This window comes from Halioglobus sp. D3-4 (assembly GCF_055809315.1).
In genome coordinates, this window is the sequence record NZ_CM147907.1 from 3,918,989 (window position 1) to 4,147,297 (window position 228,309).

Below are 228,309 nucleotides of genomic sequence, written 5' to 3' on the forward strand. Positions count from 1 at the left end.
GCGAACCACCGGTGGAAGAACCGCAGGAAGCGCCACCTGAGGAAGAAGCCGAGGAGCCGCCGACACAGTCTGCGATATGGCCCGAGTTGTTCCCGGAGCAGACGGCCCCGGGCGACACCGCACCAGATGAGACTGCTCCGGGTGAGACCGCAGCGGAGGTTGAGTCTGCAGCACCGCGAGAGCCCGTGCAGCAGGTGTCTCCGGTTCCTGCCACAGAGCAAGTGGACTCTGGTCTGGACCCCCTTTCGGGTACTCTGTTAGAGCCGGTCTCAGTGCTACCGACAGCAGCACCGTCTACCTCCATCGCACCGGCGATCGAGGAAGAGCCTTTGGGAATCGATCCTCCAATCGCCCCCGATGAAGAACCGCTTGGCATCTCCCCGGATGAGGAGCCGCTGGGAATTAATCCTGAGTGGTCGCTGCCTGCGGCAACCGATACCCGGCAGGTAGCACCGCAAGGCAGTTCGCAGCAGGAAGATACGGACGGGATAGAGAATCTGTTTTAGGGCATCCCTGCCCGACGCAGTGATGCCCGTGTACTTCTTCCGTGCTGTGCAGAAACGCCAGTGCTACCTACTGACTGATGGCATCGTAGCAGCTGCAGGGATCCACTGAATTCAGGTCACACCAAACCGCGCAGGATTCCACCGGGATCCAATAGACGAAATCCATATACCGCGTTGTGCCATCCTGTTGCTTGATGGTCGATTTACCGTGGCAGGCGTTGCAGTTGGAACGCTCGTAAGACTCCATGGAGTTGTTGCCGAGGAAAGGCCGCGTCTGCCCCTCCGGGGACGAGACGTTTACCTGCGGGCGCTGCTGTACCCTGCTGCTGCTACTGGCGAAGTCAGGCGCTGCATTGGCACAGCCAACCGGGGCGCTGTCGAACTCATACCACTGCGTTGAAACCAGTTGATAGTTGCTCCATACAGAGGACTCACCCAGCAGCTCTGCATAGGTGTTATTCCACTGGTAGGCGCTGGGGTAATTGGCTTCGATCGGCACCTGGCGGCAGAGCTGGGATTTGCCAGCGACTGCCGCAGGCGGTTGATCAAGACACCAGCCAACCTGTTTTCCATTCGGGTCGGTAACACACAGGTTCTGCGGGTCGTTGCTATCGGGGGTGACGTTGCACTTGGCACAGCTGCCGTCCGCGCACTCCGGTGAGGCGAAGTGGTAGTTGCGGGTGAGTGTGCTGGCCTCAGGACAATTTTCATTGGCAGACGAGCTACCCTGTGATCCCGCCGAGGGCAGCCCGCCGCATTCCGGTGAGTTGTCCTTGTGTTCAAATGTAGACCAGGTGTAGTTGGGCTGCTTCAGTGTCTTGTGCGCGATATGCATCCCCACCATAGCCATCGATTTCAGCTCACACGAAGCTGTACCCGTGCTGCTGCGATAGGAGGGCGTGTAAACGAGCAGGTCTTCCCGGTGGTAGTTTGTATCGGGTAAACCCTGTTCCATCCAGGCCAGTTTCACCTCGTATGTTCCTGATCGCGGATTGGCGGGGTCGCCGCCGGTGTAGGATTCGTCACCGCACAGGTTCGCTACGTCTTCATTCAGTGTGTAGAGGTTTTCCCAGTCATAGTAGCGGTTGTCGACCACATGTTTGTAAAATGCGGGATTGACGAGAATTTCGTAGCGAACAAAATCGCCCTGTGAAGTGAGCACCGGACTGTTGGACAGGCCGCCCGTCTGTGCCTCGAGAAAGCTGTCATCGGCCTTGTTCGCATTGTCCAATACGCGGTATTGCGTGTGATTCTCTACCTCCTGGCACTCCGGCGGATAGTAGCGCGTACCTGAGTTGCTGCAGTCGCCATCCGGGCAAACACAGTCGGTATCGTCGAGATTACACCGTATCAACTCGAAAGAAGAAGACCACGCGCTATACTGGGTCGGGTTGTCGCCATACAGGGAAACCCTCGCACCTACTTCTGGCGCGTTAAGGGCCAAAAAGGTTTTCCATGAGTACTCGTCGACATCGGATTGATTGGCGGCGGCAATATCACCCGGCAAGTCGTAGGCCAGGGCCGGATCGGGTGCCGGAGCATCAGGATCATTGCTGTCGCTGCAGGCGATAAGCAGTGTTGTCAGGCAAGAGGCGATCATGAAAAGCTTGATGGTGTGAGTCATTGGCTACTCCCTTCATTATTATGGCTGTGTGCAGCAACGGAGCTGTTGTTAGGTTGAAGTTTACCGCGCAGTTAAGTTTACCATCGTACGGTGAAAACTCTCTCCAAATTAATGATAAATCGCTGCAGAGGTAGCGCGGACGAATTGCCACTGGTCTGCTAGGGAAGTTCCGACGCGTGGTCTAACACCATAGGTTGAAAATCAGCTGAGAATTATTTCTGAGACGCCAGTGAAATCGCGTGAAAAGTCTACTTACGAATCCAACTGCAAGTAACGCATGCAGGCATCCAACAACTCCTGGCCAATCTGTTGGCTGTCCAACGCCTCGGCTGGAAACGCATTGGTCATGACGTGTTCTGTAATCACGCTGACATACAGTGCCACGAAAAACTGCGCGGCGACTTCCCGGTTGGGATGGCCAATTTCATCGGCTTTGCTGGCGAACAGTTCCCGTGTTTTATGCAGAAGTTCCTTGCGGACCAGCGCCTCCCGGCTGGCAAAGACGGGATCGGACAGCGCGCGCTGGTAACAGGCTTTTTGAAACCCGGCCATCTGTTCTGTCAGCTGCAATGACAAGTTGATTACATCGGTCAGTACTTCTTTCAGGGAGCGCTCCTGCCAGTGCTGCTCCTGATAGGCCTCTGCAATGGTTGTTCTGCTGCGCTCCGTTGCCGCCTCGTGCAGCGCATGCAGCAAAGCTTCTTTGTCTTTGAAGCGCGTATAGACCGTACTCGTTGCCACGCCAGCCCGTTCGGCAATTTTGGCCAGGGTAGTTGCCTCAAACCCCACTTCTGCGGCAATTTCATACCCCGCATTCAGAATGCGCTCCAGCTTCTCTTTACTGCGCTGCTGCTTCGGGGGTGGCGGACCACCGCCGCGTGTCGATTTTTTTGCTCTGAGCCCGGATGTTCCGTCCATCAGTCCCTGACCTATATTCGAAATCAGTTGACAAGCTGTAATCTTAATCTAATATAACCTGAACCTGAAATCATGTTTATGTTAAAAATTCTAAACAAGAGGACACGATATGGGTCGTTGGTCACGAGAAGAAATAGACGAAGCCTTTACGCAGTATCAAGCCATGGGGCTGAAGGCCGCTCGCTCCGGTGATTGGACATACTGGGGCAATATGTTCACCGAGAACTGCACCTACATTGAGCGGAACCTGGGAGCCTGGGCCGGCCGCGATGCGATCGTGCGCAATATGAGCGCCGTGATGCACTTAAGTGGCAACGAGGAACTTGGCTATGAGAGCCGCGATAACGGTGTGGTATCCGACCCCTGGGTAATGTGTAACCAGTATCCCGTGGAAGCCTATGTGATTGACGTAGAGCGCGGCTGGGTTTGGGCGCTGATCTGGAATCGTATGGATGACCCGGGTGACGGCTCTATTCACCAATCCAACTGTTTCAACCTCTTCAAATACGCCGGCAATGGCCAGTTCTCTTACGAGGAGGATCTCTATAACCCGCAAGAGTTTCTGGACATGATGGAAAAGTGGTTGCCGGTATGGAATGCACACAAGGAGACGTCTGAACAGCGACAAAAAGCGTTACAGGAAAAAGCAGAGGCCGCTCGTGCATTTGCAGAAAAACAGCCGAATCCGGAGGGGTTATAACATGGGGATGTTTTCAAGAGAAGAAGTTGAAAATGCGTTCTGGGGTTTTCACGATGCGCTGAATTTCGCCGCTATGACAACAGACTGGAACCAGTTCGGCAAGGCCCTGCGCCCAGACGCCACAATGTATGACGCGGTGCTGGGTCGTCTTGGAAAACGTGAGGGGATTGTCCGTGAAATAAGCAAAGTGATGCATCAGACCGGTGACACGCCCTGGGTGCGGCTGAATCGCTACCCGGTCGAAGATTACTATATCGATGAAGAGCGGGATTGGGTTTGGTCATTGTGGTGGGCACGTTTCACAGACCCCGGCGATGGCAGCAATCATCAGGCACGTATGTTCATCTTGCTGAAGTACCACGGGAACGGCATGTTTCACTATGTAGAAACCGTCTACAACCCTATTGACCTCGAAAAAGGTATGGCCGCATGGAAAGAGGCCAAAGCTGCGTGGGATGCAACCAGTGCGGAAACTCTGGCGGTACTGGCAGCTCGCGAGGCTGAGGCGAAAGAAATGGCCCCGCTTAAACTCAATGAAACAGGCGAGGGCTAGCCGATGCTTCTGAAAGGCCTGTCAGTCATTATTTCCGGGGTCGGCCCCGGTCTGGGGCAAGAGCTTGTAAGAGGCTGTTTACGCGAGGGCGCGCGAGTGGCTCTGGCCTGTCGCAATGAGGAGTATCTGGCGACATTGAGTGCAGAGCTAGGTGTAGATACCGCCAGGCTGATCACTGTGCCTACAGATATCACCGATCAGGCTCAGTGTGACAACCTGGTGAACAAAACTGTCGAAGCATTCGGTGGCGTGGACGCGCTATTGAACAGCGCCTATAACCCCGGGCCTTACGTTGCGTTCGAGGACGTTGATCTCAATGAATGGCAGGGTCCACTGGATGTCAATCTGCTGGGCACCATGCGAATGACGCAGAGTGCGCTACCTGCGCTTAAAGCGTCAGGTAATGCATCGATAGTGAATGTGAACTCCATGATCTTTCGCAAGCCGCTGGAAAACCAGGGAGCCTACGTCGCATCCAAGGGCGCGTTGTTGGGTGCAACCAAATCCCTTGCACTTGAACTCGGAAAATATGGCATCAGGGCAAACTCGGTCGTTATGGGCTGGATGTGGGGTGACGCTGTAGAACGTAGCCTGCAAGTCGCCGCAGACGCCAGTGGTACCACTTTGGATGCAATCAAAGGTGAGGTTGCCAAGAATATTCCGCTGGGCGAAATCCCCGATGATGGGGACTGCGCTAACGCAGTGATCTTCCTTGCATCACCGATGGCCAAAGTGATTACCGGCGCGAGCCTGGATGTGAACGGCGGAGAATTCATGCCCTGAGTACCACGCACACACTACATATAACAACGAGTCTTCGGACCAGGTAGGTAGAAAATGAACTGCAATAAAAATAATAGAAAAGATTTCGCCCTCTGTCTTGCAGTTGGCGCCGTTCTCACAGCTCAGCCGTTTGCACTCGCGGCAACTGATACTGAAGCCGACCCATCCACAAGCCGGAAGGCTGGTTCCGGGATGATGCTTGAAGAAGTCGTTGTTACTGTATCCAAGCGCAAGGAACTGGTACAGGATGTACCTGCATCGGTCTCTCCGTTGTCATCTGGGCTGATTCAGGAATTGAACATACTCAGTGTCCGCGATATCGCGAATGTCATTCCCAATATCGTGGCGAAGACGCCGGAAAAACTGAGTATCCGGGGTATTGCTGCGGCCGGCTACCAGGGTAGTAACGCGCCGCAGCCTGTTGCCCAGCATGTCAACGGATTGTTCATTGCGGAGACAGGTATCGAGTCGCCTTACTACGACCTGTCCTCAATCGAGGTACTGCGTGGTCCCTCGGGAACTGTGTTCGGACGCAATGCCACTGCCGGTGCGATTGATGTACGCTGGCAGAGGCCGGAAGATACTTACTCTGGCTCGATCGACTATCAGGTGAGAGAAACAGAACACGATAACACCGGGCAATTGGTCAGGGGGTATGTCAACGCTCCGCTGATGGGTGAAAAGCTCGCGATGCGTGCTGCCTTCGCCTACGATGATATCGAGGCCACCTATGACAATCTGGCAGCCTCCGGTGACGACGACCCCAATGCGAGGAAACGACAGTGGTATCGCGTTTACCTCACGTCTGCGCCAACCGAGGATGTGTCCTTGGGGCTGCGCTATATCTACCAGGAAGACAATCACGATCAGCAGGTCAACTCCCAGCCGCTGGAAATTCGCCGCGGTACCTTACTGGAAGAGCTTGGTGTCACAGGCCTGCCAGTCAACGACGTCACCAAGGTTAACTCGGGGATCATCGGAAACAATGTCAACAACCCGTTTGGCAACAATGGTGGCTCCAGCTTGCACAGGGTTGATGGCGATGTCACCTGGAACCTCGATAGCGTGCCGGTGCTTGGTGATATAGAACTGTTTCTGATCGCGGGTAGAACAGATAGCGACATCGATATTCTTATTGATGCCGATGGTACCGAGGTCGCGATTCTGGATACGATCAACGAGTTCAAACGCAAGCAAACGACGGGTGAGTTTCGTATTAGTTCGCGCGGTGATGGCGCCTTGAACTGGATTGCCGGAGTGTTCTATTCCGATTTCAATATGGATGTAGACGTATCGCTGCAGGGCATCGCAGTTGACAGTGGTCTGGGTATCAACATCGTGGGTGATTCGCCGCAGTCTACCGACAATGAATCCCGCGCGGTATTTTTAAGTATGGAATACGACCTCTCTCAGGTGCTGGACTCAGCGCCAGATGTCGTTCTCTTTGGTGGTATCCGTGAAAATAAGGACAAAACCAAGCTTTCAGGTGATCAGCAGCTATTTGCCCCCACAGGGTTTCCTCTGGGGTCGCCAGGCATAGAGATACCGTTGAACCTCGATCTTTCCAAGGGTGAATTCTCCGGTAGCGAAAACTTCTCCAAAACGACCGGGGAGTTCGGTGCACGCTGGAGCATCACCGGGAGTGTCATGGCCTACGCAAAGTACGCCAATGGTTACAAGGCAGGAAAATTACAGCAAATTGCAGACGGCTCTACCGGCAAGGTTGAACCGGAGCAACTGGACGCGTATGAAATTGGCCTTAAGTCCCGCTGGCTGGATAACAGCCTGCAACTGAACGCCGCGGCGTTCTACTACGACTATAAGGATCTACAGGTAACGCAGCTGATTGATGCCCTGCCACTGGTAGAAAATGCTGCAGATGCAACCATCGAAGGTCTGGAGATCGATCTACAGTACATTCCCATTGAGAACATGACATTGATGGCTTCACTGGGCTACATGGATACAGAGTTCGACAGCTTCTGTTCGCAGGATCCTTACCAGCCGGTAACGGTTGTGGATTCCGGGTGTACTGCCGGGAAGCCTCAGGATCTCTCGGGCAATGAACTGTCTGATGCGCCGAAGTGGAGCGGTAGTCTGGTCGCGCAGTACAACCTGCCGATGGATGATCTCGGACAGGTGTTGTTCACAGCGCAGACCAGTTACCGGGATGACTTCTATCGCCGCCCTCAGAATCTGGAAATTGATAAGGTGGAGTCCTATTTCATTACGGACTTGAGAGCCCTGTGGAGCAGTCGAGAGGGACGGTACGAAGTAGAATTGTTTGTGGAAAATGTAGGTGACAAAGACGATGTCTTTCTGTCCAGCGTGACCTTGAGCAGCCCTGGCATGATGAGTTTACTGGACTATGTGCCCGGCCGCCGTTACGGTGCTGCTGTTAGAATGAACTTTTTCTAGAAAGGGTCCTGTGCGGCGGTGACGCCGCTTTTTTCCATTACTCAAGAGCGTAAATTCAGTATGAAGTTTGTGATTCCGATGGCTTTCAGCCAGATAGAGGAAATTTTGCCACTGGCGCAGGCCGCAGATGAATGCGGCTGGGATACGATAGCGTTCTCCGACCATATTGTGCATCCCGAGACAATTAAGACCGCCTACCCCTACACTGAAACTGGCGAGCGACGCTGGGAGGCTTTTTCCGACTGGCCAGACCCCTGGGTTGCTATTGGCGCCTGTGCTGCTGTGACCAAACGCTTGCGGTTCACCAACAACGTATTCGTATTGCCGATTCGCAACCCGTTTCAGGTTGCAAAGGCGGTCAGCACGGCCGCCGCGCTATCCGACAACCGGGTCACTCTGACCATCGGGGTGGGCTGGAGCAAGGATGAGTATCAGCTGATGGAGCAGGATTTTCATACACGCGGTAAACGCTGCGACGAGATTCTGGAAATTCTGCCGCTGTTGTGGTCCGGCGAGATGGTGGAATACCACGGCAAGTACTATAACTTTGATCGGCTTGAGATGAACCCAGCGCCATCCGCACCCATACCTGTCTGGGTGGGAGGAATATCGGACGCGGCCCATCGGCGCGCCGCGCGTCTTGGTGATGGATGGCTCAGCGACTTGCAATCCACCGACGAGATTCTGGAGACTGTGGCGACCATTCAAAACTACCGCAGTGAGTACGGCAGAAGCCACCTGCCCTTTGATGTGATGGCGTCCGCGAACGATGCCTGGGAGCTGCAGGGTTATCAACGATTGCACGAGGGTGGTGTGAGCCACCTGCTCACTATGCCCTGGGTGTTCTACCACGGTGAGAACCCGTCGCTGGAGAAAAAGATTGATGGTATCCGGCAGTTCGCTGACGACATCATCTCGCACTTTCGATAGGAGTTTCCGTTGGCCTATAGCTTTGATGACAAGGTGGCGATAGTCACCGGAGGCGCGCGGGGTATCGGTGAGGCCACTGTGCGGCTGCTGGTGGAGCGCGGCGCTAAAGTCGTGATTGCCGATGTGTTGGAGTCAGAGGGCACGAAGCTGGCGGCGGAACTGGGTGAGCGTGCCATTTTTCAAAAGCTGGATGTCAGCGTGCAGTCAGAATGGGAGGCGACACTGCGCGCCGCCTGTGAGTTCGGTGTGCTCTCTGTGTTGGTAAACAATGCGGCGATTCTGGTTCAGGCCACGGTCCTCGATATGACCGAGGAGCAGTTTGTGTCGAGTTTCAGGGTCAATCAACTGGGTGTTTTCCTCGGTATGCGCGCTGTGTTTCCAGCGCTCAAAGCTGCTGGTGGCGGTGCTATCGTCAATGTTTCCTCCATCGATGGCCTACAGTCGATGAATAGCCTGACAGCCTATTCTGCTACCAAATGGGCGGTGCGGGGTATGACAAAGGCCGCTGCTATCGAAATGGGCAAGTACGGGATACGGGTGAACAGTGTTCATCCCGGTGGTATCTACACACCCATGCATGCTTCGGAGCTGATATCGGTCGAGGAAGCGAGCACCTTCTATGAAGACTCGGCGTTACCACGTGTAGGTATGCCTGATGAAATCGCGCGTATGATCGCTTTCGTGGCGAGCGACGAATCGAGTTTCAGTACCGGTGCCGAGTTTATTGCCGACGGTGGTACCAGTGCGGGAAAACTGAATCGCATAGCGCCACAACTATAGGCATTTCATTTGCAGCATTCATCGTGCGTCTGTCGGGAACTAAAGGAGTAAGCGTGTGAGCATCCAACATTTTTCTCATCTGGGCATTTGTGTCTCCAGCCTGGAACGATCTATTGCGTTCTATACTCAGGTGCTCGGCTTTGTGGAAGTCTCTCGCACCGCGGTGGGTGCCGAAATTGGCCAACTCATTGAGGTCGATGCTCAGGATGTTCAGCTCCGTTCACACTTCCTTGAGCGGGATAACATGCGCCTGGAGCTGATGCAATTTGATGTCCCGCCGCCCTCGGGTTCCGGCGAGAGGGGCGAGTTCAACAGGCTGGGTTTGACGCATCTGGCCGTGCGTGTATCAGATACCGGTGAGGCGCTCGCGAAGGTCGCGGATTACCATGGTGTAGTATTGGAGCACACCCGCGTCGGACAGGCCGACATCGGCGTTGAGCTCATTTATATTACTGACCCCGATGGCGTGAGGATTGAGCTTATCCAGCTGCCGGGTGATCCCTCTGTCGCACCGGGTGAACCTGTCCAGGATTCGGCGGGCAGTCAGTCGTGAGGGCAGAGAGCACGGGGCGTCAGCTTAATCGACTTCAACAGTGGCCAGTACTGCAGCAATCTCCTCGAGAATAACCGGGTCATCAATCGTTGCCGGCATTGGGTAGGGTTCACCATCGGCTATTTTGCGCATCGTACCGCGTAGCACTTTTCCCGAGCGTGTTTTGGGCAGGCGCTTTACCACGCGCAACACCTTGAAGCTTGCCAGAGGTCCGATGTCCTGGCGGATCATTGCAACTACATCTTTCTCCAACTGCTGCTCGGTGATATCCGTGCCCGCTTTGAGCACCGCAAGCCCCACCGGTACCTGCCCTTTAATCTCGCACTTCACCCCCAGCACCGCACACTCGGCGATAGCCCGATGATTGGAGATGACCTCCTCCATACCGCCAGTCGATAAACGATGACCGGCGACGTTCATCACGTCATCGAGGCGGCTCATTACAAAAACATAGCCGTCATCATCAATGTAGCCGGCATCGGCCGTTGCGTAATAGCCGGGAAACTCTGACAGATAGGAGTCGATAAAGCGTTGATCGTCCTGCCACAGCGTCTGCAGACAACCGGGCGGCAGCGGCAGCTTGATCGCCAGCGCCCCGGTTTTACCTGGCGGCAATGCATGGCCTGTTTCATCCAGTACCTGGATATCAAAGCCCGGCACCGGCACCGTGGCACTGCCGTATTTCACCGGCAGCAAACCAAGGCCGAGCGGATTAGCCGCCTGTGGCCAGCCCGTTTCCGTCTGCCACCAGTGATCAATGACCGGTACCTGAAGCTGATCCTGCGCCCATTGAATGGTATCGGAGTCGGCGCGCTCGCCCGCCAGAAACAGCGCTCGCAGACAATCCGTATCGTACTTCTTCAGTAACTCTCCATCGGGGTCTTCCTTTTTAATCACCCGAAAAGCCGTGGGCGCGGTAAAGAATGTCTTTACCTCGTGTTGTTCGATGACCCGCCAGAACACACCGGCGTCGGGCGTTCCCACAGGTTTGCCCTCAAACATGACGGTGGTGTTGCCATTCAGCAGCGGTGCGTAAACGATATACGAGTGCCCCACCACCCAGCCGACATCCGATGCCGCCCAGTACACTTCGCCCGGCCTGGCGCCGTAGATGTTCGCCATCGACCATTTCAGCGCGACCATATGGCCGCCGTTGTCGCGTACCACGCCTTTGGGCACACCGGTCGTGCCGGATGTATACAGGATATACAGGGGATCGGTTGCGGCGACCGGTACGCAATCTGCGGGCTCGGCGCTGCTGAGCGCCTCCTGCCAATCGATATCTCGCCCGGCCACCAGTTCAGCACGGCTGTTCTCCCGCTGAAAAACCACGCAGTGCTCCGGTTTGCTGGTAGCGAGCGCAATAGCGTTATCGAGTAGGGGTTTGTACTCCACCACCCTGTTGGGCTCTATGCCGTGCGAGGCGCACAGTATGACTCTGGGTGCCGCGTCATTGATACGCTTGGCCAACTCCTCAGCGGCAAAGCCGCCAAAAACGACCGAGTGAACAGCGCCGATCCGGGCGCAGGCCAGCATTGCGATGGCCGTCTCGGGGATCATCGGCATGTAGATCACGACCCTGTCGCCCTTTGTGACATTCAGCCCTGCCAGCACCCCGGCAAAGCGGGCGACTGCAGATTGCAGCTCGCTGAAGGTGTAAGTGCGTATGGTATCGGTCACCGGGCTGTCGTAGATCAACGCCGCCTGCTCGCCGCGCCCTTCGTCTACATGGCGGTCAACACAGTTATAGCAGGTATTGGTTTCTGCCCCGACAAACCAGCGATAGAAAGGCGGTGTGGATTGATCGAGTACCTGTTGCCAAGGTTTGTCCCAGACCAGCGATGTCGCCGCCTCCGCCCAAAAATCCTCGGGATCGTTTTGCCACTGTTGCCAGGTATTGTGGTAGTTCGACATGTGCAGCCCTTGCTGGTTCAACCCGCGCTGGTCAAAAAGCAGATGGAAGCGGCAGTCGATGCCAGCCAGATCATCTGTAAGACCCACCCGGTCACTGAAACCGGTTAAGTGTGTTTTGGAAAGCCCTTGCCCCCCAACCGCAATCTAACAATTTTGGGCATCGGTGTCACAGTGATGACACATTAGGTGTTATCGTCATTGCGACGGCACCAGCGTGTGAGCCAATTGGTAACAGCTTCGGATGACAGCCAGGCCTATGGATATGCGGTGTTGGTCCCGGACTGATCTGGCTTGGGTAGTTCTGCGTATATTCCCGGTATTTCAAGGCGTAAATCAATGCTGTACACCATCATTAATGGGCTGCTGTTCAACGTCACCTGGTTGGTGATCGTAACGACTGAGTCGCCGGTAATCGCACCTGCTGCGGCGACCTTGCACCTGCTGGTGCATTTCGCGCTGATGGGCAGGGGTTTTCAAGAGGTGAAAGTCATCGCCCAGGTCGCCCTGATCGGCGCGATCATCGATCAGATACTGTTCTATGTCGGCGTATTCAACGTGGCGGGGCGTCAAGCGCTGCCACCGCTGTGGCTGTTCTGCCTGTGGCCGGTGCTGGGCACGACATTGATGCATGCCTTTTCCAGCTTGCAGGGCCGGTATGTATTCGCGGCGCTGCTGGGCGGCGTCGGCGGAACAGCATCGTTTATCGCCGGAACGCGACTCTCAAGCGTCGCCTTTGAGTCGGTGGTTTTTGGCCCCATTACTATTTTCGTCGTCTGGGCTGTACTATTCCCTCTGTTGTTACAACTTCCGAGACTGAATAGCAGATGATTACCGCGAGCACTCCCCGCCTATCGCACATCGGCAGGATCCTGCTGCCACTCATGGTCGCTCTACTTCTCAGCGGCTGCCTGGGCTATCCAACGTCGGTTACGCCGGTACAGGACTTTGACGCGGATCGCTATCTCGGCCAGTGGTATGAGATCGCCCGGCTGGATCACTCCTTTGAGAGGGGCATGGTAAAGGTTACAGCAGAGTATTCCCTGCGCGACGATGGAGGTTTGCGTGTGCTGAACCGGGGTTTTCTGGCAGAAGAGGACCGCTGGAAAGAGGCCGAGGGCAAAGCCTATTTTGTTGAAGCCAGTAACCTGGGCTATCTAAAAGTCAGTTTCTTTGGCCCGTTCTACGGCTCGTACGTTGTCTTTGAACTGGATGAAGAGAACTACCAATATGCGTTCGTATCCGGGCCGGAAACAGACTGTCTATGGTTCCTGTCTCGAACGCCAGATGTTGATCCGGCGTTGCTGGAGCACTTTATCGCCCGGGCCACCGAGCTCGGTTTTGATACCAGTGAGTTGATCTTTCCGCAGCAGTGAATATCCGTGCGCCCGATGGCCATGTCCGGCACTGTATAGGCGCGCCTTTCCCGGCAAACAGTTGCGCCCTGTGCCGATTTACATCACCGCACCGGACGCTTTCATCTGCCCGATAGCGTCGTCATCGAAGCCCAGCTCGAGCAGGATAGCATCGGTATTTTCGCCCAGTGCGACACTGGGGAAGCCGCAGCCCGAGGGTGTCTTACTGAAGTTCACCGGATTGCGCGGTTCCACAATGGGGCCGGCTCGGGGGTGTTCGCTCTCAACAAACAGTTTGTTGGCCTGCATTTGTGGATTCGCCGGCAATTCGTGTAGTGCATTGGCGCGGGCGCAGGGCACATCGGCGGCATCGAGCTTTGCCAGCGTCTCTTCCGTATCGAGCTCCACCCCGCGCTCAAAGATCTGGCGGCTGATGTCGTTGACCATATCCTCGTGTTGCAGCCGTTCAATGACGGTGGTCAGGCGCGGGTCACCGGAGTCGACGCCAAAAGCGGCGCACCAGCCGTGAAAGTCGCTATCGGATACAGGCGCCGCCTGACCGTAGCCATTCTTGAACTTGATCAGCCTGGAATCTTTCGATATCTGCATACCCGGATCGGCGTCCTCCGACTTGAATGTCGCAGTCCCTGCCGCGTCCAGCCACATAAAGTTGGTGACTACGTCCACCATCGACAGCTTCACCTGCTGCCCCCCTGCACCGCGCTCGCGGGCGAGCAGCGCTGCGGTAATCGCCTGGCTTGCCATCATCGCCGTCAGTTTGTCGGCAAACAGGTGTTTGTACTGCGCAGGCTCGCCGGTCTGCGCATCGCGCTGGCTCATCGCGACGCCGGCGAAAGCCTGTACAACATTGTCATAGGCCGCTTTCTGCGCCATTGGGCCCTCGTGTCCGAAGCCGCTGACCGAGACATAGATCAGCGCCGGGTTAATCGCTGCGAGCGTGTTGTAGTCTACTTGCAGCCTTTCGGCCACGCCCGGGCGGAAGTTGTGAATGATGACATCCACGTCCCGAATCATACGGTGCAGTATGTCTACACCAGCGTCTGACTTGAGGTCGATCGCGATGCTGCGCTTGCCGCGATTCACACCCTGGAAAATGGCGCTCACACCATTGCAGGTGGCACCCACATAGCGCGTCAGGTCCCCTATGCCCGGTGTTTCGACCTTGATAACCTCAGCGCCCTGATCGGCCAGTACGCCAGCCGCCAGCGGTGCCGCGACCATACTGCCGATATCCAGTACCTTGATGCCCTGTAGCGGGCCCTGTGGTATAGCCCCGGCTTTTGATGAACTCATGTTTGTTGAGCCTCATCTGACTTGCGCGGCAGCCTGACCGTGGCCTTGCCTGGCGTGGTCACGCCCACCTGATCATTCTCCAGAAAAATGTCCAGGTCTATCAATGCGCGGCTGTCGTCCATGCGTTTGCCTGTCACTCTGGCATGAGCCCGCACCACTGCGCCTGAACTGTTCATTCCGCGCATCTGGAAGCTGAGCTTCTCCACCCAGCCGCTGCGTCCGGCCCAGTCTGTGAGCAAACGGCCCAGCATGCCCGTGGTCCAGCCGGTGTTGTAGAAGATGCCGGGCATGCCGCTGTCCTGCGCGAAGGCCGTGTCGTGGTGAACCAGGTTCCAATCCTGAGAACCGCTCACCTGCAGTACCATTTGTGTAGCGTCCAGTTCGACACTGAAGCCTGGCAACTCCTCGCCAATAGCCACGTCATCCCAGTAGCGCTCCGCACTGTAATCGATGCTGCTCATGCTTCACCTCCGCTGTGCGCGGCTTCACGCTCTGCATCCCTGGCAACCTGCTCCGGGGCGCGATGTACCAGCATCGTGTTGCGCCATTTCGCGACTACGGCATCGTGTTGGTTCATGAACGAGGTCTCTACCACGATCCAGATCGCATGGGGGTCGAGTTTTATGGGCTTCTTGAAGATATCGGCGATGCGCAGTTCCAGGCGCAATTTGTCACCCACGCGAATCGGCTCGAGGAACTCCCAGCTCACTTCCATGTTGATGCCGCGATCACCCGGGGTGGGAACGCCAAACGTAAACAACGGTGTGTCGGAGTCCGCGTTGTCTTTTTCCATCGGGGGCCAGGGGCCGCCCGAGGCGAAATACGTTGGCAACATGGAGGGCGGCGAAATCACCTCGCCCCACGGGCCTGTGCTGGCCAAATCGGGGTCCAAGAATGCCGGATTCAGATCACCGACCATATGGCAGTGGCGCCGAATAGGGTCATACTCCACGGGGTAGCGACCCACGGATTCACTGATCAGCTTGCCGATCCACTCTGTTCTGACGGCCTCGAGATCGTAGTCGAGGGGATGAATTTGGCTCATAGCAATGTATTGTCCATATTTATTCTGAGTTTATGCGCGCGGCCTGAGATGGTCTGAGCAGCCGGATACAACCGAGAGTCAGTGCATGTATTCTGCACTTTATCGCCAAGGCTATTAGCACAATGCGTGGCTGTAAAGTTAAAAAATATTCAGAGACTCGATAGATCCCGCTACAGCACTGTTGGCTTCTTGCTATATAGCCCTTTCAGGCCAAATTCAGTACACCACACAGAGGTGTGCCACACCTTCGGCGTTGAAGGTGTGGGTTGGCAAGCAGTATTCGCGCGTATTTGGGGTCGGAGCACATCCTGGATTACTATTCCATGAAACTCACAAATGGATATGCACAGTAGCTCTGGCCGTCGAGCGTCTCACCGAAGCAATCGTGAGGATGCTCGAGCCGCGTATTCCATACATAGCGGGAAGGGCAGCACATGACAGATGCGGACAGCTTGTTGGAAGCAGCGACAGAGCTTGCACGACAGTGCTACGAGAGAGGGGATGAGATCGAGGAGGCACGTAGGCTGCCACCTGACATCTCCCTTAAAATGGCGAGGGCGGGGTTTTATCGCATGGGCATCCCGAAGTCTGTGGGTGGGCTAGAATCGCCGCCGGCTTTGAGTTCCCGGGTATTTGAAGTTCTGGCGACAGGGGATGCATCCGCTGCGTGGGTTGCGTTTATCGGTACAACCGCAGGTACAGCATTGTCGTCGGTTTCCGAGTCGACAGCGCGGAAGGTATTTAGAGATCGGGACATTTTGATTACAGGTGCGTATGCGCCCAGCGGCCGCGCAGAACGTACCACAGGTGGGTTTCATGTCTCCGGCAAATGGCAGTGGGGGTCGGGGAGCCAGAATGCTGCTTGGGTGCTGGGAGGGTGTACTTTTTTCGACAAGGGTGAGCTTATGCTGGATAAGAACGGCCAGCCTCTTACCCATATGGTGCTGATGCGGCAATCGGACGTTCAATTTCTGGATACCTGGCACGTCAGCGGTCTGTGTGGCACCGGCAGTCTCGATTATCTGGTCGAGAATCTTTTTATTCCGGAAGATCAGGTTGTCGGTTACCTGAATAAAAAAGCAGAGGCTTTGACTCCACTGTATGCCTTCCCGAGTTTTACCTTTCTTGCCCTTGGCATAGCTGCAGTGTGTTTGGGTATAGCACGCGCTGCGATCGATGAATTGGTTGCACTGGCTGTATCCAAAAAACGGGTGGGTGCTCGAAAAACTGTTGCTGAGCATCAGGTGTCGCAGATCACCCTGGCCCAGGCAGAGGCGGATCTGCGCAGTGCCAGAGTGTACTATTACGACACGCTGCGGCACATGTGGGAGTCGGTGGTGAACGGGTCGCCGCTGCGAGTTGAGCAGCGGCGAGATCTCAGGCTGGCGACAACCAATGCAGTAGTGCGCTCCATTGGAGTGGTTGATGAGATGTACAAGCTCGGCGGCGGTAGCGCCGTATACCGCAGCTCGAGACTACAGAGATACTTCCGCGATATACATGTAGCGAAGACACACATAATGGTTTCGCAGCCTACACTGGAAACGATTGGTGCCCATTTGTTTGGCCTGGAGCCCAATGTATCGGCGCTTTGAGTAGTGTTCGGAATACGCCGTTCTGACATAGACCAGAGGGCAAAAAGAATAACGTATCTTATTGACGGGTACAGTGGTGAGGGTGGTCAGTTCGAGCTCTCTCCTGATCCAGTCTCATACCTATTTGAAGAGTGGCCGTGCGTTGCAGAAGACGTGTTTCTACCCGTACCCCATCCTTTTTGGCAACATAAAGTGGCTGACCGGGTCATTGTGCTGTGCTGTTGCTAGCCATAGTATCCGGGGGCGAACTAGCGAGGCTTCACTATGACAGACGTACTTGACTACCCCGCCTTCGATGCGGACAACCACTACTATGAGTCGCAGGATGCCTTTACCCGGCACCTACCCAACGATATGCGTTCACGCTGTGTACAGTGGGTGACGATCGACGGTCGGCAGCACCATCTGGTGGGCGGCAAGCTGGCGCGAGCGGTAAAAAACCCTACCTGGAACCCGATTTCATTTCCCGGCTCTATCGCCCCTTTCCTGCACGGCAAGGAACTAACCGAAGAAGATATCGCACGGATGAAGGCGCACGAGCCGCTGCCGGATTACTACATAAGCGGCGAAGCGCGTCTGGCAAAGCTGGCCGAACAGGGGCTGGAAGCCGCTTGGGTCTTCCCGACCCTGGGGGTGCTTTACGAGGAGTTGCTGAAACATGATACCGAGGCGGTGAAGGTACAGTTCACCGCATTCAATCGCTGGCTGGATGAGGACTGGGGCTGTAACTTGCAGGACAAGATCTTTGCCGCGCCGTATATCTCACTCTGTGACGTGGACTGGGCATGCCGGGAACTGGAGTGGGCGCTGGAGCGCGGCGCGCGGGTGGTGTGTATGCGCCCCTCTGCGATTACACTCGCCGACGGCAGCACACGCTCACCGTCCGACCCAATGTTCGATCCGTTCTGGGCCCGGCTGAATGAGTCGGGAATTACCCTGGTTGTGCACGCATCGGATTCTGGCTATACCACCCACGGTTATGTAAAGGACGGCTTTTCGGCGGATTTTAACGGCGGTGTGTTCTCACCCAATATCAAGCATTTCAATATTGAGCGGGCTGCATACGATTTTCTGATAACACTGTGTTATGAAAAGCTGTTTGAACGTTTTCCCAATCTGCGCATCGCCTCGGTGGAAAATGGTGCCGAGTTTCTGCCCGACCTGTTCCGCAAGCTGCGCCAGTCGCGTGACCGCATGCGCAGCTATTACAAGGAAGATCCCGCCGAGCTGTTTCGCAAGCATGTATGGATAAATCCGTTCTGGGAAGACGATGTGAATGAGGTTGCACACCATATGGGGGTCGACCGCGTCATCTTCGGCTCAGACTGGCCTCACATCGAGGGTATGCCGACCCCGCTGGATTATGTCGCCGAACTGGAAAAGTTCAATGCGCAGGAGAAGCAGTTGATCCTTCGCGATAACACGCGATTCCTGAATACGCCGCAGCCGCTTTAGTCGAACTGCGTTCTGGTCACGGTGACCTGCCTGTTCGCGAGGCGTGATTGAGATAGGCGTCCACCTGCTTTTTGGCCGCCGTCACGATCCGTGTTGCGAATGGCAGGGACAGGTGGTGTGTGTCGTAAGTAAACGGGACGTTATTATCATCAAACACCTGGCAGGTGCCACTGTGGCAGAACACCTCCCGTTTGCTGACAAAGAGATAACCAAGCTGCTCCACTAGCGGCCGCAGTTGCGAATCCGATCCTGCCGGGTTACTAGCCCGATCTATCACCGCAGCAGGGCTGTATCCGTATTGATTGATCAGTTCATACATCTCTGTGCTTAGCTCCAGATAATCTCCGAGCACAATAACTTTCTCTATCCCGCTCTGATGAAGGAACAACAGATACTGTTCGAGCTGCTCGACGGTATACCAGCCCAACAGTATGTTGATAACGATGTAGTCAAATTGCTGCAGGTAGGCGGCGTCGAAGCGTGTCAGATTCAGGGCCTTACAGGCTGCTCGATTCGGGTGGCTGGGAATAGTAATTGCTTCGATATTATTGTGCGGCGGGCACCCCGCCAATGAAGACATAGCGAAATTGTGTTGCGGGTAGGCGGCGGCAAACGCATTTAGCGCATCGATAGCATGGCTGTCACCTAAAATTAGCGCGTTCACTTTGCCCGGCACCGGGTTGTCACAGCTGTCCCAGCCTTTTTGCCTGCAATGCTTGCGACGAATGTCGAAGCGTTGTTTCTTTCCGGCTTCAGTGGTCTCAGTATTAATATCACCCGATGCCGCCCAACTGCGCCAGGTCCAACCGTTAAAACCCCATAGGGATGCACCAAGGCAGAAAAGCAGCAGGGCGATGGAGGCACAGGTGACCAGAAACCGAGCATTGTTCTCACTGCTCTTGCGAAAGGGCGTCTCGATGAAAAAGTACATGAAAACAGCGAGCGCCAGCGAGCACAGCGTCAATGCAATGGATTCAGAACTACGGATCTGGCCATCGCTTAAAGAGTGCTTGTAGAAAACCATAACTGGCCAGTGCGCCAGATACAGTGAATAACTAATCAAGCCGATGCCGACGCACAGGCGGTTGCTCAGCAGTTTCCCCAAATATCTAGCTTGGCCAGCGTAGATACAAAGCGCTGCTCCAATACAGGGAACGAGCGCGTTCACACCCGGAAAAGCAGTGTTTTCGTTGTAGGTGACAACCGAATAAGCTATCAGGGCGAGGCCGATTGTCAGCAGGAGATCAGGCAACAGATGGCGTTGAGGTGCAGTACGTATCGTCCACACCAACAGTGCGCCGATGGCAAATTCATACACCCTTAGCGGCATCAGAAAGAAGCTTGCATCGGGATTGCCGCCCATCAATCTTTGACAGAAGTAGAGGCTTAACAGCCCTGCAACGGCGGTGAGAACCGGTGGCCCCCACCTGCTCAGTGAAAACACCCCGATAAGTATCGGCCACAGATAATAGAACTGCTCCTCCACACCCAGTGACCACGTGTGCAGCAGCGGTTTCAGCGAGGCGTCTGCTGCAAAGTAACCGCTGTCGGTATAGAAGAAAATATTGGGTACTGTCAGGACGGCCGAAACCAGTGAAGCCCCAAAGTTCTGCAACTGCAGTGGCGATAACAATCCTATGGAGAATGCCGCAGTGGCAGCGAGCGTAAAGAGCATGGCAGGCAGTAGCCGCCTCGCCCGGCGCAAATAGAACCTGCGAAAGTTCACGTTATTATTAGTGTCGACCTCGCCCACCAGCAGGCGGGTAATCAGGAAGCCGCTTATCACGAAGAAGATATCAACGCCGACAAAGCCGCCACTGAATAACGGGAAGCCCGCATGAAACAGCACCACGGACATCACAGCGATAGCCCTGAGCCCGTCTATGTCGGGGCGATAGTTTGTCGCGGCGGAAGAAGGTGTAGGCATAAACTACTTTTCATTTGTTTTCCCCGGAGATCAGTTGGGATCAGGCGGGTTCCTTGAACTCAGAATACGATTAATCCAGACCAATGCACAGGTGTCGCTGTGATTGACCACCTCATGACTGGTTTACCGGGGCATGTCCCCCTGAAGATTTTATCTATTTCGTATTGTCATATATGAAGCCCGAATTATGCAGATATATTTTTAGAGCGAATCTTGAAATTTGTCATGGCATCCCCAGATTTTCGATTAGCACCCGGGTAGCTCACAGCAGTGCCCATGGTGTGTCCGGTAAATTTATATTGCTTCTTATGGAGGATGTAACATGAATTCACTTGACCTTTCCCCGCTGTTTCGCAACAGCATCGGATTTGACAGGCTTACCTCGCTGATCGATAACGCACGCAGTGTCGATGCCAATGTCTCGGGCTATCCGCCCTACAACATCGAGGCAATCGAGGACAACAAGTACGCGATTACTCTGGCGGTGGCCGGATTTGAGCGTGATGAACTCGATCTTATGGTAGAGAAAGGTGTTCTCTATGTTCGCGGCATCAAAGCCCAGAAGAAGGAGGAACGCCACTTCGTCCATCAGGGTATTGCCAACCGTGCCTTTGAACGTAAGTTCAATCTCGCCGATCATGTCGAGGTAACCGGCGCAGATCTCATCAATGGCCTGCTCACTATCAATTTGGTGAGAGAGGTTCCGGAGGAAATGAAGCCCCGGAGCATACCTATCAACGACAGTGGCTCGTTACTCGAACAACCGGGTTCGGAGAATACCGAAGACGCAGGTAAAGAGGCAGCCTGATTCATAGTGTGATGAAGGGGCAGGCCCGGGTTGTGCGATCCATTTGTTCAGAAGCGCGCTAACCCGTGGCCTGCCCCTGTCGTAGAAGAGGTTGCTGTCATGCGCGTTCTAGCGGGCAAAGCCATCGCACCGGGGCTGGCGAATGGGCGCGCCGTCGTCCTCTCGGACTCTATACCAACAGCGGTGAGTCCGCGACCGGTGGACGCGGATGCCGAAATCCTGCGGCTCAAGCGGGCGTTTCAAAGTGCCAAAGCGGATCTTGAGGCACTGCAGGCACATGTGCATCAGGAATTCGGCGCCAGTGAAGCAGAGATATTTGCCGCACACCAATTGATCCTGGAAGATCCGGCATTGCTGGATGATATTGTGCAAAGGCTTAGTAGCGATGATCTGCGCGCCGAGGATGCCATATCGGTTTCGGTGCAGGACTATGCCGCACGGATGAGTCAGGCAGATGACCCTTACCTGCGTGAGCGCGAACTGGATATCAGGGACATCGGCAATCGTCTGGTGCGCCATGCTGCGGGGAATCCATCCTCCCGATTTTCCGCGCTCGAAGATAACTCGATTATTGTTGGGGAGGAACTGCTGCCCTCCGATCTGGTGGAACTGGACAGTGAAAAACTGGCGGGGGTAGTGACCCAGCGCTGCGGCGAAACAAGCCATGTCGCGATTCTGGCGCGTGCGCTGGGAATCCCTGCGCTGACCGGTATCCCAAATATTGCCGAGTCATTGTCCTCAAGCCAGCATCTGCTTCTGGATGGCTATATTGGCGAACTAGTGCTTGAGCCGACCCAGGCTCAGCTCGACAAATTTAGACAGAAACAGCGCCGCTTTAACGCCTATCGCGCTGCCCAGAAGGCCGACGAGCACCTCCCCTGCCAGACGAAAGACGGTGTAGAGATTTTGCTAATGGCCAACCTTGCAAGGCCCAATGAGGCTGAGCTGAGTGTCTCGTCCAACATGTCGGCCATCGGTTTATTGCGCACAGAGTTTCTGTTTCTGGATCATTCCGACCCGCCAACGGTCGATGAACAGGTCGATCAGTATGCGAAGGTGGCCAGTAGAACGCCGGGTCGGGATATCTGTATCAGAACGCTGGACCTTGGTGGCGACAAGTTCCCACTGTTTCTCAGGCATTCTCCGGAAGCCAACCCGACACTGGGCATACGTGGTTTACGGTTCTCTCTGGGCGCGGGCCTGCAATTGTTTAGAACGCAGGTCGAGGCGCTTTTGAGGGTCTCCGCTGACCACCGGATAAAAATTCTGTTGCCGATGGTTCTGGGGGTAGACGATTTTCTCGCGGCGAAAGACCTTATACTGCAGATTGCATGCGAACTGAACCTGCCCGTCCCGCCGACTGGTGTACTGGTTGAGACGCCTGCGGCGGTGCTACTTATCGACGATATCCTCAAATACGCAGATTTTGTCAATCTCGGCACTAATGACCTGACTCAATTTGTTCTCGCATCGGATCGAAACGCGCTGGACACGGAGGACGACTACTCCGTGTTACACCCGGCGGTGTTGCGTGCGATAAATGCAGTGTGCAGTGCCGCACGCGCCAACAACAAGCCGGTGACAGTGTGCGGTGAAGCAGCGGGCAACCCGGAAATTGCAGCACTTCTGGTGGGGCTGGGTATTCGGCGCCTGAGTATGAGCCCGAGTTTGAGTGTGCCGGTCAAATACGTCTTGCGCAGCCATCGCCTTGATACCCTCGAGGCATTGGCGGCTCAAGCCATCGAGGCGCATTCGATAAACCGCGTGAAAGAGATTATCTGTGCGGCGGGGATCGGCGGATCGCTCCCTGAATTCTGATGTCAGGTGTCAATCCATGCGTACCATTCTACTCGGGCGCCACTTATACTAGAATCGTCCGCTTCAACTCAGGCGGTTTCCACTATGTATGATGTTAGACCAATCGCGGGCGCTCTCGGTGCCGAAGTCTATGGAATTGACCTTTCCGAAGACATGACGGCGGAGCGCTCAGCGGAGATTCGCAAACTGCTCAATGAATACGAAGTCATTTTCTTTCGCGACCAGGATATCAGTCCACAGCATCAGAAAGCGCTGGCGCAGTCCTTCGGGCCGCTGCAGACCCATCCCGCCTACGATACCGTCGAGAACTTTCCTGAGATCACGATACTTGAGAGTACGCCGGAGAAACCGACCCGCATTGAGGCCTGGCACAGCGATATGACCTTCCGCGAGCACCCGCCAATGGGTACGGTGCTGAAGTCTGATATCGTTCCGCCCAAGGGGGGGGACACCCTCTGGTCGAGCATGACTGCAGCCTATGAAGGCCTCTCTGCACCCCTGCAGGCGTTCTTGGGCCAGTTGACAGCAGTCCATGATTTTTCATATGGGTTCAAGGAGAGCCTGGCAGCTCCCGGTGGCAAGGAACGCTTGGCGGAGGCCGTTGCCGCCAATCCGCCCGTCAGGCACCCGGTTATTCGCGTACACCCCGAGACCGGCAAAAAAGTGATTTTTGTGAACTCCCTGTTTACCACACACATTGAAGGCCTGCGAGCGGCAGAAAGCGATGCATTGCTGGCCTATCTGTTCAACCATATCACCGTGCCGGAGTACACCTGTCGTTTTCAATGGCAGGTGAATTCTATAGCGATTTGGGACAACCGCAGTACGCAACACAAACCCGTCAACGACTATTTTCCCGCCCACCGGCGCTTGCACAGGATAACCATTGATGGCGATCGGCCTTACTGATCGCTGTTGAGATATACCTCGCCCGCCTTGATGCGCCGCATATAGTCATTGATATCGCGCTTCACCTCGGGTGCGAAGAAATACAACCCCAGGATATTCGGAACGGCAATCAGGAACACCATCGCGTCTGAGAAATCCAGTACCGCGGATAGCTGAATCATACAACCGAGCGCGATAAACCCGCAGAAGACAGCTTTGAATACCAGCTGTTGCACTGCCCCTTCGCCCACCAGATACGTCCACCCCTTCAGGCCGTAGTACGACCAGGCAATACTGGTCGAAAAGGCGAACAGTAGTGCGGCGATTGCCAGCGGATAGGGGGCCCAACTGATGTGGTGCGCAAAAGCCGCAGAGGTGAGTGCGATACCCTCCAGCCCGGAGTCCATCAGGCCGTTGGGGTACACCGTGGTAACAATAACCAGTGAACTCAGCGTGCAGATCACCACCGTGTCGATAAAGGGTTCCAGCAGCGATACCAGGCCCTCGGACGCGGGCTCTTTGGTCTGCACTGCCGAGTGTGCAATGGAAGCCGAACCGATGCCCGCTTCGTTGGAGAACAACGCCCGTTGAAACCCGACAATAATGGCACCGACCATGCCGCCCGTGGCGCTTTCCAGTGTAAATGCATTTTCCAGAATCAGCCGGATAGCGCCCGGTACCTGGTCTGCGCTAAGGGTGATAATGGTGAGTGCTGACAGCACGTAGAGTATCGCCATAAACGGGACCAGCCGCGCAGCGACTCTGGCGATGGATTTGATACCGCCGATGATGACGAGTCCGACTGCGATTGCTATCAGTAATCCAAACAGCCAACCCTTGTCGGCAAAATAGCTGTGCTCGCCACCGGAAATTACCACAAACTGCACATACGCCTGGTTGGACTGGAACATATTGCCAATCCCCAGACACCCGATAACCAGTGACAGCGCGTAAAAGCTGCCCAGCAGTTTGCCCCAGCGTGCGGCACCGCGATCTGCCAGATACCGCTCCAGATAATACATCGGGCCGCCCGAGACAGAGCCATCCGCATTGTGACGTCGGTACTTTACACCCAGTGTGCATTCCACCAATTTTGTGGACATCGAGAGGAAGCCGGCAAGGACCAGCCAGAACGCGGCCCCCGGGCCACCGATAACGATCGCGACTGCAACGCCGCCGATATTCCCTATCCCCACCGTGCCGGATATCGCTGTGGCCAGCGCCTGAAAGTGAGAAATCTCGCCCCTGGCTTTGGGATTGCGGAACTCGCCGCGCACGTGGCGAAGCGCCAGCCCAAAACCGCGGATATTGATAAAGCCCATATAAAACGTGAAGAACAGCGCGGCGGTTGCCAGCCATAGGACTATAAGGGGAAAGGGCTGCCCCAACAGATTGATTTCATAAAAGACCACGCTGGAGAGGACATCGGTCAGTGGTCGTACGAGTTCTTCGACCTGCTGATCAAACGTGTCGGCGCGGGAGCTGACAGAGAGAAGCAATATCGCGATTGCGGGGACTAGTCTCCTGCCTGCCTGCAATTTGGTACCCCACTCATATTCGATGCCCCATGCTCGCACAGTCGTGCCCTCTCGCCAAGGCGATGAGGTAATCTGCTGAGGATTCATCGAAGCGTCATCCACATAGCTGGCGAGTGGTCTATACTTCAGTGGCTGTTCGCTGAACGATACCTAAACCCTCAATTCAAATAATAGAGGTAGGCAAGCCTGATGAAACCGGATCTTGAAATAGCGCCCCCACGCGGCACCGGCCGCACGATGCCACGTAGGGAATTCCTGCGGGCCCTGTCAGTGCTGGTCGCCGCTGGTGCCACCGGGCAGACGTTTCTGGCGGCCGATTACGCGCGCGCCGATGATCAGGCGGCACAAGTTTTTCCCGACGGTATCAAATCGGGTGATCCGACGCCGGGAGGCGCGGTTATCTGGACTCGCGTAGCGACTGACAACGGCGAACGTGTCGCCGTGCTGTGGTCAGTTGCAGAAGATGCGCTGATGCAGAATGTTGTGCGCGGCGGGTTCAGGCTGGTCGATGCATCCACCGGGCACAACCTGCATGTCAGGGTCAGGGGGCTGCGTCCGGACCGCTGGTACCATTACCGCTTTGAAGTTAAGGGTGTTGGCAGTGTTGTCGGCCGACTGCGCACCGCGCCGCGTACTTTTTCGTCACCGGATCATCTGCGCTATGCCTTTGCCAGTTGCCAGCAGCGGACGCAGAGTCACTACGTCGCTCATCGGGCGATCGCCAACGAAAATGTCGATTTTCTGTTGCACCTCGGCGATTATATCTACGCCAGTGATTCGGGCACTCAGACGGTGGAGGATTATCGCGGCGTGTACCAGCGCTTTCATTCAAACCCCGAGTTACAGGCACTGCAGGCACAGGTGCCTTTAGTGGCGGTATGGGATGACGGCGAGTTCTACAATGGCGTCGATCGCACCGGTGATCCGCAGCGTCTGGCGAACGCACGTCAGGCATGGTTTGAGGCCATGCCAGTGATGCGCAACCTGACAGACCGCACCTACAGAAGCCTGCGCTGGGGCAACCTCGCAGAGTTTATGCTGCTGGATACGCGCCAGTATCGCGATCCTGAAGTACCGGCCAATACCACCTTTGCAGGTCTGCTGGACGCGCAGGACACCACGATACCGCCGGGCGAAGAGATGTTTGAACCCGGTCGAACCACGCTGGGCGGCTGGCAGCTCGCGTGGCTGGCCCGTCGGCTCGCACGGTCCCGTGCGCAGTGGAAGATTCTCGGCAGCAGCTACGACATGGCGCCGTGGAAGCTGGTGGATTTTGATACCCCGGAGCTGCGCGCCGCGGACCCGGACCTGCAGAAGAATGGCGGCATCTACGTCTCCAATGAAGCCTGGGATGACTATCAGGACGAGCGCCGCAAGTTGATGCGATTTATAGAAAGCAAAAAAATCGCCAATGTGCTGGTGTCCGCCGGACACACCCACTTTTACAAGGCCAGCAATATCCAGCCGGATTTCGACGACATCAATTCGCCGATCACGGCGATGGAATTCGTCACCGGATCAATGACGGCTGACCCGCTGCCGACAGAAATTGCCCCAATCGAGCTGCTGCAACTGGCTGAAAACATCATGTTGCAGGCGAATGACCCTTACTTGCGTCATGTCGACCTCCTGCACCAGGGATATGTCGTTGTCGATGTCACGCCCGAGGAAACCATCGTCGAGTTCCGCGTTATCGACACACTGGACCCAACCGCCGAGGCGCGAACAAGAGGCCATTTCAGAGTGATAAACGGTGTGCCCGGTATAGAGACGCTGGCCTGACCGAATCCCACATCAAGGGGTCAGAGTCCTTGATCTAAGCTCCTTAATCTTGGCGGGATATCCAGTTTTTAATCGAGCACATCAAGGGGTCAGACTCCTTGATCTTGACGGGATATCCGGTTTCTTACCGAGTGATTAGATTCCTGGCGCTTTTACATAGTTTCGATGGCATCTAAAAACCATATGATCTCTTAGCGCGAAGCGAAAATACGCAGCTCTGCGGGGTATGCCTCATTTAACGAGATTGCTCACCCGATTCTGTGATCTGCCTGAACATTGCATCAGTTAAACTGCGTTTTTGTTTGTGCCGGTAATATGATAAAACGGTAATAGATTAAAAGGTCCAAAAGCGTTCAGGGAATTTGACCCCCTAAACGCGGTAATGGATCTGAACCCCCATCTTGTATGGATTGTCCGGACACGGAGGTTCCCATCAAAGGAACATTCTTACTTCTGTTTGTCTCTCTCGTTACTGCTTGTTCGCACCCGCTGGAAATTGTCGGTGAGGGGGACATCATGTCCGCCAGCGGAAACAGGACTTGTTTGCTGGAGGAGTTCGCAGCGGGAGCAGAGAACTGCAGTGAAAATAAGACGACAGGGGCATATCGGGAAACCTTTTACGCGACACCACGCGCAGGCTGGCAGTTTGATCACTGGGTCAACTGCCTGAAAGCCACTGCTAACGCGTGTAGCTTTGATATCGACGCTGAAACCGTGCAGGAAAACTGGCTGGAAACCATGCCGGCGCTGCGAGCTGTGTTTCTTCCCACTGAGCCCGCTGAGAGTGCGCCCGCCCCATTCCAGATTATTTACAACAACTCACAGGGGGCCAGCAGTATTCTCGGGTCATCGGCGGCTACGGTTCTCGTGGCCGGTGATAGTCTGACAGCTATATGGTCCGGTGTCGGTGCCGGTACGATGGCCGCATCCATTCGCGATGCGACCTGGATGAATGTTTGGGTGGCTTCCTCCGGTGGCTCCTCGATTCCCAACTGGTTATTCGAAGGTTGGTTATGGGGAGTGCCGGGCGGTGAAGTCGACTCCTTGCAGCAATTGGTAGATTTTCTGCAGCCCACCATTACGGTGATCGCACTGGGCAGCAACGATGCTCGCATAATTGCTGCAGGCATGACCACACCGAACGGGTATACTGCCGCTGTTCATCGCGCAGATCTGATCACTGCCGTGGAAGTGGCGCAGTCTTCGTCGCAGTGTGTTCTGATCACTAATGTTGCTGATAACTGGGATGCTCCAAACTTTGAGGCTGCTGTCGCGGCCGTGAACGCGAATATCGAATCGGTAATTGAGGAGAAGGATCGACCCGGAGCGCAACGGGTGATCCTTCTGGACTGGGTTGGACGGGAGCAGGGCCATCCTGAATACTACGCGGAGGACGGCCTCCATCACAGTGAAGCGGGTAAGGAGGCTTACAGAGCCGCCATCACGGATGCTGTGCGCTGGGTGCAGCTGTCCGGTGCCTGTGGAGCAGTGAATGACTGAAAGAATAGAGCACAGAGGAGAAACCACAATGCGACGAAACACCTGGCTAGTATCAGGCATCTTTACCACGCTGTTGCTTTTTGTGTCACAGGCTGTCCTGGCAGGACCGATTATCCTGCATGCTGGTGACCGGGTGCTGTACACAATAGAGTTTTCCGCTCTGGATATGACAGATGCCTACTGGTTTGATTTCAACCTGCAGGCAAGCCCGCTTCCCGGGGATTCGGCCTCATCCTATACGGAGTCCTGGGAATATACTGATGGTAGTTTCGGTGTTGGGCCGGTGGGCCCGCTTACCAATACCTCCTTTGAATATCGAGCAACGCTCGGCAGCGCAGGTCATGCGCTGGTTTCCACGGCGTTGTTGAATTACCAGCTGCTCGACGTGAAAGATTCGTTAACAGATAGCTTGCGCTATTCTTTGGAAATTTCGGTAAGGTCCAGAAGTGATGTATTTCTGGGTAACCCATCTATTAGTGCAACTGTTTTCGGGATTCCAGCGCCGGGGACCCCGGTGCTCTTGGCCATCGGCCTGCTGGCGTTGCTAGCATTGCAATGGCGGGCAGAAAGTAATCCCCGCGCTGTTTGCAGAACTCACTGAGCGGGGAAAGAGACAGGCTCCAGCAAATAGTCTGGCGGCGATAGTCCAGGATCACCTGACTAGCTCAGGTGCCCCGACCTCCCGCCCCTCAAGGGAAGCTCCCGCTGCCAGCGAAAACTTATTCGTTCTCCATCCTCCGCGGGATCAAGGGGTCAGAGTACTTGATCGACTAGACCTAACTTTGGTCCTTCCGCCAGATTTCTGGTCTCCACCCCAACCCGCAGAAGAGAGAGTGCGATAGGCTATGGCGTGCGCTTTCAAGGAGTCTGACCCCTTGATCTCCTTGATCTTTGATATACGTTTGATATGCGGCGTCTGTTGCGCGGTTTGCAAAGTTAGTTCAAACTGGTTTGGCAGTTCTTCCTCAAATCAAAGTTTAGGTTTGGCGATGTAACTCGTGGCCGTGCAGGTTTCTAAAAACAACATGGAGGCACTGGCAATATGAAGATCAAACAACATTTCCTCACCCCGTTTCTCGCAATGACGTTATTTTCAGGGCATGCCTTTGCAACCTTGATTGGCGATCAAGTTACATGCTCGTATAACCTGGATGCTGGCTTTTGGGGGGTATTCGCTGGCCCTTGTTCAATATCAGATGACGCGTTTTCACCGGGCCCTGCGCTCGTTGAAGATTCCATTCTGACGGATCCGGAGTTCTACTTGGGAGTAGACCTTCCCCTTGGTTCAGGCACAACATTTATCGTTGGTGGCGAGTTGGATATAGATGCGGATTCGATCACATTTAAGCCGCTCCCCCCGCTGACAACCTTTACAAACGAAGGGAAGCTTGTCATTGATGTCGGTTCTCTGAACTGGGTTGGTTTTCCTGAGAGTAGAATTTACGACGCCATTGGCTCGTCATCTAATTTCGAGGGTTCCCTGACGGTGACTCATGATGATGATTCCGTTCGGATCTCTATCGAGGCCAGTGAAAAACCACAGGCCGATACGCGCATAACCGTGAGACTTATTCCTTCACGGCCAGTGCCTATTGCCAGTACAGCAACCTTGTTTGCACTGGGCTTTTGTGGGCTTGCGCTGTTTTGGGGCAGAGCTCCGCACCGCGAGTAGTGGGCGGCCAACGTGAAAATCCAGTCGTAAGAGACTCGTCATATGACGAGTCTTTGACGAACAGCGGTTAGCGTTTACCCGGCTCCGAAACTCTCAATGGCTTTACCTGTGTCAGGCAAAGCATCGCAAATATCACCATGCCAGAGAAGATGGTGAACGGTAGTTCGTAACTTCCGGTGTGGTCATAGAGCACGCCAGTCAACCAGATGCCCACACCTCCGCCCGAGGCGTCCAATATGGTGATGGTTCCCAAGATTTTACCGGCATCGCGGATACCAAAGGTATTCATAACCGTTAACTGCAGTACGCTGTACACTCCGCCCCAGCCCAATCCGAAGGCAAGCATGGCCAGCCACACCAGTGAGATATTCATACCGTTTAGCACCACAGAGCCCATAAGCATAATTGCCAGGTTGAGGTAGAAAACCTTTGTCTTATCCAGCAAATCACTGAGAAAACCAAAAACAAATTTCCCGGCCAGCGCCGACAGGAAAAACACACTAATGGCATTGGTCGAAATCTGGGCATCAAAACCCGCATCGCGCATGTAGTTGTACACGTGAGCCTGAACGCCCAGTACAGTATAGAAAGTTGACATGGCAATGAACGCCAGTGCCCAGAATGTGCGTGAGCGCAGTGCTACACGAAACGTTACGCCCTCCCCAGTGTCTTTCCCGCTAACGGGGGAGCTTTGCAGTTCGCTCTGCGCGCGCTCACACTCATTCTGCTTTGGCCTGTCACGCAGCCAGAAATAGCTAACAAACAGGAGAATCGCAGGAAAAATAGTCGCCACCAGAAAAGCGACTCGCCAGTCCCAGTCGATAATCATGGCCGTGCCATACTGGGGGAAAAGCGCCCCGCCCAGGCTGGAGCCGCACAGCGCTATGCCTATGGCTGTGCCGCGATACCTTACAAACCATTGGGATACCAGAATGATGACTGCATTGAGTCCGCAAAACACCAGAACCAGTGCAAAAGCTGCGTGGAGGGCGTACATCTCTACCAAGCTGGAAAGGTTGCTGTAGCCAGAATAGCACAGCGCCAGCACAGACCAGCCCACCAGCATGCAGCGGCGCACACCGTATCTGTCCAGGCAGACCCCTGCCAAAGGTGCCAGCAAGCCGGTTAGCACCAGAGTAATGAGGTCGCGAAGTTTTATGTCGCCCATCGACCAGCCGAACGCATCTCTCAACGCTATGTCGTAGACAGAAAGTCCCGATATAGTCATGCCGTTGCTAACCATCAGGGCAACGCAGGCGAAGGCCGCCGTGAACCATGCACGTCTATTGGTGGTGGTCAATGCTGTTTTCTGTTGGAGTGTCATGCCTATATTGTCAGGCATGCGGAACATTAAAGGAATGCTGTCGATTCGACCAATTCAGGCATGAAAAATCAAAAGGTCAGGAGTTCTTGATCGAGCAGTTTACGGAAGCGTCGTTCATCAACCGGAAGGCCCCGAGCGATCACATTTCCAGATCATGACAACGAAAAGTTCCGACATTTATTTACTTCTACAAATAACTGCTGCGTAAAATTGGCAGGTTCACTTCATTCGGCCTGCGCCGCCATCTTGGTGTAGAAATCTGCGAATATGAGATCACGGTCGAAATCGATAGGTTCAATGACTGGCAACCCCGAGCCGGGTATCCAGCGACGGTCGTCATCCAGCGTCATGGGCGCAACTACTCTTTCGTCAAACACAGTAGGGTCCAGAAGATAACCGACAGTCACCATATCCCATAACACTTTGGAACGACCAACTTTGTTATCGAGTCCCGCGTAAAGTTCAAACAGGAAATCGCCAATCTCACCCTTGCCTTCAATGTACTCTTGCATCTCAGGCAGCGAGACTCGCAATTTTTCGCCGACGAAGTAGCCTGGAATATAGACCACGGGCGCGCCGCTCTCAAAGACAACACGCGCTGCATCTATATCCTGTACAAGGTTGAACGAATTGTTGGGATGAGGCCAAAACGAAGGATACGCCGCTGTCCAGACGATCACGATATCTTCCGCGATTGACGGGTCGATCAAGAGCGCACTCGCTACGTTTGTGATCGCACCATTGGCGATGACAACGAGACGTGAGTCGCGTTCCTCCTGTGCTAGTGCCACCAGGTTATTCGCAGCATCGCTCATCACCGGAGTAACGGCATCGTTCAGGAAGCGGTCAGAGCCGCGATGGATACCCTGGTCGGGAGTGAACCCGGTGAGTTCTGATATTTGCATGGCCATCGCATAGGCCTGCTCCATTGACGGTGCTGGTTCGACGTCGGGAACAACACTGAGATCGAGGCCCACGCTCATGAGACTCTTCTCCAGCATCCGAATGCCGAGCTCAGTCAATGCACCACGCCGGACTATCTCCTCTGAGAGCGCGTAAGGCGCAGCATAAATAGCCCGAATGTTAAGGCGCTCTGGCGAGAGGATCGCCTGCACCAGTGCGAACTCGTCGTCAATTTCGTTGGTTAGGTCTGTGTCGATAACGACTTCGAGCTGGCCCTCCCGTGGAATGAGTGAGGCTGGATCAATATCGACAGGCCCGGCAGGCGTATCGCCTTCAGGTTGAACCGTAGCGGAGTTTGAATCAGAACAAGCAACTATCGGAAGCGCGAGTACGAGTGTGATGATAAGATTTAGCAGGGAGTTTTTCATGGCGGAAAGGTAGCACTTGTTATCTGGCCTGTGCAAGCACACGCAGGTGCGCAAACGATGCATTCCGTTCAGGGAATCAAGGGGTCAGGAATCAAGGGGTCAGAGTACTTGATCAACTAGACCTCACTTTGGTTCTTCCCCCAGATTTCTGGTCTCCATCCCAATCCGCAGAAGGGAATCAAGGGGTCAGAGTACTTGATCAACAAGACCTAACTTAGGTCCTTCCCCCAAATTTCTGGTCTCCATTCCAATCCGCAGAAGAGGGAGCGCGATTGGCTATTGCGTGTAACTTCGCTATGAAATCTTCTGATCGGAATGCCCAACCGTTGTCAGTTGCATCGCTCAGTGAATGCAACATTCTGGCGCTAAATCCGCATTCGCCTGAGCATCCAAAGCGAGCACTTTCAAGGAGTCTGACCCCTTGATCTTGACCCCTTGAACTACCTTTGATATGCGGTGCCTGTTGCGCGGTTTGCAAAGTTAGTTCAGACTGGTTTGGCAGTTCTCCCTCAAATCAAAGTTTAGGTTTGGCGATGTAACTCGTGGCTATGCAGGTTTATAAAAACAATATGGAGGCACTGGCAATATGAAGATCAGGCGACATTTCCTCACCCCATTTCTCGCAATGACGTTATTTTCAGGGCATGCCTTTGCAACCTTGATCGGCGATCAAGTTACCTGCTCGTATAACCTGGATGCTGGCTTTTGGGGGGTATACGGTGGCCCTTGTTCCATATCAGAGGATGCGTTTTCACCGGGTCCTGCGCTCGTTGGAGATTCCATTTTGACGGATCCGGAGTTCTACTTGGGATTAGACCTTCCCCTTGGTTCAGGCACAGCATTTATCGTTGGTGGTGAGTTGGATATAGATGCGGATTCAATGACATTTAAACCGCTTCCCCCGCTGACAACCTTTGGAGACGAGGGGAAGCTTGTCATTGATATCGGTTCTCTGAACTGGGTTGGTTTTCCCGAGAGTAGAATTTACGACGCTATAGCCTCGTCAATTAATTTCGAGGGCTCCCTGACGGTGACTCATGATGATGATTCCGTTCGGATCTCTATCGAGGCCAGTGAAAAACCGCAGGCCGATACGCGCATAACCGTGAAACTTATTCCTTCTCGGTCAGTGCCTATTGCCAGTACAGTAAGCTTGTTTGCACTGGGCTTTTGTGGACTTGCTCTGTTTCGGGGCAGAGCTCCGCACCGCGAGTAGAGATCAAGGGGTCAGGAGATCAAGGGGTCAGAGTCCTTGATCAAGTAATTCTAGCCCCTGGATTTTCTCTCAGACTTCCGGTCTCCACCCCATCCAGCAGACGCGGGAGAGCGATTGGCCATGGCGTGCAGCTTCGCTATGAAATCCTCTGATCCAAATGCCCAACCTTTATTCGTTGCCTCTCGCAGTGAGTTCAAAATTTTGGGGCTTAGTCTGCATTCGAACAGTGCGGTATACTTTCGCTGCCTCTCCGAGGGTTCACGCCCGAGGCCTAAATACAATTGGTGCGCGGTTATTAATGAATTGGATTTGCCCAGTGCATTTGAGGCATAGCTGGACCACGGATACTGGTGAGGTGCAGCTACTATCCCGGCGCGAACAGGGTTCATTTCGATGTATCTGGAAACAGCAAAGAAATAGCTATCTGTATCCACCAGCGTAGACCTGTATCGTCCTTCCCATAGAGTGCCTGATCGGTTGTACTGGTCATTTACATATCTAACGTAGCACCTTCCAAGCGACTGCATCATTTTGCCACAGGACTCGGCAGACTCCGGTGATGCCAGCATGTGGACGTGATTTGTCATTAATACATAGGCATGGATGGCAACGTGGTACCGTTTCGATGACTCTGCAAGGAGCTCCAGATAACGAAGCCGGTCGATATCCTCAAAGAAGCACGTTGTGCGGTTGTTGCCGCGTTGGATGATGTGATGGGCACAGCCGTGCGCATAGAGGCGTGGTAATCTGGACATGAAGTAGCAAGGTCTTGATATACTTGATTGGCAAGAACAACAAAATCAAAGAGCTTTGGGAACATCGAAAGTGGGCGATTTCAAGGAGTCTGACCCCTTGATCTCTTTGTTGATCTCTTAATCTCCGGTCAGACTAACAGCAATGCAAAAACTACAACCCCGGCAGCGGCGGTCAGCAATGTGGACCGTCGTAGCCGGGTGCTGGAAATACCCAGCCATAGGCCGCTGAGAATAATAAAGATAAACCCAATGGCGAAGGCCTGCTGAAACGTTTTGAATTCGGAGGGACCATGCCCCTTGTGCAGTTCTATCATCCGGCTCTGCAGGCTGGGTCGAGCCTGAATAACTTCAACGCCGCTCTCGTTCAATTGCACTATATAGTGGTCCGAGGAGGTGGGGCGGGTATAGAGTTTGTCGCCGCTAACTTTGACATACTCAAAGCTGTAGGACTCCACCCCCGCATCAGCCAACAACGCGGACACATCAGCGTGGAGCGAGGCAGAGCTGCTGTCGATAGAGGCTTCAGAGCTAGTGTAAATGGCTTCCTGCTCAACCTGACCTTTGATCCCTGCTAAGTAAAGGCCACCTGAAATGGCTACAAACAGCACCGCAGGGGCAAAAAATGCCGCCAGATACATATGAATCGTTGTAAGTACTCTGCGATCCATTATTGAACTCCTAATCAAGCTTTGCAGGTTTGCAATATACCTGACAAATTCTCAAGGCAGGAGGGAAATTACGCACTGACACAAGTCAACGTATTTCCGAATGAGGGATCAAAGGATCTGGGTGAATTGCAATTACTGTAGCATTCTCGGATGACCCTATCTTTTCATCGTTCGATACCCTGACACCTCTTTTGCCGTAAACTCCAATCAAGGCTACACTTTCAGATTGAGCGAAGATAAGGCCATACAGGTGCGGCACATGAAAACGATAAAAACGGCACTGGTCTGCGCCGCTCCATTGCTTTTGCAAGCCTGCAGTCACCCGATCGAGATAGAGGGTGAAGGTGACGTTTATTCCAACTATGGCCGCAGTTGTACTCTGGAAGATACCCTGACGGCCCCCGTGCCTGACAACTGCGCCAAAAATTACGTCACTGATGGTTATTTCGATACGTACACCGCAATCCCGCGCGCTGGTTGGCAGTTTGATGGTTGGCGCAATTACTGTGCTGATGCCGTGGACAATACCTGTACTTTCAATGTCACCGCAGAGCAGGTGCGCAGTGCATGGTTCAAGACGGTGCCGCCGCTGGTAGCTGTATTCACTCCGCAAGGCAGTGTGAACTGCTCGTCGGTGGTTCCGGGCAGTAACTTCAGTGATGAAATGGTGTGTGCGCACAATGCGCGGCGCGGGACTTTCCCCACGCCCACGCCCAACCCGGCTTTGGAGGACCTACAATGGGATGAGGCGCTCGCCGATATTGCGACAGGGTATGCTGCCCAGTGTACGTGGGCACACAACAGTAATCGCAGTGACAGCTATCCGGGCTATGTCGGTGAAAACCTGGCGCTGTTCTCCAGTGGCTGGTCGGTCGACAGCCTCGTCGAATCAGCACTGTCCGGCTGGGTTGAGAGTGAAATGCCCGATTACGACTATGCCACCAATACCTGTACGGGCGTCTGCGGCCACTACACCCAGGTTGTCTGGCGCGCGACGACCCATGTGGGGTGCGCCGTGAAGCAATGCGGCTCTTTCACCAATCTCGATTCATCGTGGGATAACGCCTACCTGGTGGTCTGCAATTATTCACCGGGCGGGAATTACGTCGGGCAGTGGCCTTACTAGGCTGCAGCCGTTCGCGGAGGCCTATTCGAGCTTTGCCGCGTTCGCATCAGCGATACAGACGTCTAACCTGAGAGATGTGAAATAGTGCGCCGCCGCGAGGCCGATGCCATCGGCTCCACCCGTTATGACACCTATGTTGCCTGTAGCGAGGGCTGAGTGCTGTTGCCTCGGTAATTTCTCCGTTTAAGTCTCACACTCATTGCCTGCCGAACAATAAAGTCGCCAACGCAGTAGAACATCAAATTGGCAAGCTATTGATAAACTTTGATTATTCCGGATTAGGGAGACTGATAAACATGGGACGTTCATTGATTAAGTGGCTAGCCGGAGCGGCTATCGCCATCAGCCAGAGTGTATCAGCAGCACCCATCACCGATACCGTTATTGTCGGTACGCGGGAGTGGGCGCAGGTTGATTTGTTCACCAATGTCAGCTGGGCCACATTAAACAGCCAGTGTCCGGGGGGCGTTTGTTCGCTAGCGAGTGCGGTCAATGGCTACGACTTAAACGGGTGGACCTGGGCATCCCTGCAGGATGTGCAGGCGTTGTTTAATAGTTTTACAGGGCAGTCGACAGTGGCGCCCGGTTATTACTATGAGGCTGATTCAACCTGGGCTCCCTTGTTTTTGTCCTCTTTCAACGCCGTCCAGATTTTTGACCGGGCGAGACTCGTCACAGGATATACCTCCACATACGGAGGTGACAATTGGGCCTGGTCTCCAAAGCTTTGGGACCGCGACCCCTGGGAAGACTCCGTGGAGACCACTAGTTCCTACGGAGGGCAAGCTTGGCACGGTGCTGGCGCTTGGTTCGTAAGACCTGCAGCACAAGTACCTGCGCCAGCCACCTTGGGCCTGTTGGGCATGGGTTTGGCTGCCCTCGGTATATTCAGCCGAAAGCGCGCAACCAAGGTTTAACTCTTTCAATACTGCTGTCGTCCAACGCCTCCAGCGGGTGAGATTGCCATCAAGCGCAGCGGCTCTTTCCGGGGCCGCGGCCCGCAGGCAATGGGCATGGTGCTGGGTATCGTTTACCGGGGGATCTCGACCCATCTGATCCACAAGGGCGGACTACAACTCAAAGGCGGTGCGACTGGTGCGGTCACGCCTGCGCGGCGTATTGTCAATTTGTATAAAACACGTATGCAGATTGAAGGAAATTTCAGGGACACCAAGAGCCTTTTGGTCTGGGGACTGCCCGGGAAAGCCGTACAACGTTGCTCAGAGCGAGCAATCTGCTGCTGATAGCCGCCTTGGCTACATTGGAATTATGGGCAAGCGGCGTGTTTGCACTGCTACAAAATAGGTCAGGGTCAGAGTCCTTGATCCCAAACGTAGTCCAGATCTTGATGTTCTAACGTGCGGTGTTCGCTTGTTATTGTCAGTACTTCGAAAATGAACCTGTTCAACACGTTTATCAGGCAGGCTACCGTCACGCCAGAACGTTATTCGAAAGAGAGCTCAGCTCGGGCGCAGTATGAGTCGGCGGGGAAATTGTTGGGAGAATACGGCAGCGGGGTTAGTCCATTGTCTGTAGAAATAGCCCGAGTTTTGAGGTGCGGAAGTGTCAAACGTGCCGCGGGAAGGCCGGAGTGCCGAGGGTGTACAATCGCCACATGGCATACTTTCGCGGTAGCGTGAAAGAAAATCTGGCAGCTACCGAACGTAGGGCCATCAAGTGCCGAACAATTTGAAACTTTATAACCGCAGGTAAAGAAAATGGACCCCGCTGAAAAATTGCTCGCCATCGAGGAAATTAAACAACTCAAGTATCGCTATTTCAGGTACCTCGACATGAAACAGTGGGACGCCCTGCAAGCGGTTTTCACTGCAGATGCCACCACTAGCTATGACAACGGCAGGAACGCTTTCGATAGCCCAGAAGAAACTGTCAATTTCTTTCGCGAGAATATGACTAAGACACTGTACCACCAGCATCAGGGCCATCATCCGGAGATCACTATCATTGATGCCGAACACGCTTCCGGCATCTGGCATTTTGAAGATACAGTACTTGCTTCTGAGCATCAGGTGGTCATTCGCGGCACTGGTATCTACTGGGACGAATATCGCCGTGAGGATGGGCACTGGAAGTTTTCACGTACTGGGTATGAGCGACTATGGCTCTCACAGGAACCTTATCACCAAGCGGATTGGCGTGAAGTAAGAGGTTTTTTTGATGATGAGGAGCGTCAGCTCAGCGCCAAGAGAATAAAAACTGAAGCAGAAGCAGCTTTTTTTAACAATCTGGTCATACCCCGTTAATGGGGTAGTGCCCGACTTTTTGAAGGTATGTAAATGGTGCCCGGAGACAGAATCGAACTGCCGACACGGGGATTTTCAATCCCCTGCTCTACCGACTGAGCTATCCGGGCGTAACGCAGGTTTTACACTTCTCGCATTGCGCGAAAGGCGCGTATTAAACCTGTCTGCGCAGCGGTAGTCAAGCCACCACTGGCTTCAAGGGCCCGACTTACTCCGAAGGTGGGACGTAACCCTCAGCTTTGTCGTAGTCATCGCCGGAAAAGTACTTATCCATTTCGCCCTGCAGGTACTTTCTGGCTTCGGGGTCCACCAGGCTCAGGTGTTTCTCGTTGATCAGCATAGTCTGATGTTCCTGCCAGTCCTGCCACGCCTGTTTTGACACGTTCTCGAAGATTTCCTGACCTTTGGGGCCGGGATAGGGGGGCGCATCCAAGCCTTCCATTTCTTTCTTGTACTTCTTGCAATTCACCATGCGGGTCATCGTTAATACTCCGTTTTGGGCGCTATGTGCGAGCCTGAGGCTGCCAGTTTTTCCAGCAGCGAGGCCACCGGGGCCGCCAGTCCGATTTGTGGGGGTTGGCGCAGGTTATACCAGAGCTGACCTGAGGCTTCCATCACTGCTTGTGAACAACTGCCGAGTTCCACCAACACTGGCGTGATATCCAGGTGGTAGTGGCTGAATGTGTGGCGAAAATCTGCCTGCACTTCAACCGTGGAAGGCTCAGTGCCCCACAGGTCAAGGCATCGCGTGCTGCTGACGGCAGGGTCATCAATCTCCGGGAAGCACCACAGGCCCCCCCAGATGCCGCTGGACGGGCGTTTTTCCAGCCAGATATCACCCCCGTTGCTGCGCACTATCAGGAAACAGGTGGTTTTTACCGGCAGTACCTTGCGCGGCTTTTTCCCGGGGTAAGCTTTCTGCTCCCCCCGCGCCTTCGCTTCGCAATCCGCAGCGAGTGGGCAGTGCTCGCAGTCGGGTGCTGAGCGGGTGCACAGCGTCGCACCCAGATCCATCATTGCCTGCGTGTAATCGGCGCAGCGCTCGGTGGGTGTGTATTGTTCGGCAATATCCCACAGCCTCTGGTGCACCGCGGATTGCCCGGGCCAGCCCTCCACTGCATGGAATCGCGCCAGCACGCGTTTGACATTGCCATCGAGAATGCTGGCGCGCTGCCCAAACGCGATACTCAGTATCGCGCCTGCGGTAGAGCGCCCTACTCCCGGTAAATCGCACAGGCCTTCAATCGTGTCGGGGAACTGCCCGTCGGCCTCACTGACAACCTGCTTTGCCGCCTTGTGCAGGTTTCGCGCACGGGCGTAATAACCCAGCCCCGTCCACAGGTGTAGCACCTCGTCTTCAGGCGCCTTCGCCAGCGCCTGGACATCCGGGAAAGCCGCCATAAACCGCTCAAAATACGGAATCACAGTTTTTACCTGGGTCTGCTGCAGCATGATCTCCGACACCCACACGCGATAGGCACTCGTATCGCGCTGCCAGGGTAGGTCCTTGCGGCCGTGCTGGTCGAACCATGAGAGGACGCGTTTGGCGAAGGATGTATTACTTGGCATAAGACAAATTTGGGGGTGGCACGGGTGGAACAGGGTAATCGGTCGTTTGATCCAGTTCTACTAAATTCAATTCTCGCAGATGCTTCATTAGGTCAACGAAAGAAGTACAAGGGGGCGTGCTGAAGGAGAGTTTGGTCTGTATAGATCAGCGGGACCGTGCAGCGACAGGACGTCGCTGCCCGAGCCTGCACATGGATGTGCGCTTTTTGGCGTGTCCTGTTGATCTATACAGACCAAACTCTCCGCCACGGACCCAAATTTCAGTTCGGTTGTGGACGAAGCTTAACCTCAGTGAATTAAAAAGCAGATTCCCCTATAATGTCGCCCTTTTCGGAGGGCAGGCCCCCCGAAGTCACACCGCTGGAGAACCCCATGGCTGAGCGTAAGGCCACCATTACACGCGACACACTGGAGACGCAGATCACCGTATCGGTGAACCTCGACGGCACCGGCAAGGCTGAATTTGAGACGGGTGTGCCCTTTCTCGATCACATGATGGACCAGATCGCCCGCCACGGCCTGATTGATCTGAACATCAACGCCAAGGGTGATTTGCATATCGATGACCACCACACGGTGGAGGATATCGGCATCACGCTCGGTCAGGCTGTGGCCAAGGCAGTGGGCGACAAGAAAGGCATCCTGCGCTACGGTCACGCGTATGTGCCGTTGGACGAGGCACTCTCACGGGTGGTGATCGACTTTTCCGGGCGCCCGGGGCTGGAATTCAATGTGCCGTTCACGCGCGCGTCAGTCGGCGGTTTTGACGTCGATTTGTTCATGGAGTTCTTCCAGGGCTTCGTCAATCACGCGCTGGTCACCCTGCATATCGACAATCTGCGCGGCGACAACAGCCACCACCAGATCGAGACGGTGTTCAAGGCCTTTGGCCGTGCTGTGCGCATGGCGCTGACGGCCGATCCGCGTATGGCCGGCGTCACACCTTCCACCAAGGGCGTTTTGTAACAGGAACGCTGGTTATGAGTGCCTGTCCTTGAGTGCCTGTTTATGAGCGTTAATTATGAGCGTTAGTGTCGCCGTTATCGATTATGGCATGGGCAATCTGCATTCGGTGGCCAGCGCGCTGCAGCATGTGGGTGCCGGTGAGGTAGTGGTTACCCACGATGCTGAGCTGATCCGCCAGGCCGATCGCGTGGTGTTTCCCGGTGTCGGCGCCATCCGCGACTGTATGTCCGAGATCCGCCGGCTGAAGTGCGATGAGCTGCTGGCGCAGGCGTTAACCGAGCAACACGTGCCAGTGCTGGCAATTTGTGTCGGCCTGCAGGCATTGATGGATCGCTCTGAAGAGAATGACGGTGTCGATTGTCTGGGTATGATTCCCGGCGATGTGCGCTTCTTCGGCAACCCGCTTACGGATGACGACGGTCAGCGCCTGAAAGTACCGCATATGGGCTGGAACGAAGTGCGTCAGCAGCGCGATCACCCGCTGTGGGCCGGCATCCCCGACATGACCCGCTTCTACTTTGTACACAGCTATTACGTGCACGCCAAGGATCGCAGCCTGCTCGCCGGTAGTGTGGAATACGGTGTCAGTGCCGATGCCGCGCTCGCTCGCGACAACCTGTTCGCCGTGCAGTTTCACCCGGAGAAAAGTGCCGGCGCCGGGCTCACCCTGTTGAAAAATTTTCTGAACTGGAACGGACAATGTTAATTATCCCCGCAATCGATCTGAAAGACGGACAGTGCGTGCGCCTGCGTCAGGGCCTGATGGAAGACAGCACGGTGTTCTCCGATGATCCGGTGGCGATGGCCACGCGCTGGGTTCATGCCGGCTGCAGGCGGCTGCACCTGGTTGATCTCAACGGTGCCTTTGCGGGCGAGCCGGTTAATGGTGAGGTGGTAAAGGCGATCGCCGCCGCCTACCCGGATCTGCCGATACAGATCGGCGGTGGTATTCGCAATCTGGAGACGATTGAACACTACGTCAAAGCTGGTGTGAGCTATGTGATTATCGGCACCAAGGCGGTGAAAGAGCCGGAATTTGTCGCCGAGGCCTGCGCCGCGTTTCCGGGCAAGGTGATCGTCGGGCTAGACGCCAAAGATGGCCTGGTTGCCACTGACGGCTGGGCCGAAGTGTCCACGGTACAGGCCACCGATCTCGCCCGCCGCTTCGAATCTGATGGCGTATCCGCGATTGTTTACACAGACATTGCGCGCGACGGCATGATGCAGGGCGTGAACGTGCAGGCGACGGTGGCGATGGCACAGGCCTCCAGCATTCCGGTGATCGCCTCCGGCGGTATCACCAATATCGAAGATATCCGTAGCCTGCTGGCAGTTTCCGATACCGGCATCTGCGGTGCAATTACCGGCCGCGCGATTTATGAGGGCACGCTGGACGTCGCGGAGGCGCAGCGCCTCTGCGACGCAGCGGCGTAACACGATGGGGCTGGCCAAACGCATAATCCCCTGCCTGGACGTCGATAACGGCCGGGTGGTGAAAGGCGTTAACTTTGTCGATATCCGCGACGCCGGTGACCCGGTAGAAATTGCAATGCGCTACAACGAACAGGGTGCCGACGAGGTCTGCTTCCTGGATATCACGGCCAGCTCGGATGGTCGTGAAACTACAGTACACACGGTGGAGCAGATCGCCGAGCATGTGTTTATTCCGCTGACCGTCGGCGGCGGTATTCGCTCGGTGGATGATATTCGCGTCATGCTCAACGCCGGTGCCGACAAGGTCAGCATCAATACAGCCGCTATTCACAACCCGGAACTGGTGCGTGAATCCGCGCTGCGTTTTGGTTCCCAGTGCATTGTGGTGGCGATCGATGCCAAGCGTGTTGACGATGTAGACGGGCAGCCGCGCTGGGAGATATTCACCCACGGCGGCCGCAAGCCCACGGGTATTGATGCAGTGGCGTGGGCAGTGCGTATGGCGAAACTGGGTGCGGGTGAAATCCTGCTGACCAGTATGGATCGCGACGGCACGCGCAACGGGTTCGAGTTGGGCGTCACGCGGGCGATTAGCGATGCGGTGGAAATCCCGGTGATTGCCTCAGGTGGTGTTGGCACACTGGATCATTTGGTCGACGGCGTTACTCTCGGCGGCGCGGATGCGGTGCTGGCTGCCAGCATCTTTCATTTCGGCGAATTCACAGTACCACAGGCCAAAGCCTACATGGCCGAGCGCGGTATTGAAGTGCGGCGCTAGGCCTTACTCAGGATTCGCCGCCCGCTTCCTGCGCTGTTCTCCTGTCGCGCATTCCCAGAATATTCAGACCCTTCAGCAGTGCCAATGCTTCGTACAACTGGTTGTCGTCTGCCAGCAGCGGGCTGATCTGTTTCTTCGCTCTTTTACTCGTGCCATTGACGTTGTCCAGATGGCCGGAGAGGTCTGCCTCGGTAATACGGCGCGGGCTGTTATACGCTGTCACAGTGGCGCGCTCCACCTCGATGTCGGGCACGATGCCCTCGGCCTGTATGGAACGGCCATTGGGCGTGAAGTACAGCGCAGTGGTGAGCTTGATTGCGCGCGAGTCAGACAGCGGCAGCACGGTTTGCACTGAACCTTTGCCGAAACTCTGGGTGCCCATAATCACGGCCCGGCTATGATCCTGCAGTGCGCCGGCGACGATCTCCGAGGCGCTGGCCGAACCCTGGTTGATCAGCACTACGATGGGTGCGCCGTCTGTTGCATCCACTGCATCGGCGTCGTAGTACAGATCGGAATTGGCGACTCGCCCTTCGGTGTACACCACATTGCCGCCGTTCATAAACAGGCCGGCGACATCTACGCTGGCGCGCAGAATCCCGCCCGGGTTATTGCGCAGGTCCAGCACCAGACCCTTCAGCTTTTCCTCTGACATCAGCTTGTCCAGTGCCTTGCGTACATCTTCGCCGGTACTGGACTGGAACTGGGCTACCCGGATGTAGCCGTAGCCGGGCTCCAGCCAGCTGTGGCGCACGCTGGCGACTTTGATGGTATTGCGCACCAGGGTCACTTCAAAGGGCTGGCTCTCACCGGGTCTGCCGATGGAAAGTTCAATTTTGCTGCCCTTGGGCCCGCGCATGATCTCTATGGCCTCATTGAGTGTCAGGCCCTTTACCGGCACATTGCCCAGTTTGAGAATCACATCGCCGCTGCGCAGGCCGGCCTCCGATGCCGGGGAACCGTCAATGGGCGAGATGATAGTGACGTAGCCGTCCTCCATCCCCACTTCGAGCCCCAGCCCGGTAAACTCGCCGGAAGTGGTGTCCTGCAGGCTTTGGAAGGCGTCCTCGGTGAGGTAGGTGGAGTGCGGGTCCAGACCCATGAGCATGCCCTGTATTGCATATTCCAGCAGCGTGCTGTCGTCGATCTCCTCGACATAACCCTGGCGAATCTGGTTGAACACTTCGGCGAAGGTTCGCAATTCATCCAGCGGTAGCTGGCCCTGTTCCTCTACGGCTGAGAGGGGCGCGGATATGGCCAGTGCCAGGGCAGCGGCAATGCCCGCCAGGGCGTTTCGGAGCGAGGTATCAAGGTGCATGGTATTGTCTGTAGACCGGTAACCTGAGGAGCCACAGTTTACCTCATTCTTCCACCTCAGCGCCAAGCCGGTTGAGCCTCAATAATGCACTCAGTTTGTGCACCATTTGGCGGGATCGGTGGGTTTGCCGTTGTGGCGAATCTCGAAGTAGAGGGCGGCGTGGTCTTCGCCGCCGGTATTGCCCACCGTACTGATGGGTGTGCCGACGGTCACCCATTCTCCCACCTCGCGCAGCAGGCTTTCGTTGTGGGCGTACAGGCTCATATAGCCGTCGCCATGGTCGATGATCAGCAGCAGGCCGGAGCCGCGCAACCAGTCAGCGTAGACCACGCGGCCATGGTGTATGGCGCGCACAGTAGTGCCCTCATCCGCGGGTATGGTGAGACCCTGCCAGCGCATTTTGCCGGCGTTGCGGGAGCGCCCGAACTGGTTGCTGGGCTTGCCGGCGACCGGCCACGGCATCTGGCTTTTGGCGCTGGTGAATGTCGCATAGTTTTCTGGCGTTTCCAGATCGACAACAGCCTCTTCGATGGCCTGTAGCAAATCCTCAAGTTGTTTGCGATCCTCCTCCTTCTGCTTCAGCTGGGCGCTGTTACTGCTGATGCTGGCGCTCAGTTCCTCCATCGTGAGCTTGCGACTGGCCTGGGCGGCGGTGATGTCCGCCTGCTGCTGCTTCAGGGTCTCGCCACGCGCTGCCAGTTCCGCCTGTGTGTTGTCGATCTGCAGTTGCACTTCGGCCAGTTCGCGCAGCGTTCCGCGATACTGTTCCAGCAGGGTGTTACGGGCGCGAAAGAAATACCGGTAGTAACCCAGCAGGCGGGCGACGGTATGCGGGTCCTCCTGATTGAGAATGACCTTGATTTCACCCTGGCGCCCCATCTGCCAGGCGGTCTTCAATTCCTGGGCGATGCGCGCCTGTTGCTTGTCGCGCGCCGTTTTCAGCTCGGCGCGCTGGGCTTCGAGTGCCACCAGCTCCTGCTCGCCGGTTTCCAGTGCCTGCTGGTTCTCTGCGATCTGGCGCTGCAGCGTTCCCAGCTCTATCTCGGTTTGCCGCAGTTGCTGTTGTAACTCATCGTGTTGGCTGCTGGCAGCGGAAATCTCCTGCGTAATGCTCTGGATGTCCTCTTCCAGCTTCTGCAGTTGTTGGCGCGCTTTTTCCTCATCGGATTGCGCGATGCCCGGCAGCGGGAGGGCGGCGAGTAACAGCACCGGCAGCCAGTACCGACAGCGTGTTTCAGGCATTACTCATGGCCGGGGGATGTCGGTACGCGAAGGTCAAGCTTGCGGTGTAAACAGAATGTGGCCGGTCATTTCTGCCGGCTGTGGCAGATCCATCAGGCCCAGCAGTGTCGGTGCAATATCGGCCAGGATACCGCCGGTCGGCTGCAGGCTAAGTTTTTTCGCGCCGATATAGACCAGTGGCACCAGCTCGGTGGTGTGCTGGGTGTGTTTCTGGCCGGAGGTATAGTCGAGCATCTGCTCGCAGTTGCCGTGATCGGCAGTCACCAGCGCCTGCCCTCCCACCTGCAACAGCGCTTCCTCCACGCGGCCGAGGCATTCATCCAGTGCTTCCACGGCTTTCACTGCGGCATCGAAAACACCGGTGTGCCCAACCATGTCGCCATTGGCATAGTTGCACACGATGAGGTCGAATTTGCCAGATTTTATCGCCTCGACTAACTGATCGGTGACTTCCGGTGCACTCATCTCTGGCTGCATATCGTAGGTTGCGACATCGGGTGAGGCGATCAGTTGTCGCTTCTCGCCGTCAAACAGCGCTTCGCGGCCGCCGCTGAAAAAGAAGGTCACATGGGCGTATTTCTCGGTCTCGGCAATACGCAGCTGAGTCATATCGCGCCGCGCCAGATAATCGCCCAGTACGTTGTCCAGCTTCTCCGGTCCGTAAGCAACGCTGGCATCGAGGTCTGCCTCGTACTCTGTGAGCGTGACGAAATCGGCGAGTTGCGGCACCACCTTGCGTTCGAAGTGGTCGAAGTCGCGGTCGACAAATGCGTGGGTCAATTGGCGCGCGCGGTCTGAGCGGAAATTCATGAACAATACGGTGTCGTTGTCGGCTACAACGGCGGCGCTCTCCTGCTCGCCGGCGATGATGGTGGGCAGGACAAACTCGTCGTTCTCATCGCGCGCGTAGGCCTCGCGCAGGGCCTCGGTTGCGGAGCTGGAGCGGTAGTCACTGGCGCCCTCGACGAGCATGTCGTAGGCGGATTCGATGCGATCCCAGCGGTTGTCCCTGTCCATTGCGTAGTAGCGCCCGCAGATGCTGGCGGTGCGGCCGCAGCCAAGTTCAGCGAATAGCGCGTCGGCTTTTTCCAGCGAGGGGCCCGCGCTGCGCGGGGGGGTATCGCGGCCGTCGAGAAAAGCGTGCAGGTATATGCGCTCGGCGCCGCGCTCAGCCGCCAGGCGAATGGCGGCAAAAATCTGTTCCTCGTGGCTGTGCACGCCGCCGGGCGAGAGCAACCCGAAAATATGCACTGCGCCGCCGGCTGCAAGGGCTTTGTCGATGCCGCTGGTGAGCACCGGATTTTGCCCGAAACTGCCATCGCTGATCGCTTTGTCGATGCGCGTGATGTTCTGGTATATCACGCGGCCGGCCCCCAGACTCATATGCCCGACCTCGGAATTGCCCATCTGACCGCCAGGCAGGCCGACGTCTTCACCCGAGGCGGATATCAGCGCATGCGGACACTGCGCCCACAGCCGATCCCACACCGGCGTCGCCGCATTGGCGATGGCGTTGTCTTTGCTTTCCTCGCGGTAGCCCCAGCCATCCAATACAATCAGGACGGTGGGCTTCTTGTCGTTCTCACTCATGTCAGTTCCGGTCAAACAGGGAGGTTGTGGACGCTTGAAGCGCGCCATTTTAACCTGTCTGGCGAGGCAGTGCATTGCCTGTGTGGCCTCGGGCGATGCTATTGTGGCCTTTTGTGCGGCAGCTTCAATACGCGCCCCGGTGGACTGGTTGCGCTGTGGCAGACGCTGTATACTTGCGCCCCATTAGAGATACCCGCAATCGTCTCCCGGCAGCAGCAGTTGCCTTCCATCGTCGTCAATAGGTAGCAACAAGCAAAACCATGGCATTATTTTTTGAATTTCTGGCGCAGCAGTGGTTGCTGGTGGCTGCCCTTGTGGCGGTCATCGCGATGTTGATCATGCACGAAGGCCGCAAGTCCGGTCCGTCGCTGACGCCGCAGCAGGCGATAAACACGGTGAACGCTGAAGACGGGGTTTTTTTGGATCTGCGCGATGCTGCAGAGTACAAGAAGGGCCACATTGTCGGCTCTCTCAACATTCCAGCGACTAAGCTGGCCGCGCGTCTGGCCGAACTGGAAAAGTACAAAGACAAGCCGATCATACTGGTCTGCAAGATGGGCCAGCAATCGGGTGCGGCAGGCAAGCAGCTCAAGGCTGAAAATTACACCAGGGTCTACAAAATGTCGGGCGGCATGATGGAGTGGACCAATCTGCAACTGCCCACAGTTGCCTGAGGCGGGTTGTACGATGAGCCAGGCGGTTACACTCTATACCACGCAGTTTTGTCCCTATTGCGTGCGCGCGCGCAACCTGCTGGATGCCAAAGGTGTCGCATACGAGGATATCGCGGTGGATCACGACCCTCAGTTGCGTCGCGAAATGGCGGAGCGCGCCGGTCGCAATACGGTGCCACAAATATGGATAGGCGAGCAGCACATCGGTGGTTGTGATGAGATGATGCTGCTGGAGCGCCAGGGCCGCCTGGATGAATTACTGGGACAGGCAGGCGCCCTGTCCTGAATCGATCAATAGCTAAATTAATAAACACACGGAGGAAGGCTTCATGGCCGAAGAGCAAGCAGCAGGTATCCAGCAACAGTTTTCGGTACAGCGTATCTATATCAAGGATGTGTCTTTTGAATCACCGTCCACACCGGAAGTATTCAAGAAACAGTGGCAGCCAAAAGTGAGTGTCGACCTCAACACCAAAAGCAATCCTATCGACGAGGAGGGCAACTTTGAGGTGGTCCTGGCGATTACCATTACCGCCAAGATCGATGAAAATACCGCGTTCCTGATTGAGGTGCACCAGGCGGGCATCTTCTTTGTTAAGGGTTTTCAGGATGAAGATCTGCGCCGGGTTCTCGGCACAGCGGCACCCAATGTACTGTTCCCGTACGCGCGGGAAACGATCGACTCCCTGTGCGTCAAGGGTGCATTCCCGGCTATCATGCTGGCCCCGGTCAACTTTGAGGCCGTGTACCAGCAGGCGTTGGCCCAGTCGCAGAACGCACCGGCCGACGGTTCACCAGCCACTCACTGATCGTAAGCACTTACTTATTGTAGGTTCGGAAACCCCAGCTGCCGCAGGCCCTCGTATACAACCAGGGCGGCGGCATTGCTCAGGTTGAGGCTGCGGCTGTCAGGCTTCATTGGGATGCGAATGGCCCCGGTGACTCCGAGATGCGTGAGCACGCTCTGTGGTAGACCGCGAGTCTCCGGGCCGAACAGTATCGCATCACCGGCCCGATAACTAACCTCGTGGTATGCGCCAGCACCCTTTGTGGTCGCGCCAAAAATTCTGTTCTCGCCGTGTTCGCGGTAAAAATGTCCCAGGTCTGGATAGAGCTGCACATCAGCGAATTCGCGGTAGTCCAGTCCCGCGCGCCGCATCTTTTTGTCGTCCAGGTCAAAACCCAGTGGTTCTATCAGGTGCAGTGAGCAGCCGGTGTTGGCGCACAGGCGGATAATATTGCCGGTGTTGGGTGGGATCTCCGGCTCGAACAGGACAATTTTAAACATGCCCTACGGTATCACAGGTCGCTAGAGTTGCAGATCCTTGATCTTGCGGGTGAGCGTATTGCGCCCCCATCCCAGCAGCTCGGCGGCATCGCGCTTGCGCCCCTGGGTGTGCTGCAGTGCCACCTGAATCATCACTTTTTCAAAAGTGGGGACCGCTTCCTGCAGGATTTGCTGTTTGCCCTGCACCAGCTCATTGCGTGCCCAGTGGAACAACAGGTCCGGCCATTCCATTTCTTCATTCTTCTGCGGCTTGGGTGAGCCCGTGCCCAATTCCGGTGGCAGATCACTGAGGTGTACCTCCCGACCGGAGGCCATCACGGTGATCCATCGACAGCAGTTTTCCAGCTGTCGCACATTTCCCGGCCAGCTCAGCCCGACCAGGAACTCTTCAGCTTCCGGCAGCAGAATCTTGGTTTCGCCGCCGAGTTCCCTGGCTGCCTGCTGAAAGAAATATTTCATCAGCCGCGGAATGTCCTCGCGCCGCTCGGCGAGTGTGGGGATATGTATCCGGATAACATTCAAGCGATGGAACAGGTCTTCGCGAAAATCACCCTGTTGTACCAGACTCTCCAGATTCTGGTGGGTAGCTGCGATGATGCGCACATCGACGGATACCGGAATGTGGCCGCCCACGCGATAGAACTCACCGTCGGCCAGTACACGCAACAACCGGGTCTGGGTATCGGCGGGCATATCGCCTATTTCGTCGAGAAACAGTGTGCCGCCATCGGCCTGTTCAAAGCGGCCCTCGCGCTTGCTGTTGGCACCAGTGAACGCACCTTTTTCATGCCCGAACAGTTCCGACTCCATCAGGTCCTTGGGAATGGCGGCCATATTGAGTGCGATGAAGGGGGCTTCGCTGCGCGGGCTGTGACGGTGCAGTGCGTGCGCGACCAGCTCCTTGCCGGTGCCGGATTCGCCATTAATCAGCACAGTGATATTGCTGTGGGCCAGCCGACCGATGGCGCGGAAGACCTCCTGCATAGCGGGCGCTTCGCCGATGATTTCCGTGTGCGGTAGTTCCTCAGCCGCAGGTGTATTGCCTTTTTGCTCTTTGGCATGCGCCAGCGCCCGCTCGGTGACAGCGATCACCTCATCGAGGTCAAACGGCTTGGGTAGGTATTCAAAAGCGCCCTTCTGGTAGGCGGACACGGCGCTGTCCAGGTCGGAGTGGGCGGTTGTGATAATAACGGGCAGATCGGGATACTGTTGCTTGATGCGTGTGAGCAATTCCAAACCATTGGTGCCGGGCATACGAATATCACTGATGATGACATCTGGTTGGCTGCTGGCGAGCTTGCGCAGCAGTTCATCGCCATCGGCAAAACTCTCATTTTCGATGTTTGCCTGCGAGAGTGCCCGTTCCAGAACCCAACGAATTGAAGTGTCGTCATCGGCGACCCAGACTTTTGAAGCGTTACGCATGCGTTTGTTCCATAGGTAAATAGATGGTGAAGCGGGTCTCGCCAGGCGTGCTCTCGCACTCCATGGCCCCCCCGTGAAGATGAATGCTCGATTGCGCTATCGACAGACCCAGACCGGTACCCTCAGCGCGACCGGTGACCATCGGTGCGAACACCGAGTGCTGCAGTTCTTCCGGAATACCGGGCCCGTTGTCGATAATATCCACTCTGCAGACCAGGCGGTGGAGCGTTGTGCCCACCGTAAACTGGCGCTGCGAGCGGGTGCGCATAATAATTCTGCAGTCTGCGAGGTTGGGGGCAGCCTGCAGGGCATTGCGGGTGATGTTGAGAACGGCCTGAATCAGCTGCGCGCGGTCGCAGGGAAATTCCGGTAGGCTGGGGTCGTAGTCGCGGATAACGGTGACACGGTTTTCCGATTCTGCGCTGATCAGGTTACGGACGTGTTCCAGAACCTCGTGGATATTCAGCGGTTTCAGTTCCAACTGGCGGTTGGGCCCCAGCAACCTATCCACCAGATCGCGCAGCCTGTCTGCCTCTCGGATGATTATGCTGGTGTACTCAGCGAGGTCTTCGTTGGGCAACTCCCTGGCCAACAGCTGTGCTGCCCCGCGCACACCACCCAGCGGATTCTTGATCTCGTGGGCCAGCCCTCGGATTATTGCCCTGCTGGTTTCCTGTGCATGCTGCAAATTGCCATCCCTGCTGATTCGCAGCAGCCTGTCTACCGCCAGAAGCTCGACCAACAGCCCGGGTTCCCCCTTGCTGCTGGTGAACGGCGTAATGATGACATCGAGGTGAATCTCCTGCCCAGAAGGCAGCATCAGGGCAATACTGCGACTGGCGTGAGGGCTGTCGCTTTCAAGCACCTGTGTCAATATCCCGAGCCATTCCTCGGAGTGCATTAACAGTTTTTCAGCGTGTTCGCCGAGGCAGCGCGCCTCTGAGGTGTCCAGTAGTGCCTGGCCAGCCGCGTTCAGCGAACACACCCTTAAATCGCTGTCCAGCACCAGCACTCCGGTACTGATACTGTCGAGTATGTTCGGTTCCAGATTCATCCTTGCCTCATATGTGGGCAACTGTGCCGCACCGTCTCTGCCCAAATTTAAATCGGCACCCCTAATGCATAAGCAAAAATGAAGCCAGAAAGGGATGAAGTAGAAAAAAGATTCAAAACACGTATCTACGAGGCCTTTCGGCGTAGTTTGCACTCACTTAAAGCAGTACACAGCGCCGAAAGCGCCCACAGGTGAGTCAAATGGCCTTAGGCACCTTCAGGTGCGGCGCGACGCGCACCAACATGGTGCAGCAAGGGCGAGGTTTTGTCCAGACGGTCGGTTAACGGTTTTTGAAGTTGGTCGAAGGCCGGTGCACATAGACGCGCACAGGCTCTGAGACAGCCAGGGTTTCACCCGCATTGTTGACTACGGCAACGGTGAGGTCGTGTTGTCCGCGAAAGACGTTGATCAGGTCCCACATGTTATCCCGTTGTGGGTCGCCCCAGGCTTCGCCGTCAACGAGCAGCTGCAGGCCGGCATATTTTTTCAGCGCGGGGGTGACCCGTGCGCTGACAGAAAAATTGCCCGGACCCATCGGAAAGGAGGTTTCGTTCTCTGGAGAGGTAATTACCACTTTGTAGGGCGCGGGGGCCTCCTGTTCGGTGTTTGTGGCAGAGGTATCAGGCAGCGGCCTGATCTGCGGTGGCTCCACCGTATTCGTGCGCTGGATTTCGATCTGCTCCGACGGCTGGGAGCTGGCGTTGGGCGCATCGGTAAATACCACGTTGCCCTCGGCATCGGTGGTGCGATAGATGGAATCAGCCGCGCTGTGCAGGGACGTTAACAGTACGGCAAGCAGAAGAAGTCTGGACATGATGATAATCTCATGTGGTCGCGATTGCGCATACACTACCAGAATTATTTTCGATAAAAGAGAGTCAATGATCGTAAATGCGGGCGTTGGTCGCAAAAAAAAGCCCGCATATGCGGGCTTTTTCTCGAACCGGGAACAGACTTACACAGAGTAGTACATTGCAAACTCTACAGGGTGTGTTGTCATATCCAGTCGCTGGATTTCCTCGGATTTCAGTTCGATGAACGCATCGATCATATCATCTGAGAACACGCCGCCCCGTGTGAGGAACTCACGGTCTGCATCCAGGGCTTCCAGTGCCATGCTCAGGCTGGAAGCGACAGTGGGTATCGCTTTGCCTTCTTCCGGCGGCAGGTCGTACAGATCCTTGTCGGCAGGGTCGCCCGGGTGGATCTTGTTCTGGATGCCGTCAAGGCCGGCCATCAGCATGGCTGCAAACGCCAGGTAGGGGTTGGCCGAGGGGTCGGGGAAGCGAATCTCAACCCGCTTGCCCTTGGGGTTGGCTTCGTAGGGAATACGAATCGAGGCAGAGCGGTTACAGGCCGAGTAGGCCAGCATTACTGGCGCTTCGAACCCCGGAACCAGACGCTTGTAGGAGTTGGTCGAGGAGTTGGTGAAGGCGTTCAGCGCGCGGGCGTGCTTGATGATACCGCCAATGTAGTACAGCGCCTCGTCGGACAGGCCCGAGTAGCCGTCACCGGCGAACAGGTTCTCGCCACCTTTTGAGATCGATTGGTGCACGTGCATGCCGGAGCCATTGTCGCCGACAACGGGCTTGGGCATAAAGGTGGCCGTTTTACCGTAGGCGTGGGCGACATTGTGTACGCAGTACTTCAGGATCTGCACCTCATCGGCTTTCTTCACCAGCGTGCTGAAACGCACACCGATCTCACACTGGCCAGCTGTTGCAACTTCGTGGTGGTGTACTTCGATATCCAGGCCCATCTGTTCCATCGCAGTACACATCGCGGCGCGAATGTCATGAAGCGAGTCGACTGGAGGCACGGGAAAATAACCGCCTTTAACACCAGGACGGTGCCCGGTATTGCCTTCGTCGAACGCGTGGTCGGATGCCCAGACTGCTTCGTCGGAGTGAATTTTGACACTGCAGCCGCTCATATCGATATGCCACTTGATGTCATCAAACACGAAAAATTCGGGCTCGGGGCCGAAAAACGCGGTGTCACCGATACCAGTGGACTTCAGGTACTCTTCAGCACGCTGCGCGATGGAGCGCGGATCGCGGTCGTAACCCTGCATCGTGGAAGGCTCGGCAACGTCGCAGCGCAGAATCACTGTAGCGTCGTCAGTGAAAGGGTCCAGCACAGATGAGTCATCGTCCGGAACCAGTACCATGTCGGAATTGTTGATACCTTTCCAGCCAGCGATGGATGAGCCGTCGAACATTTTTCCGCCATCAAAGAAGCCTTCTGTCACTTCCTTGGAAGGGATTGTGACGTGTTGCTCTTTGCCGTGGGTGTCTGTGAAGCGCAGGTCCACCCACCGGGCTTCGTTATCTTTGATGAGCTTCAGGGTGTTCTTTGACATGTTGTGGTCTCCGTAGGGCAGTTATCGGGCCAGCTGCGCCGGTCCGCGTTGTTTATCCTGGTGTCCGCCGCGGCAAACGACTCAGGCGTGGTCAGGAGCTTCAGTAGAAGCAAATGTTGTGCCAAAAAGGTGCTTCGGGTAACTCATTGAAATTAGAGGATATTAAACGACCAAAACCGGCTGGCCTCCCATTTATGCACCACAATAAAGCACTAGCGTAACATTTCGGTGCACGATCTGTTTTGGCAGGATGCTGTGATTAGTCTGCACAATTGCGGGAGTGAAGTCCGTATAATACCCGCCCCGATCAGACGCAATGGTTATGGCCTCAATGCAATTCGTTGTCAAGTATTTCTCCGAAATCGTTATGAAGAGTAAGCCGGTGCGGCGGCAATTTGTCCGTCAACTGGAGGAAAACCTGCGTGCCGTGTTGCGTGATATCGATCCGGCAATCGTGCTGCGCAGGAGCTGGGACAAATTGCGTGTGGAAACCTCACTGAGCGATGAGCGGGCGCTGGCGCAACTGGTGCACCGAATGTGCAACACGCCGGGGGTGACGCTGGTACTCGCGGTGCAGGAGCACCCGCTGGGGGAGCTTGACGATATAGTAGAGCAGGTGCTGCCGGTTTACACATCGCGCCTGGCAGGTCGCAGCTTCGCCGTGCGTTGTCGGCGCAGTGGGCAGCACAGTTTCAGCTCTCTCGACGTGGAGCGGCAGGTGGGCGGCGCACTGCTGGCCCGAACCGAGGCCGCCGGCGTCAACCTGAAATACCCCGACGTGACTGTGGAGCTCGAGATCAGCGGCGAGTCGTTGTTCGTGGTGGTCGAACGTCATCGCGGCCTGGGTGGCTATCCCGCGGGCAGTCTCGATCCGGTGCTGTCGCTGATGTCGGGCGGGTTCGACTCGCCCGTGGCCAGCTACCTGACCATGAAGCGCGGTATGCGTACCCACTACGTGTTTTTCCAGCTCGGCGGTCAGGATCAGGAGTTGGCCGTCAAGGAGGTGGCCCTGCATCTGTGGCAGCAGTACGGCGGCAAACAGCGTGTACTCTTTATAACAGTGCCGTTTGAAGAAGTGGTGGCAGAGCTGCTGAAGAAGGTTCAGGACAGTTATATGGGGGTGGTGCTCAAGCGCATGATGCTGCGCGTTGCTGATCGCGTGGCGGAAGATCTGCAGATCGACGCGCTGGTCACCGGCGAATGCGTGGCGCAAGTCAGTTCCCAGACACTGCGCAACCTCTCGGTTATTGATCGCGTTACCGAGCGCCTGGTTCTGCGACCGCTGGTCACCACCGACAAGGAAGAGATCATGCAGATCGCGCAACAGATCGGGACCGCCGTGTATGCGGAGAATATGCCGGAGTACTGCGGTGTTATCTCGGTGGGGCCGACCACGCGCGCCAAGCTGGACCGGGTCGAGGCACAGGAGCAGTTCTTCGACATGGCGATACTGGACAGGGCATTCGACGGCAGGCGGCAGACGCGAATAGACCAGTTGGAAGAGGAGGACCTGCAGCGCGTCGACGTCGAGGTGCTATCCGTGCCTCTGGCCCACGGCACCATCATCGATATCCGTCATCCAGATGAGGAAGAGGCGGCGCCGCTGAAGTTGCATGTCCCGGTGGTGAAAATACCCTTCTACGAACTGCACAGTCGGGCGAACGAACTCGATTCAGGTAACACATATATGCTGTACTGTGGCAGGGGTGTGATGAGCCGTTTGCACGCCAGCCACCTGATGTCTGACGGGAAATCGCTGGATGTGAAGGTCTACGCGCCCTGAGTGCTGCAAAAGGGTGCACGGCTGAATCGTACACATTTCACACAAGTCTCTAGCAGCCCAAGCCGATACGATAGGGTATAATCCGCGCCTTTTTTACGGTGCGCTTGCGCCACGAGGTAATCCCCTTGATCGATAAACTTCGCAATATTGCCATTATTGCTCACGTAGACCATGGTAAAACCACGCTTGTCGATTGCCTGTTGCAGCAATCCGGCACCCTTGATCGACGCTCCGATGGCGCGGAACGTATCATGGATTCCAATGATCAGGAGCGCGAGCGCGGCATCACGATTCTAGCCAAGAATACGGCTATTGAATGGAACGACTACCGCATCAACATTGTGGATACCCCCGGGCACGCCGATTTCGGCGGTGAGGTAGAGCGCGTACTATCCATGGTGGATTCTGTGCTGCTGCTGGTGGATGCAGTAGATGGCCCCATGCCGCAGACCCGCTTTGTAACGTCCAAGGCGTTTGAGCAGGGTCTCAACCCTATTGTGGTAGTTAACAAGGTTGATCGCCCGGGCGCCAGGCCCGACTGGGTCGTCGATCAAGTCTTCGATCTGTTTGACCGGCTCGGTGCGAACGATGAGCAGCTGGACTTCCCGATCATCTATGCCTCGGCCATTCAGGGCATTGCCGGCCTCGACCACGAGGACATGGCCGAAGATATGCAGCCGCTATTCGAAACGGTGATCGAGAAAGTACCCGCCCCCGCCGTTAACTCTGACGGCCCCCTGCAAATGCAGGTCAGCGCGCTGGACTACAGCAGCTATGTGGGTGTTATCGGCGTTGGCCGGATCACGCGCGGTCGGCTGTCGCCCAATACCCCGGTAGTGGTAGTGGACAGTGAAGGCGCTACACGCAAGGGCAAGGTGCTGCAGGTGATGGGCTACCTCGGTCTTGAGCGCGTCGATGTTGAAGCCGCTGAGGCCGGCGACATTGTCTGTATCACGGGCATTGAAGGTTTGAATATTTCCGACACCCTGTGTGATCCGGCCTGCCCGGAAGCAATGCCGCCGCTGTCGGTGGACGAGCCCACCGTCAGCATGACGTTTCAGGTCAACGATTCACCGTTTGCCGGCAAGGAAGGCAAATACGTCACTTCCAGAAATATCAAGGATCGCCTCGAGCGGGAATTAATACACAACGTGGCCCTGCGTGTGGAGCCAGGTGATTCGCCTGACAAGTTCAAGGTTTCCGGTCGCGGCGAACTGCATCTTTCAGTGTTGATCGAAACGATGCGCCGCGAAGGATTCGAGCTCGGCGTATCGCGCCCGGAAGTGATTCGCAAGGAAGTGGATGGTGTGATGCATGAACCTTACGAGCAGCTCGTCATCGATTGCGAGGAGGCGCATCAGGGCTCGGTGATGGAAGAGTTGGGATTGCGTCGTGCGGAGCTTGAAAATATGGTGCCCGACGGCAAAGGGCGGGTGCGGCTGGAGTTCATTATCCCGGCTCGCGGCCTGATCGGTTTCCGCTCACTGTTTATGACGCTGACATCGGGCGGCGGTATTCTCACTCACGTATTCGATCACTACGGTCCGGTCAAGAATGCGGAAATCGTGCACCGCGCCAATGGCGTGCTGGTATCCATGGTTAAGGGGAAGGCACTGGGCTACTCGCTGTTTAACCTGCAGGAGCGCGGCCGTATTTTCGTCGATCCCAATGTTGAGGTGTACGAGGGACAGATCATAGGCTTGCACAGTCGCGGCAACGATTTGGCGGTTAACCCCATCAAGGGTAAGCAGCTCACCAACGTGCGCGCTTCCGGCACCGACGAGGCCCTGACGCTGACACCACCTGTGCGCCATACGCTCGAGCAGGCGCTGGAGTTTATCGAGGACGATGAACTGGTAGAAGTTACGCCACAGAGCATCCGCCTGCGCAAAAAGCTGTTGTTGGAACACGAGCGGCGCAAAGCCGCGCGCGGCTGATACCCGAGCGCAGGCTTGTGAAGGCATTGTTGCAACGCGTCAGCCGTGCCAGCGTAGAGGTCGACGCCCGCTGTGTGGGAGAGATCGAGCAGGGCTTGCTGGTTTTGCTCGGTCTGGACAAGGGCGACGATACGCTCGCTGCCGATCGCATGATAGACAAGCTGCTGTCCTACCGCGTATTCACCGACAGCACGGGACGTATGAACAGCAGTGTCGCTGACATCTGCGGTGGTGTTCTGTTGGTCTCGCAGTTCACACTGTCGGCGGATACTCGCAAGGGGCTCAGGCCGAGTTTCTCCTCAGCGATGCCCCCCGCAGAAGCACAACAACTCTATGACTATTTACTCGCGCAGCTGCAACAGCGGCACCCCTGTGTGGCGGCGGGTAAGTTTGGCGCAGACATGCAAGTCAGTCTGGTCAACGACGGCCCCGTCACCTTTTTGCTCGAAAATTAAGCAACCTGAAAGTCACCGTCCTGGTTGCTTGTTGATCGATTGATAGCGCATTTGCCTGTGCACTATATTGTCTTCGAGATACTCACTGCCTTCGGCAACAAACCCCAGCGAGCAGTAAAACGGCTGTAAATGGGCCTGGGCGCTGATGCAGATATCGTGCTCAGGCCACCGGGTAAGGTTGTGGTCAATGCCGCGCCGTACCAACGCCTCGCCCAGTTTCTGTCCTCTCATACCCGGGCACACCACGATCCGCCCGAGTGAACTCTCGGAGTAGCTCAGGCCCGGAGGCAGGCACCTTTGATACGCGAGTAGCTCAGAGCCGCGTGTACAGAGCATATGCACTGCATCCTGGTCCCTGTCGTCGAGATCCAGATAAGCACAGTGCTGTTCTACGACGAAGACCTGTTGGCGCAAACGCATTACCGCATACAGCCATGTTGTGCTCAGTTCAGAAAATGACCGGGTGTCCCACTGCATAATTTTTGTACTCTTTCAGCTTGCGGAGGATTTTAACAAAAGTAGAGAGTACCGTTCTCGCACGCTGGTTTAGTTGTTACTATAGGTTGTCTATCCAGCTGGTATCAGTTGGCCGTCCACAGGTGTGTGGATTGGAAGTGGCCGCAAACGGGGTGCATGGATGACACCCCGATTCAAACAGAGCAGGACTATCACTGATGTTGGTAAGTATTGACGCGCAGGATATTTCAGCGCTGAGCCAGCAGTTCGAAAAACTGGTTGGCGCACTGCTGGAAGTAGTAAAAATGCCGGCTATGCCACTGGATGTGGACGTGACGCCGGCCGGAAACTTTCGCGGCTTCGATGGCGGTCAGTTCTATGTCGTGGAGCAGGGCTCCCTCACTGCCCGATATCAGGATAAAACCATCTATACCCTAGAAGCAGGGGATATTCTGCTGCCGGACATAGCTGGTGGGCAAGATCCTCATATCGCAGTGTATTACGGCAGCGATTCCGGCGCGCAACTACGCTGCTATCCAGGGCTGGAGTTTATGCAGCGGGTATTCAACGAGCCGGCGGCTATCCGTTTGTGGACGCGCCTGCTGATTACCTACGCTGGGCTGATGTTGCGAATTACCGCGGCCAATCTGCAGGAGGAGAAGCCTGCCACACCGGGTTTTGAGGTCTATGAACCCGGAGAGATTATTATCAACCAGGGTGATCGCGCCGACTATGTGTATAACATGAGCTCGGGCGTGGCAGAGGTGCTGGTAGATGACGTCAACGTCGGGCGCATCGGTGATGGCGAAATATTTGGTGCAATGGCAGCACTCACGCACTCCGACCGCAGCGCGACAGTGCGGGCCAGAACGACGTGCTCTGTAGTAAAAGTTCCGAAGGAGCAGTTCACAGAGCTGATCAAGAGCAACCCTGCCACCATACACAGCCTGTTGATAGATATGGCGAACTCCATCGTCAATCTCAACGAACAATTGGTCGGCTCACAGGAAAACATGCCCGGCCAAAAACACCTGGAGTAAATACCGGGTGTTTGTTTTTTTGCGCTGGTTCGCGATTAAACATTTCGGTCAAAGCACTTCCGTTTACTCCTGAAAATAGTGAGAATGGCCTCCCCGCACAATCCACAGAGTCGTACTTCAAGTAACCAGAGAAAAAATGACTGAGATTCCGGACATAGATAGCGACGGCACTGAGCAGGTGTCACTGAAGTTGTATGCCGAGAAGGCCTATCTGGATTATTCCATGTACGTCATCCTCGACCGGGCCCTGCCCCATGTCGGCGACGGTCTGAAACCGGTGCAGCGGCGCATCATCTACGCGATGAGTGAGCTGGGGCTGAAGTCCACAGCGAAATTCAAGAAGTCTGCGCGCACCGTCGGTGACGTTATCGGTAAATTTCACCCGCACGGTGACAGCGCCGCGTATGAAGCAATGGTGTTGATGGCGCAGGATTTCAGCTACCGCTATCCGCTGGTCGATGGGCAGGGTAACTGGGGTTCACCGGATGATCCCAAATCCTTTGCTGCGATGCGCTATACCGAATCTCGACTCACTAACTATGCCGATGTGCTGCTCGGTGAGCTCGGTCAGGGTACCGTCGATTGGACACCGAACTTTGACAGTACCCTTGATGAGCCGTCGGTGTTGCCCGCACAGGTGCCCAATGTCCTGCTCAATGGCACCACGGGTATTGCCGTGGGTATGGCGACCGACATTCCGCCGCACAATTTGCGCGAGGTGGTTGCCGCGACAGTAATGATGTTGGAATCGCCGAAATCCACGGTGGAGGATTTGTGTGAGCATGTGCTGGCACCGGATTTCCCGACCAACGCAGAGATCATCACGCCACGCGAAGAAATTATCGCGCTCTACAAGAGCGGCCGGGGAGGCTTGCGCATGCGTGCGGTATGGGAGCGCGAAGGCGGCGATATTGTGATCAATGCGCTGCCATACCAGGTGTCGGGTTCCAGAGTGCTGGAGCAGATTGCGCAACAGATGCAGAGTAAGAAACTGCCGATGGTGTCGGATTTGCGCGATGAGTCCGACCACGAGAACCCGACACGCCTGGTTATCGTGCCGCGCTCCAACCGCGTCGATCTGGACGCGTTGATGAGCCACCTGTTCGCCAGCACGGATCTGGAGCGCAGCTACCGCGTCAACCTCAACATGATCGGGATCGACGGTCGCCCCGCCGTGAAGGGTCTGGACCGACTGCTCAAGGAGTGGCTGAAGTTCCGCACCGAAACCGTCCGTCGCCGCCTCGAATACCGCCTCGATCGTGTACTGAAGCGCCTGCATATTCTGGACGGTTACCTGATAGCGTATCTGAATATCGACGAAGTCATCCATATCATCCGCACAGAAGACAAACCCAAACCGGCGCTGATGGCACGCTTTGGCATCTCGGATATACAGGCAGAAGCCATCCTCGACCTGAAACTGCGCAATCTGGCGAAGCTGGAGGAGATGAGTATTCGCGGTGAGCAGGACGAGCTGCAGCAGGAACGCGATCAGTTGCAGAAAGTCTTGGGCAGCGAAGCACGGCTTAAAACCCTGATCAAAAAAGAACTGCTGGCCGTGGCTGAGCAGTATGGCGATGACCGCCGCTCGCCGCTGGTGGCGCGCAGTGAAGCCAAGGCCTTCAGCGAGCTCGAGTTGGTCAGTGCCGACCCGATCACCGTGGTGATGTCTGAGAAGGGCTGGATACGGGCGGCAAAAGGCCATGATATCGATCCCACCAGCCTCAGCTACAAGGCCGGTGACAGCTATAAAATGAGCGCTTTTGGACGCAGCAATCAGCCTGCGGTAATACTGGATTCAACCGGGCGGGCCTACACCGTGCCCTCGCACAACCTGCCCTCGGCGCGCGGTCAGGGTGAACCGGTGACGGGGCGTATCAACCCGCCGTCCGGAGCGACCTTCAATGGCATGATGATGGGCGCGGACGATTCGCTCTATTTGATGGCCAGCGATGCTGGCTATGGTTTTGTTGCCAAACTCGTTGACCTGCAGACCAAAAACCGAGCGGGTAAAGCGGTGATCAGTCTGCCCAAGGGCGGGCAGGTGTTGCAGCCGGCGCCAATCACCAGCGTGGAGGACACGCTGGTTGCGGCGGTATCCAGCGAGGGTCGCCTGCTGGTCTTTCCGCTGGCGGACCTGCCACAGATGACGCGCGGCAAAGGCAACAAGATCATCAATATTCCCTCTGCCAGAGTGCAGGCGCGGGAAGAGTTTGTGGTCGACATACAGGTATTCACTGCCGAGGATACGCTGGTGGTCCACTCCGGTAAGCGCCACCAGAACTTCCGTTTGAAAGATCTGGAGCACTACCGGGGCGAGCGCGGACGACGTGGTAACAAATTGCCGCGCGGTTTTCAGAAGGTAGATCGTATGGAGGTGCAGTCTTCATAAGACTGCTGCCAAACCTGCAAGTTTAGCGCCGGGCGGTATCTGTCAGGCGCTTCAGTATCAGGCGCAGTTGCCGTTCCAGCAGGTCCTGGTAGGGGCCGGCAAACTCCTCGATCTCGGCGTAATCCATGACTTCGGTAGGGTGGTGTGTCAAACGGCCGGCCACGTCGATATCTTCGCAGGCTGCCGGCGATAGCAGAATATTGGGCGGCTTGCTGGCGCACACAGCCTGCAGTTCATCCAGAGTGTGTTGCGTATACAGTCCCGGATAGATGTCTGTGCCACTGCCCACCCCCAGCTCGCTCTGCGAAATGGCCATCGAAATGGAGAGTGAGAGCGACATCTGTTTTTCCAACTCCCTGCTCACTGCGCGCACCAGCCACGCACAGGAGGCTGCGCGGAAAGCGGCGCTGCCTGCGTTGTTGTGTCCACTGAAATAAATCGCCAGACCGAATTGGCGGGCAACCTGTAAATCCCCTGCGTAAAAACCGGCAGCGGCGTACACCACCTGGTGCAGGCGCGCGATATAGCGGTGCAGTGCGCGTTCATCCAGCGTATCCACATAGTTCACGAGGCTGGACAGGTGCAAGTAGACGACCGCAGTTGTGCGGTAGTTTTCATCCTGTGGGCCGGGCTCACTGCGAGTGCGCAACAGATCCATAGGCAGTGCTTCGATCTGCCGGTCGAGCAACATCACTTCATTGGCCGGTTTGGGGCCCGACTCCTCCTCTTCAAGAGCAATCTTGCGGGCCATGCGGGCAAGATTATTCCCCAGTCGCTGACCGAAATGGCGGCTGCCCGCATATGCAGCGAGACTCAGCAGTACCGCTAGCCCCAGCATACTCAATAGAAAGCGCGATTGTGCTGCCTGCGCATTATTCCCATCAATCGTGATGACAATCTGCCCGGCAATATCCGATTCGATGCGCACTGGCGCGCTGTATTGATAGAGATTTTTGCCGTGGGCTTCGCCGGCCTGTCCCAGTGCCTTGCCCTCGACATCAATAATAGTGATGGCCTGCGCTGAGGAGGTTTCGAGCAGGCGCTGCAGTGTCGCCGAAACGCTGAGCAGATCACCCCGCTCAAACGCCGTGCTGATACGCGTGGCAACCAGTCTGGCCAGTGACGTGCCGTATTCTTCCTGCAGCAACATTTGCGTGTGGCGTGTGGAAATTGCGCCCAGCGCAACGAGAGCGAGGCTCACCATTAGGCACAATCCCGCCGTGATGATCGCCAGTTGTTGGCCGAGACTGGATTGAGTGAAGCGATTATTCACGCGCGATGGATGACTTACCGGGTTGCGAAGGCTGATAGTATAAACCAGTCTCGATGAAGAATGCCCCTTTTGTGGGCGTTCCCCGTTGAATATCTATCGGCGGTGACCCGCAACCGTACTTTTCAGGTCTTGTAGCGAACGGGTAGAATGGCGGCCCAAACTATTTGTGGAACCCGCAGAGTGAACCAAATTTTGCTAATCACCATCTCCGGCGAAGATCAGCCGGGGGTGACCGCTGGCTTGACGGCGATCCTCACGGAATATGCTGTCAATATCCTCGATATCGGACAGGCTGTGATACATGCAACGCTGTCGCTGGGTTTGTTGGTTGAGTTGCCAGAGGGTGTGGACAGTGAAGAGGTGGCGACAGCGGTGCGCAATTTCGCGTTGCGGCGTGACCTGCGCGTTGTTACCAGCTTGGTGTCACAGGACAGCTACAGCCAGTGGGTTGAGGCGCAGGGTCAGGCGCGTTACATCATCACCCTGCTGTCACGCAAGATAACCTCGGACCAACTTGCCAGGGTGACGCGGGTGATTTCTCAGCACGGGCTCAACATCGATGGTATAAACCGGCTCTCCGGACGTATTCCGCTGGGCAAGCTGCCCGCGCTCAGCAAGGCGTGCCTGGAGTTTTCGGCGCGCGGCTCGCTGCGTGACTCCGCTGCGTTCAGGCGCGATCTGCTCGAGGTGGCGGGTGCTATGGAAATGGATCTGGCGTTCCAGCAGGACAATATGTATCGCCGCAACCGGCGACTCGTTGTATTTGATATGGATTCCACACTGATTGAGGCGGAGGTCATCGACGAATTGGCGAAGTTGGCGGGCGTGGGTGACCAGGTCAGCGCGATCACCGAGCGCGCGATGCGCGGCGAGATAGATTTCAGCGAGAGTTTTCGCACTCGCGTTGCCCTGCTGGAGGGCCTCGAAGAAAGTGCGCTGGAGGATGTCGCCAGAAAACTGAAGATTACTGAAGGCGCGGAGCACCTGATTTCCACGCTGAGTACACTGGGCTACAAGACGGCAATTCTCTCAGGCGGTTTTACCTATTTCGCGCGCTATCTGCAGGAGCGTCTGGGTATTGATTATGTGTTTGCTAATGAGCTGGATACAGCGCAGGGACGGGTCACCGGCAAGATTCGCGGCACGATCGTCGACGGTGGGCGCAAGGCCGAGCTGTTGCAACAGCTGGCCGAGGAGCAGGGTATTGATCTGCAACAGGTGATTGCCGTGGGTGACGGCGCGAACGATCTGCCAATGCTGAGCATTGCTGGTTTGGGTATTGCCTTCAGGGCGAAGCCGCTGGTGCAGAAATCCGCGGAGCAGTCCATATCAACGCTGGGACTGGATGCAATCCTGTATCTGTTGGGCTTCTCGGACAGATACCAGCGAGGGGTCGAGCCCGCTCGCTGAGGCCTTGTTCGGCGTTGTCTTAGATATTACTCCAGAGCGAGTCAAACTCTCCGCCAGCCTGTCCCTGCCCGGTATCCGCCAATACGTCACCGAGCTCTTTTGTCTGGCAGAACTCGAACTGTGAGAAGCTACCGGTAGAGGCTATGTGACGCAGCAACTGGATTGAGCAGGCTTCCGAGCTGGTGCCCAGCGTGATTTTCTGGCGCTCCTTGAAGCCGGTGCGCGGTGTAATCAGTGTTTGCGGCTGCCCCACAATTTTGATTTCAGGCAGCAGTAGCACCCGCATCGGCGGTGCCTTGTCCTCGCCTTTCTTGTGTATGCTCGCACCGTAGGCAACGGCACGGGGGCTAAGCAACTCGAGTCCGATCAGGGTTCGGGCATTGCCGAGGCGGCTGACCCAGCGGATAACCGCAATCACCCACTCGGTATGTTCCTCTTCTTTGAGACCGACGATATCGCCGGCCTTGATGTCTCCCGGCAATTCCGCTGTCCACTCCAGGCAGTAACCACCTGGGCTGGAGTCTGCCAATTTTGCCTTGAAGATAGGATAGCGCTCGGCCACCGGCAGATCGGAGGCATTTTCCTGAAACAGCCTGGCTTTGGTGGTGGAATCCAGGTCGACCAACAGATTTGGCACCAACTTCAGCTCGCCCGTGTAGTCCCCCGGGTTCGCCATCTGCCACACATCGGCTTGTCGCAATGGATCGAGGAAGGGGTTGTCTGCTGAGCCTTCTGCAACGCCCGAAGCGTCTGAGGTGTTACAGACCAGTTCCTCGAACAGGCGCTCGCCGGCGACGTGGAAATGGGTGCTATTGAGGCCGATACAAATCCGCAGCGCATTGTCGGACCGCGAGCGCTTGAAGTTTCTGAGGCTCATGCTGCCCAGAGAGGTTATCAGGTGCTCGAGCAAAGTAACCGGCACATTGGTGTTTTTGTCGAAGTTGATATCCTTGCCGCCGGCTTCTTCCTTGAGCTCGGTCAGGTGCTCCACCAGCGCGGTGGTGTCAATAAAGCGGCAGTTCGGTCCTGGTTCTTCCTTATACAGCGCCGTATACATGGCAGCCTGATCGCTGTCGAGGTCGACCACGAACAGGTCATTACCCGTGCGCTGCACATCGAAATGGATGCGTTCACTCCACTGCTGGAAGCCGCGGTAAAGCGCTGAGAGATCGGTATGGCGCAGTTGGTTGGCTTTGCAGCAGCCCAGCATTAGTGCCTGCAAATAGGTGGTTTTGATGGTGTTGCCACCGGAAAGTGGCTCTGGTACTGGTAGATCGACCAGACGCTGGCTGTCAGCCAGCGCGTAGAGTTGATGCAGGGTTTGCCAGCCGCGAGCGCCCATCGATTGATGCATCTGGAAGTTCTGTAAAACCTTGCGGCCACTGAACAGCAGTGCCCGTTGCAGTGCCTCGCACGTCAGGCGCGCCGGGTTCATTTTGCGGATGGATTCGCGCTGCTGTATCGCCTCAATTGCCACGATGCTATAGGCAGTTGTGGCCAGAGTGAGCAACTTGTCGCTCATCTCCGCCATGCGTCGCGGTTCTTCGGGCATAATCAGCGGTTGATTGAGGAAGCGCTTGGACAGATTGAGCACCGCGACCTGCAGACTGGGCAGCAGCGTGGCCAGAATGCCGAAGCGCAGTTCCGGGGGCAGCGGTATACGGTTGAGGTCAGCCAGTGCTTGACAGAGCTGCTCGACCAGCGAATTGGTGTTGGTTACCGGCAGGTTTTGCACCCAGTCTGTGGCGGCGTCCACCGAGGGCTCAAACAGCGGATTGCCGCTAAAGTCCTGGCGCGGGAGCAGCAATTTTACTGTTGTATGGTCTTCCATAGCTGTTAGCTCAAAAACATCTCCACGTGTGGCGCCTAGAATACCTAAGTGGCGCGATTCCCGCTACTGGCGCGTCAGCATCTGCCATTAGCGCACGACGTGCTGTATTATGGGCACCGTTTTTTCCGCAAACCGATGAGAGCATCATGGCGAACTATTCGACTAGTGAATTCCGCTCCGGCATGAAGGTCATGCTGGATGGCGATCCCTGCAGCATTCTGGAAAACGAGTTTGTAAAGCCCGGCAAGGGCCAGGCGTTTAACCGGGTCAAACTGCGTAACCTGAAAACCGGGCGGCAGTGGGAGCGCACCTTTAAATCCGGTGAAACTCTGGAGGGCGCGGATGTGATGGATCGCGTCATGGAGTACCTGTATAACGACGGTGAGTTCTGGTATTTCATGGAGCCAGATACCTATGAGCAATACCAGGCGGATGCCGCCGCTGTTGGTGACGCCCACTTATGGCTCAAGGAAAATGAGCGCTGTGACGTCACCCTCTACAACGACACACCGCTGTCTGTTGCACCACCCAATTTCGTGGAACTGGAAATCGTGGAAACTGATCCCGGACTCAAGGGTGATACGGCTACCGGCGGAACCAAGCCAGCCAAATTGGCCACCGGTGCCGTGGTGAAAGTGCCGCTGTTTATCAGCACCGGGGAAATTATCCGTGTCGATACGCGCACCGGGGAATACCAGAACCGCGCCAGCAAGTCCTGAGTGTAGCGGCGGGGAGATCGCGCGTGCACTGGCAGCCAGCCGCTGATCTCGCGATTCTCCGCCAGCGCGCTGAACTACTGTCCCGCCTGCGCCGGTTTTTCAGTGACCGGGGTATCCTTGAAGTTGAAACACCGCTGCTATGCAGCAATGGTATAACCGACCCGGCTATCGAACCGTTCACCGTGTCAGCCGGTGACGCGATAAGCCGACCGAGATTTCTGCAGACATCGCCCGAGTATGCGATGAAACGCCTGCTCGCGGCGCACGGTGAGCCGATTTTTCAGATCGCCAGGGCGTTCCGCGACGGCGAAGCCGGTGGCCGCCACAACCCGGAATTCAGCTTGCTGGAGTGGTATCGCCCCGGTTTTGATCACCATGCGTTAATGCAGGAAGTCACAGAGTTGCTGCGTGAATGCCTGGGGCCGCGAACCGTTCAGAAGCACAGCTATCGCGAGCTGTTTCTAACGCGTCTACAGGTGGACCCGTTTACTGCCTCCTGCGCCGAGCTCGAGCGTATTGCGCGCGGGCATATGGACCCTGGTGACATGGTTGGCGATAGGGATATGTGGCTGGACTTATTGATGAGCCATCTGCTGGAGCCCACTCTGGGCGACGATGCTTTTAGTTTTGTCTACGATTATCCGGCCTCACAGGCCGCGCTCGCCCGGATTGTCAGCAACGATGGCGTCAGTGTGGGGCAGCGCTTCGAGGTGTATGTAGAGGGTGTCGAGCTGGCCAATGGCTATTTCGAATTAACCGATGCAGCGCAGCAGCAGCAACGCTTCGAGGGGGACAATGCCCTGCGGCGTGAACGCGGTCAGCCGGAACGTCCCATTGACGGGTATTTACTGGCGGCGATGCACCATGGCCTCCCTGTCTGCAGTGGTGTCGCGTTAGGGATAGATCGACTGTTGATGCTGATGACCGGCGCATCGTGCATTCAGGATGTGCTGGCGTTTGACTGGCAGCGCAGCTGAACCCATCTCCCTGACAGGTTCAGCTACGAGTCGCTAACGAAATGTCATTGGCTCAGGAAAACTCCCTGACCAAACCGCCGATCGATTCTTTCGCATCACCGAACAGCATACGGGTGTTGTCCTTGTAGAACAGCGGGTTCTCGATCCCGGCGAAACCGGATGCCATTGAGCGCTTGAGGACAAACACGGTGCGCGCCTGATCGACGTTGATCACCGGCATGCCGTAGATCGGCGACGATTCGCTCTCTCGCGCGGCGGGGTTTACCACGTCGTTGGCGCCGATGACGATAGCCACATCCACACCTTCCATGCGCGGGTTGATCTCGTCCATTTCCAGCAGCTGGTCGTAGGGCACGTCGGCCTCGGCGAGCAATACGTTCATGTGGCCCGGCATACGACCGGCCACCGGGTGGATACCGAAGTTCACTTCCGCGCCGTTGGCTTCAAGCAGTACAGACAGCTCTTTTACCACGTGCTGTGCCTGTGCGACGGCCATACCGTAACCGGGAATAATGGCGACATTGGTGGCGGCTTCAAGCACGTAGTAGGCATCCTCCACAGTGATGGGCTTGATTTCGCCCTCCACGGTAGTCGTCTCGGTTTTACCGCTACCGAAGCCGGAAAACAGTACGTTGGACAGCGAGCGGTTCATCGCCTTACACATGATTTGTGTCAGGATGATACCGGAGGCGCCAACCAGCGCGCCGGCGACAATCAGGATGTTGTTGTTGACCGCGAAACCCGCAGCACAGGCTGCCAGGCCGGAGTAGGAGTTCAGCAGGGAGATCACCACCGGCATGTCGGCGCCGCCGATGGGTATCACCGCCATCACACCAAAGATCAGTGACAGCGCGATAACCAGGTAGAGCCATAAATGGTTGGCCGGCTCGATACAGAACATCACTGAGCCCGCCAGGATGCCGAGCACAATAAAGCTGTTGACGACCTGCTGGCCGCTGAACAGCACCGCGCCACTGCCGATCTTTTCGGAGAGCTTGCCGTAGGCGATCAGTGAGCCGGTGAACGTTACACCGCCGATAAGGATCGAGAGAATAATGGTGACCAGTGTGAACGTGGGCGCACCGGGATTCAGCGCCGCCCAGCCAACCAGCAGGCTGGCCATACCGCCGGAGCCGTTGAACAGCGCCACCATTTCTGGCATCGCCGTCATCTGCACCATACGCGCTGCTGCACCACCGATGATCGCGCCCACCAGAATACCGATGACGATCCACTGGTATTCGACAATACCCTGGTCGAGCAGCGCCGATACCACCGCCAGCAACATGCCCAGCGAGGAGATCATATTGCCGCGACGAGCCGTTGCGGGGGAACCGAGTTGCTTCAGGCCGAATATGAACAGCGCACCGGAAACAACGTAGGCAAATTGAATAAGGGTATCCATAGTGATCAGCCCTCCTTCTTCTTGAACATGGCGAGCATGCGATCGGTGACAAGATAGCCGCCCACCACATTGACGGTGGCCAGTGCGACGGCGCCTGCACCCAACCAGTTGGAGAGGTCCTGATTGCCGGTGCCTGCGAGGCTGATGGCGCCCACCAGCGTGATGCCGGAAATCGCGTTGGCACCTGACATCAGCGGCGTGTGCAGAGTGGCCGGTACTTTATTGATCAGTTCGAAGCCCAGAAAGATGGACAACACCAGTATAAACGTGAGGAAAACTTCCGCAGCAACCATGTTATGCACCCCCTTCCAGAATATTTTTGATCGTCTCGTTAGTGACTTCGCCGCCGTGGGTAATGATGCAACCCGGCAGAATATCGTGCTCGAAGTCGATTACGAACGCTTTGTCTTCTTCGTTCCAGCTGTCTTCCACCAGATTGAACAGGTTGGCGGAATACATCTGGCTGGCGTCGCGTGCTACCTCGCCGGCGAGGTTGCCTTTACCGATTACGGTGACACCGGCGATTTCCACAACTTCATTGGGTACTGAGCCCTCAACATTGCCGCCGGTTTCAGCTGCCATATCGACAATCACAGAGCCGTGGGCCATGCCCTCGATCATGTCTCGCGTGACCAGCACCGGCGGCTTGCGGCCGAAGACCTGGGCTGTGGTGATGACGACATCGGACTTGGCAATGACTTCTTTTTGCGCCTGGCGCTGCTTTTCAACCTGCTCTGGCGTCAGTTCCTTGGCATAGCCACCGGCGGTCTCTCCGGTTTCACCCAGATCAATCTCGAGGAATTTGGCTCCCACGGAACGCACCTGCTCGGCAACCACCGGACGGGTGTCGAAGGCTGTGACCTTGGCTCCGAGGCGTTTGGCTGTGGCGATGGCCTGCAGCCCGGCGACACCGGCGCCGATCACAAACACGTTGGCGGGCTTCAGGGTGCCAGCCGGTGTCATCATCATCGGGAAAATGCGTGGCAGATGGGAGGCGGCCTGTATCACCATCACGTATCCGGCGAGGTTGGCCTGGGAGCTCAGGGCATCCATTTTCTGGCTGCGCGTGGTGCGCGGTATCATTTCCATGCTGATGGCGGTGATACCGGCATCCTTGAAGGCATTGACCAGCGCAGTCTCGTTGAACGGGTCCAGGTAGCTGATATGAATGGCGCCGCGCTTCATCTGGCCTATTTCCTCGAGCTGCGGCTTGCGCACGCGCAGGAGGATGTCGGCGCTGCTGAATAACTCGGCGCGATCGGCCGAAATACTCGCCCCGATTTCGGTATATTCGGCATCCGTGAATCCGGAGCCAGCGCCCATGCCAGCTTCTATCACCAGATCGGCACCCATGGATACCAGCCGCTTGGCGTGAGCGGGCGTAATAGGTATCCGGTTTTCTCCCGGATGGGTCTCTTTCGGAATGGCGATGCGCATGCGGTGTCTACCCCCGTACTTTTTGTTTTTCAGCACGGCGCCGTCTGGGGCCATGCTCGTGCAAATACGATCCGGCTCGGTGCCAGTATCAAAAACAGCCGCGACTCTAGCACAGCCAGTAACCAGCGGAAACACTGGTGGGCGTTGAGCTGTGCAAGGTGTGGCCTGGTACCGCTTCAAATGCCGTTAATTGTCAATCTGGGCAGCGGGGGGCCAATTTAAGTGATTTCAACGGTGACACAAGGGTCACAAAGCCCAAAAAAATTGACCGTAAATGACATATTGGGCTGTGTAGCGCCAGATTATGTGCTATCGGACCAGGGCTGGTAGGCCCACCAGGCGGGCAGTAGCTCGCGGTACTGGTGCTGCCGATAGCGGGGATCGATCAGTAACGCGCGGCCGGAATCTTCAAGGCGCCGGACAACGCGTCCCAGCGCCTGATCGACCTTCTGCATACCCGGATACAGGAATGCGTACTCAAAGCCGGCCGCATAGCGCTGCTGGTACCACGCCCGCAACTGCCGGGTATCCCTATTGACCTGCGGCATGCCGATGCCGACGATCACCACGCTGGACAGCAGCTTGCCAGGCAGGTCGATACCCTCGCCGAAGACGCCGCCCAGAATACAGAACGCCACCACATCCTCGCGTTGAGCGAACAGTTGCAGCAGTTGATCCCGCTCCTGCTCGTCCTGGCGGCGCGTCTGCACCCAGATTTCCCGCCTGTTGAGCCCACCGTCAGTAGATTGCAGCTCCGCCAGGGCATCCTGCAGATACTGATATGACGGAAAATACACAATGCAATTCCCCGGCGTCACCTCTGCCCAGCGGTGCAACAGCCGGGTCAGCTTTCCCAGACTCACATTCCGCTGGTGATAGCGCGTATCGATATCGGTCGCCAGTGATACCTGCAGTTGCTCAGGCGCAAAGGGGGAGGTGGCGTGTGAGCAGACTGCCTGCTCCCCAAGCCCCAGCGAAGCGCGCGACCAGGGCAGGGGCGACAGGGTTGCTGAAAAGGCCACGACGGCGTGGGCGCGCTCGTGCCGCTCAGACAGCAGGCGTGAAGGATCGAGGCAGTTGAGCGCGATGCGCAGCCCCTGCCTGCCCTCTCCCCGGTGCAGTTCAAAGCGATAGTCATCGCCCCAGAGCTCGGCCACCCGCAGGAATTGCAGGGTATCGAAGTAGAAATCCAAAAGCTCGCGGTGCCGGTGCAGGAAGGCCGGGTCCTGCGCCAGAATTTCGCCGACGCAGCTGGTAAACAAAAGCAGCGCCTGCAGTAGTGCCTGCGGGAGGCTGTCGGCGCTGTGAAACTCCGGCTCCTGCCATGGCAGTTTCTGCAGCGCGAGGAACTGCGTGTTGACCCGTGCCAGGCTTTTCGCCAAAGCGCCACTGACCGTGCTTTTGGCCTGCAGCACGGCGGCCTTGGCCAGGGATGCACTGTACATATTGCGCGCCCTGCCGGGCAGGTTGTGGGCTTCGTCCAGCAGTACCGACCAGCGCTTGCTGTCACCGTCCTGCTGGCCGCCCAGTGTGGCTGTCAAGCTGTAAACATAGTGCAGGTCGGCGATGACGATATCGACCCAGCGCAACAGGTCCAGCCCCAGCTCATAGGGGCAGACTTCAAAACGTCGCGCGATGGCCTCGATATCCTCGCGCCGCAGCACGCGCTGGCTGACCGCCTCGTACAGCGCCTCGGGGAGCTTATCGTAGTAGTCGCGTGCGAACGGGCAGTCATCGCCGTGGCATGCCTTGCCCGGGGAGAAGCAGATCTTGTCCTTGGCGGTGAGGCTGAGGGCGGTGCCGCGATAGCCGGATTCGGCAAAATCCGCCAGCGCTGTTTCAGCAGCACGCCGCCCCACGGATTTGGACGTGAGGAAAACGATTTTGTCATGCTGGTTGGTCGCCAGCGCCTTCAACGCGGGAAACAGGAAGGCGGCGGTTTTTCCGATACCGGTGGGTGCCTCCAGCAACAATTGCCCGCCCTGATGTATGCACTTATATGCCAGCTCGGCGATCTCACGCTGGCCACTGCGAAAGCCGCCGTAGGGAAAGGCCAGCGCCACGATACTGGCATCGCGTTCGCGCTGTGCTTGCGCCAGCGTGCGCAACCAGCGAGCAAAGGTTGCCAGCGTGGCGACCAGAAACTCGGCCAGCGCGGCGCGCGAGTAATGCTCAGTGCGACTGAACTCCTCCTCGCTATCGATGTTGAACCAGGTAACACGCACATCCAGTGCGGGCATCTCGCCCTGCGCGGCGATAATGGCGGCATATATTGTGCCCTGCGCCAGATGTAATTGTGCCACCGGCTCGGGTATCGCATCGGGCGCGGTGCGGCAGGTTTTTATCTCCTCCACCAGCCCCTTGTCAGGATCATAGCCGTCGGCGCGCCCGCGCAGTGTGAGTTCCAAGCCGGGCTCACTGTGGCGGTATTCCACTGCGTACTCGCTGCAGTAGCAGGCCGGGCGGCGGGAGTAAACGCGCTGGTGCCCCGCCACACCTTGTGCCCCGGTAGGCGCAGCCTTGAAGCGGTGGTCAATATCGCCGCTGCGGTGACAAAAGTGCGCCAGATCGGCCACGGCTATCGACAGTTGCGTAACCTGTTCAGTCATTGTGCCGCACTACGCATGCCACTGTACCCAGGCTACTTCGGCGGGAATATTGTGCGCCTGAAAGTAGCGCAGCCAGCGTTTCTGGCTGTCCTGCAGCGCATCGCCTGGCCCCTTCACCTCGATCAGGCAGTAATCCCCTGCCCCGGCGCCCAGCGCGATTAGATCGGGAAAGCCGCGGCGATTCTCCGCCGGGTCGAACAATATACGCTCCCAGATCGCCAGCAGATGCTCAGCCGGGATGACGTGGGCGCAATCGGCCACCAGTTCGAGCGGAATGTAGCGCCAGTGTGTCCAGCGGCACTCGTAGTGTTGGTAGCGCTCATAGGCGGCCACCAGCGTTGTCGACAGGTCTTCCTCGCGCAACTGTTGCATGCGTGCCGCCAGTGACTGCTCACGTTTTATCCGAAACGCGCGGTCGTACATATCGGCGGGTGCGCTCTGGAAAGGGTTGTGGAATACACCCGGCACTGGCTCGAATATATTCTCCCAGAACGCCAGCCCAAACAGGGTATTCATCAGCGCGTTCTCGACGTAGTGAACCGACTGCCACTGCTGCAGCAGATGTGCCGCCGTCAGCTCCTCGACCGACCCGCTGCCGCGGGCTATGGTCAGTGTGCTATTGGCAAACGTATCGCGTCGCCTTGACTGGCGGGCACCGGTGAGCTTGCGGTTCACACGCGGCAGTATGCGCTCGGCGGCTTCTTTCTCTGCCTCACACCACGGCTGCTGCAAGATTTCCTCGCATAGATCGCGTGCGCCGGCCCAGTCCCCGGTCGTCTCGAGTATGCGGGCGCGCCGCTCGCGCGCCGGATGGCGTTGGCTTCGGCAGTATAACTGCAGCGCCAGCTCGCACTCATCGATGCGCTCCAGATCTCTGGCCACGTTGTTGCAGAGCCGGTGCCAGCGTTTCTCGCTGGAGCCATATTGTACTTGCATGCTCGCAAGCGCAGCGGCAAGCTCGGGTAGCTGCTCGTACTCACCCGCGTCCACCAGTGTGTAGTGTGCGTCACTGAGATTGGCGCACACCACATATTCATCCAGTGCTTCGCGGCTACAAAACAGGCGGTGGGCTTTATCGAGCGGATAGGGATAGTAGCGCGTGAGGCCGAGATCCTGCAGCACAAAGTCGGTCAGGCTCTGCCACCGGTTGCCGAAAAAGAGCAGCTGTAGATGTTCGGTGAGCTCCGCGCCGCACGGGGAGACGATGCGCTGGTCGTCGAGTGTGGCGAGCGCCGCCAGGGTGTCTTCTGCGTCCAGCTGCAAGGCCTCGATGGCATCCAGCAGTGCCGGTTTGCCTCGCGGTAGTGCCTGTCCTTCGGGACAGAATACCTGCAGCAATTCGCTGCGGGTAAACAGCTTTCCCAGCTCCTGCACCGAGAGCTCGGTGGCCGCTTCCACCATGTCATTGGCCAGCAGTGTATCGAGTATCGGGGGTATCGGGCCGAGCTCATCGTACGCCAGTTTGCTTTCGCGAAACCAGGGACCGGTGCGGGAAATCAGGCGAACATAAAGGCACTGGGCGTTGAAATCGAGGCGGCGGAAGGTCTGCAGGAAAGCGCTCTCGGCCTCACTGAGGATATCGCCATACTGCGCCTCCACGGTGTCGCACAGGCGCAAATAATTGTCCCGGTAATAGAAGGGTACGAGCGCTGCATTGTTCGATTCTGCCATGGCAGGCTGTATGCTACGTGAACAGCCGGGGCTTGTCAGACTCTGTCGGCGCAAATTTGATGCATGCTGCCCGGCTTGTGCCCTGCCCTGTAATTAGGGCATTCTGGTGAACGCGCGCGACATCATTGTCAGGTTTCCCCGGACACATCTGTTAACCGCGGCGGTAAATAGGAGAACAGTAAAGCGTGAGCCCCGCAGCGCCACCGATCACACTCTATCAAGCCCTGATCCCGATCCTGTTTCTGGTGACGCTGCTGGCGTGTTCCGTATATTTGTTTGGTGCAGACTCCTCCTATGGTGCCAACCAGATTGTGTTGGTGCTGACGGCTTGTGTCGCGGCATTGGTGGGCCGGCGCGCCGGTGTCTCCTGGGCGGAAGCGCAGAACGGTATCATCGACGGCATTACGCTCGGTCTGGCACCTATCCTGATTTTGCTGGCCGTGGGCATGTTGATCGGCAGCTGGATACTGAGCGGTACGGTGCCTGCGATGATTTACTACGGTGTTGAGGTGCTGAACCCAAGGATCTTCTACGCTGCCAGCGCCGCCATATGTGCGATAGTCGCGCTGAGCATAGGCAGCTCCTGGACGGTTGCCGGTACATTGGGCATTGGCCTGATGGGCATCGCCGCCAGCTTCGACTTGTCACCCGCCATCACCGCGGGGGCCATTGTCTCCGGCGCGTACTTTGGTGACAAACTGTCGCCGATGTCAGACACCACCAATCTGGCCTCTGCTGCTACGGGGGTGGATCTGTTCGCCCATATCCGGCATATGCTGTGGACGACCCTGCCCAGTTTCGCCGTGGCGCTTATCATCTTTGCCTTCCTCGGCAGCGCCGATGCGCCAGCACCGCGCGAGATAGAAGAACTGCAGTTGGCACTGGCCAATGAATTCAATATCGGCCTGCACCTGCTGTTGCCGCTGGTGATTATGCTGACGCTGGTTTACAAACGCTTGCCCGCCTTCCCCTCCATTGTGATCAGTGCGCTGATCGGTGTGGTGTTTGCACTATTGTTCCAGCCCCAGGCGGTGATGAAACTGGCCGATGCGCAAGCGGGCACCGGCACTGTATTCGCCATGGTCAAAGGTGTCTGGATCAGCCTGTTCGACGGTTACTCCTCGCACAGCGACAATACGTTTCTGAATGAGCTGCTCAGCAAGGGTGGTATGAGCAGTATGCTGAATACGGTATGGCTGATTATCTGCGCACTCGGTCTGGGCGGCGTGCTGGAACGCACCGGGATTCTGGGATACTTGCTGCGCCTCGCCCTTCGCGGCGTAAAGTCCGCCGGCTCGCTGATCGCTGCCACCGTGGTGACCTGCCTGGGAACCAATATCCTCGCAGCCGACCAGTTTATATCCGTTGCACTGCCTGGGCGCATGTATATCGATGAGTACGAGCGCTTCGGGCTGTCGCGACTTAACTTGTCGCGCACGCTGGAAGACGCCGGCACACTGACCTCTGCGCTGATTCCCTGGAATACCTGCGGTGCCTATATGTCGGCAACGCTGGGCGTGGCTACTTTCAGTTACGCGCCCTTCGCCTTTTTCAACCTGCTGTGCCCACTGGTGGCGATACTCTATGGCTTCACCCATTTCGCGCTCAAACCACTGGAGGAGCAGGCCGCTGTAGCGCCTGCACAAGCATGATGAATCAGCCAGATCTGCAATGGGATCATCCCAATCCGCACGTTGTATACACCGAGGTACGCCCCGAAGATATCGACGGATTGAACCACACCAACAACGCGGTATATGTAAACTGGTGCCAGCGCGGCGCCTGGAGCCACTCAGTAGCACTGGGTTTGGACTTGCTGCGCTACCAGGCCCTCGATCGCGCGATGGCCATAACCCACAGCGAGTACCACTACTTACAGGCCTCCCGCGAGGGCGATGAAGTGGCCGTAGGCACCTGGATCGTAGAGTGGGACCGCAAGCTGACCATGAAGCGCCATTTTCAGGTTATCCGCCTGAGCGACGGCGTCACGCTGCTGCGCGCCGCGATGCGCTTCGCCTGCATCGAACTGAGCAGCGGCCGAGCGCGAAGACTGCCACCGGAATTTATCGATGGTTACGGCCCGGCGGTGTTGACGGAATCGCCGCCTTTATGAGCCTGATCAATACCGCACAGCGCAAAGCAGGCTAAAATTACACTGTAGATACTGAACTCAAGAACAAGGGGAGCATTGCATGGCTACCGAGCCAGAAGCAAAAGCCAAAGCGAAACCAAAGGCTAAAGCAAAACCGAAAGCGAAAGCCAAGCCCAAAGCCAAAGCCAAGCCTAAAGCGAAAGCCAAAGCTAAGGCGGCACCTAAAGCTAAGGCGAAGCCAAAGGCCAAAGCCAAGCCAAAGGCACAAGCCACAGCTTCGGCCGATACAGAAAATCGCGCACCGGCGACTAAGCGGGCGATAGAGCAACCCCTCATGCGCGCACTGCGAGCAGAGCACCGTCACATGGGCACCGTGATGCAGCTCTTTGCAGATCAGCTGTCCGCAATCGAAAACGGTGAGCTCGTCGACACCCACGTGGTATACGAGATCATGCACTACATGGTGACCTGGCCCGATCGGTTTCACCATCCACGTGAAGACCTCATCTACGCACGCGTCGCAGAGGTCAATCCTAAATCAGCCGATGATGTCGATACTCTCCAGCGCGACCACGACAACACCGCCAAGCTCGGCCGCGAAGTACTGCGTGAAATCGAACGCTGGCGCCTTGGCGAGGCAACCGGCACTGCAGTAGTCAACAGCGGCCGCGCCTACATCGATCACATCTATGAGCATATGAATGTTGAAGAGAAAGTGGTCTTCCCGCACATCGAAGAGACACTGACACCACAGGACTGGCTCGACCTGACAGAGGATGATCAACTCACCGCTGTCGGCAACCCCGTGTTCGGCCCACAGGTACAACGAGAATTCCGCAACATGACACGCAAGCTGCGCCGCAGCTTACGCCGCTCAGTAGAGCGCGGCACAATGATCGAGTTGATGGGCGTAGAAGCCTTCATGGAGTCAATAGAGGTCGTATCCATCGCAGTAGAATCCGCACGTGACACCACCGGCGATTCACTGCGCACAGCAGTAAAGGATTCCATCAAATACTTCCGCGAAGCCCCCCTGTCAGCCCCACTGCGCTGCTTCGCCAACAACACCCGCATCACTTTACGATTGCTGAACGAAGTGGCGGGAATCTCGCGTGAAACGTTGGATGATCTTTCGCGTGTTAATCAGGAGCGGAAGGATCGAATTCGGTTGATGGATAGGAATACTGCGCGGCGGTAATCGCGTTGTACTTCTCGTTTGTGAATGTTGTTGAACAACTCATTAGGGGACAATGAGTTGTCTACTTTTCATAGGTAGGTTGGACAGTTAACAGACAAAACAATAGACCGCTCCAAAGAACACCCCGGCGCAGTTTGGAGATCGACAAAATGTAGGAAACCCTCTCAAATCAACCTCCTGTCAATTTTAGTGGCGCGTGTAACACCACATACGGAGTCCAAAACCATATTACGAGGCCGGTGTTCCTTTTTAGCCAGTAACGGACTACAGCTCTAAACAATTCCCGCTAAATAATATTAGTAGAAGCCCATAGTGAATACTATCGCTTCGCTACTCCCTGAACCCCACATCGAACCTCACTCCCGCCGAATCAGCCCATCCACCGCCATCCCATCATCCATCTTCTCTCTGCACCAAAGCGGCACCAAGGTCCTCTCGTCAATATCTAACTGCTCACGTTCATTGTCTGTAGTCAGCGTAAAAACGTTTCCGCTGAAACGTCTGTCGGGGCCACTCGGAATCAGCTTGCCATCCGGTGCGGTGAACACAGGTTTATTGGATTCAAATGTCAGGCGGTAGCCGCCTTCGTGTACCAGGCGGTGGTGATGGCGGCACAGTAGCAATAGGTTGTCGAGACGGGTTTCTCCGCCGTCGGCCCAGTGCTGAATGTGGTACCCGATAAAGCGGGGCAGGCTCTGTGCTTCTACGTGGTGTCGGGCGGTACAGCCGGGGAAGCGACAGCCGCCGTCACGGCGCTCCAGTGCGCGGCGGATAGCCGGGGGGATACTGCGGGTTCGGCGGCCGATATCCAAAGCGGTGCCGTCTGAGTTTTCCAGCCAGCGCACGACGCCGCAATCGCAGGCCAGCCGGCGAGACGTTTCTGCGGAAACGTGTCCGCCGGATGCCAATTCGGATTCTGCACCGTCGCCGTCGGCCTGCAGTGTGGCTATGTCTGTATGAACATGCATCGTGCAGCGATCGCCGCCTTTGACTGCGAGTGTGTCATCACTGCTGCCGTAAGCGATGTAACTTTCGGCAATGCGCTCCAGTGCATCGGCTCGTTTCGCGGCTACAGGCGTTTCCGCGGAAACGTTTTGTGTGGAGTTACGCTGTTCTTCATGCAGGTTCGCCATTGCCGCATCAAGAGCCTGTGCGATACGGGCACCCTGTTCGGGGCTCAATCGTCCCTTGATGACATAGCTGCCATCGTCGTCGATGTACCAGTTGACTTCGCGCAGTGCGTGAAACTGGTTATCGCGCTGCAGCGCTTCGCTGCGTTTCACCTTGCGGTAGTTGCGTACCAGGCGCTCGACATGGGATGCGGTGCCGTGGTCTGCGATCATCAGCAGGTAATCTTCGTTCTGTGCAGTAGCGACGCGGGTCATTGCGCGTACCTTGGAATAGCTGATGCGGCCGTGGCACAGCGCAGCGCTGATCTGCGGCAGGTTTTCTAATGTGTGGGCAACGCGGACCTTCTCCCGGGCCGCGCCCAGGTTGATGCCGCATTTCCAGTTGAGCCAATGGGCGCAGGATTTGAGGCCCCCGCCGCCCCAGCCCTGACGCTGGTCGTACTCGCGGATCAGTGTGAGGAACCGGTAGGTGGCGGCATTGATATGCGCGGCGAGTTCGGTGATTTCGTCTTCCAGAGCGGCGAGGTCAGGGGTGGGAGGGGGTGCAACTGCGATGGGATATTGGTTCATCGTGGAAGCCTCCAAGCTGTTGTAAATACACTGTATAAACATACAGACATAATAGATTTATATCAATATAAACAGTATGTTATGTGAAGGTTTGGTTACATTTGATGAACCCTGAATCCCGTGCGCATGAACGGATGAACTCATGAATGCAAGTGACGAACATACTTACAGATCACAGGTGCGCGTACATATCTATGCACATGAAAGTAAGTAGGTTAGCGCAGATGTTAAGCGACTAGATGCTAGATGCTAGATGCACACAGACACAGAAATGCCCGGATGCCCGGATGCACAGAAAGCCAAGAAGTCAGGAAGTCAGGAAGTCAGGAAGTCAGGAAGTCAGGAAGTCAGAAATTGGGGAAGTCGGGAGGTGAGGTGACCAAGCAAATAGGCAAACAAAAAAACAGGCGGCACCTAAAGAACGGCCCCAATCCAAGCCTTCTCTTCGCAGCCTGAAAATAGCCAACCCATCACGCTGTCCGGCTTCCGTATTGGCATACAGCCCCCGGTAAGCGTCCGTTCAGTTATACCGCCGCAACACTGGCCTCGGGCTCCCGAAACTGCAGGCTGGCCAGCCTTGCATAGAGCGGACAGTCGCGCAGTAGTTGTGTGTGAGTGCCGATGGCGACCAGCTGTCCTGAGTCCATTACTGCGATTTTGTCTGCGTGCAGGATGGTGGAGAGGCGGTGCGCGATAATCACGGTGGTGCGGTTGCGCATCAGTTCTTGTAATGCCAGCTGCACCTGGTGTTCGCTCTCTGTATCCAGTGCGCTGGTCGCTTCATCAAGCAGGAGTATTTTCGGGTCGTTCAGGATCGCTCTGGCCAGTGCGATGCGCTGGCGTTGTCCGCCGGACAGGCGCACACCCATTTCTCCCAGGTGGCTGGCATACCCTTCGGGCAGTGCCGCGATGAAGTCGTGTGCGTGGGCGGCGCGGGCGGCGGCGATCACCTCTTCTTCGGTGGCATCGAGTTTGCCGTAGGCGATGTTATAGCGCACGTCACCGGTGAACAGCGCCGGCTGCTGCGGTACCAGTGCGATATGTTCGCGCATCTGTTGCAGGTCCATATCGCGAATATCGGTGTCGTCCAGCAGCAGTTTGCCCTGCTGTGGATCGTAGAAGCGCAGCAACAATTCGAACACGGTGGATTTTCCCGCGCCCGATGGCCCTACCAGTGCGAGGCTTTTGCCGGCTTCAATGTGCAGCGAGAAGTCTTTCAGCGCAGGCTGTTCGGGGCGCGTTGGATAATAGAACGATACATTCTCCATATGCAGCTCTGGCCGCGGGCTGGACGGTTTTGCGGCGGCATTTTCAGGGTTGGTAATGAGGCTGTGGGTGTTGATCAACTCCACCAGACGCTCGGCGGCGCCGGCGGCGCGCTGCAGATCACCCCACACTTCCGAAATAGTGGCGACACCGCTGCCCACCATAATGGCGTAAAACACGAAGGCGCCGAGTTCACCGCCGGTCATACGCCCACTGATGACGTCCTGGCCGCCCTCCCATAGCATTCCGGACATGCCGACGAACAGCAGCATGATCGCGCCGCAGATCAGCATCGAGCGCTGCCAGATACGGCGGCGGGCGATCTCGAAAGCGCGCTCCACTTCGCGGTCGAATGCGTCGGCTTCAAACTGCTCGCGCGTATAACTCTGTACCACACGAATGTTTTGGATCACCTCTCCGGCATAGCTACCCACGTTGGCGATACTGTCCTGACTCTGGTTGGAGAGTTTGCGCACGCGGCGCCCGAAGATGAGTATTGGCAGCAGTACCAGCGGTACGCCGAACGCGATGATTAAACTCAGCTTCAGGTTGGTGATAAACATCAGTACCAGCGCGCCGACAGTTGTCAGGCTGCTGCGCAGCGCCATGCTGAAAGAGGAGCCGATAATGGTCTGCAGCAGGGTGGTGTCGGTGGTGAGGCGCGACATGATCTCGCCGCTGCGGTTGAGCTCGAAGAACCCCGGATGCAGCCGCACGATATTGTCGAAGACTTGTTTGCGGATGTCAGCGCTGACTCTCTCACCCAGCCACGACACCAGATAGAAACGGATAAACGTACCAAATGCCATTGCGGCGGCGATCATCACCAGCAGGGCGATGGCACTTTTTAAATCTGCACTGGAGCCGCCGCCAAAACCCTGATCGATCAACACCTGCAGGCCCCGTCCCATGGAGAGCGTGGCGGCGGCGGTGAACAGCAAAGCGACGCTGGCACCCACAAGGCGAATTTTGTAATTCTTCAGCAGGCGCAGTACCGGTAGCAACGCGGGCAGACCCTTCTTTGCGCGGGAGGACATCAGGCGTGCCAAGCCCGGTGTGCGTAATCGAGGTTGCCAGAGCAGGAAGTGTGCTGTGGCTCAACAGGTTTGACTGCGGTGCAATTCATCTTGGGGTTCCGTGGCGGGATAGCTGCATCGTGCTAGTGTAATGGCTGGTGAGTGTGAATGATATTCAGCAGAATATTTTGTCGGAGATGAACCATGCAAGAGAAGTTCAGAGATAAGGTCGTTATTGTTACCGGGGGTAGTCGCGGTCTTGGGCGCGCCATGTCACTGGGCTTCGCTCGCGAGGGTGCGAAGGTGGTGGTGGCGAGTCGCAAGTTGGCGAGCTGCCAGGCTGTAGTGGCACAGATCGAAGCGGAAGGTGGTGCTGCCTTGGCGCATGCAGCGCATATGGGAGACGTTGCGCAACTGGACGCACTGATCGAAGAAAGCTACAGACACTTTGGCCGCGTGGATATACTGGTCAATAATGCTGGTACCAATGTCGCAGTGGGCCCTTTGTCTGATATCGGGACCGGCGCCTTCGATAAGATGGTCGACGTCAACCTGAAAGGCCCCTGGTACTTGGCATCGCGCCTGGCGCCGCGGATGGGTGAGCAGGGTGGAGGCTGCGTGATCAATGTGATTTCCGTTGCAGCGCTGTCCACGCCTGCCTACTCTGGTGTGTATGCCGCCACCAAGGCTGCACTGAAAGCATTAACTGAAGTAATGGCACAAGAGTGGGCAGAATGGAATATTCGTGTCAACGCACTCGCTCCTGGTAGCTACCATTCGGACCTTACCGATGGAGCGATTGCCGCCCTGCCCCACTATGGCGAAGGAATGGTGGCAGCTGCACTGATTCCCCGTATTGCAGACACCGAGGAGATACTTAACCCCATTTTTTATCTGGCATCCGAGTCGTTTACTACCGGAATCACGCTGGTGGCTGACGGTGGCCTAATGGCCAAGCGTTAGTTCAGGCTCGTTCTCGTACAATGCGGCTAGATCCGATTGTGGGCGAGACGAGCCCTTGCATGGATTTACGCTGTGTTCTAGAAAAAGCCGGCCATTGCATAAGCCGTTTTCTTGAACATCAGCTCTTCCGCAGCAGGAAGCTCAAGATTGGCCTGATTCGCCGTAGTCACAATTCGCGTCTGGTATTCTTTTCGGTTGGTAACCTCAGAGACCCTTTGATTGCTTGAGCCTGCATCAGAGACTTTGGCACTCATTTGGGTGTCTTTGCGAACATAAACGCCTTTCGCTGTTTTTTCAGTAATTTTGACATCACAGACCAACATAAAGGTGACATCTTTTACCAGCGAACCGGAGATAAGCTCTGCAGCACCACCGACCAGTCCGCCAACTGCGGCACCTGAATAGCTTTGTCCAATGACTGCGCCCGCTGCAGCACCGGCACCCACTGCACCAACATAGCCGGTCTTAAGCGCGGCCTCTGCTGCAGTAGGAGAGGCCTCTTCGAGATTGAGTACATACACCAGCATTTGAAACTGCGCTGCTGCAGGGTCATCGACCACAACATAGCCCGAGCCATTATCGGCAAAGCTCTGCACAACAAAATCCCTGAACTGCTTGCGGTCGAATTCCATCACGCCACTTTTAACGTCCAGATAAACAGTTCGCTTGTCCTTGGCGACCGGGTCTACAAAAATTGCCGTGCTGGTCCTGGTATTGACCTTGAGATCTTTCTTGCCCAGTGCAACCTGCGTGGCTGCGCAGCCCCCCAACAAACTAAGGGCCAGGGTTAAGGCAATTGTTACCATAGTACGTTTTTGTGCTTGTATCATTTTTTGCTCCCTAAATGAGTCGTTTTCATTGTTACTACGAGATTCAGCTTCCTTGCACGTCGCAAGCAGTGTTAAACAGCGCACCACGCGTCAAAGCCAGATGTCCGTTACCAGTACCTTCCATAATAACGGTGGTGGTATAAACAATTTCGGTAGGTGTTGTAATTGTAGCGGTAGCGCCGGATATAATCGCAGGTATATCCCTGTTGCCAATAATCAGGTGCGGTTGATACAGGCTTTATGTCATTCTTCATCGCATCTTCAATGTATGCATCAATCTTTGCTGGATCACCTGCGTCAAATGGCTGCGACATAACCTCGGCATTGAGTTGCGCCTGCATTTTGGCCATTTCTTCCGCTTCATCAGCCATTACTGGAAAGGCTGCCGTTAAAGCAGCCAAAATAAGTAGCAATTTTGAACATCCATTATTCATAGTGATAATCTCCATGCGGGAAGCTTTTTTGTGATGCTAGTGGTTACGGTGATAACTGTCAATTTTACACGGTAGATTCCCGGTGTTCGGGGCAGATGCGTTGCAAACAGTTACTGTTTTCTGCGGCGCTGTAGCAGGCGGCCAAAGTAAACTCCGATTTCAAACAGCAGCCACATCGGTATGGCCAGCAGAGATTGGGAAATCACATCCGGTGGTGTCAGCAGCATGCCGAACACGAAGCAGCCGAGAATAATGTAAGGCCGTTTGCGGGCCAGTGCCTCCGGCGTGGTAATGCCGGACCAGATCAGCAGCAACGCCGCAATTGGAATTTCAAACGCCAGTCCGAACGCAAAGAACAGCTTCAGCACAAAATCGAGGTAGCTATTGATGTCCGTCATGATGGTGATGTCATCCGGTGCCACACTGGTAAAAAAACCAAAGATCAGCGGGAACACCACGAAGTATGCGAACGCGGCACCGGCATAGAATAGCATCACGCTGGAGGCCAGCAGAGGCACGGCCAGACGCTTTTCATGACGGTACATGCCGGGCGCGATAAAACTCCAGGCCTGATAGAGCACATAGGGCATCGCCAGAAAGACAGCGGCCCAGAGCGTCAGCTTGAACGGCGTAAAAAACGGTGATGCGACCTCGGTGGCAATCATGCTGGCGCCAGCCGGCAACAGCGCGCGCAGCGGCTCAGAGACAAAGGCGTAAATCTCGTTGGAAAAAGGGAACAGGCAGATAAAAACTATCAACACTGCTAACAGCGCGCGCAGCAGTTTGTCGCGCAGCTCTGTCAGGTGGACAATCAGCGGTTGTGGCTGATCCGTGGAGTCTGGTTCGTTCATTCAGCCGGTTTTTCCGCGGGGTTCTGTGGGGGAGATGAGTCAGTAGTGTCTTTTAACGGTGTGTTTAAAGTGGCCTTCGATTCCCGCAGCTCCTGCCCGATACTGTTGGCTTCACTTTTCAACTGATCGCCGGTCTGGCGCAGATCGCGCAACACGGCATCATTGTGCAGTTCCTGCTGCACTTCCTGCTTGATCTCGTTGAAGCCGCGCCTGATGCGATTCAACCAGCCACTGGCGGTGCGAATCGCTTCCGGCAGACGCTCAGGGCCGATCACCAACAGCGCTACCACGCCGATCAGGATCAGTTCGGCAAAACCTATATCGAACATTCGGGGCTTACTTTTCTTTTGCTGTGCTAGCTGCCGTATTGTCCGCCGCTTTGTTCGCGGTCACGTCCTGCTCGGTAGCATCGTCCGGCTGTGCGGCCTCGCCATCGTCAGTCATGCTTTTGCGAAAGCCTTTTACCGCGCTGCCCAGATCACTGCCCAGCGTGCGAAGCCGCTTGGTGCCAAACAGCATGACCACGATCGCCAGTATGATTAACAACTGCCATACACTGATTCCGCCGATTCCCATTTTACTCTCCCATTTTGCGTGTGCCGTTTACAACGGCTCATCAATTGCTGCGCGCAGCCTTTTCGTCCAGCCCCGATATACCGGAGCGATCACTCAGGCACTGCATAACATCTTCCACATCCATTTCCAGGTGCGACAGCATCACCATAGTGTGAAACCATAAATCGGCCACTTCGCCGATCACGGCGCTGCGGTCTTTCCCGGCTGCGGCATCCTTGGCTGCGAGGATGACCTCGGTGGCCTCTTCGCCGACTTTCTCCAGAATCTTGTTCAGGCCCTTGTGGTGCAGGCTGGCCACGTAGGATTCTTCCGGGGCGGCCTGTCTGCGCTGGGCCAGTGTCGCAGCCAGTTGTTGCAGTACATCGCTCATGATTTCTTTCCGTACATGTCAGCGGGTTCTTTAAGTGGCTCGTCCGTGACGCGCCAGCTGCCGTCTTCCAGCATGCGGTAAAAACAGGCTCGTCTACCCGTATGACAAGCGATACCGCCGACTTGTTCCACTTTCATCAGCACTGTGTCCGCATCGCAGTCGATACGCAACTCCTTCAGTGCCTGAACGTGACCTGATTCCTCGCCTTTGCGCCACAGCGCCTGCCGTGAGCGCGACCAATAGATGGCGCGACCCTCCTCGATGGTCAAGCGCAGGGCATCGCGGTTCATCCAGGCCAGCATCAGAACTTCGCGACTCTGCCAGTCCTGCGCGATAGCGGGGATGAGCCCCTGCTCGTTCCACTTGATGTCGTTTAACAGTGTATCGGGTTCAGCCATGACTATCTTCCAGACGGAGGCACATTATGGCACAGGCGGCCGCCTCGCACATATGCTCAGCTGTTTCTGGGCCATAGCAGGTAGATGCCAGCTGCACCCAGCAACCAGCTTATTGCGGGCGCGTCTGCCAACTGCTGCCAGATGGCGGGCGAGGCGCAGGCCGCGGCTGCGATAAAGGCGATGCCGCCCACTGCGAGGCGGCGCCTGCGCGCCAGCGAGCGCTGGTGACTTGCCTGTTGGTCTTGCGTATTCGGTTGCGGCGCCGGGCGACGGTCCGTCTCCCGCATATGTTGCAGGTTGTCCAGCACCGCATCGGGCAGCTGTGGCAGTTGCTCCAACCACGAGGGCGCCTGGCGCTGCAGGCGCTTGAAAATGGACTGTGGCGAATAGCGCTGCTGTACCCATTCCTCCAGAAACGGCTGTGCTGTTTCCCACAGGTTCAGGTCCGGGTATAGCTGACGGCCGAGCCCCTCAATGTTGAGCAGCGTTTTCTGCAGCAATACCAGCGAGGGTTGTACTTCCATGTCGAAGCGGCTGGCGGTCTGGAACAGGTACACCAGCAACTGGCCGAAGGATATCTCGCTGATGGGGCGCTCGAATATGGGTTCGCAGACGGCGCGCATGGCCGATTCAAACTCTTGCACCCGGGTATCGGGGGGCACCCATCCGCACTCGACATGCAGTTGTGCCACCTCGCGGTAGTCGCGGCGGAAAATACCCAGCAGGTTGCGGCCGAGGTAGTACTGGTCGGCATCTGACAGGCTGCCGACAATGGCGCAGTCCACTCCGATGTAGGTAGGGTCTGCCGGGTCGGTGGCATCGACAAAAATATTGCCGGGGTGCATATCAGCGTGGAAAAAACTGTGGTTGAACACCTGTGTGAAAAAGATCTCCACGCCGCGCTCACCCAGCAGTTTCAAATCGGTGCCTTTGGCGCGCAGGGTGTCCATGTCGGTGACGGGAATACCCGAAATACGCTCCATCGTCAGCACATTGCGACAGCTGTAGTCCCAGTAGACCTCGGGCACGTAGAGCAGTTTGTTGTTCTCGAAGTTGCGGCGTAACTGCGAGGTGTTAGCGGCCTCGCGGCCCATATCGAGCTCGTCGAGTATCACCAGTTCATAGTCGGCAACCACCTCCATCGGTCGCAGTCGACGGCCGTAGGGATGGTATTTTGCGGCCAGCTTGGCCAGCGTGTACATCAGGGCGATGTCCTCGCGGATCACCGCCTCGATATCCGGGCGCACTACCTTGACCACCGCCTGCTCACCGCTGTGCAGGGTAGCGCAGTGCACCTGTGCCACTGAGGCTGAGGCCATCGGGGTGCTCTCGAAACTGGCGAACAGTTCGCACACCGGTTTGCCCAGCGCGGCTTCTACTATGGCAACGGACTGCGCGTCGGGGAATGGCGCTACGTTGTCCTGCAGGCGGGCCAGTTCATCGGCTATGTCGTCCGGCAGCAGATCGCGCCGCGTGGATAGCATCTGCCCGAACTTGATAAACACCGGCCCCAGCTCTTCCAGCGCGCGGCGCAGGCGCTCGCCCCTGTCCATATCTGGAATCTGGTGCAGGCGCCACGGCGCCAGCCGCATTGCGAAGCGCGGCAGCGCCGGTAATCGTTGCTGGTCGATAAACTCATCCAGCCGGTAACGGCCGATGGTTCGCAGTATCTTGCCGAGGCGCAGCGCGCGGGACATCGCTCAGTCCCTCAGCTTCTGCAGGCGCTGGCGCAGGCGCTGGGTGCGTGATTCAAGTCGGTCCACGCGCATGCTGAGATCCTGTACATCGCGGTAGAAATCCTCCACCTCGAGGCGTGGCGGACTCAGGCGTGCCTCCTCGTGGATGAACTCATCGAGTTGTCGGGTCAGGCTGCTGGAGGCCTGCTTACCCCAGGCGAAGGTGCTGCGCAGGACCTCGGCCAGCTGGTGGCCGACAACGTCTCCCAGCGAGTTCACCAGAGGCGCTTCCCAGTCCATATCCAGCCCTGCCAATATGCGCTGCAGCTCTATCAGCGGGGCGCTGTCACCCTCCAGTTCCAGCCCGCCGTTGATCAGGGTGGCGGTCGGGTCTTTGGCGGTGGCCAGTTCAGTGAAATCTGCGGCCTTGCCGCGAATACTTGTGGTAACAGGCCCGTGATGGAAGCCTGTGAGGCGCATGCCCTGTGCCCCCGGATGCAGATAAAAACTCAGTTCCGGCGCGGTGCAGTGCAGCGCAAAGACACAGTCTTCAAGCTGTGCCAGCTCCGCCTTGCTGTGCGGCGACAGTGCCAGCGCGCGGTTGATCGCCGTCTCCAGCGCGGCCAGTGCCGCGGTGTGCAGCGTGGGATCTATGGAGCCGCTCATGTCAGGCTTTGACGCCCCGGTGCAGGGCCACGATGCCGCCGGTCATATTGTGGTACTCCACCTCGCAGAAACCGGCATCTTCCATCATCTCTTTCAATGTAGCCTGGTCGGGGTGCTTGCGGATGGATTCGGCCAGGTACTGGTAGCTGTCGCTGTCATTGGCGACAAGGCGACCCATCAGCGGCAGTACGCGAAAGGAATAGGTATCGTAGGCCTTGCTGAGTAGTTCATTCTGCGGTTTGGAAAATTCCAGTACCAGCAGGCGCCCACCCGGTTTGAGCACGCGTAGAATGGAGCGCAGCGCCAGATTGATGTCGGTTACATTGCGCAGGCCAAAGGCGATGGTGACGCAGTCGAAACTGTCGTCCGGAAAGGGTAGGTACTGGGCATCGGCCTGTACGAACTCAATGTTGGCGAGGCGACCTTGATCCAGCAGCTTGTCGCGGCCCACCTGCAACATGGAGTCGTTGATATCGGCCAGCACCACGCGGCCCTGTGGGCCCACCAGTTCGGCGAAGCGGGCGGCGAGATCGCCAGTGCCGCCGGCAATATCCAGCACCGCATTATTCTTGCGCACACCGCTTAGCTCGATCGTGAAACGCTTCCAGATGCGGTGAATGCCGCCGGACATCAGGTCGTTCATCAGGTCGTAGCGCGCAGCGACTGAATGGAATACGTTGCCAACAAGACCGGCCTTGGCGTCTTTGTCGACTTCCTTGAAGCCGAAATGCGTGGTTTCTTTATCGCTCATGGTGTCGCTGCTCGGGTGCCCGGGAATGGCGCAGTATACCGCGATGAGAGATTGGGGTCAGAGTAAAAACTCATGAGATTCGAGTCACATGAGAATAGTGGCAGTCGTGCCCTAGAGTTTCAGTACCTGAACATCCGGGTCGCGATTGGCGCCAGCCTCGGCCATACGGTCGAGGTAGCCCTGCCATTTAGTATCGTGTTCCCGACATAGTTCATACAGATAGCGCCAGGAGTACAGCCCGGTGTCGTGGCCATCGTCGAACACCAGCTGCAGCGCATAGTTCCCGACCGGCTTGATCGCCGTGATTGCGACGTTCTTTTTCCCCGTTTGCAGGACTTCCTGGCCCGGCCCGTGGCCGAGTACCTCCGCCGAGGGGGAATGGACGCGCAGGTACTCACAGCTGAGGGAGTAGCTCTCGCCACCGGCGTACTCCAGTTCCAGCAGCCGCGAGCGGCTGTGTAGTTGGATTGACGCCGGTCTGGGCGCCTCTGGCACGGATTCCGTCAAAGGATGAAGCGGGACAGGTCATCGTCCTCGCTGAGTTCCTGCAACTGTTTGTCGACGAAGGCGGCGTCTACCAACAGCGCCGCATCCTGCAGGCCGGCGTCGGCCGCACCAAAGGATGTTTCCTCCAGCAGTCGCTCCATTACCGTGTGCAGCCTGCGCGCACCGATATTCTCCGTGCGCTCGTTCACCTGCCACGCGGTCTCGGCGATGCGCCGCAAGCCATCCTCGCTGAACTTCAGGTCGAGGCCTTCCGTCTCCAGCAGGGCTTGATACTGCTCTGTGAGCGAGGCGCTGGGCTCGGTCAGGATGCGCTCGAAATCATCGGGTGACAGTGCGGAAAGCTCGACGCGAATTGGCAGGCGCCCCTGCAGTTCGGGGATGAGGTCCGAGGGCTTGGCCAGATGGAAAGCACCCGATGCGATGAACAGGATGTGGTCTGTCTTGATCATGCCGTGTTTGGTACTGACGGTGGAGCCCTCGATAAGCGGCAGCAGGTCGCGCTGTACACCCTCGCGGGATACGTCGGCACCGGCGCCTTCGGAGCGCTTGGCGACCTTGTCCAATTCATCGATAAAGACGATGCCATTCTGCTCCGCTTCGGCGACGGCTTTCTGCTTGAGCTCGTCCTCGTTGACCAGTTTGGCCGCCTCTTCATCGCACAGCGCTTCAAACGCGGCCTTTATCGGCATCTTGCTCTTTTTGCTCTGCTGGCGAGACATATTGGAGAACATGCTCTGCAACTGGTTGGTCATTTCTTCCATGCCGGGTGGTGCCATGATCTCCATGCCGGGAAGGTTGGAAGTGACCTCTACCTCAATCTCCTTGTCATCGAGCTCTCCCTCGCGCAGTTTCTTGCGCAGCAGTTGCCGCGTGCCGGAGGCTGATTCATCAGTGTCGCTGTCGCGGGCTGCTGGCAGCAGGATATCCAGTATGCGCTCCTCGGCGGCCTCCTCGGCGCGAAAGCGCACGCGGGTCATTTCCTGCTCGCGATACATCTTGATCGATACATCGACGAGGTCACGCACGATGGACTCAACATCGCGACCGACATAGCCGACTTCGGTGAATTTGGTGGCCTCCACCTTGACAAAGGGCGCATTGGCCAGTTTGGCCAGACGGCGCGCTATCTCAGTTTTACCGACGCCGGTCGGGCCTATCATCAGAATGTTTTTGGGGGTGATCTCGGCGCGCAGCTCCTCGGGTAATTGCATGCGCCGCCAGCGATTGCGCAGCGCGATCGCAACCGCACGCTTGGCCGCGTCCTGGCCGATGATGAATTTGTCCAGCTCGTGGACGATTTCCCTTGGGGTCATATTGGACATGCGGTGGCCTAAAAATCCAGTTGTTCGATGGTGCGGTTATGGTTGGTGTAGATACAGATGTCTGCGGCTATGCCCAGGCCTTTCTCTACGATGTCTCGCGCTTCCAGTTCCGTGTTGTCCAGAAGGGCGCGGGCCGCGGATTGGGCAAAGGGACCGCCGGAGCCTATCGCGATCAGGTTGTCCTCGGGCTCGATCACATCGCCGTTGCCGGTGATAATCAGTGAGGTCTCTTTGTCCGCCACGGCCAACAGGGCCTCCAGGCGGCGCAGGGCACGCTCGGTGCGCCAGGCCTTTGCCAGTTCCACAGCGGCACGGACCAGATGGCCCTGGTGTTTCTCAAGTTGTGCCTCAAACAGTTCAAACAAGGTAAATGCATCGGCGGTGCCGCCGGCGAACCCCGCCAACACCTGATCTCGATACAGGCGCCGCACTTTGCGGGCGTTGCCTTTCATCACGGTGTTGCCCATGGAGACCTGGCCGTCGCCGCCGATCACTACGCTGTTGCCGCGGCGAACGGAAAGTATGGTTGTACCTCGATATTGTTCCACTTCTTAATATCTCCTGGGGACGATCGGATGGGCTGACAGCGGGCGATCAGACAAATATGGGGGGGTGTGCTGGAAATTCAAGGTCTGGTGTTGAAATCAAAGCGGGGATATCACCCGGCGCTGCGTTTGAGGAGTACCGAATCAATGTTCTGGTTGGCGAGCAGGCTGCGGACTCTGCTGATTTCGTCGCGGGACCCAAAGGGCCCCAGCGATACGCGGAACCAGCGTCCGCTGTCCACGGTACTCTCGGTGATCTGTGGTTCGAGTCCGAGCAGCAGCAATTCAGCGCGCCGCCGCTCTGCGTCCTCGCGCTGGCGGAACGATCCTGCCTGCAGGTAGTACGGCTGTGCAGCCACCGTCTCACTGGGCGGTTTGCGGACATCGGCAGCCGGCTCTACGGCCTCTACCTCTTCTTCGATCTCTATGGTTTGTTCTGGCAGCAACGTGTAAAAATCAAAGCGCGGTTTGGGGACTTCCTCCACTTGCGGTTGCGCTGCTTCTGCCTGCTGCCCCGGTTCAGTCGGCTCTGGCAAGCTGCCCAGATAGACCAGAAAGCTCAGGAATACCCCGGTGATCACACCCGTCATATACAGGCGGAAACCCTTGCCGCGCGGCTCTGGTTCTCCCGTCTGCCGGTGTGCCTGCGCTCGCCGGGCGGCGGGCTTTTTCTTTCCCGCATTGGTATTCTGTCTGCGCTTGGCGTAATCCTGCGGCACGGTTTACATCACCTCCGGGGCGGATACGCCCAACAGGTCCAGGCCATTGGCGATAACCTGGCGCACCGCCTGGCTGAGGGCAACACGGGCATCGCGCACAGCCTCTTCTTCAACCAGCATTTTATGCGCGTTGTACCAGGTATGGAATCCGCCCGCCAGCTCCCGCAGATAGGTCGCGAGGGTGTGCGGCTCGCTGTTCAGGGCGGCGCTTGCAACCACCTCCGGGTAGCGGTCTAGCAGCCGCAGCAGGCTCTTCTCGTGATCTTCGCTCAGTTGGTCCAGCTGTTGCAAGGCATCCTGTGCCTGCCATGTCCAGCCCTGCTCCGCGAGCTTGCGCATCACACTGCAGCTGCGTGCGTGTGCGTACTGGATATAGTACACCGGGTTGTCGTTGCTCTGTGACAGGGCCAGGTCGATATCAAATGTAAGTTGCGAATTGGCCGCGCGCGCCACCAGGAAATAACGGGTTGCATCGCGGCCGACCTCGTCGATCAAATCGCGCAGTGTGAGGTAGCTGCCTGCGCGCTTGGACAGCTTCACCTCTTCGCCCTCGCGCATCACCGTTACCATCTGGTGCAGCACGTAATCTGGCCAGCCCTCGGGAATGCCCTGCTCCAGCGCCTGTAACCCGGCGCGGACGCGGGTCACCGTGCTGTGGTGATCCGCGCCCTGCTCATTGATAACACGCTCAAAGCCGCGCTGCCATTTGTTGAGATGGTATGCCACATCCGGCAGGAAATAGGTGTAGCCGCCCTCACGTTTGCGCATCACGCGGTCTTTGTCGTCGCCGAAATCGGTGGTGCGCAGCCACAGCGCACCGTCTTTTTCGTAGCAGTGGCCGTTTGCTACCAGCCGTTCTACGGTGCGCTCCACGGCGCCCTCCTGATAGAGGGAGGACTCCAGAAAATACACATCGAAGTGCACTGCGAAGGCTTTTAGGTCGAGGTCTTGTTCGCGGCGCAAATAGGCTACGGCAAACTGGCGGATATCATCGAGGTCATCGGCATTTCCCGAGCCGGTGACATGGCGGTCCTCGGCGTCTACGGTGTCGCTGCGCAAATAGGCCTCTGCCAGTTCGACAATATAGTCGCCGCGATACCAGTCCTGCGGCCACTCGGGATCGTCGGGAGTAACATTCTTGCAGCGTGCCTGTACCGACAGCGCCAGGTTGTCAATTTGCGCGCCGGCATCGTTGTAGTAGAACTCGCTGGAGACGTCCCAGCCGGTGGCAGCCAGCAGGCGGCACAGACTGTCGCCCACCGCCGCCCCTCTGCCGTGGCCGACATGCAGCGGCCCGGTGGGGTTGGCGGAGACAAATTCCACCTGCACCTTGCGCCCGGCACCTTCGTCACTGGTGCCGAAGGCCGCACCCTGCTCGAAAATGCGGCGGATCACCGCCTGGTTACTGTCGGCAGAGAGAAAGAAATTGATAAATCCCGGTCCGGCAATCTCCGAGCGCGATACCAGCGGGTTGTCAGGCAGTGCAGCACAGATCAGCTCAGCCAGTTCTCGAGGCTTGCGCTTTGCCGTTTTGGCCAGTGCCAGTGCGATATTGCACGCCAGATCGCCGTGACGCTTGTCGCGAGTGCGGTCGATCTGTATCTGTGGACTGGTATCAGCGGGCAGGACGCCGTCGGCAATGAGCGAATCCAGCGCCTGTTGTAGCAGTACTGTGAGTTGTTCCTTCATGTTTTGGGGGTGTACCTGGACAGCGTCAATGGGTTTCCGGTCAATTGGATATGTTGGCGGGCGCGTGTCGGTTGGCGTGCAATAGCGAGCGGGCCCTGATCGCGCAGTTTACCATCATTCGCTATTGGCGCGCGACGTGAGCGTGCAAGTGGCCGTTAGAAAACGTCCTGTGGATCAATATCAATGGACCAGTTCAGCCCCTGCCGTGCCGGCAGCGCCTCTGCATTCGCTACCAGCGTACCGGCCGCCACCTGTGCTGAGCGACGGTCGGGTGCGGTCAGTAGGAGTTGGCAGCGGTACTTGCCTGCGCGGCGTTGCATCGGGGATGGCAGCGGCCCTATCAGCTGGGTGTCGGCGGGCAGGTGTGGCGTGCAGTGCTGGCGCAGCGTGTGCAGGAACTGCTCGCCGTACTCCGCATCGCGGCAGTCCGTGCGGATCAGTACCAGCTGCCCAGCGGGTGGCAGGCCGGCGTCGCGCCGCCGCTCCAGCATCGCGCGCGCCTGCACGGCATACGATGAGTGCAACATGGCCAGCAGCGCCGGGTGGTCGGGGTAGTGGGTTTGCAGCAATACCTTGCCTGCCAGCTCAGCCCTTCCGGCACGCCCGGCGACTTGGGTCAGCAGCTGTGCCATGCGCTCCTCGCCGCGAAAATCGGCACTGAACAGCAGTGCATCGGCATCGATGACCGCCACCAGACTGACGGCGGGAAAGTGGTGGCCCTTGGTGAGCATCTGCGTACCGAGCAAAATACCGGGTTCGCCGCGGTTGATTTCGTCGGCCAGCGCCTGCATCGCACCCTTGCCCTGCATGGAGTCGCTGTCCACGCGGTACACTGGCCACTGTTTAAAGCGCGTATGCAGGAAGTCCTCGGCCTGCTCCGTGCCCAGGCCGGCGGCCAGCAGCCGTTCGCTGTGGCACTGGGGGCATTGCCGGGGCAGTGCACTGGCGGCGCCGCAGTGATGGCAGCGCAGACGCCGTCGCCTGCGGTGTACCGTCAGTCGCGCGTCGCAGGCGCGGCACTCGGCAACCCAGCCACAATCGTGGCACTGCAGCGTGGGGGCATAGCCCCGGCGGTTGAGAAACAGCAGCACCTGTTGACCCTGTTGCAATGTATTCTCCACCGCCGCGATCAGCGTGTCAGACAGTCCCGCCTGCAACACCTGCTTGCGCACATCTACCGCCTGGATGGCTGGCATACCGGCGCTGCTGGCGCGCTGTGTGAGCTGCTGATGCCGATAGCGACCGGCCTCCACATTGTGAATGCTTTCCAGCGATGGTGTGGCGCTGCCGAGCAGGATCGGGCAACCGTGGATATGGGCCCGCTTCACCGCGACATCCCGGGCGGAGTAGCGAAAGCCGTCCTGCTGCTTGTAAGAGCCGTCGTGTTCCTCATCCACGATGACCAAGCCCGGTTTGGCCAGTGGGGTGAATACGGCAGAGCGCGTGCCGATAACAATCTGGGCGGTGCCGCTGCGGGCGGCTTCCCAGGCCTGGTAGCGTTGGGCATCGGTGAGCCCCGAGTGCAGCACCGCAATGTCTGCGTCAAAACGCTGCTGGAAGCGGTCGAGCGTCTGCGGGGTCAGGCCGATTTCAGGGACCAGTACCAGTGCCTGATGGCCGCGCTGTAAGCAATCGTCGATCAACTGGAGGTAGATCTCGGTCTTGCCGCTGCCGGTCACGCCTTCCAGCAGGTGGCAGTTGAAACCTGGGCCGGCGGCCAAAACGCTGTGTAGTACATTGGCCTGCTCTTCATTTAATGTCAGACCGGGGTTTGCTCTTCCGGTATGTGAGCGCTTACTAATAAAGTGCGGCTCGATCAGCTGCTTGTCCTGAAGGCTGCGCAATACCGACGCGCTGATGCCGCTGTCCTTAAGCTCTGCGGTCGCCATGCAATCGTTCTGTCGCAGCAAGTCGATAGCCTGTGCCTGTCGCGGCGAGCCCGGCAAGGCCTCGTCGGGCAGGCCCTTGGCGCGGGTGGTCAATTGCCAGCCGGGTGTGCCGGTGGGCTGCTGTGGTTTGCCCTCGCGCAATCGCTTGGGGAACAGGGTGCTGTACACCTCGCCTACCGGGTGATGATAGTAATGGCTGGCCCACAGGCATAGCTGCTGCAACTGGGGGTCAACCAGTGGGGTCTCGTCCAGCAGAGTAAGAGCGGGTTTGAGTGTACTGTCGGGCACGCTACTCTCGGTGCAGACCTCGAGTAGATAGCCGGTGAGTTCCCGTTTTCCGAACGGCACGCGAAACCGCACGCCGGGACGCAGGCCGGCGATCTGTTCCCCGCTCATGCCTTCGGGAGGAAGATAATCAAAAGGTCGTCGCAGGGGTGAGGGGATTGCCAGGCGAAGTATGGACATTAAGCGCCTTAGTTAACCGCGAGTACACGCGAAATGGGTTGCAATCGGACATTGTAGCAAAAGCTCGCGCGCTATTGCTTATCGCTCAGTGTCTGGTAAGATGCCCGCCTATTTTTTGAGCGGCTCATGCTGCGTGGCCCATGCCCGTAGCGGTTCAACTCTCCAAGCGAGGTGCGGTGCCTGGTAGTGATCAGGTGGCGGCACCAATGACCAGGAGTTCCATGTAATGAAAGCAGATATACATCCCAAATACGAGGCTGTAACAGCCACCTGTAGTTGCGGCAACACGATACAGACGCGTTCCACTCGTTGTGAAGATTTTCACGTCGATGTGTGCTCGGCCTGCCACCCATTCTATACCGGCAAGCAAAAAGTGGTAGACAGCGGTGGCCGTGTCGATCGCTTCAACAAGCGTTTCGGCGGACGCAGCCTGAAACGCTAGGGAATCCATCGCAGTTCGCTGCGATGCCTGCAAAGCGCCACAGCCCTATCGGGCGGGCGCTTTTTTATTCTCGATAAGCCCAATTCCCCAAAGGTGCGCTTGTGAATCGATCCAGTTCCAGTTCTGCAGAAATTCAGGAGAGCACAGGAGGCAGCGCTATGCCCCAGGATCTGAAACGAGACGCCCTTGCCTATCACGCCGAGCCTGTGCCCGGGAAAATCAGTATCGAGCTGTCCAAGCCGGCTGATACCCAGAGAGATTTGGCCCTGGCCTATAGCCCGGGCGTGGCTGAGCCCTGCCGTGAGATTGCAGAGGATCCCGCGGACGCCTACCGTTATACCGGCAAAGGCAATCTCGTTGCCGTCATCAGCAACGGCACTGCTGTGCTCGGCCTGGGTAATCTCGGCAGCCTCGCCAGCAAACCGGTGATGGAAGGTAAGGCGCTGCTGTTCAAGCGCTTTGCCAATGTCAATGCCATCGATATCGAAGTCGATACAGAAGATTCACAGGACTTTATCACGACCGTGTCGCGTATCGCTGCGACTTTCGGCGGCATCAATCTGGAAGACATTAGGGCACCGGAATGTTTTGAAATAGAGTCGGCGCTGATCGAACTGTGCGACATTCCCGTGTTTCACGACGATCAACACGGTACGGCCATCGTCACGGCCGCCGGACTGATTAACGCCCTTGAAATTCAGGGCAAGAAGCTCGAAACGGCAGTGATTACCTGCCTGGGTGCCGGCTCTGCAGCAATAGCCTGCATGCGCCTGTTGTTGAGCCTGGGTGCGCGCCGCGAAAATATCTTCATGCTGGACCGACGCGGTGTCATCTACGAGGGGCGTGAAGGCGTCAATGCCTACAAGCAGGAATTTGCCAATGACACTGACAAGCGCACGCTGGCGGATGCGATCAACGGCGCCGATGTCTTTATAGGTCTATCCGGGGCTGATCTGCTGAGTCCGGCCATGCTGAAGTCGATGGCGCCGCGTCCGGTGGTATTTGCCTGTTCCAACCCGGATCCCGAGATCAAGCCGGAATTGGCCATGGCCACCAGAGACGACCTCATTATTGCCACCGGCCGCTCGGATTATCCCAATCAGGTGAACAATGTGCTCGGCTTTCCTTTCATTTTCCGCGGCGCACTCGATGTGCGTGCATCGCATATCAATGAAGAAATGAAAGTGGCTGCTGTGCACGCGTTAAGCGCGCTGGCTCGCGAGCCGGTCACTCCGGCGGTGCTGGCTGCATGCGGTCGCGACGCGCTGGCCTTCGGCCCGGAATACATCATCCCCAATCCGCTGGATGAACGCCTGCTGCAGAGGGTTGCCCCGGCGGTTGCCAGGGCCGCTGTCGACAGCGGCGTTGCCCGCTTGCCGTATCCCCAGAACTATATGGCGGCGCGCTAGAACAGATCGTTTACCTGGTCGTAGAGGCTGTCGCTGTCGCGGCGGTTGTCTCTGCGCCCGCTGCGCTGTGGTGCGGTCTCACGCTTAAAGTATTCGAATATCGCATTGCTCTGTCCGGCGCTTGCTGGCTCGCCGGTTTGCGGATCAATTTTCATAGTGACGATGCCTGGCGGTACCGGGCGTTCCTGCTCCGGGCTGTCCTTTAACGCCTCGCGCATATAGCTGATCCAGATCGGCAGCGCCGCAGTCCCGCCGAATTCCCTGCGGCCCAGTGGTGTGTAGTTGTCAAAGCCTACCCAGGCTGTGGTTACCACGTCCCTGTTGTAGCCTGAGAACCAGACGTCCATTGGCCCGTTGGTGGTGCCGGTTTTGCCGCCGATATCGCTGCGCTCAAGCACCAGTGCGCGCCGTCCGGTGCCGCGAGTAATGACGTCCTTGAGAATGCTGTCGATAATGAAATTTACCCCCGCGTCCATTACGCGCGGCGCTGGAGGGAGGTTTTTCTTCACCGCAGTGTCTGCCGCCAGAATCTCCTCCATACTCATTTCTTCGTCTGCCGTGGGCTCCTCTGGCGGTGGCAGCCCATCGCAGTCACGGCATACCGTCGGTGGTATGGCCTCGAAAATGGTGACACCATTGATATCTTCGATGCGCTCAATCAGGTAGGGCTCTACGCGGTAACCGCCGTTGGCCAGTACTGCATAGCCTTTGGCCATTTCCAGCGGTGTAATGCTTTGCGTGCCCAGCGCCAACGACAACTCTGGCACATATCCCGAGGTATCAAACCCGAGGTGATCGGCATAGGTGATCAGCCGCTTCACGCCCAGTCTTTGCAGCAGGCGGATGGAAACCAGATTGCGGGATTTGGTCAGCGCCCAGCGCAGGCGTGTCGGGCCATAGAATTTGCCCTCGTCATTTTCAGGCCGCCACAGGTCGTCCTGCGAGCCGCCCTCCAGTACGATGGGTGCGTCGTTGATGATGGTCGCTGCGGTAAACCCTGCCTCCAGTGCCGCACTGTAAAGGAAGGGCTTGAAGTTGGAGCCCGGCTGGCGCTGCGCCTGCGTGGCGCGGTTGAATTTGCTCTGTTCGAAGCCGATGCCGCCAACAATACTGATGATGGCGCCGTTGTCCGGGTTCAGCGAAACCAGTGCCGCCTGCGCTGCCGGCAATTGCGCCAACTGCCATTCGCCCTCCTCGTCCAGTGAAACCCGGATCAGATCGCCCACTGCCAGTATCTTGTCCACCGGTTGCTGTGATGCGCCGGTGGAGTTTTCACTGAGGTAGGGTCGCGCCTGGCGAATGCCGTTTTCCCAGGGTAGATCAGGGGTGCTGCCATCACCGAGTAGCAGCGTCGCCTTGTCGTCGGCGATTGAGGTCACAATAGCGGGCTGAAGTTCACCGATCTGCGGGGCTTTTCTGAGCGCTTCCCGCCAGTCGGCGATGGTTTCTTCATTGGAGCCCTTGGGTGGCAGTTGTCGCTCGGCGCCGCGATAGCCGTGGCGCTTGTCGTAAGCAATCAGGCCCTCTACCACCGAGCGGGTGGCAACGCGCTGCAATTCGCTGTCGATAGTGGTGTAGACGTGGTAACCGTTGGTATAGGCATCAAGGCCGTAGCGCTCGACCATTTCCTGGCGCGCCATTTCAGCGGCGTAGTGAGCCGCAAACCCAAGTTGTGCTCCATATAGCCGGGCGGTGACCGGTTGAGCCAAGGCCTCGAGGTAATCGCTCTGGCTGACATAGCCCAGTGAATACATACGCCCCAGAATCCAGTTGCGGCGCTCCAGCCCCGCCTGTGGCCCACTGACCGGGTTGATGCGCGACGGCGCCTTTGGAATGCCTGCCAGCATGGCGTGCTGGGCCAGCGTCAACTCGCCGATAGTCTTGCCGTAATAGACCTGGGATGCAGCCTCGAAGCCATAGGAGCGGTGGCCGAGGAAAATGCGGTTGAAGTACAGCTCGAAAATTTCTTCCTTGCTCAGCGAGCGCTCGATTTCGATCGCCAGTAGTATTTCATTGAATTTCCGCATGAAGGTGCGGTCGAGGCTGAGGAAATAGTTACGCGCCACCTGCATGGTCAGCGTACTGCCGCCGGAGCCTTTTTCGCCGGTGAGAACCAGTTCTGAGGTGGCTCGCATCAGCCCCATCACATCGATGCCGCGGTGTGCGAAGTAATTGTCGTCCTCCGCCGCCAACAGCGCGTTGATGAACTGCTGCGGGATGGCATCGAACGGTAACGGGCTGCGTTTCTGCTCGCCAAACTGGCCGATCAGGTCGCCGTCGCGGGTGTAGACCAGCATAGGAGTCTGTAGCCGAACATCGCGCAATGTCTCTACATCGGGCAGGTTCGGGCTGAGGTACAGATAGACTCCGGCGATCAGCCACAGTGCACCCAGAAAACCGAGCACGAACAGTCTTAGAACGAAGCGTAGGAAGCTCATTTATTCCTTTAAAAAACAGCTGCTTGGTGAAAGTAGCAACGGCGGTTATTGAAGTCGATTGGTAATTATAAGCTTTTTTTGTGTTTTGATAAGTTTTGGGCTGTGGTATATCTAACATTAATGTATTGTTGCATAAAAACATCCTAAGTTAGTGATACTGATAGGGAAAAAAGTTGCTGGGACTATTTGGAAAGAGAAAGGCGACGCTGGTTCTGGGGCTGGATATTAGTTCAACGACAGTGAAATTACTGGAGTTGTCGCATACTGGGGGCCGTTACCGCGTAGAGAGCTACGCGGTGAGTTCGTTGCCACAGGACGCGGTTATCGAAAAAAGCGTCAACGATGTGGAAGGGGTATCCAATGCCATCCGCACCGTTGTGGCGCAGTCTCGCACCAAGCTCAAAAATGTCGCCGCCGCTGTGGCCGGCTCGTCTGTGATCACGAAGTTGATCGACATGCCGCAGGGTCTCAGCGAGGATGACATGGAAATCCAGCTCACCCTGGAGGCGGATCAGTATATTCCCTACCCGCTGGAGGAGGTCGCGATCGACTTTGAGGTTCAGGGGCCTGCGCCGGATCGTGACAATCAGGTGGAGGTGCTGCTGGCCGCGTGTCGACGCGAGACTATCGAGTCACGGGTCGAGGCGATAGAGGGCTCAGAACTGGTGCCCAAGATAATGGATGTTGAGGCCTACGCGATGGAGCGGGCTTTCTCACTGGTGCGCAACCAGTTGGATCTGGACGAGGAGAGCACCGTTGCGATCGTCGACATCGGTGCAACCATGACAACCCTGAGCGTGCTCAGCGACGGCCAGACCATCTACACGCGCGAACAGTTGTTCGGCGGCAAGCAGCTTACCGATGAGATCATGCGTCGCTACGGCCTGCCACTGGAAGAAGCCGGGCTGGCCAAGAAACAGGGCGGCCTGCCGGACGATTATGAGCCCGAGGTGCTGGAACCCTTTAAAGAAGCGGTGGTTCAGCAAGTGGCGCGCTCCCTGCAGTTCTTTTTCTCCTCAAGCCAGTACAACGATGTTGACCATATTATTCTCGCGGGCGGTGTGTCTTCCATGGAGGGTCTGGAGGAACTGGTGCGCGAGAAATTGGGTACCCCCACCTCGGTGGCAAATCCGTTTGCGCAGATGTCGATATCCTCCAGTGTAAATGCAGTAGCGCTGGGCAGTGACGCCCCGGCTATGATGATCGCTTGCGGGCTGGCGTTACGGAGTTTTGACTGATGGCACAGATCAACCTACTACCGTGGCGCGAGGAGCGGCGACAGGAACTCAAAAAGGAGTTCCTGACAACGGTTGCCCTGGTCATTGCGCTCGCGGCGGGCGTCGTGCTAATGGCCGACCGCATCGTCAACAGCCAGATAGATAATCAGGTCGCGCGCAATCAGTACTTGACCGAGAATATCAAAGAGCTGGATAAGCAGGTTGCCGAAATTCGCGATCTGCAGAAGCGGCGCAACCAGTTGCTCGACCGCATGCGGGTTATTCAGGAGCTGCAGGGCAACCGCCCGATTATTGTGCGGGTGCTTGACCAGTTGGTCCGCACTGTACCGGATGGGGTGTTTTACACGCGTCTCACCACCCGTGGCAAGACTATCAGAATCAGCGGTATCGCTGAGTCGAATAACAGGGTGTCGAGCCTGATGCGGCGCCTGGAAGCGTCGGAGTGGCTGGCGAACCCCAACCTTGACAAGGTGCATGAAGCTCGTGAGTTTGGCGAGCAGGCCAATCGATTTGAGTTGAGTGTTACCGTGCAGGCTCCGGCGATCGACGAACAGTCGGAGGAGGGCTGAACCATGGCATTTGAAGATACCATGCGCTCATTGCGCGAATTCGATGTAAACGATCTTGATTTTGATAATGTTGGATCATGGCCGATAGCCGTCAAGAGTTTGATCTGGGCGGTGCTGGTGATCGTAGTCTTGATAGGGGGCTATTACTACCATATCGAGGACATGCAGCTGAAGTTGGCTCGGGCCCAGGAAAGCGAGGTCAAACTCAAGAAAGACTTTGAAGCCAAAGCCTTCCAGGCCGCCAATCTGGAGGCCTATCGCCAGCAGATGGTTGAGATGGAAGAGTCTTTTGGCGCGCTGGTCAGCCAGTTGCCCAGCGATACTGAAGTGCCGGGCTTGCTGGAAGATATCACCAATAAAGGCCTACTCAATGGGCTGGATATTGCCAGTATTGACTTGCAAAAAGAGCGGGCCAGAGAGTTCTATGTCGAACTTCCTATCGCCATAAATGCCTCTGGTTCCTATCATGATCTCGGTGCTTTTATCAGCGGCATGGCCGGCCTGCCCCGCATCGTTACACTTCACGATTTCGAAATAACGACTGACAAGAAAAACTCAAATAGTCTGGATATGAAGATTATCGCCAAGACTTATCGCTATAAAGACGGGGATGCCTAGTGATGAAGAGCACCCCGTTTACCCTGGTTTCGTTGTTCGCTTTGGGAGCTGTTCTGGCCGGTTGCTCTGGCTCAGATATGTCTGATCTGGATACCTTTATGGCGGAAAAGCGCACCCGCCCTGGCGGCATTATTGCCCCGATTCCCACCTTCAAAGCCTATGAGGCGTTTGCTTACAGCGCCACGACATTACGCAGCCCGTTTGACCGGCCCATTGAGGTTCGCGAAATAGCCCAGTTGCAGGCAATCGCGGCGATCAAGCCGGATGAAAATCGGGCCAAGGAGTTTTTGGAGCAGTACACCTTCGACTCGCTGCGCATGGTGGGCACACTGGAGCGTGACGGGACCAACTGGACATTGATAAAAGACCCGGACGGCGGTGTGCACAGAGTGAAAACGGGTAATTTCCTGGGTCGACACCACGGTAGAATCGTGGATATGTCAGATACCTATGTTTCGGTAGTAGAGATAGTGAGTGATGGTACGCCCGATGGTTGGGTCGAGCGGCCGCGCACAATCAAATTAAGCGGTTTATAAATCGCGATCATGGCTCGGAGCCGTGACTATAAAACAATATGTGGGGACAAAGGCCGTGTTGAAATCTAAAGTGAGCTTGGGAATGAGGTGGCGGAACGCAGTCGTTATGCTGGCGATGAGCTTTGTGACCGGAGCGGCGCTTGCTGCACCCACAGTGCAGGACATCGAGTTTAGTTCCAGGCCCGGCAGCAAGTTTGAAGTGCGTCTGGAGTTCAACGAGCCGCCGCCCGATTTCAAAACCTACGCCATCGAAAAACCCGCACGCATTGCCGTCGACTTTCCCAATACGACCAGCGGCCTCGAGCAGAAACGCTATTCCCTGCCCTACGGCAATGCCAACAAGGCCGTAGTACTGGAGTCTGGTGATCGCACTCGGCTGGTGGTTGAACTTATCAAGCTGGTGCCCTATGAAACTCGCGTTGAAGGCAATAATCTGTTCCTGGTAGTTGGTCAGGAGGGTACTGATTACGTCAAGCAGGGCAGCGAGCCACTCACTGTGCAATCTTCCGTTGTCGAAGTGACCGAGGTGGTCTCCGAAATCACAGATCTTGAGTTCCAGCGAACCGGGGGTGGTGAGGGCAAACTCACGCTGCATCTTACAGACCCCTCTGTCGATGTGAATGTGTTCAGCGAAGCTGGGGATGTCAAAGTAGAGTTTATCGATACCACAGTGGCCGAGCGCTTGATGCGCCGTTACGACGTAACTGATTTCGCCACGCCGGTGAATAGCGTCGATGTGAATACCACTGAACGCGGTGCGACTCTGCGGCTGAAAACGACCGGTGATTTCGATTACCTGGCCTATCAGACAGACAATGAATACGTCATCAGTGTGAAACCGCTGTCCGCGAAAGAAGTCGAGCGCCGCGCCAACGAGTTCAACTATGTGGGTGACAGGATATCGCTTAATTTCCAGGATATTGAAGTGCGCGCTGTGCTGCAGCTTATCGCCGATTTCACCGAGTTGAACCTGGTGGCCAGCGATACAGTATCAGGGCGGATCACCCTGCGGTTGCAGAATGTGCCATGGGATCAGGCGCTGGAACTGGTGCTGAAAACCAAGGGCCTGGATAAACGCCAGATTGGCAATGTGCTGATGGTGGCACCCGCGGCCGAAATTGCGGAGCGTGAGCGTCAGCAGATCGAGGCAAACAAACAGATCGCCGAACTGGCCCCGCTGGTCTCGGAGTTTGTGCGCATTCGTTACGCCAATGCAGAAGAGATAGTCGAGTTGTTTCAAGCTGGCTCCGAAGATGGCGGCAGCCTGACTTCACCGCGTGGATCGGTGGTTGTCGACACCCGCACTAACTCGCTGATCATCACCGATACAGCGACAAAACTGGCTGAAATACGGGAGTTGCTGGAACTGGTTGATATCCCTGTGCGCCAGGTGATGATTGAGGCGCGCATTGTGATCGCGCAATCTGATGCCGCGCAAAGCCTCGGTATCGAGTGGGGTGGAGCATATGTAAACAAAGGGGATGATCTGATCACTGTTTCGGGTGATACCGACAACGTGGTGAGCATCAATGAGGACATTATTAATGGCAATACGCCGACTGTCAGTTACCCCGGCGCCCTTCTGGTCGACCTGGGTGTTGCGTCCAACAGCGGCTTTGCGATTGGTTTTGCCAGTGGGGACCTATTCCTGTCAGCGGAATTGTCCGCGCTGGAATCGGAGGGTGAAGGTGAGGTCGTCTCGCAGCCGAAGGTGATCACCGGGGACAAGCAAGAGGCCTCAATCAAGTCCGGTACCGAAATTCCCTACCAGCAGTCCTCTGCCAGTGGCGAAACCACTGTCGCGTTCAAGGATGCCGTGCTGGCGCTGTTCGTCACACCGAACATTACGCCGGATGACCGCATCATGCTGGATCTCAAGGTAAACCAGGATTCCGTGGGTGAGCTGGTGCCCTCCGGCAGTGGCGGGTTCATCCCGTCAATTGATACCACGCAGCTCGAGACGCAGGTGCTGGTGGGCAATGGTGAGACGGTGGTACTGGGCGGTGTGTTCAAAACCGAGGATATTGAGTCGGTTAACAAGGTACCTTTCTTCGGCGACATCCCCTACATTGGCGCCTTCTTCAGGAGTCAGTCCAGCTCCCACACCAAGACAGAGACGTTGATCTTTATTACGCCGCGTATTCTGGCTGACCAGCTGCTTGATTAGAGAGCAGTAGAACTAATGCCTCCCTTGCATCGCGTCTTTCTGGTCGGCCCCATGGGGGCCGGCAAGACCACCATCGGCAAATATTTGGCGGAGCACCTGAAGCTGCGGTTTGCCGATACGGATACCGAAATTGAGGTGCGTACCGGCGCCGATATTCCGTGGATTTTTGACGTAGAGGGCGAGGCAGGCTTCCGCGCACGTGAACAGCAGGTGGTCGCGGAAATGACGGAGTGGGATGATGTGGTACTGGCGACGGGAGGCGGTGTCGTGCTGCGCCCGGAAAACCGCAGCGCGCTAGCCGGACGCGGTTTTGTCATCTACCTGTATGCCACGGTTGAAGAACAGGTCAGGCGTACCCGCCGCGACCGCCGCAGGCCCCTGCTGCAAAAAGGCGACCCGGAAACCATTTTGCGCGAGCTGATGGCCGAGCGCGACCCGCTCTACCGGGAAATTGCCGATCACATCATAGAGACCGATTCCTGCAGCCCGCGCATGGTGGCGCAGCGTCTGGTGGAAGAACTTGCCGCCCTCTAGGGCAGCGGGAAAGACAGCCCCTCCCTCAAAGCGTTAGAATACCCTTCTACAAATCAGTCTGAGGAGCTTCCGTGTCGTTGATCATGCACACCCTTCACGTCGAACTGGGGGAACGCACATATCCGGTTTATATCGGCCGCGACATGCTGTCGGACAACAAGCTGCTGGCCCAGCATATCGCGGGCTCACAGGTGGTTGTGGTCAGTAATGAAACGATCGCGCCGCTTTACGCCGAGCGGGTAAGGGCGGCGCTGGGCGAGAGGCAGCTTATTACCGAGATCGTGTTGTCCGACGGTGAGCAGTACAAATCACTGGACACACTGTCCGATATTTTCGACCGGGTGATGACGGACAAACACAGTCGCAATACCACCTTTATCGCCCTCGGCGGTGGTGTGGTGGGCGACATCACCGGGTTTGCTGCAGCGTGTTATCAGCGTGGCGTCAATTTTATTCAGTTGCCAACTACCCTGCTGGCGCAGGTCGATTCCTCGGTGGGCGGAAAAACCGCGGTCAACCACCCGCAGGGCAAGAACATGATAGGCGCGTTCTACCAGCCTCAGGCGGTACTGATTGACATCAATACCCTGCAGACTCTGCCGGCGCGGGAGTTCAGTGCCGGTCTTGCCGAGGTGGTGAAGTACGGGCTGATTAGTGATGAGCCGTTCTACCGCTGGCTGCAGGAGCATATGCCACGCCTGCTGGCCAGGGAAGAAGCCGCGCTGGCCGAGGCGATAGAGCGCAGCTGTGCGAATAAGGCGCAGGTTGTCGCGGCAGATGAGCGCGAGGGCGGTATGCGCGCGATTTTGAACCTCGGTCACACCTTCGGGCACGCGATTGAAACCGGCCAGGGCTACGGGCAATGGTTGCACGGAGAAGCCGTGGCTACCGGGATGTTGCTGGCGTTGGAGCTGTCCGCGCGGCGCGGCTGGATTCAGCCAGCGGAAGTCGATGATTTCCGCGAGCTGCTGCTGGGCATACACCTGCCCGTCACACCGCCTGCGGATATGGATGCAGATGCCTTTCTCGAGCTCATGGCGCACGACAAGAAGGTCATCGACGGCCAACTGCGCTTGATCCTGCTCAAGGCTATCGGCTCGGCCTGTATTGTTGACGATGTGAGCGACACTGAAATCCGGGAGTTGCTGGCCGCCGGGTGACGCCTGCCGGTATCGCAGTGCCTTTGCCGGAGAAAATCCCGGCGCTATTAGCCCAAAACCCCCCGCCGCTGGTGTATGCTTGCCCGTCTTTATTTTCTGGAGTGCCGGATCCTGCCAATGACTGAACTCAAAAATGACCGTTTTCTGCGCGCTCTGTTGCGTCAAAGTGTAGATCGTACGCCGGTATGGATGATGCGCCAGGCCGGCCGCTACCTGCCCGAGTACCGGGCCACGCGCGAGCAGGCGGGCTCCTTCCTGGACCTGTGCAAAAACGCAGAGTTGGCCTGTGAGGTGACGCTGCAGCCGTTACGCCGTTACCCGATGGATGCCGCGATATTGTTCTCCGATATCCTGACCGTGCCCGACGCCCTCGGCCTCGGCCTGTATTTTGAGGAAGGCGAGGGGCCCCGCTTTCGCAAGACAGTGCGCAGCGAAGCGGATCTGGCCGGGTTGAACGCGATAAAGGCCGACGATGATCTGGCCTATGTAATGCGCGCTGTCAGCACGATTCGCCGCGAGTTGAACGGAGCGGTGCCCCTGATCGGGTTTTCCGGCAGCCCCTGGACGCTGGCTACCTATATGGTTGAAGGTGGTTCCTCCAAGGACTTTGCCAACATCAAAACCATGGCGTACGACAAGCCGGCCCTGATGCACGACCTATTGACGCTGCTCGCTGATGCCGTGGCGGATTACCTCAGTGCTCAGGTAAAGGCCGGCGCGCAGGCTCTGCAGATCTTCGATACCTGGGGCGGCAGCCTCAGTGCCGCCGGCTATCAGGAGTTTTCCCTGCAGTATATGCAGCGGGTTATCTCACAGCTGCCCACCGAAGCTGACGGGCGCAAAGTGCCGGTGATAGTGTTCACCAAGGGCGGCGGCCAGTGGCTGGAGACGATTGCCGAGTGCGGCGCGCACGCAGTGGGACTCGACTGGACCACCGATATCGGCAGTGCCCGTGCCCGGGTGGGTGAACGCGTGGCCCTGCAGGGCAATATGGACCCAAGTATGTTGTTCGCATCGCCCGAGCGTATCCGTACTGAAGTGGGGTCGATACTGGCCAGTTTCGGGCACGGCAGCGGCCATATCTTCAATCTCGGACACGGCATTACGCCCGGGGTGAATCCCGATCATGTGACGGCCTTCGTCGACGCTGTGCAGGAGTTGTCGCCCCAGTACCACAGCGAAGGCTGAGGCACTGGTTAGCTGACCTGCTCTAGGAGGCTTCGCGCTCTTTGGCGCTGGCCTCATCGCAGCAGAAATCGTGGTCCATCTCCAGCGCCGGTTGTTGCGAGGACGGGCGGCCAACGATTTTTGCGGGCACCCCAGCGACAGTGGTATGTGGCGGCACTTCCTCTAGCACCACGCTGCCCGCGCCCACTTTGGCGCCCTCGCCAACACGGATATTTCCCAGAATCTTGGCGCCGGCGCTGATCAGCACACCATCGCCAATTTTCGGGTGCCTATCCGCCTCCTCCTTGCCGGTGCCACCGAGGGTGACAGACTGCAGGATGGAGACATTATTGCCCACCACGGCGGTTTCCCCGATCACCAACCCGGTGGCATGATCGAGCATGATGCCCCGCCCGAGGCGGGCCGCCGGGTGTATATCGACGCCGAACTCGGCTGACATACGGTTCTGGAAGAACAGTGCCAGCGGTTCGCGGCCATTGCTCCACAGCCAATGCGCTACGCGGTGTGTTTGCAGTGCATGAAAGCCTTTGAAATACAGGAAAGGGATGTACAGCTCATGGCAGGCGGAATCCCTGTCTTCGACGGCCTGTAAATCGGCGCGCACCGCGTCGCGAATGGCCGGATCACTGGTGAATGCCTCCAGGATCACTTCCCGCAGCAACAGCGAGGACGCAGTCGGGCTGTCCAGTTGGCTGGCGAGGTGAAAGCTGAGGGCCAGCTCCAGTTCGGCATGGTTCAGTATGGTGGCGTGCAGAAAGCTCGCGAGGATCGGCTCCTCACGGGCGTGCTGGGTGGCTTCCTGGCGAATTCTTTCCCACATGGGGTCAGTTGTGGTCGAGGACATAGGGGTATCTCCGTTTCAAGCGCGCACTTTAGCGCACTGGACTTTCTTCGTCACGGTATCAAGTTTACCGTGTAAACCCACAGTTCATGGCCGCTTTGGCGGTATTTTCGTTCAAACAGGCTCAAATCCGCTGTACCGGCAGTCAATTTCCTCATAGCGCCGGTTTGGCCGGACAACTGCATGGCGAGTTCGAACTCCTCGATGTAGAGCCGCCAATTGGAGCGCAGTTCCAGTGCACCGCCGAGTTGCAAGAGCAGTGGGAAGCTGGCGTGCCCATGAACCCGACGCTGCAGGTGCCGGGCTTTAGGCCAGGGGTTCGGGTAGAGGATATAGTGATAGTCTGCCCGCAACCCGTCCTGTACAAGCAATTGCCAGATATCTTCACAATCTGCGCGCAGCAACAGGTAGTTGCCGTCGATCGTGTAGGGGTGCCTGGCCAGGCGCTGCGCCGACTTGTCGATTCCTACCACCATGTGCTCTGGGTGGCGCTCAGCCAGCGCCGCCGTGCTGTGTCCGGTGCCGCAGAAGGAGTCCAGCACCAGCGGGCGCGGTTTTTCGAATAACCTTTCCCGCAGCGACTCATACGCCGTCAGATTGTGAGCGGCCACTTCGCGGCGGTACGGCGCGCGCAGGTGGCGCTTTACAATCTCTGGCAACCTGCGGTGTACCTGCGGCTGGTTGCTGCTGACCGGGGATGAATTGGCGTGCAACGGTTTAAAAACCTCCGATGATCAGGGCGACAAGCGCAATGCATTTGATGTTCGTCATAGCCGCTGCGATCATACAGGCCGATCATAGCTCCATCTACCGAGATTGAAAGGTACCGCATGCGCAACGACCTCCGACCCTACTGGCTGAAAAAATACTATCTGACATTTCGCCGCTGGTACGCCGACTATTTTCTACGCCCGGAATGTACCTACCTGGGGCCACACCACACCATTATGAAGCCTTGGTACGTGCACTTTTCAGGCGCCAATATACAAATAGGCCGGTGTTTTACCGCGATTGGCGAGCCCGGCAACCGGGTGGAGGTTGGCGTCTGGGGGAGAAGTGCCGGCGAGGGCCGTGTGGTTATCGGCGATTGCTGCCTGATGAGCCCTGGCTCCAGAATCAGCGCCAGCGACGAGGTAATTCTGGGCGATGGCGTGATGCTGGCCAACGGCGCCTATATCACCGACTCGGACTGGCATACGATTTATGATCGGATGTCGAGGAAGGAGACGCCGACGCCGGTACATATCGGCACCAATGTTTGGTTGGGGGATCACGCGACAGTGCTCAAGGGGGTCACCATCGGCGAGAACAGTGTGGTGGCGGCACGGGCGGTGGTGACCAAGGATGTGCCGGCGAATGTCGTGGTGGCGGGGAACCCGGCGAAAGTGGTGAAAGAGCTGGACCCGGAGCGGGGCTTCAAAACCCGGATGGATTACTTTGCTGATCCGGTTGGGTTGGAGAGGTTTTTTGATGCGGTGGATCGGGATGTGTTGAAGGGGAATTCGTTTTGGCGGTGGCTTTGGTCGGTGGTTTATCCGGGGTCTCGGGTTAGGTGATTTTGTTTGTGTTGTGTGGCGGCCCTTTGGGCCGCTGCGTGGCGCACATACATACTTGAAAACAGGGGTAGATTTATTTGTTCCTGCTGATTCCTGTGCAAAAAATAAAATAAATAAATCTGTCCCCATTTATCCTACAGGAGCTGCAGCGGCTCCTCTTGCAGGGCCGACATCTGCTCGCGTAGCTCCAGAATATGATCTGCCCAGTAGCGCTCGGTGTTGAACCAGGTAAAGCTGCGCGGGAACGCCGGGTCTTCCCAGCGTCTTGCCAGCCAGGCGGCGTAGTGGATCAGGCGCATCGTGCGCAGTGCTTCTATCCAGCGGATCTGGCGCGGGTCGAAATCGCTAAACTCCGTATAGCCCTCTACCAGCTCTGACAGTTGCAACTGCCTCTCGTGGCGCTCGCCGTTGAGGAACATCCACAGATCCTGTATCGCCGGAGCTGTGCAGCAGTCATCAAAATCCACGAAGTGTGCCGTCTCGTCGCGCCACAGGATATTGCCCACGTGGCAATCGCCGTGGATGCGGATCTCGTCTTGCGGCGTCACTTCGCTGTACAGTGAGGTCACCATCTTCTCCAGGTCGGCTGTCAGCGATTCGTACGCCGGCAGCAGCGCGGCGGGAATAAAGCCGTCCAGTAACAGTTCGCGGCTGTCGCTCAGCATGCGCTGGACCGTGATCGAGTGTCGTTCCTTAAATGTGTCGGCCCGGCCTATTGCGTGGATGCGTCCCAGAGTCCGGCCGAGCACCAGCATATTGTCGAGGTTGTCCAGTTCTGGCGGATAGCCGCCGCGCCGAGGAAACAGCGCAAACTGGAAGCCCTCGTAGGTGTGCAGTGTGTCGCCCTCGGCATTGACCAACGGGGCGACCACTGAAATCTCGGCGTCCTGCAATTCGAGGCTGAAGCGGTGTTCCTCCTGAATTTGCGCTTCGCTCCAGCGTTCGGGCCGGTAGAACTTTGCTATTAAGGGGGTGTCGTCCTCGATGCCGACCTGGTACACCCGGTTCTCGTAACTGTTCAGCGCCAGCAGACGAGCATCGCAGTGATACCCCGCGGACTCTACAGCATCGATGATTACATCGGGGTCGAGCCTGTCGTAGGGGTGGTTGCTCATGCTGTGTCTGATGCCTCCATTAGCAGCGCTGCACTTTTGATCTGTGCATAGATTGGATCACCAACCCGCAGCTTGAGTTCCACTGCAGATTTGCGCGTGATGCGCGCCAGTAGAAACTGCGAACCCAGCGACAGGCGCAGCAGCACGCGCGCACTGTCTGTATCCTCGATCTCGCTGACGGTCACCGGCAGAATATTGAGAATGCTGCTGTCCTGCGGGCGCGCTCGGCATACGCTGACATCGCGCGCGGGAATGCGCACGCGCCTTGTCTGCCCGGGGTTGTGCGGCAGGTGGTTGACCCACAGGGGCTGGCCGTCCACTGACAGTTGCGTCAGATGAAAGTCGGTGTCGTGTTGGACAACGCTGGCAGTAAGGATGGCCGCGGCCTGTTCCTCGTGCGATAACCGGGTATCGAGCCTGCCGCATAACTCCAGTAGTGAGCCTTGTTCCACCAGGCGACCCCGATCCAGCAATAGCAGGTGATCGGCCAGTTGGCTCACCTCTTCGATATCGTGGCTGACATACAGCATCGGCAGCTGCAGTTCATCCGACAGCCGTTGCAGGCAGCGTACGCACTGTTGCCGTGCTGCGTGGTCGAGATTGGCCAGAGGCTCATCCAGCAGCAGTAGCTGCGGCGATGATAGCAGCGCACGCGCGATCGCCACGCGCTGTTTCTGGCCGGCCGAAAGCGTATCGACAGCGCGCGCCAGCAGGTCATCCAGTTCCAGCCAGCCGACAAGCTGTTCGAGTTCGATCGTGCCGGGTGTCGCGCGGCGGGCGATGGCGTAGTCCAGGTTCTGTTGCACATCGAGATGTGGAAACAGACGTGCGTCCTGAAAGACGTAACCTATGCGCCTGTGCCATGGCGGCACGGCGACGCCCGGCGCCTGCCAGGTGTCGTCCCCCAATGCGACAACACTGTCGGGCTGCGGTGCGCGCAGCCCGGCGATGCAATCCAGCAGTGTGCTTTTGCCACTGCCGCTGGGGCCGTAGATTGCAGTGATGCCGCTGCTGGGCATCGCGCAATCGAGCTGTAGTGCGAAACCGTTGTCGCCCTCGCATATCAGTGAGATCCTGAGTTCGCTCATGCGCGTATCCGCCAGCTGTTCTGCTTGTCGTAGCGGTACAGTAGAAACAGTAGGGCGAAGGAAAATATCACCAACCCCGCAGCGAGGCGGTGAGCCTCACCAAATTGCAGCGACTCTACAGAGTCGTAGAGGGCGATGGACAGCACCCGGGTTTCGCCGGGGATGTTGCCGCCTATCATCAACACCACGCCAAATTCCCCCACGGTGTGGGCGAAGCCGAGACTGGCAGCAGTGATAAAGCTGCGCCGAGTCAGCGGCAGCACCACGGAGCGAAACTGGTCCATCGGCGATGCGCCCAGTGTTGCCGCCGCCTGCAGCAATCCCTGTGGAATGCGTTGGAAAGCCGCCTGCAAGGGCTGCACGACAAACGGCAGCGAGTACACCACCGAGCCAATCACCAGCGCGCTGAAACTGAACGCCAGCTGTGTGCCAGTGAGTTGCTGCCAGAGGCGGCCCAGCGCGGTGTCCGGTGTGAACATCAGTAGCAGGTAAAAACCCAGTACCGTGGGCGGCAGTATCAGCGGCATTGCCACAATGGCCTCCACCGTGGCGGAGATATTGCTGCGGCGGCGCGACAGCCACCACGCCAGCGGAGTGCCCAGGATCAGCAGCAGTACCGTGGTGAGGGAGGCCAGCGCGACAGTGAGGTAGATCGCTTCCAGTTCAGCATGGGTCAGGGACAAGGTTCGTAGCCGGCGTCTTTGATCAGGTCGCGCACGGTATCACTTCTGAGCCACTGCAGATACTCGTCTACGGCCGGGCTGTGTTTCAACACCACCGCGTACTGCGCTACGGGCTCATACCAGTCCAGTGGTACTGGTGTCGCATCGGCCGCTCTCAGGGCTTCGGGCAGCAACGCCATATCGACGGCACCGCTCTGCCAGAACTGCAGGGCCTGCGCGACGCTGTTGCCCTTCACCAGTTTGCGGCTTTGGCCAGCGCTGAATTCCGGCCTGGCCAGCACCTCCATGGCGGCGCGGCCGTAGGGTGCAGTCGCGGGGTTGGCAATGGCGAGGCTGAGGTCCGGCTGTGCCAGCGCCGAAAGTCCGTCCTTGCTGCCGGCGAGTACCAGTTTGCCGCGCGCATAGCAGAATGCATCAGTGCTGGCGAGGTTCTTCTCAGCGACGATTGTCTCGGGGCTTTCCTCGTCGGCGGCGAAAAACATATCGTACTGCGCACCGTGCAGGATCTGGGTGGCCAGCGCGCCGGTGGAGGCGGGGCTGAAGGTGACAAAAATATTGGTGTTGGCGAGGAAGGGCTCGGTGACTTTTTCCAGCGTCGGTTTGAAATTGGCAGCGACGGCGATACTGATCGATTCGCCCGCCCACAGTGGGTTGGCCAGCAGCAGGAACAACAGGGTGACAATACGCATAAAGCTATCCTTATGAAACGTTTTTTAAGTGCCCGGCGCCGGGGTCCGGGCGAGACACCACACCTCGATATGCACAGCACCGGCGGCTGCAAGTGCGCTCGCCAGTGCGGACGCGGTCGCCCCTGTGGTCAATACGTCGTCCACAATGGCGATACGCAGATTGTCACAGGGTTTGGAGACTGTAAAGGCGCCCCTGAGGTTGCCGGCGCGTTGTCGTGCGTTCATGCCTGACTGCGCAGCGGTTGCTCGCCGGCGTGAGACCAGACGGTGGGCAATGTTGCATATCCCGAGTTCGGGGCAGGTAGCTTGCAACTGCCGACACAGCGTGGCCAGCAGCGGTGTCATGTACTGTTCGCGGTGGAACTTCCAGCGATGGATCAGGTGGGCGAAATACTCCTCATACAACCAGGGTGCCACCACACGCTGGAACACGGGGGGTGCCCGCAGGCACTGCCCGCAGAGGCGCTCAGTGCCTGGCTCGCTGGCAGGGAACAGAGGGAGGGCGCAGCGCGCACAGCAACAGCGGTTAACCGGCATCTCCAGTTCGCAGTCGCGGCACAGCGGCAACTCGCGATGACTGCGCAGGCCGCACAGGGCGCAGTGGTGGGGGAACAGGGCGTCCAGTAACTGCCGACCAATCTTGTTAACCATACGGCGTCTGCCAGGTTGACAGCATGGTTGGCGGCGGTATCATGCGAGTCTTCAAATCAGTATTTACCTCCCTGGGCTCGATATGCAATCTTCCGTGGCAGCAACACCATCAACTTCGTCAGTAGCAACAGCCGCCGATGAGATCCGCCATGACTGGTCGCGGCAGGAAGTGGAGGCGCTGTTTGCGCTGCCCTTTAACGACCTGTTGTTCGAAGCCCACTCGGTGCATCGCAAACATTTTGACCCAAATCAGGTGCAGGTCAGCACATTGCTTTCCATCAAAACCGGCGCCTGTCCGGAAGATTGCGCGTATTGCCCGCAGAGCACCCGGTACGACACAGGACTGGAAGCGGAAGCTTTGATGGAGGTCGAAAAGGTGCTGGAGCAGGCGCGTGCGGCAGTGGCATCCGGTGCTACCCGTTTTTGCATGGGAGCCGCCTGGCGTTCACCCAAGCAGCGCGATATGCCGAAGGTGGTGGCAATGGTTAAGGGCGTGCGGGAGCTGGGTCTGGAAAGCTGTATGACGCTGGGCATGTTGACCCAGCAGCAGGCGCAGGAGTTGTCCGAGGCCGGGCTGGATTACTACAACCACAACCTCGACACCTCGCCCGAGTTTTACGGTGACGTCATTACCACCCGCACCTATCAGGACAGGCTGGAGACGCTGGATCATGTGCGCGACGCCGGAATGAAAGTGTGCAGCGGCGGCATCGTGGGCATGGGCGAGCAGCAAACGGATCGCGCCGGCCTGCTGCAGCAGTTGGCGAACTTGCCGCACCACCCGGAAAGTGTCCCCATCAATATGTTGGTGCGCGTGCAGGGCACTCCACTGGAAGAAGAGGCCGATCTCGATCCCTTCGAGTTTATTCGCACCATTGCGGTTGCCCGCATCATGATGCCGGCCTCGCATGTGCGCTTGTCTGCGGGTCGCGAGGAGATGAACGAGCAGATGCATGCGCTGGCGTATTTTGCCGGCGCCAACTCGATCTTCTACGGCGAAAAGCTGCTCACCACGCCCAACCCGCAGGCCAACTCCGATATGGCGCTGTTTGAGCGTTTGGGCATCGAGCCGGAACGGCGACACGTCGACAAAGCGCCCGCCACTCCCAGCCCGCATTTTTACGACGCTGCCGCCCAATAGGCCTCTGCCATGACAGGCTTTGCCGAGCGCTTCGGTGCGATGCTGGAGCAGCGCCGCAGCGAGGGCCTGTATCGCCAGCGAGTGACGCTGCAATCGGCGCAGGGCCCGGTGGTACGCATCGACGGGCGCGACTTCCTCAACTTCTGCAGCAACGACTACCTGGGCCTGGCCGCACACCCGCGCGTGGTCGAGCGATTCCGCCGGGCCGCCGCTGACTACGGTGTCGGCAGCGGTGCATCGCATCTGGTCTGCGGCCACAGTGCGCCGCATCACGAACTGGAGGAAGCGCTGGCTGAGTTTACTGGCCGCGAGCGCGCACTCCTGTACTCCAGCGGCTATGCCGCCAATACCGGCATACTCACCAGTGTGTTGCAGCGCGGGGATTATGTGTTCGAAGACCGGCTCAACCACGCCTCGCTGCTGGATGGCGGATTGCACAGCGGCGCGCGCTTCCAGCGCTTTCCCCACAATGATGTCGGTGCACTGCGAGCGAAACTGGCCGCTGCGGATGGCCCGCGGCTGGTGGTCGTGGATGGCGTCTTCAGCATGGATGGCGATACCGCACCGCTGGCGGAGCTGGCGAGCCTGTGCAGCGAAGAGGATGCCTGGCTGATGGTGGATGACGCCCACGGCTTTGGTGTGCTCGGCGCACGGGGCATGGGCAGCACGGAAGCGGCGCGGCTGGATTCCACCGCCGTACCGATTCTGATGGCGACACTGGGTAAGGCGCTGGGCACCGCAGGCGCCTTTGTTGCCGGTAGCGAAGCGCTGATCGAGGGGCTGATCCAGCAGTCGCGTAGCTATATCTATACCACGGCCCTGCCGCCGGCCGTGGCGGCGGCCAGTCTGGAGTCACTGGCGCTGCTGCGCGATGAATCCTGGCGCAGAGACTATCTGGCAGCGCTGATTCGCCGGTTCCGCATGGGCGCTGAGCAACTGTGCTTGCCGCTGATGCCGTCTTCCAGCGCGATACAGCCATTGCTGGTGGGTGATGCGTCAACAGCGGTCGCACTCAGCACGCGCCTGCGGGACAACGGTTTTCTGGTCGGCGCCATCCGGCCGCCGACCGTTCCCGCGGGGACATCCAGACTGCGTATCACCCTGAGTGCGGCCCACAGCGAATCGCAGGTGGATCAACTGCTGGATCAATTGGCGGTCTGCGCGGTGGAGGGCTGAGTGCCGCTGTACTACGAGTATTTGCCCGCAACCGGTGCGCCGCAGCAGGAACTGGTGCTGCTGCATGGCTGGGGTTGTAACCGCGAGGTGTGGCGGCCGCTGCTGGCGCTGCTGCGGCCCTGGGCCAATGTCACTGTGCTGGATATCCCGGGCGTAGCGCCGGGTTGCATTGCCAGCTTGGGGCCAGACTCTGCGGATGTACTGGCTGATGTCCTGGCCGATATTCTGGCCAGCTGTCCCGCGCAGGCGGTGTATGTGGGCTGGTCGTTGGGGGGGCTGCTGGCGGCGGAACTGGCGCACTGGCATCCGGAGCGGGTAACCGCGTTGGTCACGCTATGCAGCAATCCCAGTTTCGTCGCGGTCGGGGACTGGCCAGGCATGGATGCGGCGGTATTCACCGGGTTCGCCGACGCCGTGCAAGAGAACCCTGATGTGGCGCTGAAACGCTTTGATAGCTTGCAGGTGTCTGGCGCGCGGCAGCCACGCGTGCTGTTGCGTCAGTTGCAAGCGCTGGGACGCGGGCCCGCCACCGGCGAGTTGCTCACCGGGTTGGCGTGGCTGGAAACGCTGGATCTACGCAACACACTGCCGGCGCTGCAGCAACCCCAACTACATTTGCTGGCTGCCGAGGATGCGTTGGTGCCGCCGGGCGTGGCGCCGTGTATTGCCGCGCTGTCGGCTGAAGTGCCTTTGCCGGTGATTGTTCTCCCGGGCGCCTCTCACCTCGCACCGCTTGATGTCCCGGCGATGCTGGCGCAGGAGATACACGGGTTTCTCGACACCGCAGGGGCCCTGCTGCAGGGTGAGGACAGGGCGCCGGATTGGGAGAAATCGGCGGTCGCGGCGTCCTTCAGCCGGGCAGCCAGCAGCTATGATTCCGTGGCCCAGCTGCAGCGTAGCGTTGGTGAGCAATTACTTACTTATTTGGATGGGGCGCCAGCGGTGGACACCATTCTCGACCTCGGCTGTGGCACCGGGTATTTCTGCGCCCCGCTTAAAGCGCGCTATCCCGAGGCGCGCTACCTGGGGCTGGATCTTGCCTCCGGTATGGTGGAGTACGCCCGCCAGCGCTGCGCAGAGGGCCACGAATGGCTGGTTGCCGATGCGGAGTCCCTGCCGCTGGCCAGCGAATCCGTCGACCTGATCTTCAGCAGTCTCACCGTGCAGTGGTGTGCGCGCCCGCAGCATCTGCTGGCGGAGCTGTCCCGGGTCCTGAAACCGGGAGGTAAGTGTGTATTCACTTCGCTTGGGCCCGAGACGCTCTGCGAGCTGCGTGCAGCCTGGGCCGCCGTCGATGGGCATCAGCATGTGAATACGTTTTTGCCGGGAGCGAGCCTGCTGGCGGCGGCAGAACACTTGCCCGGCACCGAGCTGACGCTGGATGAGCAAGTATTTCGTATGGAGTACACCCGTGTGCGTGAACTGCTGGACGAGCTGAAAACGCTCGGAGCACACAATATGAATCGCAGTCGTCCGACGGGGCTTACCCCAAGGCGCGCCCTGCAGGGTATGTTGCAGGCGTACGAGTCGAGGCGTTCCGAAGGGGTGCTGCCCGCCACGTATGAAGTCATTTTCGGAGTATTGAAAAAGCTATGAGTAAAGCCTGGTTTGTGGCCGGAACAGATACCGGTGTTGGCAAAACAGCGGTGAGCTGTGGCCTGTTGGCCGCCGCTGCGGAGGCGGGGTTGCGCACCGCTGCAGTCAAGCCCGTGGCGGCAGGTTGCGATGACAATGGCCAGAATGAGGATGCCCTGTACCTGCAGGCGGCGATGACTGAGGCCCTGGACTACAGCCAGATCAACCCGGTGGCACTGAAGGCGGCAATAGCGCCGCATATCGCTGCCGGACTTGAGGGCAAGCGTATGCAGGCCAGCCGCCTGGCGGGCCTGTGTCGCGGCGTGATGCTCGGCGAGGCAGATTTCGTGCTGATAGAGGGTGCCGGCGGCTGGCGCGTGCCAATCAATCCGCGCGAGACACTGGCGGATCTGGCGGTGGAGTTGCAGCTGGGGGTGATTCTGGTGGTCGGCATGCGCCTGGGGTGCATCAATCACGCGCTGCTCACCGCAGAGGCGATCCGCCGCGACGGCCTGCCGCTGGCGGGCTGGGTGGCCAACCAGTGCGGGCCGCGGATGGATAACCACAGTGAGAATCTGGAAACGCTGCGACAGTTGTTGCCGGCGCCGTTATTGGGCGATGTCCCCTTTCTTCCCGATTGGCAGGCCGCAGATCTGTGCCCACATCTGGACATTGGCAGCCTGATAACCGGCCCCGGCGCGCGTTGACTGGCCGAACGTTATAACCCGAATCAGTGGTATCAGGTCTCAACCTGCGTAAAAAGATATTTGACATCCGGGTCAAATACCGGACAATGTGAGCGCTGAACACATGGCTCGGATCGATAACACTGATCGGTTTCTCCCCGGGCTTCGTATACCCAGATCTATCTGTACACAGAACCTTGCATAGGAGTTGACCATGCCAGACTACAAAGCGCCGGTGCGTGATATTCAATTTGTTATTAACGAAGTGCTGGAATCGGAGAAGCTCTACCAGACCCTGCCCGGCCTTGAAGAAGCCACTGAAGACCTGATGAATGCCATCGTTGAAGAAGGTGCGCGTTTCGCAGAGAGCGTGATCGCTCCGTTGAATCGCAGCGGCGACGAAGAGGGCTGCACATGGAGCGAGGAAGGAGTGGCAACACCGGCTGGCTTCAAAGAGGCTTACCGTCAATACGTGGACAACGGCTGGCCCGCTCTGAGTGCCGATGCGGTTTACGGCGGCCAGGGCATGCCCAGCCTGCTCGGCATTGTTGTGAATGAAATCGCCGGCACCGCGAACTGGTCATGGGTGATGTACCCCGGCCTCAGCCATGGCGCGGTCAACACTGTGGAAGCTCACGGCGACGAAGAGCAGAAGCAGAAATACCTCACCAAACTGATTTCCGGCGAATGGACAGGCACCATGTGCCTTACCGAGTCGCAGTGTGGTTCCGACCTCGGCCTGCTGCGCACCAAAGCCGAGCCCCAGGCTGACGGCTCCTACGCCATTACCGGCACTAAGATTTTCATCAGCGCCGGTGAGCACGATATGACAGACAATATCGTGCACATCGTACTGGCGCGACTGCCGGATGCCCCCGAAGGCACCAAGGGAATCTCGCTGTTCATCGTGCCCAAGTTCAATGTCAACGACGACGGCACGGTCGGCGAGCGCAACGCGGTGCACTGCGCCTCTATCGAAGAGAAGATGGGCATTCACGGCAACGCCACTTGTGTACTCAACTTTGATGGCGCTCGCGGCTTCCTGATCGGGCCGCCCAACCGTGGCCTGAATGCAATGTTCACATTCATGAATACCGCCCGTATCGGTACCGCCACACAGGGTCTGGCCCACGCGGAATTGTCCTTCCAGGGCGCACTGACATACGCCAAGGAGCGCCTTGCAATGCGCTCTCTCACCGGCCCGAAAAACCCCGATGGTCCGGCTGACCCGATCATTGTGCACCCCGATGTCCGCCGCATGCTGCTGACCCAGAAAGCCTTTGCAGAAGGGAGCCGCGCGTTCCTGTACTTCCTCGCACAACAGGGCGATATTGTTGCCCACGGCAGCGAAGAACAGGCCAAAGCGGCCGACGACTTGATGGCACTGCTGACGCCGATCGGCAAAGCCTTTGTCACCGAAGCCGGCTTTGAAGCTGCTAACCTGGGCCTGCAAGTCTACGGCGGCCACGGCTTTATCCGCGAGTGGGGCATGGAGCAGATCGTGCGCGACGCGCGTATCGCGATGCTTTACGAGGGCACCACCGGCATACAGGCGCTCGACCTGGTAGGCCGTAAAGTGCTCGGCAGCGGCGGCAAACTGCTGATGGGCTTCACTTCGATAGTCGATGAGTTCTGCAAGGCCAACGACGCCGCAGACTACGAGGAATTCATCAAGCCCCTGCAAGCCCACAACCAGGAGTGGCTGGAGCTGTCCATGAAACTGGGCGAAGCGGCCATGGAAAATCCGGATAACGCCGGCGCCGGCGCCGTCGATTACCTGATGTACAGCGGCTACGTCACACTGGCGTACTTCTGGGCGAGAATGGCCATTCTGGCGCAGCAGAAAATCGCCGAAGCCGATGGCGATGTGTCTTTCTACGAGGCAAAACTGATGACAGCACGTTTCTATTTCGAACGCCTGCTGCCACGCACCGAGTCTCTGAAAACCACCATGCTCTCCGGCGCTGACAACCTGATGACGATGCCTGAGGAATTGTTCCAGCTGTAAGCGCAGTCAGGACTACCCGGAAACGCCCCGGATGGGGTGACTTTCGGGTGCCGTAGGGGGAGAATGGCGGCTGTCGTTCTCCCTTTTTTATTTTTGCTGATTCAGTAATTGATATGACCGAAATACAAGCTGACAAAACGGATCGAAGCTACAACAACAGCCTCCATCCCGAGGACCAGAAAAAGGTTGATGAGTTCGTAAGCCGCGGCATCAACGCGGTAGAGCGCAAGCCATTCAGGCCCGGCCGCCTGCTGATTGTGCTGATCGTCGTGGTGACCTCACTCAGCATCCTCAGCCAGTTCATCGCGCGCTGGGCAGGCATCTACTAGCCGCAAGGCATTGGTTCCACGGTAGGCTTTTGGTATAGTTGCGCGCGGCAAACATCGGTGTGTGGCGCAGCCTGGTAGCGCACTTCCTTCGGGAGGAAGGGGTCGGAGGTTCAAATCCTCTCACACCGACCAAATTCCAAATCCCAGTTCACGGCGAATCCGCAGCCTTCCCCTTCAGAAGCGCACCAATCCCCATCAGTGATTTCGGTGAGCTGGTATGCCCCAGCAATACTTTCTTATAGGTCAACACCCGTTTCTCCAGCCCATGCCATGACAGCCAGGCCAGGGTGATAACGATCACACTGGATACAATGGTGTTGAAATACGGTGTCTGCCCCGGAAATGACTGCGCGACAATCTGCTGCACTGGCCAGGCATAAATATAGATGCCGTAGGATGCGTCACCGAAGACGGCATCCGTACTGAGCGGTTTGGTGGCATAGGCGAGATAAAAAATCAGATAGATCAACGCGGCAGGGAATACGTAGTCGAACCATTCCTGTCCAAAGGAGAAATAGGCCATCACTGCGGCAAAAATGGCGATTCGGTAATCGAGGTAGACCTTGTCGCGATTGAGGTAAAAAAAGACGCCAATAATGAAATACAGCGCGGGTCTCGACCATTTCAGATTTGTGCCTAACAACGGGATGCTCTCATACGACAACACCCCCGCCGCGAACACCAGCAGCACAAGAATATTGGCCCAGATTCTATTCGCCCTGAATCCGAGAAATGTCAGTGCGGCGAGGAGCAGGTAGCAGCGCACTTCGACGGTGAGCGTCCACAGTGACCCGTTGATCGCATCGCGAGGATTGGATTCGAAAACACCTGGTAGGGACCACTGCATTTTTAGAAAAGCCACTGCGTTACCCAGATAATCCCATGTTTTGGGGGCGTCGAAATAGTCTCGTAATGGGAGGCTGGTCAGGATCGGGCCGAGCAAAAATACTGATACGAATACGCAGACAATCAACGCGGGGAAAATGCGCAGTACCCGAGAGATGGTGTAGTCAATCACACCTCTTTTGATCAGGCTCGCTGCGACCAGAAAGCCACTGATCGCAAAAAAACCGTTTACCGCAATTTCTCCAACCCAAATCGAACCCTGAAATATTTCGTTTAAGGGGTCGCGAATTCCAGGAACCTTCTGCACCGCATAACTGTGTCCATAGAGAACCAGCCACGCCAAAACGATGCGGATAGTCGTGAAATTATTATCTCGACTACCATCGAATGCTATCAACGGGGTGAAGGCTTTACTCAAGCTGACTTACCAGTAGTGAAGGAATTACCGAGTGGGTTTCACAAAATACTATCACTATCCCTTATAGCAGCGATGTATATGCCTGCAATTTTTGGTCGTATTGCTGTCTGCCTCACACTAAAGGGCCGTGAAATGCCTTGTATCCAGCCGATCTTCCACACAGTGCTGCGTTAATGTGGAGTCAGCTTTGGGATTGCACGCCGGTTTTTGAAGCTGCCCCGGCAATCTCCCTGACGAGCTTGGGCACCATGTATCCGGGCAGCCTCTTGGTCATTTCAGCCACCAGCTCTGTCGCACGCCGCTCCGGCACATCAAAATGCGCAGCCCCCTGCACTTTATCCAGCAGGTGCAAATAGTAGGGCAGCGTACCCACTGCGAATAATCGCTGGCAGAGATCGAGTTGTGTTTGAAGGTTGTCATTGATATCAGCCAGCAGCACGGATTGATTCAGCAGGGTGATGTCGCGCTGGCGCACTGCGGTGAGGCTGGCCGCGACGGCATCGTCTATTTCTGCGGCGTGGTTGCAGTGGATGACCATTACCGTCTGCAGGTGGGGGTGGGTGATGGCGTCCAGCAGTGCATCTGTGACGCGCTCGGGTATCACTACAGGTAGCCGGGTGTGAATGCGCAGGCGTTTTACATGCGGTATCGCGCCAATCTGCATCACCAGCTGTTGCAGCTGCTCATCAGTCACCACCAGTGGGTCGCCGCCACTGAGGATGACTTCCTCGATGCTGTCGTCGTCGCTGATACGTTGCAGCGCCTCGCGCCACTGCGCTCGACTGTTCTGGTTCTCGTTGTAGGGAAAGTGCCGGCGGAAACAGTAGCGGCAGTTCACCGCGCAACCGCCGCTGACAATCAGCAAGACGCGGCCGTGGTATTTGTGAATGATGCCGCGATGGGGGATGGTCGCGCCGCTCTCGCCGACGGGGTCACGCACGAAGCCGGGCGCGTCCATCATCTCCTGCGGGCTGGACAGCACCTGCAGCAACAGGGGGTCGCGCGGGTCGCCGTAGCGCATTCGCTGCACAAAGCTGCACGGCACCTTCAGGGCGAAGTCCTCGCAGGCACCATTGGCCGGCCCCACATCGCTGGCGTTCAGGCCTACAGCGGCCAGCAGGGCATCGCGTGAGGTGATGACATCGCGCAGTTGCTGCTGCCAGTCTGCGGTGCTGTGGAGAAGTCGGGGTGTTACGGGCACGTGGAACCTCGGGTTGAGCGCGCGTTTGCGGGGTGTATTGTAGCAACGAATGCCCCGGTGGTCTGATTCCTGTGAGTGGACTGGCACACGGAACTGGCGCATAGTCCTTGAACAGCGCTTTGTTCTGCTGAGATACTCGGTGGTTGAAGTCGACAGCGTACAATTAATGCGGGCATTTCCAGTGAGGAAACGTGGATTCAGATACGCAAGTAATTAAGGACTGGCTGAAGCAGCATAAGGTTTCCGAGGTGGAGTGTCTGGTGCCGGATATCACCGGCAATGCACGCGGCAAGTTTGTGCCGGGCGCGCAGTTTCTGTCACGCGGGCAACCCAGATTGCCCGAGGGCATCCTGATCCAGTCGGTGACCGGCCAGTACTGCGACGAGCACTGGGATCTGGTAGAACCCACCGACGCGGACATGATCCTGCAGCCGGACGTCAATGCGATGCGCCTGGTGCCATGGGCGCGCGAGCCCACCGCACAGATTATTCACGATTGCTACACACAGGCTGGGGAATTGCACCCGCTGTCCACGCGCAATGTGCTGCGCAGGGTGCTGGATCTGTATAAGGAGGAGGGTCTGCAGCCGGTGGTTGCTCCGGAGGTCGAGTTCTTTCTGGTAGCCAGGAATGCCGATCCGGACAATGAGCTCTGTGCACCCAATGGCCGTTCAGGGCGGGCTGAGTCCTCCCGCCGTTCCTACAGTATTGATGCGGTGGCCGAGTTTGAGGATTTCGTCGAAGACATCTACGAATACGCTGAGGCGCAAAATCTGCAGGTCGGTTCACTGATACACGAGGACGGCGCCGCCCAGATGGAAATGAACTTCGAGCACGGCGATGCGATGAGCCTGGCGGACCAGGTCTTTGTGTTCAAACGCACAGTGCGCGAGACGGCCCACAAGTACGGTATGTACGCGACGTTTATGGCAAAACCCATGCAGAAGGAGTGCGGCAGCGCGCTGCATATTCACCAGAGCGTATTGCGCGCCGATACCGGCGAGAATATTTTCAGCGATAGCAAGGGTGGCTATACCGACACCTTTATGAATTATATCGCTGGTCTGCAGCACTATACGCCGCAACTCATCAGCCTGTACGCGCCCAATGTTAATTCCTATCGCCGCCTGGCCCCGGAAGTTGCTGCGCCAATCAACCTGGCTTGGGGCTTTGATAATCGCACCACGGGTTTTCGTGTACCCCAGAGTACGCCGGACGCCGTGCGGGTGGAAAATCGCTTTCCCGGTGCGGATGTGAACCCGTATCTGGCGTTTGCGGCCACGCTTGCCAGTGGTTACCTGGGGATGCAGCGCAAACTGCAGCCAACAGAGCCGCACCAAGGCACGGCTAATACTGCTACCGTGGAGGTTGTTCGCACACTGGAGGAAGGCCTGCGCCACCTGCGGGAATCACCCGAGGTAAGTGACATTTTCGGGGATCTGTTTCTGCGTGCCTACAGCGCAATCAAGCGTCAGGAGTTCGAGGAATTCAACCGGGTTATCAGTTCCTGGGAGCGAGAACACCTGTTGTTACAAGTCTGAGTACAATACGCCCATTTATCGATATCCGTCGACACGTTAGTGAGGCGGTTATCTATAGTAATGTGGATCACGACACGGCCGGACGGCGGCCTGAGGATGAAAACAGATGTTTAGTACCGATGAATTATGCAGCCTGCGTTGGGACCCGGTCAGCGAGAGGGTCGAGATTATCGACCAGACGCTGCTGCCCCATACGCTGCGCTGGTGCCATCTCGACTCGATGGCCGCATTCTGCCACGCGATCAGCACCATGCAGGTACGCGGTGCGCCACTGATCGGTGTTACCGCAGCGTTCGGCCTGGCCTATGCACTGTCGCAGGATGCCTCCGATGAGCACCTTGCAGAAGCTGCCGCGACCCTGCTGGCAACGCGTCCCACGGCAGTTAACCTGCGTTGGGCACTGGAGGAGGTCACCAGTGCTGTCAGCACGCTACCAGTGGCGGATCGTGCCCATGCTGCGCTGGAGAAGGCACACGAGGTACGGGCGGAGGACATCGCCAACTGCGAGCGCATCGGTAACAACGGGCTGCGTCTATTGCAGGAGCTGGAAGTGGGCGATAGCCTCAATATTATGACGCACTGCAACGCGGGCTGGCTCGCCGCCATTCAGTGGGGTACCGCGCTGGCGCCCGTCTACAAGGCGCATGCCAGCGGCTTGCCGGTGCATGTCTGGGTGTCGGAAACAAGGCCGCGCAACCAGGGTATGAACCTCACCGCGTGGGAACTGCAGCGGGCGGGTGTGCCCTGTACAGTTGTCGCCGACAACAGCTGCGGCCAGTTGATGCGTCAGGGTCGGGTCGATTGTGTCATTGTCGGCAGCGATCGCACCGCCGCCAATGGTGACGTGTGCAATAAGATAGGTACGTATCTGAAGGCATTGGCCGCGCAGGCCAACGATGTCCCGTTCTATGTGGCGCTGCCAGAATCAACCATCGACTGGGAATGTCCCGCAGGCGAACAAATCCCCATCGAAGAGCGCGATGCGGCAGAGGTACTGACAATCGCCGGGTTGGATGCCGGCGGTGAACTGCTGGAGGTGAATCTGGCGGCCGCGCACAGTCAGGCACTCAATCCTGCTTTTGATGTAACGCCCTCAGAACTGGTTGGGGCGCTGGTTACCGAGCATGGAAACTTCGAGGCCAGTGTGAAAGGTCTACAGCAATTGCGAGCGGTGGCGAAAGGCGCCTGAGACATTACTCCGGGTGGGGCAGAAGCCCCACTGCGTGTTCAATAATCGTCCAGCAGTAAATCGTAATCGCCCAATTCATCGCGCAAGCGCTTCTGCTCCAGACGTTGTTCCGCCAGCCGTCGCTTTTCTACCAGCCTCTGCTTTTCTGACGACATTGGCGCGAAGTCCTGGAGCACGTCATCAGAGATGTCTCCCAGTCCCGGTTCAAAGTCATCATCCAGCGGCTCAGGTGTTGCACTTTCCTGGTTGCGTTCTCCCATAAATCACCTCCCGATGATTCAGCAACAGACAACAGTGCGCCGCAGTATTTTTACTGGGCACTTGAAGCGAGTAAATCAAAAATACCGGGGGGGAACAATGAAATTGTATTGTCAGTTTTACGCATATTTTATAGGGAATAAGTCCGGCGACCCGCTGCCATCCGTGGCTCTCCCTGCGCGCCGAGCTACTTCCGTGTAGAGTCCGTCCCTGGTTTGGCGCAACTGATCGCGGGCCGCCGAAACATTTATAGAGCAATATCGGTGCCAGCTTCGCGGTATACTGTCTGCGGGGTTTGGGCACATGAAAGGCGCACAGTGATGTGTCCGTGCCTGTCCGTGATTGTTCGCGATGCCCTCGGACAGGTGCCTTGCGAAAACCTCACACTATCCATCAGGGGGCTTGTCAGGCCAGAGGGTGCTCGCTAGAGTGGCGCGCCTCATCGAGACAACCCCTTTTAAAATGAGGAAGAACTATGACGCTGTTGTACACGCCGCTGGATGCTCTACACAGAGAACTTGGAGCCAAGATGGTCCCGTTTGCCGGCTACGATATGCCGGTGCAGTACTCTGCGGGCATCATCAAGGAGCACCTGCACACGCGACAGGCGGCCGGACTATTCGATGTCTCCCATATGGGGCAGGTCCTTATCGACGGGTCGGGTGCCGTCGCCATGTTGGAGAGCCTGGTGCCGGTGGACGTCGCGGCGCTGGCGATCAATCAGCAGACATATGCGTTGTTCACAACAGACAGTGGCGGCGTGCTGGATGATCTCATTATCACGCGCTGGGGCGAGGAGCGGTTCTTCCTGGTCGTCAATGCCGGGTGTAAAGTAGACGATATAGCCCACCTGCGGGCACACCTGTCCGGGCAGGAACTTACAGTGCTGGAAGATCAGGCGCTGCTGGCCCTGCAGGGGCCGGCGGCGCGCGATGTCATGCGCGGTCTTTGCCCCGAGGCGGCCCTGCTGACGTTTATGCACGGCTGTGCGGCGGTCATCGACGGGGTAGAGGTATACATCACCTGTTCGGGATATACCGGTGAGGATGGCTTCGAGATATCGGTGCCTGCCACCGCCGCCGAACAACTGGCGCGGCGCTTACTGGCAATCGAATCCGTGGAGCCTATCGGTCTGGGTGCGCGTGACTCCCTGCGTCTCGAAGCCGGCCTGTGTCTCTACGGACATGAACTCGGCACGGAGATTGACCCTGTGCAGGCTGGCCTGCTTTGGTCTATCAGCAAAACGCGACGGCCCGATGGCGAGCGAGCAGGCGGCTTCCCGGGTGCGGAGGTCATCTTTGAACGCATTGAGAACAAGCCGGCACTGCGCCGTGTGGGTCTTACCGTCGACGGTAAACGCCCGGTGCGCGAGCATCAGGTGGTGATGGATGAGTCGGGGCGACAGGTGGGAGAAATCTGCTCTGCCTGTTACGGTGCCAGTATTGGCGGCCCTATCGCGATGGCCTATGTGGAGCGTGCGCTGGGCGAGCCGGGTACCAAACTGGTGGTGGCGGTGCGCGACAAACAGGTACCGGTAACGGTCACCAAAATGCCCTTCACTCCTCAGAACTACTTCCGGGGTTGAGTCTGGTCGCCAGCGCGGGTTTGAACAACGCGCGCAGGCGATGCAGTTGCTCTGCCATCACCTGGCGCCAGTGCTGAAGGGGCAGCCTGCGCAGTAAACGCGTTGCCAGCAGCCCTGCGCCCAGTAACAGCGCGAGCCCGATACCCAGCAGCAACCACTGCCGCGCGCTGATAGCGAGCGGGGTTGCTGTCGGCTCATCGGCCACTGCGGCGCCGCTTATCTCGATCCGCGTTTCGGGCAGGGACACCAGTTCCAGTGTGCCGCTTTGCGTATTCCACCAGTAGTAGTCGCGCGCGGGCAGCAAGTAGCTGCCCGGCTGTTCCACCACATAACTGGTGTGCTCAGTGCGACTGGCGAGATTCTGTCCGCGGTTGCTGCTGTTGTCCAGCGTCGGCGGGGAAGGGTATGCGGCGAGGCCGGGTTGCTGAGCGGCTTCGTAGCCCGGGAGCATCATGGCCAGTACATCCGAGGCCTCAAACCTGACCTTGTGCTCGAAAGCGTCGCCCACCGCGAGCCCTTTCAGCGAGTGATCAAAGCTCTGGCTGACGCTGAACTCAGGCGCGGCCACCCACTGCTTCGCCTCCGCCAGGCTCTGTGGAATTGTTACGGAGAATTGCTGGGGTGGGCTTGTGACCTCACCTGCGACATTGCCGTCTTCTCCGGCATTGATCTGAACGCTCAGCGTGACACCGTCTATGGTGAAATCACCGGCGCGCTGTGGAAAGACGTCCAGCGTCCAGCGCTGTATCACCCAGCTTTTTCCGTGTCGGGTTTCGCTGGCATTGCTGGCAAATTGCTCGGTCTGCAAAATCACCAGACCCGGTACTTCCGGAATATTGATCCGTGTGCCGCCGGTAAACCATGTGTCTGTCATGGTCTCCAGTATCAGTTCGACACGTTGGCCGGGGACGATGCCGCTGTCGGGGTTCAGCGAACTGTTGATCTGCAGGTGGCCTGCTGCCTGCAATTCCTGCAGTGTTGCGGCCCGGGCCGCGCTGCCAGCAAGTAAGCCGGCCCACAGTAGCAGGTTGAGCGCCGGGCGGTGTCTGACAGTGCTCATTGGTCACTCTGTGGCAGGGATTGCGTCGTGGCTTCCCTGCGTTGTAGTTGCATGGCGAATTTGATCGCAAGAAAGTTGGAGGGGTCCTGTTGTACGCCACGCAGCCACATTTCGCTGGTGGCGGGATCCTGCAAAATATCCTCGGCGGACAGCTGTGTGATCTGTGCTTCCTGCCATACCGTTTCGTCCGCGCCCTGGGCGGGTATCGCGTCATCGCTACCCAGTTCATTGTCCTGAGATCCGGCGTTACCTTCCTGCTGCTGGCTTTCACTGAGCCGGTTGATTTCCTCGATGATGTCTTGCACTTGCGCGCGGTTGGCGGCGGCTCCCGGGTAGTTTGGGTGACGGCTCAGCAGGCGGTCATAGCGATTGACCGCGCGCACATAATCCCGTGCCTGAGCGCGGGCATTGGCTTCATTGAACAGCGCGTCATCGCTATCGCTGCGGGAAAAATACTCCGCTGCCAGCATAAACTCCTCGCCGTAATAGTAGGCCATCCCCTTCCACATCGGGTCTGTAAATCGCGCGGCTGCGGTGTCGTAGTGCCCCAGCTGCATCAGCAGGCGACCCTGCTGATCGCCGGTCAACCACAGGTCGGTAAACCAGCGGCCAATGCCTGCCGGCGCACTGCTCGGTACTGACTCATCCTGTGCTATTGCTGGCAGTGGTGTGGTGCTCAATACGATCGGGAGCAGGATGCTGGCCCAGGTCAGCGTCCAGCCTTTACGGAACCACATCAGGAACAGAATCATCGCGGGGAAAATCAGCGGGTAGCCGCTGTCGAGCCAGGGCAGTGCGCTGTCTTCAACCACTACATAATGGCTGTCGACTCGACGATTGATCTTGCGCACATCGCTATCATCCACTGTCAATGACACATAATCACCGCTGACTGCACTTGCCAGTCCCTCCAGCGCCGCTTTCTCCAGCGGGGCTACACCCGGTGCCTGTGACTCGGTGCCCACACCCTCTATTACCAGTTGATGCGGGTGGGTCGCAAAGTAGTCTTCGAATGCCTGTTCGCTGTTGGCGCCGAGACCATCGGCAAACATCACCACGGTGGCCGGAGCCAGGCTCTCGCGCAGTATGTCGTCCAGCAGCGGCAGTGCGTACTCCGGGAATTTGCCGGAGCGCGGCATGGTGGCGGGCGTTATCGCCGCCAGATACTGATTGAGAATCTCCTGGTCTGCGGTGAGAGACAGTACGGTATGGGCCGTTCCGGAATAGGCCACTAACGCGGCCTGCTTGTCCGGGCGTAGCGCCAGCAGATCGGAGATTTTCTGTTTGGCTCGCTGCAGGCGACTGGGTTGCACATCGGTCTGCTGCATCGAAGTCGATGCATCCAGCAGTATCACCAGTGCCGCTTCGTCCTGGCTTAGCGGCGAGGGCTGTTGTCGCCAGCTGGGGCCCATCAGTACCAGCAATGCCAGCAACATGAACACGATGGAAAAATTGCGCGGGTTGAACCAGCGCCTGTCAAATCGTTGCAGCCGCAGGTGTTGCAGCAAGTGCGGTGCGATGATCCCGCCAAACATATCCCGGTCGGTGCGCTGCCGATTCTGTACCAGCACCATAGCCAGCCACGGGATTAGCAGCAGCCCCCATTCGGGACGCAGAAAATGGAAGTACTGCAGTGCCGGGAAATCAGGCATGACGGGCACCTGTACTGCGCAGCGCTCGCCAGGTGCGCCAGGTCCCGACGCCGTGGTAGAGCGTATAGAGAATCAGCGCTATGCCGAGGGGCAGCCAGTGCAGGCTCTGACGCGGGCGAAAACTGATGGTTTCATAGAGCTGTGGTTCCAGCTCCGCGATAGTGTGGTAGGCGCGTTGCAGCTGGGCTTGATCCAGTGCCTGAAACGATTGCCCCCCGGTGACTTCGGACACGCGCTCGATGGTATCCATATCCAGTGCTTCCTCCCCGGCCGAGGCGGGGTCACCAATAGCAATCGTATAGATCCGTATACCGTAGGATGCCGCCACTTTGGCTGCATCGATCGGCGGCACCGTGCTGCCGGTGTCATTGCCGTCGGTCAATATGATGAGTACACGATTGTCTGAATCGCTCTCCTTGAACAGTTTTATCGCCAGCCCTATGGCATCGCCGAACACCGTGCTTTGCCCCGCCATGCCGATTTCGGTCTCCGACAGCAATTGCTCCCACACCACGTGGTCATCGGTAAAGGGGGTTTGTAGATAGGCGGCGCTGCCAAATACGATAAGACCGAGGCGGTCAGAGGCCCGTTGATCTGCCAGCTCAGAGAGCACCTGCTTCACGGCCTGCAGCCGGTCCACCGAGTCGCCGTTGGGAAGGGTGAAATCCCGTGTCTCCATGGAGCCGGATAAATCCACTGCAACCATTAGGTCGCGGCCGGATTTCTGTTGCTCTATGGGTGCGCCCACCCATTGAGGCTTGGCCGCTGCCAGCACCAGGCAAAGCCACATAAAACCGACCAGAAAGCGCTGGATACGATCGCGCCGCAAAATCATCGCGCCGCTGCCGGGACGCTGCTCGCTCAACTCCACCAGTTTGTCGAAGAAGGGTACCCGGACGGAGTCGCGACTCTCCCGGTAGGCCGGCAGCAGCCACATCGCGAGCGGCAGCGGAAGCAGCAACAGCGCCCAGGGGTGAGCCATCTCATACATCGGCCGGTCCCTCATGGTTTTTGACCCAGCTCAGGCTGGCGGCGATCAACTCTTCCCGTGTTGCCTCAGCCACGGCACCGCCCTCGTAAACGCCGCGCGCTAGCAGCGTGCACTGGTCCGGTGAGAATGGCGCCGACGCACAACGCTGGTTGAGAAATGCGACCCACTCCTGACCGGACAGTCTAGCGACCTGCGCGCGGGAGAAGGCGGCCAGTGCGGTGAGCTTCAATAGTTTATTCAGTTCTACCAGCCAGTTGTCCTGTGCGGTATCACGCGCAAGTTGTGCCAGCCTGGCAGCTGCTTCGCGTCGATAGCGGTTCTGATGCCAGTGCCGCAACTTTTTCCAACCATAGCGCAGCAGCAGCACTGCCAGCAGCGCGCCCAGCCAGTACCATCCCGCAGTTTGTGGCAGCCAGCTGATGGCCTCGGGAGATACCACTTCCACAAAGTCTTTCAGCGCGTAGTTGCCGAATACCTCCGGTAGCGGTGGCGCACTCATGCCAGCACCCTCTGGCCGCCCAGCTTTTCCCGTAGCTGCTCGCTCACCGGCGTGACGGTATCGATCGGGATAACCGGTATATCGTGGCGCTTGAGCTCGCCCTGTACGTGGGCCACCGAGCTTTCAAAGCTGGCTTCGAACTTTTTCCCCAGGCCCTGGCGTTCGGGGTCGATTTCGAGCTGAAACTTACCGTCGCTCACCACCAGCTTTTCCGCCATCGAGATATCGCGTTCCAGCGGATCGTAGATCATGGAGCAGACGATGTCGTTATGCTGGCCGATGCGCTGAATAGTCTTGAGCGTGGTGTCATTCCAGCCGTAAAAGTCCGATATCAGCACCACCAGATAGTCATGGCCGATATAGCGTTCCAGCGTCAGCAGGGCCTGCGCCAGCGCATCCGGGTTGCTGCCGCGATCGCCGGTGACGGACAGCTCATTGTTCATCGTCGTCAGGTCACCCAGCCAACCCATGACTCGGCGCTCGCTGCGCGTGGGCCGCGCCTCCAGCGTCCTGCTGTCGTTGAATAAAATGGCGCCTATACGGTCCCCGACCGACATGACGCGCCATGCTGTGATTGCGGCGACCTCCGCCGCAATCACGGATTTCATCTTTGCCTGGCTGCCGAAGAACATCGGCAGGCGCTGATCCACCAGAATGACTACTGGCCGGTCGCGCTCCTCCGTGTAGACCCGAACATGTGGTTTTCCGGTACGGTTGGTCACCCGCCAATCCATGTTGCGAATATCATCGCCGGGGCGGTAGTGGCGCAGTTCGTCGAAATCCAGTCCGCGACCGCGCAGGCGCGAGCGTTTGCGGCCGCTCAGCAAAGAGCGCACCGGTTGTCGCGGCAGATAATTGAAACCACGTGCGGTGTAGCGCAGGCGCACCAGGGCGTGCAGATTGGTGTAGATGTCCTCGCCGGTGGGAGTGTGCACGTGCGCTCAGCCTACCGCGACCTGCCGGATGATCTCATCGATAATATCGTCGGGGGAGATGTGATCCGCCAAAGCGTCGTATGTCATGATCAGGCGGTGCCGCATTATTGGGTGCAACACAGAGCGCACATCGTCCGGGTTGACGCTGTCCCTGCCGTCGAGCCAGGCGCTCGCGCGACAGGCGCGGTGCAGGGATATACTGGCGCGCGGGCTGGAGCCGGTTTCGATCCAGTGTGCCAGCTTGTCACCGAATTTCTCCGGTAAGCGCGTCGCCATCACCAGGTCGACTATGTATTGTTCGACCGCCGGGGAAATCTGCATTTTCTGAATGACATCGCGGGCGGCGAAAATATCTGCCTGAGAAATTTTCAGCAGCGTTTCGGTCTGTTTAGCCTCTTCCGCCTGCAGCATCCGAATGATCGCCAGCTCGGCTTCCGCGTTGGGGTAATCTACCGATATCTTCATCAGGAAGCGATCCATCTGCGCCTCCGGGAGCGGATAGGTACCTTCCTGTTCGATCGGGTTCTGGGTGGCCAGTACCATGAACAATGGCGGCAACTCATAGGTCTTCCCGGCGACGGTTATCTGGCGTTCTTCCATCGCCTCCAGCAGGGCCGATTGCACCTTGGCCGGTGCGCGGTTGATCTCGTCCGCCAGTACCAGTTCATTGAAGATTGGCCCTGGTTGAAACTGAAGCTCAGATTTGCCGTGGTTGTCTTGATAGATTTCGTTGCCCGTCACATCCGACGGCAGCAGATCCGGGGTGAACTGTATGCGTCCCAGCCCCGCTTGCAGTACCTGGGAGAGCGTTTTGATCGAGCGTGTTTTCGCGGTGCCGGGCAGGCCCTCCAGTAGCACGTTTCCATTACACAATAAGGCGAGGGTCAATGTGCGCACAACTTCGTCCTGGCCAATAACCGATTCGGCCATTTGCTGCATCATGGATTTCACTGCATTGAGATGTTCGCTGGACACTGTAGCGCTCCTGTCGTTGCGTGTTTGCCGGTAGGTTGGGTCGATTTTATGGTGCCCAGTATAGCGGTACCGGGCAAAACTTGTTAAGCAGCCCAGGCTCGCCCGGCGCGGAAGCGCTGTGAAAGGTAATCCATCTGGTCGGCCAGGATTCTATCCTTGGCGAGGAAGTGCCACTCCCAGGGGTTCGGTTTGAAGGGCACGGCTAGCAGCGGCATATGGGCTTCTTCCGGTGTGCGATTGTCCTTCTCCCAGTTGCAGCGTTTACAGGCTGCCACCACATTTTCCCAACGATCCCTGCCACCGCGTGAGGTGGGGAGTACGTGGTCGCGGGTCAGTTCGCCGCGGGTATACTGCCGCCCGCAATACTGGCAGCGGTGATCATCGCGGCGGAACAGTGTGCGGTTGCACAGTGGCGGGCAGAAGCCCTGAACGATTCTGCCCTGTATGGCGACAATGGGTTGCAGGTCTATACGAGAACGCGCGCCACTGAGACGCTGGATGCCGCCGAATACAGGTGGCAAATTTTCACCGATGCCGTATATGACATCGCCCTTGGCATAGGCGGTGACCGCTTCGTGCAGCGTGATCCAGCCACGGGGGTGGCCGGCCATGTCCAGACGCAGGATAGTTTGCATAGTTTCCCACCCACATTGCTGTGGCTAAAACTACTGCAAACTGATGGCAACTACAATCGCGGGAATTACCGCCGGTAAACTAGATCCGGTACTCCGCTGCAAACTCTTCGGCGGGAAGCGGATTGTCGAATGCGTACCCCTGCAGGATATCGCAGTGCATTTCGGTGAGACGATCGGCAATCTCGAGCGAGTCCACGCCCTCAGCGACAACTTTCAGCGAAAAGCTGTGTGCCAGATCGATAATGGTTTTGACGATGGCGTAATCCTTGCTCGATAACAGCATGCGTTCGATAAAACTCCTGTCGACTTTCACCTCGTTGATTGGCAGGTCGCGAAAATGGGCCAGCGAGGAAGAGCCGGTGCCGAAGTTGTCGATAGAGATTGTCACCCCCAGATTGTGCAGCCCGCAAAGCTGGGAGCGCATAAGCTGCTGATCGCCAACGCCTAATTCCTCAGAGATTTCCAGATGGAGCCTCGATGCTTTGACATCAAATGCCGTCAGCGCATCTTTGATCAGGGACAACATGTCATGATCCAGCAGGGAGGGGCTGATATCCAGCGCGATGGATAATTGCTCTGGCCAGCGAGCGAGGCGACTGATGGCCGATTTTATTGCCCACCGCATGATGGGCTTCATCATGTCGTGTTTTGTTGCCAACTCGACAAATTTGTCGGACGACATGACGCCGTGTTCGCTGTGGTGCCAGTGAATCAGCGCTTCTGCGCCAATCAGGGTCCGCAGGCCAGCGTGGACCTTGGGTTGGTAGTGCAGCTGAAACTCGTTCGTGTCCAGCGCTAACTGCATTTCCTGCAGGCGCCCACATTCCTTTTTCAGGTTGTCCGGGTGGTCTCCCGAGAATATCTGGAACAGGTTTTCCGATTGCTTGGCCTGGTTCAGCGCAATACCGGCCTCCTGCATCGCCTTGGCGAGGTCCGAGTTCTGGTCATTGAACTCGGTGAATCCCGCAGTCACGGACATAGGCAATGCCTGGCCAAGGTGGTAGTGCGGTTCTTTGAACGCGCTGTCGAGTTGCGCCGCCGCTTTCTCCAACTCATCAGTGCTGTCAATATCGCGAAGTATGACGCAAGCGCGATTATCGTTGAGAAAACTCCATTGATCGTTATTTCTCAACCAGTCATTCAGGCGGTGCCCGAAGACATCGTGCATTATCTGGTTGGTCGTTCTGTTGCCTTTGTCTTCACCGCTTTGATTGACAAGCTCTACCAGCCCGAGAAACCTGTTGGTGGTGCCGGGCATCAGACAAAAAACTCCTCGCTGGAAACACCGTAGGTGCCAGGCTGCAGCTCGCGGGCAATCCAGCGCTCGCCTTCTGCCGCGATGGACTGGTTGGCGAGGTCCACGATTTTGGGCAATGTGCGGCGGGCCTTGGCGCCGTTCATGACGATCATCAACTCAGGCTTTAAGCGCCGGGTGATGTTCTGTGAGGAGACGATTGCAACCTCGCCTGTGTTCAGTTCAACCATGGAGCCCGTGGGAAACAGGCCTATGGCTTGTACGAACTGTTCTACCAGCGCTTCCTGAAACTGATAGCCGCTGCAGTCCAGCAGTTCCAGTGCGGCCTCATGCGATGTGCGCGCTTTCGCGTAGGGGCGTGGTGTGATCATTGCATCATAGGTATCTGCCAGCCCGGCGATGCGTGCCAGTAGCGGTATGGACGGCCCCTCTGTGGCATTGGGGTAACCTGAGCCATCGAGTCGCTCGTGGTGATTTTCGATGACCCCGGTGATTTCGATATCAATGTTCTCGGCGTTGGCAACCAGTTCTGCGCTCATGGTCGGGTGTGCGCGGATGATGCGCCGCTGGGTATCGGTCAGGTTTTCCGCCTGGTCGAGCAACTCTGAGGGCAGCTGTGTCATGCCGACGTCACACAATGCACAGGCGACAGCCAGTTTCTCCAGTTCGGATCTCGACAAGCCGATTTGCTTGCCCAGTATGACAGCCCAGACCGCCATGGATATACCGTGATACGGGCGGTATTCGCCGCAGTCCTGCATGCGCACGACCGTGGCTACGGCATTCTGATCGCGAGCAATACCGTCTATCAATGGTATGAGGGCGGCCCTCAATGTGTTGACATCCGTTTCGAGGCCACCGCGCAGTGATTCGAAAACGGTGTCGAGGGCCTCGGTGGCACTTTCAAAGGCGGTTTTAGAGCGATTGAACTCCGCCTTCATCGCCAGACGGATATGCGGTTTCTGCTCGACAGGGGCTGGAGCGAGAGTCAGTGGTTGTCGCGCGCCGGTATATTCGGCATCGACATACACATGGTCAACGTAGTTCGAAACGTACTTGATCTCCTCGGCGTCTCGCACCACAAAACCCTGCAGGGTAAATGGGGTCTCAAGCCATGGCCGATCCAACTCGGCAACGAACATGCCGGGTTCCAGATTCATGGCGGGGAGTTTCACCAGTCGCACAATCCACCTCACTCTTTCGTCTTTGATTCTGCAGACTAGTAAGTACGCGAAAGAGTGTCGATTTCAGGTTGTAAGAAAGGAGAACTGGGTCACTGACTCATTCGAGTTTTGTGACCTCTGTCATATGTACTGCTAAAGGTTGGTACTAGCAGCCGGTGGCATCCTCGGCCAGATTGCAGGTGCCGCTTTGGCCTTCGGTGAGGGTGATCTCGTACGTTTGGTCAATCGGCAGCGGAATAACCAGCCCGTTGTATTCGACGGCTTCATCGGCAGCGGTGTTACAGGAAAATGCAATCGTATAGCTCCCTGCGGGAATATACCCAAAGGAATAATTCCAGTTGCCAGTCAGCGTATCCTGCGCCATAGAGGCGACCGCGAATGGCGCAACCGCATTCGAGGGCGGTGTGGTCGTGCTCTGTGAGGTAAATACATCCGACAGGTTTTCCTCCAGCAGGCTCAACCCTTCGTAGAGATATACTCTGTTACCGGTCTCCGGATCGGTTTTTTCGTTGCAGGGGGAGACGGTGTCGAACAGGGTGGTATCCACTGAGCCGGATAGCTTGGCGGCAGTCTGGTTATCCTCTATACGCACACCGGTGGTGGTCAGCAAATACGTCTCGCTACTGGACTGATATTGCAGGGCCTGTGCCAGGCCGAATTCCACGGTAAAGGGCTGCTCGCCAGATGACAGTACCATACCGGGCAGGCTGCTTAGGCTGCTGCCACTCGCAATGGCCTTCAGGCTGTCGTCGTCCTCCTGAACAAAGGATTTGTTCACATCACCGGTAATAATGGCGATAGAAACCGAGCTGTAGGTCCCGGGGATGAGTTCGAGGTCCTCAATGACCACCAACTGACTGACACCCTGGTACTGCAGGAGGTCGACCTGGAAGGTGTTGGCATCTACCAGATCCAGATCCGGTATGGTGAAGGTCTCGATAACCACATCTTCCACCCCACTGCGGCTCAGGGTGATGCTGTCGACCTCAATCACGACCTGTTTTAAGTCCTCTGGTAGGGAGTCGGAAAGCCCCAGCGTCAGCAGTGCCGGGTTAGTGTCGTCATCGTCATCGTTATTGCAGTCAAAGCCACAGCTGCAGCCGCCCAGGGGTAGCATGAACACCAGAAGCGCCAGGGCGGGTAACAATGTTCGTACGGCAGTTTTCATGGCGGCGATAACCTGTTGTGAAATGGGTGGACGGTTTCAGAGCGGCGAGACGCATTATGAGCGAAATGGCGTCCAAGTTGTAGGCCTGATGTTTTTCGCTGCGGCTTGTTTGCACTGCACTGCACTGCACTGCTAGCGCCCGGCGACTGCTGAGCTGGCCGGTAGCTCCCTGGTGCAGAACAACACTGCCGCGCATTCACTCGGAACTGGTGGTTTGGCCACCCTGCCTCTCCCGATAGGCCTCTGCAAATTTGATGCTGTCGGCGTTGTCGATCAGTGTGCCGTTATCGAGTTCGCCGGTTCTGGCACTGATCTCCAACATGGCCCCGCCGAGGTCTTTTGCGGGAATGACGAGGTCGCCCGGTCGCAGCAGCGCTTCCAGCAGGTAGTGCAGCGCGTTGGACTGCTCACTGGTGGGCCTGACAAACGCAGAGCGATAGGAAAAAGTGCGCAGTCCAGTACCCTCGGCCAACTCCGCCGCCTCCTGCTCCGCACGGCCCTTCTCTCTGGCCCAATGCTGATCACCGTTCACATCGGTGCCCATGCCGGTTACGGTGTGGAATGACATCGGTGCTTCGGTGCGGGCTTCTAGCCAGGCGTTGATAAACGCTATCGGGAAATCGACGTGTATCCAGGTGTAGGTTTCATCGTCCATTCCCAATGAGGTAGTGCCCAGGCCCCACAGTACGGTGTTGACCTGGGGCAGAATCTCCGCGAGGTTGGAATAGTCGGTAAAGTCCTCGTGCAGCAGCATCTCGGCTTTCCCGGATGCTACGCCGGCGTCAATGCGCGGGGACGTTCTGCGCGTGACAACGTATACATGCTCGACATCCGGGTCTTCGAGCGCAGCCTTGAGCAGGCCGTCGCCCACCGAGCCGGTGGCGCCGAATACCATGACCACCTGATTCGCGTCATTGCGTATTTCCGGGTTGGGCGAGGGCATTATCGTGCCCAGCGTGACTGCGCCCCAGATATCAAAAGCTACGATGACCAGTGCGATGCCTATGACAAGGAAGTAAGCAATTTTCTTAACTGCTTTCATGGGCTGCATCCTTTATTAGAGTGGGCAGGTCGCCACTATACAGGATAGGCGGTGAGTTGGTGCTGCTTGCGTCAGTCTGCCGGGCACGCGTACAGTGTCGGGTTCAATAAAAGCGACGGTAACAGGAGCGTAATCGAGATGATAGACCTGCATTTCTGGCCCACACCCAATGGCAAGAAGCTCACCATTCAACTGGAGGAGTGTGGCATCGACTACCAGCTGATTCTTTGTGAGATAGGCCGTGGTGCGCAGTTTGAAGACGACTTCCTTCGCATCAGCCCGAACAATCGCATGCCCGCTATAGTCGATCACCAGCCGGCCGACGGTGGCGAGCCGCTGTCAGTGTTTGAGTCGGGGGCCTGCATGATGTATCTGGCGGAAAAAACAGGCCAGTTTGGCGGCGCCGATCACCGTGAGAAGTGGGAGGTCTATCAGTGGCTTATGTGGCAGATGGCAAACCAGGGTCCGAAAACCGGGGAGCGCGGGCACTTTGCGAGGCTGAAGGACAGTCAGGGAGACCAGTCGTATGCGCTGCGCCGTTTCGATGATGAGTTGCACCGCTTGTACGGTGTGATGAATAACCGGCTCTACGATCGCCGCTATCTGGCGGGTGACAACTACACGATTGCCGACATGGCGTGCTACCCCTGGAGCTGCGGTTGGGAGGAGCAGGGGATCGATATCGATGAATTCAAATACCTGAAACGCTGGTTGAATGAACTGGGCAAACGGTCCGCGTTGCAAAGAGGTATGGCGGTCGGCAGCGAACTGACCCAGGATTACTCGAAGCTCTCGGACAACGAGATCAAGCATATTGTGTCACTGTTGTATAACCAGCGGGCTCGCCCGGCACCGGAACACGGTGGCTTGGAGGACTGAGACCATCAGTGGTACGCGACTGCGAGTCTGAATGAGGGAGCGCGCGGGCTAGTCTTTCGGGGCGCCGGCGGGTGTTTGGGTTTTGATTTCGTAGATACCGCCTTTGGGCTGTACAAAAAGCCCCTCTGCGCTGGCTGTCAAGACGCCTTCTGCGTACATCTCACCCCGCATGATCGTTTTGCGACGCTCCACCTTTATCAGCGTTCCCTCCAACGTCAATTCTGTATTCAGCGGCGTGCGCCGGTGGTAGTCGACATGCAGGTAACCTGTCATCCCTGGCTGTCCTCCCAGTATCTGAGCCATGCCCAGGAATTGATCGAAGATAGCTGCAACGTAGCCGCCGTGGACGCTACCGGGTGGTCCCTCGTAATTCCAGCCACATCGGCATGCCCCCCGGGCGATTTCCCCGTCAAGCCAGCTCTTCACTGGTGGCGCCAATGGGTTGCTCAAGCCCGCCATCGCGTTGAGTTCATGGCTGACCTGGCCAAACGACCCGTGCTCGCCACTGGCCGCCCAGTCAAAGCGACCATAGATACGCGGTGAGCCTCGAAATTCCTCGGCGGTCTCCTCCAATTGACTGGCGATGGCGTGCATTGTTTCAATATTGGGCGAACTGGTTACCAATGCCTCGGACAGTTGCTTGATTGCATCCGAGACCCGGCGTTTGGCCACCCATTCGTCGTTGAACGGGGGGGTGATCGCTTCGCTGGCGAAGGGGTTGTTGTCATCTGTCATGGTGTCTTGCCCGTATGCTGTGAGCGTTAGAGCGGCCTCAGTGTCGACTGAATCCGGGGCTAAGAGCCTGTCCTGCTTTCCTCGCCGGTGTCACTTGATATGACGCAACAGGAAGGACGCCAGGCTCTCGCCGGAAGGATCTGTCAGCTCGTATGCCGGTTCATCAATATAGGCCACGCTTGCCAGTCCCACCTCGTCGGCGCGCTCTTTTACAGCGAGTGCGTGCAGGCCGTGATGTAGGAACAGGTTCAGCAGATCGTCAAACCCGGTCTGGAAATTGTGTACAAAGATGGGTGCGTCACCAGCGTCCATCAAACCCAGCATGTCGACGTTGGCGCGATACGCTTCGTTTTCCGCGGTGAATATATCCTCTACTGTCTCGACGCCGAGGAAGGTCAGCAGGTAGTTGGTTGCGCCGACGGCTTTGGCCACCGTGGGGATGTCGGTGCCACCGAGAATGCCCTCCAGGCTCTCGGTGATAGGCAGCAGGACCTGCTCCCACACGATCAGGTCATAGGTGGACTGGGTGGCGAGTGCGCCCACCGCTTTCACCCTTGTGGACTCGCGCAGGATCGCATCTTCGTTGTCGGGGTCGGCCATATCATCGTGTGTGCCCAGCCACAGGCTGGCGCCGGCGCCGGCTGAGCCGCCGTACAGGGCCACATTATCAGGGTCGAGGTTTAGGCTGGAGAAGTAGTAGCGCATAAATTGTAGGGCGCGGGCAGTATCCTGAAGAGAGGTGAGAACGCCACCTTGTTCCACAATCGAAGAAACGCCTTCCGCCGAGGACGGTACTTTCAGCAGCGTATAATTGATGGTGGCGTAGGCGACACAGGACTGCAGTACTTCCCTGATAAAGTCGCCGTTGGAGTGAGCTGAGCTTTTGTCGCCGCCGGTAAAACCGCCACCGTGGATGTAGATGACAAGTGGTGTGGGCGCATCACATTTGGGCATATAAATATCGAATACGTTGCGCTCTCCCTCGCCGTACCGCACGTCCTCTGCGAAGTCGGCCTCTATGCCGGGCAATTCGATGGGTGCTTCCGTCAGGCTGAGCTCGAGTGCCGGCCGGACTTCGATTGCGCTGTCGCTGTCATTATTGTTGTTATTGCCACTGCAGGCCGCGAGCAAACACAGTGCCAGCGGGAAGCTAAATAATTGTAGGGTTCTGATCATCTGGCCCGCTTCCTGTAATTAAACTGTAATAAATAGAAGCGTGAATATACCTTATTATGCTGTGCGATGGCGGCATCGGCGCTGGTGGTTTACAGTAAATGCCGCATAGAAGTGTCATAGGGTTCCATAATTTATACCTTGTCAGTTCACAATGGAGAACAATAAATGAAGATAACCGGCGGTTGTTACTGTAAAAAAATTCGCTACGAAGCAGAGGGTGAGCCAGTAATGCGCGGACTTTGCCACTGCCGCGAGTGCCAGTACATTTCCGGTGGCGGCGCCAATGTTGCGCTGGCGATGCCGCTTAGCGGCTTTCGTTACACCGAAGGTGAGCCCAAATCATTTTCGCGCAGCGATCTGGAAACCCCGGTGAGGCGAGAGTTTTGTGCCGACTGTGGCACTTCGCTAGCGAGTCATCCCCCGGGATTCACCGACCTGCTGATTCTCAAGGTAGGTACTATGGATGACCCTGCCGAGTACGGGGTGCCGGATACGGCATTTTACTGTATCGAAAAGCAGGCCTTTCATTACCTGCCTGAAGGGATGCCAAGGTTTGATCGCTTCCCCGAATAGGAGCTACGTCACAAAATTGTCACTAAAATAGTAAATTGGGGGCCAGTTCTCTCGGGCTGGTTGCCAGCGCTATACATCGAATTGTCTTTTCTATAACATTGTGAGGTTACATTCCTACTACACTAGCGTGATAGTTAGATTACCGAATAATTACATTAATATCAGAATAAGCAGGAGAAGTTGGTGGACTTTGCGAATCCGTATGCTGTTATAGACATCCCTTTATTGGAATTACTCAGGAACATGGGCATCGGTCTGGTACTGGCTGTCATCTGGGCATTTGTGATCTCGCGCTCAACCAGACTTGTTGTCGATCACAACCAATACCTGCCGATGTTTCTTCTGCTGATACCGGCCATGATCATTATCATTACGATCATCAAGTCTTCCATCGCTCTGTCGCTGGGTCTGGTTGGTGCCTTATCCATCGTGCGCTTTCGTACACCGATCAAAGAGCCGGAAGAGTTACTGTACATCTTTGTCGCTATTGCCGTTGGTCTGGGTCTGGGTGCCAACCAGGTCATGGTGACTGTCGTTGGTTTTATCGTCATCGTGGCTGTACTTATTCCCTTTGCGCTTACCAAAAAGCAGATTTTGACCAGCAACAGCAATCTTGTGGATGTGATCCTGCATCTGCCCGAGGACAAGTCTCTGGATCTGGCTGATGTTGAAAACTTGCTGAAGCAACAGTCTTTCACTTACAAATTAAAGCGCTTGTACAGGAGCGGGCCCCGCATAGAGCTGTTGATTGATACCCTGCGTATTGAGCTGAGCAGCATCGATGAACTGCGGCGCGCTTTCGCCGGGTTAGGGGTGGAGTTTGAGATTTCTCTCACCTCTAATGCGCGCGTTATTACCTGAGCATTCGCTTTGTCTGCGAAAACTATTCGACTGGCGCTCCTTGTAGTTCCACTGTTGGTGGCATTGTTGCTGCTGTTAACGCCAGAACTGCTCAAAGAAGATCTACAGGATACGGAAATACCACAATGCACAGAGGATGACCCTCTGTGCATACTGTCGGGCGATTTACTGCGCGACATGTCGAATTTGAAGTGGGCCGTGCAGCGCGAGGAGTTCGACAAGCAAACCCTGCCAATCCTCGATATCTATCTAACTGATGGTGCACTGAAAAAGCTGTACAAGAAGCGTCGCGATACGTTGGACAAGCCCGGTCAGATTCTCGTGGGTGAGGATGATGACTGGGTGGATGCAACGGTTATCGCAGATGACGGCGAACCCTCGCACAAGCTTAAAGCCGAATTGCGTTTGAAAGGCGATTGGGTGGACCACATTGAGCACCCTACAAAAATCTCTTTCCGCATCAAGATACGGAAACAGGGCTATGTTTTCGGCATGAAGCGGTTCTCGATACAGCATCCGATGACACGCCAGTATCAGGCGGAGGCCCTGTTGATGGATGAAATGCGGCGCTGGGGAATACTCGCGCCGCGCTACCAGTTTGTCGATGTGCGTATCAATGATCACGCTATTGGCGTAATGGCACTGGAGGAGCACTTCTCCAAAGAGTTACTTGAGGCGCAGACAAGGCGCGAAGGCCCCATCGTCATTCTCGATGAAGACCTTATGTGGCGTCAGCGGGACCTGAATGTGCGCACCAATCCCGAGGGTGGTGCCGGTGTGCCCGGCAAGGATAACGCACACGTATATATGCACGATATGGCCATTTCACAGTTCGGTGCGCCGGCGTATGTGCCTGGATCAACTGCAACGAACAATTCCGTGCGCGCCATGTCCCTTTACCGGGATTATATGGACGGGAAGTTACCCGCGGATGAGGTATTCGATGTGCAGAAGGTCGCCAGGTGGTGGGTGTTGATGAACACCTGGTACGGCTGTCATGGACAGGCCGCACACAATCGACGGTTCTACTTCAATCCCACCACCAATCTCCTGGAACCCATCGCCTTCGATAATGGCCCGGTTCCCCATGAGCGTAACGCCGAGACAGAAAATTGCGACCGCATGACTGCACCCTATCTGCGAGGTGCTCCGGACTTTCAACGTTATGTACTGGATTTTGCAGAGGAGCTGTTGGAGGCTTATTCCAGTCCCGAGTGGCAGAAGCAGTATCAGGAATCGCAGATAGGACATCTCGAAGTGCTGGCGATGGAAGACATGCCAACGCGAATTATCTTCACACAGAACATACTGAACAACCTCTCCTATTTTCTCGACAACATGAAACTCAAGTCATTGCGTCGCGGAGTGTCTGACCGTAGTAACCCCTTCGTGACGAGATGGCCGGACGCCCCTCTCTACTCTCACGTGCGCGCCTTTCTGTTCCCCGAAGGTGATGGCATGTCTCTGCAGTTGAAGAATTTGTCGGCGGATGCGCTTGCCGATGTGCAGGTATTGTTGTCCGACGCTGCCGGCGAGCAGCGGGTCGTCAAAGACTTTGGCGTGTTACCAGCCTATGACAAGCAGGCCGATGAAAAGGTGTCGAAGCACCTGGTTGATATACCTCTGGAGCAGCCTTTCTCTGACGACATCAAGGTGACGGTTCAATATCAATACCGTGGGCAGACGTATACTGAAGCCGCGGTAACCCAGTTCAGAAATCATATTACCGGCTTCGCTCGTAATTTCCGTCAGGTGTTGTCTGGCAAGCAAGGCGTGAAGCTTGACGGGGCGGCTCGCAGTATTGTCTTCGGCCCGGGTGATCATTCCATTGATCGCAGCCTCGAACTCGACAAGGGCTGGTCTGTGACCCTGGAGGCCGGTGCGCGCCTCAAACTGGAAAACGGCGCTACACTGAAAGTGCGGGGCCCACTGTTCGTACTTGGTACGAAAGAGTCACTGGTTAAGGTTGAAGTAGAACCCTTGCCGGGGTTTCAGGGAGTGGGGGCCTGGGGTGGCATACAGGTATCACAGGCCGAGGAGCGGTCAAAAGTACAGCATGCGCTGTTGAGCGGAGTTGGCTCTACCACAGTGGCCAATCGGCAGGATTACTACGGTATCACTGGATGTATCTCGTTCTACGAAAGTGATGTCGATGTTGCCAATGCCACTTTTGACAACATGCATTGTGAAGATGCCTTGAATATCGTGCGAGCGGATTTCACCATCAGCGATTCCACAATACGGCGCACCGCCTTTGATGGTTTTGACAGTGATTTCTCGGTGGGCCTGATACGCGATTCCCTGTTTGAACTGACGGGCAATGATGCGGTGGATGTCTCCGGCACCTCACTCACGCTGGATAATGTCGATTTTCTGCAGATCGGTGATAAATCGATTTCAGTGGGTGAGGAATCAAATCTTAATGCGACAGATGTCCTTATTGATGGCTCGTCCAGCGGCGTTGCCAGCAAGGATCTTTCGGTGGCTGTTGTCAACGACAGCAGTTTCAACAATATTTCTGGCAGCGCCCTGATCACCTACATCAAGAAGAACGAGTACGGCAGTGCTTCCATTGAGTGCAACGGCTGTACCTTCAATAACTATGGTTTCCTCGCCACCAATGAAAGGGGCAGTCAGATTGTGATAGATGGGGTGGCTCAGCCGGTAACCAATTTTAATAAACAGCAACTCGTGGAGGCAGGTTTTGCCACAGAGTAATGGCTTGCAACGCAATGACTTTCGCTATGAGTTGAAAGTACCTTACCAACGTGCTCAGTTCACAGAGTTTGAGAGCTGGCTGCAACGCGCTGGCCTGCACCCGGTCAAACAGTATGCGGATAGATTGATACATTCTGTCTATCTCGATACAGCCGAGCTGGATGACTATCAGGACAATGTCTCGGGTATCAGCAAGCGGGGTAAACTGAGAATTCGCTGGTACAACGATGCCACTGACGACATGGTGCTTGAGCTCAAGAACAAGAGGGGAAAGCTTGCCAATAAGCTGATTATTACACTCGATAACCCGACCGGTGATCTGCCATTTGATCGCGCAACGGCCAATCGACTGTTGCGCAGCAATGAGAGAAGTATGTCCGTGGCAAGGCAGTGCAATCTGTTCCCCAGTCTGCATGTGCAGTATGAGCGCGCCTATTACGAGGTTGCGCCTGGCATCCGCATGACTATCGACAAAAACATCCGCTACCAGAGTATGTATCCCATTAAGTCATCGAGGACGACAGCCTCGCCGGTTGATGTGGTCATAGAATTCAAATACCCGACCAACAAGTCAAAGAAAGCCGCTGAACTACTCGCGGGTATGCCGGGGCGGATTTTCCGCCACTCGAAGTATGTTATCGGTGTGGATACCGTATGCGCGCTATAGCTCTGATCGCGCTGTTGTTCTCCTGTGTGGCATTGGGTGACACACAGATGACTGCAGCACAAAAGAAAGACGCGCTTGCCGAAAGGGCAAGAGAAGCCGCAAAAGAGCTGGACGAATACGCGGTTTACACGGTGCTTTTCGAGCCAATGCCCCAGCACAAGTTGAAAGCCAGCGAGATAGAGCCCTTCGTGCTACTCGACAAAGGGTGGAGCGCCATCACCGAGAATGGTGTCTGGAGTGTCGGCAATAGTTCATCATTGTATTTTAGGCTGGCAAAAGGTGAGCGGCCTCGTCGCCTGTTGATACAGGGCAGCTATTTCAATGGGCGGGAACCCACTCGGCTTTACGTCAATGGAGAGCTGCTCAGTGAAGCAGCGCTGGAAGATGTAACTCTGGACCTTCCGCCGGGCCTGGATGAATCCACTCCTATGCATATCGAATTGCAGCACTTGAATCCGGTGGCTCCCAGCGAACTTAAGCCGAACAGTCGGGACTCCCGCAAGTTGAAGTTCAAGCTCAAAAGCATCCGTGTGTGGTGATTGAGTCGCGATTACCCCGCTCCCCTCAGTAGCAGTTTATAATACGCAGCTACATCGGCTCACTCCCTGAGAATTCCGGAGGCTACAAGATGAGTGCCAGGATTTCAGTTTTTGCAGTGTTTATATGGGCGTGCTCTATTATCTGGAGTAGCGCTGCTGTAGCAGCCGATGACTGTCGGGAGATTCCGTACAAATCCTGTTTCAATCAGTTGGCCGTGAATCCGAAAGACGATTGGACCGATTACAGCTTTGTGGTTCTGGGGCATATTCGCTCTGCTCCCGGAGTCCATGAACCTAACAAAATGTTGCGCTCCAATGTCGAGCGGTTGTTCGGCGACGATCCCGCGTTTGTGATCGCGCTCGGCGACCTGTATTACAATCTGAAAGAACAAGGCTTGATCGGTTTAAAGACATGGGTAAGCGAAAATATTCCTGTGCCGTTCTTTAATGCGGTGGGCAACCACGACACTCAGGTCGGTGATGACCCGCTACCGGATGGCACCAGAACCCCGGTGAGTCACGATATCGACCGCTATGTAACGGAGTTCGGTGAGTCGAATTACGATTTTCGCCTGGGCAGTGAGTTGTTCATTTTTCTTGATACTGGTCGTGTGCCCATTGTGTCGGGCGAGCCGTGGGACAGAGTAAAGACACTGCTTACCAATGCCGCGACTGATGACTCGATAAAGAATATCTTTATTCTGACGCACAAGGTGTTCTGGAGTTATAACAACGACAATCCCGCGATGCAGGCGTTGTTTCGATACCGGCACCCGATCAAGCCGCCTCCCCACTATCGCTTCTTTCTGGGTGACTTGAAACCGCTGCTGGAGCCGCTGGCTGCTACCAAGCAGATATTTCTGATTTCAGGTGATATTGGTGGAGGGCGAAAGTATCTGCAGACCTATTTCCTCGAAGAGCCTGACATCACCTATATCGCTACCGGCATGGGCAATACACCCCGCGATTCCTTTATCAACGTGCAGGTCAAATCCGGTGAAGTGTCCCTGGAGAACGTCAATTTCAGCACCGGAGAAGTCAGTGCAATGGAAAACTTTGGTGCGCAGTACTGGGAGAGCTTCTATCGTGAAAACCCGAAATTTGCCGCCAAGGCAGATCAAATAGACAAGCAACCGAAGTGAGCGACATCAGGCTCGCCCGCGGCTAGGCAGTGCAGCTGCGCCGCGACTATCGACCCCGCTGGTAGGTGGTTTATTCTGCGTCGGGCCTGTGTTCGATAATGGTGATTGAGCCGCCTTTTTCAGCGGCGATGGCGATCAGGTTGCGTTGCGGGATGGCGACAACACTCTCCGGCCCCTTTCCGGTCGGTAGGATTTGCACAAATTCAGGTGCCCTCGGGTCACTGATATTGTAGATGACAACAAACGATCCGCGTTCAGAGACGGCAAAGGCATAATCCTTGTCGCCGAATTGGGCAGCAGTAATCCCCTCTACCTCGATACCCCTGACATCAGAGCGATCGTCAGGGTACAGGCCCAGTGCATTGGCGCGGCGCTCAATTTCACCTCCATCATCCCAGACCAATTCACCCGTTAAGCTCCAGATGGAGAATCCACGGCCACCTGTGAGTGGCAGTTCACCCTCGTCGGCACTGAGTATGAACTCTCCATCGGGGGTGAAGCTGATCGCATCGGGAAAGCGTGTCCCGGCGAGGGGTTCTGTAGTGGTAGCATCGGTTGGGTATGACTGGGAAAACTGCGCATCGTTGTCATTCACCAGATCGGCGGGGCGTGCAGCCACCACGCCCAGGTCCCAGGCGCCGGTGATTTCCCCCGCCAGATAGTCGACCAGCACAACGCCGTTGTTTTCCTGTAGCGATACCGCCGCAAGCTGTTTGTCGTGCGCGATGGCAACATACTCGGGCTGGGGGTCAGCAATGTTCAACATCTGTGCATCGCGTAGCAGGGACTCCCCAAAGGGTAATGTTGTCAGGCTGTAGTGGTTGGGTTTTTGCGGGTTGATGGTGACAATTTGTATTGAGCCCCTGTCGCTGATGTCGTTGGGGTGGCCGGGCGCATCGCTATCCAAAACCTTGTCATCGACGACAATCAGCGGCTCATTCTCGATCGCAATCACCCCCACGAGCTGATCTCCCGAGTCGGTAACGGCGATGCTGTCTGGGTGGTGGCCAATCCCCATCAGGGCAGTAACAGAGGCATTGGATGGGTCGCGTAAGTCGATCAGAGCCAGTACACCCGGCAGCCGCGGATCAACCGGCTTCTTTCCTGCTTTGGGTTTGTTTGCATAGACAACCGCCAGCGCCCAGCTTCCATCGGGGCTGACACCGACGCTAGTAGGCTCTCCAGGCATATCGAGAGAGCTGATAGTCTTTGCATGCGCTGGGTCCGTCAGGTCAACGACGTCAATGCTGCTGCGCTTGCTGTTGGTATGCACGAGGTAGTTGCCACCGGCCGCAGCCTGCATGATCTCGGCATTCCCATCCACCGAAAACTCGCTGATTGTCTCAAACCGATTGGTGCTTCCACTGGCTGCTGCGTGGCCAGCATACGAGCCATCATGCAGGTGTAATAGGGTGAGTGCCAGGGTTCCTGCGATTGCAATTAGCTGGGCGGGTCGACGCGACATAGTTATTCCCTGGTGTCTTAGAGCCGGTACATCGCCCGGAGGCGAAAGCGCAAAGTGTACTGTAAATGGCAGTATTTTCGTATTGATTGCCTGCCGGGCGCGCAGCGCGGTATTTCCCGGGGCGCTGATTGGCGTGCTGTGTGCATGTCATAAAAGATTCACGCGGCAGCAACCAATCTGAAATATGCATTGCTTAAGATTTCCGCATGAACAGTAAACAGACAAGGTTATCCGGGGAAGCGCGCGGTATTGCGACAGCACTCATTCTGGGCGTGGCCCTGTGCGGTACTGCAGCAATGATTGAGAGATCTTCATTGGGGCAGGACTTGCATAGAGTCGTTCAAAGCGATGTCAGCACCTCTCTGGGCGCCAAAAAAACCTGCATTATGCTCGCCTGGCACCAACAATCAGGTGCTGTAGATCGCGCCCAGTGTGCACATTACCGCGAGCAATGGGACGCGCGCCAGCAGATTGTAGCGAGCAACGACTAACCACCGCAGCCATCTCCCCGGCTGCTCCCGCGGCCACCCCTGGACCGAGCCCACGGCTATTAAGCCACTGACGTGGGTATTGCTTACGCCATGCAGTGACGCTACCCTTTAGTCAAGTACGCAATCTGCAGAATACGCGATCGCTCTCGCGATCAAACAGACACTGGCATGGCAATCAATTTGATGAAATACATAATATCTTCAGCTCTGGTTCTACTGCTCGCTCTGGGCACAACGTTAACAGCGGCATCTGAATCGGATATCAAGGCCGTTACACTCGACGGCCGCCCGGTCCTGCTGAAGGACGATCAAACCTGGGAGTTTATGGAGATCGAGCAGGGCGATCCTTCCGTCAGCGCAGTGCTGACGGTAACGCGTATCTGGGATATGCAGAAAGCCTGCAAATTGCAGTTCCGCCTGCAGAATAATCTCAATTACAGAATCAGCACCCTGGTGCCGCGATTGACGGTCATGAATAAAGAGGGTGTGGTTTACGACAGTAAATCGATCGCCTTTGCGTCCATCAAGCCGACCAATGACAAATACACCGACGTGCAGTTCGAGCGCATCGGTTGCCATGAGATTTCACATATCAAGGTGCACGGCGCGGCGCATTGCAGAATGGGTGATATCGACCAGTGGAACGAGGAAGAGGGCGAGTGCCTCAGCCACATTTATGTGGAGCCCAGCAACCTGATTAATATCTCCAAGTGAATGCGCTGGTTCGCTATTCACTTATGGCGCTATGCTGGCAGGGCGTCGTGCGCTTTCCAGGCTTCCAGTAGTGGCCGCGTGTCTCTGTCCCAGGGGTGGAAGCCCTCGCGATAGTACTCCTTATAGGCGGGCCCTATCCTGCGCAGGATACCGCCTTTGCCGAACAGGAAGCGCCAGCCTTCACGCCACAGGCGCAGACTCCACAACTGTTTGTCTCTTCTGAGCATGTGCACCAGCGCCATCAGGATATCCAGCATCAGGAAAACCGTGGCCTGACGCATGGCACTCCTGCGCATCTTCTCTGTCCCGCCAATCGCGCGATAAACGTCGAAAGCGACAGCTTTGTGCTCCATTTCTTCGGCTGCGTGCCACTGCCACAGCTCCTGCATGGCGCTGTCAGCCGGGCTGATCATCGGGTTGTCTTCGCAGAGCGCCGATTCAGCCAGTATCGCAGTGATATGCTCCATCGCAGCGGTGGTGGCCAGGCGCTGCAGCGGTGTCAGAAATCGATAACCGCGCTGAATATTGCGTTCAAGGCGAGCCTCCATGACTTGCAGGTCATAGCCGCGCTGGCGGCATAGCGCTTCGTTATAGCGCTGGTGCTCGCGCCGGTGAAATCCCTCCTGCCCGCAGAAGCCACGAATGTCTTCCGTCAGTTTCGGATCGTCAATGCGGTCGGCAAAATGGCGCACGCTGTCGATGAAAAATTTTTCGCCCAGCGGGAATGTGATCGACATGGCATTGAACCAGGCGGTTTTGAACGCGTGGTTGTCAAACCAGTCGCGCGCCAGGCAGCGGGCGATATCGAACTCCCTGTTGCGCGGGGTCAGCGCTACATCGGTGGGTGTGCGGGATGCCATTGACATGCTTGGTACTCCTGCGGGGTGGCCTATTCTTCAAGTGTAATGCGAAACCAGGCAGGTGCGGCAGTCAAATATGGCCAAATTCGGGTTGCTGTGAGCTACCACACGGTGCGGTCTGGTCCAGTTTGTTTCCGTTGCCTGACGACTACCCCATGCCGCCCCAAGCGCGCGGCATCTGCATATTCAGCCGCTCGAGGCCGCCGTTCACGCCCAGTATTTCACCCGTGACATAACTTGCTGCGGGTGTGCACAGGTACAGCGCGCCCATCGCGATATCCTCGACTTCGCCCAGACGAGCCATCGGGGTCAGGTCCACCATCACCTGCTCGACTTCCGGGGTGAGCACGGTATTGAGCGCATCGGTCTTGGTGGAGCCGACTGCAATGGCATTGACGCGCACCCTGGGGGCGAATTCCTGCGCCAGTTCCTGCGTCAGCAGCGACAGTGCGCCCTTGGCCGTGCCGTAGGCCGCGAAGCAGGGTGTCGGTTTGTGTCCGGCGATGGAAGAGATGTTGAGGATGGTCCCACCGCCGCTAGAGTCGACCATCAGCGGGGCACAGATACGGGACATCTCATAGGCTGTGCTGACGTTGAAGCGGAATGCGCCCTCGAACTCGCGAGCGGTAGTCTGTGACACCGGTTTTGGCGGAAATCCACCGGCGTTGTTCACCAGGATATCAATGCGTCCGAACGCCGCCATAGCGCGGTCGGCGAGATTTTGTAGCTGATCGAAATCCAGCACGTCTGTTGGTACCACCAAGGCGCGCCGCCCCAGCGCAGTAATCACCTCTGCTACGCGTTCAAGGTCGGCCTCGGTGCGAGCCCCAATCACTACATCTGCCCCAGCTTCGGCAAAGGTCTTGGCGATTGCCGCCCCGATCCCTTTGCCCGCACCGGTTACCACGGCGACTTTACCGTCCAGTTTGAAATTATCAAAAATTGACACGCGGTTTCTCCTTTGGATTGATTTGGTGTTGCGCAATCGCAGCAGTGCGGCTATTGCAGATTGCGGTTGATAAACGCCAGCAGTGGGCCGATGACATTATTCGTCTCGTCATCGTCTGCTGTCAGTATGTCCAGATGTGCATAGCCCTCGGATATATAGGTTTCGAAGCCACCACTGACATCCCCGAACGTGGGAAATGCCGCGCTGGGATTTGCCTCATCCAGTATTCGTGGCGTTAAGCCGTCGCAGCTGGGTGCCATGCAGGGGCCGATGGCGGCGGCAAAGCGCAGCCAGGATGCGGGCGCCGGTGTCAGCCCGTTACTGCCGCCGAAGCCGATGACAGGAATATCGATGTGCATTGCCTGCGTGCGGTTGTCTATATCGGTGCGCCCACGCCCCAGCGGTGGCGGGGCAGACAGGGCTGTTGTATCGAGCCCGAGTCCGTTGGTGACGCCAAGGCCGGAGGAAGGGTAGTACCAATCCAGGAAATTGGTTGCGCCGCGATAGAATCCCGGCACGATACTTTGCTCCAGATCGGTTGGCTCCACCTCCACGCCCCATTTGCCGAGCTCCGCGAGTGTTTGCGGCGCCGGACCGTTGTCTACCAGCGCTTGTGGTGGCTGGGCTTCTCCCTTGCTGAGCCAGGTGGCAACGCCGTCGACCACAGGTCCTTCAAAACCCACAGAGGTGGCGAGAAAGCTGGCGGCTGCGGCAGCGAGGCCGTCATCATCGATGAACTTTCCAAGCAGCGTGATCGATGAGGCCGGCGTGTTGCCGACCAGGGCCGTCAGGATGTTGAGTTGCGGTACTTTTGCGATTACGTTGTTGCCCGGTATCCCATTGAAGTCGTGCTGCAGCAGTGAGGCAACTGTCTCACCGTTGAGGGCGGCGTCGAGCGCATTGACTTCGGAAACCGCAAACAGTTGCGTTGACAGCAGCCCGGGTACTTCGGAAAACGCCCGTTCGGGCTCGACGCAGGACGAATTGTCGAACGCACCGCAATCGACCGCGGCGGTGGCGACTGTGCATGCGGTCTGGCCATCGATACAACGTGGCATTTGGTCGCGCACGGCACCGTAAAGACCTCCGTCAAAACGCGCTTCTATTAAATCCAGCGTCGCCTCATCAACGGGTTCCGATGACAGGCTGGCACCGCCACCTTCCAGCAGTATCAGGCCGCGCAGTTTTTCGTAGCCCGGCTCTGGGTCGCCGCCGCTGAAGTTGAAGTCAGTGGCGGCATAGCGCGCGGTATAGCCGGTGCCGGCGGAGTGTCCACCCAGAAAAACATTGCCGCTGCGAGCCGCGCTGCGCGCTGCTTCGACAATGGCATTGATATCCTGTGAGTGCACAAGCGCGGTCCACTGAGCCATAAAGGCAGTATCCGTGCTGCTGTTATGAAAAACTGCACGGCGGTTGGGGCCGTCTACCAAGGCCTGGCTGAGTTCGAGTCCTACGGCATCGCCGAAAAGAAAGTCCAGCCCAACAACCGGATCATTCAGTTCCTCTGCGATATCAAGCCCCACCGTGTCTTCGAGGTGATTGGAACGGCGATCAACCGCCCAAACTTCCAGTACCAGGCTGGTCTCAGCTGTGGCTCTTCGCAACAGGTTCTCCGCGAACGGATAATAGTTAGCAGCGCCGCCTTCAAACCCCGGAACCATTATCAGGATTCCGTCTGGCTGCAGGCCGTCCTTATCCGACAAAAAGTAGCGTGTGTAACGGGCCTGATTGAAGTTGATCTCGCCGGAGCCGAACTGGCGCAGCAGTTTGGGGTTGTCGACCACAACCCCCGTGGTCCCCGGCGTGAACGCGGGAGTGGCTTTACTGGGGATATTGATTGTCTGTTGGGAAAAGAGGCTCTCGGGAGTAACCGGCGGCATGACCGGGGGTTCGGTCGGTGTCACAACCGTTGAGACCGCCGGGGACGCATTGTTGTTATTGTCGGAACAGGCAAGCAACACACTGCTGGTGAGTAATACACTGAGTAGCCGGGTATACGTATTCATCGCGCACCGTTCAATTGTTATGTTTGAGGGTATATTTACACTACAGGATAGCCCAACGCCATCAGAGTTCGAGCTGGCACAATATTTTCAGGTGTTCGGTGCACTTATGCTAACCTCGCAGAGCTTGGTGGGTTAGACAGAGCCCCGTTCCCTGTAATCACTAAGGACGTAACAGTATGCGAACACGCCTGAAGTACCTCGCGCTAAGCTTGATAGGCATCTGCAATTACGCCAGCGCCGGCCCTGAACTCTATGTCTTCGACTGCGGCAGCGTGCAACTGGACAGCCTGGAAATGTTCAGTATCAAGCCGGAGGAATCGGATGTCCGGGAGCTTTTTGTGCCCTGCTATATGATCAGGCATGACCGCGGCATCCTCTTCTGGGATGGTGGTCTTCCGCGCTCAGTGGTGGGTAGTGAGCCTCCCGCAGAAGGGCCGGTCATGCAGTATGAACGCTGGATCATCGAGCAATTGGCCGATATGGATATAACGCCAGCGGACATTACCCATGCCGCCTATTCGCACCTGCACTTTGATCATTCGGGCGCAGCCAATGCATTGGTTGAAAACACCGTGCTGATGCAAACGGCCGAGTGGCAAAGTGCATTTGATGGTAATCAGGAGTTTGTCGACACTCGTTCGTATGAAGCGTTGAAGCAGGCCGAGGTAAAACTGATAGACGGCGACTACGATGTATTCGGTGACGGCAGTGTGCAGATTATCTCTACCCCCGGCCACACGCCCGGGCACCAGAGCCTGCTGGTGATGCTGGAAGAAACGGGGCCGATATTACTGTCAGGCGACTTGTACCACACGCGGGCCAACCGCACTTTACGTCGGGTGCCGACGTTCAATTACAACGCCGAACAGACACTGGAATCCATGGACAAAGTGGACCGTGTGCTGGCCGAAACCGGCGCGACACTTTGGATAGAACACGATAAGGCGCTGGCGGATACCCTGAAGAAGGCCCCCGCCTATTACGACTGATCACCGTCCGGGCCAGGCACAGGAGCAGGCAGCAGTGAACAAGGTAGCTTTAATCACCGGTGGCGCGAGGCGCATAGGGCGCGCGATCGCCTGCCACCTGCACGACATCGGGTATGACATTGCGCTGCACTATCGCAGCTCAGCAGATAGCGCTCAGGCGTTGGCGCGGGAGTTGTGTGATAAGCGGCCTGAATCCTGCCGCCTGTTTCAGGCCGATTTACAGGATGAGGTGCAGATCCGTGCACTGGCCCGTGAGGTGCTAGCCTGCTCACCCTCACTTGACCTACTGGTGAACAATGCCTCCAGTTACTTGCCAACGCCGGTGCAGACGTGCACGCCCGCGCAGTTTGACAGCCTGCTGGGCGCGAACCTGCGCGGTCCCTACTTCCTGATTCAGGGCCTGCTGCCGGGATTGCGTTCCGGTACCGCGAGCATCGTCAATATCCTCGATGTGCATATGGATCTTCCCCTGAAGGACTTCAACGTCTACGGCGCTAGCAAGGCTGGGCTGGCTTCACTGACACGCAGTCTCGCGGTAGATCTGGGGCCGGATATCCGCGTGAACGGGGTCGCGCCCGGCGCGATACTGTGGCCCGAAAGCGATGACAGTTACGGTGATGAAATGCGCGAGCGCACCCTGCAACAGACACCGTTGAAACGCCTGGGTGACCCGATGGATATCGCTCGGACAGTGGTGTTCCTGGGCTGTGATGCGCCGTTCATCACCGGCCAGGTGATCACCGTGGATGGCGGCAGGAGTCTGGTCAGCTAGCGCTTACCAGACCAACAGTGCGGCGCGCACAACCAGCGCGATCAGCACCAGTGAGGACAGGCTGAACAGCACAAAACGTATCTCGATCTTGTTCCACAGTGTCTGGTGCAGGGTGTGAGCGACACGCAGTCCCACGTACCACCAGGCCAGTGTCGCATTCAGGCCGTCGCCGGCACCCAGCAGCGCCAGTGTCAGCGCCACCGCGTAAAACATCACAGGTTGTTGCAGCAGGTGATTGTAGTTATCGGCCTTCCAGCGGACTCTCGGTGGAAGTTCCGCCATCTGTTGTCCATTCGGAAGGTTCTGGTCCAATTTCATGCCAGCATTGCTGATGGCTGGAATCCGGGTGATATACATCCATGCCCAGACGATGCAGGTCAATACCAGCAACGCGACAACCGGGGACAGGATTTCAGTAGAGGCGGGCATGGCGTTCTCCTTTGTTATTACTTGAGTAGTGCTTCGGGAGCTACGTGAAGCACTGGGCGCGTGTCGAAGTATTGGATACTTGCCGCATTATTGTCCAGTAAAGTCTGACGCTATGTTCCTGCCGGGCGCGTCAGCCCGCGGAAAAATTCCAGCGCACCCGAGCGCAGGTTGCGCAGGGAATAACCGCCTTCCTGTACCACCAGCGTGGGCAGGCCGGTTTCGCCGAGCATTCTGCCGATACGGTACATACCGCGCGGTGTTACATCAAAGGTGCCGGTAGGGTCGCCCTGCATAATGTCAAAACCCAGCGACAGCACCAGGTAATCTGGTCGGAACGCGCTGATCACACTGAGGGCTTTGCCGAGGGTGTCCGCATAGTTGTGATCATCAACGCCCGGATAGAGGGGGTAGTTCCGGTTGTAGCCCTTGCCCTCGCCCTCGCCGCGTTCCTCGGAATAGCCGGAGAAGTAGGGGTAGCACAACCGCGGGTGACCGTGAATGGAAATCACGTACACGTCGCTGCGCCGGTAGAAAATTTCCTGTGATCCATTGCCGTGGTGGTGGTCGATATCCAGCAGGGCTACCCGCCCGGATTGCGACAGGTAATGGGCCGCGATCGACGCATTGTTGAAATAGCAGAAACCGCCAAACACGCGCGATTCGGCGTGGTGACCCGGCGGCCTGCACAGGGCATAACACAGGCGGCTACCCTTGCTGAGTCGCTGTGCGGCGGTAAGTGCCACGTCTACCGCATTGCGCGCAGCGAGATAACAATTGCCGGTAACCGGCGTAAAATTGTCGATGCAGAAATAGCCGGCCTGGTTGTCCCAGGATTGCGGTATGCGGTCGGAGTGGCGCACGGGGAAGACATTCGGGTACAACAGTTGTCCCGGCCCCAGATTCTGTTCGCCCCGCTTGAGAAACTTGACCAGTTCGGGATGGTGCACAGCCTGAATATGCCGCTCGGCAAAATGGCGAGGCTTCAGCGATTTCATTGGAATACCGTCCAGCCCCTTGAGTATGGCATGAACCCGAGCGGGACGCTCCACGTAGCCTTTTTCCTTCAGGTGGTGGATCTGCTCCGCATCGCCGGTGGTGACAAACTCGAGCGGGGTCTGCGCGGCCTCTGCGGTATCGGAACGCTTTTTGAGATAGCGCGGCGCTCGCAACTGTACCGGGTCGTCCTTGACGGAATCCAGTACCAGCTTGAGCTTGGCGTCGTTCGCGTCCATATTGCCCTTGACCGCCAACATGCGTCGCAGGAAAGCACGCAACTGCTTTCTCGATAGCGGTGTGCCCGTTTCCAGATCGTCAAACACCAGATAAGTGAACGCACCGGCGTTCGCCTTGTGTGCGGTGCTTTCGTAGGCGGTGTTGGCGATAGGGCGGGCACCGAAGCGCTCATAGAATGCGAGGCGGCGGCGGTTGCCCGCCAGCTTGCCCTTGTCCTGTATCAGCGTCGGGTCGTCGGTGGGTACGTCCAGAAACAGGCCGTGGGCCTTGCGGTGCCAGAACCACTCACAGGTCGCCTCGTACAGTGCGCCGCCGTAGCCACGGGTATGCCGATTCGGGTGGCTGGCAATGTAGTCGAGGTAGCCGTAGCGCAGGCGTGGGAAGTAGAAACTGAGCGAAAAACCCAGAATACGTTCCTTGTGACCTTCAGCTACCAATAGCACCACTTCAAAATCTTTCTCTGGAGAAAACTTCATCAGCGCGGCTATTTTTGCTGCATACTCAGGGTAGTAGCTGAAAGCATCCTGATAGATTTTTAACACAGCGGAAACAGCCAGCCGATTCTGGTGGGTCGAGGCATCGTGGATCTGGCGAATTCGAAACATGATTGGGTGTCCGAAAAATATAGAGCCGATGGAAATCCAGTGCCGTGTTGGGCCCCGTGCCACAGGATTTGTCGCGGGAGTATAGTCCCGTAATGCCAAGGTCCAGCATGTAATTATTCCACAATTGATTTATTAACCGACTGCGAAAAGTAGTGGCAATATCGCGCGCCGAAAGGCGCAGAAAAATTGTCTGCCAGCAACGTGGTTTACCGCGCCCCAAAATCAAATTGTGTGGTATTTGCAGCAAGGAGTCATGCCATGACCAAACGCACCACTAAAGCAGCAAACGACAGCGCCAGACCCATTCGTACTCTGGGGCCAGTCTCCGATCTGGAACGCCATTTGCCTAGCGACTGGTGGAAAACACTGTTCAACTCCGTCTACCTGAAAACCGATGGTGACGTGGTGGAGAACAGTGAAAACACCCGCGCCGAGATTGATATGTTGATCGGTGCAGTGGATATCGACGAGAACAGCGAACTGCTGGACCTCTGCTGTGGCCAGGGCAGGCATGTTCTGGAACTGGCTCGCCGGGGTTTCAAGCATCTACACGGCTTTGACCGCTCACAGTATCTGGTGCGTCTGGCGCGCAAGCGCGCGCGCAACGAAGGCCTGCGCGTCAAATTTTCCGAGGGCGATGCGCGGCGTATCCACCTGCCCGAGAACAGCAAGGATTGCGTTATCGTGATGGGCAACTCCTTTGGGTATTTCGAGCGTGAAGAGGACGACCTGGAAGTGCTGCACAGCATCATGCGTGTGTTGCGTTCGCGCGGCAAACTGGTGCTGGACGTGGTGGATGCACACTGGATGGCGCAGAACTTCGAACCGCGCAGCTGGGAATGGATCGACCAGGAACACTTTGTAAACCGCGAGCGCACGCTGTCTGCCAATGGCAAGCGTATCGTGTCGCGCGAGGTGGTTAACCAGGCCAACGTGGGAGTCATCGCCGACCAGTTCTATGCTGAACGACTGTACAGTGAGCAGGAGTTGCGCACTATTCTGAGTGATCTTGGTTTCACCGATATTGTCTGCCACGGCTCCCTGCAGGCGGATTCCACGCGCGGGCACGATCTGGGCATGATGGCCAATCGCCTGTTTCTGAGCGCGACAGGGCCGGAAAAGAAAGTGCGTGCTGCAGTGCCTGTTCCGAAACGCACTGTCACGGTGGTGATGGGTGACCCGAGTCTTCCCGACACGGTCAAACTCAATGGCAAGTTCAATGAGGAAGACTTTCACACCATCAAGATGCTCAAGGAAGCACTGGCGAAGCTGGGCGATTTTGAGTTCAACTACATGGACAATCACAGCAAGCTGATACAGAAGCTGCTGGACAACCCGCCGGGGTTTGTTCTGAACCTGTGTGATGAGGGCTACAACAACGACGCCACACTGGAGCTTCACGTACCTGCTCTGCTGGAGATGCTGGGTGTGCCATATTCCGGTGCGGCGCCCGGCTGTCTTGCGCTGTGCTATGACAAAGCGAAGGTGCGCGCCATCTGCGCCGCTATGGATTTACCGGTGCCGCTGGAAACGTTCTACAACCCCAGTGATCAGGCGGCGACGCTGCCCTCGATCTTTCCCGCACTGCTCAAGCCCGCATGCGGTGACAGCTCGATCGGTATCACCAAGGATGCCGTGGTACATGATGCCGCCAAATTGCTGGACTATATGAGTTACCTGCGCGAAACGCTGCCCGGGGTACCCATTCTGATACAGGAATACCTCACAGGCGCGGAGTACAGTGTTGGCCTGGTCGGCAACCCCGGAAACCTGGAAGCGCTGCCGCTGCTGGAAGTGGACTACAGCGACCTGCCGGAAAATCTGCCCAAGATTCTGTCGTATGAATCGAAGTGGATGCCGGACTCGCCCTACTGGACAGAGATTCGCTATCGCGAAGCGCAGGTGGATGAAGAGACGCGGAACACGATGGTCAGCGCATCCCGGCAGTTATTCGAGCGACTGGAGTGCCGCGACTATGCGCGCTTCGATTTCCGCTGTGATGCTGAGGGCAGGCCAAAGCTGCTGGAGGTGAACCCGAATCCCGGTTGGTGCTGGGATGGCAAATTCAACCTGATGGCCGAGTACGCGAACATGGAGTACAGCCAGTTGATGCAGATGATCCTGAACGCCGCGCTGGAGCGCACCGGCCTGCAGGCCGTCGCGGGTGAAACGCTGATTCCGGCGCGGCATGCCTAGCAATGGAATGGCCGCCTACCGGGATCTGGAGGCGGTATTTGCGCAGTACTATCACCTGAAGCGGATTGATTCGGTGCTGCAATGGGATACGTCCGTTGTAATGCCGGTTGGGTCCACCGAGGCGAGAGCGCAGCAACTCGCGGCCTTGCAGCGCAGCATGCAGGCTGTGCTGGTGAATGACAAAGTGCCGCAGTTGCTGGAATCAGCGGCGGCAGCACAGGCGCAGTTATCACCCTGGCAGCAGGCCAACCTGCGCGAGATGCGTGCGCTGTACCAGCGATCGACGGCATTGCCGGATGATCTGCACGGTGCGCTCTCGCAAGCCTGCGTGCGCTGTGAGGCAGCCTGGCGCGAGGCGCGAGGGGGGCGGGACTTCAAGGCCTTCGCGCCGCATTTTTCCGAGGTACTGAAGCTGGTCCGCGAAAAGGCCATTTTTTTAGCCGATGCTATTGGTTGTGATCCGTATGAGGCGCTGATGCGCGAGTACGACAGCGAGCGCACGCTGGCGCAATGCCAGGCGCTGTTCGACACACTGCAGGTATCGCTGCCACCCTTATTGCAGCGTGCACAGCAGCGATGGGAACAGCAGCCGTCACCGGGAATCCCATCGCTGTCCTTAAGCCGGCAGAAAAAATTGTGCAGAATCGTGTTGTGCGATCTCGGTTTCGATTTTGACACCGGGCGGCTGGATCAAAGCCTGCACCCGTTCACCGAGGGTGGTTTCGACGATATCCGCATCACTACCGCCTACGACAGGCGCAATGTGTGCAAGGGCCTGTTGGGCGCCGTTCACGAGTACGGTCATGCGGCCTACGACGCCGGGCTGCCGGCGCAATGGCACAGCCAGCCGGTGGGCCGGGACAGAGGCATGAGTGTGCACGAGGGCATGGCCCTGTTTTACGAGATGGCACTGGCCCGCACCCCGGGCTTTATCAATTACCTTGAGCACACCTTCGCAAGCCAGGACTGGCCTTTCGACCGGATCGCATACAGACACTATTTGCTGCATGTGAAGCCGGGTTGCATCCGCATAGATGCCGATGAAGTGTCGTACCCGGCGCATATCCTGTTGCGTTACCGGATGGAGAGAGCGCTGCTGGACGGCACGCTGGCCGTTGCGGATATCCCCGAGTGCTGGAACCGGCACATGCAGGAATTGCTGGGGGTGCAACCGAAAACGCTGGCGCAGGGGTGCCTGCAGGATATTCACTGGTCGATGGGGTTTCTGGGGTATTTCCCTTCCTATGCCTTTGGTGCGGTATACGCGGCAAATCTGTATGTGAATTTGGCGGCAGAGAAAGTGGTTGTCTGTGCAAACCGGCCAGAGGCGTCAGAATTTGCCGAGCTCAGTGCATGGCTGCGCAGCAATATCGCGGGTCACGGTGCCTTCCATCGGGAAAAAACGCTGCAAGATAAGCTGGGACTGAACAATGTCCCACGCTATCTTGAGTATCTTGAAGCGCGCTACTGCTGAGTAGCGCGCATCGGCATGACAGGTAGGGTGTGAGTCTGCCTAGTTAAGATTGGCGTAGATGGTGAGCATCTCGCCATTGCGAGCTACCTCAACCACATCCAGGGTAAGCCCGAGGAAGGAGGGGAGCGGAAAGCCGCCCAGCCCGCCAGCCAGGGATGGAAGGAATGAGCCCACAACAAACGGCAGCAACGATTCAACACTGGTCAAGTCTGCGCCTATGGGGTTTTCCACTGACTTCACCGTGATATCGAAGGGGCTTGGCGTTGCGAGTTCGAAGACCAGCGAGCCTGCGCCTTCATCAACAGTGAGGTCGATCCCGACATCGGCGTCCATCATCATTTCGGCCGCCTCCAGTACGCCTGTTTGACCCTCGAAGGTGACATCAACCTCAACTGCCAGATGGAGTTGCGCAATTTTTAACAGCGCGAGTTCGCCAGCCGGACCGGGTGCACCGGTGATCAGGGGCGCCATGATAGGTTTGATTTTAATGCGTGCCGGGAAGCTTGGGTCAATATTGGCAAGCTCAGGTATGAAATTCGCCAAGAGACCAGCCGTCAGGGGTATCGGGACCCCGGTACCAAACAAATCCAGTTCGTTGATGGTTGCAATCAGCAGGCCGCACTCAACCATAGAGCGCAGCAGTTGGTTAAAGCCGGAACTGGAGATGCCGAGCCCGATTTCGTAGGACGAGCCACTGGGTGTAGTGCTGCCGAAGTTCGGGAACGGTTGGGAGACATGGTAGGAGGCTGTCAGGTCAGGCGCGCCAGCAGGCGGATTACATTCTCCGGGACCGGTGCCGTAGTTGGTAATAAAGCGCGCATTCGAGCCCATCGTAATGCCGCTGGTAGTTTCCTGTACCTTGAAGAACGGTGCGTCAAGCTGCGAGTTCAATGCCTGGCCAATGGAGCCGGAGACATCCACGCCGCCGAGCGCGCTTTCAACCGCAGCGGCAATCGGCGTGTTGTTGTTGCTATCGGTACTGTTGAGGAACCCTTCGAGGCCGTCTTCTACCATTGGTCGCACATTGCCAACGATAAGCGCAATGAGGTCACCGATAAGCGGTATATCGCAGATGCCGCTGGTAAATTCCTGGTTGAAGTTGGTAAATGAGGTAGACACCCCGCCGAGTTGGAACACGTCGACTCTGGTGGGCGTGGTGGCGTCTGGTTCCAGCGCATAGTTTCCTCCCAGATTGACAGTGCTGGCCCGCAGCCGCATGTCGCAGTTGGGCGCAATGCCCGACCCGTCAATGTGTACATTGAGTTCCAGGTTGTTCAAAAAGATATCGGAATGAACGCTGTTCTGCTGGGAGGTGAAATCCACCCCAAAGCTGGAAATACTGGGCGCCGGGTTGCTGATTTTTATTGTCGCTCGGCCCAGACAGCCCAGCCAACCGCCATCGATAACACAGGTATTGCTGACCACCGTGGTTCCGGTGGGCATCAGCGTCGCCGGATCGAGATCTACCAGGCTTGCGACCACAGGCGAAAGCGAATCGAGGCCAGAGGCGTTTATCTGTAGCGCGATGGCTTCGGGCGAGTATTCACCTTCAGGGATGGAGTCGCCGGCGATGACTACGGTGCGGAAACTGTCGACGAAGCCCGTTGAGGTTTCAACGATGTCTGCTTCAATCGCATTGAACACGCTCAGCGGGTCTAGCAGGATATTCGTGCTGTAGCTGCCGTCTGGCTGAATCGGTATCGGTGAGCCGTTTATCTCCAGTGTCATGTCTTCAACATTGAGTGGAAAATCATCGGGCGTGGTGCTGAAAACGTTCCCGCTGACCGTCACGGTGGGCGTTTCGATGAACTCTCCGTCGATCGGATCGTCAATTTCGACGCGCATACAACCGGTGATGAGTGCACTGGTGATAATTGCGGCGGATGTCAGAAATCTCGGTAACTTATTCTTTATATTCATTATTATGCTCCTGAGGCGGTGAAATACTAGTCAGAAATTTTGCTTATGATCGCACGATGCTGCAGTTTCCAAGAAATGTCAACTGTGAGTACATTGAACTGGGAGCGCGGTCGAAAAACACAAAATCAGTGAAAATTGCCCCGTATTTCATCGGCTGTAAGCCGGGATAGACTGCGTGCCGGGCCTATATCCAGCGCCGCACGACCCGACAATAGCGGGTATAGTCCTCCCCGTGTTGATTTGCCAGGTGCTGCTCTTCCACTCGAACCTGCACCTGCACTAACACCAGGTCAAGCATCAAAATAAGCAGTGTGATGGAGTTCGGCAGAAGCAGGAAATAGCCCATAACACTCAGTAAGATGCCCAGAAAAATTGGGTTCCGCGAATATTGGAACAAACCGCGTTGCACGAATGCGGTCGGGTTTTCGACATCGACCCCAATGCGCCAGGACTCCCCCATCTGCCCCTGTGCGACAAGCATAATCCCCAGAGCAACTGTCATCAGTGCCATACCCGCCATCTGCAGGCCGGCGAATTCAAGATAGTAGAACGGTGCGAGAAATTGGTAAGCGGAATCCCCTGACAGGTATAACGCCATCACCAGCAGACTCGCGACAGGCAGCAGGCGAAAATAGGTGTTGGTGACTTCTTCTACGCCGGAATTTTTCATCAGTGTGTAGGCGTTGAAACCTGTCTTTTTCCAGGTTCGCCAGGTGCGCCACAAAAATGCGACACCAAAAAACAACAGGAAGTAGACAGGTAAAAAGACTGTCAGTAGCGGCTCCATAATATTCTCCTCAGTAGGTTCTGGGGTGACTCTAGTCCTTCCCGTAAGTGGAAGGTCAATACCGCGGTTATTAATCCTGTGCGTTCAGGTTGTCTGTGCGAAAATACGGTATCGGGTAGATCGGAGAATTTTGGGGATGGGTAGATTAGACGGCAAACGTATGGTGATAACCGGCTCTTCGCGCAGTCTGGGTCGCGAGTTTGCGCTGGCTTGCGCGGCAGAGGGCGCCTCGCTGGTACTCAATGGTACGAATCAGGCTGCGCTGTCAGCCACTATTGCCGAAGTTGTTGCGCTGGGTGCACCGGTGCGCGCCGTGCTCGGTTCTGTTGCAGAGACTGAGGTATGCAATGAGCTTGTCGCCTGTTGCGTCGAGAATTTCGGCGGCATTGATGTGATGGTCAACAACGCGGGCATTGTCCGCGACCGGACATTGCTGAAAATGACCGATGAGGATTTTGACGAGGTTATTGCAGTGAATCTGCGCGGCCCCTTTCTCTGTACCCGCAGTGCGGCTGTGGCGATGAAGGAGCAGGGCGGCGGGCATATTATACAGATCACATCTGCGTCGGGGTTGGTCGGCAACTTTGGTCAGACGAATTACGCGGCGGCGAAGGCCGGGCTGATGGGCATGATGTACACCGTGTGCCAGGAACTGTCGCGCTACGGTATCCGCTGCAATGCAATGTGGCCGGTAGCCCGTACTGATATGACACAGCCGTTGATTGATCAATCGGGAAAGTCGGCACAGGAACTGGGCTTTGGAGAGCCGCATGATGTGGCGCGAGGGCTGGTGTGGTTAGCCAGTGACGCTGCCGTGCGCTTCAATGGGCAGTGCCTGACCTTTAACGGGCTGAAAACTGCGCTCTGGCATTCGCCCAGTGAGGACTATATCAAGCAGAAGGAACAGGCCTTTACCATCGAGGAGCTTGAGGAGTACTACGCTGAGCTGGCGCCTGTGCCTGTTTACAGCACGCGGGGGTGAGCCGAGTGGCGCGGAAGGTGCATGCTACCAGCCGGTAATTTCGTGGCCCGAGCGGCCAAGGCCGCAGTTACTTTCAGCGTCAGCATTTGCCACTATCTCGTTCGCAGCCGTTGAGTCCGCCACCGTCTCGAATTTATCCAGACCTTCCTTGAATTCAGGGATCGCGAGAGTAGTGCCGACAATGCCGGAGCGGGTGACATAGTTCCAAGCGAGCCACAGGTCTGTTCTGGACATGCCGCTCACCTGCTTCGAAGCAAGCCCACCGACTACAAAACCTTTACAGTACTCGGGAGGTTCTTCCTGTGCCGGGTCCTGCCAGGGCCAGTTCATCGCGCTGGCACTTACCGCAGTCATCATCAGTAGGAAAGTGAGAAAGATTCTGTTCATGCTTGGGCCTCGTGTCTGGGAATGTCTGGGGCAGCGACCTAGCGGTGCAGCAATTGTTTTTTAGCGCGCTGGATATGGGAGTCGTTGGCCTCACGAATGACCTGCGCATCGGTGTCAGTTACTACCTCACGCGCCGGGGTATCAAAGTCTCCGACTTCGTCCGGCATTTGCGAATCGGAATCCCCGACTTCGCGTGGCATCTGTGAGGCGGTGTCGCCGACTTCCCTGGGCGCGTTCGGGTCCATCCTGTCGAAAGCCTGCTCGCGGCGCAGGTACGCATCATAGACATCGTCTTCGTTGTTGTTGCTGTCGTTTACAATCACTGTTCGGTTTTCGGGGGCAGAAGGCTGCTCCTCGACAGCCGGTTGCGGTGCTGATACCTGCTGTGGCGCTGGAGATGGAGCATCGATGATATTGGTTTGCTGCAGGTCAACCGCTGCTGCATCCGGTCCGGGCGGCGAGTCGGTGAACTCCGGGTTGCCCTGTGCGTCCGTTGTTTCGTAGATCTCAGCCGATGTCGTACTGTGGAACGCCAGCGCTGAAAGGCATAAAGAGAGAGTCATCAGGTGTCGCATATTCATTTCCCAATGGGATTGATTAGAACAGATCATAGAGGATTTTACCGTTGCGCGACAGCGTGTGGCAGATGTTGGCCCAGCGGTGGCGCCCGTGGCGCTAATCCCCATCTTCTGCCTCCCGCAGTCGCGCCAGGCGACTTTCTTCCTCGGCCAGCGCGGCTTTAATTTCCAGCATGACACTATCGACGTCAGCTTCGTGTGTGTCCATCTCGAATTGTCCCGTTAGTTTGAGGTCCGGGTGCAGTGCGCCGTCCTCGTACAGTGCCCACATTTCCTCCGCGTAATGACTCTGTCGCAACTCGGGCGCAAACATGCCGTAATAATCCGACATGTTCTTGATATCCCGCTCCAGCATGCTGCGGGCATTATTGTTGGCGGCCGCATCGACCGCTTGTGGAAGGTCAATAATGACAGGCCCTTCTTCATCCACCAGCACATTGAACTCGGACAGGTCTCCGTGCACCAGGCCGGCACACAGCATGCACATCACGTAATGCATCATCAGCGCGTGGTCCTCGCGTGCCTGCTCGGCAGACATGGTGACTTCATTCAGCCGCGGGGCGACCTCGCCACTCTCGTCAGTAATCAGCTCCATCAGCAGGACACCGTCGAAGCACCCGTAGGGTTCGGGCACGCGCACCCCGGCTCTTGCCAGGCGATACAGCGCATCGACCTCGGCGTTTTGCCAGGTATCCTCCTGCTGTTTGCGGCCGAACTTGGAGCCTTTCTCTATGGCTCTCGCGCGCCGGCTGTTGCGTACTTTGCGGCCTTCTGTATACTGCGCGGCCTTCTTGAAGCTGCGCTTTAGGGCATCCTTGTAAATCTTGGCGCAGCGCACTTTGGAACCGCAGCGCACAATAAATACGTCGGCCTCCTTGCCGCTCATCAGCGGGCGGATAACCTCGTCCACCAGGCCATCGTCTACCAGGGGTTGTAGTCTTTTCGGAATTTTCACCGCGTGTTCATCTCAAAGTTAGTAGTAGCCTGGCTGATAGTTGTGTCCCTGAATGTAAGTTAAGCGGTAGTTGACCGGCTATTCTGACACGTCTGACCCCGTGGTTCAGCAATATTTATAGGCTGTTCGCCGCGCCCGGACTTGTGCGGTAAACCTCTATCGCTTACGGTTGTCGTTTTACAATCGATACCGCGCAAGTACGCCGCCCGGTGGAGTGAAGTGCCGCTGTTGGCAATGCTATGCTTGTGCTGCTGTTATTGAGGTCGGGAAGTAGTCTGTGCAAACAATAGAGATTGATGAGCCTTTGAATGTTTTTGGAGAAACCCTGTTGTCCTGCAGCGAGGACCCGCTCACCGGGTTTCTCCGAGATGGATGTTGCAATACCAACGACCAGGATGTCGGGTCGCACACGGTGTGCATCCAGGTGAGTGAGACGTTTCTTCAATACTCCCGTTTTGCCGGCAACGATCTGAGTACGCCGATGCCCGAATACGGGTTTCCGGGGTTGAAGCCCGGAGACCGCTGGTGTCTCTGCGCGTCGCGGTGGTTGCAGGCACATGAGCAGAACATGGCACCGAAGGTGTATCTTACACGCACGCACATTCGAGCACTTGAAACGGTACCTATCGAAATACTGCGTCAGTATGCGGCCGACCTGAACTAATGATTCACGCCCTCAGTCAGCATCCTGTGGCAGGCGTCGAATAGGAGATACTTATGCTGGCAGCTCCCCTTCCCACAGTGGAACTGAACCCCGGAGCAGCGCCTGTCGCGGTCGTGATCTGGTTGCACGGGCTGGGCGCCGACGGCCATGATTTCGAACCCATTGTTCCCGAACTTCGCCTGCCGGAGAGTCTGCCGGTACGCTTTGTGTTTCCGCATGCCCCCGAGATTGCTGTAACTGCCTTTGGTGGTCAGGTTGCGCGGGCGTGGTTTGATTTTAATCCCGCCGGGGGCGCCGATCTGCCGGGTATAAAAAAATCCGTATCCCGGATCCGCGATTTGATCCAGAACGAAATCGACAGCGGTATGCCCGCCCACCGCATCGTGTTGGCCGGTTTTTCCCAGGGTGGCGTTATGGCGCTGCAGACAGGGCTCTACTACCCAAAAAAACTGGCCGGGATTCTCGCGCTGTCGACCTTTCTGGCAGAGGGTGAAGAACTGGCTGCGCGCAAGTCTGCGGCCAATGAGGATATTCCGATCTTTATGTGCCATGGGCAGCAGGACGCGGTGTTGCCGATGTCGCTGGGTCAATCCTCGCTTCAGGTGCTTGAAGCGGCCGGGTACGCGGTAGAGTGGCACGATTATCCAATGGGCCATGAAGTGTGCCTGCAGGAAATACAGGACATCAGCAAGTGGTTGCAAGCGGTACTGCGCGCGCCGCAACCGTAGTTAATCCGGCACACTTTTCGCCCCCGATGCAGGGTGCGAACCACGAGGACTCGGCATGTTTACATTCAAAAATTTGGGGCTGGCAGTGGTGTTCCTGTGGTTCATGGGAGGTGGGATCGCCCATTTTACCCACACGGAATTCTTCGCCTCCATCATGCCGCCCTATATTGGATATCACACGGAAATTGTCTATATCAGCGGCGTGTTTGAGATACTCGGTGCCATCGGTATTCTCATTCCCTCACTGCGCCAATGGGCGGGCAACGGGCTGTTGTTGCTGGTGGTATGTGTGTCGCCGGCGAATCTTCACATGTGGTTGAACCCCGAGCTCTTCCCCGATGTATCCCCTGTGTTTCTCAGTGTTCGCCTGGTCGTTCAGGTGTTGCTGTTACTGTTGATCTGGTGGTGTACGCGCGCGCCCTCACGCAGCGCCCGTCTCAACGCCGCCCGGTAGAGCGCCGGGCCTGCGCTTTATTGCTACTGCGCATTAACCAGGCGCTGAAGTAACTCCGCAGCCGGTATCTCCCGGCACCCCGATGCATTCTGGCCGCTCCACAGCGGTGTGAAATCGTGGTTGTCTTGCGCTTCCGCTGCGGCGCGCAGCAGTGATACCGGGCCGGCGGCTGTTGGAAACGGGCTTGCAGTGTCTGCCATTGGGCCAACCTCCCGTATCAGGCGATTGACGATGCTGCGCGCAGGCCTGCCAGTGAAGACGTTGGTCAACGCGGTGTGCTGTGCCGCCTCGCTCTTGAGCGCGGCTCGATGCAGTGCGCTGGTTTTCGCCTCGGGGCACAGTAGAAAGGCAGTGCCAATCTGTACGCCGGCTGCTCCCAGCGTCATGGCGGCGGCGACGCCTTCGGCGCTGGCGATTCCCCCGGCGGCGATGACAGGTACCGACACGGCCGCACAGACGCGCGGTATGAACGCCATGGTGCCGGTTTGTGTGGTCATATCCAGCGTAAGAAACGAGCCGCGATGGCCGCCGGCCTCCAGCCCCTGTGCAATGATGATATCGGCGCCGCGATCGGCCAGCCAGCGGGCTTCCTCAACCGTTGTCGCAGAGGCCATGATGCGCGCGCCCCAGGATTTCAGGCGATCCAGCTGCGCTGGCTCCGGCAGTCCAAAGTGAAAACTCACCACGGCCGGTTTGAAACACTCCAGTACCGCTAGCGCCGCGTCTCCAAACGGCTCCCTCGATACGCCAGCGGCATCACCGGGCGGCTCGACATGCCACTCCTCAAAGTAGGGCGACAGGCGCTCGCACCAGCGGCGAGACTGCTGCGCAGTGACAGCCGGTACAGTGTGGCAGAAAAAATTCACATTGAACGGCTTGTCGGTCGCGGCGGTAAGGCGCGCTATCTCGGTCTCCAGTGCCTCGGTGCTCAGCATCGCACAGGGCAGTGAGCCAAGCCCGCCGGCATTAGATACGGCGGCGGCCAGTTCGGCACCCTGCACACCGGCCATCGGGGCCTGAATGATGGGCACATCGATATTCAGTAACTGCTGTATCGTCAGTCTGCGAGAATGTGCTGTTCCCATTAGTAATTCTCCATATTGATTTGTAGCAGCTGGCGGGGACGCCCGGACTCTATGCCGGACAAATAGTCGTTATATAGCGCCGTATGGCCGACCAGGCGCTGAAGGCTTCGGGGACATCGGCTGTGACCAGTCCGTGCCAGCCCTGCATCATTGCGGGCCAGCCTTCCATAGTCACTGCCACGCCGGCGCGCAGTGCATTGGTGGCGAGCGTGATGGCGCCTTCGCGCACGGTATCAAATTCGCCGATCTGTATATACATCGGGGGCAGGCCGTGCAGGTCTGCGTAGGCGCAGGAGACCCTTGGGTCATCCAGTGCCAATCTGCCGTTGAGGTAGTCGCGACCGCGGTTGCGCACCCATTCGGGTGTTAGAAACGGGTCTTTGCCGGGCGATACTGGGCCGGATACCGACAGGTCGAACCAGCCTGTCAGGGATACGAAACACGCGGGCAACGGCAGGCCTTCGTCGCGCAGCCGTAGCAGCAACCCCATGGCCAGGCTGCCGCCGCAGGATTCGCCCATTACAACGATTCTGGTGGGTTCAGTTCCAGTTTCCAGCAAGCCGCAGTAGGCGTGATAGCAGTCATCTGCGGCGGCCGGGTAGGGGTGCTCCGGGGCGAGGCGGTAGTCTGGCATCACGACACGGCAGCCAGTCTGGCGCGCGATAATTTCGGCGTAAAAATGGTACTGGTCGAGCCCGGTGGAAACGAAAGCTCCACCATGACAGTGAAAGGCTGTCACGATATTGGCCGGGTTATCCAGCGTGTAATCGCCACAGCGAACACCGCCGTAGTCGTTTATTATCACGGGAAAATCCCTGGAGACCGGGTGCCCGTGAAAGGGCGCAAACATCGCACGCACTGCGTTGAAATCAGCCCCGGGATCGGCAAAATCCTTCGGGATCAGCTCAACGATCGTCTGTAACTCCCTGCTCTGCACTTATCCACCCGCTGGTATTGTGTTGCGCCGCGGGGGATTTCGACCCACCCGGCTTCCGCAGTGCGGTAAGATTAGCGCACTCGACATGATCAAACTACTGGTTTACAGCATCTGCAGTCCGATGAGGGCATATGTTTCGACTCTTTTTCCCACCCGCTGGACTGTCGTCTGTTGATAGAAATCTGCTGCTGTTGCTCGGCGCCGCTTTTTTCGTGGGCAACTACGATATGTCCGTGTTCAGCCTTGCACTGCCCAATATTCAGGCCAGCTTTAACATAGCCGAGGCGGAACTGGGTGGTGTGATGGCTGCGGCCAGAATGGGTGCGTTGCCGGCGGTCGTGCTGGCATTGATGTCGGATCGCATTGGCCGCCGCCGATTGTTGATGGTGACGCTGTTGGGGCTGTCGATCACAACCGGCGCCACGGGATTTGCGCGCACAGCCGGGGAATTTGCCGCCATCCAGTTTTGTGCACGCGCTTTTGCGACGGCTGAAGAAATTATTGCAGTGATTTATGTGTTGGAGATGCTGCCGGCCCGACACCGTGGCTGGGGCGTCGGATTCCTGGCTGCAATGGGCGGACTCGGTTCAGGTTTCGCAGCCTTACTATACGCGATGGTAGATTATTTACCCGGCGGCTGGCGCGCACTTTACGTGGTTGCGGCGCTGCCCATACTGTATCTCGCCTGGTTGCGTCGAATGATCCCCGAATCCGGGATGTTCAATCGCCATGTCGCCAGTCACGACTCGTCGCCGATCTGGCAACCTTTCAGGGACATCTGGCAGCATCACAGGCGTGAGATGACGGCGGTCGCCCTGATCGCCTCAGCGTTCTGGTTTCAACTTGCGGCCACCCTCAATTTTATGTCCAAGTACCTGCAGGATGTCCGCCACTTCGAGCCGCAGGAGGTCAGCCTGATGTTTATCGTGGCGGGTTCGATCGCGATCCTTGGCAATACGGTGGCGGGGCGAATATCCGATTCCATTGGCCGCCGCCCCACATTGATCGCGATGTTGCTACTGCACTGTCTGGCAACAGTCATTTTTTACAATTCCGGGGGCGCGATACTCGCGCTCGCATGGATAGCTGCGCTGTTCGGCTATTTTGCTGTTGAGGTGATGGTCAATGCGATGAGCGGAGAGCTGTTCCCTACCGGCTGTCGCTCAACGGCTTCCACGCTGCGTTCGGTCTGCGCGATGTTTGCCGCTGTGGCGGGGTTGGCCGCAGAGGGGCTCTTGTATTCTGCATTGGGAAGTCACTCTGCAGCGATTTCCATCCTGTGCCTCAGCTCGTTGTGCGCGATTCCGGTCGTCGTGCTGCTGCTGCGGGAGACATCGGGCACAGAGCTCGGGTAGCGCGCTGCCTGCGGGCACACTGTGCAAAATCTCGACATTTTGGGAAAGAGATGTTCATTCGTCATCTCTAGCCGTTTACACTGATGCGTTCTCAGGGGCAACTAGGGTAGTTGTCAATTGACACCACCCATATCATAACGACTAATTGAAAGTGAATTATGAGAGCCGTCCATTCTGGCAAACCCGCTGGCAGTGAAGCTGTGTGTGACCCAATACGGCGCATCGCGATTTTCTCGGCGATGGCGTCAGAGGCAGAGCGCATGCAGCGAACGCTGGGTGTCGCCAATGGGCCCCGGACGGGCGAGGACTATTCTACGGGAACTTACCAGGGCGTAACCGTAATCAGCGCGGTGACTGAGGGCGGGCTTGCGGCGGCACAAAATGCGGCAGAGGCATTATTTTCCCGGTTCGGTGGCTCCATAGATCATGTTTTCGTTGTGGGGCGCGCCGCTGCCTATGATCTTCGCCACAAGGTCGGCGAGGTGATCATCCCCGAAGTAGTGGTGGACAGGCGCGATGGTATCGTGCGCTACCCGGTTAACCTGAGCGCCCGTTCGCCGCTGGGTGTGATTTACAGCTCGGAAAAACAGAGCTATAGCCACAAGTATATTGCCGAACTCAACAGCAGCAATGTGTCGGTGATTGACAGGCAATCCGGCGCTATCGCAGCGGTATGCCAGCGCTATGGCTGCCCGATCACCCTTGTTTGCGCCGTCAGTGATCATATAGACCTGCATACAGATCCCGACGATATCTTCCAGCCGGAGAAGGTGCAGGATTACCATGCCATGGTCCGTTTTGCCTGGCGGCGACCGCGCCGGGTCGCGCATCTGATCACCACAGTGCTGGGTGTCAGGAAGGCCGTCACAGCCGCCGCGCGAGAACTCAAAAAAAATATTGATAGCCTGATACAGCAAGGCAGCGCGTCGACCGAAAGCACAGCGGCCGGACCTATTGTGGACACGCAAGCCGAGCGACCGCTACTCGCCCGAGCCGCAGAGCGATAAACCCCGAACGTCCCGTTCAGAGCGCTAACGTATCGGCTGCATATCCATCAATACTCCAGAAAACGCTTGAGCTGCTGCTCGATGAGCTGATTCTGCCTCTCCAGCGCCTCGTTTTTCCGCAGCAAATCAATCACCATGGCAACGGCCACCCAGTCGATCTCGAGATCGGAATGCAGGCGTACCGCCTTTCGCAGCCAGTGTACGCTGGTGGTATCGAACACCCAGTCGACAATGTTCTGACCCGCCACGGGCTGTGCGATGCCATGCTCGACCACTTCCACAATCACTTGCTGTGTGAACTCTTCACACTGGCACAGTTCATGTACAGAAACGCTAAATACCAGTTCGGACATTATTCGTTCCCCCACTGAGCTCTCGGATCAAAATCGGCCTCTTCGGAAAGCGATTGCCACAATTCTCTCACCCTGCTGTTTGCTGAGGGTGGCATCACAACTTTCAGTAGAGCGAAAAGGTCGCCCCGCCCGGTTTTTGTGCTCAGGCCGTTGCCTTTGACTCGCAATCGTTGCCCAGCCTGGCTATTGGGTGCAATCGTGAGGTTAATTTTCCCCGTCAGCGTGGGCACGGTGACCTTGGTTCCCAGCGCGGCTTCCCATGGTGCCAGCGGCACGGTAACGACCAGATTGTGCCCCTCAACATCAAACAAGGGGTGTGGTACCAACCGTATATGAAGGTACAGGTCGCCATTGTCGGCATCGCCATGTCCCGCGCCGCCCTGACCTTTGAGGCGGATACGCTCTCCATCCTGCACACCAGGCGGGATCTTCACTTTGAGGCTCTTTTTCACCTCTTTCATCTGGCCGTTCTCAACCACAGGAATCAGGTATTCCACCAGTTTGGTTGTCTCCGCCACCGATTCTTCCAGAAAGATGGGCATTTCGATCTCTGCGTCCTGCCCTCTCAGGCCGGAACCGCCTGCGCGGAATCCATCGCCTCCGCCGTTGAACATCGAGTTGAAGAAATCGGAGAAATCACCCTCAAAATGCCGGCCGCCAGTACTGCGGAAACCGCTGCTGCCCTGCCAACCGGGTGGGGGCTCAAAACCACTCTCCGAGCGGGCCTTGCCGCCGTATTGGCGCAGTTCATCGTATTCGGCACGACGCTGCGTATCCTTCAGTACTTCGTAGGCCTCGGCGACCTCTTTGAACTTGTCTTCCGCGCCTTCGTCCGGGTTCATATCAGGGTGGTATTTCCGGGCGAGCTTGCGGTAAGCCGCTTTTATGGCTTTAGCTTCGGCATCCGGTGGTACACCGAGAATCTCGTAGTAGTCTTTAAATTCCATAGAGCGTCCAATCCTGAGAGTGCGGGGGCCGCAAAAATACAGGCTGCTCCCCACTCGAAATTTCGATCCTATTGTATCCATTATACGGGTATTTCCCATACCCGTGGGCTGCGCTGGTTAGCGCCGCTGCGCTGGCGACAGGGTATGCACCGCTAAACCAGACCGATGTAAATTGGCGCTTGTTTGATCTTTGATCGCTGGCCCACTTACTATCGGGCGGTGCGCAGTGGAGACTGGCCTGCGCCGTCCTCCAAAATAATGAGAGCATCCCGGTATGACGCAGAAGTGCCCCTTTCAGTTCGACCTGATGAACCCGATGACACATAACCAAGCGCTGCCATTTGAAGCGTTTGCGACACTGCGCCGGGAGTGCCCGGTGTCCTGGCAGAGCGGTGCGCCTGAGTTTGGCGGCGACTTTTGGGCCATTACGCGTCGGGAGGACCTGGATTTTGTGTCCAAGCACCCCGACAAGTTTTCGTCCAGCGCCAATCTGGCGCACCCGTCTCCCGGTGGCGACGACCCCGAGTCACTGGAAATCATGCGCCAGCTAATTATTAATATGGACCCGCCGGACCATATCAAGTATCGGCGTGTTGTCAGCAATGCCTTCACACCCAAAGCGGTGGACGCTCTAACGCCGCTGATGAAAGAGTTCGCCAAAAGTATTGTCGACAAGGTGGCTGCGCGCGGCGAGTGTGAATTCGTCTCGGAAGTCTCGGCGGAAATGCCCCTGTTTGTTATTTGTGCGCTGATGGAAATGCCAGCCGAGAAGCGTCAAACCTTTGCCAGTCTGGTGGATACCATGATAGGCATGGATGATCCGGAGCTGGATGTGTCTGCCGAAGATGGGCAGCTTGCCGCGGCTGAAATATTTGGCATTGCGATGGAACTTGCGGCCAGCCATAAGGAAAATCCACAAGGTGGAACAATAATCGACGCATTGTTGAACGGTGTTGTCGAAGGCGAGGCGTTGGATGAATTCCAGTTCTGCACGTTCTTTCTCATCCTTATCGCCGGCGCGGTTGAAACTACACGCACTGCCACCAGCCAGGGAATGCGCCTGTTGATCGAGCACCCCGAGCAACACCAGATGCTGATCGACAACCCTGCGCTGATACCCGATGCCGTAGAGGAAATACTGCGTTTCTATCCGCCGTTCATCCATATGCAGCGCACTGCCACGGAAGATATTACAGTCGGGGGAATGGATATCAAGAAAGGCGATATGGTCAAACTGTTTTATCCCTCAGTGAACCACGAAGCCGAGGTATTCGGTGCTGATGCGGAGGTGTTTGATATCACCCGCACGCAGCGTATGGCCGATCTGAAGAACCAGCATCGCACCTTTGGCGTCGGGCAACACTTTTGTATCGGATCTCATCTGGCCCGTAAAGAGCTGTGCGTTATGTTCGAGGAAATTATTCCACGGCTGCGCAATCCGAAGCTGGCAGGGGCTCCGCATAATCTGGTGTCCAATTTTATTCCGGGCATCAAGCAAATGAAAATCACCTTTGATCCCGAGCGGTAACAGCCGCCGGGTAGATACTGCCGTTCAACACGAGTGAGGTCCTGATTATGTTGCAAAAATTCATCTGGTGGACAGGGTTGTCCGATTTTCTGGTTGGTGCGGGTACCTGGGCTGGCGCGATTGGCGTCGCCATGGCCGCAGAGCCGGTAATGGGACAGTTCGTGCCACTTATTACACTGGGTACATTCCTGATGATGGCCGCTGCGCTGTTGATGTGGTCGTCGCACGATATGAAAAACCGGGCTCCGGTCTTTTTCTGGCAGGGCCTTGTCAGGTTGTCGGCCGTATCGGCAGTGATTTATGCCGTTCCGAATGCGCTGTCGGAAACCTGGGAATACTGGCTGCTGGCGATTGATGGACCGATTGGTATGGTTTATGTTTTTGGTGCCATGAGCGTGACCGGTAGTTCCTTTATTCAGTTACTGGGTTGCAAAACCAACGCCCAATAGCATTGAACTTGCAGCGGCTGGTTTTGATTCAAGTCCAGCCTCTTCTCTTGAAGTAAAGAAACAACGTGCACGAGGTCGTGATAAACACCAACCAGACAGCCGGGTAGCCCCAGTGCCAATGAAGCTCGGGCATCCATTCAAAATTCATTCCGTATATACCGGTAATGAATGTGAGGGGGATGAAGATCGAAGAGAATACGGTGAGTACTTTCATGACTTCGTTCAGCCTGCTGCTTATGCTTGAAAGGTAAATTTCAAGCAGGCTCGAAAGAATGTCACGGTGCGTCTCGATAGATTCAATGATGCGCAGTACATGGTCGTGTACATCCCTGAGATAGATCCGTGTACTCGGATCTATCAGTTCTGACTCGCTGCGTAAAAGGCCTGCTGTCAGGTCTCTTACCGGTGAAATGAAGCGGCGCATCCTGATGACTTCGAGCTTGATTTCGTGGATTTTCTCCAGTAACTGAGGTGTGGGCAGGGAAAATGTTTCGTCCTCTACGGTGACAAGCGTTTCTTCCAGTTGGTCCATAATGTCGAAGTTCAGGTCGATGATGGCATCCAGCACGGTGTACATCAGGTAATCCGAACCCATTCGTCTGATACGGCCTCTGCCATTCTCAAGGCGCTTTAATACAGGGTCAAGTAGTGGGTCGGCCTTCTCCTTGAAGGTAAACACAATGTCCTTGAAGATCACCAGACTGATTTGTTCCTTGATAATGGCAAACTCGCCCTGATCGGGTATCAGGCATTTCAAAACCACGAAGAGGTAGTCGTCGTGCTCCTCAAACTTGGGGCGTTGATGCGTATTCAGAATATCTTCCAGTACAAGCGGGTGAATGTTGAACTGTTGTCCTATTTCCTCGACTATGCTGGCATCTGCCAGACCTTCAATAATCACCCAGGTGAGCGATTGTTTGTCGCTGTACGGCAGTACCTCATCCATTGAAGTGATGACTCTTTTTTCAAAGTTCGAGTGGTTGTAGTCAACCAGTGTGACCCGACTTTCGCTCTGGTGGACATTACCGACGTGGATGAGTGAGCCAGGCTCCAGGCCTTTCTTTTCGGATGCATACTTTAAGGATGTCGTCATAATCTGAGCCCGGTAAGCAAGCAGTTAACTGAACCAACGGATTTTCTTGTAATTAAAGTTGCCCTTGATTGTGGGTTTGATGATCTCGAAATAGGGCGATAGATCGAAGTCTCTCGGAGTGAAGTGACTGAAATGCCGGGACTCCAGTAAATCCTCGTCACACTGGGCGGGGGCGTCACCCTCACTGACCTGTCGAAGCTGTGGAAGAATCGGGTACTTGATGGACTGGAATGCCTGCGCGATCAGCGTTGAACAAACCGCCTTGGTGGGGTCGCCACTGCCCAGCGCAATAAGATGTCTCCGGTACTTTGGCGGCACCGGAGGAATGGGTAAGAGATAGCGAATAAGATCAAGAATGTTTCTGGTGTCGTATTGGTGGCCGAGGCGCGCAATGCAGAATTCGATGACAGCTTTTCTGTCGTCTTCAGTAAGACTGACTGCCCTGCAAATGCGCACATTGTAGCCGTCATATTTAGATAGCGGTGAGCGAATCACACCCTCTACGAGGTCTGCTTCAACCAGAATTCCCTCGCCATGATCATCTACACCCACATACATACACACGTGAGACCAAGTGGATTGGGTCAGGTATTTGATAACAGTGCTGATCCGATTGTTTCCCTCTACCAGAATCAAATCACCGGGTTGCAACGACTCGTCCAGTTGTTCCTGCGTGAGCACCGAGAAGCGCTCATAGTTGCGATGAGGCTTGGTTAAAACTCGCGCCAGTAACGATCCAATCTTGCGTTGAATAGTGCTCATTCGATTTATGTTCGGGTGTCAGTAAAACAGGATAGACGTGGGGCAAGCATAGAGGGCCGCTACTAAAAAATCTACGGCTTAAACGTTCAGCATACGATGGTGAGCAGCGCGGAGCTATACGTGCATGGCATACGATTGATTTAGCGCAGTTATCGGTACATTTGCCATGTAATGTGTGATGGAAAAACTTGTTTATTGGGCTACACTGGTGCTCAGCCGTGTTGTATGCGGAGCGGGAACATAAAACTAATTGGTAGGGAGAGACTAGTAATGGCAACGACTAAAGCTAGAGCAAAATCTAAATCTAAAGCCAAGGCCACGCGTAAACGCCCGGCGAAAAAATCCGCGAGCAAAAGTAAAGCTGCGCTCAATCTCGGTAAGTACATGGATGAGATAAAAATCGGCAATTACTCGTGGGATGATGTCCTGAAAAGTACGGCCAAGAATATGGATGCCGTTACACAGGCGAATCGCGCAATTATCGACGGCTACTCCGATATTGCTAAGCGTCAATATGAAATGTTGAAGGGCTTGCTACAGGAGCTGCGTAAAGTCAGGGGAGACCGGGACGCAGTTGTTAAAGAGTTAAAACGAGTCATCGAACGCGCTAAAAAGGATGTACAGGCGCTGCAGAAGATGGCGAGTAGCACCAACAGTAAAGCGCAAAAGATTGTGAAGAAACGCGCTGATGCCAATCTGAAGGCCTGGAAGTTGCTGGTCTCAGAAGCGAAGAAGTCGGCGAGCGATAATATCTCGGCCATTGAAGAGACCGTCAAAGGCAAAAAATCTTCTGCGAAGAAAAAGACCGCTAGCAAGAAGAAAGCTGCGGCCAGGAAAAAGTCTCCAGCCAAGAAAAATGCAGCTGCCAAGAAAAAGGCTCCGGCCAGGAAAAAGGCTGCAGCCAAGAAGAAGGCGCCGGCCAAGAAAAGAGCTCCAGCCAAGAAGAAGGCGCCAGCCAAGAAGAAATCTCCGGCAAAGAGAAAAGCGCCAGCTAAAAAACGGGCTTGAAGACGTTAAGTCGCCGTTTTTGAGTGATATTAAGCCCGCCGTATTGGTGTAGCGGGGTTATAATATTGGACGTGACATTATTGGTGTACTGAGCCTGATTCCAGGCTCAGTACACACTGGATCGTTGGAAGTCCTTGGGTGCCCATTGCCTGTTCAGGATGAGGGATAACTACCGAGATTTGCTAAGCTTGCATCTGTAGCAAGGCCATTCTTCTGTCGCCAGATAATTCGATACGCACATTCAATGGCAGTCGGATTTGTCGCGGTTTGCACAACTTAGCAGGTAGGAAATGTGAAACTATTGGTCGACAGTTGGTGCTCTTGGGAGGTAGGAAGGAATTTGCCCCCACTTTGTACGCACTATTCATCCGGGAAGCTAAGCCAATCCCATATCAATGAGCCTGATTTGAGCAGTGTGCCCGCGATGCAAAGACGGCGTCTGGGTAGTCTGGCCCGGATAGTGTTTCACGTGCTTGATCGATGTGCCCTAAGTGGCGTGAGTGAGCCAGTAATATTTAGCTCCTATATGGGAGAGATCCAGCGAACGTTTGGAATACTCGAGAGTATTGCTCGCGAGGAGCCAGTCTCACCCGGGGCTTTCAGTCTATCAGTCCATAACGGTATAGCGGGACAGTGGTCATTGATTCGTGGCATTGAGGCGCCCATGCTAGCTTTGTCGCCCCCCGCAAATAGTCCAGTGCCCGCGTTGCTCGAGGCCGCAGGTATACTAAAGGAAGGGCACCATTCCTCCGTGAATGTGGTCTACTATGATGAATCGCTCCCCGAGTTTTTTTCCCCCTTTCTCCAGGGGCCCTCGACCCCGATGGCTATCGCTATGCGTCTGGTTCAGCAGTGCGAGGATATATCGCATTCTGGCTTCAGTTTTACCCTTGAACGGTGTGCTTCTGGAGCAAAACCCAGTTCTCCATCCTTGAGTAACCAGGCCCGCTTGTTTGAGCTGCTCAGTGGTAAATGCTCACAGGTAACCGTGGAGGAGCCTCAGTGTAATTGGCAGATTGAGGTTGTCGCTTGAATCGTCGAAAAGACTTTTACTACGGTCGGATAATTGCTGTAGGTATTGGTTTCATACTGTTCGGTCTGGGTGGCCTGTTGCTTGGTTACGTGCTGTTTCCAATAGTCTCTCTGTTCTCCGCGAACAGGCAGCGCGCTACGCGCCGGTGCAGGCGACTCATTCAATTGAGTTTCCGCTGTTTCGCTTTTTATATGTCGCGCGTTGGGATACTGACATGGCATGTGAAAGGAGGACCGGAGCTACGCAAAGCCGGCAGTATCGTTATAGCGAACCATCCAACATTGATAGATATCGTATTTCTTATTTCAATGATTCCCAACGCAACGTGTATTGTGAAGGCGAGCTTGTACAAGAATATTTTTACCAGAGGGCCTGTCTCCTGGGCGGGTTATATTCCAAACAGTGATGCCGATACGTTGATGGCAGACAGCGCGGCCCAGTTGGCGGATAATGCCACATTGGTGATATTCCCCGAGGGCAGCCGGTCTGTGCCCGATACACCCTTGAAGTTCAAGCGGGGCGCTGCGCATCTCTGGATACGCAGTCAATGCGATTTGTCGTTGGTGACAATCAGGGTTGAACCATTGACTTTAGCTAAACATCAAAAGTGGTATCAAGTACCATATGATCGCCCTCATTTTCAGTTTAATGTCAAAAGTGAAAGCTTTATCGAAGGCACGCAGGATAATACTATCCACAGTGGCCAATCGATGGATACACGGACAGTAACCCGACAATGGCAGGACTATTTTACTAGAGAGATTAGTGCATGAACGAACTTGAGCTACAAATAAAACAAATGATTATTGATTCCCTCGATCTGGAGGAGGTAACGACAGTAGATATCCACTCAGAGGAGCCACTATTCAACGAAGGTTTAGGGCTGGATTCCATCGATGCGCTTGAGTTGGGTATGGCACTACAGCAAAAATTTGGCGTACGTGTTGATGCGGAGAATGAACGTGTGAAAGAGCATTTCAGCTCGGTGCAGGCGCTCGCCAAATTTGTTGCCACCTATCAACGAGAGCAGGAAGCCGTAAGCCAGTGAATACAAGAGACGAGGTAGGGGAGACTTTGCGCCAGTTGTTGGTGGATATGTTCGAAGTTGATCCGAGTGCCATTAGTTACGATGCAAAGCTGTATGAAGATCTGGATATCGACAGTATTGACGCTGTTGATCTGATCGTTGAGTTCAGATCGCTTACCGGTAGGCAGATCGATCCCGATGTGTTCAAAGCAGTGCGTACCGTCGAAGATGTAGTAAACGCAGTTTCGGATATTATCGGCATCCCATGAGACGATTGCTGGTTGGACTGAGCTGGATTCTCGTTATAGCTTATCCACTCATTGTGTTCCTCGGTTTGCGCTCCTTTTCCCCACAAGCTTTAGGTGGCGCGCTGATAATTTTGGCGCTGGCTAGAATACTGCTGGCCAGGCAGCAGATTAAGAACACGATTCTACCCTCACTATTCGCTACTGCCATGTTGCTGCTGGCCGCTTATGCTTTGTTGGCTGACAGTGCCGATTCATTGCTCTATTACCCTGTAGCGGTCAATACAGTGTTGTTGGCGGTTTTTACTCGCTCACTTTTTTCTGGCCCTTCATTTGTCGAGCGATTGGCGAGGATATCTGAGCCATACCTGACTGCGCAGGCCGTCAGCTATACTCGGAGAGTTACCATTGTTTGGTGTCTATTTTTTTTGGGGAACGGTGGCGTGGCCTTTTATACCGCTCACTTTGGCTCGCGAGAGGTTTGGGCACTTTATAACGGCTTGATAGCGTACGTGTTGATGAGCTTGATTATGTCTGTTGAATATCTCATTCGGCGCAGGGTAAAGAGAGCGGCGTATGTTGGCGCTGGCTAGCCTTGAACTCAATAGCTATCCCCGATCTCACCCTGTGTCGATATCTTCTGATGGCGTTATTTCCTGGGGACAGTTTGTCAACGATGTAGCTGCGACTCAAACCTCGCTAGCTGGCGCGCAATGCTCCCGCTGGGGCCTGTTTGAGGAGGACAGTTATCGCATGGCAGTCGGGCTCTATGCACTATGGAGCATCGGAGCGACAGTTTATCTCCCGGGTGACAATCATCGGGCCGTAGTAGATGAGCTTCAGGCGGCTGAGACGCAGTTTTTGGGTCAGTTTCCGGGTGTCCCGAACTGCTATAAGGTTGTTACCGCCAGCAGCACAGTGCCCGATAGTGAATGTGAACTGCGTCTTTCTGGTGAGCTGGTGGTTTTTACATCTGGCTCCAGCGGCAAGCCCAAGCTTATCTCAAAGCGGATAGATCAGTTGGATGCAGAGCTGCAAGCGCTGGAAGCGCTGTGGGGAGAATTGCTTGGTGAATCGATTATTATGGGCACCGTCAGCCATCAGCACTTCTACGGATTCATTTTTACGGTACTGTGGCCCCTTTGCGCGGGGCGGATGTTTTGGCAACGCCCTTTCTTCGACCCGCTCGCCATGTGCTCCGAGGCCAGGGGGTTGCCCCGTATTGCATGGATAATGAGCCCCGCACATCTACACCGATTGAGCCAGAAGATACCTTGGAGTGAAGTGGGCACAACGCTCTCTGCAGTATTCTCGTCAGGGGGGCCTCTTAACTTTGAGGCAGCTCAAAGAGTCTATGAAGCCAGTGGAAAATACCCGGTAGAGGTGTTTGGAAGTTCCGAGACCGGCGCCATCGCCTGGCGTCAGCAAATAGCAGCTGGCCAGGTATGGAGAACCCTGCCGGGCGTAGTTGTGAAGCGAACCACAGAGGGGGCTTTGGCGGTACGCTCCGATTTTCTTGCGGATAGCGATTGGTATGTCACTGCTGATGGAGTGGGGGAGTTATCCCATAACACATTTGAACTCGGAAAACGCCTGGACCGGATTATCAAGATTGAGGGTAAGCGAGTGTCGTTACCCGAGGTCGAAGAGTTGCTGGTAGACCATGATTGGCTTGATGATGCCGTCGCCATTCCGCTCACCCGGCGCCGTATATCTGTTGCTGCAGTCCTGGTATTAAGCGAAACTGGAGCGAAAGCGTTTGCCGCCAGGGATAAACGGGCGTTTATTCAACAGTTGCGAGCTGACATCTCCTCTCGACTCACGTCAGTAAGTGTCCCTCGATATTGGCGTATTGTTTTTGAGCTCCCCAGGAACCCACAGGGCAAGCTGCGCTATAGGGATATAGAGAGATTGTTCGAGTCAAAAAACATACCTGAAGTAACCAGCCAACAGGTTTCGGCTAGTAAGTGTGAGCTGAATTTAAAGATCTCATTGGACAGCCCCTATTTCGAGGGACACTTTCCCAATGCGCCGGTTTTGCCCGGTGTGGTTCAAATTTTATGGGCAGAGCACTTTGGGCGACAGTTCTTTGGCATCGACGGTGTGTTCCACAGTATGAGAACCATCAAATTCAAGGAAATAGTCCGCCCGGGAACTGAGTTGCTGTTAACCCTGGAATATAGCGCCCCCAAAGGATGCCTGAGTTTCCATTACAGCTCCCATTCGGGAGAGCACAGTCAAGGGCGTCTTATGTATGGGGAGCCTGTATGAATCGGCCATGCGTCATTGTGCCGGTATTCAATCATCCATCTACGTTGGAGGCTTTGGTCGCAGGATTGGAACCATTCGCCATTCCAACGCTAATGATCAATGACGGCTCAGATGAGTATTGTACAGACCGCCTGCGTCAGCTGGATCGCGAGAACGCCTGGATTACACTGATTGAAAGGCAACAGAATGGGGGTAAGGGGGCCGCTGTGAAAACAGGGATTCGCGAAGCGGCTCGCATGGGATTTACGCACGCACTGCAAGTGGATGCTGATGGGCAGCACGATCTCAGTGACTTACCCAGATTGCTGGGAGTGTCGCAGAGTAATCCCGAGGCCGTCATCTGCGGAAACCCCATTTTTGAGAATATTCCGACGTTGCGCTTGTACGGTCGCTATCTCACGCACGTTTGGGTGTGGATCAATACATTGTCATTGGATATCAAGGATTCGATGTGTGGGTTTAGAGTTTATCCGGTCTCACAAACACTGGCTGAAATTGATAGAGCGAAAACCGGTGACAGAATGGAATTTGACCCGGAAATACTTGTGAGATTACATTGGCGCGGGTTACGGATTGTGGCTGTGCCAACCACTGTAGGTTATCCACAGGACGGTATATCCCACTTCCAGAGTGTCAGGGACAATATACGTATTAGTTGGGCACATACTCGCCTTTTCTTCGGAATGCTGAGGCGCTTGCCAGAACTGATTCGTCGTAGGAGGTATCCGCTTGGCAGGGAATGCTGAATGGGCTGAGATCCGGGAAGTTGGTTTTGTAGCCGGGATGAGATTCATTTTATGGATCTACAGTAACGTTGGTGCGTGGGCGATTAAAATTGCCTTGCAGCCGGTGGTGCTGTACTACTTCATAGTGAATGGCAACGCCAGGAAATCGTCCAGGCAATTCCTTGAGCGAGTCAGCTTGATCAATGGCTCCGCACAGCCGACTTGGCGTGATGTGTATAAGCATTTGTATGCCTTTGCGCAATCAACAGTTGATAAGCTCGGTGTTTGGGCGAACTCGGATATTCTCAGTAATGTTAACTTTGAGAATCGGGAATTACTCCTCGATCAACTGGAATCCCGAAGGGGCGCGGTACTGCTTGGCGCACATCTGGGTAACATGGAAATTTGTCGTAGTCTTTCCAGGGCCAACACTAAACTCAAATTGAACATACTGGTCCATACCCGGCATGCGGATATGTTTAACAGGTTGTTGAAAGAGCTGCATGTGGAATCTGAGCTTGAGTTAATAGAGGTTAGCCAGCTTACACCTGCCACAGCCATGAGGCTGGCGGACTGTGTAGCCAGAGGTGAGTTTGTGGCTGTATTGGCTGATCGGCTGCCGGTGTCGAGTAGAACCCGTTCATGCACGGTAAACTTTCTCGGAAAGGAAGCGAGTTTCCCTGAAGGGCCATTTATTCTGGCATCATTGCTGAAATGCCCTGTGTATACGATTTTTTGCACCCGCTCTGAACAGGGTTACAGAGTTAGGTGTGACAAGTTTTCAGATCAGGTCAAGCTGCCGCGCAGAAGCAGGGAAATTGCCCTGAAAAAATACGTGAGCCGTTACGCCGAAATCCTGGAAGAGAATGTTCGTCGCACGCCGTATCAGTGGTTTAATTTTTATTCGTTCTGGAGCTAAATCCGCCCGATTTTATGCGGTAGGCTCGATCCGTCCACAATTTCGGAGTTTGTATGAGTGAAAGCTATGCTAGCGCCAGTATAGAGATCGAAATCCCCTTCCATGATATCGATATTATGGGCATTGCTTGGCATGGGCACTATGCCAAATATCTGGAGATTGGGCGTGGAGTATTGTTGGATTCGATTAACTACAATGTTCTCGAGATGCAAAAGTCGGGATATGCATGGCCAGTGATTGAAATGAATATACGCTATGCCGGTGCGTTGACTATGCATCAGCGCGTGCGCGTACAAGCAGATTTGGTTGAGTACGAAAATCGCCTGAAAATTGATTACCGAATTTTTGATGTTGCGACCAATAAGCGCTTAACCAAAGCCTATACCATTCAGGTTGCATTGGAAATTTCGTCCAATGAGATGCTGTTTGCCAGCCCTCCGGTTCTACTCGAGAAACTTGGCCTTTGAAAGTGCTGCGCATAGTTGTACTTCTACTGCTGAGTTCTGTCGCTGCAGCGATGGACAACGCTATTGACGACAAGTTGTCCGGGATTTCCAGTAAGCTTGTCGTCAGTGACAACGTGTTGGGCGAGTTTCGTCAGGAGAAGTATTTGTCATTCGTGGCTACGCCTTTCGTTTCCACAGGCAACTTCTGCCTTGCTCCAGAGTCGGGACTCTTCTGGCACGTGATGCACCCGCTGGAGTCGACCATGATAGTTAAGGGCGAGACCGTTTTTCTCGATGGTGAGCGGATTGATGATCGAGGAATAGGAAGAGTCATATCAACTGTTATGCTGGGATTCATGGAAGGCAAGCTGTCGGGACTCACGAGTATTTTCGAGGTGTCAGTTGAGGAGGCGGATTCAGGCTGGTCTGTATCACTCAGGCCCAAGTCAAACCGGTTGAGGGCGGCGATTGAACTTGTTCGGATTCAGGGCGAGAACTACCTGTCATCCATCGAGATTGTGGATTCAGAACGAAACCGGACACTTATGCAGTTTATTAACGTACGCTCTGATCAAGAGGGGGCAATGCCTTGTGAAGAGCTACCTTGACAGGGCGCGGGCCGTACTCTGGGTTTTCCTTGTTACAGCGTTGTTATTGTTTTCAATTGCGGGCTGGCCCGAGCAAGATTGGTTGGGCAGTGATTTCCAGGCACTCCTGCCAGCAGGAAGCAGCGATCAATGGATTGAGAAAGCAAATTCACAGGCCGCTGCTGCTTTTGAAGGCCAGCTGGTGGTTCTGGTAGAAAGTGATGATGCCGACAGGTCGAGGCATTTTCTCGAGTCGGTGCGTGATGAATTGACATCTCTGGGAGTGATTGCCGCGGATTCCAGTGATGTGGAAGCACAAAAATGGCAGGCCTTGGCAAAAGAGCTGTATCCATTTCGTTGGAACCTGATGACTGCAACAGACCGTCTGGCTCTTGAGCAAGACGCCCATGGCTATCTGGAAGGCTTTCGAAGAAAGATGTATACGCCTTTGGGTGGTGCCTTAGCTGAAACGCTGCCCAGCGATCCTATGGGCACATATCGCAATTATCTGTCAGCTTTGATACCCAAGGGCATGTCATCAGCGGTAGATCGTCTGCCAGAAACCATACAGTTTGCTGTCTTTAGTGTTCCATCCGGTCAACGAGGCCTGGATGCCAAGACCAACCTGTACTCTGTGTATTCCGGACTCAAGGAGCGGGCTGGTCGGGAAGGAGTGGTCTTCCATGCTACCGGCGCACCCCTGTACTCCGCGTATGGCGCACTGAGTGCCACGCGGGAAATTTCTACTATCGGCGTCGTATCACTGCTGCTTCTGGTGGGCTTGCAGTTGGCGTTGTTGCGCTCAGTGTCCGCGATTGGTTTAACCCTGTTGAGCGTGGCTACCGGGGTGGCTGGCGGCATGGTGATTACCGTTCTGGTCCTGCGGGAGATTCATATTCTCACCTTGGTGTTTGGGACTACGATCATCGGTATTGCTGTAGATTACAGCTACCACTACCTCGCACATTCGTTGCTGCCGGGGTGGAGTCGGAAGGCGGCATTGTCGCAAGTCGCTTCCAGTTTGAGTTTGGGCCTGCTGAGTACTTGTGTGGCATTTTTAGCTCTGACTGTAATGCCATTTCCAGGAATACGGCAGATTGGTGTTTTCATGACATCGGGGTTGCTGTTTAGCTTTGCGACGGTTTGCCTACTCTATCCACTTTTGTATCGCGGGCCGCCGGTCGGCGCAAAGTTACCGAAATTCTTAAGTGGTCCAAGGGTGTCTGTACGCGCCCTGCGAATACCTGCGCTCGTAGCCTTACTGGCAGTGCCTGGCTGGTTGTTGCTGACTCCACTGGACGAGGTGCGGGGTTTCTATGGCAAGCCGTTGGATCTGGTTGCCGATGAGGCGCTGATCACAAATCGTATGTCGCTAGCCTCAGACACTCGATACCTTCTGGTAGAGGGGGACAGCGAGCAAGCGGTACTGGCAACGGAAGAGCAGTTGTTGGCGATGACCCAAACTACCGGCGGTGAAGCTGGTGTGGTCGAATTACGCGGTATATCCACAGTGGTTCCCTCCGTGGCAACGCAGCGGCAAAACTTCGCTTTGGTCCGGCAGCTATTGGAAAGCGGACAACTATCCGAGCACCTTGAAACCTTAGGGTTCCTCCCGGCATATCAGGACGAGGTGCTGAGCAGTATCCCGGTTAATTTTAACCCCCTTCAACTGACAGACCTGGATCCGGTATCCCTGCCAACTGGCATGGGTAGGTTTCTCGGTTGCCAACACTCAGTGTGCGCTAGCTGGATCGGTATAGCGAAGCATGGATCTTCCAATAGCTTGCCAAGCTTGTTGCGGGATTATCCGAGAGTCCGGTATGTTGATCCCGTGGGTAATATTAATTCGTTGCTCGCAGAATATCGGCAGGGTGTCGCGGTAGCGATGCTGGGAGGAGCACTTTCTGTCCTGGCAATATTGAGCCTGTTTTACGGCTGGAGGAGGGCTTTCCGGTTATTGCTGCTCCCGATGATTGCCTGCCTGCTGACCATTGCCGCTATTGGATACCTTCGTGGAACCTATACCATTATCCACCTGCTTGCACTGATGCTCATTTTTGGCGTCAGTATGGACTATTCCATATTCCGCGGCTTGTCCACGAAAGACACTCAGCATGCAGTAACTTTTGCGATTGCGCTTTCAGCACTTACCAGTACAGTAGCTTTTGGGATGTTGGCGTTCTCACAAACACCGCTGATCAGTGCTTTTGGCGAAACCATAGCGCTTGGGCTGCTTTTTGCGTATGGCTTGTCATGGTTAGATTATGAGCGGCGGTACTGAGGTAATAGTAGGGGAGGAGTTTGTCTGTACTACTTGAATGACATGGGACTGTTATGTGCACTTGGCTCTGGAAAAAGCCAGGTTTTCAACAGGCTACTCAGGCGTGATTGTCCAGTTCCGGAGCAACAAATGCTCTATAGGGAATGGTGTTGTTCTCAAGCAGGTGTGATTCCCGACGAGTTGGAGATGCTCCCTTCGGGGTTGTCACAGTATGATTGTAGAAACAACCAGATTGCGGCCGCTGCACTTGAACAAATTAGAGATCCCATTGAAGCAGCCCGGAATCGTCATGGGCCCGAGCGTATTGCTGTGGTTATGGGAACCAGTACCTCGGGGATTGCAAACACCGAGAAGGCGGTGCGATCCTGGGGAGTGTCGGGCCAGCACCCTGAGGGATACCATGCGTTGCAAGGTGTTTTCGCTGGATTGGGTGAGTTTGTCGCGCAGTACCTGAATATATCTGGCCCAGTATCGACTATCTCCACAGCGTGTTCTTCAAGTGGCAATGCCTTTCTGACCGCCAGGCGGTTGCTCGACCTTGACCAATGCGATGCGGTTGTCGTCGGTGGTGTCGATAGCATGTGCGAGTTGACGGTGCGTGGGTTTGGTTCGCTGGAGGCGCTGGCCACGCATTACTGCAAGCCGCTTACAACCGACAGGGATGGTATTACAATCGGTGAAGCCGGCGCGGTTTTTCTTATGAGCAGGGAAAGTGGGCCTGTACGATTTTACGGTGGCGCAGCGAGTTCTGATGCTCACCATATCTCTGCGCCGCATCCGGAGGGGAGGGGGGCGTTTTTGGCGATGAAAAATGCGCTTCTGGACGCCGGCGTGTCCGTTTCAGATATTGATTACCTCAACCTGCACGGTACGGGTACGGCGCAGAATGATTCAATGGAATGTAAAGCGGTGAATCGTTTGCTAGGGGATAAAGTTCCCTGCAGTACTACAAAGACATTTACTGGGCATACACTGGGCGCTGCTGCGGCGCTGGAACTGGGTATATGCTGGTTGCTCCTCACATCCGGCAGTGAGTGGCGGTTTCCCCCATCTCTCTTCCTGGATGAACTTGATCCGAACCTGGCCCCTGTTGAGATCACCGGAAAAAACGATTTCAAGTCACAAGCGCCACAGGTTTGTATGAGTAACTCATTTGCGTTCGGGGGCAGTAATGTCTCACTTGTGATAGGGGTGTGAGATGAAGGAGTATCCGCCTATTGAAGAGTTGGTACCGCATGCCGCACCTATGCTGCTACTGGACAGGGTGGTTGAGAGCGGGGATGACTACGTTATTACGGAGCTTACCGTCCGAGCGGATGGCATGTTTGACAGTGAGGGTAGTGTGCCCGCGTATTTGGGTATTGAGTATATGGGCCAGAGTATTGCTGCGTTCTCGGGCTTGCGCTCACACCGGGCTGGGCAACCGGTAAAACTGGGCTTCCTTCTAGGAACTCGCCGTTTTGATTCCAGCGTGCATCTGTTTCCGGCTGGTGATATTTTACGCGTTTTAGTCACGCAAATTGTGCATGGAGATTCTGGAATGGCAGCCTTTGAATGCAGGGTTGAGGGGAGTAAGACGTTACAAACCGCTGTTTTAACGGTTTACGAACCAACGGATGACAGCATCCTCACAGAAATGCTCGGGGTATGAATAATACAATTCTCGTTACCGGTTCGAGCAGGGGAATCGGAAAATCCATAGCGCTGGATCTGGCGGAGGCGGGATACGATCTTGTACTGCACTGTCGCTCTCGAATCGAAGAGGCTGAAGCTGTCCGTGATCGTGTGGTAAGCGCGGGAGTGCAGGCACGTATTCTCCAGTTTGACTTGGCGGACAGGAGCGATGCAGAAGAAAAGCTGCTGGCAGATATAGAGGCTCACGGCGCATACTACGGTGTAGTCTGTAACGCAGGTCTGGCCAGTGACAATGCCTTTCCGGCGATGACTGGTAAGGATTGGGACAGTGTAATCGACTCCAACCTGGGCGGCTTCTACAATGTTCTCAATCCAGTGATTATGCCAATGATTCGGCGGCGCAGTCCGGGCCGGATAGTGACCTTGGCTTCGGTGTCAGGTCTTATTGGCAACCGAGGGCAGGTTAACTACTCGGCGGCAAAAGCAGGCATCATCGGCGCGACCAAAGCGCTCGCACTGGAATTGGCAAAACGTAAGATTACGGTCAATTGTGTGGCCCCCGGCCTGATTGCGACAGAAATGTTGGATGATCTACCGCTGGAGTCCATTGTCGAAAATATTCCCATGCGACGTGTGGGACGCCCCGAGGAAGTAGCTGCAGCAGTGCGCTTTCTGGTAAGCGATGCCGCCAGCTATATAACAAGACAAGTAATATCAGTGAACGGCGGTTTGTGCTAAATGAAGCGAGTAGTTGTTACGGGAATGGGCTGTATATCGTCATTGGGTGGCGATTGGTCTGAGGTCAAGGCCCGGTTACAGGCTGGAAAAAACGCGATCGTCCAGATGCCGGAGTGGGCGAACTATCAGGGCCTTTTTACGAACCTGGCCGGGCCGGTCACCAGCTTTGAAAAGCCAGTCCATTATTCCAGACGGGAGACTCGAACCATGGGGCGGGTCGCGCTTATGGCGGTCTCTGCGACAGAGCAGGCGCTGATCGATGCAGGCTTGTTGGGCGACGCCCTCCTAGCCAGTGGCGATGCGGGTATTGCCTATGGTTCCTCTACGGGCAGTACCGATGCCATAGCCGATTTTAGCAGTATGTTGCTGGACGAGAACGGTTCCACGTCAGGGTTGAACGCGACCAGTTATATTCGGATGATGAGCCACACTGCAGCAGTAAATATAGGTGTTTTCTTCGGTATTAGGGGCAGGGTCTATACCACATCAAGCGCCTGCACCTCATCGAGCCAGGGGATAGGCTACGGCTTCGAGGCTATTCGCCATGGACTGCAGAACATCATGGTCTGTGGCGGGGGTGAAGAGCTGTGTCCCACAGAGGCCGCAGTATTCGACACCCTGTTTGCCACATCGACGCTTAATGATTCCCCCGAACTAACACCTCGACCGTTCGATCGTGATCGAGATGGCCTGGTAATCGGCGAGGGTGCGTGCACACTTGTTCTGGAAGAACTGGATCACGCCCTTGCCCGAGGAGCCAATATCTACGCAGAGATAATTGGTTACGCCACTAATTGTGATGGTGCACATATTACGCAACCCTGTGTCGATTCAATTTCCCGGGTTCTGGAGCAATCTCTCAAAAGCGCCGGGATTCACTCGCAGGATGTCGACTACATCAGTGCCCATGGTACCGCCACCGAGCGCGGGGATATCGCAGAGAGTCATGCAGTGCAAAATGTTTTGGGCAGTAAAACGGCTATTAGTGCCCTAAAAAGCTATACCGGGCACACCCTGGGCGCCTGTGGCTCCACGGAAGCCTGGGCAACTATCAATATGATGCGGGATGGTTGGTTTCATCCAACGTTGAACCTGCAGAATGTCGACCCGGAATGTGCAGAGTTGGACTATATCATTGGTGATGGCCGCGAACTGGATTGTGAGATTACGATGTCGAACAATTTTGCATTTGGTGGTATTAACACATCGCTGATCTTCCAGCGCATTTAAATCCTGAATCAAAAGATCCCGAATCTAAAACCCTCAGGCATTTTGTAAATTGGTTCTGCAGTAACTGGACAGCGCGTCAAGGCGCCTGACAGGATTCTGGACATAGGGGTTCTTCTCATCCCACGCATATCCTGCCAACACGGAGCAGATCATTTTTCTAATTTCTTTGGATTGCTGTTGATGAAAGATGATGTCCTGGAAGCGGCCATCGTACCAGGCTTCCACGAAAGCGCGAAAAGTATCCACTCCCTTTGACAAGGGTTCTTCGTATTCAAGACGCCAATCCACGCTTTCTCCGCTGAACTGCTTAATCAACAGGCCCGCCGCTAAACTGGCTGACCGCATTGCGATGGTCACACCCGATGAAAAAATGGGGTCAAGAAATTCCCCGGCATTTCCAAGCAGCGCATAGTTGCGTCCGCTCAGGCGTTTTACATTGGCAGAATATCCGCTAATGCGGGTGGCATCTGTATCCCAGGTGGCGTTCTTCAGGAGCGCTTTCAATGTCGGATCTTCATTTACCCAGTCAGCCAGGGCTTTCTTGCAGTGGGCATTTCGACTGGCAAAGTGCGCATCTTCTGCGACGACACCGATAGAAGCACTTCCATCTGAAAACGGAATCAGCCAGAACCAGATATCGCGATACTTGGGATGTATGGTAATCAGTATCTTGTTTCTATCGTAACCTGAGTCGCTGATATTGTCTTCGATGTGCGTGAACAAAGCGGAGCGGGCAGGAAAGCCGGAGGGATACTCCAGGTCCAGAAGTCGAGGCAGTACGCGGCCGAAACCGCTGGCATCGAGAACAAACCGGGCACAGAATGTTGTGGTAGTACCATCGGGCAGTACGCAGGTGAGTTCCGGGTTCTCCTTTGAAACATCCACTGCTGATATTTCGCACCGATATCGGATGTCGACGCCAAAATTTTCGGCCTGGTCGGCTAAAACTTTGTCAAAATATGCTCGTTTGACCTGAAAAGTTTCGCTGGGTCCCGTAGAAAATTGCTCACAGAAATCAAAGCCGCCGTAAGTTCCTTGATGCAGGAACAATGCACCGTCTTTGCGTTGGAATCCCGCAGATTCGACCGCGGGTAACATCCCTGCTTCTTCGATGTATTGCATGCACTGGGGCAACAAGCTCTCACCTATAGAAAATCTGGGAAAACTCTGTCGCTCCAGTACCAGAACATTGTAGCCTGCGCGCTGCAGTATCGATGAGGCTATCGAACCGGAGGGGCCAGCGCCGATAACCAGAACATCATAAACGTAATTACTCATGCATCCATGCCAGATCTATACCATTGAAATAGCTGTTGTTGATCGAAGGAGTAAACTGTGAGCCTGGCGTTCCCGGAGCGAAACAACGGGTTGCGCTCACTTAGACACTATTCTTCCAGCGTTACAATGTCGCCTATGAAGGTAACGCCGGCCATAATTGCGCCATTACCACATTCGAACTCGGTGCTGCTGGTAAAGTCACCCTTTTTATAATAGCTACGAATATTCACTACGGCATTGCCATTTTCTTTCGCAATGTTCTGCTGGAAGCCAATCATTGCAGACAAAAATACCCAATTGCATGCGTCTTTGTCGCTTTTAGCAAAGGCATTTGTTTTCTTGTTTACCATAACCTCGCCGTGATTGGTCACGATTTTACCTTTGACCTCAGGACCGAACTGATAAGAGTAGCCTTGATCGAGTTTTTCCTTTGCGGCTTGCGTATTCATCGCCTCTTCGATCGAGTAACGATTGCGATCATCACGCGCCAGTGTGAATGAGGAGGTGAACATACATAGAAGTGTTGCGGTAACTACAAGTAATCGGTTCATCGTCAGCTGATCCCTATGCTAATGGTCGTTAGTGTAACTAAATTGCACCATGATTTATTGGCGTAAGGCAAATAATTTTTAGGCCTCTACTTGTCCTTTATCGCTCCTTGCGCGAGTGAGCACATGATCTAGTCCAGAGCCGCTTTGATAATCGGGTTCTTGAGTAGTAGTCCAATTCGATACTCAAATGCTTCTATCGCAGTGTCCGAATTACGACTTTCCCTTCTGGCCCAGTCCAGCTTCTCGTGGCCCATGGTGTCTTCTTGTGCCAGCAACCCCCCGGACTCATCGTAAACCTGAAGTACGAGGTGATAGTGCAGGCCAAAGTTTATCAAAGCGTCTGTCTTCCATTGCCTAACGATAAGTACCAGGCTTCTTCTTGCGCCGGAGGCGCTAATAGCACTGGTATCAAGTTCGCTGAACCCTGATTGGAGTTGCAGGTCGATCACTTCAAAGCCACTTTCGGAAAATTCCGTCGAAAGCGCTGTTTGCATGTCCATGGCCAATGGGTTGCCGGTGCTGGTGGTCACATCGAAAGGATTGGCATATCGTCCGCGTTGGAGCCCTACAAAATTCGCATTCTTGTCACCTTCGAGCACGTATTCTCTTGCGTCAAGGACGGCCAAGCCAAGGCTGCCATGCCCGACAACAGCTAATTCGATGTCAGCTTCAGCATAGTGGTACTGGTTGCCGGATGCGCAGCCAGTCAGCAAAATTGTGAGTAGCAGCAAATGCTGTAGGGTAAATCCGGAATGTTTGAATCCCGCCATAATGACTCCAATATTGCCAGCGCGAAACCGATGCACGGCAACGGCTTGTGATTGTGAGTTGTGACGCCGGACTTGGTGGCTAAGTATTACGGGCCCTATAGAGCATACGCGATCTCAAGCAGATAGGCTCGATGAGTGTACCTTGAGTACAGTCAACAGCAAGCTATATACTTCGCCTGTTTGCTGTTCCCTTCCTCAGCCAGAGACTCCCGCCCTCCGATGAAAGACTATCAACAGTGGGCCGCTGCCATTCGAAGCGGCAGATCGTATGAGTAGGGATCCCCTCTCTACCGCAGTACCTTTCGCCATTGCCTGTACCGGCATCGCCACGTTTGCTGGAATGGATGTCGTCATGAAAGGGCTCGCTATTGAGATGGGCGCATACAACGCGTTGTTATGGCGTACATGTATTTCCCTATTGATTGCAAGTTCACTGTTTTTTTGGAGGCGAGCGCGCTGGCCACGTTCGGGCGTCATCCGGCTACATGTCTGGCGTGGGCTGGTGACATCACTGATGGCGTTTCTGTTTTTCTGGGGGCTCGCCTATGTGCCCCTTGCGGAAGCTATTGGTTTGTCGTTCATCGCGCCCCTGATCGCCCTGTATCTGGCGGCGGTGATGCTGAAAGAAAAGATAGGTAAAGCGGCGGTAGTGGCGTCGCTTATCGGTTTTATGGGTGCGCTGGTTATCGTCGGCGGGCGTTGGAGCGGTGAATACAGCGAGGATGTCGGTCGCGGTATTGTCGCTATTTTGCTGTCTGCCGTACTTTACGCCTACAATCTCATCCTTCAGCGCCAACAGGCGCTGCTCGCAAAACCCGTAGAGATAGCCTTTTTCCAGAACGCGACCATGCTCACTGTCTATCTCTGTATCGCGCCTTTTTTTGCAGTTGTACCATCGCTGCAGCACCTGCCCAATCTGGCCGGTGCGGCTGTGCTGGGTATGACCTCTCTGCTGCTGCTCTCATGGGCCTACGCGCGGGCCGAGGCGAGGATACTGATTCCCGTTGAATACACGGCGTTTGTCTGGGCCGCATTGTTTGGCTGGTTCGTCTTTGGTGAAGTGGTTACGGTGGCGACACTCTCCGGTACGGCACTCATCGTCATTGCCTGTCTGCTTGCAGCGCGACAAAAGTCCGGTCCTGTTGATCATGTTGAGACAACGGCGGTCTAGGCTGTGTCGCGGACCATGCAACCACCTCGCGGCGCCGTTCTGGCCCTGTTGCTGATCCTGCTCATCGCGGCGCCGGCGATAGGGCAGGACTGGACTTTGGTGCATTCGAGTGAAAACCTGCGCGTACTGCAACGAAACTACGCCGGTTCGGCGCTGGATGAGATCAAGGGTGTGGTGCGTGTAAGAGCTTCATTGAATGCAGTGATGGCTCTGCTCAAGGATGCGCCGTTCAACCAGCATTGGGTCTACCGCAGTGGCGGCGCACGTATTCTCAAGGAGAACGGTTATGCGCAGGCCTACGTGTACGGTGTGGTCGACGCGCCGTTGCCGATGAGTGACCGGGACACTGTGGTGAGATTCGATTACCAGCAAAATCCGGTTACCAAAGAGATCACCGTCACCATCACCAACGAGCCGGCATTCATCGCCCCGCAGCCGGGGCTCGTCCGTGTGCCGGATATGGGTGGCCACTGGCACCTTAAGCCGCTGAAAGACGGCTGGGTGGAAATCACCTACCAGATCTATGGTGATCCCGGTGGCTGGATTCCCGCCTGGTTGGCGAATCACGCCGCGGTGCTATCTGTGAAGTACAGCCTGACAAACCTTATTGGGGTGGTTGGTCGCTATGCGAACGCCAGTAGCGAATTTGTCGCAGAGCCGGAGTAACCGGGCGGTCAGGGGAGAGTGCTAGCGCACATAACCCATGATTGCGATGAAGTGGCAGGCGGAACCTACCAGCACGAAAAAATGCCAGATGCCGTGCGCGTGGGTCAGCCATTTCAATTTGTCGACAATGTAGAAAATGATCCCGATGGTGTAGACGAGCCCCCCCGCTACGAGCCAGATAAACCCTGCTTCCGGCAGGCCGGCTCTTAGACTGGGCAGGTCCAGTGAGCAGGCCCAGCCCATGCCGAGATAGATAATCAACTGGCACACCTTTACGGCCGTGCCCGACAGGAATATCTCGGAGAGTGTTCCGACAACCGCCAGTCCCCAGACAAGGCTGAGTATCAGGGTGCCGCTCGTACTGTCGACACTGACGAGCATTAGCGGCGTATAGGTGCCGGCAATCAACAGGTAGATCGAAATATGGTCCAGCAGTTTGAACACCCGTTTGAGGCCGGGCGCCTGGAAGCTGTGATACAAGGTCGACATCGCGTACAGCAGCACCAGGGTCAACCCGAACACGCTGAACCCCACAATCATGCGCGGGTCACCGGTTTCGATGCTGAGGGTCAGCAGGGCGCCAAAGGCCACCAGGGAAAATACCGCGCCCACGAGGTGACTGATGCTGTTGAGTTTTTCGCCGTAGTACATATGTGCTAGTTTGCTCTGGTGATTGAACGAGACAGCCACCCCATCCCGATATCGACCACGTGAGCAGCCATGTTAAACACTGAGACAGGCGACAGGAAGCGCTATCTGGGCACCAAACTGGCAAAACGCTGGCGGAGGTCAACGCGGGTATTCGCCGCCGCCGTTGGCGCATGTCTTATGTTTGGGTGTGTATCCCCCGGTACGAAGACGTCCGTGCCAGTGACAGAGCCGGTGATCGGCGAGGCTTCGAGCGGAGAAGGTGAAAATCGCACAGTGGCACTGCTGGGAGGCACCGGTATGGTGGGCGGTTATCTCATACAGGACGCTCTGGCGCGCGGCTTCGATGTGCGGGTGCTGGCGCGCACCCCGGCCAAGCTTGATGCGTTCGCCGACCAAATTACCATCGTGCAGGGTGACGCTCGTGATCCCGCTGCCATCGCAGCGCTGCTGCACGGCAGCGATGTGGTAATCAGTGCACTGGGCCCGGTCAAAGGCGATGGTGAAGCAGCACGCACCATCAACACAACGGCGACCCGCAATGTCCTTCAGGCCATGGAGGATATCGGGGTTTCCCGGTATCTGGTGGTATCAGGCGCGGCAGTCGTGATGCCCGGTGATCAGCGCGATCTGCTGGGTTGGTGGATACGTACGCTGGCTCGCATTGGTTTATCGGATGCACTACAGGACAAACAGGCGGAATACGCGCTGTTAGCAGCCAGTGATGCCGATTGGGTGCTGGTTCGCTGTCCGTTGATCGATCCGCAGGTATTTCACCAGCAGCCGATGGTGTCGACGCTGACACCTCCGGCGTTTCGTGTGCGCGCCGGTGAGGTGTCGCGGTTTATCTTCGAACAGGTCGATTCTGCACAGTATGTCCGCGAGGGGCCTTTCCTCGGCAGCCGATGAGGCGCGAGGGGGGCAGGGGCTTCCAAACTGGTTGGCCGCCGAATTATGGCTTAGACTGCCCAGTGATATGCTGAAGTTCTCCATTTAGTCATGCTCAAGGTTCTGCGCTGGATTGTTGTTCCCGCCCTGCTTCTCCTGCTGTTGGGGGTGATTTCGTTGAGCGCATTGTTTCTGTATGCGCTGGATGACAAGCCGGTGGTCCCGAGGTCTGCGCCAGCGGACTATACGACAGTGGCGCAGGGCAAGGCGTTTGTAGAGCGGATCAAGCTGGAGATGGAGTCAGCGGGTGATGAGGGTGCCACGCTGGTAGTGACTGAGCGGGAACTGGATCGCCTGGCACAGATAGCCTCACACACCTTCAAGTGGCTGAGTACCGATTTTGATATCGACGGTTCAGCCATCAATTCCGGCGTAAGCGTACAAGTGCCCAATAATCCTTTCGGGAAATATTTAAACCTGAGTGCGCAGGTTCTGCCCTCCAGTGACGGTATCGGCATCGAAGAGGTATCCATTGGTCATCTGCGCTTGTCAGGCCGGTGGTTATTGCCATTGGCAGCACAGTTGGCAGACCTGCTGATACGGCAGCAACAGGCCAGCTTGATCCTGGCGGGCGTGAACGACATCCAGATAGACGGTGATACGTTGCTGCTGACGGTTACTCCGCCACCCGGTGTCAAAGCCCATATCAAGGAGGCCGTGCGAACCCTGCAGGCCTACCGACTTCCGGCGGGCGAGGCGAAGCGCGTCACGCACTACTACGATGGGCTGGCCGCACAGGGCGCGCGCAGTGATTGGCACAGCCAATCGCTGAGCAACTACCTGACGCCGGTGGCGGCAGAAGCGCAAAAGCGTAGCGAGCGAGGCTCTGCAGTGGCTGAAAATCGTGCGGCGCTGTGGGCGCTGATTATCTACTTCAGCAATGGTGCGTTTGAGGCCCTCATTGGAGAACTCGTGTCCAGTGAGCGAAAGCTGGTGCGATCGCCCTACGAAATAACCCTGGCCGGACGCCGCGACCTTATGCTCCACTTCCTGAGTTCGGCGGCTATCGCACTGGCCAGCCAGCAGGGAATCAGTATCGCGGCCGGGGAGTTCAAGGAACTGCTGGATTCCGGCAACGGTGGCAGTGGTTTCAGTTTTGCCGATCTGGCGGCGGATAGAGCAGGCATACAGTTTGTCGCACTCGCTACTGCCGATGAAGTACAGGCCCGGCAATGGCAGGACCAATTACTGGCCAATGCGGGGGAGGTCGGTTTTTTTCCGGAGATCTCCGGGCTGGTTGAAGGTCTCAGCGATGAAGCGTTTCGACAGCAGTACGGTGATATGGATTCCCAGCAGTATCTGCGTCAGGTAGCGCTTATAGATCAGCGTATTGCGCGCGCCCCGATCTACAGCCGGACAAGCGAGGATACAAGCGCGGATGATAGTAGTGATGAATGATTGGACTGCCGATCATGGTGTCAAGCGCCGCCTTGTTCTGCGAGTGTAGGCTGCGGCCGGTGTTTGGGCAGCGCGGCGACCGCGGAGCCTGCGACGACTAAACAAGCGCCGAGTATGCTGAGCCAGTCCATGGGCTCAAAGGGTATTTCAGCGGCTGCCCAGCGGTTCAGGCCAAACGTGAACAACAGCGTCAGTAGGGGCGCCAGCGGCAGAATCGCGCTGACTCGGGAGGACTCCCAGTAGCTCATTGCCAGCCCAAAACTGCCGTAGGCGATAATGGTATTCACCCCGCAAAAGAACAGCAACGCTAACTCGCCGGGGTTCAGTGACATAATCTGCAGCGGCTCTGCCAGCGGCCAGAACACAACGGTGCCGGCGAGACAGATGAGGAGGAGAATGTCTTTGGTATGTTGCTCCGTCTGCAGTTGCTTCTGTGCCAGCCCATAGACGGCCCAGGCAACCGCAGCGACGATGATCAAGCCCACCCCAACAAGGTAGTCCTCGGTGGTGAGTACCACATCGGTGAGTCGCCGATGAAAGAACAGCAGCATGCCGGCAACCAGCCCCAGCACGCCCAGCCACTGCAGGAGTAAAAGCCGGTCCTTGAATAACAGCACACTGCCGAACAGCAACAGCAGCGGGGCAATCTGTATCAGTATCTGCACCGCTCCGGGGTTGATGTGATCCAGCCCCCAGACATAGAACAGGTAGTTGCACATCAGGGCGGCAATCGCTGTAAAACTCAGCATGCGTTGCCTGCCGCACACCAGCTGTTTCAGGGCCCCGCCGCTGCGATGCCCATACCACAGCAGTGCAATCAGCGCGGAGAGCGAGAAGCGATACCAGCTGATTGTGATCGGGTCCATAACCTGCAGCACCGCTTTTAACGCCAGCGGCAACAGGCCCCACATCAGCACCGTGAGCAGGGAAAAGCCCAGTCCCAGTTTCCAGTTTGTGATCACGGTGTCCGCCTTTGTTCGATAGTGCCGCTTGCGCAGTGTGTGCAGCTCAGCTCGCCTTTTGGCTCACTATCGCCAGCCAGGGCTGCTCTGCACGCGGTGCGCCTGGCGGCCTGTAATAGTGATCGATAATGTCAAAGCCCGCGTTTTGTAGATAGTTTTTCGAGATGTCGAACTCCATAAAATGGCCATAGCGCTGGCCGGACCATCCCTCCGCGCTGCCACGCGGGTTGGAGGTGAACAGAATGCCACCGGGGCGCAGGGTGTCGTGCAGCTCCTTGAGCACGCGGGGCAATTCTGCGCTTGGAACATGGAACAGGGATGCGTTGGCAAACACTCCGTCAAATGCTGCTGGCGGCAGTGTCAGCCTGAGGAAGGACTGGTGCAGCACCGGGCAGCCGCTGTTAGCGCGCGCCATCTCACTGAACGCACGGCTACCGTCGAGGCCGACCGGCCGATGCCCCAGCGAACTGAAGTAGCAAAGATCGCGGCCCGGGCCGCAGCCAAAATCGAGAATGTCGAGTGTCTTGTCCGGTGGGAGCTGGCTCAACAGTTTCTCGTAGTTCTGCGACACATCGTGATCTTTAGTGCCGTGCCAGAATGACTGGGCATTTTCCTCGTAGTGCCCGAGGGTAATCCGTTCGATATCGGCCAATGTCGGGTCGATTGCGTTATCTGCCATGAGGTACTGCCGCTTCTGTAGTGATCCCGCAGTGGGGTTTCAGCCTGTAAATTTTTCCGCCAAAGCGCGGGCGCTGCTGCTTGGTGGCGCCAGCGAGAAGTCGCCCATGTCTGCATAGGCTTTGGTGAATGCCGGGCGCTGCGACAGTCGGCCGACATAATCGGCGAACTGCGGCGGCTGGCACAGCCCGTATGCGGTCGCCCACAATACATTCTGTCCCATCACACAATCCACCGCGCTGAATGTGTCGCCGCAGATGTAATCCGTGCGCGCCAGCCGGGCTATCAATTGCGGCTCGACTTCCTGCGTGAACTTTCTGTTGTAGCGCTCGATGGTCTTTGCATCGCTGTCGGGGCCCAGCATATGGGTATGAATGCGAATTTGCCACAGCATCATGTCCATCCACGCTGTGCCGTAGTGCAGCATCTGCAGATAGTCGGCCCGCGCCTCTGAAAAAGTGTTGGCAGGGGGCGCCAGATTTTTCTCCGGAAACAGGTCTGCCAGCAGTGACACCATGGCACCGCTTTCGAGCATGATCTTCTTTTCACCACTGTCGAGCGTGATTTCCAGTGCGGGGACATTGTGGTTGGGGTTTTTTTGCAGGTATTCAGCACTGTACTGCGCACCCTCGTACAGGGGGACGACTTCCACATCGAAGTCGTCATCCAACAGCTCGTGAAGCAGCCATTTTACGCGGGCACTGCGGGTTGCTGGATAGTGATACAGTTTCAGTCGTCCGATAGTCATCGTTGATTTCTCCCCGGCGGCCGCCGTTAGTGATGCCCAAGCGGACTATAAAGCCCGTGCATCTGCAATGCTAGTGAATGTGCTGTGCCGGTTTTATATCGAACAATGTCACTTCACCGCGACTGCCCAGGCGCATCACCGGGCCCCATGTGCCGGTACCGGGAGAGACGTACAGTTGTGTCTGCCCGTGGCGAAACAGGCCGATACTCTGCTCGAAAACCCTGTTCACAACGAGGTTGAAGGGCACAATCTGCCCGTTGTGCGTGTGGCCGGAAATCATCAGGTCGACACCGGCAGCGGCAGCGGCGGGCAGGCCACGCGGACGGTGGTAGAGCAACAGCACAAAGCGCCCGGTATCGATATCGATGTTGGCCAGTTCGCGTTCCACCTGCGCCCGGCGTTCGCTGTCGTCGATGCCGATCAGTTGAACTGTGCCATGAACGATGGATTGTGAGCGCAACACCTGTACGCCTAGCGCTGCGAGACGCTGCAGAATGTCATCCAGATCTTCATAGCGCTCATGATTGCCTATACTGAAATAGATCGGTACCGGGCAGGAGCGCAATGCCGATAATTTGTGCTCGCTGATACCTGGCGCATCGATAAAATCACCGGTGATACACAAAAATTCGATGTCCAGTTTATTCACTTGCTGCATCACGCGTTCGAGAAATTCCGCGCTGCGTGAGCCGATGTGAACATCGGTGATCTGTGCAAAGCGCAGAGGCGCAGTCAGCTTGGGGCTCTCCAGCGCGACTGTCACCACCGAAGGCGAGTAGGCATTAATCACGCTGTAGGTCATCAAGGCCAGGGTCAATCCAAGAAGCGCATACGCTGCATTCTCCGCCGCCACCCAGCCCAGCGCTACCGGCACCTCTGCCACCAGCAGCATACACAGCAGCAACGGGCTGATACCAAGCCAGAGATCTGCGGCGCGCCGCAGCCAGAACACCACGCCGTAGTTGGCGTGGCGCAAGTACAGCCTCACTACTATCTGGCTGAAGAACAGTGGGATAAAGACGGCCAGTGTTGTCCCGGTATTCATCCCCAGCCAATCGCACAATCGCAATACCGGATAGGCAAACAGCGGGATTTGCAGCAACAATGCAATCAGCAGAAATTGTGTGCGTCTTCTCATCGTCGCAGCATAACCCCTGCATACCGGTTTACATAGCAAGCCATTATTTCCACGCCATTTTTCCTACACTCGCAGCGCATTGTGGTCTACCCTGATCGTTATCGAGTTCGCGGGAGAGTGGCGATGTTGACACATGAGATCGATACTGAAAATGGCATATTGATAGTTACGCCCAGCGGCGAGTTGAGCGCGCAGGATTTCAAATTGCTCACCGACACCATGGATGCGTACAACGCAACGCACGAACCACTGCGCGGCCTGATGATTCTCACAGAGCATTTCCCCGGCTGGGATAGCTTCGGAGCACTTTTTCAGCATCTCAAATTTGTACGCCGGCAGCGCGACCAGATGAAGAAAGTGGCCGCCGTATCGGACAGTGGCTTCCTCACCGTAATGCCCCACATCATCGACCACTTTATCAAGGCCGATGTCCGCCATTTTGACTACAAGGACAAGGCGCAGGCACTGACGTGGCTGACGTCCTGACGATTGTGCACGCCGATGCTGAAGCGACCGGCAGTGCCTGCACAGCCAATTTATCGATGGCGTAAACTTACTGGCTGCGTCGGTGCTCGACTATCCAGTCGACCATCATGTCGAGTGCGCTGCCAACCCAGGGAAAGGGTATGTGTATGCCATCAACCATCTTCCAGTGCGTCACGTCAGTGTCGTCCGCACAATCGGTGTACTCCAGTACTTCCGTCTCGGCACCCTCTACAGCACCGAGTACATCCAGATTTCCGGCGCTGACCGGGGTGCTGTTGCAACCGGCGTGAGCGGCAAAGCGTCGTGTGGTTTCCAGTGCACCGGGGTAGCTTGTATTGTCGAATACCCTGCCTTCATAGAAGATGGTCTCATCGTCAACCCCGTGCATGGTCAGTACGCTCACCGCATTGGTAGCGGGCGCGCAACTGGCGTCATCTTCGAAGGTGGAGCCTGCCAGGCTCACTACAGAGGTAATCAGATCGGAGGCTTCGCAAGCCATACGCAAGGCCAGAAAACCGCCATTGGAGTGACCCACCAGGCCGACGCGTTGTGGATCAATACTGTAGGTGGCAGCCGCTTCCTCAATAAGGCCCCGTATATAGGCGACATCGTCAATCATACGATCCTCTTCCGTGAACGCGCAGCAGGCCGGTGTAGCGTTCCAGAATCTCGAGCCATTGAGGTTTTCCGTACCATCCGGGTACACCAATACATACTGCTTGCTATCCACTCGTTGGTTGAGCCCGAGATAGCCGGATTGCAGTGCACCGGTTGCACCAAAGCCGTGCAACAGAATGAGCAGCGGGTAGCGCGTTGTGGGGGTGTAGTCTGAGGGAATCTGGGCCTGTGCGGGTCGCTCGCCGCCAATCAGCAAATTGGGGTTCGAGGCACAGCTATCCGTATCCGCACAGCCCGTGAGGGTGTCGGGTTCCGAGTTTGTCACCAGGTTGAAGCCGTCACCACCACCACCGCCGCAGGCGGCCAGTGAGAGCAGGCAGGCCAGACCGACGCTGGCAATGACTGATTTTCCAGCGTTGTTCGGGATGAGGTATGCAGCCATGGCTATTGAACTCCAGATTTTACAGGGTTAATCGGTTGGCGCCGGTTCAGGTCTCTTGCCGCTGAATATTTGAATCTGTTCCAGTCGGAAGCTGTCTGTGTATTCACCCACAGCGTCTCTTCGAGGCTAAGTGTCTCAGCGCTACAGACTCCGGGATACAGGAAGATTGCCAATAATAGTGGCAAAGGGAAGCGGCTCATCTACGATCTCCTGCACTGTTTTATTGTCTTTGCGCTAGACCATAGCAAACTCTGCCCCTGTAATGAACAGGCGGGTGCTGCACTGTAAACAATAAAAAGCCCGGGTTGATAGCTCAAACCCGGGCTGGTGTAGTTTGGTGAGGATTAGTTCTGTATGGCGATATCCATCAGCTTGCCGAGATTACCCAGCGCTTTCTGTCGCTCGATAGTGCCGTAACCAATATTCGCTGCACTCAGCGAGCCGCCCGGCTGGAAGGGGTAGTTGGGAATCGTCTCAAAGAATTTGTGAACGAAGCCCTGTGCGGGAACCATCAGCCACATATTGTCGGCGTACCAGCGTACATACATACCGGAGTTACGCGAAGCGCTTTCGAAAGGATCGGCTCTGAGGTTGGTGATCACCGGCCATGCAGGTGTCTCTCTGAAAGCTTCGTTGATTGCGCCTTTCTCTGTTGCAAAAGAGACCTTCCAGTCGTCTACGCGTATTGCGTTCAGCATGCCGCTGGCCGCAAAATACATGATCTCCCGGCGTGGGCCCTTGTCGACCTGACCTTCAAAGAAGGGTTTGAAGTTGTAGCCGTCGAGATGCACGCGGAACTTTTTGCCGTTGGCCTGGTAACCGTCTTCTGAGGCGAGTTTTTCCTTCACATCGGGTACGCCGGCAGCAGCCAGCAATGTCGGCATCCAGTCCTCCTGGCTCATGATGTCGTTAACGATAGTGCCGGGTTTGATTGTGCCGGGCCATCTGACCATCTGTGGTACCCGCATGCCACCTTCCCAGGTAGTGCCTTTCTCTCCGTGGTAGGGCGATGTGCCACCGTCGGGCCACGTGAACTTCTCCGCGCCATTGTCAGTAGAGAAGATGACGATGGTGTTGTCTTCTACTCCGAGCTTTTCGAGTTCTTCGAGGAAGCTGCCAACCATGTCATCGAGTTCAACCATGCCATCGGGATACAGGCCAATGCCGGTGATGCCCCGGTATTTTTCCTGCAGGTGAGTCCATACATGCATACGGGTGAAGTTCATCCAGACAAAAAACGGTTTGTCGGCGTCAACTGCGGCAGCCATAAATTTCTTGGCCGCGCCGCCGAACTCGGAATCGACAGTTTCCATGCGTTTTCTGGACAGTGGGCCGGTATCTTCAATCTTGCCGTCTGCATAGGAGTGCAGTACGCCTCGCGGGCCATACTTTTTGTGGAACTCCGGATCTTTCGGGTAGTAATACGTTTCCGGCTCTTCTTCCGCGTTCAGGTGGTAGAGGTTGCCAAAGAACTCATCGAAACCGTGATTGGTGGGCAGATGCTTGTCCTGATCACCCAGGTGGTTTTTACCAAACTGCCCCGATGTATAGCCCTGCTCTTTCAGTAAATCGGCGATCGTGGGGGCCCAGTCCGGTATGCCCTGATCACTGCCCGGCATGCCGATGGTTAGCAAACCGGTACGGAACGGTTGCTGACCGAGGATAAACGAAGCACGCCCCGCGGTGCAGGACTGCTGTGCATACATATCTGTAAATAGAGCGCCGTCATTGGCAATTGAATCGATGTTGGGCGTTTGATAACCCATGCCACCGCGGTTGTAGGCGCTGGCGTTCCAGACGCCGATATCATCGCCCCACAGAACAAGAATATTGGGCTTGCCGGCAGCCATGGCCGACGCACTTAGCGCCAGCAGTGATGCCGTCAATGACCAGATGGCCAGTTTTACGTTTACTCGCATGTTTTTCTCCGATTTCAAATCCATTCGATGTACATCCCGATCAAGTCTAGCAGAGTCATTAAAGATCACCAGAACTATGGCGCCCCATCTGGCGTAAAAGTAACCTCAGTGTGTTAACAGTGTGTTAATGACGTATGAATAGTGTATTAATAGGGCCGCTATAAGTGCTGTAATCGAGGCTTGAGAAGTATGGGGCCGGCCAGTGTTGTCAGCAATATCACCAGCACCAGTGCGGAATACATTTTCGCGTCAAACACGTGTTGACCAAAAGCAAAAGCGGCGAACACCAACCCGACTTCCCCGCGGGGGATCATGCCGAACCCGATGCCGAGTTTGTCATAACCCGGCCCGCGAGCGGCATAACCGGCAACGCCCTTTGAGAGAATGGCTACCGCAGTGAGGCTGGCGATCAGTATTATTGTTGAGGGATCCAGCAGCGTCTCCAACTGCACTTGCGCACCGATGCTCACAAAAAAAATGGTAATCATTATATCGCTTATAGGTTTGACCAACTCTTCCAGCCGATGTTTTTGCAGTGCATCGCCCACGTGAAAGTCCATATCGTCCAGCAACAGCCCGGCGACAAAGGCGCCGATTAGAGGGGCCAATCCGGCAAAATGCGCCAGCTGTGCAAAAGCCAGCGCAAGGCAGAGCGCGAAACCGGTCCATACGCTGGAGTGCTTGTTCAGCGAGATAATGTGCACGACACCGGGCATTAGCTTCTGTCCAATCAGCAGTGCACCGAGAAAAAACAGCAGAGCCTTGGCGATAATCCACAGCAGGTTGAGAAGCGATAACTCTCCGCTGACCACCACGCTGGCGAGTACGGCCAGCAGTAGAATACCCAGTACGTCGTCTATCACCGCCGCGCCCAGAATGACCTGTGCGGAGCGCGTATTAACCAGACCGGAATCCCCCAGCAGCTTGGCGGTAATTCCCACCGAGGTGGCGGCCAACATCGCGCCGACAAACCAACCCTGGATACCCGTGCCGAAACCCAGTACTGACCCCGCAGCCAAAGCGAGCGCTATGGGTAGCACCATACCTGTCGTCGCTACTGCCAGTGCGTTGCGACCGACCTTGAGCAGCGAGCGCATATCAGACTCCAGACCGACGATGAATAACAGCAACACCAGCGCCAATTCGGTCGAGTACACCATGAATTCACTGGAGCGGATCAAATTACTCAGGTTGAATTCGACGCCTATCAGCGCCAGGTTCCCCAGCAGGATACCGGCGTATATCTCCCCAAGTATCTCTGCCATGCCCAGGCGTTCAAAGATCGAGCCACACAAGTCAGCCAGTGTGATCATCAGTATCAACAGCAGACTGGTGCGTGTGAATGTCTCGCTCACACCGTTGGCCAGTGCGACAGTCGGTAGCAGTAGTGCTGCCCCTATCAGTAGGGCATGCCGTTTTGAACGCCTTGTTGTTATTCTCACGTTGCTGGGGACTCCCCTGACCTGAACATCACTCGCAGACCTTGCCGGTATTGCCCAATTCTGGTCTATTCTCAATGTGCTTGATAGTGATATGTGTCAATCTGCCACTGCAACGCACAGCCCCGGTATACCCATGCGGGTTATTAATTTGCCTAAGCGGCTCCGGCGCATTGCGAATGGATTGACCGGCAGCCTTTATTCCCTCACATTGGTGATCACCGTAATGTGGAGATAGCTATGATTACTATTCATCATCTGGGTGTATCCCAGTCCGACCGTATTGTATGGCTGATGGAAGAACTGCATTTGCCCTACGAATTGAAGTGGTACGATCGCGGGGATGATTTTCTGGCACCACCTGAACTGCGCGCGGTGCATCCGGCCGGTACTGCCCCCATCATTGAGGACGGAGACCTGGTGATGGCTGAGTCGACGGCTATCGTTGAGTATATTTCCCAGCGACACGGGGGTGGCAAGCTATCGGTGAAGCCCGAAGAGCCGGATTATCCGCATTACCTGTTCTGGATGCAGTTCAACAATAATCTGCAATCGGCTCTCTTCATAAAGCTGGCCTTCCAGTCTGCCGGCTCTGAACCCGCCGCCGACAATCCGATGATGGCAACCACCCAGCGCCGTGAAGATGGCATCTATCGGGCGCTAGAGACGCGGCTGGGTGAGTCCGAGTATCTCGGTGGCGCACAATTCAGCTGCGCCGACATCATGTCGATGTTTAACCTGACCTCCCTCGCCATGCTGGGTGCGCGGGCCATTGACGAGACAATGCCCAATACGGCTGCATATGTAGAGCGCGTGTCGGCCCGGCCGGCATATCAGAAGGCCATGTCCATAGCGGGCCCCGCCGCGACCCGACCGGCAGGTTGAGGTGCTGCAGGCGGCAAGCAGAGATTGACGCGGCGCGTGTGGCGACGTTATTATATGATAGTCATCACTAATGTATTGCTGGAAGGGAGACCCCGCAGATGAAATGTACACCTATATTGCTACTCATTCTGGCCCTCGGGCTGTCTGCGTGTGACGGGCCTTCACCGTCCAAGTCTCGCGAGGCAGAAGTCGCAAGTCGGCAGCTGGTGCCGGAAGACCCTGAAATTGCCGCTATTTATGGCCGCAGTTGTAGCAGCTGCCATACCGTTGCCGCTACCGGTGCACCGCTCACAGGCGATGCTGCGGCCTGGGGGCCCCGTATGGACAAAGGTATGGATGTGATGGTGGACAGCGTTATCAACGGCTTTGGCGGTATGCCGCCATTTGGTCTGTGTATGGATTGTGACGCCCAGCAATTTGAGGCACTCATTCAATTTATGGCAACTCCGGCGGTTGCACAGTGATTAAGCGTCGCAGTGTACTCGGTGCCATGGTGGCCGCTGCCGTGGGCAGCCAGGCCGTTTCCTTCAACGTGCTGGCAGCAGCCGAGAAAGCGAAGCCACGGGCAATTCCCTGGCGCAACTGGTCGGGGTCTCAGCAGTGTGTGCCCGCGGCGCGCAGTGCACCAGCGAATGTTGCCGAGTTACAGGAGCTCATCGCCTCGGCCAGAGGCCCGGTGCGCGCGGTTGGTGCGGGCCACTCGTTTTCACCGCTGGTGCCGACGGATGGCACCATATTGTCGCTCTCGCGCCTCAGTGGCCTGGTGAATCATGACCCGAAGACGTTGCAGGCCACCCTGTGGGCCGGCAGTCGGCTGGGCGATATCGGCCAGCCTCTTGAGTCCGCCGGCCAGGCACTGATTAATATGCCGGATATTGATGAGCAGACGCTGGCGGGTTGTCTGGCCACTGCAACGCACGGAACCGGTGCCGATATCGGTTGTATGTCGACGTTTATCGAGGGCCTGCAACTGGTAAATGCGCGTGGTGATCTGGTGGATTGCGACGCCACCGCCAACCCCGAACTGTTCCAGGCCGCGAAGGTGTCAATGGGGACGCTGGGCGTAATCACACAGGTGAAACTGCAGAATATGGCACCTTACCGCCTGCGCAGGGAAACGGTGTGGCGCGAGTTCGATGAAATACTGGACATCGCCAATGATATGGCAGATACGCACCGCAACTTTGAGTTCTTCTATATACCGTATTCCGGTATGGGGTTTACCGATACACACGATCTGACGGATGAACCGGTTGGGACAACAGAGAAAATCGACAGCAATGATTCCGTCGAGGATCTGAAAATGGCGCGCGACTGGCTGCAGGGTTCGCCCAAACTGCGTGAGCTGATTCTCGGCAGCGCAGTGAAAATGCTGAGCGATGAAGTCACGGTCGAGAGTTCGTGGAAGAACTATGCCAATGAACGCAATGTCCGCTTCAACGAGATGGAATATCATCTACCGCGCGAACACGGCCTGCAGGCGATGCGGGAAGTGCGCGAAGTACTGGAAGCTAACCATCCCGAGGTGTTTTTTCCGATTGAGGTGCGTTTCGTCAAAGGGGACGATATCTGGCTCAGCCCCTTCTACCAACGAGATACCTGCTCGATCGCTGTTCACCGCTACTTCGAGGACGACTACAAGCCGTACTTCAAATCCATCGAACCCATTTTCCGCAAGTACAACGGTCGTCCGCATTGGGGCAAGCTCAACACATTGACGCGAAATGACTTCCGCAAGCTCTATCCGCGCTGGGATGATTTTGTCGAGGTGCGCAAGACGATGGACCCCAAAGGTCGCTTCCTCAACCCCTATCTGGCCGGCCTGTTCTGAGGCGAGGAGCGAGTCTCCAGGGCCTGTCCCGCAGGCCCGCTGTGCGGTGGGTCGCGCGCGCCTGATTCTTCTGCACGAGCACATCGCGTATAGTGTGTACACAAGAAACACATAAACTGAATCTTCCGGAGGCAGTGTTATGTTGGCTGTTCTGTGTGCTTTTCTGGCCGGCGCGCTCGGTTGGACGTTTACAGAGTACGTGCTTCATCGCTTCGTTTTTCACGGCGCCAGTGCCCGTGGGCCCGGTGCGAAAGAGCATCGACGCCACCACGCACAGGTGGAGTACTTTGCTCCGGCCTGGCAGAAAGCGCTGGCGGCGCTCGGCGCAATTGCAATTCTAATCCCGCTCCTGGCCCTGTTTTTCGGCCTGGCAGCCGGGTCTGCGGCTACGCTGGGTTTTGTCGCGATGTATGTGTTCTACGAGGTGTTGCACCGGCGCGCCCATACACATCCGCCACGCAATCGCTACGGCCGGTGGCGGCGCAAACACCACTTTGCACACCATTTCGCCGATCCGCGGCGCGCGCAGGGGGTAACCTCGCCTTTTTGGGATTTTGTTTTCGGCACGCGCCTGCGTGTTGAAAAAGTGCGGGTGCCGCGCCGGCTGGCAATGCGCTGGTTGGTCGACGACCAAGGGGAGGTGTGTCAGGCTTATGCTGCAGACTACACCTTGGTCGGCTCACCCAGGCGAGATGAGGTCACATCAGTCCAAGCCTTCGCAGCGATATAACACCTGCACATTGCCTCCGATTGCGGCGCTGGAGCGGGCCGCGCAGTTCGATTTGTTATAAGATACGCCGGGCCGAAAAATTGCATGCCCGATTTCCTTCCTCGATTGAGAGAAACTGAATGTTGAAAAAGGCGATCAAGTTACTCGTCCCCGTTGGGATTGTCGTCGCGGCGGTATTGCTGGCCATGGTGATGGTTGGCTCGCGAGAGGAGCTACAGACCACCGATGCGGCCCAGCCATTGCCTCGTGTACAGGCAGTTGAAGTGGCGCTCACTGAAGTACCAATCTCCATTGTCGCTCACGGCACCGTTACTTCCCGCTACGAATTGGAGCTGGCAAGTGAGGTGACGGGAAGGGTCGTGTGGGTGGCGCCAGAATTTGAAACCGGTGAAATAGTCCCCGCTGGCACGGTGCTGCTGCGCATCGATCCGGCTAATTATCAGTTGGCGCTGGCACAGGCGAAGGCGGCGTTATCCACCGCCAATATGGCGCTTGCCGATGCCAAGGCATTGAAACGCAAGGCTTCGATTGCCGAGGGCGAACTGAATATTGAAGCGGCGCGACAGCGTGTGGTTAAGGCAGAGCAGGATCTTGCTTACACGGAGATCAAAGCGCCATTTAACGCCGTGATCGACAAGAAACTGGTGGAGTTCGGACAGTTTATCAGCACGGGTCAACCGGTGATGCGTTTGCTCAGTAGTGACACGGCCCGGGTCACGGTGCCAGTGACACCTGCCGAGGCCGGGTTTCTGGAATCCTCCGTCGGCGCGCCCGTCGCTCTCAGCGCACAGATCGGAGAGCACCAGGTTGAGTGGCAGGCCCAGCTAACGCGTATCGAAGCGCGCGTCGATACCCTGACTCGGGTTATCCCGGTGGTAGTTGAGGTGGACTCGCCCTACGACACCGCCGTGCATCCACGTAGCCTGCCGCTGGGCTTGTTTGTCACGGCGACGTTACCGGGCGAACCGGTAGCTTCCTCAGTGCGATTACCCAGTTCGGTATTACACACTGATGATTCCGTATTTGTGGTGTCGGAAAAAGCCTTGCGTCGCAAACGCGTGAATATCATCCACCGCGAGGGGGATACCGTGGTGATCAACGGTGGCCTCGAGCCCGGTGACAAAGTGGTTACTACCCGGCTGGACCTGATGTTTGAAGGCATGAAAGTCGAGCTGGCTGATGGTTGAGTCGCGCTATCAGAATGAGAAAGGCCCCATTGGCTGGATGGCTTCAAACCCCATCGCGGCAAATTTGCTGCTGCTGATTGTGCTGGTCGCCGGCCTGATCGCCATCCAGGGTATTCGCAAGGAAGTCTTTCCGAATTTCCCCACCGATACATTTACCGTCACCGTGCCCTATCCGGGTAGTTCGCCTGAGGAGATCGAGCAGGGCATCCTGCTGAAAATTGAGGAAGAACTGCGCGATATCGTCGGTCTTAAGGAAATTCGCAGCACCGCCATGGAAGGCGTGGGAGTGGTCACGGTGGAAATGGAGGCGGGCAGCGATATTGCCAAAGCTCTCAACGAGGCCAAAGTCCGCGTGGACAGTATTCCCTCTTTCCCGCTGGATGCGGAAGAACCGATTGTTGAAGAACTGCTCAGTCGTGGCTACGCCATGCGCGTGAGTGTTTACGGTGATCTTGATGAAGTGGGGCTGAAACAGCTCACTGAACAGGTGCGCGAGGAAATTCTCGATCTCGAGGGTATCAGTGAGATCCGTATTTTGGGTGAGCGCGACTACGAAATGTCCATCGAGGTCTCAACGGAGGCTTTGCGGCGCTATGGCCTGGATTTTGACCAGGTGGTGGCCGCTGTAAAGAACCGCTCGCGCGACCTGCCCGGCGGAAGTATGCGCACAGAGCATGGCTCCATTAAATTGCGTTCGGTGTCGCAAGCCTATACCGGAGAGGAATACGCCGCACTGAATCTGGTGACGCGAGAAGATGGCACCGCCATCACACTGGGTGAGGTGGCCCAGGTCGTCGACGGATTTGAGGATCAGCCTGTACTGAGCACACTCAATGGACGCCGCGCGATAACCCTTATCATCGATAGGGTTGGCAATCAGGATGTACTGCAGATAACCGATGAATTGCGCGGCTATGTCGCTGAGAAACAGGCGAGCCTTTCTGAGGGCGTGTATGTCGTCGGCTGGATTGACGAGAGCAAAATCCTGCGAGGTCGTATCGATCTGATGCTGCGCAACGCCGCTCAGGGTGCGCTGCTGGTGGTGATTGCGCTGGCCCTGTTTCTGGATTTGACCCTCGCTCTGTGGGTGATAGTGGGTGTGCCGTTTGCAATATTGGCAACGCTGGCAACCATCTACTTTCTCGGTATGCCGGTATCGATCAATGTGTTATCGGTTTTTGCATTCATACTGGTGCTGGGTATTCTGGTTGACGATGGGATAGTTACGGCCGAAAGTGCCTATGCGTATCTACAGGCGGAACGACAGGGCTTACCCAGCGTACTGCGAGGCGTGCGGCGCGTTGCGACGGCGACAATATTCGGCGCATTGACCACCATGATTGCGTTTGCGCCGACCATGTTCCTGACCGAGGGGTTTGCGCGCGTGGGTACTCATATGGGGCCCGTGGTCATACTGTGTATTTTCTTTTCCCTGATTGAAACCAAGCTGATTCTCCCGGCACACCTGCGCCATCTGCGTGTGGGTGAAGCAAATCCCGGTGGTGTACGCGGTGCGATAAGGACATTTCAGGGCCGTTTTGCCAAGGCGCTTTCCAACTTTGCTTCCGGCCCCTACCGACGTTTTCTCATGTATTGCCTGCAACATCGCTACACGACACTGGCAGTGTTCATTGCGCTGCTCATTGTCTCGCTGGCACTGATGCCCTCTGGTCTGGTCAGGTTTGTGTTTTTCCCTAATGTGCCCTCGGACCAGATTTATGTGGATTTGGAGATGCCGCAGGGCGCGCCGTGGGAAAAAACGCATGAATATGCACAGCGTATAGAGGTGGCTGTGCAGGCGATGAATGAGCGCTATCTGCAAGAGGTGGGCACCTCGGTCGATGTGGTCAGGGAACTGCTGGTGGTATCGGAAAGTGATACCGAGGCCCAGATAGACGTGGAGCTGGTGCCCAGTGAAGAGCGCACCATCAGTTCTGTGGTGCTGGCGCAGTGGCTGCGGGAGGAACTTGGCCCCCTTGAAGGTATCCGCTCGCTCAGTATCGATGCAGTCGCCGGCCCGCCCGGCGCTGCGCTGGAGCTGCAGTTACAGGGGCAGGATCTGGAGACGCTGCGGCTGGCGGCCCAGGATGTGAAGCGCTCGCTGGCACAGATGAATGGCGTGCAGGATATCAGTGACAGTTTTAACTCCGGCGGACGCGAGCTGGATATACATGTATCCGCCGAGGGTGAAGCGCTGGGACTGGGTGATGTCGAGCTGGCGCGGCAGGTGCGTCAGGCCTTCTTCGGTGCGGAAATTCAGCGGGTTCAACGCGGCCGCAACGAGGTGCGGGTCTATGTGCGCCTGCCGGCTGCCCAGCGCAGCCAGATCGAGAGCCTGAACGGTCTGTGGATACGCCTGCCCGACGGTCGCAAGGTGCCCTTTTCTGTCGTCGGAACGGCGCGCGAGACGACGGGGCTGAGTACCATCAATCGGATAGATCGAAAACGTGTAGTGACGGTAGAGGCCGATATCAACAAGATGATCCTCGAGCCCAGTGAAGTTATCGCTGCGCTGCAGACACAGGTACTCCCCGAGTTGCTACAAAAATACCCGGGTATTGACTTCGATTTTGGTGGCGAGGCGGAGGCGGAGGAGAAAACTTCATCCACGCTGCTGTACGGTTTTGTCATCGTTCTGCTGATGATCTTCGGCGCGCTGGCGATCCCACTGAAAAGCTATGTCCAGCCGCTGTTGATTATGTCGGTGATTCCCTTCGGTATCATTGGTGCCATCCTCGGGCACCTGCTGCTGGGCAAGGATGTCAGTATGCTGTCATTGATCGGCATCATCGGTTTGGTGGGCGTTGTGGTTAACGACAGCCTGGTGATGGTGGACTTTATCAATCACTATATCGACGAGGGTCACGACTGGCGTTCGGCGGTGGTAGAGGCGGGCCCACAGCGTTTCCGTGCGGTCATTCTGACCTCAGTGACGACATTTCTCGGCCTGCTGCCGATACAGATGGAGACGTCTATCCAGTCCGAGTTCGTGAAGCCAATGGCGATTTCAATTTCGTTCGGTGTGCTGTTCGCAACCGTTGTGACCTTGATCCTTGTCCCGGTAATCTACTTTATCGCTCATGATCTGGCCGAGCGTGCAAAAGCCTACTGGTCAGGTGTGACGGAGCCCAGCCACTAGCGCGGCAGTGCTCGTCACGCACGATGGAACAGCGCCATCGCCTCGCTGTGACCAGTATGTGGAAACATGTCGACCGACGCTGCCTTGATCAGGCGATACCCCCCCTCGCGCAGAATTCGGGTATCCCTGAGCAAGGTTGCCGGGTGGCATGAGATATACACCAGTCGTTTCACGTTTGCTTTTGCCAGCGCTTCGCAAACGGCTTTCGCGCCCGCTCGCGGCGGGTCCAGAATGGCGATATCTGCGCGAGGCAGTTGCACGTTGTCCGTCATAAGGTTGAGCGTGGCGGCGCGCACATTATTCAGTCCGTTGCGTTCAGCGTTGGCGCTAAGCCGTGCTGTCATGCTGGCGTCGCTTTCAAATGTCCGGACGGTTTTGGTTTTGCAGGCCAGTGGTAAGCTGAAGTTGCCTATCCCTGCGAACAGGTCGAGGGCGTCTTCATCCTCACCCGGCTGCAACCATGTCAGCGCCCTCGCCACCAGTGCGGCGTTGACCCCCCAATGGGTCTGGGTGAAGTCGCCTGGCTGATAAGCCAGCGTCAGTTCAGGCAATGGCGCTTGCTCATCGACGCTAACTCCCCCGATGCGAAGCTGCAGTTGTCCCGACGCTGATAGCTCCTGCCAAAGACCCGGCGGGTCCTCGCCGTCGTCACCGAAATGCGTATCGCCACGCGACTTTTTCGGAGTGGCCAGACGAGTGCGCAGCGCGATGATTTCGTCAGCCAGTAATGCATCGTGCAGCGCGGACAGGATTTGTTCGCCAGGATTTGCGGCGAAATAGAAACACAGGCCAAGCCGGTTGTCGCTGTCGGCATCTATCTCGATCTCCCGCAGCCCCTGAAGTTCCGGCGCGCGCCGCAGCCTTTCAGGCAAAGCCTGAATCATCGCATTCACCGCCGCATTGGCCACCTCGCAGCGCCCTACCGGCACGGTCTGCCGCGATCGGTGCTGCCGCAGCGCCAGCGCAAAGCCGTTTTGGGTGTCACGTATAACTTGCAGGCGCAGCCGGTGGCGGTAGCCATCTGGCTCGCTCAGTATGGGTGGGTCGAGTTCAAGTGGGAAATCTCCGAGCAGCAGCGTTTGCAGCATCGCTTGTTGGTGCTGCTGCTGGGCCAGCATCGACCAGTGTTGCAGGCTGCAACCGCCGCATTCATGGAAGATCGGGCACGTAGGTTGAACGCGGTCGACACTGGGTGGGGTATCGGTAACCCGCTCCAGCATCACTGCTTCATCGAAGCCCTTTTTTACAGCGGTGCACTGCGCCAGCACTTGCTCGCCGGCCAGTGCGCCGCTGACAAAGACAACTTTGCCGTCTCGCCGCGCTACGCCGCGACCCTCCTGACTCATGCGTTCGATAGTCAGCGTGGCCTTACCCCAAAGCCGGACGGGGGCCGTTTTGATGGATGCCTGGCGAGAGGGCCTGCGAGTTTTCGGTGACCTAGCCACGAAAGGGCGGCCTCAGGCCAGGCGGATGTGCAGGGCTTCGCCGGCAAACTCGATGTTATCGCCGTCGACAATCTTTCTGCGCTTGCGGGTCTCCACCTCGCCGTTGACACTGACCTGCCCGTCGGCAATCACTAGTTTGGCTTCGCCGCCGGTACTTACCATGCCCTCAAATTTCAATATCTTGAATAGTTCGACAGGCTGTTTGGTAATCTCTACTGTGCGCATGGTAATTTCCGGGGTAAACAGAGCGCAGTGTAGCTTGAAATGGTCCACTAAGCATCGGTTCATACCCGCACTTGATCTCATCGCCGCTCTAGTCTTAACTACAGGCTTACCCGTGACTGCAGAAAAGCAGTGGCGTGCGAATTCTTACATCATTTTCATCGGATTAAGGTGGGATTACACAATGAATAAACTGACCGGCCTCTTTCTGGGTTTGGCTTTGGTGATTTTTCTTCCAGCGCCGTCTATGGCGCAGATGGGCGACTTCAAGAATACGACGCCGCAAGAGCGGGCTGATAAGTTGACGAGTGCGATGCAGAGTGATCTCTCGCTGGACGAGGCGACCACCAAGGCGGTCGCTGAGATTAACCTCAAGTATGCGAAGGAGGCCCAAACGGTGATGGACTCCAGCGGCACGCAGTTCGGAAAAGCGATGACCTTCAAAAAAAACGAGGCGGCTAAAGATACCGAAATGAAGGCGGTGCTGAGCCCGGAACAATACGGCAAGTACGAAGAGAAGAAGTCGGCGATGCGAGAAACCATGAAGCAAAAATTTATGGAGAAAAGGCAGGCCGCCCAGTAGTACGCGTCAGTCTATTGCTGACATCACATTTGATTAATCGCCCGGCGCTGGAGTCGGGCTGCTTTGGAGTCACAGAATATGAAAACAGGAATGACCAGAACCCTCGCTGCGACATCACTGTCACTGCTATTGGCGACAGCGCCGGCGCTTGCCCAGAAAGCGGGGCAGTCTGTAAGGATCAGTACGGGCATCGTCGATAATGTGCAGCGCGTGACGCTGGATTCAGAGGCGGGTACCGGTGCATTGATCGGTGGGGCACTGGGCCTGCTGACGGCCGGCGGCAAGTCGACCAGCAAGAAGGCGCGTAACACCATTATCGGTGCCGGCGCCGGTGGGGCGCTGGCCAGTGCGACCCAGGGTAGTCGCAACGGCATGGCGTATACAATCCTCACCACTGACGGGAACTCGATACGTGTTGTGACCGACCAGACGGAAATCATCAAGGGGGATTGTGTGATTGTCGAGGAGAGCGGCAGCACTACCAATGTTCGCCGGGTTACTCCCACCGCATGTGACGCTGCTTCAGCGCGAGCGCGCGAAGAATTGCAGGGCAGCTTCCAGATGGAGGCGAAAGAATGCCACAATGCCAAGCAGCAGCTTGTCGAAGCGACCACGGCTGAACAGGTGGATCTGGCTCGTCGCAAAATGGAAATACTGTGCAGTGACTGATCTTTCGGCACAGTGATGCTCTAACTGCCCGCCACCAGTGTTGTCGGTGGCGGGCAGCTCTCAGCGCTTCGTCTAATGCTCCCGCATTCCCAGGCGCGCCATCGTGCGTACCAGGTTGCTGCGGTCCAGCTTCAATGATCGGGCGACGGCTGCCAGTTTGCCATTGTGCGCCCTGAGTTTTTCCTCAATCAGTTGGCGTTGAAAGGCGTCGAGGCTTTCGCGCATGCTGCGCACGGGAGCGTCGTCTTTGCCGGGCGGGGCCTCCGCGGTGATGGGCCCGGCAGCCACGGTGCCAGCCCCGTTTTGCAATCCGAGGTGGTGCTCATCAATACTGATTATACGGCTGTCCCGGCCCTGTTCGCGTATGGCTCGCAGCGAAGCCCGGCTCAACAGGTGCTCCAGTTCGCGCACATTGCCCGGCCAGTCGTAACGCTCTAATTGGTCACTGGCGCCGGCGGACAGTCGCAGCCGGGAGACACCGAGTTGGTGTTGGTTTTTTTCCAGGAAGTATCCGGCCAGCAGGATGCAGTCCTTGTCCCGCTCGCGCAGCGGTGGTACCGGCAGCGGATAGACGCTCAGGCGGTGATACAAATCCGCGCGGAAGCGACTCTCCTTCACCTCGCGCTGTAGCTCGCGATTGGTTGCCGCGATGATGCGCACATTGACGTTGATGGCCCTGTCGCTGCCGATGCGCTGGATCTCTCCACTCTGAAGCGCCCTAAGAAGCTTGGCCTGTATCGATAGTGAGAGCTCACCAACCTCGTCGAGAAACAGCGTCCCGCCATCGGCTAATTCGAAGCGGCCGCTGCGGTCATTGGTCGCCCCGGAAAATGAGCCGCGCACGTGGCCGAACAGTTCGCTTTCGACAATATTCTCCGGCAGTGCCGCGCAGTTAATCTGCACCAGTGGTTGGGCGGCGCGCTGCGAGGACAGGTGAATGTTGCGCGCTACCAGTTCTTTGCCGACCCCTGTTTCACCGGTGATCAGCACAGACAGATCGGTCGGCGCAACCGTGTGGATTTCGCTCAGCATGTCCTGCAGTGCTGCGCTGCGCCCGATAATTTCGTGCTTCAGGTCATGGGCAATGAGTCGCTGGGTGATCTCGTGTTGATGCTCGGCACGCAGCTCGAGTGCTTCAATGTGCTGGCTGGTTTTGATGGCCGCGGTGACCGCGGCGATATTGGCGCGGGTTTCCATGGGGTCGAGGTGGTCAAAGGCGCCGGGCGATAGCGCATCCAGCGTCAGTACCCCCCAGGGTTTGTCAGCGATATAAATTGTGCTGCCCATGCAGTCGTGGACGTGCAGTTGGTCGCGGCCGTCCTCTACCAGCCCATCATAAGGGTCCGGTAGATCGGAATCTGCCTCAAACCGGGTAACGGCACGATTTTGCAGGATCGCGTGTAGCCGTGGGTGTTCCTGGATATTAAAGCGCCTGGCGAGCGCTTCGCGCTTGAGACCGATCACGGCGAGCGGGCGCAACTCGTCGCCTTCGAGTTTGAGCAGCGCGATAGCGTCACAGGGGGTGCTGCGCTCAGCGTAGGAGCGGTGCAGTCTCTCTAACATGCGCTGATAGCGCTGCCCGGCGGTGAGGTCGCGATTCAGGTCTTCGACAATGTCGATGAAGGGCAGAATGTCCATTAGGTCAGAATAACCTTAAATGGGTGATAAGGACACATAATTGTGTTGGGTCATTATGACCTAAATAGTGCGAAAGTAGAGCAAATACAACGGATTAAGACTTGGCACGCTTTGTGTATTACATGTTGCAGGTACGCGAAGCAGGTGTACCCAATATTCTGTACCCAATCGAGAGGAAGCCCCAATGCTGGATAAAGCGACAGTCGATGTGATCAAAGCCACCGTACCCGCCGTGAAAGCGCATGCCGATGCAATCACCGAGTGCTTCTACCCGTTGATGTTTGAACAATACCCCGAGGTCGTTCCCTACTTTAACCAGACGAACCAGGGCAAGGGCACGCAGCCGAAGGCACTGGCTAATGCCGTTGTCGCCTACGGTGCGAATATCGACGAGTTGGGTAACCTGAGTGATGCCGTTGCACAGATTGTGCAGAAGCACTGTTCGCTGGGTGTACTGCCGGAGCACTACAGCATCGTTGGCACTTGCCTGCTGCAGGCGATTGCCAAGGTGCTGGGAGAGGCGGCCACCGATGAGATTATCGATGCCTGGGGCAAAGCCTATGGGCAGCTGGCGGAGATACTGATAGCCGCTGAGGAGTCGGTATACAGCGCTACCGAGCAGGCAGCGGGCGGTTGGCGCGGGGAACGGGCTTTTAAACTGGTGAAGCGCGTTGAGGAAAGCTCCGTTATCACCTCTTTCTACTTCGAACCCGTCGACGGCGGAGCAGTGCCCGAGTTTGAGCCGGGACAGGCGATTACGGTCGTGCTGACCATCAACGGCGAAAGCGTGCGGCGCAACTACAGCCTGTCGGATGCACCGGGCACAGGCTATCTGCGTATCAGTATCAAGCGCGAACCGCAGGGTCTGGTGTCCAATTTCCTGCACGACACGCTGGAGGTGGGGAGTGAGGTGAACCTGCTGCCGCCATCGGGCCAATTTGTACTGCGCAGAAATGACAAGCCCCTGGTCCTGCTAACCGGCGGAGTGGGTATCACTCCTGCGATCAGCATGGTCAATGTGGAAGCCACCAGTGGCCGCGAGGTGCACTTTATTCACGCAGCGCTCAATAGCAAGGTGCATGCCTTCAGGGCACATGTCGATCAGTTGGTGGCGGCCAACAGCAATCTATCGGCACTCTATGTCTACAGCGAACCGGAACCCGAATGCTCGCCACATGCCACTGGGTTTGTAACCGAGGATATGCTGGCGGAGCAACTGCCGGAAGACCGCGATGTGGAGTTGTACTTCCTCGGCCCCAAGCCCTTTATGTCTGCTATGCTCAAAATCGCCAGAAATTTAGGTGTGCCACCCGCGCAGATCCACTTTGAGTTTTTTGGCCCGACTGAAGAGCTGGAAGCCGGTTAAACTGGCGCAAATTATCGGTCAGCAGCCCCGTTGTCGGGGCTGAGTCCGGCAAAAAGTCTACAATTCCCCAGAAAACTACCCGGCTACCCGCGCAATTTGTCGTAAACTGCAGCAGCAACACGATAAAAAGGTATGTAACGGGGTGAAAGTTTTACTTCGGTCGGGGCTGGCTGCGGTGTTGTTGTCTGCGGCCTCCGCAGGCGCAGACACTAATGGCACGATGCTATCGGCGCACGGCACGGTATTGTCCAGTGAGACGTCTGCACAGGAAACGGATGCAGAAAAGCCGTCGATGAAAATATTCAAATATACGAATAGATCCGGCGTGCGCTCGTATTCTGATAGGGCCCCGATGGGTATCAGCTACGAGGTCGTGCAACTGTCCTGTTTTGCCTGCAACGTCAAATCCACTCTGGATTGGAACAATATCCCGCTCTACTTGAATGACTACCGCTCCACGATTACCGCCGCCGCCCGAAAGTACCGTGTCGATCCGGCACTGGTGCGAGCTGTAATACATGCCGAATCGGCCTTTAGACCGGGGGCGCGATCGAAGAAGGGTGCGTTGGGTTTGATGCAATTGATGCCGGCAACGGCGCGTGACATGGATGTTGTCGATGCACTGGAGCCGCAAGACAATATTTTTGGTGGTGTGCGCTATCTCGCCTGGCTACTGGAACAGCACGATGGAAACACGATGCTGGCAACAGCCGCCTACAACGCCGGGCCGGGCGCGGTGAAACGGCACAACGGTATTCCGCCGTACGAAGAAACCCGCACTTATGTCAAACGCGTCAAACTCCTCTATGACCGCTACAAGCTGGCGCTGAACAAGACGTTCTCCGGCCAGTGGATATCGCAAGCAGATTCCTCTTGATGCACTGACGCGACGGAACTTGCCACGCGGCGCCACAGGGCATCACCTAGCGCCGTTCCTTTTCCAGCCACTGTTCCAGTTCTTCCTCGCCTAGCGGATGATCCCCCGGGCGCGGCCGGAAGCTGTCGCGAATCTCCTTCATAGTGTTGGGGTTCAGCCAGAGATTGAAGAGAAACACGATAAACATCGCGATGATGGCACCCATACCTGCCAGCAGCATATCCTTCTGCGCATCCCAAACATCGCCCTGTGTGCCCAGAAATGCCAGCCCCAGATCCGGCGCGACCATTGCGGCGGCCTTCCACTCAATGATTTCGTAGATGGCTGAAATCGAAAATGTGATGTCGATGGGAAAAAAGTACGCCCAGAATCCCCGCAGTTGCGCGATGCGTACCAGCACTTCACGCACCGGGTAGGCCAGCAGCAGGCCAAAGCAAAAATGCACCAGTCGATCGTACATATTCCGTTCCGCGCCCACCCAACGCTGCAGCACCTCGCCAAAGGGGACCTCGGCGTAGGTTGAGTGCGAGCCTATGACATGCAGGCACATAAAGAGCGTGATAAGCCCGTAGGAAATATCCGATAACCGGAAGAAGCGTGCGGTGACCAGCAGCACCGGTACCCAGAAGAAGACCAGATAGTTCTCCAGCAGCCAGTCGTCCGGGTGAAGTGGCTTCCACGCGGCCCAGGCCCAGGTGAGCAGAAATATCCCCAGAAGTGTGAGCCTGAATCCGTAGCCTTGTTTGGATGTCATACGTCAGAGCAACCCCGGCGAATAGATGTGGCGGTGCAAAGCAGTATATCGGGAAGTGTTGTGCAGATGGAGTATCGCTAGATTGCGCGCCGGCACCGCTTTCTGGCTGAAACCGGTTTGGCACCCTTCGCCGTCAGGATATATGATGCGGGTGCCGGGCCGTCTTCGCGCGAAGCCGGGCGGCAAGC

General features: G+C 56.6%; 218 protein-coding genes and 2 tRNA genes (1 of these 220 running past the window's edge). 115 read left to right on the forward strand and 105 right to left on the reverse strand.

Translation table 11 applies throughout. The features are described 5' to 3' along the window. A protein-coding gene (locus AC0L6S_RS17220) for a DUF2242 domain-containing protein (protein WP_473425342.1) crosses the window boundary here: on the forward strand, positions 1-506 show its 3' end. 514 nt of this gene lie to the left of the window's left edge; only the last 506 of its 1,020 coding nucleotides appear in the window; its start codon lies off the left edge, out of view; the stop codon is at positions 504-506. Positions 507-573: 67 nt separating this feature from the next. Here the strand turns inward: AC0L6S_RS17220 and AC0L6S_RS17225 are convergent, their stop codons facing one another. Both AC0L6S_RS17225 and AC0L6S_RS17230 read right to left on the reverse strand, forming a co-directional pair. Continuing rightward, positions 574-2,130, reverse strand: a complete 1,557-nt coding sequence (locus AC0L6S_RS17225; protein WP_473425343.1) for a hypothetical protein — start codon at positions 2,128-2,130, stop codon at positions 574-576. Between the two features lie 252 nt (positions 2,131-2,382). After that, the gene (locus AC0L6S_RS17230) at positions 2,383-3,048 is read right to left on the reverse strand and encodes a TetR/AcrR family transcriptional regulator (protein ID WP_473425344.1); all 666 of its coding nucleotides are present in this window, start codon (positions 3,046-3,048) and stop codon (positions 2,383-2,385) included. Positions 3,049-3,157: 109 nt separating this feature from the next. Here AC0L6S_RS17230 and AC0L6S_RS17235 point away from each other — a divergent pair, with 109 nt between their 5' ends. The 7 genes from AC0L6S_RS17235 (at position 3,158) to AC0L6S_RS17265 (ending at position 9,765) form a co-directional block, all read left to right on the forward strand. Continuing rightward, a complete protein-coding gene (locus AC0L6S_RS17235; RefSeq protein ID WP_473425345.1) occupies positions 3,158-3,748 on the forward strand; it encodes a nuclear transport factor 2 family protein in 591 nt (196 codons plus the stop codon). Position 3,749: 1 nt separating this feature from the next. Beyond that, positions 3,750-4,301, forward strand: coding sequence for a hypothetical protein (locus AC0L6S_RS17240; RefSeq protein WP_473425346.1), 552 nt, complete (start codon positions 3,750-3,752; stop codon positions 4,299-4,301). A gap of 3 nt (positions 4,302-4,304) precedes the next feature. Next, positions 4,305-5,084: an SDR family oxidoreductase gene (locus AC0L6S_RS17245; RefSeq protein ID WP_473425347.1), complete on the forward strand. Its 780-nt coding sequence runs from the start codon at positions 4,305-4,307 to the stop codon at positions 5,082-5,084. Positions 5,085-5,276: 192 nt separating this feature from the next. Continuing rightward, on the forward strand, positions 5,277-7,502 hold the full coding sequence (locus AC0L6S_RS17250; RefSeq protein WP_473425348.1) for a TonB-dependent receptor: 2,226 nt from the start codon (positions 5,277-5,279) through the stop codon (positions 7,500-7,502). 60 nt (positions 7,503-7,562) lie between these two features. Further along, complete coding sequence (locus tag AC0L6S_RS17255; protein WP_473425349.1) at positions 7,563-8,432, forward strand: LLM class F420-dependent oxidoreductase; 870 nt, start codon at positions 7,563-7,565, stop codon at positions 8,430-8,432. Positions 8,433-8,441: 9 nt separating this feature from the next. After that, a complete protein-coding gene (locus AC0L6S_RS17260) occupies positions 8,442-9,212 on the forward strand; it encodes an SDR family oxidoreductase (protein ID WP_473425350.1) in 771 nt (256 codons plus the stop codon). 55 nt (positions 9,213-9,267) lie between these two features. Continuing rightward, positions 9,268-9,765: a VOC family protein gene (locus tag AC0L6S_RS17265; protein ID WP_473425351.1), complete on the forward strand. Its 498-nt coding sequence runs from the start codon at positions 9,268-9,270 to the stop codon at positions 9,763-9,765. 24 nt (positions 9,766-9,789) lie between these two features. Here the strand turns inward: AC0L6S_RS17265 and AC0L6S_RS17270 are convergent, their stop codons facing one another. Continuing rightward, positions 9,790-11,766 carry a propionyl-CoA synthetase gene (locus AC0L6S_RS17270; protein ID WP_473425352.1) on the reverse strand — a complete coding sequence of 659 codons (1,977 nt, stop codon included), beginning with the start codon at positions 11,764-11,766 and terminating at the stop codon, positions 9,790-9,792. Between the two features lie 249 nt (positions 11,767-12,015). On the opposite strand from AC0L6S_RS17270, the gene AC0L6S_RS17275 reads away from it, so the two are divergent. Continuing rightward, entirely contained in the window at positions 12,016-12,507 is a 492-nt protein-coding gene (locus AC0L6S_RS17275) for a DUF2878 domain-containing protein (RefSeq protein ID WP_473425353.1), read from the forward strand. A gap of 53 nt (positions 12,508-12,560) precedes the next feature. Beyond that, positions 12,561-13,052 (forward strand): lipocalin family protein, encoded by a 492-nt coding sequence (locus AC0L6S_RS17280; protein WP_473425354.1) that lies wholly within the window; start codon positions 12,561-12,563, stop codon positions 13,050-13,052. A 78-nt stretch (positions 13,053-13,130) separates the two neighbouring features. On the opposite strand, the gene AC0L6S_RS17285 is transcribed toward AC0L6S_RS17280, so the two are convergent. The 3 genes from AC0L6S_RS17285 to AC0L6S_RS17295 are packed head-to-tail and all read right to left on the reverse strand — an operon-like array spanning position 13,131 to position 15,390. After that, entirely contained in the window at positions 13,131-14,345 is a 1,215-nt protein-coding gene (locus tag AC0L6S_RS17285; protein ID WP_473425355.1) for a CaiB/BaiF CoA transferase family protein, read from the reverse strand. Beyond that, on the reverse strand, positions 14,342-14,806 hold the full coding sequence (locus tag AC0L6S_RS17290; protein WP_473425356.1) for a hotdog family protein: 465 nt from the start codon (positions 14,804-14,806) through the stop codon (positions 14,342-14,344). The genes AC0L6S_RS17285 and AC0L6S_RS17290 overlap by 4 nt, the downstream gene beginning before the upstream one ends. Then, positions 14,803-15,390, reverse strand: a complete 588-nt coding sequence (locus AC0L6S_RS17295) for an FAS1-like dehydratase domain-containing protein (protein WP_473425357.1) — start codon at positions 15,388-15,390, stop codon at positions 14,803-14,805. The genes AC0L6S_RS17290 and AC0L6S_RS17295 overlap by 4 nt, the downstream gene beginning before the upstream one ends. Before the next feature lie 434 nt (positions 15,391-15,824). Here AC0L6S_RS17295 and AC0L6S_RS17300 point away from each other — a divergent pair, with 434 nt between their 5' ends. Both AC0L6S_RS17300 and AC0L6S_RS17305 read left to right on the forward strand, forming a co-directional pair. Continuing rightward, on the forward strand, positions 15,825-16,985 hold the full coding sequence (locus tag AC0L6S_RS17300; protein ID WP_473425358.1) for an acyl-CoA dehydrogenase family protein: 1,161 nt from the start codon (positions 15,825-15,827) through the stop codon (positions 16,983-16,985). A gap of 264 nt (positions 16,986-17,249) precedes the next feature. Next, positions 17,250-18,440, forward strand: a complete 1,191-nt coding sequence (locus tag AC0L6S_RS17305; RefSeq protein ID WP_473425359.1) for an amidohydrolase family protein — start codon at positions 17,250-17,252, stop codon at positions 18,438-18,440. A gap of 16 nt (positions 18,441-18,456) precedes the next feature. On the opposite strand, the gene AC0L6S_RS17310 is transcribed toward AC0L6S_RS17305, so the two are convergent. Continuing rightward, a complete protein-coding gene (locus AC0L6S_RS17310; protein ID WP_473425360.1) occupies positions 18,457-20,367 on the reverse strand; it encodes an acyltransferase family protein in 1,911 nt (636 codons plus the stop codon). A 322-nt stretch (positions 20,368-20,689) separates the two neighbouring features. On the opposite strand from AC0L6S_RS17310, the gene AC0L6S_RS17315 reads away from it, so the two are divergent. The 3 genes from AC0L6S_RS17315 to tauD all read left to right on the forward strand — a co-directional run bounded on the left by AC0L6S_RS17315 (position 20,690) and on the right by tauD (position 23,902). Continuing rightward, entirely contained in the window at positions 20,690-21,175 is a 486-nt protein-coding gene (locus AC0L6S_RS17315; protein ID WP_473425361.1) for an Hsp20 family protein, read from the forward strand. A 99-nt stretch (positions 21,176-21,274) separates the two neighbouring features. Further along, on the forward strand, positions 21,275-22,993 hold the full coding sequence (gene ptsP / locus AC0L6S_RS17320) for a phosphoenolpyruvate--protein phosphotransferase (protein WP_473425362.1): 1,719 nt from the start codon (positions 21,275-21,277) through the stop codon (positions 22,991-22,993). 84 nt (positions 22,994-23,077) lie between these two features. Further along, positions 23,078-23,902 (forward strand): taurine dioxygenase, encoded by an 825-nt coding sequence (tauD, locus tag AC0L6S_RS17325; protein WP_473425363.1) that lies wholly within the window; start codon positions 23,078-23,080, stop codon positions 23,900-23,902. On the opposite strand, the gene AC0L6S_RS17330 is transcribed toward tauD, so the two are convergent. Next, positions 23,896-25,506 carry an alanine/glycine:cation symporter family protein gene (locus tag AC0L6S_RS17330; protein WP_473425364.1) on the reverse strand — a complete coding sequence of 537 codons (1,611 nt, stop codon included), beginning with the start codon at positions 25,504-25,506 and terminating at the stop codon, positions 23,896-23,898. The two genes, tauD and AC0L6S_RS17330, sit on opposite strands and share 7 nt — an antisense overlap. Before the next feature lie 102 nt (positions 25,507-25,608). On the opposite strand from AC0L6S_RS17330, the gene AC0L6S_RS17335 reads away from it, so the two are divergent. The 4 genes from AC0L6S_RS17335 (at position 25,609) to AC0L6S_RS17350 (ending at position 30,373) form a co-directional block, all read left to right on the forward strand. Then, the gene (locus AC0L6S_RS17335) at positions 25,609-27,201 is read left to right on the forward strand and encodes an alkaline phosphatase D family protein (protein ID WP_473425365.1); all 1,593 of its coding nucleotides are present in this window, start codon (positions 25,609-25,611) and stop codon (positions 27,199-27,201) included. Between the two features lie 516 nt (positions 27,202-27,717). Then, positions 27,718-28,701, forward strand: a complete 984-nt coding sequence (locus AC0L6S_RS17340; protein ID WP_473425366.1) for an SGNH/GDSL hydrolase family protein — start codon at positions 27,718-27,720, stop codon at positions 28,699-28,701. Continuing rightward, positions 28,694-29,302 carry a hypothetical protein gene (locus AC0L6S_RS17345; RefSeq protein WP_473425367.1) on the forward strand — a complete coding sequence of 203 codons (609 nt, stop codon included), beginning with the start codon at positions 28,694-28,696 and terminating at the stop codon, positions 29,300-29,302. The genes AC0L6S_RS17340 and AC0L6S_RS17345 overlap by 8 nt, the downstream gene beginning before the upstream one ends. A gap of 441 nt (positions 29,303-29,743) precedes the next feature. Next, positions 29,744-30,373: a hypothetical protein gene (locus AC0L6S_RS17350; protein ID WP_473425368.1), complete on the forward strand. Its 630-nt coding sequence runs from the start codon at positions 29,744-29,746 to the stop codon at positions 30,371-30,373. Between the two features lie 67 nt (positions 30,374-30,440). Here the strand turns inward: AC0L6S_RS17350 and AC0L6S_RS17355 are convergent, their stop codons facing one another. Together AC0L6S_RS17355 and AC0L6S_RS17360 are read right to left on the reverse strand one after the other, a co-directional pair. Continuing rightward, positions 30,441-31,697 (reverse strand): MFS transporter, encoded by a 1,257-nt coding sequence (locus AC0L6S_RS17355; protein WP_473425369.1) that lies wholly within the window; start codon positions 31,695-31,697, stop codon positions 30,441-30,443. A gap of 224 nt (positions 31,698-31,921) precedes the next feature. Continuing rightward, positions 31,922-33,028 (reverse strand): nucleoside hydrolase, encoded by a 1,107-nt coding sequence (locus AC0L6S_RS17360; RefSeq protein ID WP_473425370.1) that lies wholly within the window; start codon positions 33,026-33,028, stop codon positions 31,922-31,924. A 586-nt stretch (positions 33,029-33,614) separates the two neighbouring features. Here AC0L6S_RS17360 and AC0L6S_RS17365 point away from each other — a divergent pair. Continuing rightward, positions 33,615-34,244, forward strand: coding sequence for a hypothetical protein (locus AC0L6S_RS17365; RefSeq protein ID WP_473425371.1), 630 nt, complete (start codon positions 33,615-33,617; stop codon positions 34,242-34,244). A gap of 50 nt (positions 34,245-34,294) precedes the next feature. Here AC0L6S_RS17365 and AC0L6S_RS17370 read toward each other — a convergent pair whose 3' ends face one another. Both AC0L6S_RS17370 and AC0L6S_RS17375 read right to left on the reverse strand, forming a co-directional pair. Beyond that, positions 34,295-34,999: a transposase gene (locus AC0L6S_RS17370; protein WP_473425372.1), complete on the reverse strand. Its 705-nt coding sequence runs from the start codon at positions 34,997-34,999 to the stop codon at positions 34,295-34,297. 128 nt (positions 35,000-35,127) lie between these two features. Continuing rightward, on the reverse strand, positions 35,128-35,667 hold the full coding sequence (locus tag AC0L6S_RS17375) for a PepSY-associated TM helix domain-containing protein (RefSeq protein ID WP_473425373.1): 540 nt from the start codon (positions 35,665-35,667) through the stop codon (positions 35,128-35,130). 259 nt (positions 35,668-35,926) lie between these two features. On the opposite strand from AC0L6S_RS17375, the gene AC0L6S_RS17380 reads away from it, so the two are divergent. From AC0L6S_RS17380 to AC0L6S_RS17390, 3 genes are all read left to right on the forward strand, one after another. Next, entirely contained in the window at positions 35,927-36,793 is an 867-nt protein-coding gene (locus AC0L6S_RS17380) for a CAP domain-containing protein (RefSeq protein ID WP_473425374.1), read from the forward strand. A gap of 296 nt (positions 36,794-37,089) precedes the next feature. Further along, a complete protein-coding gene (locus tag AC0L6S_RS17385) occupies positions 37,090-37,710 on the forward strand; it encodes a PEP-CTERM sorting domain-containing protein (protein WP_473425375.1) in 621 nt (206 codons plus the stop codon). 801 nt (positions 37,711-38,511) lie between these two features. After that, positions 38,512-39,057 (forward strand): nuclear transport factor 2 family protein, encoded by a 546-nt coding sequence (locus AC0L6S_RS17390; protein ID WP_473425376.1) that lies wholly within the window; start codon positions 38,512-38,514, stop codon positions 39,055-39,057. Positions 39,058-39,091: 34 nt separating this feature from the next. Here AC0L6S_RS17390 and AC0L6S_RS17395 read toward each other — a convergent pair. The 3 genes from AC0L6S_RS17395 to mutY form a co-directional block, all read right to left on the reverse strand. After that, positions 39,092-39,167 (reverse strand) — tRNA-Phe (locus AC0L6S_RS17395). A 98-nt stretch (positions 39,168-39,265) separates the two neighbouring features. Then, entirely contained in the window at positions 39,266-39,538 is a 273-nt protein-coding gene (locus AC0L6S_RS17400) for an oxidative damage protection protein (protein WP_473425377.1), read from the reverse strand. A gap of 2 nt (positions 39,539-39,540) precedes the next feature. Then, complete coding sequence (mutY, locus tag AC0L6S_RS17405; RefSeq protein WP_473425378.1) at positions 39,541-40,626, reverse strand: A/G-specific adenine glycosylase; 1,086 nt, start codon at positions 40,624-40,626, stop codon at positions 39,541-39,543. A gap of 372 nt (positions 40,627-40,998) precedes the next feature. On the opposite strand from mutY, the gene hisB reads away from it, so the two are divergent. The 4 genes from hisB to hisF are packed head-to-tail and all read left to right on the forward strand — an operon-like array spanning position 40,999 to position 43,804. Continuing rightward, a complete protein-coding gene (gene hisB / locus AC0L6S_RS17410; protein WP_473425379.1) occupies positions 40,999-41,592 on the forward strand; it encodes an imidazoleglycerol-phosphate dehydratase HisB in 594 nt (197 codons plus the stop codon). Between the two features lie 55 nt (positions 41,593-41,647). After that, complete coding sequence (gene hisH / locus AC0L6S_RS17415) at positions 41,648-42,298, forward strand: imidazole glycerol phosphate synthase subunit HisH (protein WP_473425380.1); 651 nt, start codon at positions 41,648-41,650, stop codon at positions 42,296-42,298. After that, entirely contained in the window at positions 42,292-43,026 is a 735-nt protein-coding gene (hisA, locus tag AC0L6S_RS17420; protein WP_473425381.1) for a 1-(5-phosphoribosyl)-5-[(5-phosphoribosylamino)methylideneamino]imidazole-4-carboxamide isomerase, read from the forward strand. The genes hisH and hisA overlap by 7 nt, the downstream gene beginning before the upstream one ends. 4 nt (positions 43,027-43,030) lie before the next feature. Further along, positions 43,031-43,804: an imidazole glycerol phosphate synthase subunit HisF gene (gene hisF / locus AC0L6S_RS17425; protein ID WP_473425382.1), complete on the forward strand. Its 774-nt coding sequence runs from the start codon at positions 43,031-43,033 to the stop codon at positions 43,802-43,804. A gap of 7 nt (positions 43,805-43,811) precedes the next feature. Here hisF and AC0L6S_RS17430 read toward each other — a convergent pair whose 3' ends face one another. The 3 genes from AC0L6S_RS17430 to gpmI all read right to left on the reverse strand — a co-directional run bounded on the left by AC0L6S_RS17430 (position 43,812) and on the right by gpmI (position 47,954). Next, the gene (locus AC0L6S_RS17430) at positions 43,812-45,122 is read right to left on the reverse strand and encodes a S41 family peptidase (RefSeq protein WP_473425383.1); all 1,311 of its coding nucleotides are present in this window, start codon (positions 45,120-45,122) and stop codon (positions 43,812-43,814) included. 90 nt (positions 45,123-45,212) lie between these two features. Further along, positions 45,213-46,364, reverse strand: a complete 1,152-nt coding sequence (locus AC0L6S_RS17435) for a murein hydrolase activator EnvC family protein (RefSeq protein ID WP_473425384.1) — start codon at positions 46,362-46,364, stop codon at positions 45,213-45,215. Between the two features lie 33 nt (positions 46,365-46,397). Then, positions 46,398-47,954, reverse strand: coding sequence for a 2,3-bisphosphoglycerate-independent phosphoglycerate mutase (gpmI, locus tag AC0L6S_RS17440; RefSeq protein WP_473425385.1), 1,557 nt, complete (start codon positions 47,952-47,954; stop codon positions 46,398-46,400). Between the two features lie 260 nt (positions 47,955-48,214). On the opposite strand from gpmI, the gene AC0L6S_RS17445 reads away from it, so the two are divergent. From AC0L6S_RS17445 to secB, 3 genes are read left to right on the forward strand one after another with little or no spacing between them, the layout of a single operon-like run. After that, entirely contained in the window at positions 48,215-48,628 is a 414-nt protein-coding gene (locus AC0L6S_RS17445) for a rhodanese-like domain-containing protein (RefSeq protein ID WP_473425386.1), read from the forward strand. Positions 48,629-48,641: 13 nt separating this feature from the next. After that, positions 48,642-48,914: a glutaredoxin 3 gene (grxC, locus tag AC0L6S_RS17450; protein WP_473425387.1), complete on the forward strand. Its 273-nt coding sequence runs from the start codon at positions 48,642-48,644 to the stop codon at positions 48,912-48,914. Between the two features lie 43 nt (positions 48,915-48,957). Next, positions 48,958-49,437: a protein-export chaperone SecB gene (secB, locus tag AC0L6S_RS17455; protein ID WP_473425388.1), complete on the forward strand. Its 480-nt coding sequence runs from the start codon at positions 48,958-48,960 to the stop codon at positions 49,435-49,437. Positions 49,438-49,451: 14 nt separating this feature from the next. On the opposite strand, the gene AC0L6S_RS17460 is transcribed toward secB, so the two are convergent. The 5 genes from AC0L6S_RS17460 to glnA form a co-directional block, all read right to left on the reverse strand. Continuing rightward, complete coding sequence (locus AC0L6S_RS17460; protein WP_473425389.1) at positions 49,452-49,916, reverse strand: tRNA (cytidine(34)-2'-O)-methyltransferase; 465 nt, start codon at positions 49,914-49,916, stop codon at positions 49,452-49,454. Between the two features lie 21 nt (positions 49,917-49,937). Next, positions 49,938-51,341 carry a nitrogen regulation protein NR(I) gene (glnG, locus tag AC0L6S_RS17465; RefSeq protein ID WP_473425390.1) on the reverse strand — a complete coding sequence of 468 codons (1,404 nt, stop codon included), beginning with the start codon at positions 51,339-51,341 and terminating at the stop codon, positions 49,938-49,940. Continuing rightward, positions 51,334-52,395: a nitrogen regulation protein NR(II) gene (gene glnL, locus AC0L6S_RS17470; protein WP_473425391.1), complete on the reverse strand. Its 1,062-nt coding sequence runs from the start codon at positions 52,393-52,395 to the stop codon at positions 51,334-51,336. Before glnL ends, glnG begins: the two co-directional genes overlap by 8 nt. Positions 52,396-52,675: 280 nt before the next feature. Then, the gene (locus AC0L6S_RS17475) at positions 52,676-53,209 is read right to left on the reverse strand and encodes a DUF4124 domain-containing protein (RefSeq protein WP_473425392.1); all 534 of its coding nucleotides are present in this window, start codon (positions 53,207-53,209) and stop codon (positions 52,676-52,678) included. A gap of 141 nt (positions 53,210-53,350) precedes the next feature. Then, on the reverse strand, positions 53,351-54,757 hold the full coding sequence (glnA, locus tag AC0L6S_RS17480) for a glutamate--ammonia ligase (protein WP_473425393.1): 1,407 nt from the start codon (positions 54,755-54,757) through the stop codon (positions 53,351-53,353). A 331-nt stretch (positions 54,758-55,088) separates the two neighbouring features. On the opposite strand from glnA, the gene thiI reads away from it, so the two are divergent. The 3 genes from thiI (at position 55,089) to dtd (ending at position 58,932) form a co-directional block, all read left to right on the forward strand. Then, complete coding sequence (thiI, locus tag AC0L6S_RS17485) at positions 55,089-56,540, forward strand: tRNA uracil 4-sulfurtransferase ThiI (protein WP_473425394.1); 1,452 nt, start codon at positions 55,089-55,091, stop codon at positions 56,538-56,540. A gap of 125 nt (positions 56,541-56,665) precedes the next feature. Continuing rightward, entirely contained in the window at positions 56,666-58,477 is a 1,812-nt protein-coding gene (gene typA, locus AC0L6S_RS17490; protein ID WP_473425395.1) for a translational GTPase TypA, read from the forward strand. Positions 58,478-58,494: 17 nt separating this feature from the next. Then, a complete protein-coding gene (gene dtd / locus AC0L6S_RS17495) occupies positions 58,495-58,932 on the forward strand; it encodes a D-aminoacyl-tRNA deacylase (RefSeq protein WP_473425396.1) in 438 nt (145 codons plus the stop codon). Positions 58,933-58,944: 12 nt separating this feature from the next. Here dtd and AC0L6S_RS17500 read toward each other — a convergent pair whose 3' ends face one another. Continuing rightward, positions 58,945-59,409 (reverse strand): GNAT family N-acetyltransferase, encoded by a 465-nt coding sequence (locus AC0L6S_RS17500; protein WP_473425397.1) that lies wholly within the window; start codon positions 59,407-59,409, stop codon positions 58,945-58,947. A 197-nt stretch (positions 59,410-59,606) separates the two neighbouring features. Here AC0L6S_RS17500 and AC0L6S_RS17505 point away from each other — a divergent pair, with 197 nt between their 5' ends. Both AC0L6S_RS17505 and parC read left to right on the forward strand, forming a co-directional pair. Next, positions 59,607-60,428 (forward strand): cyclic nucleotide-binding domain-containing protein, encoded by an 822-nt coding sequence (locus tag AC0L6S_RS17505; RefSeq protein WP_473425398.1) that lies wholly within the window; start codon positions 59,607-59,609, stop codon positions 60,426-60,428. A 136-nt stretch (positions 60,429-60,564) separates the two neighbouring features. Then, positions 60,565-62,820, forward strand: coding sequence for a DNA topoisomerase IV subunit A (parC, locus tag AC0L6S_RS17510; RefSeq protein WP_473425399.1), 2,256 nt, complete (start codon positions 60,565-60,567; stop codon positions 62,818-62,820). 22 nt (positions 62,821-62,842) lie between these two features. Here parC and AC0L6S_RS17515 read toward each other — a convergent pair whose 3' ends face one another. Next, positions 62,843-64,093, reverse strand: a complete 1,251-nt coding sequence (locus tag AC0L6S_RS17515) for a hypothetical protein (protein WP_473425400.1) — start codon at positions 64,091-64,093, stop codon at positions 62,843-62,845. A 180-nt stretch (positions 64,094-64,273) separates the two neighbouring features. Between AC0L6S_RS17515 and serB the strand changes: the two genes are divergently transcribed. Further along, entirely contained in the window at positions 64,274-65,503 is a 1,230-nt protein-coding gene (serB, locus tag AC0L6S_RS17520; protein ID WP_473425401.1) for a phosphoserine phosphatase SerB, read from the forward strand. 19 nt (positions 65,504-65,522) lie between these two features. Here serB and AC0L6S_RS17525 read toward each other — a convergent pair whose 3' ends face one another. Beyond that, positions 65,523-67,334, reverse strand: coding sequence for a hypothetical protein (locus AC0L6S_RS17525; RefSeq protein ID WP_473425402.1), 1,812 nt, complete (start codon positions 67,332-67,334; stop codon positions 65,523-65,525). Between the two features lie 146 nt (positions 67,335-67,480). Here AC0L6S_RS17525 and efp point away from each other — a divergent pair, with 146 nt between their 5' ends. Then, entirely contained in the window at positions 67,481-68,053 is a 573-nt protein-coding gene (efp, locus tag AC0L6S_RS17530; protein ID WP_473425403.1) for an elongation factor P, read from the forward strand. A 23-nt stretch (positions 68,054-68,076) separates the two neighbouring features. Beyond that, positions 68,077-69,030: an EF-P lysine aminoacylase EpmA gene (gene epmA / locus AC0L6S_RS17535; protein WP_473425404.1), complete on the forward strand. Its 954-nt coding sequence runs from the start codon at positions 68,077-68,079 to the stop codon at positions 69,028-69,030. Between the two features lie 52 nt (positions 69,031-69,082). Here the strand turns inward: epmA and AC0L6S_RS17540 are convergent, their stop codons facing one another. The 5 genes from AC0L6S_RS17540 to AC0L6S_RS17560 form a co-directional block, all read right to left on the reverse strand. Next, positions 69,083-70,435: an NAD(P)(+) transhydrogenase (Re/Si-specific) subunit beta gene (locus AC0L6S_RS17540; RefSeq protein WP_473425405.1), complete on the reverse strand. Its 1,353-nt coding sequence runs from the start codon at positions 70,433-70,435 to the stop codon at positions 69,083-69,085. Between the two features lie 5 nt (positions 70,436-70,440). After that, on the reverse strand, positions 70,441-70,728 hold the full coding sequence (locus tag AC0L6S_RS17545) for an NAD(P) transhydrogenase subunit alpha part 2 (RefSeq protein ID WP_473425406.1): 288 nt from the start codon (positions 70,726-70,728) through the stop codon (positions 70,441-70,443). Between the two features lies 1 nt (position 70,729). After that, on the reverse strand, positions 70,730-71,872 hold the full coding sequence (locus AC0L6S_RS17550) for a Re/Si-specific NAD(P)(+) transhydrogenase subunit alpha (protein WP_473425407.1): 1,143 nt from the start codon (positions 71,870-71,872) through the stop codon (positions 70,730-70,732). A 302-nt stretch (positions 71,873-72,174) separates the two neighbouring features. Further along, a complete protein-coding gene (locus tag AC0L6S_RS17555; RefSeq protein WP_473425408.1) occupies positions 72,175-74,481 on the reverse strand; it encodes an ATP-dependent DNA helicase in 2,307 nt (768 codons plus the stop codon). Between the two features lie 9 nt (positions 74,482-74,490). Next, positions 74,491-76,152, reverse strand: coding sequence for a VRR-NUC domain-containing protein (locus AC0L6S_RS17560; RefSeq protein ID WP_473425409.1), 1,662 nt, complete (start codon positions 76,150-76,152; stop codon positions 74,491-74,493). Positions 76,153-76,337: 185 nt separating this feature from the next. Between AC0L6S_RS17560 and nhaC the strand changes: the two genes are divergently transcribed. The 3 genes from nhaC to AC0L6S_RS17575 all read left to right on the forward strand — a co-directional run bounded on the left by nhaC (position 76,338) and on the right by AC0L6S_RS17575 (position 79,442). Then, the gene (nhaC, locus tag AC0L6S_RS17565; RefSeq protein ID WP_473425410.1) at positions 76,338-77,804 is read left to right on the forward strand and encodes a Na+/H+ antiporter NhaC; all 1,467 of its coding nucleotides are present in this window, start codon (positions 76,338-76,340) and stop codon (positions 77,802-77,804) included. Next, the gene (locus AC0L6S_RS17570) at positions 77,804-78,265 is read left to right on the forward strand and encodes an acyl-CoA thioesterase (RefSeq protein WP_473425411.1); all 462 of its coding nucleotides are present in this window, start codon (positions 77,804-77,806) and stop codon (positions 78,263-78,265) included. The genes nhaC and AC0L6S_RS17570 overlap by 1 nt, the downstream gene beginning before the upstream one ends. 79 nt (positions 78,266-78,344) lie before the next feature. Further along, the gene (locus AC0L6S_RS17575; protein ID WP_473425412.1) at positions 78,345-79,442 is read left to right on the forward strand and encodes a hemerythrin domain-containing protein; all 1,098 of its coding nucleotides are present in this window, start codon (positions 78,345-78,347) and stop codon (positions 79,440-79,442) included. 356 nt (positions 79,443-79,798) lie between these two features. Here AC0L6S_RS17575 and AC0L6S_RS17580 read toward each other — a convergent pair whose 3' ends face one another. Next, positions 79,799-81,142, reverse strand: coding sequence for an HNH endonuclease (locus AC0L6S_RS17580; RefSeq protein ID WP_473425413.1), 1,344 nt, complete (start codon positions 81,140-81,142; stop codon positions 79,799-79,801). Between the two features lie 524 nt (positions 81,143-81,666). Further along, entirely contained in the window at positions 81,667-83,445 is a 1,779-nt protein-coding gene (locus AC0L6S_RS17585) for an ABC transporter transmembrane domain-containing protein (RefSeq protein WP_473425414.1), read from the reverse strand. 183 nt (positions 83,446-83,628) lie between these two features. Between AC0L6S_RS17585 and AC0L6S_RS17590 the strand changes: the two genes are divergently transcribed. Next, a complete protein-coding gene (locus AC0L6S_RS17590) occupies positions 83,629-84,387 on the forward strand; it encodes an SDR family NAD(P)-dependent oxidoreductase (RefSeq protein WP_473425415.1) in 759 nt (252 codons plus the stop codon). A 77-nt stretch (positions 84,388-84,464) separates the two neighbouring features. Here the strand turns inward: AC0L6S_RS17590 and AC0L6S_RS17595 are convergent, their stop codons facing one another. The 16 genes from AC0L6S_RS17595 to AC0L6S_RS17670 all read right to left on the reverse strand — a co-directional run bounded on the left by AC0L6S_RS17595 (position 84,465) and on the right by AC0L6S_RS17670 (position 98,075). Next, on the reverse strand, positions 84,465-85,304 hold the full coding sequence (locus tag AC0L6S_RS17595; RefSeq protein ID WP_473425416.1) for a complement resistance protein TraT: 840 nt from the start codon (positions 85,302-85,304) through the stop codon (positions 84,465-84,467). A 20-nt stretch (positions 85,305-85,324) separates the two neighbouring features. Next, the gene (locus AC0L6S_RS17600) at positions 85,325-85,651 is read right to left on the reverse strand and encodes a hypothetical protein (RefSeq protein ID WP_473425417.1); all 327 of its coding nucleotides are present in this window, start codon (positions 85,649-85,651) and stop codon (positions 85,325-85,327) included. A 110-nt stretch (positions 85,652-85,761) separates the two neighbouring features. After that, positions 85,762-86,502 carry a twin-arginine translocase subunit TatC gene (tatC, locus tag AC0L6S_RS17605; protein ID WP_473425418.1) on the reverse strand — a complete coding sequence of 247 codons (741 nt, stop codon included), beginning with the start codon at positions 86,500-86,502 and terminating at the stop codon, positions 85,762-85,764. Further along, the gene (gene tatB, locus AC0L6S_RS17610) at positions 86,499-86,831 is read right to left on the reverse strand and encodes a Sec-independent protein translocase protein TatB (RefSeq protein ID WP_473425419.1); all 333 of its coding nucleotides are present in this window, start codon (positions 86,829-86,831) and stop codon (positions 86,499-86,501) included. Before tatB ends, tatC begins: the two co-directional genes overlap by 4 nt. A 7-nt stretch (positions 86,832-86,838) precedes the next feature. Then, entirely contained in the window at positions 86,839-87,078 is a 240-nt protein-coding gene (gene tatA, locus AC0L6S_RS17615) for a twin-arginine translocase TatA/TatE family subunit (protein WP_473425420.1), read from the reverse strand. 40 nt (positions 87,079-87,118) lie between these two features. Then, the gene (locus AC0L6S_RS17620) at positions 87,119-87,448 is read right to left on the reverse strand and encodes a phosphoribosyl-ATP diphosphatase (RefSeq protein ID WP_473425421.1); all 330 of its coding nucleotides are present in this window, start codon (positions 87,446-87,448) and stop codon (positions 87,119-87,121) included. Further along, positions 87,445-87,846: a phosphoribosyl-AMP cyclohydrolase gene (hisI, locus tag AC0L6S_RS17625; RefSeq protein WP_473425422.1), complete on the reverse strand. Its 402-nt coding sequence runs from the start codon at positions 87,844-87,846 to the stop codon at positions 87,445-87,447. The genes AC0L6S_RS17620 and hisI overlap by 4 nt, the downstream gene beginning before the upstream one ends. A gap of 56 nt (positions 87,847-87,902) precedes the next feature. Beyond that, positions 87,903-89,543, reverse strand: a complete 1,641-nt coding sequence (gene ubiB / locus AC0L6S_RS17630) for a ubiquinone biosynthesis regulatory protein kinase UbiB (protein WP_473425423.1) — start codon at positions 89,541-89,543, stop codon at positions 87,903-87,905. Between the two features lie 3 nt (positions 89,544-89,546). Beyond that, positions 89,547-90,188, reverse strand: coding sequence for a ubiquinone biosynthesis accessory factor UbiJ (locus tag AC0L6S_RS17635; RefSeq protein WP_473425424.1), 642 nt, complete (start codon positions 90,186-90,188; stop codon positions 89,547-89,549). A 1-nt stretch (position 90,189) separates the two neighbouring features. Next, positions 90,190-90,939, reverse strand: a complete 750-nt coding sequence (ubiE, locus tag AC0L6S_RS17640) for a bifunctional demethylmenaquinone methyltransferase/2-methoxy-6-polyprenyl-1,4-benzoquinol methylase UbiE (protein WP_473425425.1) — start codon at positions 90,937-90,939, stop codon at positions 90,190-90,192. 111 nt (positions 90,940-91,050) lie between these two features. Next, positions 91,051-91,446, reverse strand: coding sequence for a gamma-butyrobetaine hydroxylase family protein (locus tag AC0L6S_RS17645; RefSeq protein WP_473425426.1), 396 nt, complete (start codon positions 91,444-91,446; stop codon positions 91,051-91,053). Then, positions 91,443-92,768, reverse strand: a complete 1,326-nt coding sequence (gene hslU, locus AC0L6S_RS17650) for an ATP-dependent protease ATPase subunit HslU (RefSeq protein ID WP_473425427.1) — start codon at positions 92,766-92,768, stop codon at positions 91,443-91,445. Before hslU ends, AC0L6S_RS17645 begins: the two co-directional genes overlap by 4 nt. Before the next feature lie 8 nt (positions 92,769-92,776). Then, complete coding sequence (gene hslV, locus AC0L6S_RS17655; RefSeq protein ID WP_473425428.1) at positions 92,777-93,316, reverse strand: ATP-dependent protease subunit HslV; 540 nt, start codon at positions 93,314-93,316, stop codon at positions 92,777-92,779. Positions 93,317-93,426: 110 nt separating this feature from the next. Then, the gene (locus AC0L6S_RS17660; RefSeq protein ID WP_473425429.1) at positions 93,427-94,032 is read right to left on the reverse strand and encodes an SPOR domain-containing protein; all 606 of its coding nucleotides are present in this window, start codon (positions 94,030-94,032) and stop codon (positions 93,427-93,429) included. 3 nt (positions 94,033-94,035) lie between these two features. Then, positions 94,036-95,721: an arginine--tRNA ligase gene (gene argS, locus AC0L6S_RS17665; RefSeq protein WP_473425430.1), complete on the reverse strand. Its 1,686-nt coding sequence runs from the start codon at positions 95,719-95,721 to the stop codon at positions 94,036-94,038. 155 nt (positions 95,722-95,876) lie between these two features. Beyond that, complete coding sequence (locus tag AC0L6S_RS17670; RefSeq protein WP_473425431.1) at positions 95,877-98,075, reverse strand: primosomal protein N'; 2,199 nt, start codon at positions 98,073-98,075, stop codon at positions 95,877-95,879. A gap of 226 nt (positions 98,076-98,301) precedes the next feature. Between AC0L6S_RS17670 and rpmE the strand changes: the two genes are divergently transcribed. Together rpmE and AC0L6S_RS17680 are read left to right on the forward strand one after the other, a co-directional pair. Beyond that, entirely contained in the window at positions 98,302-98,517 is a 216-nt protein-coding gene (rpmE, locus tag AC0L6S_RS17675; RefSeq protein ID WP_473425432.1) for a 50S ribosomal protein L31, read from the forward strand. 158 nt (positions 98,518-98,675) lie between these two features. Beyond that, the gene (locus tag AC0L6S_RS17680) at positions 98,676-99,926 is read left to right on the forward strand and encodes a malic enzyme-like NAD(P)-binding protein (protein ID WP_473425433.1); all 1,251 of its coding nucleotides are present in this window, start codon (positions 98,676-98,678) and stop codon (positions 99,924-99,926) included. Here AC0L6S_RS17680 and AC0L6S_RS17685 read toward each other — a convergent pair. Next, a complete protein-coding gene (locus AC0L6S_RS17685; RefSeq protein WP_473425434.1) occupies positions 99,923-102,364 on the reverse strand; it encodes a penicillin-binding protein 1A in 2,442 nt (813 codons plus the stop codon). The two genes, AC0L6S_RS17680 and AC0L6S_RS17685, sit on opposite strands and share 4 nt — an antisense overlap. 173 nt (positions 102,365-102,537) lie before the next feature. Here AC0L6S_RS17685 and AC0L6S_RS17690 point away from each other — a divergent pair, with 173 nt between their 5' ends. From AC0L6S_RS17690 to hemE, 8 genes are all read left to right on the forward strand, one after another. Then, positions 102,538-103,602, forward strand: a complete 1,065-nt coding sequence (locus AC0L6S_RS17690) for a pilus assembly protein PilM (protein ID WP_473425435.1) — start codon at positions 102,538-102,540, stop codon at positions 103,600-103,602. Then, entirely contained in the window at positions 103,602-104,171 is a 570-nt protein-coding gene (locus tag AC0L6S_RS17695; protein ID WP_473425436.1) for a PilN domain-containing protein, read from the forward strand. The genes AC0L6S_RS17690 and AC0L6S_RS17695 overlap by 1 nt, the downstream gene beginning before the upstream one ends. Positions 104,172-104,174: 3 nt before the next feature. Next, a complete protein-coding gene (locus tag AC0L6S_RS17700; RefSeq protein WP_473425437.1) occupies positions 104,175-104,789 on the forward strand; it encodes a type IV pilus inner membrane component PilO in 615 nt (204 codons plus the stop codon). A 2-nt stretch (positions 104,790-104,791) separates the two neighbouring features. Next, positions 104,792-105,325 (forward strand): pilus assembly protein PilP, encoded by a 534-nt coding sequence (locus AC0L6S_RS17705; RefSeq protein WP_473425438.1) that lies wholly within the window; start codon positions 104,792-104,794, stop codon positions 105,323-105,325. Positions 105,326-105,407: 82 nt separating this feature from the next. Further along, positions 105,408-107,492, forward strand: a complete 2,085-nt coding sequence (locus tag AC0L6S_RS17710) for a type IV pilus secretin PilQ (protein WP_473425439.1) — start codon at positions 105,408-105,410, stop codon at positions 107,490-107,492. A 15-nt stretch (positions 107,493-107,507) separates the two neighbouring features. Then, the gene (gene aroK / locus AC0L6S_RS17715) at positions 107,508-108,026 is read left to right on the forward strand and encodes a shikimate kinase AroK (protein ID WP_473425440.1); all 519 of its coding nucleotides are present in this window, start codon (positions 107,508-107,510) and stop codon (positions 108,024-108,026) included. An 83-nt stretch (positions 108,027-108,109) separates the two neighbouring features. Further along, positions 108,110-109,186: a 3-dehydroquinate synthase gene (aroB, locus tag AC0L6S_RS17720; protein ID WP_473428635.1), complete on the forward strand. Its 1,077-nt coding sequence runs from the start codon at positions 108,110-108,112 to the stop codon at positions 109,184-109,186. 117 nt (positions 109,187-109,303) lie between these two features. Continuing rightward, the gene (gene hemE, locus AC0L6S_RS17725) at positions 109,304-110,374 is read left to right on the forward strand and encodes a uroporphyrinogen decarboxylase (RefSeq protein WP_473425441.1); all 1,071 of its coding nucleotides are present in this window, start codon (positions 109,304-109,306) and stop codon (positions 110,372-110,374) included. Positions 110,375-110,396: 22 nt separating this feature from the next. Here hemE and cysE read toward each other — a convergent pair whose 3' ends face one another. After that, positions 110,397-111,218 carry a serine O-acetyltransferase gene (cysE, locus tag AC0L6S_RS17730; protein WP_473425442.1) on the reverse strand — a complete coding sequence of 274 codons (822 nt, stop codon included), beginning with the start codon at positions 111,216-111,218 and terminating at the stop codon, positions 110,397-110,399. A gap of 50 nt (positions 111,219-111,268) precedes the next feature. Continuing rightward, positions 111,269-111,874: a tRNA (guanine(46)-N(7))-methyltransferase TrmB gene (trmB, locus tag AC0L6S_RS17735; protein WP_473425443.1), complete on the reverse strand. Its 606-nt coding sequence runs from the start codon at positions 111,872-111,874 to the stop codon at positions 111,269-111,271. A 171-nt stretch (positions 111,875-112,045) separates the two neighbouring features. Between trmB and AC0L6S_RS17740 the strand changes: the two genes are divergently transcribed. After that, a complete protein-coding gene (locus AC0L6S_RS17740; protein ID WP_473425444.1) occupies positions 112,046-112,771 on the forward strand; it encodes an acyltransferase in 726 nt (241 codons plus the stop codon). Between the two features lie 134 nt (positions 112,772-112,905). Here the strand turns inward: AC0L6S_RS17740 and AC0L6S_RS17745 are convergent, their stop codons facing one another. Genes AC0L6S_RS17745 through AC0L6S_RS17765 form a run of 5 tightly spaced genes read right to left on the reverse strand, consistent with a single transcriptional unit; the run spans position 112,906 to position 116,997 of the window. Continuing rightward, complete coding sequence (locus AC0L6S_RS17745) at positions 112,906-113,886, reverse strand: serine/threonine protein kinase (RefSeq protein WP_473425445.1); 981 nt, start codon at positions 113,884-113,886, stop codon at positions 112,906-112,908. Further along, a complete protein-coding gene (gene modC, locus AC0L6S_RS17750; RefSeq protein WP_473425446.1) occupies positions 113,883-114,974 on the reverse strand; it encodes a molybdenum ABC transporter ATP-binding protein in 1,092 nt (363 codons plus the stop codon). The genes AC0L6S_RS17745 and modC overlap by 4 nt, the downstream gene beginning before the upstream one ends. Continuing rightward, positions 114,971-115,651: a molybdate ABC transporter permease subunit gene (modB, locus tag AC0L6S_RS17755; protein ID WP_473428637.1), complete on the reverse strand. Its 681-nt coding sequence runs from the start codon at positions 115,649-115,651 to the stop codon at positions 114,971-114,973. The genes modC and modB overlap by 4 nt, the downstream gene beginning before the upstream one ends. Continuing rightward, positions 115,648-116,346, reverse strand: coding sequence for a molybdate ABC transporter substrate-binding protein (gene modA / locus AC0L6S_RS17760; RefSeq protein WP_473425447.1), 699 nt, complete (start codon positions 116,344-116,346; stop codon positions 115,648-115,650). The genes modB and modA overlap by 4 nt, the downstream gene beginning before the upstream one ends. Before the next feature lie 24 nt (positions 116,347-116,370). After that, the gene (locus tag AC0L6S_RS17765; protein ID WP_473425448.1) at positions 116,371-116,997 is read right to left on the reverse strand and encodes a double zinc ribbon domain-containing protein; all 627 of its coding nucleotides are present in this window, start codon (positions 116,995-116,997) and stop codon (positions 116,371-116,373) included. Positions 116,998-117,091: 94 nt separating this feature from the next. On the opposite strand from AC0L6S_RS17765, the gene bioB reads away from it, so the two are divergent. The 7 genes from bioB to AC0L6S_RS17800 all read left to right on the forward strand — a co-directional run bounded on the left by bioB (position 117,092) and on the right by AC0L6S_RS17800 (position 124,044). Beyond that, positions 117,092-118,138, forward strand: coding sequence for a biotin synthase BioB (gene bioB / locus AC0L6S_RS17770; RefSeq protein ID WP_473425449.1), 1,047 nt, complete (start codon positions 117,092-117,094; stop codon positions 118,136-118,138). A 9-nt stretch (positions 118,139-118,147) separates the two neighbouring features. Continuing rightward, positions 118,148-119,314, forward strand: coding sequence for an 8-amino-7-oxononanoate synthase (bioF, locus tag AC0L6S_RS17775; RefSeq protein WP_473425450.1), 1,167 nt, complete (start codon positions 118,148-118,150; stop codon positions 119,312-119,314). After that, positions 119,315-120,910, forward strand: coding sequence for a malonyl-ACP O-methyltransferase BioC (bioC, locus tag AC0L6S_RS17780; protein ID WP_473425451.1), 1,596 nt, complete (start codon positions 119,315-119,317; stop codon positions 120,908-120,910). Beyond that, entirely contained in the window at positions 120,907-121,596 is a 690-nt protein-coding gene (gene bioD, locus AC0L6S_RS17785; protein WP_473425452.1) for a dethiobiotin synthase, read from the forward strand. The genes bioC and bioD overlap by 4 nt, the downstream gene beginning before the upstream one ends. Positions 121,597-121,789: 193 nt before the next feature. After that, a complete protein-coding gene (locus tag AC0L6S_RS17790) occupies positions 121,790-123,583 on the forward strand; it encodes an acyl-CoA dehydrogenase C-terminal domain-containing protein (RefSeq protein ID WP_473425453.1) in 1,794 nt (597 codons plus the stop codon). Between the two features lie 113 nt (positions 123,584-123,696). Further along, positions 123,697-123,912, forward strand: coding sequence for a DUF3094 family protein (locus AC0L6S_RS17795; protein WP_473425454.1), 216 nt, complete (start codon positions 123,697-123,699; stop codon positions 123,910-123,912). 55 nt (positions 123,913-123,967) lie between these two features. Continuing rightward, a tRNA-Pro gene (locus tag AC0L6S_RS17800) sits at positions 123,968-124,044 on the forward strand. A 16-nt stretch (positions 124,045-124,060) separates the two neighbouring features. Here AC0L6S_RS17800 and AC0L6S_RS17805 read toward each other — a convergent pair. After that, entirely contained in the window at positions 124,061-125,176 is a 1,116-nt protein-coding gene (locus AC0L6S_RS17805; protein WP_473425455.1) for an acyltransferase family protein, read from the reverse strand. Between the two features lie 181 nt (positions 125,177-125,357). After that, positions 125,358-126,377 (reverse strand): EF-P beta-lysylation protein EpmB, encoded by a 1,020-nt coding sequence (epmB, locus tag AC0L6S_RS17810; RefSeq protein ID WP_473425456.1) that lies wholly within the window; start codon positions 126,375-126,377, stop codon positions 125,358-125,360. Between the two features lie 191 nt (positions 126,378-126,568). On the opposite strand from epmB, the gene AC0L6S_RS17815 reads away from it, so the two are divergent. After that, the gene (locus AC0L6S_RS17815) at positions 126,569-127,918 is read left to right on the forward strand and encodes a glutamine synthetase family protein (protein ID WP_473425457.1); all 1,350 of its coding nucleotides are present in this window, start codon (positions 126,569-126,571) and stop codon (positions 127,916-127,918) included. Between the two features lie 106 nt (positions 127,919-128,024). Beyond that, complete coding sequence (mtnA, locus tag AC0L6S_RS17820) at positions 128,025-129,107, forward strand: S-methyl-5-thioribose-1-phosphate isomerase (RefSeq protein WP_473425458.1); 1,083 nt, start codon at positions 128,025-128,027, stop codon at positions 129,105-129,107. 38 nt (positions 129,108-129,145) lie between these two features. Here the strand turns inward: mtnA and AC0L6S_RS17825 are convergent, their stop codons facing one another. Further along, entirely contained in the window at positions 129,146-129,367 is a 222-nt protein-coding gene (locus tag AC0L6S_RS17825) for a PA3496 family putative envelope integrity protein (protein ID WP_473425459.1), read from the reverse strand. Positions 129,368-129,840: 473 nt separating this feature from the next. On the opposite strand from AC0L6S_RS17825, the gene gcvT reads away from it, so the two are divergent. Next, entirely contained in the window at positions 129,841-130,950 is a 1,110-nt protein-coding gene (gene gcvT / locus AC0L6S_RS17830; protein WP_473425460.1) for a glycine cleavage system aminomethyltransferase GcvT, read from the forward strand. On the opposite strand, the gene AC0L6S_RS17835 is transcribed toward gcvT, so the two are convergent. From AC0L6S_RS17835 to AC0L6S_RS17885, 11 genes are all read right to left on the reverse strand, one after another. Next, positions 130,922-132,010, reverse strand: a complete 1,089-nt coding sequence (locus AC0L6S_RS17835) for a BatD family protein (RefSeq protein ID WP_473425461.1) — start codon at positions 132,008-132,010, stop codon at positions 130,922-130,924. The two genes, gcvT and AC0L6S_RS17835, sit on opposite strands and share 29 nt — an antisense overlap. Beyond that, positions 132,007-133,662, reverse strand: a complete 1,656-nt coding sequence (locus tag AC0L6S_RS17840) for a vWA domain-containing protein (protein WP_473425462.1) — start codon at positions 133,660-133,662, stop codon at positions 132,007-132,009. Before AC0L6S_RS17840 ends, AC0L6S_RS17835 begins: the two co-directional genes overlap by 4 nt. After that, positions 133,655-134,653 carry a vWA domain-containing protein gene (locus AC0L6S_RS17845; protein ID WP_473425463.1) on the reverse strand — a complete coding sequence of 333 codons (999 nt, stop codon included), beginning with the start codon at positions 134,651-134,653 and terminating at the stop codon, positions 133,655-133,657. Before AC0L6S_RS17845 ends, AC0L6S_RS17840 begins: the two co-directional genes overlap by 8 nt. Then, entirely contained in the window at positions 134,646-135,152 is a 507-nt protein-coding gene (locus AC0L6S_RS17850; RefSeq protein WP_473425464.1) for a DUF4381 domain-containing protein, read from the reverse strand. Before AC0L6S_RS17850 ends, AC0L6S_RS17845 begins: the two co-directional genes overlap by 8 nt. Further along, positions 135,149-136,087, reverse strand: a complete 939-nt coding sequence (locus AC0L6S_RS17855; protein WP_473425465.1) for a DUF58 domain-containing protein — start codon at positions 136,085-136,087, stop codon at positions 135,149-135,151. The genes AC0L6S_RS17850 and AC0L6S_RS17855 overlap by 4 nt, the downstream gene beginning before the upstream one ends. 6 nt (positions 136,088-136,093) lie before the next feature. Continuing rightward, complete coding sequence (locus tag AC0L6S_RS17860; protein WP_473425466.1) at positions 136,094-137,062, reverse strand: AAA family ATPase; 969 nt, start codon at positions 137,060-137,062, stop codon at positions 136,094-136,096. A gap of 83 nt (positions 137,063-137,145) precedes the next feature. Further along, positions 137,146-137,697 carry an HNH endonuclease gene (locus AC0L6S_RS17865; protein WP_473425467.1) on the reverse strand — a complete coding sequence of 184 codons (552 nt, stop codon included), beginning with the start codon at positions 137,695-137,697 and terminating at the stop codon, positions 137,146-137,148. A gap of 79 nt (positions 137,698-137,776) precedes the next feature. Further along, positions 137,777-138,955 (reverse strand): EAL domain-containing protein, encoded by a 1,179-nt coding sequence (locus AC0L6S_RS17870; RefSeq protein WP_473425468.1) that lies wholly within the window; start codon positions 138,953-138,955, stop codon positions 137,777-137,779. Further along, on the reverse strand, positions 138,955-140,136 hold the full coding sequence (locus AC0L6S_RS17875) for an HD-GYP domain-containing protein (protein ID WP_473425469.1): 1,182 nt from the start codon (positions 140,134-140,136) through the stop codon (positions 138,955-138,957). Before AC0L6S_RS17875 ends, AC0L6S_RS17870 begins: the two co-directional genes overlap by 1 nt. 145 nt (positions 140,137-140,281) lie before the next feature. Next, positions 140,282-141,304, reverse strand: a complete 1,023-nt coding sequence (locus AC0L6S_RS17880) for a DUF4382 domain-containing protein (protein WP_473425470.1) — start codon at positions 141,302-141,304, stop codon at positions 140,282-140,284. Positions 141,305-141,500: 196 nt separating this feature from the next. Continuing rightward, positions 141,501-142,346: a Rossmann-fold NAD(P)-binding domain-containing protein gene (locus tag AC0L6S_RS17885; RefSeq protein WP_473425471.1), complete on the reverse strand. Its 846-nt coding sequence runs from the start codon at positions 142,344-142,346 to the stop codon at positions 141,501-141,503. 138 nt (positions 142,347-142,484) lie between these two features. Here AC0L6S_RS17885 and AC0L6S_RS17890 point away from each other — a divergent pair, with 138 nt between their 5' ends. Next, positions 142,485-143,225 (forward strand): glutathione binding-like protein, encoded by a 741-nt coding sequence (locus tag AC0L6S_RS17890; protein ID WP_473425472.1) that lies wholly within the window; start codon positions 142,485-142,487, stop codon positions 143,223-143,225. A gap of 48 nt (positions 143,226-143,273) precedes the next feature. Here AC0L6S_RS17890 and AC0L6S_RS17895 read toward each other — a convergent pair whose 3' ends face one another. Together AC0L6S_RS17895 and AC0L6S_RS17900 are read right to left on the reverse strand one after the other, a co-directional pair. After that, entirely contained in the window at positions 143,274-143,960 is a 687-nt protein-coding gene (locus tag AC0L6S_RS17895) for a PaaI family thioesterase (protein WP_473425473.1), read from the reverse strand. Positions 143,961-144,050: 90 nt separating this feature from the next. Beyond that, a complete protein-coding gene (locus AC0L6S_RS17900) occupies positions 144,051-145,136 on the reverse strand; it encodes a carboxylesterase family protein (protein ID WP_473425474.1) in 1,086 nt (361 codons plus the stop codon). A gap of 165 nt (positions 145,137-145,301) precedes the next feature. Between AC0L6S_RS17900 and AC0L6S_RS17905 the strand changes: the two genes are divergently transcribed. The 6 genes from AC0L6S_RS17905 to AC0L6S_RS17930 all read left to right on the forward strand — a co-directional run bounded on the left by AC0L6S_RS17905 (position 145,302) and on the right by AC0L6S_RS17930 (position 151,636). Beyond that, a complete protein-coding gene (locus tag AC0L6S_RS17905; protein WP_473425475.1) occupies positions 145,302-145,709 on the forward strand; it encodes a GFA family protein in 408 nt (135 codons plus the stop codon). Positions 145,710-145,892: 183 nt separating this feature from the next. Beyond that, on the forward strand, positions 145,893-146,570 hold the full coding sequence (locus AC0L6S_RS17910) for a DUF4956 domain-containing protein (protein WP_473425476.1): 678 nt from the start codon (positions 145,893-145,895) through the stop codon (positions 146,568-146,570). A gap of 9 nt (positions 146,571-146,579) precedes the next feature. Beyond that, positions 146,580-149,288: a CotH kinase family protein gene (locus AC0L6S_RS17915; protein WP_473425477.1), complete on the forward strand. Its 2,709-nt coding sequence runs from the start codon at positions 146,580-146,582 to the stop codon at positions 149,286-149,288. Beyond that, positions 149,275-149,955, forward strand: a complete 681-nt coding sequence (locus AC0L6S_RS17920; protein ID WP_473425478.1) for a VTC domain-containing protein — start codon at positions 149,275-149,277, stop codon at positions 149,953-149,955. The genes AC0L6S_RS17915 and AC0L6S_RS17920 overlap by 14 nt, the downstream gene beginning before the upstream one ends. Next, positions 149,943-150,494: a hypothetical protein gene (locus AC0L6S_RS17925; RefSeq protein ID WP_473425479.1), complete on the forward strand. Its 552-nt coding sequence runs from the start codon at positions 149,943-149,945 to the stop codon at positions 150,492-150,494. Before AC0L6S_RS17920 ends, AC0L6S_RS17925 begins: the two co-directional genes overlap by 13 nt. A gap of 89 nt (positions 150,495-150,583) precedes the next feature. After that, positions 150,584-151,636 carry a metallophosphoesterase family protein gene (locus AC0L6S_RS17930; RefSeq protein ID WP_473425480.1) on the forward strand — a complete coding sequence of 351 codons (1,053 nt, stop codon included), beginning with the start codon at positions 150,584-150,586 and terminating at the stop codon, positions 151,634-151,636. Between the two features lie 70 nt (positions 151,637-151,706). On the opposite strand, the gene AC0L6S_RS17935 is transcribed toward AC0L6S_RS17930, so the two are convergent. Further along, a complete protein-coding gene (locus tag AC0L6S_RS17935) occupies positions 151,707-153,101 on the reverse strand; it encodes a hypothetical protein (protein ID WP_473425481.1) in 1,395 nt (464 codons plus the stop codon). A gap of 206 nt (positions 153,102-153,307) precedes the next feature. On the opposite strand from AC0L6S_RS17935, the gene AC0L6S_RS17940 reads away from it, so the two are divergent. Continuing rightward, entirely contained in the window at positions 153,308-153,592 is a 285-nt protein-coding gene (locus tag AC0L6S_RS17940) for a hypothetical protein (RefSeq protein ID WP_473425482.1), read from the forward strand. A gap of 183 nt (positions 153,593-153,775) precedes the next feature. Continuing rightward, positions 153,776-154,306, forward strand: coding sequence for a hypothetical protein (locus AC0L6S_RS17945; RefSeq protein WP_473425483.1), 531 nt, complete (start codon positions 153,776-153,778; stop codon positions 154,304-154,306). 29 nt (positions 154,307-154,335) lie between these two features. On the opposite strand, the gene AC0L6S_RS17950 is transcribed toward AC0L6S_RS17945, so the two are convergent. From AC0L6S_RS17950 to AC0L6S_RS17960, 3 genes are all read right to left on the reverse strand, one after another. Next, positions 154,336-155,172, reverse strand: coding sequence for a metal-dependent hydrolase (locus AC0L6S_RS17950; protein ID WP_473425484.1), 837 nt, complete (start codon positions 155,170-155,172; stop codon positions 154,336-154,338). A 142-nt stretch (positions 155,173-155,314) separates the two neighbouring features. Next, a complete protein-coding gene (locus AC0L6S_RS17955) occupies positions 155,315-156,115 on the reverse strand; it encodes a glucose 1-dehydrogenase (protein WP_473425485.1) in 801 nt (266 codons plus the stop codon). 50 nt (positions 156,116-156,165) lie between these two features. Beyond that, on the reverse strand, positions 156,166-158,121 hold the full coding sequence (locus AC0L6S_RS17960) for a hypothetical protein (RefSeq protein WP_473425486.1): 1,956 nt from the start codon (positions 158,119-158,121) through the stop codon (positions 156,166-156,168). A 176-nt stretch (positions 158,122-158,297) separates the two neighbouring features. On the opposite strand from AC0L6S_RS17960, the gene AC0L6S_RS17965 reads away from it, so the two are divergent. Together AC0L6S_RS17965 and AC0L6S_RS17970 are read left to right on the forward strand one after the other, a co-directional pair. Then, positions 158,298-159,110 (forward strand): N-acyl homoserine lactonase family protein, encoded by an 813-nt coding sequence (locus AC0L6S_RS17965; RefSeq protein WP_473425487.1) that lies wholly within the window; start codon positions 158,298-158,300, stop codon positions 159,108-159,110. A gap of 34 nt (positions 159,111-159,144) precedes the next feature. Next, entirely contained in the window at positions 159,145-159,882 is a 738-nt protein-coding gene (locus AC0L6S_RS17970; protein ID WP_473425488.1) for a pteridine reductase, read from the forward strand. A gap of 3 nt (positions 159,883-159,885) precedes the next feature. On the opposite strand, the gene AC0L6S_RS17975 is transcribed toward AC0L6S_RS17970, so the two are convergent. Then, a complete protein-coding gene (locus AC0L6S_RS17975) occupies positions 159,886-160,311 on the reverse strand; it encodes an MAPEG family protein (protein ID WP_473425489.1) in 426 nt (141 codons plus the stop codon). A 110-nt stretch (positions 160,312-160,421) separates the two neighbouring features. Then, positions 160,422-162,149 carry a GNAT family N-acetyltransferase gene (locus AC0L6S_RS17980; RefSeq protein WP_473425490.1) on the reverse strand — a complete coding sequence of 576 codons (1,728 nt, stop codon included), beginning with the start codon at positions 162,147-162,149 and terminating at the stop codon, positions 160,422-160,424. Positions 162,150-162,407: 258 nt separating this feature from the next. On the opposite strand from AC0L6S_RS17980, the gene AC0L6S_RS17985 reads away from it, so the two are divergent. Both AC0L6S_RS17985 and AC0L6S_RS17990 read left to right on the forward strand, forming a co-directional pair. After that, positions 162,408-164,345, forward strand: coding sequence for a methyltransferase domain-containing protein (locus AC0L6S_RS17985; RefSeq protein WP_473425491.1), 1,938 nt, complete (start codon positions 162,408-162,410; stop codon positions 164,343-164,345). After that, positions 164,338-165,819, forward strand: a complete 1,482-nt coding sequence (locus tag AC0L6S_RS17990; RefSeq protein ID WP_473425492.1) for a hypothetical protein — start codon at positions 164,338-164,340, stop codon at positions 165,817-165,819. Before AC0L6S_RS17985 ends, AC0L6S_RS17990 begins: the two co-directional genes overlap by 8 nt. A 39-nt stretch (positions 165,820-165,858) precedes the next feature. Here the strand turns inward: AC0L6S_RS17990 and AC0L6S_RS17995 are convergent, their stop codons facing one another. Next, positions 165,859-167,739, reverse strand: a complete 1,881-nt coding sequence (locus tag AC0L6S_RS17995) for a hypothetical protein (RefSeq protein ID WP_473425493.1) — start codon at positions 167,737-167,739, stop codon at positions 165,859-165,861. Between the two features lie 184 nt (positions 167,740-167,923). Continuing rightward, positions 167,924-168,526, reverse strand: coding sequence for a methyltransferase family protein (locus AC0L6S_RS18000; protein ID WP_473425494.1), 603 nt, complete (start codon positions 168,524-168,526; stop codon positions 167,924-167,926). A 136-nt stretch (positions 168,527-168,662) separates the two neighbouring features. Between AC0L6S_RS18000 and AC0L6S_RS18005 the strand changes: the two genes are divergently transcribed. After that, positions 168,663-169,508, forward strand: coding sequence for an SDR family NAD(P)-dependent oxidoreductase (locus AC0L6S_RS18005; protein WP_473425495.1), 846 nt, complete (start codon positions 168,663-168,665; stop codon positions 169,506-169,508). A 24-nt stretch (positions 169,509-169,532) separates the two neighbouring features. Here AC0L6S_RS18005 and AC0L6S_RS18010 read toward each other — a convergent pair whose 3' ends face one another. The 3 genes from AC0L6S_RS18010 to AC0L6S_RS18020 all read right to left on the reverse strand — a co-directional run bounded on the left by AC0L6S_RS18010 (position 169,533) and on the right by AC0L6S_RS18020 (position 171,428). Continuing rightward, complete coding sequence (locus AC0L6S_RS18010; RefSeq protein WP_473425496.1) at positions 169,533-169,895, reverse strand: hypothetical protein; 363 nt, start codon at positions 169,893-169,895, stop codon at positions 169,533-169,535. 38 nt (positions 169,896-169,933) lie between these two features. Beyond that, on the reverse strand, positions 169,934-170,470 hold the full coding sequence (locus tag AC0L6S_RS18015; protein ID WP_473425497.1) for a DUF4124 domain-containing protein: 537 nt from the start codon (positions 170,468-170,470) through the stop codon (positions 169,934-169,936). 100 nt (positions 170,471-170,570) lie between these two features. Then, positions 170,571-171,428: a PA4780 family RIO1-like protein kinase gene (locus AC0L6S_RS18020; protein ID WP_473425498.1), complete on the reverse strand. Its 858-nt coding sequence runs from the start codon at positions 171,426-171,428 to the stop codon at positions 170,571-170,573. Between the two features lie 277 nt (positions 171,429-171,705). On the opposite strand from AC0L6S_RS18020, the gene AC0L6S_RS18025 reads away from it, so the two are divergent. From AC0L6S_RS18025 to AC0L6S_RS18035, 3 genes are read left to right on the forward strand one after another with little or no spacing between them, the layout of a single operon-like run. Then, positions 171,706-172,092, forward strand: a complete 387-nt coding sequence (locus AC0L6S_RS18025; RefSeq protein ID WP_473425499.1) for a DUF2237 family protein — start codon at positions 171,706-171,708, stop codon at positions 172,090-172,092. 53 nt (positions 172,093-172,145) lie between these two features. Further along, positions 172,146-172,820: an alpha/beta hydrolase gene (locus tag AC0L6S_RS18030; RefSeq protein WP_473425500.1), complete on the forward strand. Its 675-nt coding sequence runs from the start codon at positions 172,146-172,148 to the stop codon at positions 172,818-172,820. A 55-nt stretch (positions 172,821-172,875) separates the two neighbouring features. After that, the gene (locus tag AC0L6S_RS18035) at positions 172,876-173,274 is read left to right on the forward strand and encodes a DoxX family protein (RefSeq protein WP_473425501.1); all 399 of its coding nucleotides are present in this window, start codon (positions 172,876-172,878) and stop codon (positions 173,272-173,274) included. Positions 173,275-173,297: 23 nt separating this feature from the next. Here AC0L6S_RS18035 and AC0L6S_RS18040 read toward each other — a convergent pair whose 3' ends face one another. Together AC0L6S_RS18040 and AC0L6S_RS18045 are read right to left on the reverse strand one after the other, a co-directional pair. Further along, positions 173,298-174,359 carry an NAD(P)H-dependent flavin oxidoreductase gene (locus AC0L6S_RS18040; protein ID WP_473425502.1) on the reverse strand — a complete coding sequence of 354 codons (1,062 nt, stop codon included), beginning with the start codon at positions 174,357-174,359 and terminating at the stop codon, positions 173,298-173,300. A gap of 49 nt (positions 174,360-174,408) precedes the next feature. Continuing rightward, the gene (locus AC0L6S_RS18045) at positions 174,409-175,296 is read right to left on the reverse strand and encodes an alpha/beta hydrolase (protein ID WP_473425503.1); all 888 of its coding nucleotides are present in this window, start codon (positions 175,294-175,296) and stop codon (positions 174,409-174,411) included. A gap of 131 nt (positions 175,297-175,427) precedes the next feature. Here AC0L6S_RS18045 and AC0L6S_RS18050 point away from each other — a divergent pair, with 131 nt between their 5' ends. Both AC0L6S_RS18050 and AC0L6S_RS18055 read left to right on the forward strand, forming a co-directional pair. Next, a complete protein-coding gene (locus AC0L6S_RS18050; protein ID WP_473425504.1) occupies positions 175,428-176,651 on the forward strand; it encodes an MFS transporter in 1,224 nt (407 codons plus the stop codon). Positions 176,652-176,809: 158 nt separating this feature from the next. Next, the gene (locus tag AC0L6S_RS18055) at positions 176,810-177,658 is read left to right on the forward strand and encodes a phosphorylase family protein (RefSeq protein WP_473425505.1); all 849 of its coding nucleotides are present in this window, start codon (positions 176,810-176,812) and stop codon (positions 177,656-177,658) included. Positions 177,659-177,705: 47 nt separating this feature from the next. On the opposite strand, the gene AC0L6S_RS18060 is transcribed toward AC0L6S_RS18055, so the two are convergent. Continuing rightward, complete coding sequence (locus AC0L6S_RS18060; protein ID WP_473425506.1) at positions 177,706-178,011, reverse strand: chaperone modulator CbpM; 306 nt, start codon at positions 178,009-178,011, stop codon at positions 177,706-177,708. Continuing rightward, positions 178,011-178,958 (reverse strand): DnaJ C-terminal domain-containing protein, encoded by a 948-nt coding sequence (locus AC0L6S_RS18065; protein ID WP_473425507.1) that lies wholly within the window; start codon positions 178,956-178,958, stop codon positions 178,011-178,013. The genes AC0L6S_RS18060 and AC0L6S_RS18065 overlap by 1 nt, the downstream gene beginning before the upstream one ends. A gap of 274 nt (positions 178,959-179,232) precedes the next feature. Here AC0L6S_RS18065 and AC0L6S_RS18070 point away from each other — a divergent pair, with 274 nt between their 5' ends. Both AC0L6S_RS18070 and AC0L6S_RS18075 read left to right on the forward strand, forming a co-directional pair. Further along, positions 179,233-180,486, forward strand: coding sequence for a cytochrome P450 (locus AC0L6S_RS18070; RefSeq protein ID WP_473425508.1), 1,254 nt, complete (start codon positions 179,233-179,235; stop codon positions 180,484-180,486). A gap of 47 nt (positions 180,487-180,533) precedes the next feature. Continuing rightward, positions 180,534-180,935, forward strand: coding sequence for a hypothetical protein (locus tag AC0L6S_RS18075; protein ID WP_473425509.1), 402 nt, complete (start codon positions 180,534-180,536; stop codon positions 180,933-180,935). A 28-nt stretch (positions 180,936-180,963) separates the two neighbouring features. Here AC0L6S_RS18075 and corA read toward each other — a convergent pair whose 3' ends face one another. After that, on the reverse strand, positions 180,964-182,028 hold the full coding sequence (corA, locus tag AC0L6S_RS18080) for a magnesium/cobalt transporter CorA (RefSeq protein ID WP_473425510.1): 1,065 nt from the start codon (positions 182,026-182,028) through the stop codon (positions 180,964-180,966). A 24-nt stretch (positions 182,029-182,052) separates the two neighbouring features. Then, positions 182,053-182,790, reverse strand: coding sequence for a YiiX/YebB-like N1pC/P60 family cysteine hydrolase (locus tag AC0L6S_RS18085; protein ID WP_473425511.1), 738 nt, complete (start codon positions 182,788-182,790; stop codon positions 182,053-182,055). 270 nt (positions 182,791-183,060) lie between these two features. Here AC0L6S_RS18085 and AC0L6S_RS18090 point away from each other — a divergent pair, with 270 nt between their 5' ends. The 16 genes from AC0L6S_RS18090 (at position 183,061) to AC0L6S_RS18165 (ending at position 196,935) form a co-directional block, all read left to right on the forward strand. Beyond that, complete coding sequence (locus tag AC0L6S_RS18090) at positions 183,061-183,798, forward strand: hypothetical protein (RefSeq protein ID WP_473425512.1); 738 nt, start codon at positions 183,061-183,063, stop codon at positions 183,796-183,798. A 292-nt stretch (positions 183,799-184,090) separates the two neighbouring features. Further along, positions 184,091-184,831, forward strand: a complete 741-nt coding sequence (locus AC0L6S_RS18095; protein WP_473425513.1) for a beta-ketoacyl synthase chain length factor — start codon at positions 184,091-184,093, stop codon at positions 184,829-184,831. Continuing rightward, positions 184,828-185,604, forward strand: coding sequence for a lysophospholipid acyltransferase family protein (locus AC0L6S_RS18100; protein WP_473425514.1), 777 nt, complete (start codon positions 184,828-184,830; stop codon positions 185,602-185,604). Before AC0L6S_RS18095 ends, AC0L6S_RS18100 begins: the two co-directional genes overlap by 4 nt. Next, a complete protein-coding gene (locus tag AC0L6S_RS18105) occupies positions 185,601-185,879 on the forward strand; it encodes a phosphopantetheine-binding protein (protein ID WP_473425515.1) in 279 nt (92 codons plus the stop codon). Before AC0L6S_RS18100 ends, AC0L6S_RS18105 begins: the two co-directional genes overlap by 4 nt. After that, the gene (locus tag AC0L6S_RS18110) at positions 185,876-186,127 is read left to right on the forward strand and encodes an acyl carrier protein (RefSeq protein WP_473425516.1); all 252 of its coding nucleotides are present in this window, start codon (positions 185,876-185,878) and stop codon (positions 186,125-186,127) included. The genes AC0L6S_RS18105 and AC0L6S_RS18110 overlap by 4 nt, the downstream gene beginning before the upstream one ends. Beyond that, positions 186,124-186,696 carry a COG4648 family protein gene (locus AC0L6S_RS18115; RefSeq protein WP_473425517.1) on the forward strand — a complete coding sequence of 191 codons (573 nt, stop codon included), beginning with the start codon at positions 186,124-186,126 and terminating at the stop codon, positions 186,694-186,696. Before AC0L6S_RS18110 ends, AC0L6S_RS18115 begins: the two co-directional genes overlap by 4 nt. Positions 186,697-187,021: 325 nt before the next feature. Further along, positions 187,022-188,374 carry an ApeI family dehydratase gene (locus tag AC0L6S_RS18120; RefSeq protein ID WP_473425518.1) on the forward strand — a complete coding sequence of 451 codons (1,353 nt, stop codon included), beginning with the start codon at positions 187,022-187,024 and terminating at the stop codon, positions 188,372-188,374. Continuing rightward, the gene (locus AC0L6S_RS18125; protein WP_473425519.1) at positions 188,371-189,120 is read left to right on the forward strand and encodes a glycosyltransferase family 2 protein; all 750 of its coding nucleotides are present in this window, start codon (positions 188,371-188,373) and stop codon (positions 189,118-189,120) included. Before AC0L6S_RS18120 ends, AC0L6S_RS18125 begins: the two co-directional genes overlap by 4 nt. Further along, entirely contained in the window at positions 189,104-190,018 is a 915-nt protein-coding gene (locus tag AC0L6S_RS18130; RefSeq protein WP_473425520.1) for an LpxL/LpxP family acyltransferase, read from the forward strand. Before AC0L6S_RS18125 ends, AC0L6S_RS18130 begins: the two co-directional genes overlap by 17 nt. Positions 190,019-190,071: 53 nt before the next feature. Further along, entirely contained in the window at positions 190,072-190,485 is a 414-nt protein-coding gene (locus tag AC0L6S_RS18135; RefSeq protein WP_473425521.1) for an acyl-CoA thioesterase, read from the forward strand. Between the two features lie 2 nt (positions 190,486-190,487). After that, complete coding sequence (locus tag AC0L6S_RS18140) at positions 190,488-191,072, forward strand: outer membrane lipoprotein carrier protein LolA (protein ID WP_473428638.1); 585 nt, start codon at positions 190,488-190,490, stop codon at positions 191,070-191,072. Positions 191,073-191,118: 46 nt separating this feature from the next. Continuing rightward, positions 191,119-193,332: an MMPL family transporter gene (locus AC0L6S_RS18145; protein ID WP_473425522.1), complete on the forward strand. Its 2,214-nt coding sequence runs from the start codon at positions 191,119-191,121 to the stop codon at positions 193,330-193,332. 42 nt (positions 193,333-193,374) lie between these two features. Continuing rightward, positions 193,375-194,529 carry a beta-ketoacyl-ACP synthase gene (locus tag AC0L6S_RS18150; RefSeq protein WP_473428640.1) on the forward strand — a complete coding sequence of 385 codons (1,155 nt, stop codon included), beginning with the start codon at positions 193,375-193,377 and terminating at the stop codon, positions 194,527-194,529. A 1-nt stretch (position 194,530) separates the two neighbouring features. After that, the gene (locus AC0L6S_RS18155; RefSeq protein ID WP_473425523.1) at positions 194,531-194,983 is read left to right on the forward strand and encodes a hotdog family protein; all 453 of its coding nucleotides are present in this window, start codon (positions 194,531-194,533) and stop codon (positions 194,981-194,983) included. Continuing rightward, positions 194,980-195,705, forward strand: a complete 726-nt coding sequence (fabG, locus tag AC0L6S_RS18160; protein ID WP_473425524.1) for a 3-oxoacyl-ACP reductase FabG — start codon at positions 194,980-194,982, stop codon at positions 195,703-195,705. Before AC0L6S_RS18155 ends, fabG begins: the two co-directional genes overlap by 4 nt. Further along, the gene (locus AC0L6S_RS18165; RefSeq protein WP_473425525.1) at positions 195,706-196,935 is read left to right on the forward strand and encodes a beta-ketoacyl-ACP synthase; all 1,230 of its coding nucleotides are present in this window, start codon (positions 195,706-195,708) and stop codon (positions 196,933-196,935) included. Between the two features lie 33 nt (positions 196,936-196,968). On the opposite strand, the gene AC0L6S_RS18170 is transcribed toward AC0L6S_RS18165, so the two are convergent. The 3 genes from AC0L6S_RS18170 to AC0L6S_RS18180 form a co-directional block, all read right to left on the reverse strand. Then, complete coding sequence (locus AC0L6S_RS18170) at positions 196,969-198,213, reverse strand: NAD(P)/FAD-dependent oxidoreductase (protein ID WP_473425526.1); 1,245 nt, start codon at positions 198,211-198,213, stop codon at positions 196,969-196,971. 107 nt (positions 198,214-198,320) lie between these two features. Continuing rightward, on the reverse strand, positions 198,321-198,764 hold the full coding sequence (locus tag AC0L6S_RS18175; protein WP_473425527.1) for an excinuclease ABC subunit A: 444 nt from the start codon (positions 198,762-198,764) through the stop codon (positions 198,321-198,323). A gap of 128 nt (positions 198,765-198,892) precedes the next feature. Continuing rightward, positions 198,893-199,534, reverse strand: a complete 642-nt coding sequence (locus AC0L6S_RS18180) for a hypothetical protein (protein ID WP_473425528.1) — start codon at positions 199,532-199,534, stop codon at positions 198,893-198,895. Between the two features lie 268 nt (positions 199,535-199,802). Here AC0L6S_RS18180 and AC0L6S_RS18185 point away from each other — a divergent pair, with 268 nt between their 5' ends. Then, positions 199,803-200,705, forward strand: coding sequence for a DMT family transporter (locus tag AC0L6S_RS18185; protein ID WP_473425529.1), 903 nt, complete (start codon positions 199,803-199,805; stop codon positions 200,703-200,705). A gap of 15 nt (positions 200,706-200,720) precedes the next feature. After that, positions 200,721-201,371 carry an SRPBCC family protein gene (locus AC0L6S_RS18190; RefSeq protein ID WP_473425530.1) on the forward strand — a complete coding sequence of 217 codons (651 nt, stop codon included), beginning with the start codon at positions 200,721-200,723 and terminating at the stop codon, positions 201,369-201,371. Positions 201,372-201,392: 21 nt separating this feature from the next. Here the strand turns inward: AC0L6S_RS18190 and trhA are convergent, their stop codons facing one another. Further along, positions 201,393-202,022 (reverse strand): PAQR family membrane homeostasis protein TrhA, encoded by a 630-nt coding sequence (gene trhA / locus AC0L6S_RS18195; RefSeq protein WP_473425531.1) that lies wholly within the window; start codon positions 202,020-202,022, stop codon positions 201,393-201,395. Between the two features lie 69 nt (positions 202,023-202,091). Between trhA and AC0L6S_RS18200 the strand changes: the two genes are divergently transcribed. Beyond that, positions 202,092-202,928, forward strand: coding sequence for an NAD(P)-dependent oxidoreductase (locus tag AC0L6S_RS18200; RefSeq protein WP_473425532.1), 837 nt, complete (start codon positions 202,092-202,094; stop codon positions 202,926-202,928). 90 nt (positions 202,929-203,018) lie between these two features. Then, positions 203,019-204,365, forward strand: a complete 1,347-nt coding sequence (locus tag AC0L6S_RS18205) for a hypothetical protein (protein ID WP_473425533.1) — start codon at positions 203,019-203,021, stop codon at positions 204,363-204,365. 20 nt (positions 204,366-204,385) lie between these two features. On the opposite strand, the gene AC0L6S_RS18210 is transcribed toward AC0L6S_RS18205, so the two are convergent. The 4 genes from AC0L6S_RS18210 to AC0L6S_RS18225 form a co-directional block, all read right to left on the reverse strand. Continuing rightward, on the reverse strand, positions 204,386-205,327 hold the full coding sequence (locus AC0L6S_RS18210; protein ID WP_473425534.1) for a DMT family transporter: 942 nt from the start codon (positions 205,325-205,327) through the stop codon (positions 204,386-204,388). 46 nt (positions 205,328-205,373) lie between these two features. Beyond that, positions 205,374-206,006, reverse strand: a complete 633-nt coding sequence (locus tag AC0L6S_RS18215) for a class I SAM-dependent methyltransferase (RefSeq protein WP_473425535.1) — start codon at positions 206,004-206,006, stop codon at positions 205,374-205,376. 39 nt (positions 206,007-206,045) lie between these two features. Beyond that, positions 206,046-206,753, reverse strand: a complete 708-nt coding sequence (locus AC0L6S_RS18220; RefSeq protein ID WP_473425536.1) for a glutathione S-transferase family protein — start codon at positions 206,751-206,753, stop codon at positions 206,046-206,048. A 70-nt stretch (positions 206,754-206,823) separates the two neighbouring features. Further along, positions 206,824-207,891 (reverse strand): metallophosphoesterase, encoded by a 1,068-nt coding sequence (locus AC0L6S_RS18225; protein ID WP_473425537.1) that lies wholly within the window; start codon positions 207,889-207,891, stop codon positions 206,824-206,826. A 123-nt stretch (positions 207,892-208,014) separates the two neighbouring features. Here AC0L6S_RS18225 and AC0L6S_RS18230 point away from each other — a divergent pair, with 123 nt between their 5' ends. Continuing rightward, on the forward strand, positions 208,015-208,377 hold the full coding sequence (locus AC0L6S_RS18230) for a SpoIIAA family protein (RefSeq protein WP_473425538.1): 363 nt from the start codon (positions 208,015-208,017) through the stop codon (positions 208,375-208,377). A 67-nt stretch (positions 208,378-208,444) separates the two neighbouring features. Here AC0L6S_RS18230 and AC0L6S_RS18235 read toward each other — a convergent pair whose 3' ends face one another. From AC0L6S_RS18235 to AC0L6S_RS18245, 3 genes are all read right to left on the reverse strand, one after another. Further along, positions 208,445-209,437 (reverse strand): CE1 family esterase, encoded by a 993-nt coding sequence (locus AC0L6S_RS18235; RefSeq protein WP_473425539.1) that lies wholly within the window; start codon positions 209,435-209,437, stop codon positions 208,445-208,447. 344 nt (positions 209,438-209,781) lie between these two features. Continuing rightward, on the reverse strand, positions 209,782-211,356 hold the full coding sequence (locus tag AC0L6S_RS18240; protein WP_473425540.1) for an arylsulfatase: 1,575 nt from the start codon (positions 211,354-211,356) through the stop codon (positions 209,782-209,784). A 158-nt stretch (positions 211,357-211,514) separates the two neighbouring features. Beyond that, entirely contained in the window at positions 211,515-212,798 is a 1,284-nt protein-coding gene (locus AC0L6S_RS18245) for a cation:proton antiporter (protein WP_473425541.1), read from the reverse strand. Positions 212,799-213,035: 237 nt separating this feature from the next. Between AC0L6S_RS18245 and AC0L6S_RS18250 the strand changes: the two genes are divergently transcribed. From AC0L6S_RS18250 to AC0L6S_RS18275, 6 genes are all read left to right on the forward strand, one after another. Further along, positions 213,036-213,680 (forward strand): glutathione S-transferase family protein, encoded by a 645-nt coding sequence (locus AC0L6S_RS18250; protein WP_473425542.1) that lies wholly within the window; start codon positions 213,036-213,038, stop codon positions 213,678-213,680. A gap of 98 nt (positions 213,681-213,778) precedes the next feature. After that, positions 213,779-214,144: a c-type cytochrome gene (locus AC0L6S_RS18255; protein WP_473425543.1), complete on the forward strand. Its 366-nt coding sequence runs from the start codon at positions 213,779-213,781 to the stop codon at positions 214,142-214,144. Beyond that, positions 214,141-215,511: a D-arabinono-1,4-lactone oxidase gene (locus tag AC0L6S_RS18260; protein WP_473425544.1), complete on the forward strand. Its 1,371-nt coding sequence runs from the start codon at positions 214,141-214,143 to the stop codon at positions 215,509-215,511. The genes AC0L6S_RS18255 and AC0L6S_RS18260 overlap by 4 nt, the downstream gene beginning before the upstream one ends. A 139-nt stretch (positions 215,512-215,650) precedes the next feature. Continuing rightward, on the forward strand, positions 215,651-216,241 hold the full coding sequence (locus AC0L6S_RS18265; RefSeq protein WP_473425545.1) for a sterol desaturase family protein: 591 nt from the start codon (positions 215,651-215,653) through the stop codon (positions 216,239-216,241). A gap of 119 nt (positions 216,242-216,360) precedes the next feature. After that, positions 216,361-217,428, forward strand: coding sequence for an efflux RND transporter periplasmic adaptor subunit (locus tag AC0L6S_RS18270; protein ID WP_473425546.1), 1,068 nt, complete (start codon positions 216,361-216,363; stop codon positions 217,426-217,428). Continuing rightward, positions 217,421-220,567 (forward strand): efflux RND transporter permease subunit, encoded by a 3,147-nt coding sequence (locus AC0L6S_RS18275; protein ID WP_473425547.1) that lies wholly within the window; start codon positions 217,421-217,423, stop codon positions 220,565-220,567. The genes AC0L6S_RS18270 and AC0L6S_RS18275 overlap by 8 nt, the downstream gene beginning before the upstream one ends. A 14-nt stretch (positions 220,568-220,581) precedes the next feature. Here AC0L6S_RS18275 and AC0L6S_RS18280 read toward each other — a convergent pair whose 3' ends face one another. Together AC0L6S_RS18280 and AC0L6S_RS18285 are read right to left on the reverse strand one after the other, a co-directional pair. Beyond that, positions 220,582-222,012 carry a TRAM domain-containing protein gene (locus tag AC0L6S_RS18280; RefSeq protein ID WP_473425548.1) on the reverse strand — a complete coding sequence of 477 codons (1,431 nt, stop codon included), beginning with the start codon at positions 222,010-222,012 and terminating at the stop codon, positions 220,582-220,584. Positions 222,013-222,024: 12 nt separating this feature from the next. After that, positions 222,025-222,237, reverse strand: a complete 213-nt coding sequence (locus tag AC0L6S_RS18285; protein ID WP_473425549.1) for an RNA-binding S4 domain-containing protein — start codon at positions 222,235-222,237, stop codon at positions 222,025-222,027. A gap of 181 nt (positions 222,238-222,418) precedes the next feature. Between AC0L6S_RS18285 and AC0L6S_RS18290 the strand changes: the two genes are divergently transcribed. Both AC0L6S_RS18290 and AC0L6S_RS18295 read left to right on the forward strand, forming a co-directional pair. Beyond that, positions 222,419-222,817 (forward strand): hypothetical protein, encoded by a 399-nt coding sequence (locus tag AC0L6S_RS18290; RefSeq protein ID WP_473425550.1) that lies wholly within the window; start codon positions 222,419-222,421, stop codon positions 222,815-222,817. A 90-nt stretch (positions 222,818-222,907) separates the two neighbouring features. Further along, positions 222,908-223,486, forward strand: coding sequence for a hypothetical protein (locus AC0L6S_RS18295; protein WP_473425551.1), 579 nt, complete (start codon positions 222,908-222,910; stop codon positions 223,484-223,486). A gap of 72 nt (positions 223,487-223,558) precedes the next feature. Here the strand turns inward: AC0L6S_RS18295 and norR are convergent, their stop codons facing one another. Next, on the reverse strand, positions 223,559-225,124 hold the full coding sequence (gene norR, locus AC0L6S_RS18300; protein WP_473425552.1) for a nitric oxide reductase transcriptional regulator NorR: 1,566 nt from the start codon (positions 225,122-225,124) through the stop codon (positions 223,559-223,561). Between the two features lie 184 nt (positions 225,125-225,308). Between norR and hmpA the strand changes: the two genes are divergently transcribed. Together hmpA and AC0L6S_RS18310 are read left to right on the forward strand one after the other, a co-directional pair. Beyond that, positions 225,309-226,490 carry an NO-inducible flavohemoprotein gene (gene hmpA / locus AC0L6S_RS18305; protein WP_473425553.1) on the forward strand — a complete coding sequence of 394 codons (1,182 nt, stop codon included), beginning with the start codon at positions 225,309-225,311 and terminating at the stop codon, positions 226,488-226,490. Between the two features lie 142 nt (positions 226,491-226,632). Beyond that, a complete protein-coding gene (locus tag AC0L6S_RS18310; RefSeq protein ID WP_473425554.1) occupies positions 226,633-227,367 on the forward strand; it encodes a lytic transglycosylase domain-containing protein in 735 nt (244 codons plus the stop codon). 46 nt (positions 227,368-227,413) lie between these two features. Here AC0L6S_RS18310 and AC0L6S_RS18315 read toward each other — a convergent pair whose 3' ends face one another. Next, the gene (locus AC0L6S_RS18315) at positions 227,414-228,121 is read right to left on the reverse strand and encodes a DUF2238 domain-containing protein (protein ID WP_473425555.1); all 708 of its coding nucleotides are present in this window, start codon (positions 228,119-228,121) and stop codon (positions 227,414-227,416) included. Positions 228,122-228,309: the final 188 nt, after the last annotated feature.

Excerpts from the sequence above, each read along its gene's own strand:
- AC0L6S_RS17225 (WP_473425343.1), bottom strand. The coding sequence starts at position 2,130 with ATGACTCACACCATCAAGCTTTTCATGATCGCCTCTTGCCTGACAACA.
- AC0L6S_RS17230 (WP_473425344.1), bottom strand. The coding sequence starts at position 3,048 with ATGGACGGAACATCCGGGCTCAGAGCAAAAAAATCGACACGCGGCGGT.
- AC0L6S_RS17235 (WP_473425345.1), top strand. The coding sequence starts at position 3,158 with ATGGGTCGTTGGTCACGAGAAGAAATAGACGAAGCCTTTACGCAGTAT.
- AC0L6S_RS17240 (WP_473425346.1), top strand. The coding sequence starts at position 3,750 with ATGGGGATGTTTTCAAGAGAAGAAGTTGAAAATGCGTTCTGGGGTTTT.
- AC0L6S_RS17245 (WP_473425347.1), top strand. The coding sequence starts at position 4,305 with ATGCTTCTGAAAGGCCTGTCAGTCATTATTTCCGGGGTCGGCCCCGGT.
- AC0L6S_RS17250 (WP_473425348.1), top strand. The coding sequence starts at position 5,277 with ATGATGCTTGAAGAAGTCGTTGTTACTGTATCCAAGCGCAAGGAACTG.
- AC0L6S_RS17255 (WP_473425349.1), top strand. The coding sequence starts at position 7,563 with ATGAAGTTTGTGATTCCGATGGCTTTCAGCCAGATAGAGGAAATTTTG.
- AC0L6S_RS17275 (WP_473425353.1), top strand. The coding sequence starts at position 12,016 with ATGCTGTACACCATCATTAATGGGCTGCTGTTCAACGTCACCTGGTTG.
- AC0L6S_RS17280 (WP_473425354.1), top strand. The coding sequence starts at position 12,561 with ATGGTCGCTCTACTTCTCAGCGGCTGCCTGGGCTATCCAACGTCGGTT.
- AC0L6S_RS17285 (WP_473425355.1), bottom strand. The coding sequence starts at position 14,345 with ATGAGTTCATCAAAAGCCGGGGCTATACCACAGGGCCCGCTACAGGGC.
- AC0L6S_RS17290 (WP_473425356.1), bottom strand. The coding sequence starts at position 14,806 with ATGAGCAGCATCGATTACAGTGCGGAGCGCTACTGGGATGACGTGGCT.
- AC0L6S_RS17295 (WP_473425357.1), bottom strand. The coding sequence starts at position 15,390 with ATGAGCCAAATTCATCCCCTCGACTACGATCTCGAGGCCGTCAGAACA.
- AC0L6S_RS17300 (WP_473425358.1), top strand. The coding sequence starts at position 15,825 with ATGACAGATGCGGACAGCTTGTTGGAAGCAGCGACAGAGCTTGCACGA.
- AC0L6S_RS17305 (WP_473425359.1), top strand. The coding sequence starts at position 17,250 with ATGACAGACGTACTTGACTACCCCGCCTTCGATGCGGACAACCACTAC.
- AC0L6S_RS17310 (WP_473425360.1), bottom strand. The coding sequence starts at position 20,367 with ATGCCTACACCTTCTTCCGCCGCGACAAACTATCGCCCCGACATAGAC.
- AC0L6S_RS17315 (WP_473425361.1), top strand. The coding sequence starts at position 20,690 with ATGAATTCACTTGACCTTTCCCCGCTGTTTCGCAACAGCATCGGATTT.
- ptsP (WP_473425362.1), top strand. The coding sequence starts at position 21,275 with ATGCGCGTTCTAGCGGGCAAAGCCATCGCACCGGGGCTGGCGAATGGG.
- tauD (WP_473425363.1), top strand. The coding sequence starts at position 23,078 with ATGTATGATGTTAGACCAATCGCGGGCGCTCTCGGTGCCGAAGTCTAT.
- AC0L6S_RS17330 (WP_473425364.1), bottom strand. The coding sequence starts at position 25,506 with ATGAATCCTCAGCAGATTACCTCATCGCCTTGGCGAGAGGGCACGACT.
- AC0L6S_RS17335 (WP_473425365.1), top strand. The coding sequence starts at position 25,609 with ATGAAACCGGATCTTGAAATAGCGCCCCCACGCGGCACCGGCCGCACG.
- AC0L6S_RS17340 (WP_473425366.1), top strand. The coding sequence starts at position 27,718 with ATGTCCGCCAGCGGAAACAGGACTTGTTTGCTGGAGGAGTTCGCAGCG.
- AC0L6S_RS17345 (WP_473425367.1), top strand. The coding sequence starts at position 28,694 with ATGACTGAAAGAATAGAGCACAGAGGAGAAACCACAATGCGACGAAAC.
- AC0L6S_RS17350 (WP_473425368.1), top strand. The coding sequence starts at position 29,744 with ATGAAGATCAAACAACATTTCCTCACCCCGTTTCTCGCAATGACGTTA.
- AC0L6S_RS17355 (WP_473425369.1), bottom strand. The coding sequence starts at position 31,697 with ATGACACTCCAACAGAAAACAGCATTGACCACCACCAATAGACGTGCA.
- AC0L6S_RS17360 (WP_473425370.1), bottom strand. The coding sequence starts at position 33,028 with ATGAAAAACTCCCTGCTAAATCTTATCATCACACTCGTACTCGCGCTT.
- AC0L6S_RS17365 (WP_473425371.1), top strand. The coding sequence starts at position 33,615 with ATGAAGATCAGGCGACATTTCCTCACCCCATTTCTCGCAATGACGTTA.
- AC0L6S_RS17370 (WP_473425372.1), bottom strand. The coding sequence starts at position 34,999 with ATGTCCAGATTACCACGCCTCTATGCGCACGGCTGTGCCCATCACATC.
- AC0L6S_RS17375 (WP_473425373.1), bottom strand. The coding sequence starts at position 35,667 with ATGGATCGCAGAGTACTTACAACGATTCATATGTATCTGGCGGCATTT.
- AC0L6S_RS17380 (WP_473425374.1), top strand. The coding sequence starts at position 35,927 with ATGAAAACGATAAAAACGGCACTGGTCTGCGCCGCTCCATTGCTTTTG.
- AC0L6S_RS17385 (WP_473425375.1), top strand. The coding sequence starts at position 37,090 with ATGGGACGTTCATTGATTAAGTGGCTAGCCGGAGCGGCTATCGCCATC.
- AC0L6S_RS17390 (WP_473425376.1), top strand. The coding sequence starts at position 38,512 with ATGGACCCCGCTGAAAAATTGCTCGCCATCGAGGAAATTAAACAACTC.
- AC0L6S_RS17400 (WP_473425377.1), bottom strand. The coding sequence starts at position 39,538 with ATGACCCGCATGGTGAATTGCAAGAAGTACAAGAAAGAAATGGAAGGC.
- mutY (WP_473425378.1), bottom strand. The coding sequence starts at position 40,626 with ATGCCAAGTAATACATCCTTCGCCAAACGCGTCCTCTCATGGTTCGAC.
- hisB (WP_473425379.1), top strand. The coding sequence starts at position 40,999 with ATGGCTGAGCGTAAGGCCACCATTACACGCGACACACTGGAGACGCAG.
- hisH (WP_473425380.1), top strand. The coding sequence starts at position 41,648 with ATGAGCGTTAGTGTCGCCGTTATCGATTATGGCATGGGCAATCTGCAT.
- hisA (WP_473425381.1), top strand. The coding sequence starts at position 42,292 with ATGTTAATTATCCCCGCAATCGATCTGAAAGACGGACAGTGCGTGCGC.
- hisF (WP_473425382.1), top strand. The coding sequence starts at position 43,031 with ATGGGGCTGGCCAAACGCATAATCCCCTGCCTGGACGTCGATAACGGC.
- AC0L6S_RS17430 (WP_473425383.1), bottom strand. The coding sequence starts at position 45,122 with ATGCACCTTGATACCTCGCTCCGAAACGCCCTGGCGGGCATTGCCGCT.
- AC0L6S_RS17435 (WP_473425384.1), bottom strand. The coding sequence starts at position 46,364 with ATGCCTGAAACACGCTGTCGGTACTGGCTGCCGGTGCTGTTACTCGCC.
- gpmI (WP_473425385.1), bottom strand. The coding sequence starts at position 47,954 with ATGAGTGAGAACGACAAGAAGCCCACCGTCCTGATTGTATTGGATGGC.
- AC0L6S_RS17445 (WP_473425386.1), top strand. The coding sequence starts at position 48,215 with ATGGCATTATTTTTTGAATTTCTGGCGCAGCAGTGGTTGCTGGTGGCT.
- grxC (WP_473425387.1), top strand. The coding sequence starts at position 48,642 with ATGAGCCAGGCGGTTACACTCTATACCACGCAGTTTTGTCCCTATTGC.
- secB (WP_473425388.1), top strand. The coding sequence starts at position 48,958 with ATGGCCGAAGAGCAAGCAGCAGGTATCCAGCAACAGTTTTCGGTACAG.
- AC0L6S_RS17460 (WP_473425389.1), bottom strand. The coding sequence starts at position 49,916 with ATGTTTAAAATTGTCCTGTTCGAGCCGGAGATCCCACCCAACACCGGC.
- glnG (WP_473425390.1), bottom strand. The coding sequence starts at position 51,341 with ATGCGTAACGCTTCAAAAGTCTGGGTCGCCGATGACGACACTTCAATT.
- glnL (WP_473425391.1), bottom strand. The coding sequence starts at position 52,395 with ATGAATCTGGAACCGAACATACTCGACAGTATCAGTACCGGAGTGCTG.
- AC0L6S_RS17475 (WP_473425392.1), bottom strand. The coding sequence starts at position 53,209 with ATGTCCAGACTTCTTCTGCTTGCCGTACTGTTAACGTCCCTGCACAGC.
- glnA (WP_473425393.1), bottom strand. The coding sequence starts at position 54,757 with ATGTCAAAGAACACCCTGAAGCTCATCAAAGATAACGAAGCCCGGTGG.
- thiI (WP_473425394.1), top strand. The coding sequence starts at position 55,089 with ATGCAATTCGTTGTCAAGTATTTCTCCGAAATCGTTATGAAGAGTAAG.
- AC0L6S_RS17500 (WP_473425397.1), bottom strand. The coding sequence starts at position 59,409 with ATGCAGTGGGACACCCGGTCATTTTCTGAACTGAGCACAACATGGCTG.
- AC0L6S_RS17505 (WP_473425398.1), top strand. The coding sequence starts at position 59,607 with ATGTTGGTAAGTATTGACGCGCAGGATATTTCAGCGCTGAGCCAGCAG.
- parC (WP_473425399.1), top strand. The coding sequence starts at position 60,565 with ATGACTGAGATTCCGGACATAGATAGCGACGGCACTGAGCAGGTGTCA.
- AC0L6S_RS17525 (WP_473425402.1), bottom strand. The coding sequence starts at position 67,334 with ATGGAAGACCATACAACAGTAAAATTGCTGCTCCCGCGCCAGGACTTT.
- efp (WP_473425403.1), top strand. The coding sequence starts at position 67,481 with ATGGCGAACTATTCGACTAGTGAATTCCGCTCCGGCATGAAGGTCATG.
- AC0L6S_RS17540 (WP_473425405.1), bottom strand. The coding sequence starts at position 70,435 with ATGGATACCCTTATTCAATTTGCCTACGTTGTTTCCGGTGCGCTGTTC.
- AC0L6S_RS17545 (WP_473425406.1), bottom strand. The coding sequence starts at position 70,728 with ATGGTTGCTGCGGAAGTTTTCCTCACGTTTATACTGGTGTTGTCCATC.
- AC0L6S_RS17550 (WP_473425407.1), bottom strand. The coding sequence starts at position 71,872 with ATGCGCATCGCCATTCCGAAAGAGACCCATCCGGGAGAAAACCGGATA.
- AC0L6S_RS17555 (WP_473425408.1), bottom strand. The coding sequence starts at position 74,481 with ATGACTGAACAGGTTACGCAACTGTCGATAGCCGTGGCCGATCTGGCG.
- AC0L6S_RS17560 (WP_473425409.1), bottom strand. The coding sequence starts at position 76,152 with ATGGCAGAATCGAACAATGCAGCGCTCGTACCCTTCTATTACCGGGAC.
- AC0L6S_RS17570 (WP_473425411.1), top strand. The coding sequence starts at position 77,804 with ATGAATCAGCCAGATCTGCAATGGGATCATCCCAATCCGCACGTTGTA.
- AC0L6S_RS17575 (WP_473425412.1), top strand. The coding sequence starts at position 78,345 with ATGGCTACCGAGCCAGAAGCAAAAGCCAAAGCGAAACCAAAGGCTAAA.
- AC0L6S_RS17580 (WP_473425413.1), bottom strand. The coding sequence starts at position 81,142 with ATGAACCAATATCCCATCGCAGTTGCACCCCCTCCCACCCCTGACCTC.
- AC0L6S_RS17585 (WP_473425414.1), bottom strand. The coding sequence starts at position 83,445 with ATGTCCTCCCGCGCAAAGAAGGGTCTGCCCGCGTTGCTACCGGTACTG.
- AC0L6S_RS17590 (WP_473425415.1), top strand. The coding sequence starts at position 83,629 with ATGCAAGAGAAGTTCAGAGATAAGGTCGTTATTGTTACCGGGGGTAGT.
- AC0L6S_RS17600 (WP_473425417.1), bottom strand. The coding sequence starts at position 85,651 with ATGAATAATGGATGTTCAAAATTGCTACTTATTTTGGCTGCTTTAACG.
- tatC (WP_473425418.1), bottom strand. The coding sequence starts at position 86,502 with ATGAACGAACCAGACTCCACGGATCAGCCACAACCGCTGATTGTCCAC.
- tatB (WP_473425419.1), bottom strand. The coding sequence starts at position 86,831 with ATGTTCGATATAGGTTTTGCCGAACTGATCCTGATCGGCGTGGTAGCG.
- tatA (WP_473425420.1), bottom strand. The coding sequence starts at position 87,078 with ATGGGAATCGGCGGAATCAGTGTATGGCAGTTGTTAATCATACTGGCG.
- AC0L6S_RS17620 (WP_473425421.1), bottom strand. The coding sequence starts at position 87,448 with ATGAGCGATGTACTGCAACAACTGGCTGCGACACTGGCCCAGCGCAGA.
- hisI (WP_473425422.1), bottom strand. The coding sequence starts at position 87,846 with ATGGCTGAACCCGATACACTGTTAAACGACATCAAGTGGAACGAGCAG.
- ubiB (WP_473425423.1), bottom strand. The coding sequence starts at position 89,543 with ATGTCCCGCGCGCTGCGCCTCGGCAAGATACTGCGAACCATCGGCCGT.
- AC0L6S_RS17635 (WP_473425424.1), bottom strand. The coding sequence starts at position 90,188 with ATGAGCGGCTCCATAGATCCCACGCTGCACACCGCGGCACTGGCCGCG.
- ubiE (WP_473425425.1), bottom strand. The coding sequence starts at position 90,939 with ATGAGCGATAAAGAAACCACGCATTTCGGCTTCAAGGAAGTCGACAAA.
- hslU (WP_473425427.1), bottom strand. The coding sequence starts at position 92,768 with ATGTCCAATATGACCCCAAGGGAAATCGTCCACGAGCTGGACAAATTC.
- argS (WP_473425430.1), bottom strand. The coding sequence starts at position 95,721 with ATGAAGGAACAACTCACAGTACTGCTACAACAGGCGCTGGATTCGCTC.
- AC0L6S_RS17670 (WP_473425431.1), bottom strand. The coding sequence starts at position 98,075 with ATGTCCATACTTCGCCTGGCAATCCCCTCACCCCTGCGACGACCTTTT.
- rpmE (WP_473425432.1), top strand. The coding sequence starts at position 98,302 with ATGAAAGCAGATATACATCCCAAATACGAGGCTGTAACAGCCACCTGT.
- AC0L6S_RS17680 (WP_473425433.1), top strand. The coding sequence starts at position 98,676 with ATGCCCCAGGATCTGAAACGAGACGCCCTTGCCTATCACGCCGAGCCT.
- AC0L6S_RS17685 (WP_473425434.1), bottom strand. The coding sequence starts at position 102,364 with ATGAGCTTCCTACGCTTCGTTCTAAGACTGTTCGTGCTCGGTTTTCTG.
- AC0L6S_RS17695 (WP_473425436.1), top strand. The coding sequence starts at position 103,602 with ATGGCACAGATCAACCTACTACCGTGGCGCGAGGAGCGGCGACAGGAA.
- AC0L6S_RS17700 (WP_473425437.1), top strand. The coding sequence starts at position 104,175 with ATGGCATTTGAAGATACCATGCGCTCATTGCGCGAATTCGATGTAAAC.
- AC0L6S_RS17705 (WP_473425438.1), top strand. The coding sequence starts at position 104,792 with ATGAAGAGCACCCCGTTTACCCTGGTTTCGTTGTTCGCTTTGGGAGCT.
- AC0L6S_RS17710 (WP_473425439.1), top strand. The coding sequence starts at position 105,408 with ATGAGGTGGCGGAACGCAGTCGTTATGCTGGCGATGAGCTTTGTGACC.
- aroK (WP_473425440.1), top strand. The coding sequence starts at position 107,508 with ATGCCTCCCTTGCATCGCGTCTTTCTGGTCGGCCCCATGGGGGCCGGC.
- aroB (WP_473428635.1), top strand. The coding sequence starts at position 108,110 with ATGCACACCCTTCACGTCGAACTGGGGGAACGCACATATCCGGTTTAT.
- hemE (WP_473425441.1), top strand. The coding sequence starts at position 109,304 with ATGACTGAACTCAAAAATGACCGTTTTCTGCGCGCTCTGTTGCGTCAA.
- cysE (WP_473425442.1), bottom strand. The coding sequence starts at position 111,218 with ATGTCCTCGACCACAACTGACCCCATGTGGGAAAGAATTCGCCAGGAA.
- AC0L6S_RS17740 (WP_473425444.1), top strand. The coding sequence starts at position 112,046 with ATGCGCAACGACCTCCGACCCTACTGGCTGAAAAAATACTATCTGACA.
- AC0L6S_RS17745 (WP_473425445.1), bottom strand. The coding sequence starts at position 113,886 with ATGAGCAACCACCCCTACGACAGGCTCGACCCCGATGTAATCATCGAT.
- modC (WP_473425446.1), bottom strand. The coding sequence starts at position 114,974 with ATGAGCGAACTCAGGATCTCACTGATATGCGAGGGCGACAACGGTTTC.
- modA (WP_473425447.1), bottom strand. The coding sequence starts at position 116,346 with ATGCGTATTGTCACCCTGTTGTTCCTGCTGCTGGCCAACCCACTGTGG.
- AC0L6S_RS17765 (WP_473425448.1), bottom strand. The coding sequence starts at position 116,997 with ATGGTTAACAAGATTGGTCGGCAGTTACTGGACGCCCTGTTCCCCCAC.
- bioF (WP_473425450.1), top strand. The coding sequence starts at position 118,148 with ATGACAGGCTTTGCCGAGCGCTTCGGTGCGATGCTGGAGCAGCGCCGC.
- bioD (WP_473425452.1), top strand. The coding sequence starts at position 120,907 with ATGAGTAAAGCCTGGTTTGTGGCCGGAACAGATACCGGTGTTGGCAAA.
- AC0L6S_RS17790 (WP_473425453.1), top strand. The coding sequence starts at position 121,790 with ATGCCAGACTACAAAGCGCCGGTGCGTGATATTCAATTTGTTATTAAC.
- AC0L6S_RS17795 (WP_473425454.1), top strand. The coding sequence starts at position 123,697 with ATGACCGAAATACAAGCTGACAAAACGGATCGAAGCTACAACAACAGC.
- mtnA (WP_473425458.1), top strand. The coding sequence starts at position 128,025 with ATGTTTAGTACCGATGAATTATGCAGCCTGCGTTGGGACCCGGTCAGC.
- AC0L6S_RS17825 (WP_473425459.1), bottom strand. The coding sequence starts at position 129,367 with ATGGGAGAACGCAACCAGGAAAGTGCAACACCTGAGCCGCTGGATGAT.
- gcvT (WP_473425460.1), top strand. The coding sequence starts at position 129,841 with ATGACGCTGTTGTACACGCCGCTGGATGCTCTACACAGAGAACTTGGA.
- AC0L6S_RS17835 (WP_473425461.1), bottom strand. The coding sequence starts at position 132,010 with ATGAGCACTGTCAGACACCGCCCGGCGCTCAACCTGCTACTGTGGGCC.
- AC0L6S_RS17840 (WP_473425462.1), bottom strand. The coding sequence starts at position 133,662 with ATGCCTGATTTCCCGGCACTGCAGTACTTCCATTTTCTGCGTCCCGAA.
- AC0L6S_RS17845 (WP_473425463.1), bottom strand. The coding sequence starts at position 134,653 with ATGTATGAGATGGCTCACCCCTGGGCGCTGTTGCTGCTTCCGCTGCCG.
- AC0L6S_RS17850 (WP_473425464.1), bottom strand. The coding sequence starts at position 135,152 with ATGAGTGCGCCACCGCTACCGGAGGTATTCGGCAACTACGCGCTGAAA.
- AC0L6S_RS17865 (WP_473425467.1), bottom strand. The coding sequence starts at position 137,697 with ATGCAAACTATCCTGCGTCTGGACATGGCCGGCCACCCCCGTGGCTGG.
- AC0L6S_RS17870 (WP_473425468.1), bottom strand. The coding sequence starts at position 138,955 with ATGCCCGGCACCACCAACAGGTTTCTCGGGCTGGTAGAGCTTGTCAAT.
- AC0L6S_RS17880 (WP_473425470.1), bottom strand. The coding sequence starts at position 141,304 with ATGAAAACTGCCGTACGAACATTGTTACCCGCCCTGGCGCTTCTGGTG.
- AC0L6S_RS17885 (WP_473425471.1), bottom strand. The coding sequence starts at position 142,346 with ATGAAAGCAGTTAAGAAAATTGCTTACTTCCTTGTCATAGGCATCGCA.
- AC0L6S_RS17890 (WP_473425472.1), top strand. The coding sequence starts at position 142,485 with ATGATAGACCTGCATTTCTGGCCCACACCCAATGGCAAGAAGCTCACC.
- AC0L6S_RS17895 (WP_473425473.1), bottom strand. The coding sequence starts at position 143,960 with ATGACAGATGACAACAACCCCTTCGCCAGCGAAGCGATCACCCCCCCG.
- AC0L6S_RS17900 (WP_473425474.1), bottom strand. The coding sequence starts at position 145,136 with ATGATCAGAACCCTACAATTATTTAGCTTCCCGCTGGCACTGTGTTTG.
- AC0L6S_RS17905 (WP_473425475.1), top strand. The coding sequence starts at position 145,302 with ATGAAGATAACCGGCGGTTGTTACTGTAAAAAAATTCGCTACGAAGCA.
- AC0L6S_RS17925 (WP_473425479.1), top strand. The coding sequence starts at position 149,943 with ATGCGCGCTATAGCTCTGATCGCGCTGTTGTTCTCCTGTGTGGCATTG.
- AC0L6S_RS17930 (WP_473425480.1), top strand. The coding sequence starts at position 150,584 with ATGAGTGCCAGGATTTCAGTTTTTGCAGTGTTTATATGGGCGTGCTCT.
- AC0L6S_RS17935 (WP_473425481.1), bottom strand. The coding sequence starts at position 153,101 with ATGTCGCGTCGACCCGCCCAGCTAATTGCAATCGCAGGAACCCTGGCA.
- AC0L6S_RS17940 (WP_473425482.1), top strand. The coding sequence starts at position 153,308 with ATGAACAGTAAACAGACAAGGTTATCCGGGGAAGCGCGCGGTATTGCG.
- AC0L6S_RS17945 (WP_473425483.1), top strand. The coding sequence starts at position 153,776 with ATGAAATACATAATATCTTCAGCTCTGGTTCTACTGCTCGCTCTGGGC.
- AC0L6S_RS17950 (WP_473425484.1), bottom strand. The coding sequence starts at position 155,172 with ATGTCAATGGCATCCCGCACACCCACCGATGTAGCGCTGACCCCGCGC.
- AC0L6S_RS17960 (WP_473425486.1), bottom strand. The coding sequence starts at position 158,121 with ATGAATACGTATACCCGGCTACTCAGTGTATTACTCACCAGCAGTGTG.
- AC0L6S_RS17965 (WP_473425487.1), top strand. The coding sequence starts at position 158,298 with ATGCGAACACGCCTGAAGTACCTCGCGCTAAGCTTGATAGGCATCTGC.
- AC0L6S_RS17975 (WP_473425489.1), bottom strand. The coding sequence starts at position 160,311 with ATGCCCGCCTCTACTGAAATCCTGTCCCCGGTTGTCGCGTTGCTGGTA.
- AC0L6S_RS17980 (WP_473425490.1), bottom strand. The coding sequence starts at position 162,149 with ATGTTTCGAATTCGCCAGATCCACGATGCCTCGACCCACCAGAATCGG.
- AC0L6S_RS17985 (WP_473425491.1), top strand. The coding sequence starts at position 162,408 with ATGACCAAACGCACCACTAAAGCAGCAAACGACAGCGCCAGACCCATT.
- AC0L6S_RS17990 (WP_473425492.1), top strand. The coding sequence starts at position 164,338 with ATGCCTAGCAATGGAATGGCCGCCTACCGGGATCTGGAGGCGGTATTT.
- AC0L6S_RS17995 (WP_473425493.1), bottom strand. The coding sequence starts at position 167,739 with ATGAATATAAAGAATAAGTTACCGAGATTTCTGACATCCGCCGCAATT.
- AC0L6S_RS18000 (WP_473425494.1), bottom strand. The coding sequence starts at position 168,526 with ATGGAGCCGCTACTGACAGTCTTTTTACCTGTCTACTTCCTGTTGTTT.
- AC0L6S_RS18005 (WP_473425495.1), top strand. The coding sequence starts at position 168,663 with ATGGGTAGATTAGACGGCAAACGTATGGTGATAACCGGCTCTTCGCGC.
- AC0L6S_RS18010 (WP_473425496.1), bottom strand. The coding sequence starts at position 169,895 with ATGAACAGAATCTTTCTCACTTTCCTACTGATGATGACTGCGGTAAGT.
- AC0L6S_RS18015 (WP_473425497.1), bottom strand. The coding sequence starts at position 170,470 with ATGCGACACCTGATGACTCTCTCTTTATGCCTTTCAGCGCTGGCGTTC.
- AC0L6S_RS18030 (WP_473425500.1), top strand. The coding sequence starts at position 172,146 with ATGCTGGCAGCTCCCCTTCCCACAGTGGAACTGAACCCCGGAGCAGCG.
- AC0L6S_RS18035 (WP_473425501.1), top strand. The coding sequence starts at position 172,876 with ATGTTTACATTCAAAAATTTGGGGCTGGCAGTGGTGTTCCTGTGGTTC.
- AC0L6S_RS18040 (WP_473425502.1), bottom strand. The coding sequence starts at position 174,359 with ATGGGAACAGCACATTCTCGCAGACTGACGATACAGCAGTTACTGAAT.
- AC0L6S_RS18050 (WP_473425504.1), top strand. The coding sequence starts at position 175,428 with ATGTTTCGACTCTTTTTCCCACCCGCTGGACTGTCGTCTGTTGATAGA.
- AC0L6S_RS18055 (WP_473425505.1), top strand. The coding sequence starts at position 176,810 with ATGAGAGCCGTCCATTCTGGCAAACCCGCTGGCAGTGAAGCTGTGTGT.
- AC0L6S_RS18060 (WP_473425506.1), bottom strand. The coding sequence starts at position 178,011 with ATGTCCGAACTGGTATTTAGCGTTTCTGTACATGAACTGTGCCAGTGT.
- AC0L6S_RS18065 (WP_473425507.1), bottom strand. The coding sequence starts at position 178,958 with ATGGAATTTAAAGACTACTACGAGATTCTCGGTGTACCACCGGATGCC.
- AC0L6S_RS18070 (WP_473425508.1), top strand. The coding sequence starts at position 179,233 with ATGACGCAGAAGTGCCCCTTTCAGTTCGACCTGATGAACCCGATGACA.
- AC0L6S_RS18075 (WP_473425509.1), top strand. The coding sequence starts at position 180,534 with ATGTTGCAAAAATTCATCTGGTGGACAGGGTTGTCCGATTTTCTGGTT.
- corA (WP_473425510.1), bottom strand. The coding sequence starts at position 182,028 with ATGACGACATCCTTAAAGTATGCATCCGAAAAGAAAGGCCTGGAGCCT.
- AC0L6S_RS18085 (WP_473425511.1), bottom strand. The coding sequence starts at position 182,790 with ATGAGCACTATTCAACGCAAGATTGGATCGTTACTGGCGCGAGTTTTA.
- AC0L6S_RS18090 (WP_473425512.1), top strand. The coding sequence starts at position 183,061 with ATGGCAACGACTAAAGCTAGAGCAAAATCTAAATCTAAAGCCAAGGCC.
- AC0L6S_RS18105 (WP_473425515.1), top strand. The coding sequence starts at position 185,601 with ATGAACGAACTTGAGCTACAAATAAAACAAATGATTATTGATTCCCTC.
- AC0L6S_RS18115 (WP_473425517.1), top strand. The coding sequence starts at position 186,124 with ATGAGACGATTGCTGGTTGGACTGAGCTGGATTCTCGTTATAGCTTAT.
- AC0L6S_RS18125 (WP_473425519.1), top strand. The coding sequence starts at position 188,371 with ATGAATCGGCCATGCGTCATTGTGCCGGTATTCAATCATCCATCTACG.
- AC0L6S_RS18135 (WP_473425521.1), top strand. The coding sequence starts at position 190,072 with ATGAGTGAAAGCTATGCTAGCGCCAGTATAGAGATCGAAATCCCCTTC.
- AC0L6S_RS18150 (WP_473428640.1), top strand. The coding sequence starts at position 193,375 with ATGGGACTGTTATGTGCACTTGGCTCTGGAAAAAGCCAGGTTTTCAAC.
- AC0L6S_RS18155 (WP_473425523.1), top strand. The coding sequence starts at position 194,531 with ATGAAGGAGTATCCGCCTATTGAAGAGTTGGTACCGCATGCCGCACCT.
- fabG (WP_473425524.1), top strand. The coding sequence starts at position 194,980 with ATGAATAATACAATTCTCGTTACCGGTTCGAGCAGGGGAATCGGAAAA.
- AC0L6S_RS18165 (WP_473425525.1), top strand. The coding sequence starts at position 195,706 with ATGAAGCGAGTAGTTGTTACGGGAATGGGCTGTATATCGTCATTGGGT.
- AC0L6S_RS18170 (WP_473425526.1), bottom strand. The coding sequence starts at position 198,213 with ATGAGTAATTACGTTTATGATGTTCTGGTTATCGGCGCTGGCCCCTCC.
- AC0L6S_RS18175 (WP_473425527.1), bottom strand. The coding sequence starts at position 198,764 with ATGAACCGATTACTTGTAGTTACCGCAACACTTCTATGTATGTTCACC.
- AC0L6S_RS18180 (WP_473425528.1), bottom strand. The coding sequence starts at position 199,534 with ATGGCGGGATTCAAACATTCCGGATTTACCCTACAGCATTTGCTGCTA.
- AC0L6S_RS18185 (WP_473425529.1), top strand. The coding sequence starts at position 199,803 with ATGAGTAGGGATCCCCTCTCTACCGCAGTACCTTTCGCCATTGCCTGT.
- AC0L6S_RS18190 (WP_473425530.1), top strand. The coding sequence starts at position 200,721 with ATGCAACCACCTCGCGGCGCCGTTCTGGCCCTGTTGCTGATCCTGCTC.
- trhA (WP_473425531.1), bottom strand. The coding sequence starts at position 202,022 with ATGTACTACGGCGAAAAACTCAACAGCATCAGTCACCTCGTGGGCGCG.
- AC0L6S_RS18200 (WP_473425532.1), top strand. The coding sequence starts at position 202,092 with ATGTTAAACACTGAGACAGGCGACAGGAAGCGCTATCTGGGCACCAAA.
- AC0L6S_RS18205 (WP_473425533.1), top strand. The coding sequence starts at position 203,019 with ATGCTCAAGGTTCTGCGCTGGATTGTTGTTCCCGCCCTGCTTCTCCTG.
- AC0L6S_RS18215 (WP_473425535.1), bottom strand. The coding sequence starts at position 206,006 with ATGGCAGATAACGCAATCGACCCGACATTGGCCGATATCGAACGGATT.
- AC0L6S_RS18220 (WP_473425536.1), bottom strand. The coding sequence starts at position 206,753 with ATGACTATCGGACGACTGAAACTGTATCACTATCCAGCAACCCGCAGT.
- AC0L6S_RS18225 (WP_473425537.1), bottom strand. The coding sequence starts at position 207,891 with ATGAGAAGACGCACACAATTTCTGCTGATTGCATTGTTGCTGCAAATC.
- AC0L6S_RS18230 (WP_473425538.1), top strand. The coding sequence starts at position 208,015 with ATGTTGACACATGAGATCGATACTGAAAATGGCATATTGATAGTTACG.
- AC0L6S_RS18235 (WP_473425539.1), bottom strand. The coding sequence starts at position 209,437 with ATGGCTGCATACCTCATCCCGAACAACGCTGGAAAATCAGTCATTGCC.
- AC0L6S_RS18240 (WP_473425540.1), bottom strand. The coding sequence starts at position 211,356 with ATGCGAGTAAACGTAAAACTGGCCATCTGGTCATTGACGGCATCACTG.
- AC0L6S_RS18250 (WP_473425542.1), top strand. The coding sequence starts at position 213,036 with ATGATTACTATTCATCATCTGGGTGTATCCCAGTCCGACCGTATTGTA.
- AC0L6S_RS18255 (WP_473425543.1), top strand. The coding sequence starts at position 213,779 with ATGAAATGTACACCTATATTGCTACTCATTCTGGCCCTCGGGCTGTCT.
- AC0L6S_RS18265 (WP_473425545.1), top strand. The coding sequence starts at position 215,651 with ATGTTGGCTGTTCTGTGTGCTTTTCTGGCCGGCGCGCTCGGTTGGACG.
- AC0L6S_RS18270 (WP_473425546.1), top strand. The coding sequence starts at position 216,361 with ATGTTGAAAAAGGCGATCAAGTTACTCGTCCCCGTTGGGATTGTCGTC.
- AC0L6S_RS18275 (WP_473425547.1), top strand. The coding sequence starts at position 217,421 with ATGGTTGAGTCGCGCTATCAGAATGAGAAAGGCCCCATTGGCTGGATG.
- AC0L6S_RS18285 (WP_473425549.1), bottom strand. The coding sequence starts at position 222,237 with ATGCGCACAGTAGAGATTACCAAACAGCCTGTCGAACTATTCAAGATA.
- AC0L6S_RS18290 (WP_473425550.1), top strand. The coding sequence starts at position 222,419 with ATGAATAAACTGACCGGCCTCTTTCTGGGTTTGGCTTTGGTGATTTTT.
- AC0L6S_RS18295 (WP_473425551.1), top strand. The coding sequence starts at position 222,908 with ATGACCAGAACCCTCGCTGCGACATCACTGTCACTGCTATTGGCGACA.
- norR (WP_473425552.1), bottom strand. The coding sequence starts at position 225,124 with ATGGACATTCTGCCCTTCATCGACATTGTCGAAGACCTGAATCGCGAC.
- hmpA (WP_473425553.1), top strand. The coding sequence starts at position 225,309 with ATGCTGGATAAAGCGACAGTCGATGTGATCAAAGCCACCGTACCCGCC.
- AC0L6S_RS18315 (WP_473425555.1), bottom strand. The coding sequence starts at position 228,121 with ATGACATCCAAACAAGGCTACGGATTCAGGCTCACACTTCTGGGGATA.